Annotated in this window: 146 protein-coding genes and 10 pseudogenes (1 of these 156 cut by a window edge); 87 read left to right on the forward strand and 69 right to left on the reverse strand. The window is 69.9% G+C overall.

Annotated features, from left to right (window positions below; genetic code table 11):
- From map to truA, 8 genes are all read left to right on the forward strand, one after another.
- A protein-coding gene (map, locus tag AC5P1B_RS11865; RefSeq protein WP_493887011.1) for a type I methionyl aminopeptidase crosses the window boundary here: on the forward strand, positions 1 to 545 show its 3' portion. Its footprint begins 298 nt before the window's first position; the window shows 545 of its 843 coding nt (coding positions 299–843); its start codon lies beyond the left edge, outside the window; the stop codon is at positions 543 to 545.
- Between the two features lie 176 nt (positions 546 to 721).
- Positions 722 to 943 (forward strand): translation initiation factor IF-1, encoded by a 222-nt coding sequence (gene infA, locus AC5P1B_RS11870; RefSeq protein ID WP_030262853.1) that lies wholly within the window; start codon positions 722 to 724, stop codon positions 941 to 943.
- Positions 944 to 1,003: 60 nt separating this feature from the next.
- Positions 1,004 to 1,117, forward strand: coding sequence for a 50S ribosomal protein L36 (rpmJ, locus tag AC5P1B_RS11875; RefSeq protein WP_003956441.1), 114 nt, complete (start codon positions 1,004 to 1,006; stop codon positions 1,115 to 1,117).
- A gap of 192 nt (positions 1,118 to 1,309) precedes the next feature.
- Positions 1,310 to 1,690, forward strand: a complete 381-nt coding sequence (gene rpsM, locus AC5P1B_RS11880) for a 30S ribosomal protein S13 (protein WP_493886831.1) — start codon at positions 1,310 to 1,312, stop codon at positions 1,688 to 1,690.
- A gap of 110 nt (positions 1,691 to 1,800) precedes the next feature.
- On the forward strand, positions 1,801 to 2,205 hold the full coding sequence (rpsK, locus tag AC5P1B_RS11885; protein WP_003948617.1) for a 30S ribosomal protein S11: 405 nt from the start codon (positions 1,801 to 1,803) through the stop codon (positions 2,203 to 2,205).
- Between the two features lie 231 nt (positions 2,206 to 2,436).
- Complete coding sequence (locus AC5P1B_RS11890; protein ID WP_144380962.1) at positions 2,437 to 3,459, forward strand: DNA-directed RNA polymerase subunit alpha; 1,023 nt, start codon at positions 2,437 to 2,439, stop codon at positions 3,457 to 3,459.
- A 260-nt stretch (positions 3,460 to 3,719) separates the two neighbouring features.
- A complete protein-coding gene (rplQ, locus tag AC5P1B_RS11895) occupies positions 3,720 to 4,232 on the forward strand; it encodes a 50S ribosomal protein L17 (protein ID WP_493886833.1) in 513 nt (170 codons plus the stop codon).
- A gap of 107 nt (positions 4,233 to 4,339) precedes the next feature.
- Positions 4,340 to 5,209: a tRNA pseudouridine(38-40) synthase TruA gene (truA, locus tag AC5P1B_RS11900; RefSeq protein ID WP_493886834.1), complete on the forward strand. Its 870-nt coding sequence runs from the start codon at positions 4,340 to 4,342 to the stop codon at positions 5,207 to 5,209.
- Between the two features lie 135 nt (positions 5,210 to 5,344).
- On the opposite strand, the gene AC5P1B_RS11905 is transcribed toward truA, so the two are convergent.
- Complete coding sequence (locus AC5P1B_RS11905; protein WP_493886835.1) at positions 5,345 to 7,612, reverse strand: glycosyltransferase; 2,268 nt, start codon at positions 7,610 to 7,612, stop codon at positions 5,345 to 5,347.
- A 519-nt stretch (positions 7,613 to 8,131) separates the two neighbouring features.
- Between AC5P1B_RS11905 and AC5P1B_RS11910 the strand changes: the two genes are divergently transcribed.
- Entirely contained in the window at positions 8,132 to 8,884 is a 753-nt protein-coding gene (locus AC5P1B_RS11910) for a hypothetical protein (RefSeq protein ID WP_493886836.1), read from the forward strand.
- 352 nt (positions 8,885 to 9,236) lie between these two features.
- On the opposite strand, the gene AC5P1B_RS11915 is transcribed toward AC5P1B_RS11910, so the two are convergent.
- Positions 9,237 to 10,070, reverse strand: coding sequence for a hypothetical protein (locus AC5P1B_RS11915; protein WP_493886838.1), 834 nt, complete (start codon positions 10,068 to 10,070; stop codon positions 9,237 to 9,239).
- 92 nt (positions 10,071 to 10,162) lie between these two features.
- Between AC5P1B_RS11915 and AC5P1B_RS11920 the strand changes: the two genes are divergently transcribed.
- From AC5P1B_RS11920 to glmM, 4 genes are all read left to right on the forward strand, one after another.
- Entirely contained in the window at positions 10,163 to 11,782 is a 1,620-nt protein-coding gene (locus AC5P1B_RS11920) for an ABC-F family ATP-binding cassette domain-containing protein (protein ID WP_493886839.1), read from the forward strand.
- Positions 11,783 to 12,122: 340 nt separating this feature from the next.
- The gene (gene rplM, locus AC5P1B_RS11925; RefSeq protein ID WP_493886841.1) at positions 12,123 to 12,566 is read left to right on the forward strand and encodes a 50S ribosomal protein L13; all 444 of its coding nucleotides are present in this window, start codon (positions 12,123 to 12,125) and stop codon (positions 12,564 to 12,566) included.
- A 42-nt stretch (positions 12,567 to 12,608) separates the two neighbouring features.
- The gene (gene rpsI / locus AC5P1B_RS11930) at positions 12,609 to 13,163 is read left to right on the forward strand and encodes a 30S ribosomal protein S9 (protein WP_493886842.1); all 555 of its coding nucleotides are present in this window, start codon (positions 12,609 to 12,611) and stop codon (positions 13,161 to 13,163) included.
- 133 nt (positions 13,164 to 13,296) lie between these two features.
- Positions 13,297 to 14,655 (forward strand): phosphoglucosamine mutase, encoded by a 1,359-nt coding sequence (glmM, locus tag AC5P1B_RS11935; protein WP_493886843.1) that lies wholly within the window; start codon positions 13,297 to 13,299, stop codon positions 14,653 to 14,655.
- A gap of 198 nt (positions 14,656 to 14,853) precedes the next feature.
- On the opposite strand, the gene AC5P1B_RS11940 is transcribed toward glmM, so the two are convergent.
- Positions 14,854 to 16,593 carry an MFS transporter gene (locus AC5P1B_RS11940; RefSeq protein ID WP_493886845.1) on the reverse strand — a complete coding sequence of 580 codons (1,740 nt, stop codon included), beginning with the start codon at positions 16,591 to 16,593 and terminating at the stop codon, positions 14,854 to 14,856.
- 199 nt (positions 16,594 to 16,792) lie between these two features.
- Here AC5P1B_RS11940 and AC5P1B_RS11945 point away from each other — a divergent pair, with 199 nt between their 5' ends.
- On the forward strand, positions 16,793 to 17,224 hold the full coding sequence (locus AC5P1B_RS11945; protein WP_493886848.1) for a MerR family transcriptional regulator: 432 nt from the start codon (positions 16,793 to 16,795) through the stop codon (positions 17,222 to 17,224).
- Positions 17,225 to 17,245: 21 nt separating this feature from the next.
- Here the strand turns inward: AC5P1B_RS11945 and AC5P1B_RS11950 are convergent, their stop codons facing one another.
- Positions 17,246 to 18,871, reverse strand: coding sequence for an MFS transporter (locus tag AC5P1B_RS11950; RefSeq protein ID WP_493886849.1), 1,626 nt, complete (start codon positions 18,869 to 18,871; stop codon positions 17,246 to 17,248).
- A gap of 86 nt (positions 18,872 to 18,957) precedes the next feature.
- On the opposite strand from AC5P1B_RS11950, the gene AC5P1B_RS11955 reads away from it, so the two are divergent.
- A complete protein-coding gene (locus tag AC5P1B_RS11955) occupies positions 18,958 to 19,869 on the forward strand; it encodes a helix-turn-helix transcriptional regulator (RefSeq protein WP_493886850.1) in 912 nt (303 codons plus the stop codon).
- Positions 19,870 to 19,968: 99 nt separating this feature from the next.
- Here the strand turns inward: AC5P1B_RS11955 and AC5P1B_RS11960 are convergent, their stop codons facing one another.
- Complete coding sequence (locus AC5P1B_RS11960; RefSeq protein WP_493886851.1) at positions 19,969 to 20,949, reverse strand: esterase/lipase family protein; 981 nt, start codon at positions 20,947 to 20,949, stop codon at positions 19,969 to 19,971.
- A gap of 748 nt (positions 20,950 to 21,697) precedes the next feature.
- Here AC5P1B_RS11960 and AC5P1B_RS11965 point away from each other — a divergent pair.
- A complete protein-coding gene (locus AC5P1B_RS11965; RefSeq protein ID WP_493886852.1) occupies positions 21,698 to 22,366 on the forward strand; it encodes a TetR/AcrR family transcriptional regulator in 669 nt (222 codons plus the stop codon).
- A gap of 17 nt (positions 22,367 to 22,383) precedes the next feature.
- Here the strand turns inward: AC5P1B_RS11965 and AC5P1B_RS11970 are convergent, their stop codons facing one another.
- Positions 22,384 to 22,791, reverse strand: a complete 408-nt coding sequence (locus AC5P1B_RS11970; protein ID WP_493886853.1) for a hypothetical protein — start codon at positions 22,789 to 22,791, stop codon at positions 22,384 to 22,386.
- Positions 22,792 to 22,803: 12 nt separating this feature from the next.
- Positions 22,804 to 23,229 (reverse strand): ATP-binding protein, encoded by a 426-nt coding sequence (locus tag AC5P1B_RS11975; protein ID WP_493886854.1) that lies wholly within the window; start codon positions 23,227 to 23,229, stop codon positions 22,804 to 22,806.
- Between the two features lie 211 nt (positions 23,230 to 23,440).
- Here AC5P1B_RS11975 and AC5P1B_RS11980 point away from each other — a divergent pair, with 211 nt between their 5' ends.
- From AC5P1B_RS11980 to AC5P1B_RS11990, 3 genes are read left to right on the forward strand one after another with little or no spacing between them, the layout of a single operon-like run.
- Positions 23,441 to 24,322: a helix-turn-helix domain-containing protein gene (locus AC5P1B_RS11980; protein ID WP_493886856.1), complete on the forward strand. Its 882-nt coding sequence runs from the start codon at positions 23,441 to 23,443 to the stop codon at positions 24,320 to 24,322.
- Complete coding sequence (locus AC5P1B_RS11985) at positions 24,319 to 24,525, forward strand: DUF397 domain-containing protein (RefSeq protein WP_493886858.1); 207 nt, start codon at positions 24,319 to 24,321, stop codon at positions 24,523 to 24,525. Before AC5P1B_RS11980 ends, AC5P1B_RS11985 begins: the two co-directional genes overlap by 4 nt.
- A gap of 58 nt (positions 24,526 to 24,583) precedes the next feature.
- Entirely contained in the window at positions 24,584 to 24,790 is a 207-nt protein-coding gene (locus tag AC5P1B_RS11990; RefSeq protein ID WP_493886859.1) for a DUF397 domain-containing protein, read from the forward strand.
- 37 nt (positions 24,791 to 24,827) lie between these two features.
- Here the strand turns inward: AC5P1B_RS11990 and AC5P1B_RS11995 are convergent, their stop codons facing one another.
- Both AC5P1B_RS11995 and coaA read right to left on the reverse strand, forming a co-directional pair.
- Positions 24,828 to 25,760, reverse strand: coding sequence for a DUF389 domain-containing protein (locus AC5P1B_RS11995; RefSeq protein WP_493886860.1), 933 nt, complete (start codon positions 25,758 to 25,760; stop codon positions 24,828 to 24,830).
- Positions 25,761 to 25,773: 13 nt separating this feature from the next.
- Positions 25,774 to 26,820: a type I pantothenate kinase gene (gene coaA, locus AC5P1B_RS12000; protein ID WP_493886861.1), complete on the reverse strand. Its 1,047-nt coding sequence runs from the start codon at positions 26,818 to 26,820 to the stop codon at positions 25,774 to 25,776.
- 209 nt (positions 26,821 to 27,029) lie between these two features.
- Here coaA and glmS point away from each other — a divergent pair, with 209 nt between their 5' ends.
- The 6 genes from glmS to tsaE all read left to right on the forward strand — a co-directional run bounded on the left by glmS (position 27,030) and on the right by tsaE (position 34,523).
- The gene (gene glmS / locus AC5P1B_RS12005; protein ID WP_493886862.1) at positions 27,030 to 28,877 is read left to right on the forward strand and encodes a glutamine--fructose-6-phosphate transaminase (isomerizing); all 1,848 of its coding nucleotides are present in this window, start codon (positions 27,030 to 27,032) and stop codon (positions 28,875 to 28,877) included.
- 4 nt (positions 28,878 to 28,881) lie between these two features.
- Complete coding sequence (locus tag AC5P1B_RS12010) at positions 28,882 to 29,250, forward strand: holo-ACP synthase (RefSeq protein WP_493886863.1); 369 nt, start codon at positions 28,882 to 28,884, stop codon at positions 29,248 to 29,250.
- A 248-nt stretch (positions 29,251 to 29,498) separates the two neighbouring features.
- Complete coding sequence (locus AC5P1B_RS12015) at positions 29,499 to 31,280, forward strand: bifunctional ADP-dependent NAD(P)H-hydrate dehydratase/NAD(P)H-hydrate epimerase (protein WP_493886864.1); 1,782 nt, start codon at positions 29,499 to 29,501, stop codon at positions 31,278 to 31,280.
- A 91-nt stretch (positions 31,281 to 31,371) separates the two neighbouring features.
- A complete protein-coding gene (alr, locus tag AC5P1B_RS12020) occupies positions 31,372 to 32,532 on the forward strand; it encodes an alanine racemase (RefSeq protein WP_493886865.1) in 1,161 nt (386 codons plus the stop codon).
- Positions 32,529 to 33,752 (forward strand): alpha/beta fold hydrolase, encoded by a 1,224-nt coding sequence (locus AC5P1B_RS12025; protein ID WP_493886866.1) that lies wholly within the window; start codon positions 32,529 to 32,531, stop codon positions 33,750 to 33,752. Before alr ends, AC5P1B_RS12025 begins: the two co-directional genes overlap by 4 nt.
- Positions 33,753 to 33,887: 135 nt before the next feature.
- The gene (gene tsaE / locus AC5P1B_RS12030; RefSeq protein ID WP_493886867.1) at positions 33,888 to 34,523 is read left to right on the forward strand and encodes a tRNA (adenosine(37)-N6)-threonylcarbamoyltransferase complex ATPase subunit type 1 TsaE; all 636 of its coding nucleotides are present in this window, start codon (positions 33,888 to 33,890) and stop codon (positions 34,521 to 34,523) included.
- A 716-nt stretch (positions 34,524 to 35,239) separates the two neighbouring features.
- Here tsaE and AC5P1B_RS12035 read toward each other — a convergent pair.
- A complete protein-coding gene (locus tag AC5P1B_RS12035; protein WP_493886869.1) occupies positions 35,240 to 35,797 on the reverse strand; it encodes a hypothetical protein in 558 nt (185 codons plus the stop codon).
- A gap of 97 nt (positions 35,798 to 35,894) precedes the next feature.
- Here AC5P1B_RS12035 and tsaB point away from each other — a divergent pair, with 97 nt between their 5' ends.
- The 4 genes from tsaB to AC5P1B_RS12055 all read left to right on the forward strand — a co-directional run bounded on the left by tsaB (position 35,895) and on the right by AC5P1B_RS12055 (position 38,693).
- Positions 35,895 to 36,626, forward strand: a complete 732-nt coding sequence (gene tsaB, locus AC5P1B_RS12040; protein WP_493886871.1) for a tRNA (adenosine(37)-N6)-threonylcarbamoyltransferase complex dimerization subunit type 1 TsaB — start codon at positions 35,895 to 35,897, stop codon at positions 36,624 to 36,626.
- Between the two features lie 77 nt (positions 36,627 to 36,703).
- On the forward strand, positions 36,704 to 37,192 hold the full coding sequence (gene rimI, locus AC5P1B_RS12045; RefSeq protein WP_493887012.1) for a ribosomal protein S18-alanine N-acetyltransferase: 489 nt from the start codon (positions 36,704 to 36,706) through the stop codon (positions 37,190 to 37,192).
- A gap of 20 nt (positions 37,193 to 37,212) precedes the next feature.
- A complete protein-coding gene (tsaD, locus tag AC5P1B_RS12050) occupies positions 37,213 to 38,442 on the forward strand; it encodes a tRNA (adenosine(37)-N6)-threonylcarbamoyltransferase complex transferase subunit TsaD (RefSeq protein ID WP_493886873.1) in 1,230 nt (409 codons plus the stop codon).
- On the forward strand, positions 38,439 to 38,693 hold the full coding sequence (locus AC5P1B_RS12055; RefSeq protein ID WP_493886874.1) for a hypothetical protein: 255 nt from the start codon (positions 38,439 to 38,441) through the stop codon (positions 38,691 to 38,693). Before tsaD ends, AC5P1B_RS12055 begins: the two co-directional genes overlap by 4 nt.
- A gap of 118 nt (positions 38,694 to 38,811) precedes the next feature.
- Here AC5P1B_RS12055 and AC5P1B_RS12060 read toward each other — a convergent pair whose 3' ends face one another.
- Positions 38,812 to 39,492 (reverse strand): TetR/AcrR family transcriptional regulator, encoded by a 681-nt coding sequence (locus AC5P1B_RS12060; protein WP_493886876.1) that lies wholly within the window; start codon positions 39,490 to 39,492, stop codon positions 38,812 to 38,814.
- Between the two features lie 230 nt (positions 39,493 to 39,722).
- On the opposite strand from AC5P1B_RS12060, the gene AC5P1B_RS12065 reads away from it, so the two are divergent.
- Positions 39,723 to 41,264 (forward strand): DHA2 family efflux MFS transporter permease subunit, encoded by a 1,542-nt coding sequence (locus AC5P1B_RS12065; RefSeq protein WP_493887013.1) that lies wholly within the window; start codon positions 39,723 to 39,725, stop codon positions 41,262 to 41,264.
- 218 nt (positions 41,265 to 41,482) lie between these two features.
- Here AC5P1B_RS12065 and AC5P1B_RS12070 read toward each other — a convergent pair whose 3' ends face one another.
- The gene (locus AC5P1B_RS12070) at positions 41,483 to 42,673 is read right to left on the reverse strand and encodes a THUMP-like domain-containing protein (RefSeq protein ID WP_493886877.1); all 1,191 of its coding nucleotides are present in this window, start codon (positions 42,671 to 42,673) and stop codon (positions 41,483 to 41,485) included.
- 608 nt (positions 42,674 to 43,281) lie between these two features.
- Between AC5P1B_RS12070 and groES the strand changes: the two genes are divergently transcribed.
- Together groES and groL are read left to right on the forward strand one after the other, a co-directional pair.
- Positions 43,282 to 43,590 (forward strand): co-chaperone GroES, encoded by a 309-nt coding sequence (groES, locus tag AC5P1B_RS12075; protein WP_219665328.1) that lies wholly within the window; start codon positions 43,282 to 43,284, stop codon positions 43,588 to 43,590.
- 94 nt (positions 43,591 to 43,684) lie between these two features.
- Complete coding sequence (gene groL / locus AC5P1B_RS12080; protein WP_493886878.1) at positions 43,685 to 45,307, forward strand: chaperonin GroEL; 1,623 nt, start codon at positions 43,685 to 43,687, stop codon at positions 45,305 to 45,307.
- Between the two features lie 147 nt (positions 45,308 to 45,454).
- Here groL and AC5P1B_RS12085 read toward each other — a convergent pair whose 3' ends face one another.
- Both AC5P1B_RS12085 and AC5P1B_RS12090 read right to left on the reverse strand, forming a co-directional pair.
- Positions 45,455 to 46,252, reverse strand: coding sequence for an SDR family NAD(P)-dependent oxidoreductase (locus AC5P1B_RS12085; RefSeq protein WP_493886880.1), 798 nt, complete (start codon positions 46,250 to 46,252; stop codon positions 45,455 to 45,457).
- A 435-nt stretch (positions 46,253 to 46,687) separates the two neighbouring features.
- A complete protein-coding gene (locus AC5P1B_RS12090; RefSeq protein ID WP_493886881.1) occupies positions 46,688 to 47,383 on the reverse strand; it encodes an MOSC domain-containing protein in 696 nt (231 codons plus the stop codon).
- An 80-nt stretch (positions 47,384 to 47,463) separates the two neighbouring features.
- On the opposite strand from AC5P1B_RS12090, the gene AC5P1B_RS12095 reads away from it, so the two are divergent.
- The gene (locus AC5P1B_RS12095) at positions 47,464 to 48,375 is read left to right on the forward strand and encodes a LysR family transcriptional regulator (RefSeq protein ID WP_493886882.1); all 912 of its coding nucleotides are present in this window, start codon (positions 47,464 to 47,466) and stop codon (positions 48,373 to 48,375) included.
- A gap of 213 nt (positions 48,376 to 48,588) precedes the next feature.
- Here AC5P1B_RS12095 and AC5P1B_RS12100 read toward each other — a convergent pair whose 3' ends face one another.
- Positions 48,589 to 48,903 carry a WhiB family transcriptional regulator gene (locus tag AC5P1B_RS12100; protein ID WP_493886883.1) on the reverse strand — a complete coding sequence of 105 codons (315 nt, stop codon included), beginning with the start codon at positions 48,901 to 48,903 and terminating at the stop codon, positions 48,589 to 48,591.
- Between the two features lie 377 nt (positions 48,904 to 49,280).
- Here AC5P1B_RS12100 and AC5P1B_RS12105 point away from each other — a divergent pair, with 377 nt between their 5' ends.
- From AC5P1B_RS12105 to AC5P1B_RS12125, 5 genes are all read left to right on the forward strand, one after another.
- Positions 49,281 to 49,892, forward strand: coding sequence for a response regulator transcription factor (locus tag AC5P1B_RS12105; protein ID WP_003948568.1), 612 nt, complete (start codon positions 49,281 to 49,283; stop codon positions 49,890 to 49,892).
- Positions 49,893 to 50,350: 458 nt separating this feature from the next.
- Positions 50,351 to 50,953: a sigma-70 family RNA polymerase sigma factor gene (locus AC5P1B_RS12110; RefSeq protein ID WP_493886884.1), complete on the forward strand. Its 603-nt coding sequence runs from the start codon at positions 50,351 to 50,353 to the stop codon at positions 50,951 to 50,953.
- A 170-nt stretch (positions 50,954 to 51,123) separates the two neighbouring features.
- Entirely contained in the window at positions 51,124 to 52,626 is a 1,503-nt protein-coding gene (gene guaB, locus AC5P1B_RS12115) for an IMP dehydrogenase (RefSeq protein ID WP_493886885.1), read from the forward strand.
- Positions 52,627 to 52,837: 211 nt separating this feature from the next.
- Entirely contained in the window at positions 52,838 to 53,965 is a 1,128-nt protein-coding gene (locus AC5P1B_RS12120; protein ID WP_493886886.1) for a GuaB3 family IMP dehydrogenase-related protein, read from the forward strand.
- Positions 53,966 to 54,495: 530 nt separating this feature from the next.
- On the forward strand, positions 54,496 to 54,825 hold the full coding sequence (locus AC5P1B_RS12125) for a hypothetical protein (RefSeq protein WP_493886887.1): 330 nt from the start codon (positions 54,496 to 54,498) through the stop codon (positions 54,823 to 54,825).
- A 69-nt stretch (positions 54,826 to 54,894) separates the two neighbouring features.
- On the opposite strand, the gene AC5P1B_RS12130 is transcribed toward AC5P1B_RS12125, so the two are convergent.
- Positions 54,895 to 55,485 (reverse strand): hypothetical protein, encoded by a 591-nt coding sequence (locus AC5P1B_RS12130; protein WP_493886888.1) that lies wholly within the window; start codon positions 55,483 to 55,485, stop codon positions 54,895 to 54,897.
- A 331-nt stretch (positions 55,486 to 55,816) separates the two neighbouring features.
- On the opposite strand from AC5P1B_RS12130, the gene AC5P1B_RS12135 reads away from it, so the two are divergent.
- Positions 55,817 to 56,989 (forward strand): rod shape-determining protein, encoded by a 1,173-nt coding sequence (locus AC5P1B_RS12135; protein ID WP_493886889.1) that lies wholly within the window; start codon positions 55,817 to 55,819, stop codon positions 56,987 to 56,989.
- Between the two features lie 98 nt (positions 56,990 to 57,087).
- Here the strand turns inward: AC5P1B_RS12135 and AC5P1B_RS12140 are convergent, their stop codons facing one another.
- The gene (locus AC5P1B_RS12140) at positions 57,088 to 58,383 is read right to left on the reverse strand and encodes a nucleotide sugar dehydrogenase (RefSeq protein ID WP_493886890.1); all 1,296 of its coding nucleotides are present in this window, start codon (positions 58,381 to 58,383) and stop codon (positions 57,088 to 57,090) included.
- Between the two features lie 341 nt (positions 58,384 to 58,724).
- Between AC5P1B_RS12140 and AC5P1B_RS12145 the strand changes: the two genes are divergently transcribed.
- From AC5P1B_RS12145 to AC5P1B_RS12155, 3 genes are all read left to right on the forward strand, one after another.
- Complete coding sequence (locus AC5P1B_RS12145) at positions 58,725 to 60,431, forward strand: glycerol-3-phosphate dehydrogenase/oxidase (protein WP_493886891.1); 1,707 nt, start codon at positions 58,725 to 58,727, stop codon at positions 60,429 to 60,431.
- Positions 60,432 to 61,206: 775 nt separating this feature from the next.
- A complete protein-coding gene (locus tag AC5P1B_RS12150) occupies positions 61,207 to 63,207 on the forward strand; it encodes a serine/threonine-protein kinase (RefSeq protein WP_493886892.1) in 2,001 nt (666 codons plus the stop codon).
- Between the two features lie 388 nt (positions 63,208 to 63,595).
- A complete protein-coding gene (locus AC5P1B_RS12155) occupies positions 63,596 to 66,856 on the forward strand; it encodes a serine/threonine kinase C-terminal domain-containing protein (protein ID WP_493887014.1) in 3,261 nt (1,086 codons plus the stop codon).
- Between the two features lie 155 nt (positions 66,857 to 67,011).
- On the opposite strand, the gene AC5P1B_RS12160 is transcribed toward AC5P1B_RS12155, so the two are convergent.
- From AC5P1B_RS12160 to AC5P1B_RS12170, 3 genes are all read right to left on the reverse strand, one after another.
- On the reverse strand, positions 67,012 to 67,545 hold the full coding sequence (locus tag AC5P1B_RS12160) for a hypothetical protein (protein ID WP_493886893.1): 534 nt from the start codon (positions 67,543 to 67,545) through the stop codon (positions 67,012 to 67,014).
- Between the two features lie 3 nt (positions 67,546 to 67,548).
- Positions 67,549 to 67,698, reverse strand: coding sequence for a hypothetical protein (locus AC5P1B_RS12165; protein WP_493886894.1), 150 nt, complete (start codon positions 67,696 to 67,698; stop codon positions 67,549 to 67,551).
- A 149-nt stretch (positions 67,699 to 67,847) separates the two neighbouring features.
- Positions 67,848 to 69,725 carry a class I adenylate-forming enzyme family protein gene (locus AC5P1B_RS12170; RefSeq protein WP_493886896.1) on the reverse strand — a complete coding sequence of 626 codons (1,878 nt, stop codon included), beginning with the start codon at positions 69,723 to 69,725 and terminating at the stop codon, positions 67,848 to 67,850.
- A 331-nt stretch (positions 69,726 to 70,056) separates the two neighbouring features.
- On the opposite strand from AC5P1B_RS12170, the pseudogene AC5P1B_RS12175 reads away from it, so the two are divergent.
- From AC5P1B_RS12175 to AC5P1B_RS12190, 4 genes and pseudogenes are all read left to right on the forward strand, one after another.
- Positions 70,057 to 71,244, forward strand: a pseudogene (locus AC5P1B_RS12175) (amidohydrolase family protein); the annotation flags it as partial.
- Between the two features lie 197 nt (positions 71,245 to 71,441).
- Entirely contained in the window at positions 71,442 to 72,659 is a 1,218-nt protein-coding gene (locus AC5P1B_RS12180; protein ID WP_493886898.1) for an acyl-CoA dehydrogenase family protein, read from the forward strand.
- Between the two features lie 7 nt (positions 72,660 to 72,666).
- Positions 72,667 to 74,121 (forward strand): acyl-CoA dehydrogenase family protein, encoded by a 1,455-nt coding sequence (locus AC5P1B_RS12185; protein ID WP_493886899.1) that lies wholly within the window; start codon positions 72,667 to 72,669, stop codon positions 74,119 to 74,121.
- A 386-nt stretch (positions 74,122 to 74,507) separates the two neighbouring features.
- Entirely contained in the window at positions 74,508 to 75,185 is a 678-nt protein-coding gene (locus AC5P1B_RS12190) for an ATP-binding protein (RefSeq protein WP_493886900.1), read from the forward strand.
- A 473-nt stretch (positions 75,186 to 75,658) separates the two neighbouring features.
- Here the strand turns inward: AC5P1B_RS12190 and AC5P1B_RS12195 are convergent, their stop codons facing one another.
- Entirely contained in the window at positions 75,659 to 76,672 is a 1,014-nt protein-coding gene (locus AC5P1B_RS12195; protein WP_493886901.1) for a cyclase family protein, read from the reverse strand.
- A gap of 350 nt (positions 76,673 to 77,022) precedes the next feature.
- On the opposite strand from AC5P1B_RS12195, the gene AC5P1B_RS12200 reads away from it, so the two are divergent.
- The 4 genes from AC5P1B_RS12200 to AC5P1B_RS12215 all read left to right on the forward strand — a co-directional run bounded on the left by AC5P1B_RS12200 (position 77,023) and on the right by AC5P1B_RS12215 (position 82,434).
- Complete coding sequence (locus tag AC5P1B_RS12200) at positions 77,023 to 77,949, forward strand: SDR family oxidoreductase (RefSeq protein ID WP_493886903.1); 927 nt, start codon at positions 77,023 to 77,025, stop codon at positions 77,947 to 77,949.
- Between the two features lie 209 nt (positions 77,950 to 78,158).
- Positions 78,159 to 79,403, forward strand: coding sequence for an acyl-CoA dehydrogenase family protein (locus tag AC5P1B_RS12205; RefSeq protein WP_493886904.1), 1,245 nt, complete (start codon positions 78,159 to 78,161; stop codon positions 79,401 to 79,403).
- Positions 79,400 to 81,178: an aldehyde dehydrogenase family protein gene (locus tag AC5P1B_RS12210; protein ID WP_493886906.1), complete on the forward strand. Its 1,779-nt coding sequence runs from the start codon at positions 79,400 to 79,402 to the stop codon at positions 81,176 to 81,178. The genes AC5P1B_RS12205 and AC5P1B_RS12210 overlap by 4 nt, the downstream gene beginning before the upstream one ends.
- 188 nt (positions 81,179 to 81,366) lie before the next feature.
- Positions 81,367 to 82,434: an alcohol dehydrogenase catalytic domain-containing protein gene (locus AC5P1B_RS12215; protein WP_493886907.1), complete on the forward strand. Its 1,068-nt coding sequence runs from the start codon at positions 81,367 to 81,369 to the stop codon at positions 82,432 to 82,434.
- 241 nt (positions 82,435 to 82,675) lie between these two features.
- Here the strand turns inward: AC5P1B_RS12215 and AC5P1B_RS12220 are convergent, their stop codons facing one another.
- From AC5P1B_RS12220 to AC5P1B_RS12235, 4 genes are all read right to left on the reverse strand, one after another.
- A complete protein-coding gene (locus AC5P1B_RS12220) occupies positions 82,676 to 83,392 on the reverse strand; it encodes a flavin reductase family protein (RefSeq protein ID WP_493886909.1) in 717 nt (238 codons plus the stop codon).
- 211 nt (positions 83,393 to 83,603) lie between these two features.
- Positions 83,604 to 84,515: an enoyl-CoA hydratase/isomerase family protein gene (locus tag AC5P1B_RS12225; protein WP_493887015.1), complete on the reverse strand. Its 912-nt coding sequence runs from the start codon at positions 84,513 to 84,515 to the stop codon at positions 83,604 to 83,606.
- A gap of 274 nt (positions 84,516 to 84,789) precedes the next feature.
- Entirely contained in the window at positions 84,790 to 86,901 is a 2,112-nt protein-coding gene (locus tag AC5P1B_RS12230) for an acetate--CoA ligase family protein (RefSeq protein WP_493887016.1), read from the reverse strand.
- A gap of 815 nt (positions 86,902 to 87,716) precedes the next feature.
- A complete protein-coding gene (locus AC5P1B_RS12235) occupies positions 87,717 to 88,883 on the reverse strand; it encodes a flavin-containing monooxygenase (protein ID WP_493886910.1) in 1,167 nt (388 codons plus the stop codon).
- A gap of 326 nt (positions 88,884 to 89,209) precedes the next feature.
- On the opposite strand from AC5P1B_RS12235, the gene AC5P1B_RS12240 reads away from it, so the two are divergent.
- Together AC5P1B_RS12240 and AC5P1B_RS12245 are read left to right on the forward strand one after the other, a co-directional pair.
- Positions 89,210 to 89,710 (forward strand): Zn-ribbon domain-containing OB-fold protein, encoded by a 501-nt coding sequence (locus tag AC5P1B_RS12240; RefSeq protein WP_493886912.1) that lies wholly within the window; start codon positions 89,210 to 89,212, stop codon positions 89,708 to 89,710.
- A gap of 55 nt (positions 89,711 to 89,765) precedes the next feature.
- Positions 89,766 to 90,368: a GNAT family N-acetyltransferase gene (locus tag AC5P1B_RS12245; RefSeq protein WP_493886913.1), complete on the forward strand. Its 603-nt coding sequence runs from the start codon at positions 89,766 to 89,768 to the stop codon at positions 90,366 to 90,368.
- A gap of 125 nt (positions 90,369 to 90,493) precedes the next feature.
- Here the strand turns inward: AC5P1B_RS12245 and AC5P1B_RS12250 are convergent, their stop codons facing one another.
- The 4 genes from AC5P1B_RS12250 to AC5P1B_RS12265 form a co-directional block, all read right to left on the reverse strand.
- Positions 90,494 to 90,913 carry a hypothetical protein gene (locus AC5P1B_RS12250; RefSeq protein ID WP_493886914.1) on the reverse strand — a complete coding sequence of 140 codons (420 nt, stop codon included), beginning with the start codon at positions 90,911 to 90,913 and terminating at the stop codon, positions 90,494 to 90,496.
- Positions 90,914 to 91,720: 807 nt separating this feature from the next.
- The gene (locus AC5P1B_RS12255; protein ID WP_493887017.1) at positions 91,721 to 92,398 is read right to left on the reverse strand and encodes a pyridoxine/pyridoxamine 5'-phosphate oxidase; all 678 of its coding nucleotides are present in this window, start codon (positions 92,396 to 92,398) and stop codon (positions 91,721 to 91,723) included.
- Positions 92,399 to 92,418: 20 nt separating this feature from the next.
- Positions 92,419 to 93,246 carry a hypothetical protein gene (locus tag AC5P1B_RS12260; RefSeq protein ID WP_493886916.1) on the reverse strand — a complete coding sequence of 276 codons (828 nt, stop codon included), beginning with the start codon at positions 93,244 to 93,246 and terminating at the stop codon, positions 92,419 to 92,421.
- A 200-nt stretch (positions 93,247 to 93,446) separates the two neighbouring features.
- Positions 93,447 to 94,682, reverse strand: a complete 1,236-nt coding sequence (locus tag AC5P1B_RS12265; protein WP_493886917.1) for a thiolase C-terminal domain-containing protein — start codon at positions 94,680 to 94,682, stop codon at positions 93,447 to 93,449.
- A gap of 724 nt (positions 94,683 to 95,406) precedes the next feature.
- On the opposite strand from AC5P1B_RS12265, the gene AC5P1B_RS12270 reads away from it, so the two are divergent.
- The 3 genes from AC5P1B_RS12270 to AC5P1B_RS12280 all read left to right on the forward strand — a co-directional run bounded on the left by AC5P1B_RS12270 (position 95,407) and on the right by AC5P1B_RS12280 (position 99,144).
- On the forward strand, positions 95,407 to 96,624 hold the full coding sequence (locus tag AC5P1B_RS12270; RefSeq protein ID WP_493886918.1) for a S8 family peptidase: 1,218 nt from the start codon (positions 95,407 to 95,409) through the stop codon (positions 96,622 to 96,624).
- Positions 96,625 to 96,943: 319 nt separating this feature from the next.
- The gene (locus AC5P1B_RS12275) at positions 96,944 to 98,653 is read left to right on the forward strand and encodes an acyl-CoA dehydrogenase family protein (RefSeq protein ID WP_493886919.1); all 1,710 of its coding nucleotides are present in this window, start codon (positions 96,944 to 96,946) and stop codon (positions 98,651 to 98,653) included.
- A gap of 20 nt (positions 98,654 to 98,673) precedes the next feature.
- Positions 98,674 to 99,144 carry a nitroreductase family deazaflavin-dependent oxidoreductase gene (locus AC5P1B_RS12280; RefSeq protein ID WP_493887019.1) on the forward strand — a complete coding sequence of 157 codons (471 nt, stop codon included), beginning with the start codon at positions 98,674 to 98,676 and terminating at the stop codon, positions 99,142 to 99,144.
- A 121-nt stretch (positions 99,145 to 99,265) separates the two neighbouring features.
- Here AC5P1B_RS12280 and AC5P1B_RS12285 read toward each other — a convergent pair whose 3' ends face one another.
- Positions 99,266 to 99,913 (reverse strand): TetR family transcriptional regulator, encoded by a 648-nt coding sequence (locus tag AC5P1B_RS12285; protein WP_493886920.1) that lies wholly within the window; start codon positions 99,911 to 99,913, stop codon positions 99,266 to 99,268.
- A 348-nt stretch (positions 99,914 to 100,261) separates the two neighbouring features.
- Between AC5P1B_RS12285 and AC5P1B_RS12290 the strand changes: the two genes are divergently transcribed.
- From AC5P1B_RS12290 to AC5P1B_RS12310, 5 genes are all read left to right on the forward strand, one after another.
- Positions 100,262 to 101,062 carry a VOC family protein gene (locus tag AC5P1B_RS12290; RefSeq protein ID WP_493886922.1) on the forward strand — a complete coding sequence of 267 codons (801 nt, stop codon included), beginning with the start codon at positions 100,262 to 100,264 and terminating at the stop codon, positions 101,060 to 101,062.
- A gap of 299 nt (positions 101,063 to 101,361) precedes the next feature.
- On the forward strand, positions 101,362 to 101,604 hold the full coding sequence (locus AC5P1B_RS12295; RefSeq protein WP_493886924.1) for a response regulator transcription factor: 243 nt from the start codon (positions 101,362 to 101,364) through the stop codon (positions 101,602 to 101,604).
- A 1,122-nt stretch (positions 101,605 to 102,726) separates the two neighbouring features.
- On the forward strand, positions 102,727 to 103,695 hold the full coding sequence (locus AC5P1B_RS12300) for an L-tyrosine/L-tryptophan isonitrile synthase family protein (RefSeq protein ID WP_493886925.1): 969 nt from the start codon (positions 102,727 to 102,729) through the stop codon (positions 103,693 to 103,695).
- Complete coding sequence (locus AC5P1B_RS12305; RefSeq protein ID WP_493886927.1) at positions 103,692 to 104,507, forward strand: TauD/TfdA dioxygenase family protein; 816 nt, start codon at positions 103,692 to 103,694, stop codon at positions 104,505 to 104,507. The genes AC5P1B_RS12300 and AC5P1B_RS12305 overlap by 4 nt, the downstream gene beginning before the upstream one ends.
- Positions 104,508 to 104,593: 86 nt before the next feature.
- Positions 104,594 to 105,391 carry a class I SAM-dependent methyltransferase gene (locus tag AC5P1B_RS12310; protein WP_493886929.1) on the forward strand — a complete coding sequence of 266 codons (798 nt, stop codon included), beginning with the start codon at positions 104,594 to 104,596 and terminating at the stop codon, positions 105,389 to 105,391.
- 280 nt (positions 105,392 to 105,671) lie between these two features.
- Here the strand turns inward: AC5P1B_RS12310 and AC5P1B_RS12315 are convergent, their stop codons facing one another.
- On the reverse strand, positions 105,672 to 106,193 hold the full coding sequence (locus AC5P1B_RS12315; RefSeq protein ID WP_493886930.1) for a MarR family winged helix-turn-helix transcriptional regulator: 522 nt from the start codon (positions 106,191 to 106,193) through the stop codon (positions 105,672 to 105,674).
- A 140-nt stretch (positions 106,194 to 106,333) separates the two neighbouring features.
- Between AC5P1B_RS12315 and AC5P1B_RS12320 the strand changes: the two genes are divergently transcribed.
- Together AC5P1B_RS12320 and AC5P1B_RS12325 are read left to right on the forward strand one after the other, a co-directional pair.
- Positions 106,334 to 106,963 carry a hypothetical protein gene (locus AC5P1B_RS12320; RefSeq protein WP_493886931.1) on the forward strand — a complete coding sequence of 210 codons (630 nt, stop codon included), beginning with the start codon at positions 106,334 to 106,336 and terminating at the stop codon, positions 106,961 to 106,963.
- A gap of 295 nt (positions 106,964 to 107,258) precedes the next feature.
- Positions 107,259 to 110,126, forward strand: a complete 2,868-nt coding sequence (locus AC5P1B_RS12325; RefSeq protein WP_493886932.1) for a serine/threonine-protein kinase — start codon at positions 107,259 to 107,261, stop codon at positions 110,124 to 110,126.
- Between the two features lie 113 nt (positions 110,127 to 110,239).
- Here AC5P1B_RS12325 and AC5P1B_RS12330 read toward each other — a convergent pair whose 3' ends face one another.
- Positions 110,240 to 111,646, reverse strand: a complete 1,407-nt coding sequence (locus AC5P1B_RS12330) for a hypothetical protein (RefSeq protein WP_493886933.1) — start codon at positions 111,644 to 111,646, stop codon at positions 110,240 to 110,242.
- A 336-nt stretch (positions 111,647 to 111,982) separates the two neighbouring features.
- Between AC5P1B_RS12330 and AC5P1B_RS12335 the strand changes: the two genes are divergently transcribed.
- On the forward strand, positions 111,983 to 112,555 hold the full coding sequence (locus tag AC5P1B_RS12335; RefSeq protein WP_493886934.1) for a hypothetical protein: 573 nt from the start codon (positions 111,983 to 111,985) through the stop codon (positions 112,553 to 112,555).
- 132 nt (positions 112,556 to 112,687) lie between these two features.
- Here AC5P1B_RS12335 and AC5P1B_RS12340 read toward each other — a convergent pair whose 3' ends face one another.
- From AC5P1B_RS12340 to AC5P1B_RS12350, 3 genes and pseudogenes are all read right to left on the reverse strand, one after another.
- The gene (locus tag AC5P1B_RS12340) at positions 112,688 to 113,503 is read right to left on the reverse strand and encodes an enoyl-CoA hydratase/isomerase family protein (protein ID WP_493887020.1); all 816 of its coding nucleotides are present in this window, start codon (positions 113,501 to 113,503) and stop codon (positions 112,688 to 112,690) included.
- 410 nt (positions 113,504 to 113,913) lie between these two features.
- Positions 113,914 to 114,216, reverse strand: a pseudogene (locus tag AC5P1B_RS12345) (Zn-ribbon domain-containing OB-fold protein); the annotation flags it as partial.
- 164 nt (positions 114,217 to 114,380) lie between these two features.
- Positions 114,381 to 115,535, reverse strand: a complete 1,155-nt coding sequence (locus tag AC5P1B_RS12350; RefSeq protein WP_493886935.1) for a lipid-transfer protein — start codon at positions 115,533 to 115,535, stop codon at positions 114,381 to 114,383.
- Positions 115,536 to 115,703: 168 nt separating this feature from the next.
- Between AC5P1B_RS12350 and AC5P1B_RS12355 the strand changes: the two genes are divergently transcribed.
- Positions 115,704 to 117,512 (forward strand): fatty acid--CoA ligase family protein, encoded by a 1,809-nt coding sequence (locus AC5P1B_RS12355; protein ID WP_493887021.1) that lies wholly within the window; start codon positions 115,704 to 115,706, stop codon positions 117,510 to 117,512.
- Positions 117,513 to 117,614: 102 nt separating this feature from the next.
- Here the strand turns inward: AC5P1B_RS12355 and AC5P1B_RS12360 are convergent, their stop codons facing one another.
- The 3 genes from AC5P1B_RS12360 to afsR all read right to left on the reverse strand — a co-directional run bounded on the left by AC5P1B_RS12360 (position 117,615) and on the right by afsR (position 121,447).
- Entirely contained in the window at positions 117,615 to 117,800 is a 186-nt protein-coding gene (locus AC5P1B_RS12360) for a hypothetical protein (protein ID WP_493886936.1), read from the reverse strand.
- Between the two features lie 222 nt (positions 117,801 to 118,022).
- Complete coding sequence (locus tag AC5P1B_RS12365; protein ID WP_493886937.1) at positions 118,023 to 118,310, reverse strand: hypothetical protein; 288 nt, start codon at positions 118,308 to 118,310, stop codon at positions 118,023 to 118,025.
- Between the two features lie 215 nt (positions 118,311 to 118,525).
- The gene (gene afsR / locus AC5P1B_RS12370) at positions 118,526 to 121,447 is read right to left on the reverse strand and encodes an SARP-family global regulator AfsR (RefSeq protein WP_493886938.1); all 2,922 of its coding nucleotides are present in this window, start codon (positions 121,445 to 121,447) and stop codon (positions 118,526 to 118,528) included.
- Between the two features lie 969 nt (positions 121,448 to 122,416).
- On the opposite strand from afsR, the gene AC5P1B_RS12375 reads away from it, so the two are divergent.
- From AC5P1B_RS12375 to AC5P1B_RS12415, 9 genes are all read left to right on the forward strand, one after another.
- Positions 122,417 to 123,049: a hypothetical protein gene (locus AC5P1B_RS12375; RefSeq protein ID WP_493886939.1), complete on the forward strand. Its 633-nt coding sequence runs from the start codon at positions 122,417 to 122,419 to the stop codon at positions 123,047 to 123,049.
- Positions 123,042 to 123,494, forward strand: a complete 453-nt coding sequence (locus tag AC5P1B_RS12380; protein WP_493886940.1) for a hypothetical protein — start codon at positions 123,042 to 123,044, stop codon at positions 123,492 to 123,494. The genes AC5P1B_RS12375 and AC5P1B_RS12380 overlap by 8 nt, the downstream gene beginning before the upstream one ends.
- Before the next feature lie 199 nt (positions 123,495 to 123,693).
- Positions 123,694 to 124,770: a hypothetical protein gene (locus tag AC5P1B_RS12385; RefSeq protein ID WP_493886941.1), complete on the forward strand. Its 1,077-nt coding sequence runs from the start codon at positions 123,694 to 123,696 to the stop codon at positions 124,768 to 124,770.
- 130 nt (positions 124,771 to 124,900) lie between these two features.
- Entirely contained in the window at positions 124,901 to 126,142 is a 1,242-nt protein-coding gene (locus AC5P1B_RS12390; RefSeq protein WP_493886942.1) for an amidohydrolase family protein, read from the forward strand.
- A gap of 204 nt (positions 126,143 to 126,346) precedes the next feature.
- Complete coding sequence (locus tag AC5P1B_RS12395) at positions 126,347 to 127,336, forward strand: TIGR03619 family F420-dependent LLM class oxidoreductase (protein ID WP_493887022.1); 990 nt, start codon at positions 126,347 to 126,349, stop codon at positions 127,334 to 127,336.
- Positions 127,336 to 128,313, forward strand: a complete 978-nt coding sequence (locus AC5P1B_RS12400; RefSeq protein WP_493886943.1) for an SDR family NAD(P)-dependent oxidoreductase — start codon at positions 127,336 to 127,338, stop codon at positions 128,311 to 128,313. The genes AC5P1B_RS12395 and AC5P1B_RS12400 overlap by 1 nt, the downstream gene beginning before the upstream one ends.
- Before the next feature lie 268 nt (positions 128,314 to 128,581).
- The gene (locus AC5P1B_RS12405; protein ID WP_493886944.1) at positions 128,582 to 129,706 is read left to right on the forward strand and encodes an LLM class flavin-dependent oxidoreductase; all 1,125 of its coding nucleotides are present in this window, start codon (positions 128,582 to 128,584) and stop codon (positions 129,704 to 129,706) included.
- Between the two features lie 58 nt (positions 129,707 to 129,764).
- Positions 129,765 to 131,615, forward strand: coding sequence for an N-acyl-D-amino-acid deacylase family protein (locus AC5P1B_RS12410; protein WP_493886945.1), 1,851 nt, complete (start codon positions 129,765 to 129,767; stop codon positions 131,613 to 131,615).
- 259 nt (positions 131,616 to 131,874) lie between these two features.
- Positions 131,875 to 133,485 carry an APC family permease gene (locus tag AC5P1B_RS12415; protein ID WP_493886946.1) on the forward strand — a complete coding sequence of 537 codons (1,611 nt, stop codon included), beginning with the start codon at positions 131,875 to 131,877 and terminating at the stop codon, positions 133,483 to 133,485.
- A gap of 100 nt (positions 133,486 to 133,585) precedes the next feature.
- Here the strand turns inward: AC5P1B_RS12415 and AC5P1B_RS12420 are convergent, their stop codons facing one another.
- Entirely contained in the window at positions 133,586 to 135,094 is a 1,509-nt protein-coding gene (locus AC5P1B_RS12420) for a CehA/McbA family metallohydrolase (protein WP_493886947.1), read from the reverse strand.
- Positions 135,095 to 135,312: 218 nt separating this feature from the next.
- Here AC5P1B_RS12420 and AC5P1B_RS12425 point away from each other — a divergent pair, with 218 nt between their 5' ends.
- A complete protein-coding gene (locus tag AC5P1B_RS12425) occupies positions 135,313 to 136,173 on the forward strand; it encodes a TIGR03619 family F420-dependent LLM class oxidoreductase (RefSeq protein WP_493887023.1) in 861 nt (286 codons plus the stop codon).
- Positions 136,174 to 136,263: 90 nt separating this feature from the next.
- Complete coding sequence (locus AC5P1B_RS12430) at positions 136,264 to 139,125, forward strand: bifunctional FO biosynthesis protein CofGH (protein WP_493886949.1); 2,862 nt, start codon at positions 136,264 to 136,266, stop codon at positions 139,123 to 139,125.
- Positions 139,126 to 139,212: 87 nt separating this feature from the next.
- On the opposite strand, the pseudogene AC5P1B_RS12435 reads toward AC5P1B_RS12430, so the two are convergent.
- Positions 139,213 to 139,419, reverse strand: a pseudogene (locus AC5P1B_RS12435) (endo alpha-1,4 polygalactosaminidase); the annotation flags it as partial.
- Positions 139,420 to 139,819: 400 nt separating this feature from the next.
- Between AC5P1B_RS12435 and AC5P1B_RS12440 the strand changes: the two are divergent.
- Positions 139,820 to 140,944, forward strand: coding sequence for an ADP-ribosylglycohydrolase family protein (locus AC5P1B_RS12440; RefSeq protein WP_493886950.1), 1,125 nt, complete (start codon positions 139,820 to 139,822; stop codon positions 140,942 to 140,944).
- 126 nt (positions 140,945 to 141,070) lie between these two features.
- Here the strand turns inward: AC5P1B_RS12440 and AC5P1B_RS12445 are convergent, their stop codons facing one another.
- From AC5P1B_RS12445 to AC5P1B_RS12475, 7 genes are all read right to left on the reverse strand, one after another.
- Complete coding sequence (locus tag AC5P1B_RS12445) at positions 141,071 to 142,702, reverse strand: sodium:solute symporter family protein (RefSeq protein ID WP_493886951.1); 1,632 nt, start codon at positions 142,700 to 142,702, stop codon at positions 141,071 to 141,073.
- Positions 142,703 to 143,197: 495 nt separating this feature from the next.
- On the reverse strand, positions 143,198 to 143,980 hold the full coding sequence (locus AC5P1B_RS12450) for an ABC transporter permease (protein WP_493886953.1): 783 nt from the start codon (positions 143,978 to 143,980) through the stop codon (positions 143,198 to 143,200).
- 68 nt (positions 143,981 to 144,048) lie between these two features.
- Complete coding sequence (locus tag AC5P1B_RS12455; RefSeq protein WP_493886956.1) at positions 144,049 to 144,975, reverse strand: ABC transporter ATP-binding protein; 927 nt, start codon at positions 144,973 to 144,975, stop codon at positions 144,049 to 144,051.
- Positions 144,938 to 145,939: an aminotransferase-like domain-containing protein gene (locus AC5P1B_RS12460; RefSeq protein WP_493886957.1), complete on the reverse strand. Its 1,002-nt coding sequence runs from the start codon at positions 145,937 to 145,939 to the stop codon at positions 144,938 to 144,940. The genes AC5P1B_RS12455 and AC5P1B_RS12460 overlap by 38 nt, the downstream gene beginning before the upstream one ends.
- A gap of 673 nt (positions 145,940 to 146,612) precedes the next feature.
- Positions 146,613 to 146,822 (reverse strand): DUF397 domain-containing protein, encoded by a 210-nt coding sequence (locus AC5P1B_RS12465; RefSeq protein WP_493886958.1) that lies wholly within the window; start codon positions 146,820 to 146,822, stop codon positions 146,613 to 146,615.
- 231 nt (positions 146,823 to 147,053) lie between these two features.
- Positions 147,054 to 147,926 carry a helix-turn-helix domain-containing protein gene (locus AC5P1B_RS12470; RefSeq protein WP_493886959.1) on the reverse strand — a complete coding sequence of 291 codons (873 nt, stop codon included), beginning with the start codon at positions 147,924 to 147,926 and terminating at the stop codon, positions 147,054 to 147,056.
- A gap of 579 nt (positions 147,927 to 148,505) precedes the next feature.
- The gene (locus tag AC5P1B_RS12475; RefSeq protein WP_493886960.1) at positions 148,506 to 149,258 is read right to left on the reverse strand and encodes a GOLPH3/VPS74 family protein; all 753 of its coding nucleotides are present in this window, start codon (positions 149,256 to 149,258) and stop codon (positions 148,506 to 148,508) included.
- 1,007 nt (positions 149,259 to 150,265) lie between these two features.
- On the opposite strand from AC5P1B_RS12475, the gene AC5P1B_RS12480 reads away from it, so the two are divergent.
- Together AC5P1B_RS12480 and AC5P1B_RS12485 are read left to right on the forward strand one after the other, a co-directional pair.
- Complete coding sequence (locus AC5P1B_RS12480) at positions 150,266 to 152,980, forward strand: D-alanyl-D-alanine carboxypeptidase (RefSeq protein WP_493886961.1); 2,715 nt, start codon at positions 150,266 to 150,268, stop codon at positions 152,978 to 152,980.
- A gap of 885 nt (positions 152,981 to 153,865) precedes the next feature.
- Complete coding sequence (locus AC5P1B_RS12485) at positions 153,866 to 155,764, forward strand: DUF8823 domain-containing protein (protein WP_493886962.1); 1,899 nt, start codon at positions 153,866 to 153,868, stop codon at positions 155,762 to 155,764.
- A gap of 135 nt (positions 155,765 to 155,899) precedes the next feature.
- On the opposite strand, the gene AC5P1B_RS12490 is transcribed toward AC5P1B_RS12485, so the two are convergent.
- The 4 genes and pseudogenes from AC5P1B_RS12490 to AC5P1B_RS12505 form a co-directional block, all read right to left on the reverse strand.
- Positions 155,900 to 156,520, reverse strand: a complete 621-nt coding sequence (locus AC5P1B_RS12490) for a C39 family peptidase (RefSeq protein WP_493886963.1) — start codon at positions 156,518 to 156,520, stop codon at positions 155,900 to 155,902.
- Positions 156,521 to 156,946: 426 nt separating this feature from the next.
- A complete protein-coding gene (locus tag AC5P1B_RS12495) occupies positions 156,947 to 157,459 on the reverse strand; it encodes a hypothetical protein (RefSeq protein WP_493887026.1) in 513 nt (170 codons plus the stop codon).
- Positions 157,456 to 157,647 carry a hypothetical protein gene (locus AC5P1B_RS12500; protein ID WP_493887024.1) on the reverse strand — a complete coding sequence of 64 codons (192 nt, stop codon included), beginning with the start codon at positions 157,645 to 157,647 and terminating at the stop codon, positions 157,456 to 157,458. The genes AC5P1B_RS12495 and AC5P1B_RS12500 overlap by 4 nt, the downstream gene beginning before the upstream one ends.
- 15 nt (positions 157,648 to 157,662) lie before the next feature.
- Positions 157,663 to 158,183 (reverse strand): annotated as a pseudogene (locus AC5P1B_RS12505) (MerR family transcriptional regulator); the annotation flags it as partial.
- A gap of 178 nt (positions 158,184 to 158,361) precedes the next feature.
- Here AC5P1B_RS12505 and AC5P1B_RS12510 point away from each other — a divergent pair.
- Positions 158,362 to 158,793, forward strand: a complete 432-nt coding sequence (locus AC5P1B_RS12510; protein ID WP_493886965.1) for an OsmC family protein — start codon at positions 158,362 to 158,364, stop codon at positions 158,791 to 158,793.
- 244 nt (positions 158,794 to 159,037) lie between these two features.
- On the opposite strand, the gene recQ is transcribed toward AC5P1B_RS12510, so the two are convergent.
- Entirely contained in the window at positions 159,038 to 161,581 is a 2,544-nt protein-coding gene (gene recQ, locus AC5P1B_RS12515) for a DNA helicase RecQ (protein ID WP_493886966.1), read from the reverse strand.
- A 422-nt stretch (positions 161,582 to 162,003) separates the two neighbouring features.
- Positions 162,004 to 163,191 (reverse strand): trypsin-like serine peptidase, encoded by a 1,188-nt coding sequence (locus AC5P1B_RS12520; protein ID WP_493886967.1) that lies wholly within the window; start codon positions 163,189 to 163,191, stop codon positions 162,004 to 162,006.
- A gap of 530 nt (positions 163,192 to 163,721) precedes the next feature.
- Between AC5P1B_RS12520 and AC5P1B_RS12525 the strand changes: the two genes are divergently transcribed.
- Positions 163,722 to 164,018 (forward strand): hypothetical protein, encoded by a 297-nt coding sequence (locus tag AC5P1B_RS12525; RefSeq protein WP_493886969.1) that lies wholly within the window; start codon positions 163,722 to 163,724, stop codon positions 164,016 to 164,018.
- A gap of 440 nt (positions 164,019 to 164,458) precedes the next feature.
- On the opposite strand, the gene AC5P1B_RS12530 is transcribed toward AC5P1B_RS12525, so the two are convergent.
- The 3 genes and pseudogenes from AC5P1B_RS12530 to AC5P1B_RS12540 form a co-directional block, all read right to left on the reverse strand.
- On the reverse strand, positions 164,459 to 164,755 hold the full coding sequence (locus AC5P1B_RS12530; RefSeq protein WP_493887027.1) for a hypothetical protein: 297 nt from the start codon (positions 164,753 to 164,755) through the stop codon (positions 164,459 to 164,461).
- A 39-nt stretch (positions 164,756 to 164,794) separates the two neighbouring features.
- Positions 164,795 to 165,088, reverse strand: a pseudogene (locus tag AC5P1B_RS12535) (HNH endonuclease); the annotation flags it as partial.
- A gap of 106 nt (positions 165,089 to 165,194) precedes the next feature.
- Positions 165,195 to 165,467, reverse strand: a complete 273-nt coding sequence (locus AC5P1B_RS12540; protein ID WP_493886971.1) for a hypothetical protein — start codon at positions 165,465 to 165,467, stop codon at positions 165,195 to 165,197.
- A gap of 213 nt (positions 165,468 to 165,680) precedes the next feature.
- Here AC5P1B_RS12540 and AC5P1B_RS12545 point away from each other — a divergent pair, with 213 nt between their 5' ends.
- The 3 genes and pseudogenes from AC5P1B_RS12545 to AC5P1B_RS12555 all read left to right on the forward strand — a co-directional run.
- Positions 165,681 to 166,265, forward strand: a complete 585-nt coding sequence (locus AC5P1B_RS12545; protein ID WP_493886972.1) for a hypothetical protein — start codon at positions 165,681 to 165,683, stop codon at positions 166,263 to 166,265.
- Positions 166,266 to 166,269: 4 nt separating this feature from the next.
- A complete protein-coding gene (locus tag AC5P1B_RS12550; RefSeq protein ID WP_493886973.1) occupies positions 166,270 to 167,256 on the forward strand; it encodes a phosphotransferase in 987 nt (328 codons plus the stop codon).
- Between the two features lie 122 nt (positions 167,257 to 167,378).
- A pseudogene (locus AC5P1B_RS12555) lies at positions 167,379 to 168,034 on the forward strand (glutamate--tRNA ligase); the annotation flags it as partial.
- 95 nt (positions 168,035 to 168,129) lie between these two features.
- Here AC5P1B_RS12555 and AC5P1B_RS12560 read toward each other — a convergent pair.
- From AC5P1B_RS12560 to argS, 5 genes and pseudogenes are all read right to left on the reverse strand, one after another.
- A pseudogene (locus tag AC5P1B_RS12560) lies at positions 168,130 to 168,387 on the reverse strand (NUDIX domain-containing protein); the annotation flags it as partial.
- A 160-nt stretch (positions 168,388 to 168,547) separates the two neighbouring features.
- Complete coding sequence (locus AC5P1B_RS12565; RefSeq protein WP_493886974.1) at positions 168,548 to 169,252, reverse strand: nucleotidyltransferase domain-containing protein; 705 nt, start codon at positions 169,250 to 169,252, stop codon at positions 168,548 to 168,550.
- Between the two features lie 271 nt (positions 169,253 to 169,523).
- Positions 169,524 to 170,345, reverse strand: coding sequence for a protein kinase family protein (locus AC5P1B_RS12570; protein ID WP_493886975.1), 822 nt, complete (start codon positions 170,343 to 170,345; stop codon positions 169,524 to 169,526).
- A gap of 61 nt (positions 170,346 to 170,406) precedes the next feature.
- Positions 170,407 to 170,790 (reverse strand): DALR anticodon-binding domain-containing protein, encoded by a 384-nt coding sequence (locus AC5P1B_RS12575; protein ID WP_493886977.1) that lies wholly within the window; start codon positions 170,788 to 170,790, stop codon positions 170,407 to 170,409.
- A 122-nt stretch (positions 170,791 to 170,912) separates the two neighbouring features.
- Positions 170,913 to 171,827: pseudogene (argS, locus tag AC5P1B_RS12580) on the reverse strand (arginine--tRNA ligase domain-containing protein); the annotation flags it as partial.
- A 23-nt stretch (positions 171,828 to 171,850) separates the two neighbouring features.
- On the opposite strand from argS, the pseudogene AC5P1B_RS12585 reads away from it, so the two are divergent.
- Positions 171,851 to 172,308 (forward strand): annotated as a pseudogene (locus tag AC5P1B_RS12585) (ISAzo13 family transposase); the annotation flags it as partial.
- On the opposite strand, the pseudogene AC5P1B_RS12590 reads toward AC5P1B_RS12585, so the two are convergent.
- Positions 172,281 to 172,652 (reverse strand): annotated as a pseudogene (locus tag AC5P1B_RS12590) (transposase); the annotation flags it as partial. The pseudogenes AC5P1B_RS12585 and AC5P1B_RS12590 sit on opposite strands and share 28 nt — an antisense overlap.
- A 375-nt stretch (positions 172,653 to 173,027) precedes the next feature.
- Here AC5P1B_RS12590 and AC5P1B_RS12595 point away from each other — a divergent pair.
- Positions 173,028 to 173,582, forward strand: a complete 555-nt coding sequence (locus AC5P1B_RS12595) for a GNAT family N-acetyltransferase (RefSeq protein ID WP_493886978.1) — start codon at positions 173,028 to 173,030, stop codon at positions 173,580 to 173,582.
- A 27-nt stretch (positions 173,583 to 173,609) separates the two neighbouring features.
- Here the strand turns inward: AC5P1B_RS12595 and AC5P1B_RS12600 are convergent, their stop codons facing one another.
- The 3 genes from AC5P1B_RS12600 to AC5P1B_RS12610 all read right to left on the reverse strand — a co-directional run bounded on the left by AC5P1B_RS12600 (position 173,610) and on the right by AC5P1B_RS12610 (position 175,439).
- The gene (locus AC5P1B_RS12600; RefSeq protein WP_493886979.1) at positions 173,610 to 173,930 is read right to left on the reverse strand and encodes a hypothetical protein; all 321 of its coding nucleotides are present in this window, start codon (positions 173,928 to 173,930) and stop codon (positions 173,610 to 173,612) included.
- Between the two features lie 464 nt (positions 173,931 to 174,394).
- Positions 174,395 to 174,571, reverse strand: a complete 177-nt coding sequence (locus tag AC5P1B_RS12605) for a hypothetical protein (RefSeq protein ID WP_493886980.1) — start codon at positions 174,569 to 174,571, stop codon at positions 174,395 to 174,397.
- A 409-nt stretch (positions 174,572 to 174,980) separates the two neighbouring features.
- Positions 174,981 to 175,439 (reverse strand): major capsid protein, encoded by a 459-nt coding sequence (locus AC5P1B_RS12610; RefSeq protein ID WP_493886981.1) that lies wholly within the window; start codon positions 175,437 to 175,439, stop codon positions 174,981 to 174,983.
- A 320-nt stretch (positions 175,440 to 175,759) separates the two neighbouring features.
- Here AC5P1B_RS12610 and AC5P1B_RS12615 point away from each other — a divergent pair, with 320 nt between their 5' ends.
- Positions 175,760 to 175,906 (forward strand): hypothetical protein, encoded by a 147-nt coding sequence (locus AC5P1B_RS12615; protein ID WP_493886982.1) that lies wholly within the window; start codon positions 175,760 to 175,762, stop codon positions 175,904 to 175,906.
- A gap of 322 nt (positions 175,907 to 176,228) precedes the next feature.
- On the opposite strand, the gene AC5P1B_RS12620 is transcribed toward AC5P1B_RS12615, so the two are convergent.
- Positions 176,229 to 177,278, reverse strand: coding sequence for a terminase large subunit domain-containing protein (locus AC5P1B_RS12620; RefSeq protein WP_493886983.1), 1,050 nt, complete (start codon positions 177,276 to 177,278; stop codon positions 176,229 to 176,231).
- 131 nt (positions 177,279 to 177,409) lie between these two features.
- Between AC5P1B_RS12620 and AC5P1B_RS12625 the strand changes: the two genes are divergently transcribed.
- Positions 177,410 to 178,675, forward strand: coding sequence for an IS701 family transposase (locus AC5P1B_RS12625; RefSeq protein ID WP_493886985.1), 1,266 nt, complete (start codon positions 177,410 to 177,412; stop codon positions 178,673 to 178,675).
- A 343-nt stretch (positions 178,676 to 179,018) separates the two neighbouring features.
- Here AC5P1B_RS12625 and AC5P1B_RS12630 read toward each other — a convergent pair whose 3' ends face one another.
- The 3 genes from AC5P1B_RS12630 to metG all read right to left on the reverse strand — a co-directional run bounded on the left by AC5P1B_RS12630 (position 179,019) and on the right by metG (position 182,035).
- Complete coding sequence (locus tag AC5P1B_RS12630; RefSeq protein WP_493886986.1) at positions 179,019 to 179,525, reverse strand: hypothetical protein; 507 nt, start codon at positions 179,523 to 179,525, stop codon at positions 179,019 to 179,021.
- 181 nt (positions 179,526 to 179,706) lie between these two features.
- On the reverse strand, positions 179,707 to 180,198 hold the full coding sequence (locus tag AC5P1B_RS12635; RefSeq protein WP_493886987.1) for an isochorismatase family protein: 492 nt from the start codon (positions 180,196 to 180,198) through the stop codon (positions 179,707 to 179,709).
- A 313-nt stretch (positions 180,199 to 180,511) separates the two neighbouring features.
- Positions 180,512 to 182,035 carry a methionine--tRNA ligase gene (gene metG, locus AC5P1B_RS12640; RefSeq protein ID WP_493886989.1) on the reverse strand — a complete coding sequence of 508 codons (1,524 nt, stop codon included), beginning with the start codon at positions 182,033 to 182,035 and terminating at the stop codon, positions 180,512 to 180,514.
- Positions 182,036 to 182,455 lie beyond the last annotated feature (420 nt).

Consider the following 182,455-nt stretch of genomic DNA (forward strand, 5'->3'; position numbering starts at 1 on the left):
TCGAGGGCTGGCACGGTGACGCCGCGTACACGGCCTTCGTCGGCGAGGGCCACGCGCCGGAGCTGCACGAGCTGAGCCGGGTCACCGAGGAGTCGATGTGGGCCGGGATCGCCGCGGTCCGCAAGGGCAACCGCCTGGTGGACATCTCCAAGGCGATCGAGGGGTACATCCGGCGGCAGCCGCGGCCCGCCTCCGGTAAGTACGGGATCATCGAGGACTACGGCGGGCACGGCATCGGCAGCGAGATGCACATGGACCCGCATCTGCTGAACTACGTCTCCCGTAAGCGCGGCAAGGGCCCGAAGCTGGTGCCCGGTTTCTGTATCGCGATCGAGCCCATGGTGAGCCTCGGCACGGCGAAGACGCACGTGCTGGCGGACGACTGGACCGTCAAGACGGACGACGGGACCTGGTCGAGCCACTGGGAGCACTCCGTCGCGCTGACGGAGGACGGCCCGCTGGTGCTGACCGCCGTCGACGGCGGCAAGGCCAAGCTGGCGGAGTACGGCGTGGAGACGGCCCCCGATCCGCTGGCCGGCCGCTGAGGGCCATTCGGGTCCAATGGCTTAACGATCTCCACGCCCGGGCATGAGACCTGGATTCGTCTTTCCGGTTGGCCTAACGTAGACTGATGCGTCGGCTCTCGTATACGCGCACGTCCGCATGTCCGCGGATGACGAATGCGAGAGTTGATCAAGGTAGCCGATTCGAAGGGCGAAGCGTGGCCAAGAAGCAAGGTGCCATCGAAATCGAGGGCACCGTGATCGAGTCCCTGCCTAACGCAATGTTTAAGGTGGAGCTCCAGAACGGTCACCAGGTCCTCGCGCACATCAGCGGCAAGATGCGGATGCACTACATCCGCATCCTCCCGGATGACAGGGTCGTCGTGGAGCTTTCTCCGTACGACCTGACGCGTGGCCGGATCGTCTACCGCTACAAGTAGATCTTGCCGATACCCCGCTCCCGTGGGGTGCAGGCACTGACCCGGAGAACCTGACATCCCATGAAGGTCAAGCCGAGCGTCAAGAAGATCTGCGACAAGTGCAAGGTGATCCGCCGTCACGGCCGGGTCATGGTCATCTGCGACAACCTGCGCCACAAGCAGCGCCAGGGCTGACGCACGCCGACCTGCACCTCGCAGTTCTTCGCGCGACGCAAGCGAACATGTACATACGCAGTGCTCGTCCAGCCACGGCTGGCGACACCTCCGGCGGGGGCCGGGGACCCGGAATCGTCTCTGTGCGACAGCAGGACGGCAGTCCGGGAACAGCACTGCGGAAGACCCCCGAACCTCAACTGGAGCCATTGAATGGCACGCGTTTCAGGTGTTGACATCCCGCGCGAAAAGCGCGTGGAGGTTGCCCTCACCTACGTCTTCGGCATTGGCCGCACCCTGGCGAAGGAAACCCTCGCCTCTGTTGGTGTCGACCCGAACACCCGCGTTCGTGACCTTCCCGAAGAGGACCTGGTCAAGATCCGCGAGTACGTGGACGCCAACCTCAAGACCGAGGGTGACCTCCGTCGTGAGGTGCAGGCCGACATTCGCCGCAAGGTCGAGATCGGCTGCTACCAGGGCCTGCGGCACCGCCGTGGCCTGCCGGTCCACGGTCAGCGCACCAGCACGAACGCTCGTACCCGCAAGGGCCCGCGTCGCGCGATCGCCGGTAAGAAGAAGCCGGGCAAGAAGTAGTCCTCAGCCGGACGCACTGCGGTCTTCCTGGGGGGCGACCCCCAGACTCCCGCAGAACCCAGCGGTCTTCGCTGTAGGACCGATCACCTCCACTCCACGGGAGTAAAGACATGCCTCCTAAGGGCCGTCAGGGTGCAGCCAAGAAGGTGCGCCGCAAGGAAAAGAAGAACGTCGCTCATGGGCACGCCCACATCAAGAGCACGTTCAACAACACCATCGTCTCGATCACGGACCCCACGGGCAACGTGATCTCCTGGGCCTCCGCCGGCCACGTCGGCTTCAAGGGCTCGCGCAAGTCCACCCCGTTCGCCGCGCAGATGGCCGCCGAGTCGGCCGCGCGCCGCGCGCAGGAGCACGGCATGCGCAAGGTCGACGTCTTCGTCAAGGGTCCCGGCTCCGGCCGTGAGACCGCGATCCGCTCCCTCCAGGCCACCGGCCTTGAGGTGGGTTCGATCCAGGACGTCACCCCCACCCCGCACAACGGCTGCCGCCCCCCGAAGCGGCGTCGCGTCTGACGCGTCGGCGCTTCGCCGCCGACGCGCCGATGCCGGTCTCGTACCGGTACCGGAGTGAGAGCGGCTGATCGTCGGACTCTGCCCGACGTCACTCGACACTGTTGATGTGACGCGGCGCAGGCAGAAGTCAGCGGTCTCGGGCGGTACGCCTCTTTTGAGGCGTGCCGCCCGTACCCTTGCAGTATCCGTCGGCATCAAATAGTGGGTGCCGAAGACTGGAGGCAACACCTCATGCTGATCGCTCAGCGTCCCTCGTTGACCGAAGAGGTCGTCGACGAATACCGCTCCCGGTTCGTGATCGAGCCGCTGGAGCCGGGCTTCGGCTACACCCTCGGTAACTCCCTGCGGCGCACGCTCCTCTCCTCGATCCCCGGCGCGGCGGTCACGTCGATCCGGATCGACGGTGTCCTGCACGAGTTCACCACCGTGCCGGGCGTCAAAGAGGACGTCACCGACCTCATCCTGAACATCAAGCAGCTCGTCGTCTCCTCGGAGCACGACGAGCCCGTCGTGATGTACCTGCGCAAGCAGGGCCCGGGCCTGGTCACCGCCGCCGACATCGCGCCCCCGGCCGGTGTCGAGGTGCACAACCCCGACCTGGTCCTCGCCACCCTGAACGGCAAGGGCAAGCTGGAGATGGAGCTGACCGTCGAGCGCGGTCGCGGCTACGTCTCCGCCGTACAGAACAAGCAGGTCGGCCAGGAGATCGGCCGTATCCCGGTCGACTCGATCTACTCGCCGGTGCTCAAGGTCACGTACAAGGTCGAGGCGACCCGTGTCGAGCAGCGCACCGACTTCGACAAGCTGATCGTCGACGTCGAGACCAAGCAGGCCATGCGCCCGCGTGACGCCATGGCGTCCGCTGGTAAGACCCTGGTCGAGCTGTTCGGTCTGGCCCGCGAGCTCAACGTCGACGCCGAGGGCATCGACATGGGCCCGTCGCCGACGGACGCGGCGCTGGCCGCTGATCTCGCCCTGCCGATCGAGGAGCTTGAGCTCACCGTTCGGTCGTACAACTGCCTCAAGCGTGAGGGCATCCACTCGGTGGGCGAGCTCGTGGCCCGCTCCGAGGCGGACCTGCTCGACATCCGCAACTTCGGCGCCAAGTCGATCGACGAGGTCAAGGCGAAGCTGGCCGGCATGGGCCTGGCCCTCAAGGACAGCCCGCCCGGATTCGACCCGACGGCCGCCGCTGACGCGTTCGGCGCGGACGACGACGCGGACGCCGGTTTCGTGGAGACCGAGCAGTACTGATCACCTCCGGCGGGGGCGCCTGGTTTTGACGGGCGCCCCATGCCGGGGTGAGGCTTTGTCCTGAGCGCCGGACGGGCATTTTTGTCCTCAAGCGCCGGACGGGCTTGGTTTGCCGGACCGAGCTGAGTTTGCTGGGCTTGGTCGGCGGTTTCACTGGAATACTTCCGAGGCGTGAGCCCCGGGTCCCGGCGGGCGATCGCCCGTCCGGGCACTGACATCGGTACCTGATACGGCCGGTGCAGATCACAAGGAGATACACCATGCCGAAGCCCGCAAAGGGCGCCCGTCTGGGCGGCAGCGCAGCGCACGAGCGGCTCCTGCTGGCGAACCTCGCCACGGCGCTGTTCGAGCACGGCCGGATCACCACGACCGAGGCCAAGGCCCGCCGCCTGCGTCCGGTCGCGGAGCGCCTGGTCACCAAGGCGAAGAAGGGCGACCTTCACAACCGCCGCCTGGTGCTCCAGACCATCCGGAACAAGAGCGTCGTGCACACCCTCTTCACGGAGATCGGGCCGCGCTACGAGAACCGGCAGGGTGGCTACACCCGCATCACGAAGATCGGCAACCGTCGTGGCGACAACGCCCCGATGGCGGTCATCGAGCTGGTCGAGGCGCTGACCGTGCAGCAGAACGCGGTGGGCGAGGCCGAGGCCGCCACCAAGCGTTCCGCCAAGGACGCCGCAGGCGACCAGGCCGTCGCGGACCTCAAGAAGGGCGAGGCCACTGAGGCCCCGGCCGAGGCCGCTGACGAGTCCGAGGCCAAGGACGCCTGATCCTCCTTCCCGTCGCTGGCGGGATGAGTATCAACGGCTGTACGGACGGGCCCGCTCCAGATTCTTCTGGGGCGGGCCCGTTCGGCATGGGAGAGGAACATTTTTTCGTGAGCGACGAGGCAGCGCCGGGGCACGTGCGGGTCCGGCTGGATCTGAGCTATGACGGCAAGGACTTCTCGGGCTGGGCGAAGCAGCGCGCGCGGCGCACCGTCCAGGGTGAGCTGGAGACCGCGCTCCAGACCGTGACCCGGTCGTCCCAGTCGTACGAGCTGACGGTGGCGGGCCGTACCGACGCCGGGGTGCACGCGCGCGGGCAGGTCGCGCATGTGGACCTGCCGGAGGAGGTCTGGGCCGAGCACGCCGACAAGCTGCTGCGGCGGCTGGCCGGGCGGCTGCCGCACGACGTGCGGGTGTGGCGGCTGGAGCAGGCGCCGCCCGGGTTCAACGCCCGGTTCTCGGCGATCTGGCGCCGGTACGCGTACCGCGTCGGCGACCACAGGGGCGGCGTCGATCCGCTGCTTCGCGGGCACGTGCTCTGGCACGACTGGCCACTGGACATCGACCGGATGAACCAGGCGGCCGAGCGGCTGCTCGGCGAGCACGACTTCGCCGCCTACTGCAAGCGGCGGGAGGGTGCGACGACCATCCGCACCCTGCTTGACCTGCGCTGGGAGCGCGACGCGGCGGGGATCGCGGTGGCGACCGTACGGGCCGACGCGTTCTGCCACAACATGGTGCGGGCGCTGGTCGGCGGGCTCCTGCTGGTCGGCGACGGACACCGGCCGGTGGACTTCCCCGGTGAGGTGCTGGCCGGTGGCGTACGGAATTCCGCTGTGAACGTCATCCGGCCGCACGGCCTGACCCTGGAGGAGGTCGGCTACCCGGCGGACGAGCTGCTCGCCGCGCGCAATCGGGAGGCGCGGAACAGGCGGTCGCTGCCCGGGGCCGGAGTGGCCGCCGGGGGCGGGTGCTGCTGACGGTTTCCGTTGGCGGGTTTCTGTTCTGTTGACGGGTCTCTGTTGGCGGGTTTCTGGTTGATGGATTTCTGTTGATGGGTTTCCGGCTGCCGTCCTTTGTCGTCCTTGGCCGTGGGTGGTGGCCGTGGGTGGTGATCATGTGTGGCGGCTGGTGCCTTCCGGCAGCGCCGGGCAGGTCAGGGCCAGGTTGTTCGCCTTGGTGATGTACGGGCGGACGCCGTTGACCGGCGGGTACAGGTCGGTCTTGTCCCGGTCGAGGATGTCGCCCACGATCCGGCCGACGCGCACGAGGCCGGGGCTGTCGGGGCCGGGTTCCATCGTGAGATCCCAGACCGGGGCGGGGCCCGGCTGCCTGTTGTGGGCGGCGAGCACCCGCTCGTACGGGATGGTGAACCGGAACCTGGTCGTGTCGACGGCGGTCACCGGCGTGCTGAACGCCTGCCCGGCGTCGGTGCGCGGGGTGGCGATGACCGTGGGGGCGCTCGCCGGGCTGAGGACAGCGCCGTAGAGGGTGCCGGAGACGCTGACGCCGTCCTCGCCGGGGCTGAGGGTGTGCGCCTCGGCGTGTGCCGGGCGCTGCCAGGCGCGGAGCGCCAGATAGCCGTCGACGGTGGTGTACGGGACCCACCAGGAGAACGGGGAGCAGGACGGCGGCTCAGCGGTGAGCAGGCCGCGCCCCTCGGCGTAGCGGCACGCTACGCGGCGGCGCGCGCCGTCACCGGCGCGTACGACGTGCAGGTCCCAGCGGCCCTCTGTGAGGGCCAGGTCCTGGTGGTCCAGGACCGCGGTCCAAGGGGCGCCCGGTGGGTTCTGGGCGGTCGGGGTGGTCGGGGTGGTTGGAGTGGCTGGGGTAGTGGGGGTGGTTGGGGTGGTTGGTGGGTTCGCTGGGTTCTGTGTGTTCGGGGTGTTCGATGTTGCTCGTGCGTGCGACGCGATGCCAGTGGCTGGTGCGTGCGGCGTCTCAGTGGCTGGTGCAGGTGGTGTGGTGGATGCCTGTAGGGGCACGCTGAGGCGGTCGCCCTGCTGGCGGCGGGTGAGGGTCAGCGTCAGGCCCTGGCCGGAGAGGCCCGGACCGTCGAAGAGGAGGACGAGGTTGCCCTTCTCGTCTACGCGGCAGGAAGCGGTTGGGGCCAGGGGTTTCCGGATGAGGTTCTTGACGGTTGCCTTGAGGACCGAGGTGAGCGGGGGCTTCACTGTCCGGCGGCGGAGGGCCGCCGCGCGCTTGCGCCGGGGGACGGGGAGCGCGCTGCCGCGTGCCGCGCGGAGTTCGGCGAACAGTTCGTCGTACGCGGCCGCCACCTGCCGCGGGCAGAACCGCTTGGCCGACTCTCGCGCGGCCTCGCCCATGGAGCGGCGCCACGTGTCGTTCTCGATGAGGCTCAGCAGTCCCTGGGCGATGGCGTCCGCGTCGCCGACCGGGACCAGGAGGCCGTCGCTGCCGTCCGTGATGATCTCGCCGGGGCCGTGCGGGCAGTCGGTCGCGACCACGGGCACGCCGCAGTGCATCGCCTCGACGATCGTCATGCCGAACGACTCCTCGCGTGAGGTGACGGCGGCGATCGAGCCCTTGGCCCACTCGGTCTCGATGGGGGAGTGGGGACCCATGATCGTGATGTGTTCGGCCAGGCCGAGCTGGTCGATCTGGCGGCGGAGGGGAGCGTGCTGCGGGCCGCGCCCGTACAGGCGCAGTTTCCAGTCGGGGTGCCTGGCCGCGACCGTGGCCCAGGCGGTGACCAGCAGGTCGTACCGCTTGACCGGGATGAGCCGACCGGCGGCCACGACCAGCTTGGCGGCCCCGTCGGAAGGCTCGACGTCGGTGGCGGGCACGCCGTTGGGGAGCGAGGTCAGCCGGGTCGCGATGCCGGGGAGGTTCGCTCGGTGCGTCGCCGCGTCCGCCTTGGAGACGCTGGTGTGGGCGTCGAGGTGCGCGATCGCGGCGTCGCACGCGGCGCGCAGGGCCGGTTTGTGGGTGCCGTAGAGGCGGTGCTCCTGGCCGATGCGCAGATAGCGGTCGTGGCGCCCGAACTCGGCGAGGTAGATCAGCAGGCCGGGGCGGGTCGCGATCACGATGTCGGCGTCGGTGCCGTCGAGGTAGGCGGCCATGCGCGCGTCGGTGAGCGCGTTGAAGTTCGTGGTGCCGTTCGCCTCGGCCGCCGGGATGTGCGCGGTGCGCTCGCCGAGGAGGGGGTTATCCACGTCGGTGGCTCTGGCCTTCGGGCGCAGTTCGATCAGCGGCACGATGTCAACGCCGCTGGGTGGGGGGAGCTGGGGGATGGCGTGGGTGCGCATGAGGGACACGATCTCCACGTCGTGGCGTTCGGCGAGGGCACCGGCAACGTTGAAAGTGGAACGGATGGTGCCGCCGATGCCGTAGACGTTGTGCAGCAGGAACGAGATCTTCATGGCGGTGTACGCCCGGCGTGCTCTGGGTGCGCCGGAGCGGAGTCTCCCCTCTGTGCTGGCCTTGGCTGTCCCCTAAGACGAGTCGGCGCGCTGGAAGTTGCCCATGTCTTCGCCAATATGGAATGGCGCACAAACGTGATGTATCGCACAACCTTCTGTCAGTGAGGGTGGTCCGCGCGGGCGGACACGCGGAGGCGCTGCCGCGTTTACTCGGTGACCAGCCAAAAACATGCTTTGGGGTGGTGGGGGCGGGAGTTGGGTGACGTTGGGGGTGGGTGACATCGGTGGTGGGGTGGGGTGGGGTGGGGTGGGGTGGGGTGCGTTGTGTTGGCTGTGGTGTGTTGGGTTGCCGGTGGTCGCGGTGGGTGCGGTGCGGCGGTGCGGTGTGTTCGGTGCGGTGGGTTTGCGGGGCAACCCTCTCGGCGATACCGGATCGTCACGGAAAACACTGGTCTACGGCGCCGGGCGGGCTGTTGGATGACTCGGAATATCGAGCGGCAGCCGTCGAGGGGCGAGAACGTGAAGAATTCCGTGTCGAGGGTGCTGGTCGCCGTTTCCATGGCCGGCGTGCTGGGGCTGACCGCCGCGTGCGGCAGCGATGACTCCGACGACAAGAAGCCGTCCAAGGGCGGCAGCTCCTCCGCGGGGGGTGAGGGCAAGGGCGGCAGCGGTGAAGGCGCTGTGCTCACCGAGGCGCAGCTGAAAAAGGCGGCTCTGGTCAAGGGCGACGTCAAGGGCTTCGTGTTCCAGCAGATGTCGGCCAAGGACGCGGCGGGTGGCGGGGCGCCGAAGGCGGACGAGGCGAAGTGTCAGCCGCTGGCGGCGATGCTCGGCTCGACGCCGGTGCCCAAGCCGTCGGCGTCGACGTACGGGACGTTCACGGAGGGTGACGGCAAGGACCTGGGGAGCCTGGGTCTGCTGGGCATGATCCGGCTGTCCTCGTACACGGGGAACGACGCGGAGACCTTCGTCGAGGAGCTGCGGGAGTCGACCGGGGCGTGCTCGGGCGGCTTCGCGATGAAGACCGGTGACGGGAAGAAGCAGAGCTTCAGCAAGGTGGAGGTCGTCGAGGGCGGGAAGCTGGGCGACGAGACGCTGGCGTACCGGGCGGTGGACGCGGCGAAGGGGGAGCCGAGCCTGTTCACGGTGGTGCGCAGCGGTAAGAACGTCACCGTTGTCTTCGCGGGGAACATGATGGACCCGAAGAAGGTCTCGATGCCGAAGGCTGTGGTTGAGGCGCAGGTGGCGAAGGTGGAGAAGGCGGCGGGCTGAGCTTGCGGTGCGCTTGCGGTGCGTTGTGGGGCGGGGGCCGGGGCCTCCAGGGCTTGGGGGTCCTGGACCGTATATTTACGGCGCCCTCGGCCCACAGCGAGAGGTGGGCCTCTCATCGGCGCCACAAATACACGTAAGCGTCCAGAACCCCCGCCCTTCCGGCCCCGTCCCCCTCGCGTCCGTCGGCGCCTGACCGTTTGATCCCCGTGGCGTCCCCGTCGCTGTCCCTGGGGTGTGCCCGTCGGTGTGTGTCCGCCTTGTGTCTGTGGGCGGCTGATCGTTTGATCCCCGTGGTGTGCCCGTGGTTGTTCCTGGGGCGTGCCCGTCGGTGTGCGTGGTGGCTCGCGTGTGGTCAGTTGTTGGTTGCTGCTGCTGAGGCTTGGGCGTTGGCGCGGGCCATGATGCGGCGGAAGGCGTGTTCGGCCAGGTCGCGGCCTGTCTGGTGGGCCTTGGTTTCCTTCGTGGTGACGGGCTTGCCGTTGGTGTAGCCCGCGATCGTGAAGTAGCCGTAGCGGCCGACGGCGTTGCTGGTGGAGTGGCAGTCGGTTCTGCGGCAGAAGGTGCCTACGCCGTCGCCCGAGACCGAGGCGATGTTGGGCTTGGCCTGGTTCTTCGCTGTGGCGGCGGCGGCCTTCGTGTCGAAGACGGCGATGCCGACGGTGACGGCTACGCCGTCCTTGGTGTACGTCGCGCGGATCACCTGGCGGCAGCCGTTGGAGGTGAGGACGCCGCTGAGGACGCCCTGGGCCGCTGAGGCGCAGTTCTTGGTCGAGGAGGTGGCTGCCTTCTTGTACGTACGGCCTTCGACCAGGGCCTTGTCGCCGGGGAAGAGGGTGCCCGCGGTGAGGGGCGCGGTGTCCCGCTTCTTGCTGGAGATGATCTCCAGAGGGCTGGGTGGCGCGGGCGGGTCGAAGTCGGAGAACGTCGGCTCGGGCGTCATCGACTCGCTCGGCAGCTTCTCGGGGGTGGGCAGCTGTGAGGCGTTGTTGTTGTCGGAGTTCTTGTTGTCGCCGCTGGTCGCTATGGCTGTCGCGACGACCGCCGCGACCGCGGCGGCCGCCAGTCCGCCGCCGAAGAGCAGCCACTTGCGGCGGCGGCCGCGTGCGGCGGTGTCGTCGGCCAGTGCCGCCCAGTCGGGTGTCGGCGGTCCCCCGGGCCCGTATGGCCCCCCTTGCCCAAAGCTCATGCCGCGCATCTTATGGGGCCGGTGGTCGGTGGCTGCGGGGTGCTGGGTAAACCGGTTGGTCGTGGGCGGTGGGGCCGGGACAATCGCTGTCTATGGGACATGTCGAGGCGGCGCATCTGGAGTACTACCTCCCGGACGGCCGGGTGCTGCTCGGTGACGTGTCGTTCCGGGTGGGTGAGGGCGCGGTGGCCGCGCTGGTCGGGGCGAACGGGGCGGGGAAGACGACCCTGCTGCGGCTGATCGCGCAGGAGTTGCAGCCGCATGGCGGGAGTGTGACGGTCGGCGGCGGGCTGGGGGTGATGCCGCAGTTCGTGGGGTCCGTCCGTGATGAGCGGACCGTGCGGGACCTGCTGGTTTCGGTGGCGCAGCCCCGGGTGCGGGAGGCGGCGAAGGCGGTGGATACCGCGGAGCACGCGGTGATGACCGTCGACGACGAGGCCGCGCAGATGGCGTACGCGCAGGCGCTGAGCGACTGGGCCGAGGCGCAGGGGTATGAGGCCGAGACGCTGTGGGACATGTGCACCATGGCGGCGCTGGGCATGCCGTATGAGCGGGCGCAGTGGCGTGAGGTGCGGACGCTGAGCGGGGGCGAGCAGAAGCGGCTGGTGCTTGAGGCGCTGCTGCGCGGGCCTGACGAGGTGCTGCTCCTCGATGAGCCGGACAACTATCTGGACGTGCCCGGCAAGCGGTGGCTTGAGGACCAGCTGCGGGAGACCAAGAAGACGGTGCTGTTCGTCAGCCATGACCGGGAGCTGCTGGCCAGGTCGGCGGAGAAGATCGTCAGCGTGGAGCCGAGCCCGGCGGGCAGTGACGTGTGGGTGCACGGCGGTGGCTTCGGGACGTATCACGAGGCGCGTAAGGAGCGGTTCGCGCGCTTTGAGGAGCTGCGGCGGCGGTGGGACGAGGAGCACGCCAAGCTGCGGCGGCTGGTGATCATGTTCAAGCAGAAGGCGGCGTACAACTCGGATATGGCCTCCCGGCTCCAGGCCGCACAGACGCGGCTGCGGAAGTTCGAGGAGGCGGGGCCGCCGCAGGAGCCGCCGCGTGAGCAGGACATCCGGATGCGGCTGCGGGGCGGGCGGACCGGAATCCGGGCGGTGACGTGCGCGGGTCTGGAGCTGACCGGGCTGATGTGCCCGTTCGACCTTGAGGTGTTCTTCGGGGAGCGGGTGGCCGTGCTCGGGTCGAACGGGTCGGGGAAGTCGCACTTCCTGCGCCTGCTCGCCGGGGGTGACGTGGCGCATGAGGGGAGCTGGAAGCTCGGCGCGCGGGTGGTCCCCGGGCACTTCGCGCAGACCCACGCCCATCCCGAGCTGGTGGGGCGCACGCTCGTGGACATCCTGTGGACCGAGCACGCCAAGGACCGGGGCGGGGCGATGAGCGTGCTGCGCCGGTATGAACTGGAGCGCCAGGGGGACCAGCGCTTCGACAGGCTCTCCGGAGGGCAGCAAGCCCGGATGCAGATCCTGCTGCTTGAGCTGGCGGGCGCGACGGCGCTGCTGCTGGACGAGCCGACGGACAACCTGGATCTTGAGAGCGCTGAGGCGTTGCAGGAGGGGCTTGAGGCGTACGAGGGGACGGTGCTCGCTGTCACGCACGACCGCTGGTTCGCCCGGTCCTTTGACCGGTTCCTGGTGTTCGGCGCGGATGGTGTGGTGCGGGAGGCGCCGGAGCCCGTGTGGGACGAGGGTCGCGTGGCCCGCGCCCGCTGAGCGTGGTGGTGCTGTGCTGTGGGTGGGGCTGGTGTGGTGAGTGGGGGAGCGGTGCCGCTGGTGGGGTGACGCGGTCGTACGGGGGTTCGGGAGCCGTTTTGACCCGGATGGGGGCGGGCCGGTATTCTGCGAGTTCGTTATGCGTATTGGCTTGGTCGTTCTCACGCGAGGGGCCCTTACGCCGGTCCACCGGGCCGATGACCAGCGGCAGGCACTCGGGTTGCGTCCCCGTAGCGCCGCCAAGGCTGTCGTGATCGACCGGGTGGCCTTGTCAGGACCCTTCCCCTAAGCCCGAGGGGCTTGGGGACACCCCAACACTGAAGAAGCGAAGGCTACGACCGTGCGTACGTACAGCCCCAAGCCCGGCGATGTCCAGCGCCAGTGGCACGTCATTGACGCGCAGGACGTCGTCCTGGGCCGTCTGGCCGCGACGGCCGCGTCCCTCCTGAGGGGCAAGCACAAGCCCGTCTACGCCCCTCACGTTGACACTGGTGACTTCGTCATCATCATCAACGCCGACAAGATCCACCTGTCCGGCAACAAGCGGACCCAGAAGATGGCCTACCGCCACTCCGGGTTCCCGGGTGGCCTGCGGTCCGTCCGTTACGACGAGCTGCTGGACAAGAACCCCGAGAAGGCCGTTGAGAAGGCCATCAAGGGCATGATCCCCAAGAACACCCTCGGCCGTCAGATGCTCTCGAAGCTGAAGATCTACGCGGGGTCCGAGCACCCGCACGCTGCTCAGCAGCCGGTCCCGTTCGAGATCACCCAGGTCGCGCAGTAGTTCCGGCCACCCCCTAAGACGAAAAGAAATCTGAGGAGCATCGTGGCCGAGACCACCGCAGAGACCCCCGTCGAGACCCCGGCTGACGCCCCGGTCGAGACCCCCGCTGTCGACGAGGTCGTCGAGACCGGGACCGTCGACGAGGTCAACGACGCCGAGGTTCCCGAGGAGTACACGAGCGAGTCGCTCGCGTCCCGCTTCGGTGACCCGCAGCCCGCCGCCGGCCTGGGTCGTCGCAAGAACGCCATCGCCCGCGTCCGGATCGTTCCGGGCACCGGCAAGTGGAAGATCAACGGTCGCACCCTTGAGGGCTACTTCCCCAACAAGGTGCACCAGCAGGAAGTCAACGAGCCCTTCAAGGTGCTTGAGCTCGACGACCGCTACGACGTTGTCGCCCGCATCAGCGGCGGCGGCATCTCCGGTCAGGCCGGTGCGCTGCGCCTTGGCGTCGCCCGTGCGCTGAACGAGGCCGACGAGGACAACAACCGCGGCGCCCTGAAGAAGGCCGGATTCCTCAAGCGTGACGACCGTGCGGTCGAGCGTAAGAAGGCCGGTCTGAAGAAGGCCCGTAAGGCCCCGCAGTACAGCAAGCGCTAATCACCGCGCTTTTGCGCTGCTTCGACGCCCCGGCGGCACCAATCGTGCCGCCGGGGCGTTCGTTTATGGGTGACCAGGGGCGTATACCTGGACGTAAACCCTGGTTCATGTCACGTGATCTCGGAGGACACCAGTGGGACGACTCTTCGGTACGGACGGTGTGCGCGGTGTCGCCAACGCCGACCTGACAGCGGAGCTCGCGCTCGGCCTGTCGGTCGCCGCAGCGCATGTGCTCGCCGAGGCGGGCACGTTTGAAGGCCATCGGCCAGTGGCGGTGGTGGGGCGTGATCCGCGCGCGTCCGGGGAGTTCCTGGAGGCGGCCGTGGTGGCCGGCCTGGCCAGTGCGGGCGTGGACGTCCTGCGGGTGGGCGTGCTGCCGACCCCGGCCGTCGCCTATCTGACGGGCGCGCTCGGCGCTGACCTCGGGGTCATGCTGTCGGCCAGCCACAACCCGATGCCGGACAACGGCATCAAGTTCTTCGCGCGCGGCGGCCACAAGCTCGCCGACGAGCTGGAGAACCGCATCGAGGAAACGTACCGGTCGCACGCCTCCGGCCAGCCGTGGGAGCGGCCGACCGGCGCGGGCGTGGGCCGGGTCACGACGTACGACGCGGGCTTCGACAACTACGTCGCGCACCTGATCGGCGTACTGCCGAACCGGCTTGACGGGCTGAAGGTCATCATCGACGGCGCGCACGGCGCCGCCGCGCGGGTCTCCCCGGAGGCGTTCGCGCGGGCCGGTGCCGAGGTCATCACGATCGGCACCGACCCCGACGGCCTCAACATCAACGACGAGTGCGGCTCCACGCACCTCGCGAAGCTGCGCGCCGCCGTCGTCGAGCACGGCGCCGCGCTCGGTGTCGCCCACGACGGTGACGCCGACCGCTGCCTGGCGGTGGACGCGGACGGCGCGGAGATCGACGGTGACCAGATCCTCGCCGTACTGGCGCTGGCCATGCGGGACTCCGGCGCGCTGCGCAAGAACACCGTGGTGGCGACCGTGATGTCGAACCTCGGGTTCAAGCTGGCCATGGAGCGCGAGGGGCTGTCCCTGGTACAGACGGCGGTCGGTGACCGCTATGTGCTGGAGGAGATGAAGGAGCACGGCTACGCGCTGGGCGGCGAGCAGTCGGGGCATGTCATCGTCCTCGACCACGCGACCACCGGCGACGGCACGCTGACCGGTCTGCTGCTGGCCGCGCGAGTCGCCGCGACCGGCCGCTCGCTGGCCGACCTCGCCGGGGTCATGGAGCGGCTGCCGCAGATCCTGATCAACGTGCCCGACGTGGACAAGTCCCGGGTGACGACCTCGGCCGAGCTGCGCGTCGCGGTCAGCGACGCCGAGCGCGAACTGGGCGCGACGGGCCGGGTGCTGCTGCGTTCCTCGGGCACCGAGCCGCTGGTCCGCGTCATGGTCGAGGCCGCCGACATCGACCAGGCCCGCTCGGTCGCCGGCCGACTGGCCGATGTGGTGAAGTCCTCGCTGGGGTAGGGCTGTTCCGCTCCCTTTCCTCGTGTGACGGGGTGTTGTCATGGCCCGCCGGGTGGTTGTCCGGCGGGCCGTGGTGTTGTGCGGGCCGTCCCGGGCTCCGCGCCGGTCCCCTGTCGGCGGACCGCGTGCGGGCCCCGGTCCGTCCGGCGCTGCGTCCCCGCAGCGGTTTGGCCGACGGCGCGCTCTGCCGTCGTGTGGTCAGCGTTGGGGCCCGGTTGTCCGCAGGGCCGGTTCGCCGGTGACCGCGCGGTCGGTGGCCTTGAGGCTGGTGGCGGTGCTGGTGGCGGCGCTGGTGCCCGTGGGGTCGGCGGCTGGTGCGTCGGTGTCCCGTGCGTCGGTGGGCGTGGTGCCGGGGATCGTCGGTGCGCCGGGTTCTGCGAGGTCGTCAGGCGCCGCGTCGGGGCGGGTGCGCGGCAGCAGGGTGACGGCCAGTACGGCCAGGGCGATGGCGAGCAGGGCGCTGATGCCGCTGACGAGGTTCAGGCCGTCCGTGAACGCGCTTCGGGCGGGGTCGAGGAGCTGGTCACGCAACTGGTCGGGGAGGTCGCCCGCGGTGGCCGTGGCATCGGCCAGGCTTTCGCGTACGGGCTCGGCCTCCGCGGCCGGGGCCGACTCGGGTACGGCGTCGGCCATCTGGTCGCGGTAGACGGCGGCGCCCACGGTCCCCAGAACGGCGACTCCCAGCGCGACGCCCAACTCGGTGCCGGTCTCGGACATCGCGGCGGCTGAGCCCGCTTTCTCCGGTGGGGCCGCCCCGACGATCAGGTCGGTTCCCAGCACGAACATCGGGCTGACGCCCAGGTAGACGATGACGAAGCCGGTCACGAGGACGGGCAGCCCGGAGACGCTGCCGACCTGGGTGAGGATCAGGTAACCGATCGCCGAGACCGCCAGTGACGCCCCGAGAAGGTACGCGGCCGGAATCTTGCGGGCGAGAGCGGGAGTCAGGGTGGACGCGACGATGAGCGCCCCGGCGGCGGGCAGCAGCCACAGCCCCGCTTCGAGCGCCGACAGCCCCTCGACCAGCTGCGTGAACTGGGTGATGAACAGATAGACCCCGCCCAGGGCCGCGATGCCGAACAGCTGGATGCCCAGGGCGGCGTTGAAGGAACGGTTCCTGAACAGGGAGACGTCGATCAGCGGACTTGCCAGCCCGGACTGGCGGCGTACGAACACCACACCGAGGACCAGACCGCCCGCCAGGACGAGGGCGGGGAGCACGGCGAGGCCGGTCTTGGCCAGTTCCTTGATGCCGTAGACGACGGGCAGGATCGCCGCCAGGGACAGGGCGACACTGGGCAGGTCCACGCGTCCGGCCTGCCGGTCGCGGTACTCGGGGAGCAGCACCGGCGCGGCCACCAGCAGCAGGGCCATCACCGGCACGCCCAGCAGGAAGACCGAGCCCCACCAGAACGACTGGAGCAGCACGCCGCCGAGCACGGGGCCAAGCGCCACACCGGCCGAGAAGCAGGTCGCCCAGACGCCGATGGCCGTCCCGCGCTGCCGGGGATCGCGGAACATGGTGGTGATGAGCGCGAGGGTGGACGGCATGAGGGTCGCCCCGGCCACCCCGAGCAGTGCGCGGGCCGCGATGAGCATGCCGGGGCTGGTGGAGTAGGCGGCGCACGCCGAGGCGACGCCGAACGCGGCTGACCCGATCATCAGCAGCTTCCGGCGGCCGATCCGGTCGCCCAGCGTCCCCATGGTGACCAGGCAACCGGCGATCATGAAGCCGTAGATATCGACGATCCAGAGCAGCTCGCTGCCGCTGGGCTGGAGTGCCAGGCTCAGGTGGGGGACGGCCAGGTACAGCACGGTGGCGTCCATGGCGAGCAGGAGGGTGGGGAGGGCGAGGACGGCCAGCCCGAGCCATTCCCGGGGGCCTGCCAGTCGGTGGCTGGTGTCCCGGTACGGCGCACGGGTCGTTTCGGTTGGCATGCCGCGTAAGCTAAACCCTCACGTCGATGTCAGAGTCAACTCCCTTCGCGGGCGAGCTGTGTTGCCACGTGTTACTTGATGTGTGTTACTTGCCATTTGTCACTTTCCATTTGCCACTTGTCACGTGTCTGTGGAGTGCGCGTCGTCTTCGGTGAGTGCGGTCTGTGGCGTGGGTGCGGGCGGAGTTCGGGGAGGTCACATGCGCATCGGGGCGTTGTCCCGGCTGACCGGAGTCAGCGAACGGGCGTTGCGGTACTACGAGGAGCAGGGGCTGCTGCATCCGCTGCGGCGGCCGAGCGGGTATCGCGAATACAGCGAGGATCACGTCCAGACGGTGCGGCACATCCGGACGCTGCTCTCCGCCGGACTCAGTACCGTGACCATTGCCGACGTCCTGCCCTGCATGGTCGTCAACGGCGGGCAGCTCGCCGCCGACTGCCCCGAACTGCTCGACGACCTTGCCAGGGAACGCGCCCGGATCAGCGCGGCCATGGACGAACTCCGCGCCGCCCGCGACATACTGGACGGCATCGTCGCCGCGCCCGTGCCCGCCGGGGCCGCGTGGGACGGCGACCGCGACGAGCCCGCCGACGCGGTGGCCGAAGCGCCGTACGCGCTGCGTCGCGGCTGAACACCGGGCGCCCGAGGGTTTCTACGTCTGTGGCGTACGCGATGTTCGGGACGCGCGGGATGTGCGGGATGCGCGTGGTGTTCGGGTCGTACGTGGCAGCAGGAGCGCTGCCAGCGCGCTGACCACGGCGCCCGCCGTGACGAGCAGTGCCGTCTGGTGGATGGCGTGCGCCGACAGGTGCGCCGTCACCGGGTCTCCGGCGCCGGACAGATACACGCTTCCGTACGCGGCGACCCCCAGCACCTGGGCGACCTGCGCGGCGGTGGTCAGGACGCCGCTGGCGTCCGCGGCGTCGGCGGGAGCGACCCCGGCCAGCGCGACAGTCAGCAGCGGGCTGGTGATATAGCCCATGCCCAGCCCGCAGACCAACTGCCACGCGGGCAGGGCGAGGCCACCGTCACCGCCCGTGCGCATGCCGAGCCCGATCGCGCCGTAGCCGATGGCCGCCACCGCGCAGGCCGTGGCGATCATCGGCCGATGCCACCGCGCGGGAACCTTCCGCCAGGTGAGGCTTCCCGTCGCCACCCCGATGGCGAGCGGCGCGAAGGTCAGGCCGGTACGGGTCGCCGACTGGCCGAGCCCGGACTGGAGATGCTGGGAGAAGGCGAACAGGAACCCGGCGTACCCGGCCATCGCGAAGAACAGCGCCGTCGCCCCGGACGCCAGACCCGGGGCCTTCAGCACCCGGCCTGGCACCAGCGGCGCGCCCCCGCGGCGCGCGACGGCCCGCTCGACCAGGACGAACACGCCGAACATCGGGGCCGACGCGATGAGCGAGACCTTCGCCCACACCGGCCAGTGCTGGTCGTGGCCCAGCACCAGCGGCACGACCAGCAGAAGCAGCGCCGTGGTGAGGGTGGCCAGGCCCGGGAGGTCCAGGCTCTTGGCCGCCGCGGGTTTGCCGGGCGGCAGTACGCGTAGTCCGGCGGCCACCAGCAGGACGCCGACCGGCACGTTGATCAGGAACACCGGCCGCCAGCCGGTCCCGAGCACATCCGCGCTGACCAGCAGGCCACCGACCACCTGACCGGCCACGACACCGAGGCCGATCACCGCCGCGTACAGGCTCAGCGCGCGTGCCCGCTCGGCCCCTTCGAACCTCAGCTGAATCAGGCTGTAGACCTGAGGCATCATCAGCGCCGCGCCGACGCCCTGCACCACGCGGGCGCCGATCAGGAGACCCGCGCCCGGGGCGAGACCGCAGGCGAGGGAGGACGCGGTGAAGGTGACCAGCCCGTACAGGAACATGGCCCGGAATCCGCTACGGGCTCCGAGGCGGGCGCCGGTGACCAGCAGCGCGGCGTAGGCGATGGTGTAGCCGGAGACGATCCACTGGAGCGCGGAGCCGTTTACGTGGAGGTCCGTGCCGATCGTCGGGGTGGCGACGTTGACGATGGTCGAGTCGAGCAGCGCCATGAAGACCGCGCCCAGCAGGACGACGAGCATGCGGTTGCCGCCGCGTCTGGCGTCCTGCGGCTGTTCCTGTGTCTGTTCCTGTGTCTGTTCCTGGTCCTGTCCGGGGTCGGGGGCGGGGTCGGGTTCACGTCCCGGTGGCTGTTCGTGCTCGTGCTTGTGTGTGGCGGTGGCGGTGGCGGTGGCGGTGTGCGCTGGCATTGGGCGCGCGGGGTGCCGCGTGGTTTCGCTCATGGCGCCGATGATCCCGATGCCCGCAGGGGGGTACCAGATACCAGCTCATCCTGGTACCCGGGGGTATCTGGTACCCCCTTGATGTCATGGAGCAGGATGATGGGGTGACGGTCATCGATCCCAGTGCTCCGCGCCGTACCGAGCTGGCCGCCTTCCTGAGGGCTCGCCGTGAACGCATCACCCCCGAGGAGGCCGGCCTCCCGAGCAGGCGTCGCCGTCGTACGCCCGGGCTGCGCCGTGAGGAGGTCGCCGAGCTGGCCGGGGTCGGGGTGGTCTGGTACACGTGGCTGGAGCAGGGGCGGCAGATCAACCCCAGCGTCCAGGTGCTCGACGCGATCGCCAGGACGCTGCGGCTCGACTCGACCGAGGTCGGCTATCTCTACCGGCTCGTGGACGCCCCCAGCGCCCCGGCCGGTGCGCCGACGGACCCGCAGCCGACGCAGAACCAGGTCATTCTGGACGCCTTGACCCCGCTGCCCGCGACGATCACGAGCGCCCGTTACGACGTTCTCGCGTTCAATGACGCCTACGCGGCGCTCGACCCGTCCATGGCGCTGCTGCCACGGGCCCGGCGTAATGTGCTGTGGCATCTGTTCACCGCCGACGAGCGGGTGCAGCCGCTCGTCGACTGGGAGCGGGAGGTCTCCTTCATGGTCGCCCAGCTGCGGGCCGAGTTCGGCCGCCGCGTCAACGACCCGTACTGGACCGAGTTCATCGGGCAGCTGTCCGCCGAGAGCCCGCGTTTCGCCGCCATGTGGGCGCGGCAGGAGGTCGCCGCGCCGACCGCCCGCAGCAAGTCGTTCTGGACGGTGGACGGAGACGAGATCACGGTGACCACGTCCGCCTTCGCGGCGGTCTCCACGCCCGACAGCAAGCTGTGGGTCTACACGCCGGACAGTCCTGCGACGGCGCGGCTGCTGGACGGCCTCATCGACCGCTACCGGCGGCTGGGACCGGCGGGCTTGCTGGCCAGTGGGACGCGCTCCGGCGCGCCGTGAGGCGGCTGGCCGCTTGTGCTAGCCGTTTGTGACGCGGCTGGTCGCTGGAAGCGGTCGTGCGACCGCTTCCAGCGACCATGGCGTTCGGGGTGGCAGAGGTCAGAGCGGCAGGCCGTAGCCCGTGCACTCCGGCTTGAAGTCCGGGTCGTTCGCGCCGAACGCGTTCACGACGTTCTGGACGGCCGGTCCGTCGAGGAACATGCCGACGTGGCCGACCGGGTCCTTCGGGCACTGGTCCTGGATGAGGACGTTCCTGACGTTGTCGCCCTTGAGGAAGGCGTTGCCGTACGGGGTGATCACCTTGTCGTGCTTGGTCTGGAGCACCACGTAGTTCACGCCCGGCACGGTGTCCCCGTCGGCCCACAGGGCCTTCTGGAACTCCGAGTTGATCTCCTGCTGCTGGAGGCCGGGCAGGCCGACCCAGTTGAAGATGTTGTTGACGAAGCCGAGGACGCCCAGCGCCTCGCCGAGGTTGGTCAGGCCGCTCAGGGTGGTGCCGTGGTTGCTCGGTGACATGGCGACGAAGGTGTTGACCTTGCTGGCGCCGCCCAGCCGCTTGAGGTAGTAGTTCGGCATCATGCCGCCCTGGGAGTGGCCGAGGACGTTGACCTTCTTGGCACCGGTGGTGGCCAGCACCTTGTTGACGAAGGAGTCCATCGTCTTCGCCGAGGCGGATATGTCGGCGAGGCCGCCGACGCGGCTGAGCGACAGGTGGTTCATGCCGTAGTTGAAGGCGAAGACGCAGTGGCCCTCGTTGGCGAGGGTCGGAGCGAGCCGTGCCCAGTTCGAGCCGAGGTTCACGCCGGTGGCGTGCACGAGGACGACGGGGTACGGGTGCTCCTTGGTGGGCTTACAGTCCCAGTTGTTGGCCCCGGCGACGGACCCGGGGCGGAGGAGGAAGTTGCTGACGGCCTGCGACAGCCCGCCGACCGGGAGGTCCCGCTGCTCTTCTGCCTGGGCCGGGCCCGCGGTGGTCAGGGCCGTGGCGCCCAGACACAGCGCGGTACCGACCGCGGCTATCCAGCGGCGCGCCGCGCGCAGTGGGCGTGGCGGGCGGGCGCGGAAGGATGCTCTTGCCATGGTTCCTCCAGGGGAAGGCGCGCGGCGTCCGGGCATGCCGGAGCCGCCTGTGGGGTGGGAGTGCGCATGCCACTCGTGGGGCGAGGGCTGTGCCGGGTGAAGCGGGCGTGAACGGTGCCGCGCACCGGGGCATGGCGGCACACGGGCACGGCACGGCGACGGTCAGGGCGAAGGCCGCGCGGGTACGGCGGCCGCACCCTGGGCGCAGGCGTGCCAGGTGATGCGGTGAGCTGGGAGAGCTAGGCGAGCTGGGTGAGCTGAGCGTCAGCCGGTGTCCGGCGCCGCGTCCGTGTCGGCGCCGCGCGTGCGGCTGTGTGCTCCGTGCTCCGTGTTCCTTGATGTGGCGCGGCTGTGGCGGTTCCCGGTTGGTAGGTCGTGCGTCCCTGCCGTGGCCGGGGCGGGGGCGGTGCCGGGGAGCGCGTCAGCCGTCGGCCGGTGCTCGGTTCCTCGTGGCGCTGCGGGCGATGGCGGCAATGGGGCCGATGGCGGCGACCGTCGGACGCGCCGTGCGCGACGCGCCCGCCGTACGGGCCGAAGCGGCGGCGGGCCCGCCGACGTACGCGTCAACCAGCTCTCTACGTAGCGGAGTTGGTCGCTCCATAAAACCTGCCTCGCCGTTGACGCAGTCCGAAAAGGTGCGTGTTCAGAACGTGTTACCTGACGGTAAAGCTGGGGCGGTCGCCTGACAAGGGCTTCGCGCGAGGAGAATCGCGGGACACCTGTCACGGGGAGTCCGAAGGAGGTGCCGGTGGCTGGTGCTGCGAAGCAGCCCACAGGTAGGTACGCGGGAAAAACGGCGACGGAGCGCCGCGCGGAACGACGGCGGCGGCTGATCGACGCCGGGTTGCAGCTGTTCGGCGACAGCCCTGGATATCGCGCCACATCGGTCACCGCCCTGTGCGAAGAGGCGGGCCTGTCGACGCGGCAGTTCTACGAGGAGTTCAGCAACCTGGAGGAGGTGCTGACCGTCCTCCATCTCCAGGTCAACGGCTGGGCCGAGGAGGCAGCCGTGGCGGCGCTCGGCGAAGTCGCCGACGGCACGGTCGAGGAGCGGGCGACCGCCGCGTTCCGCGCGTACGCCGAGGCCGTGACCTGCGACCCGCGCCGCACCCGCATCGCGTTCATCGAGGTGGTCGGCGTCAGCCCGGAGTTTGAACGCCACCGGATGGCGCGCCGGGTGCGGTGGGCGGAGCTGATTCTCGCCGAACTGACGACAGCCTCCGCCCGTGGCGAGGCCGCCACCCGCGACTACCGGGTAGCGGCCGCCGCCCTCGTCGGCGCGGTCAACGGCCTCCTCCACGACTGGTCGGCGGGCTATGTGGACGTGACCCTCGACGCGATCGTGAACGAGTTGGTGTTGATGCTTGTCGGCATGCTGCGGCCCTGTGGATGGCCGGGCGGTGGTCCGGAGCGGTGACCGGCGCTCCGGCTACGTCACGGGTGCCGACCGCGGCGGGGAGCGTCAGCGAACTGGTCGGCGCAGAAGGGGAGTTCTCTGGTGCCCCGCTCCGCGAGCGGGAGGAAGCGGACGGGCAGCGCGGCCCATTCGATACGGGTGTCGTTGACCGTCACGGAGAAGGTGACGGTCCCGCCGTGCCTCAGCTGGCACAGGGCGATCCACTGGCCGTGGTCCAGCCACGTGTGGGCGCGTTGCGCTTCGGTCAGCGGGAGGGCGGACACGATGACCCGTAAGGCCACCCGAATCCAGATGAGCGCCTGGGTAGGCGTGCCGACCTCTCTTGACTGCGGCATCGCGTAGGCGGTGTGGCTCGTGACCGGGGTGAAGGTGGTGCAGGTGCACCAGTAGCCGGGGCGGGGGCGGAGCGGTGCGTGGTCGTGCATGGCGTGCCTTCGCTACGAGTGCGGGGTGGGAGTGGGGATGTGGCTCGGAGGCTGGATCGGCAGGTGGACCCACACCGTCTTGCCTGACCTTCGCGGCCGGACCCCCCAGCGCGCGGAGAGCGCGCTCACGATGAGCAGGCCCCTGCCGGAGGTGTCCTCCGGGCCCGCCTTCTGCGGCTCAGGCCGCTGCCACGGGCACGAGTCCGAGACTTCCAGGACGAGAACGCCCCGTCTGCGCCGTATGACGACCTCGAAGGACGGGCCCGCGTCCCCCGTGTGGATGACCGCGTTGGCGGCCAGCTCGCTGACGATGGCGACAGCCGTGTCGGCCAGTGGCTGAAGCTTCCACTGAATGAGGAGGGCCGCCACGTGGTGGCGTGCTTCGGCCACCGAGTCTCGGCGGACCTGGAAACTCTTGACGTGCGTGCGCCCGGACATACGTCCCCCAAGGTCAGTTGGCGGGCGGGATTTTGATCACGCAGTGACCTGATGCGGCGACACTGTGTGACGCGATTCACGGTAGACCGCGATCGCGGCCATGCGCAACTGTGCGCTACTCGCGAAATCGCGGATAACTCCCCGTCGTCAACGGGCTAGTGTGTAGCGTCCGTTCCTATGCAGACTGGTTACAGGCAGTGGAGGAGGGGACATGCCCGCAGGCGGACGTCCTACCGTGCGAAGTAGGCGCCTGGGTGCGGCCCTTCGGCGGTACCGCGAATCGGCGAAGCTTGATCAGCAGCACGCGGCTGAGCACATCGCGGGATCGAAGACGAAGGTCAGCAGGATCGAAGCGGGACAGGTCTCGGCCCGGCCCGGTGACGTGCGATTGATGCTGGAGTTGTACGGGGTCGAGGAGCGGGATGTTTATCTACGGCTCGAACAGCTCGCTCGTGACTCGAATAAGCGCGGCTGGTGGCTCAACTATCCGTGGGCTTCAAAAGAAGAGGGTTACGCCGACTTCATCACGCTGGAGACGGACGCTACCTACATCCGGACCTGGCAGCCGCTCTTCATCCCTGGCTTGCTTCAGACGGACGACTACCTCAAGACCCTTCTCGCCGCGGGACTCGACTGCCATACCCCGGAAGCCGTCGATGAGATGGTCGCCGTCAGGCAGGCCCGGCGGCGTGTGATCGAGGAGACCGGTACGCGGTTCGCGGCTGTTATTTGGGAGCCAGCTCTTACGTCCCCCATGCCCTCGCGGAAGATTCACCGCGAGCAACTGGTTCACATCCACAGTGTGGCTCAGCGGCAGAACGTCAGTGTTCAGGTCCTCCCGGTAACAGAGTGGCTAGCCGCTCACATGACCTCACACTTCGTCATGTTCAGCTTCGGTCCTGAGCCTGCTCCCGAGGCTGTCGGGTACGACACGACGACGAGCACGGTCATCCTCGAAGACCTGGACGCCATGGCAAGACATGCGCAGCTCTTCGAAGCCTTGCGGTCGGCGGCGCTCACCCCCGACAACAGCCTGTCTTTCCTTGAGAAGGCGATAAGAGACGTCGACGAGAGCGAGAAAGCAGCGGAATGAAGAATCGGGAAATCGTGACCGCTTTCAGGAAGGCCAGTGCCTCACAGGGAGGTACGCAGGACTGCGTGGAGGTCGCCCGTACCGCCGACGGTGGCCGCGCGGTCCGGGACAGCAAGAACCCCGACGCCGGTACGCAGTTCTACACGCCGGGCGAGTGGGCCGCGTTCGTCGCGGGTGTGAAGGCCGGGGAGTTTGACGACTGATACCACCACCCCCGCGCAGCGGTAAGAAGCGTCCCGGAGCGAGAGAGACGGAGACGGCATGAAGAACCAGGAAATAGTCGGCCCGTTCATCAAGTCAACTGCTTCGGCGGGGCAGAACACGGAGTGTGTTGAAGTCGCCCGCACCGCCGACGGTGGCCGCGCGGTGCGGGACAGCAAGAACCCCGACGCCGGTACGCAGTTCTATACGCCCGGCGAGTGGGCCGCGTTCGTCGCCGGTGTGAAGGCCGGGGAGTTCGACGACTGACAGCCCCGACACAAAACACAGGACACGGCCCGGGACGTCACGTCCCGGGCCGTGCGTGCCGGGACCAGTACAGCCGCTGCGCCAGCAGCGTCAGTGTTCCGGCGATGACGATGCCCGCCAGGTTCAGCAGGAGTTGTTCGGTGGAGCCCCACGCCTGGCGGTATTCGCTGTAGCCGAGGGCCACGGCGGCGTTGGCGGCGGCCGGGACCGTGGTGACCGAGATGGCCACGCCCACCAGGGCGCCGGACTTCGCCGAGGTGAGGGAGAGCATTCCGGCGACACCGGCGAGGAAGGCCACGACGAAGGAGAACCAGTCGGGCCGGTAGATGAAGGCCGTGTTGGGGCGCTCGGCTTCCACGTCGGCCTTGTGGAAGAGGTCCACCGCGTCCATGAACAGGCTGAACAGCGTGGTCATCGCCATCGCCACGGCGAAGCCCACGAGCAGGGCGAGCAGGGAACGCCAGGCCAGTTTCGGGATGCGCCGTACGAGCGCCGTGCACAGCCCGGCCAGCGGGCCGAACTCCGGGCCGACGGCCATCGCGCCGACGATCAGGATCGCGTTGTCGAGCACCACACCGCACGCGGCCAGCATCGTCGCCACGGCGAGGAAGGCGAGGAAGGTCACCGAGAGGGTGGACTCCTCCTGGGTGGCGTCCGTGAGGTGTTCCCACAGCACGGCGTCCGAGCCTGCGCCTGGCGCGTCCGCCTCCGCCTTGGTGGCCCGTGTGGACAGCGACAGGTCGATGTTCTCCACGGCGATGGAGCCCGCGTCGTCGACGCCGAGGTCGCGCAACCGCTTCAGCAGGTCGTCACCGGCCTCGCGCGCGACGTCGCACATGATCACGTCCCCGGCGGGGTCGCGCGCGGCTCCGGTCAGGACCGCGAGATGCGCGGTGCCGACGGTCCGCTCCAGCAGCGAGACCACCTCGTCGGTGCGGTCGGCGGGAAGGTTCAGCCGCAGGTGCAGCATGGTGCTGGGCTCCTCAGAGTTTGCGCAGGCTCAGACGTTGCACCTTATGGTCGGGGCCCTTGCGGAGCACGAGCGCGGCGCGTCCCCTGGTCGGGGCGACGTTCTGCTGGAGGTTGGGTTTGTTGACCGTGCGCCAGATCATCCGCGCGTAGTCCAGCGCCTCCTCCTCGGAGACCTGGGTGTACTTGCGGAAGTACGAGAACGGGTTCTGGAACGCGGTCTCGCGCAGCTTCTTGAACCGGCCCAGGTACCAGCGCTCGATGTCCTCCGTACGGGCGTCCACGTACACGCTGAAGTCGAAGTAGTCGGCGAGCGCGACGCGCGTGCGGCCGTCCTTGCCCGGCAGCGCGGGCTGGAGCACGTTCAGGCCCTCGACGATGAGGATGTCGGGGCGCCGCACCGTCAGCCGCTCGTCCGGCACGATGTCGTAGACCAGGTGCGAGTAGACGGGAGCGGTCACCTCGTCCTTGCCCGCCTTCACGTCGGCCACGAACCGGGTCAGCGCCCTGCGGTCGTACGACTCCGGGAAGCCCTTGCGTGACATCAGCCCGCGCCGGTGCAGCTCGGCGTTGGGGAGCAGGAAGCCGTCAGTGGTCACCAGCTCCACCCGGGGGTGCTCCGGCCAGCGGGCCAGCAGCGCCTGGAGCAGCCGGGCGGTGGTGGACTTGCCGACGGCGACGCTGCCCGCCACCCCTATGACGAAGGGCGTGCCCGGCTGGGCGCCCTGCCCGCTGCCCGCGTCGCCGAGGAAGGTGTTGAGCGCGCCGCGCAGATTGCTGGTGGCGCCGACGTACAGGTTCAGCAGCCGGGACAGCGGCAGGTAGACGTCGCGTACCTCGTCGAGGTCGATGACGTCACCGAGCCCGCGCAGCCGCTCGACCTCCTCCGCCGTCAGCGGCAGCGGGGTCTTCTCCCGAAGCTTGCTCCACTCCGCGCGGGACAGATCGACATACGGGCTCGACTCGGCCCGCCGCTGCGCGCCACCCGCCTGCTGACCGCCCGCCGGACCGTTCGCTTGCTGGCAGCCTGCCTGCTGGCCGCTCACCGAAGACGTGATCACTGAGCCATTGTCGGGGCTGCGGGGGCGGTACGGGGCGTGCGTTCGGTCACGCCACGCCCGCGCACGCGTGTGTACGGGTGTGCGTACGGGTGGATAAGGACGTGGACCACTCGGTGACCGGGCGGGCCGTGGGGGCCGCTGGGCGGCCTCCGGCCGGGCCGTCTGACGCGGTGACACGCCCGCGCGGGTACGCGCCGTACGCTGCCCCCATGTGCGGAATCGTTGGTTACGTGGGAGGGCAGTCCGCCCTCGATGTCGTCCTGGCCGGGCTCAAGCGGCTGGAATACCGTGGCTATGACTCGGCGGGGATCGCCGTGCTCGCCGATGGCGGGCTGGCCGCGGCGAAGAAGGCGGGCAAGCTCGCCAACCTGGAGAAAACCCTGGCGGACCGGCCGCTGCCGAGCGGGACCGCCGGCATCGGCCACACCCGGTGGGCCACCCATGGCGGGCCGACCGACGTCAACGCCCACCCTCACCTGGACAACTCGGGCCGGGTCGCCGTCGTCCACAACGGCATCATCGAGAACTTCGCCGCCCTCCGCGCCGAGCTGGCCGAACGCGGCCACGACCTCGCCTCGGAGACCGACACCGAGGTCGTGACCCATCTGCTGGCCGAGTCCTTCTCCGCCAGCGGGGACCTCGCCGAGTCGATGCGGCAGGTCTGCGGACGTCTTCAGGGCGCTTTCACGCTGGTGGCCGTGCACGCGGACGAGCCGGACGTGGTCGTCGGGGCGCGGCGCAACTCGCCGCTGGTCGTCGGTGTCGGCGAGGGCGAGTTCTTCCTCGCCTCCGATGTCGCCGCGTTCATCGCGCACACTCGCGAGGCCATCGAGCTGGGCCAGGACCAGGTCGTCGAGCTGCGCAGGGACGGGGTGGTCGTCACCGGCTTCGACGGGGCGCCCGCCGCGGTCCGCCCGTACCACGTGGACTGGGACGCGTCGGCCGCTGAGAAGGGCGGCTACGACTACTTCATGCTGAAGGAGATCGCCGAGCAGCCGAAGGCGGTCGCCGACACGCTGCTCGGCCGCATCGACGGCTCCGGCAGCCTCTGCCTGGACGAGATCCGCATCCCCGTCTCGGTGCTCCGCGAGGTCGACAAGGTCGTGATCGTCGCCTGCGGGACCGCGTTCCACGCCGGGATGATCGCCAAGTACGCCATCGAGCACTGGACCCGCATCCCGTGCGAGACGGAACTGGCGAGCGAGTTCCGCTACCGCGATCCCATCCTCGACCCGCGCACGCTGGTCATCGCCATCTCCCAGTCCGGCGAGACCATGGACACCCTGATGGCGCTGCGGCACGCGCGCGAGCAGGGCGCGCGCGTGCTCGCCATCTGCAACACCAACGGCTCGACCATCCCCCGCGAGTCCGACGCCGTGCTGTACACGCACGCGGGTCCCGAGGTCGCCGTCGCCTCTACCAAGGCGTTCCTCACCCAGCTCGTCGCCTGCTACCTGGTCGCGCTCTACCTCGGCCAGGTGCGCGGCACCAAGTGGGGCGACGAGATCCACTCCGTCATCCGGGAGCTGTCCGAGATCGGCACCCAGGTGGACGAGGTGCTGGAGACGATGGAGCCGGTACGGGAGCTGGCCCGGTCGCTGGCCGACAAGAACACCGTGCTGTTCCTCGGGCGGCACGTGGGCTACCCGGTCGCCCTTGAGGGCGCCCTCAAGCTCAAGGAACTGGCGTACATGCACGCCGAGGGCTTCGCCGCCGGTGAGCTGAAGCACGGGCCGATCGCGCTGATCGAGGACGATTTGCCGGTGGTCGTCGTCGTACCGTCGCCACGCGGCCGGTCCGTACTCCACGACAAGATCGTCTCCAATATCCAGGAGATCCGGGCCCGTGGCGCCCGCACCATCGTCATCGCCGAGCGCGGCGATGACGTCGTGGCCCCGTACGCCGATCACCTCATCGAGATCCCGCCGACCCCGACCCTGTTGCAGCCTCTCGTCGCCACGGTGCCCTTGCAGGTCTTCGCGTGCGAGCTGGCGACGGCGCGCGGCAACGAGGTCGACCAGCCGCGCAACCTCGCCAAGTCCGTGACGGTGGAGTGAGGCCGTGATCGTGGGGGTGGGAATCGACGTCGCGGAGATCGCCCGGTTCGGAGCGGCGCTGGAACGGACGCCCGGCCTCGCCGACCGCGTCTTCGTCCACCGTGAGCTGTGGCTGCCCAGCGGCGAACGCAGGGGCGTCGCCTCGCTGGCGGCCCGGTTCGCGGCGAAGGAGGCCCTGGCGAAGGCGCTGGGCGCGCCCAGCGGGCTGCACTGGACGGACGCCGAGGTCTGGACGGAGGACAGCGGCCAGCCCCGGCTGCGGGTGAAGGGCACGGTCGCCGAGCGCGCCGCGCTGCTCGGCGTCCGTGGCTGGCACGTGTCCCTCAGCCATGACGCGGGAGTCGCCTCGGCGGTGGTGATCGCGGAGGGCTGACGGGCCCTCGGCTGGACGAGCCCTCGCCTGGACGAGCCCTCGCCTGGGCGGGCAGCGGCGCCCGGTGGCGGGGGCTGCCGGTTGGCGGCGGGAGTTGCTGGTCGGTGTCGGGGGTTGCCGGTTGGTGTCCGGGGTTGTCGGTCGGTGTCGGCGCGCGGGCTGCCGGCGCGTACGCGGGCGGTCGAGCCCTGGGCGGGGCGCGGGTGTTTATCCGGGTCGCCGTATCGCGTTCACGGGACACTGGGCCCATGAGGACTGCCTACAGCGTGGAGACCGTACGGGCCGCCGAGCGGGAGTTGATGGCGCGTCTGCCAGCAGGCGCGCTGATGGACCGGGCGGCGGCGGGACTGGCCGCCGCCTGCGCCGGACTACTGGGCGCCGGGGCGTCCGGGGGAGCGACCGATGGTGCCGGGAGAGTGAGCGGGCGTGCCGCGGCGGCCGGGCGGGGCCACGGCCGGGTGTACGGGGCGCGCGTGGTGCTGTTGGTCGGCAGCGGTGACAACGGCGGCGACGCGTTGTACGCGGGCGCCCGGCTCGCCCGGCGCGGAGCCGGGGTCACCGCCGTCCTGCTGGCACCCGAGCGCGCGCACCCGGGCGGACTCGCCGCGCTGCGCGCCGCCGGGGGCCGGACCGTCACGGGGGCGGGCACCGGCCCCGGCACCGACGTTGGTGCCGGCACCGACGTTGGTGCCGGTGGCAGCGGTGGCAGCGGTGGCAGCGGTGGCAGCGGTGGCAGCGGTGGCAGCGGTGGCGCGTGGGCGCCCGCGCTGCGGGCCATCGCGCGTGCCGACCTCGTCGTGGACGGGATCGTCGGGATCGGCGGCAAGGGCGGCCTGAGGCCGGACGCGGAGCGGCTGGCCGAGGCGGCGGCCGAGGCGGGCGTGCCGGTCATCGCCGTCGATCTGCCGAGTGGCACCGACGCCGATACGGGTGAGGTGCGGGGCCCCGCCGTACGGGCGGATGCCACGGTCACCTTCGGCGCGTACAAGCCGGGACTGGTCATCGACCCCGCGGCGGAGCACACCGGGGCGCTGCGCCTGGTGGACATCGGCCTCGGGCCGTGGCTCCCGGAGGTTCCCGACATCGAGGTGCCGCAGCACGCCGACGTGGCGGCACTGCTGCCGCAGCCGATGGCCGAGAGTGACAAGTACCGGCGCGGTGTCGTCGGGGTGGTCGCGGGCTCGGCGCGCTACCCGGGTGCTGCCGTGCTCGCTGTGGCGGGCGCGCTGCGCGGGGGCGCGGGCGCGGTGCGGTACGTCGGCCCGGCGGCCGACGCGGTCATCGCCCGCTTCCCGGAGACGCTGGTGTCGGCGGGCCCGCCCGGCAAGGCGGGCCGGGTGCAGGCGTGGGTGATCGGGCCCGGCATCGGTGACGGCTCGGACGCCCGGCAGGCGCTGGCCGACGTGCTCGCCTCCGATGTGCCGGTGCTGGTGGACGCGGACGCGCTGCGCCTGCTGCCACCGGACGGGGTGCGCTCGCGGGGGGCGGCCACGTTGCTGACCCCGCACGCGGGAGAGGCGGCGGCGCTCCTCGGCGAGGCACGGGAGGTGGTCGAGGCGGGACGGCTGGCGGCGGTACGGGCGCTGGCCGACCGCACCGGGGCGACGGTGCTGCTGAAGGGCTCGACGACGCTGGTCGCCTCGCCCGCTGGCGGTGGCGGTCGTGGTGGCGGTCATGGTGGAGGCGCAGATTCCGGTTCTGCTGCGGGTAAGGGGGCCGGTGCCGGTGCCGGTGCGGGTGCGGGTTCGGGTTCGGGTGACGGTTTCGGTGCGGAGCCCGTACGAGCCAACCCGACCGGCACCAGCTGGCTGGCCACGGCGGGCAGTGGCGATGTGCTGTCCGGCGTGACCGGCTCGCTGCTGGCGGCCGGGCTCCCGGCCCGGGACGCCGCGTCCGTCGGCGCGTATCTGCATGGCCTGGCGGCTCGCCGCAGGGCGGGCGAGGCCGGTGGGCCGGGGGCGCCGATCACGGCGCTTGACGTGGCGGACGAGCTGGAGGCGACGTGGCGGGATGTGGCGGGCACGGCCTGACCCGCGGCCGTGTGCGGCGGCCGGACGGCCGGACGGCGGGGCGGCTGTGCGGCCTCTGACCGTGTCACAGGGGCCTGAGACACTGGGCTCGATGAACGAGACACCGATGCGTGCCCGTGCCGTGGTCGACCTGGCCGCCCTGCGGGCCAATGTCCGCGCGCTGCGCGCCCGCGCGCCCCAGGCCGAGCTGATGGCCGTCGTCAAGTCGGACGCGTACGGGCACGGCGCGATTCCGTGTGCGCGGGCGGCCCGGCAGGCGGGCGCGAGCTGGCTGGGCACGGCCACGCCGCAGGAGGCGCTGGCGCTGCGGGCGGCGGGTGACACGGGGCGGCTGATGTGCTGGCTGTTCACGCCGGGCGGGCCGTGGCGCGAGGCCGTCGAGGCGGACATCGATGTGGGCGTGAGCGGCATGTGGGCGCTGCGCGAGGCCATCGCGGGCGCGCGGGCGGCGGGCCGTCCGGCGCGGGTCCAGCTGAAGGCCGACACCGGGCTCGGGCGGAACGGCTGCCAGCCCGCCGACTGGCCCGAGCTGGTGAGCGCGGCCGTGGCGGCGGAGGCGGCCGGTGTGCTCAAGGTGACCGGCCTGTGGTCGCACTTCGCGTGCGCGGACGAGCCGGGCCACCCCTCGACAGCGGCGCAGCTGGCCCTGTTCCGGGAGCTGCTGGCACACGCGGAGGCGTCGGGGCTCAGCCCCGAAGTGCGGCACATCGCCAACTCCCCGGCGACCCTGACCCTCCCTGAGACGCACTTCGACCTCGTACGGACCGGGATCGCGGTGTACGGCATCTCGCCGAGCCCGGAGCTGGGCCAGCCCGCCGACTTCGGGCTGCGGCCCGTGATGACGCTGTCGGCCTCACTCGCGCAGGTCAAGCGGGTGCCGGGCGGTCATGGCGTGTCGTACGGGCACCGCTACGTCACCCCCGGCGAGACGACGCTGGCGCTGGTCCCCGTCGGATACGCCGACGGTGTCCCGCGCGCCGCCTCCGACGTGGGGCCCGTGCTGGTGGCGGGGAAGCTCCGGACGGTCGCCGGCCGGGTGGCGATGGACCAGTTCGTGGTGGACCTTGGTGGTGACCACGCGACGGAGGGCGATGAAGCGGTGCTTTTCGGCCCCGGTGACCGGGGCGAACCGACGGCGGAGGACTGGGCGCGAGCCGTGGGGACGATCGCGTACGAGATCGTCACCCGGATCGGGACGCGCGTGCCACGCGTTTATGCCCATGAGCGCGAGGGCACGGGCACCCCAGCATGAGTGAGACCACAGGCAGCGTCAGCGGCGACGCGACGGACGGGGTGGCCGACGCGGTGGCGGCCATCACCAGCTGGCGGCGCGGAGCGGGCTTCGCCGGTGCCGCCATAGGAGTCGTGGCGGCGGGTGCGGCGGCCGGTGTCGCGCTGGAGCGGCTGACCGTGGGGCGCGGCATGCGGCGCAGGGCGCGCCTCGCGCTGGACGCCGCGGCTCCGTACGGCACGCTGCGTGGCGACCCGGGCACGGCCACCGCCGAGGACGGCACACAGCTGTCGTACGAGGTGGAGGAGGCGGCCGAGCAGCCGGAGCCGTCGCTGGGCCGCCGCATCTTCGGACGGCGGCCCCCGCCGCCGGTGACCGTCGTCTTCTCTCACGGTTACTGCCACAGCCAGGACTCCTGGCACTTCCAGCGGGCCGCGCTCGCCGGTGTCGTACGGAGCGTCTACTGGGACCAGCGCAGCCATGGCCGCTCCGAGCGCGGCCGCGCCCAGTTGGAGGGTGACGAGCCCGTCACCATAGACCTGCTGGGCCGCGACCTGAAGGCCGTGATCGACGCCGCGGCGCCCGAGGGGCCGCTGGTGCTCGTCGGGCACTCGATGGGTGGCATGACGGTCATGGCCCTCGCCGCGCAGTTCCCCGAGCTGGTGCGGGAGCGCGTGGTCGGCGCGGCCTTCGTCGGCACGTCGGCGGGCAAGCTCAGCGAGGTCAGCTTCGGCCTGCCGGTGATGGGCGCGCGCGCGATGCGGCGGGTGCTGCCCGGGATGCTGCGGGCCATGGGCACGCAGCCCGAGCTGGTCGAGCGGGGGCGGCGGGCGACCGCCGACCTGTTCGCCGGGGTCATCAAGCGCTACTCGTTCGGGGCGCGGGACGTCGACCCGGGGGTGGCGCGGTTCGCTGAACGGCTGATCGAGGCCACGCCGATCGACGTCGTCGCGGAGTTCTACCCGGCGTTCGCCGAGCACGACAAGTCGGAGGCGCTGCCCACCTTCGACGGCATGCCGGTGCTCGTCCTCGCGGGTGAGAGGGACCTGATCACGCCCAGCGAGCACAGCGAGGCCATCGCGGAGTTCCTGCCGGACGCGCGGCTGGAGATAGTCCCCGACGCGGGGCACCTGGTGATGCTGGAGCATCCGGAGACCGTCAACGCCGGGCTGCTGCGGCTGCTCGACCTTGTGGGTGTCGACCGTCGGGAAGAGGAGACCAGCCGGTCGGCTCCGGGCTGATCGGATTTCGGCCCTCGGCCGTCCGTGGGCGCGTAGCCGTGTGTCCGGCGTGTCCGTGTGATCGCGTGGCCGTCACGGGTGCCTGCCCCGGACACGTTCCCCGGACGCCGGATTCAGCCCGTACCATCGGCGAACATGAACGTTCCATACACCCGCGCACAGATCACCGTCAACACCCCGCAGCGCATGGGCGACTTGGGCCGCAAGCTCGCCACGATCCTGCGCCCCGGCGACCTGGTGCTGCTCACCGGCGAGCTGGGCGCGGGGAAGACGACGCTGACACGGGGGCTCGGCGAGGGCCTGGGCGTGCGCGGCGCGGTGACGTCGCCGACCTTCGTGATCGCCCGCGTGCACCCGCCCCTCGGCGACGGCCCGCCCCTGGTGCACGTGGACGCGTACCGGCTGGGCGGCGGCCTCGACGAGATGGAGGACCTCGACCTCGATGTGTCGCTGCCGGAGTCGGTGGTGGCCGTGGAGTGGGGCGACGGAAAGGTCGAGGAGCTGTCGGACGACCGGCTGCACGTGGTGATCGAACGGGCGGTCGGCAGCGCGGACAGCCTCGACGGCGCGACGGACGTGTCGGGCGCGAGCGGCGGGGGCCGCGACGGTGCTGGTGCTGGTGCTGGTGTCGATGCTGGTACCGGTGGTGTTCACGGTGACGTGGAGGGTGATGGTGACGGCGACGGGCTCGCGGACGATGTGCGGCGGGTGACCGTGACCGGCGTCGGGGCGCGCTGGGCCGCCGCGGACCTGTCGGTGCTTGAGGGATAGCCCCCGGCCACTCTCCCGTGATCCTTTCTCCCGTGATCCTTTCGCCGGGCCCCGGCGTGCCCCGGCGTGCCCCGGCGAGGATGAGCTGGGGGGATGGCGGAGGGCGGGGGTGCGGGCCGGGGATGTAGATTCCGACAAGCCGTCGGGAAGATGTTGCGCTCACCGTGCCGACCGTGGTCACATGGATGGCAGGGGTGGGTTAGGGATACCTCACCAAGCCCCGTATGCCCCAGGAGCCCGGGAGGCACTCATGGCGACTCAAAAGCCCCAAGAGCCTGTCGCCCCAGTCGGTCGGTGCGAGGCGCGGACGCCCTCGGTGACCGACATGCTGGCGGCCTGCGCCGCGGCGACTGCGGTATCCACCCCGCCCGGGAGTCAGCCGACCCCCGGGGTAGAACCGGGCGAGGAGACCAACCCGGAGGCGTGTAACACCCGCGAGGCGGCTTAGGTCCTCGCACGGGCGCGGTTTTCGCCGCGCCCCGTACGCCCCATATGGCGGGCCATGTCCCGTACGTTCCGTACGCTCCATGCGTCACTTGACTTCGTCCTGCGTCTTGTCCCGCGTCCCTGACGGCGCCCGGCTCCGGCCTGCGCTCCTCACGGCGTACGCACGTGCCTTACTGCCTTACGGGGATCGACTGCCACCCCGGCCGTCCGACATCACCCGGCAGGGGTGGCAGGGCAGGGCAGGCACATCACCCGGAGGTCAGGGCAGATCAGGGGACGACGACGACCTCGGTGCTGATCGTGGCGAACCGCCACATCGCCGCGCCGTCGGCCCGCTTCTCGCGGATGCCGCCGGTCCGCTTCTCCGAGGCCGCGTCCGGCGTGGAGCCGTCCACGGCGGCGCTGAAGCCGAAGACTATGTCGCCCTCGGTGTGGAACCGCACGACGTGCTCGATGGGCACGCCATCCGAACCGGTGACACTGCCCGAACGGGAGGTCACCGTGTACGACCCGGGAGCGGGGCTCACCGAGCTGGGGAAGATCTTGTACGTACGGATGGCCTGCTCGTTCGCGCCGACCAGCCACACCCGCTTGTCGGTGAGCGAGTAGACGACGCGGCGCCCGGTGCCCGAGCTGCCCGGCACGGCCGTGGACTTTTCCTTCTTGTCCTTGTCCTTCGGCTGCGCGGTGTCGGAGGCGCCAGGGCGAGCGGCCTGGTTGGGGTTGATCGGGGCGTTCGCCGACGCGTGGTAGGCGAGGATGCCGACGACGACGATCGCTGCTGTGGTGAGACCGGCCACGATGGTCCCAGAGCTCTTACGTGCCACGCTGCGCCACCCTTCATACCCGGCTCTACCGGCGACGGTAGCACCCGTCGCGCAGCCGTGGACCGACGCCCAGGCAAGCGGTCGTACGCTTATGGGCGTGCTGCTGCTCGCTCTTGATACCGCCACTCCTGCCGTCACCGTCGCTCTGCACGACGGCCAGGCAGTCCTCGCCGAATACCACCAGGTCGACGCGCGTCGTCACGGTGAGCTTCTGCTTCCCGCCGTCCACGCGGTGCTGGCCAAGGCCGGGGTCGGTCCGCAGGACCTGACCGACCTCGTGGCCGGGGTGGGCCCCGGCCCGTACACCGGGCTGCGGGTCGGTCTGGCGACGGCTGCCGCCTTCGGCGCCGCGCTGGACATCCCCGTGCACGGGCTGTGCACGCTCGACGGCATCGCGTACGCCGCCGGGCAGGCGGGCCTGACCGGCCCCTTCGCCGTCGCCACGGACGCGCGCCGCAAGGAGGTCTACTGGGCGCGGTACGCGGACGCCCGTACCCGGATCGGCGAACCGGCGGTGGACCGCCCGGCGGAGATCGCCGAGCGGCTCGCGGGCGTGCGGGTGGTGGGCGCGGGCGGCACGCTGTACCGGGACGTCTTCGACGCGACGAACGCGACGAACGCGACGAACGCGACGGGGGTGACTGACGCGACCGGAGTGAACGCCGCACTCCTCGCGGAGCTTCCCGAGCACCAGTCCGCAGCCGCGCTGGCGGCGCTGGCGGTGGAGAAGCTGGCCGCCGGTACGGAGTTCCTGCCGGACCGCCCGCTGTACCTGCGGCGCCCGGACGCGCAGGTGCCCGCGAACTACAAGGTGGTCACCCCCCAGTGAGCGGTGTGCGCGAGGGAGCCGACGCGCCGGACCGCCAGGCGGCGCCCATAGCGGGCGGCGCGGTGCGGCTGCGCGAGATGCGGTGGTGGGACATCGGCCCCGTACTCCGCCTTGAGCAGGAGCTCTTCCCGGAGGACGCGTGGTCGGAGGGCATGTTCTGGTCCGAGCTGGCGCACGCCAGGGGCGTGGGCGCGACGCGGCACTACGTCGTCGCTGAGGAGCCCGGCGGGCGGCTGGCCGGATACGCAGGGCTCTCGGCCGTGGACGGCATGGGCGATGTGCAGACGATCGCGGTGGCCACGGACCACTGGGGCACCGGTCTGGGTGCCCGGCTGCTGACCGACCTGATACTCGCGGCCACCGCGTTCGAGTGCCGCGAAGTGCTGCTGGAGGTGCGCGTCGACAACGCCCGGGCCCAGCGCCTCTACGAACGCTTCGGCTTCGAACCCATCGGCTTCCGCAAGGGCTATTACCAGCCGGGCAACGTGGACGCCCTGGTGATGAGGCTGGCAGACCCGTCGGCCCCCGCCGTACCCGCTGTGCCCGTACCAGGCACCCCGTACTAGAAAAAGTGAGACTGAGACCCATGGCTGACTCACGCGGCCGGCGCGACGAACCCCTCGTCCTCGGCATCGAGACCTCCTGCGACGAGACCGGCGTCGGCATCGTGCGCGGCCACACGCTGCTCGCCGACGCGATCGCCTCCAGCGTCGAGGAGCACGCGCGCTTCGGCGGCGTCGTGCCCGAGGTCGCGAGCCGTGCCCACCTGGAGGCGATGGTCCCCACGATCCGGCGCGCGCTGCGCGAAGCCGGGGTCGCCGCGAGCGACCTGGACGGCATCGCGGTCACGGCGGGGCCAGGGCTCTCCGGCGCGCTGCTCGTCGGCGTCTCGGCCGCGAAGGCGTACGCGTACGCGCTCGGCAAGCCGCTCTACGGGGTCAACCACCTGGCCTCGCACATCTGCGTCGACCAGCTGGAGCACGGCGCGCTGCCCGAGCCGACGATGGCGCTGCTCGTCTCCGGCGGCCACTCCTCGCTGCTGCTCGCACCGGACATCACCAGCGATGTGCGCCCGCTGGGCTCGACCATCGACGACGCGGCGGGCGAGGCGTTCGACAAGGTCGCCCGGGTGCTCCACCTGGGCTTCCCCGGCGGCCCCGTCATCGACCGGCTGGCCCGCGAGGGCGACCCGGACGCGATCCGCTTCCCGCGCGGGCTGACGGGCCCCCGTGACGCCGCGTACGACTTCTCCTTCTCCGGGCTGAAGACGTCGGTGGCGCGCTGGATCGAGGCGAAGCGGGCGGCGGGCGAGGACGTCCCGGTCGCGGACGTGTCCGCCTCGTTCCAGGAGGCGGTGGTCGACGTCCTCACGCGCAAGGCCGTACGGGCCTGCAAGGACAACGGCGTGGACCACCTGATGATCGGCGGCGGCGTGGCGGCCAACTCGCGGCTGCGGGCGATGGCGCAGCGCCGCTGCGAGGACGCGGGCATCATCCTGCGCGTGCCCCGGCCCAAGCTGTGCACGGACAACGGCGCGATGGTGGCGGCCCTGGGCGCGGAGATGGTCGCGCGCGGCCGGGCCGCCTCGGACTGGGACCTGTCGGCCGACTCGTCGCTGCCGGTCACCGACCCGCACGTGCCGGGCACGGGCGACCCGGCCAACGGGCATCAGCACGGCCACGGGCACGGCGATGACGGCGCCAGCCACGACCACCCGCACGGGCAGGACCACGGCCACAATGACGGCGACAGCCACGGCCACGGCCACAACCATGACCACTTCCACGAGCTGAGTAAGGACAACCTCTACTCATGACCGTCGCGCTGATGTGGGAAGCCCGCGCCGCCGAGGGGCGCGGCCCCGAGCTGCTTGAGTGGGCCCGGCGCCAGAAGCTCGCCGCGGCCCCGCTGCGGCGCGAAACGCTCCGCGCCCCGGGCGACCGCGTCCTGGTGATCACCTGGTGGGATGCACCGTACGAGGCCGAGCTGCCGGAACTCCCGGAACCGGCCAGCGACTTGATCCAGCGCGCCGTACACCGCTGGCGCTTCGAGTCGGTACCGGAGTAGCCGCACGGCTGGGTGACCGCGCTCGCGCCCGCGTCCGTGGGGCCCGGGCGCCCGTCGGTTGGTGTGTGGTGGGGGAGTGGTCGGGCGCCGTGGCAGCGGGTGCCTGGCTGCCCGTGCGTCACCTCCCCTGCGGTCGGGCGTCCTTGGCCAGCAGTCCGTGGATGACCGCGCGCAGGCCGTGCGGTAGGTCGCACGGGTCGGTGACCTCCGTCCATTCGCGGGCGAGCGCCGTCAGCCGGGGGAGTTCGGCCGCGTCGTCTTCCGTGAGCAGGTCGGGGAAGAGGCGGCGGTGCTCCGGGTCGGCGGCGCGGCGGCCCTGAGCGGCGTGGAAGGCCAGGTCGCCGAAGATGTAGTACCAGATGACGCGGTACGCGCGTACGGCGTCGTGGAGGCTGAGGCCGCAGGCCATGGCCGAGTCGATGATCTCCTCGACCATCCACAGGGCGTGCTTGTCGGTGAGGTCGCCCTGGCTCAGGACCTCCACGACCCAGGGCAGCGGACGCAGGATGTCGTGGATGTGCCGGGCTGTGACGTACAGCCGCTCGCGCGGGTCGCTGGGCAGCTCCGGGCGGGGGACGGTGCTCGCGATGCCGGAGATCACCAGCAGCAGGAGCTCGTCCTTGTCCCGTACGTGGTGGTAGAGCGCCCGAGGGGTGCTGCCGACCTCTTTCGCCAGGCGGCGCATGGACAGGGCGTGCACGCCCTCTTCTTCGAGGACGCGCCGCGCGGTGGCGACGATCGTCTCCCGTTCGAGCCGCGCGGGCCGTCCGACGGCGCGTTTGCCCTGGTCCGTACTCACCGCCCCATTGTCACCCGCGCCGTCGCGCTCCCCGCGCCGCGTCCCTCCTGCGGGGCTGCCGCCCGCTGTGCGGGATCGCGCCTTGGAGGAGGGCCGGGGAAAGCGAGCCACTGGCTAGTTTCTCCACGCGTGTAATAATGTGGTGAGCACGCCGGATACCCCTACCCGGAGGGTGAGTTGTGGATCACGACAACAGTTCCGAGAGCCGCGCGGCCAAGCAGCCGCCACGGATGCTGGCGGTGCTGCTCACCGTCCAGTTCATGGTGTCGCTGGACATGTCCGTGGTGAATGTCGCGCTGCCCGACATACGCACCGACCTCGGCTTCTCCGCCGACGACCTGCTCTGGGTCGTCAACGCCTACGCGCTCGCCTTCGGCGGGCTGCTGATGCTCGGCGGGCGACTCGCCGACATCGTCGGCAGACGGCACACCCTGATCGCCGGACTCGTGGTCTTCGGCGTCGCCAGCCTCGGCGGCGGCCTGGTGTCCTCGCCCGGCGGACTTGTCGCCGCCCGCGCCGTCCAGGGCGTCGGCGCCGCCGCCCTGGCGCCCGTCGCCTTCGCCCTCATCACCGTCACCGTCCCCGCCGGCCCCGCGCGCTCGCGCGCCCTCGGCCTGTGGGGCATGGCGGGCGCCGCGGGCGGTGCCGTCGGCGTCCTCGCGGGCGGACTTCTGACGGAAGCGGCGGGCTGGCGGTCCGTCCTGCTGGTCAACGTCCCCATCGTGCTGCTCGCCCTGCTCGGCGCCCGCCGCTACGTACCGGCCGACCGCCGCACGGGCGCCGCGCCCCGCCTCGACCTGGCTGGTGCGCTCCTCATCACGCTCGGCATGACGACGCTCGTCCTCGGGCTCGTCAGGACCGAGACGCACGCCTGGAGTTCGACGGCCACGATCGGCACCCTCACCGCCGCCGCCGTGCTGCTCGCCGCGTTCGTCGCCGTAGAACTGCGCGTGCGGCAACCCCTGCTGCGCATCGGCCTGTTGGCCAGCCGTCCGGTGCTGGCCGCGAACCTCTTCGTGATGCTGCTGTTCTGCGGCCAGTTCGCCGCGTTCTACTTCCTGTCGCTGTACACCCAGCAGATCCTCGACTACGGCCCGACCCAGGCCGGTCTGGCCTTTCTGCCGTTCTGTGTCGGCATCGTCATCGGCTCGGTCGTCGCCACCCGCACTGTCGCCGTCCTCGGCGTCCGGTGGCTGCTCGCCCTGGGCGGGACGCTGGGCGCGGTGGGCTTCGGCTGGTTCGGCCTGGCGGTCGCCGCTGACGGCACGTTCCTGAGCTCCATCCTCGGCCCCTCGATGGTCGCGAGCATCGGTGTCGGCATGTGCTTCGTGCCGCTGGGCACGGCGGCCACCACAGGTGTGGCCGCCGCCGAGGCGGGCATGGCCTCCGGCGTCCTCAACAGCTTCCGCCAGATCGGCGGCTCCCTCGGCCTCGCCGTACTCGTCACCGTCGCCGCGCGCGTCACCACCAGCGCACACGGCACCCCCACCGAACGCCTGACCTCGGGCTACGCCACGGCCTTCGGCCTCTCGGCCGCGCTGCTCCTGGCAGCGGCGGCCGTGGCGGTGGCCCTGTTGCGGAGCCCCGGCCGCGGACCCGCCAACGACGGCGGCGTACGACTGGCTACGGGGGTGTCCGCGTCCGGTACGACCGCGTCCGGTACGTCTGCGTCCGGTACGACCGCCTCCGGTACGACCGCGGCGGGGACGTCTGCCTCCGGGACGCCCGAGGTGGGTACCGCTCCTGGGAAAACCGGCCCGACAGGGGCTTGACGGCCCGACTCGTACGGGAGTTGACGGCCCGACTCGTACGGGAGACGGGGGTTGGGGCTGCGGCCGGTCGGTGAGGGACGTGGCGGGGCGCCGGTCCGCCCGGAGCGTGCGGCGCGGCCGGTCGGGCCGGGACGGTCGCGCCTACGGGCCCGTACGGCGCCCAGCCGCTCCGTTCCGGCCGCTGCGCCCAACGACCACACAACGACCACACCCAGCCGCTACGCCCCGCCCGCCGGGTGCCCCAGCAGCATCGTCGGGGCGCCGGCCACGCGCGTGAGGAAGACCGTCGCCGAGCCGGGCCCCTGCGGCTTGACCTTCTTGCGCAACTCCTCCGGCGCGACCGCCGAGCCGCGCTTCTTGACCGTCAGAATGCCGACCTGGCGCTCGCGGAGGAGGGCCTTCAGCTTCTTCACGTTGAACGGGAGCACGTCCGTGATCTCGTACGCGGTGGCGTACGGCGTGCTGACGAGGGAGTCGGAGGTGATGTACGCGATCGTCGGATCGATCAGGCGGCCGTCGACCTGCCGCGCCACATCGGCGACCAGGTGCGCGCGGATGACCGCGCCGTCCGGCTCGTACAGCCAGCGCCCGACCGGGCCTGGCTCGGGGTCCGGCAGGCCCGCGCCGAGAAGGGAGCGGGGGCCGGGCAGGAGGGTCGCGCGGCGGGCGCCCGGCTCCGTGCCGAACCACAGCACCGCCTCCTTCACGTCCCCGCCGTCCGAGATCCACTCCGCTCCCGCGTCATCGGGAATCGCCTCGTGCGGCACGCCCGGCGCGATCTTGAGCGCGGCGTGCGGGGCGGTGCGTGCGGCGCCGATGGCCCAGGAGAGCGGCGGGGAGTACGCCTCGGGGTCGAAGACCCGGCCCCGGCCCCCGCGGCGCGCCGGGTCCACGAAGACGGCGTCGTACGGGGAGGTGTCGATGTCGGCGACATCCGCGCAGCGCACCTCGATGAGCGGGGCCAGCCCCAGGGCCTCCGCGTTGGCGCGTACGACGGCGCAGGTCAGCGGGGACTGGTCCACGGCGAGTACGGACACCCCGGCCCGCGCGAGGGCGATGGCGTCGCCGCCGATGCCGCAGCACAGGTCGGCCAGCCGCCGGACGCCCAGGGAGGCGAAGCGCTGGGCGCGGTAGGCGGCGACGGAGGTGCGCGTGGCCTGTTCGACGCCGTCAGGGGTGAAGTACATGCGGTGCGCGTCCAGCTCGCCGAACTTCGCCACCGCGCGCTGCCGCAGCCGCGCCTGGCCGATCGCGGCCGACACCAGCTCGGCCGGGTGGTCGCGGCGCAGCCGGGTCGCCGTGGCGAGTTCGCGGGCCGGGTCGAAGTCGCGCAGCGCGGCGAGCAGGGACTGCCCCTCGCTGGTGAGGAGGGCGTGAAAGGTCTCGACGGGGCTGGTGGTCGTGCTCACGGGTGCATTCTCGCAGCGGGCGGGGCACGGGCTCGCACATGGCGGGGAAAGCCGCTCGCGGCACGGCCCCCGGCGCACGGCCGGATGACGGGGCGCGCGAGGCCCACGCGCAAGCCGGGCGAGAACCGGCCAGCCGCACGACAGCGGACAGGCGGACAGGCGGACAGGCGATGGATATCTCGTCGGGCCGCCCACGGGCATCCCGCAGGGCAAGGGGCGCGCCACCCGCCCCCAGGAGCGGGTGGCGCGCCCGCAGGGGCTCGTAGAGGCCCGTAGAGGACTGCGGGGCCCGGGCCGGGGCGGCGTTTCCGGCGGTGTTCCGGCTGCCTGCCGACTGCGGGTCCGAAGGCGGGTCCGGCCGCGTTCCGGGCTGCGGTCGCGGCCGCTCGCGCCTCGGTCCGTCAGCTTCCGCTTGCACCCAGACGAGCGCTGCATTGGCACTCCGCTTGACCGAGTGCTAACCGCGTCCTAGTCTCGGGGCTGGCACTCCCCACCAGGGAGTGCCAGAAAACAGCGACGGGCAGATCCGGCACCCGCGACGACGGATCTACCAGGTCGCCACCTCAGACAGTTAACCCCGTGAGATCTCCGAAGGGGGAGGTCGGATCGTGACGACCGCCAGCTCCAAGGTTGCCATCAAGCCGCTTGAGGACCGCATTGTGGTCCAGCCGCTCGACGCCGAGCAGACCACGGCCTCGGGCCTGGTCATTCCGGACACTGCTAAGGAGAAGCCCCAGGAGGGCGTCGTCCTGGCTGTTGGACCGGGCCGCTTCGAAGAGGGCAACCGCCTTCCGCTCGACGTTAACGTCGGCGACGTTGTGCTGTACAGCAAGTACGGCGGCACCGAGGTGAAGTACAACGGCGAGGAGTACCTCGTCCTCTCGGCCCGCGACGTCCTCGCGATCGTCGAGAAGTAATTCACCGAAGTATTACGTGATCTGCGCCCCGGCCTCCCGTGTCTGAAACACCCGGGCGACCGGGGCGTGGTTCTTTGAGAGGACATACGCAACCATGGCGAAGATCCTGAAATTCGATGAGGACGCCCGTCGCGCCCTCGAACGCGGCGTCAACCAGCTGGCTGACACCGTCAAGGTGACCATCGGCCCCAAGGGCCGCAACGTGGTCATCGACAAGAAGTTCGGTGCCCCGACGATCACCAACGACGGCGTCACCATCGCCCGCGAGGTCGAGATCGAGGACCCGTTCGAGAACCTGGGCGCCCAGCTCGTGAAGGAGGTGGCGACCAAGACCAACGACATCGCGGGTGACGGCACCACCACCGCCACCGTGCTGGCCCAGGCGCTGGTGCGCGAGGGTCTGCGCAACGTCGCCGCGGGTGCTTCCCCGGCCGCCCTGAAGAAGGGCATCGACGCCGCGGTCAAGGCGGTCTCCGAGGACCTGCTCGCGACCGCCCGTCCGATCGACTCCAAGGCCGACATCGCCGCTGTCGCCGGGCTCTCCGCCCAGGACAAGCAGGTCGGCGAGCTCGTCGCCGAGGCGATGGACAAGGTCGGCAAGGACGGTGTCATCAGCGTCGAGGAGTCCAACACCTTCGGGCTTGAGCTGGACTTCACCGAGGGCATGGCCTTCGACAAGGGCTACCTGTCGCCGTACATGGTGACCGACCAGGAGCGTATGGAGGCCGTCCTCGACGACCCGTACATCCTGATCCACCAGGGCAAGATCAGCTCGATCCAGGACCTGCTGCCGCTGCTGGAGAAGGTCATCCAGGCCGGCGCGTCCAAGCCGCTGCTGATCGTCGCCGAGGACGTCGAGGGCGAGGCGCTCTCCACCCTCGTCGTCAACAAGATCCGCGGCACCTTCAACGCCGTCGCCGTCAAGGCGCCCGGCTTCGGTGACCGCCGCAAGGCCATGCTCGGCGACATCGCCACCCTGACCGGTGCGACCGTCATCGCCGAGGAGGTCGGCCTCAAGCTCGACCAGGCCGGTCTGGACGTGCTGGGCACCGCGCGCCGCGTGACCATCACCAAGGACGACACCATCATCGTCGACGGTGGCGGCAACGCGGACGACCTCGCGGGCCGGGTCAACCAGATCAAGGCCGAGATCGAGGCCACGGACTCCGACTGGGACCGCGAGAAGCTCCAGGAGCGCCTCGCGAAGCTCGCCGGTGGCGTGTGCGTGATCCGCGTCGGCGCGGCCACCGAGGTCGAGCTCAAGGAGAAGAAGCACCGTCTGGAGGACGCCATCTCCGCGACCCGCGCCGCGGTCGAGGAGGGCATCGTCTCCGGTGGTGGCTCCGCTCTGGTCCACGCCGCCAAGGTGCTTGAGGGCGGCCTCGGCAAGACCGGCGACGAGGCCACTGGTGTCGCCGTCGTCCGCCGCGCCGTCGTCGAGCCGCTGCGCTGGATCGCCGAGAACGCGGGCCTTGAGGGCTACGTCATCACCGCCAAGGTCGCCGACCTGGAGAAGGGCAACGGCTTCAACGCCGCGACCGGCGAGTACGGCGACCTGGTGAAGGGCGGCGTCATCGACCCCGTCAAGGTCACCCGCTCCGCACTGGAGAACGCCGCGTCCATCGCCTCCCTGCTGCTCACCACGGAGACCCTTGTGGTGGAGAAGCCGGCCGAGGACGAGGGCGACGCGGGCCACGGCCACGGCCACTCGCACTGATCTCCGGATCAGGCCACGCGGCTGTCACTGAGGCCCGGCCGCTCCCTTCGGGGAGTCGGCCGGGCCTCAGTGCGTTTCCCGGCAGTCCCGGCCGCGCCGACCATCCTCAGCCGTACGCCCCGTGACCGCTGTTCGTACGAAGGGGGTTCAGCGCGGACCGTAGCGGCGGCCCGTGGACGACGAGGCGCGGGCCAGCGCGTTGCGCGGGGCGAACTTCGCCAGGCCGGTCAGCGCCTTGTACCTGGGGTCGGGCACGGACAGCGTCTTGCCGCGCGCCAGGTCCTTCAGCGCGGCCTCGACGAGCCGGTCCGCGTCCAGCCACATCCACCCGGGCACATTGCCGGTGTCCATCCCCGCCCGCTCGTGGAACTCGGTCCGTACGAACCCGGGGCAGAGCGCCATCAGCCGCACCCCCGAACCGTTCAGATCGCGGGCCACTCCCTGCGTGAACTGCACGACCCACGCCTTGCTCGCCCCGTACGTGCCACGCGGCACGAACGCCGCGACCGAGGCCACGTTCACCACTCCGCCGCGCCCCCGCTCCCGCATGGGCCCGGCCGCCGCGCTGGTGAGCCGCAGCACGGCCTCGCAGTGCACCTTCAGCATCGTCAGTTCGTCCGCCAGCGGGACGTCGAGGAACTCGCCCTTGTTGCCGAACCCGGCATTGTTGACCAGCAGATCGATCGGGCGCTTACGGTCGCCGAGACGTTCCTCGACGGCCGAGATGCCCGACTCCTGCGACAAGTCGGCTGACAGCACCTCGACCTCGACGCCGTGCCGGTCGTGGAGTTCGGTCGCCTGCTCGCGCAGCCGCTTGGTATCGCGCGCCACCAGCACCAGGTTGTGCCCGCTCCCATGGCCTTGGGAGGTGCCTCCGGCGGCCAGTCGCCGCGCGAAGGCGGAGCCGATGCCCGCCGTAGATCCCGTGATGAGTGCAGTCGTCATACGGGCACGCTATCCGGCTGCGGCCCGGCCATGTCCGCCTCAAGCAGACGGGGTGACACGCCGAACTGACGAACCAGGACGATAGGGCGATTTACCCGGACGGCCCGTTCCCTCGCGACTGAACGGGGGTTGGGCGACGCCTGCCGGTGGCGGCCGGAGCCAAGGCGAACGGCCCCGGGGCGAAGGGAAAACTGAACGTGCGTGGAGCGCGGAGAGGGCGCGGCGACAGCGCTGCGTCAGCACTGCGAGAACGCTGTGGGAATGCGGGGCGGGAAAGAAAAGAGGCCGCAGGGGGAAACGGCGGGGAATGCGAGGGAAATACGAAGGGGACGCGACGGGAATGGCGCGGCGGGAATGCGGCGCGTGGTGGAACGGTGGTGGAGGGGGTGACGGAGCGGCCGCCGGGCCGGAGTCCGGCCGGGCCGGAGTTCTGCGCTACTCGGACGCGCGCACAGGGCCCGGAACGACCGCGCCCGGCGCGCCCGCGATACGCCGAACCGCTTTCGCGTACGTCTCCGGGTGCAGCGCCTCACCCGCCGCCAGCACCCGCGGCAGCAGGGCGGGTTCGGTGGTGACCGCGCGGAACAGGAAGGACACGGTCACCTCGTGGTCCGGCCGGTGCGTGATCTCGATGGGGTCTCCGGGGCTGATCTCGCCCGGCTCGATGACCCGCAGATACGGGCCGGGAAGAGCCGCCTGAGTGAACCGCTTCACCCAGCCCCGCTGGTCAAGCCATCCGGCGAACGTCTGGCACGGAACGCGTGGTGAGGTCACCTCAAGCAGCAGCTCGCGGCCGACCCGCCAACGCTCGCCTATGAGAGCGCCGTTGACGTCGAGACCACGGGTGGTGAGGTTCTCGCCGAACGTGCCCGGCGACAGCTCGCGGCCCAACTCCTTCTCCCAGTAGGCGAGGTCCTCGCGTGCGTAGGCGTACACGGCCTGGTCGTTCCCGCCGTGGTTGCGCAGGTCGCAGACGGTGTCCCCGGCGACCCCGCTCGCGCCGGTCCCCTTCGGGCCTGGGGCGCGCACGGCCACCGGGCCGGGAGCGGGGCGTTTGTCGATGCCGGTGACGTCGATATCGGTGTGCACGGTGGGGCGGGCCTGGCCGAGGTTCACGGAGAGCAGCAGCATGGCCGCACGGTACGGGACACGCCCTCAAAGGGGCGAGCGAAATTTACCCAGTGTCTCCAAGCTGGGCTTATGCTTGGAGGATGATCGAGGCTCGCCATCTCCGGGTACTGCGCGCGGTGTCCGCCACCGGCTCCTTCTCCGCCGCCGCTCGCGAGCTGGGCTGCACCCAGCCCGCCGTAAGCCAGCAGATGAAGGCGCTAGAGCAGGCCGCCGGCACGACCCTGCTGGTCCGTACGGGCCGCGAGACGAGGCTGACCGAAGCCGGGCAGGCCCTGGTCAGACACGCGGTGGGCATCCTGGCCGGGCTGACGGCGGCCGAAGAGGAAGTCGCCGCCATCGCCGGGCTGCGCGCGGGCCGGGTCCGGCTGGTGTCCTTCCCCAGCGGGAGCTCCACGCTGGTGCCCACCGCCCTGGCCGAGCTGCGCGCCGCGCACCCCGGTACGCGCGTCTCGCTCGTCGACGCCGAGCCGCCGCGCTCCGTCGAGCTGCTGCGGGCGGGGGACTGCGAGATCGCGCTGGCCTTCCGTTATCCCCGGGTGCGCGGCACTGACGGGGCGACCGACGCCGAGTGGGACGACCTGGCGGTCCGTTCGCTGCTGACCGACCGGCTGATCGGCCTGGTCCCCGAGGGGCACCGGCTGGCGGAGGCGTCGGTGGTGGGGATCGGCGACCTCGCGGGAGAGCCGTGGATCGCGGGCTGTCCGCGCTGCCGCCGCCATCTGGTGGAGGTCTGCGAGGAGGCGGGCTTCACGCCCCGGATCGACTTCGCGACGGACGACTTCCCGGCGGTGATCGGGCTGGTCGGCGCGGGGCTCGGGGTCGCTGTGCTGCCGGAGCTGGCGCTGGAGCCGATACGGCCCAAAGGGGTCAGGACGCTGCGGGTGGAGCCCGCCGTGTGGCGCGATGTCGTGGCGCTCACGCTGCCGGACCTCGCCCGGGTCCCGGCTGTGGCGGCCACCCTGGACCGCCTGGAACTGGCTGCGAAACGCTAGCCACCGGCTCGCTCGCCGCTCGTTGCCCGCTAGCCGCTAGCCGCTAGCCGCTAGCCGCTAGCCGCTACGTCGGCTGTTACGCGTCGCCGGTTGGGCGCCACGCGGCTGTCGCGTGCGGCCAATGGCGAATCGACGGTGGCCGATGGGCCATATGGGTGACGCCGGTGAGGCGGGCGTCGCTGAAACGTTTCTTCACTTCGTGGTCAGTGTGTGTCAGTGCGGTGTCACGCCTGAGGCGGCGATGGCCCGGTGCCGTGCGCGCCCCATCAGCTCTTCGCGTTCGTCTTCGGTCAGTCCGCCCCACACGCCGTACGGCTCCCGGACCGCGAGCGCGTGCGCCGCGCATTGGGCGCGTACGGGGCAGCGCATGCAGACCTCTTTCGCGGAGGTCTCGCGCGCGCTCCGGGCGGCGCCGCGTTCCCCCTCGGGGTGGAAGAAGAGTGAACTGTCGACGCCCCGGCACGCGGCCAGCAGCTGCCAGTCCCACAGGTCGGCGTTCGGACCGGGAAGGCGGGAGAAATCTGCCATTGCTATCCCCTCGGAGCGATCTGATGCGGACGCAGTGCCCACGACCGTACATCCCCTGTGTAAGCAGATGTAAATATGACTCATTGCGAATCTAGCCATAGATGACTCGGAAATGAAGTAAAAGCCACCAAATAGGGCAGATGATCTGGCAGGAGAACCAGTCCGGTCGCAGGGCTGAACCGTGACCGCCCCCTCACGTAGAGTGCCGAAGGGGGTCACTCGATCCCGTAACTCTTTCGGGTGACCGTCGTTGAGAGTGCGAGGCGGTTGATGAATGAAGCTCTCGGGCAAACGTCCGAGGGGGTCAACCGCACAGGTGACGACATGTACCAAGCCTGGAGGCACAAGGTGACGCGCATCAGCTGCGGAGGGCGGCCATGACTTCCGTCCTCGTCTGCGACGACTCCCCGCTTGCCCGAGAGGCGCTGCGCCGCGCGGTCGCGACCGTGCCCGGCGTAGAGCGCGTAACGACGGCGGCCAACGGCGAGGAAGTCCTCCGCCGCTGGGGCGCCGACCGCTCGGATCTGATTCTGATGGACGTACGGATGCCCGGCCTCGGCGGCGTCGAGACCGTGCGCCGACTCCTCTCCGCGGACCCCGGGGCCCGCATCATCATGCTGACCGTCGCCGAGGACCTGGACGGTGTGGCGCTCGCGGTCGCCGCCGGTGCGCGCGGCTATCTGCACAAGGACGCGTCGCGCGCCGAGCTGCGCGCGACGGTCACGCAGGCCCTCGCCGACCCGACCTGGCGGCTCGCGCCGCGGAGGCTGCGATCGGCCGAGATGGGCGCCGCACCCACGCTCACAGCGCGTGAGATCCAGGTCCTCGAAGGCATGAGCCACGGCCGCTCGAACGCTGAGATCGGTCGTGAGCTCTTCCTCTCCGAGGACACCGTGAAAACACATGCCCGGCGGCTGTTCAAGAAGCTCGGTGCCTCGGACCGGGCCCATGCCGTCGCGCTCGGATTCCGCTGGGGCCTTGTCCGCTAGGGCCCGTTTCCGATGCCCCGCCTCGCCCCCGCCCCCCGGGTGGACGACGCCACACACCCCGTAGATCCCGTGTGCCGTGTCATGCCGCGCGGCGGGACTGCGAGCGGGAGTGTGACGCGCCCCGTCTGCCTCGCGGCGGGCGGGGTGGACGGTGGGAGCCGATGCCTCCGGTACCGATTTGGCTGCTTCCTGCGACACCGCCATGCGGTGCGTGACCAGCGAAGAGTGCCCGGAGGCGGGCGAAACAAGGGCGTCTCGCGCGCCTCATGTGGCGGTCGCTTGCTTCAGTTCCGCTCGCGCTGCCGCATCCTTGAGGTATGGAGTTCCTCGGGGACGGCTCGGGCAGGCGTGAGGGGAGGGCGCACGAGATGACGACGGGCGCACCCGCTCATAACGCTTCGGCGCACAACTACGGACGCGGTGCCACGGAATGTTCGGTGCCAAGGCACCATGGACCGATGCGTGAAGACGAGATGCCTGGGTCGACTGTGACGACAGGTCCAGGCGACATCGCGGCTCTCGTCCTGCGCGCGACAGAGGGAGACGAGCGGGCGACCCACGATCTGCTCGCCCGCGTCCACCCGCTGGCCCTGCGCTACTGCCGCACCCGGTTGTCCCGGCTGCCCGGTGACGCGCGCCATTTCGTGGACGACCTCGCGCAGGAGGTCTGCCTCGCGGTCCTGTGCGCGCTGCCTCGCTACCGCGACACCGGGCGGCCCTTCGAGGCGTTCGTCGTCGCCATCGCCGCCCACAAGGTCGCCGATCTTCAGCGTGCCGCGATGCGTCACCCCGGCAGCACGGCGGTGCCGTCCGACGAGATGCCGGAGCAGCCGGACGACTCGCTCGGCCCCGAGGAGCGGGCGCTGCTCAGCAGCGACGCCGCCTGGGCGAAGAAGCTGCTGGCCAACCTGCCGGAGCACCAGCGCGAGCTGGTGCTGCTCCGGGTCGCCGTCGGCCTGACGGCGGAGGAGACCGGGCAGATGCTCGGCATGTCTCCGGGCGCGGTCCGGGTCGCCCAGCACCGCGCGCTCAGCCGCCTGCGGGCCCTCGCGGAGCAGTAGCCCAGCCGCTCGGCAGCGCCCCGCCGCGTACACGCCGGCGCTCGCGGAGCCCGTCGCGCCGCCGCCTCGCCGGGGCGGACGCCGGGCCTGGCCGCCGCGCGGAATGGCACGGCCGCCGAGCCCGTTAGCATGGGAGTCCGCGCCGAGGCAAGACCATCTGGAAGGGTGTCATGACTGACAACGTCGACGGAGTGCCTGAGAAGTTCGCGATGCTCGGGCTGACGTACGACGACGTGCTGCTGCTGCCGGGCGCCTCCGAGGTGCTGCCGAACGCGGTCGACACCTCGTCCCGGATCTCGCGGCACGTGCGAGTCAACATCCCGCTGCTGTCCGCCGCGATGGACAAGGTCACCGAGTCGCGGATGGCGATCGCGATGGCCCGCCAGGGCGGCGCCGGTGTGCTGCACCGCAACCTGTCGATCGAGGACCAGGCGAACCAGGTCGACCTGGTGAAGCGCTCCGAGTCGGGCATGGTGACCGACCCGATCACCGTCCGCCCCGGCGCCACGCTGTACGAGGCGGACGCGCTGTGCGCCAAGTTCCGGATCAGCGGTGTGCCGGTCACGGACGCGGCGGGCAAGCTGCTCGGTATCGTCACCAACCGTGACATGGCCTTCGAGTCGGACCGCACGCGCCAGGTCCGCGAGGTCATGACGCCGATGCCGCTGGTCACCGGCAAGGTCGGAATCTCCGGCGACGACGCGATGCAGCTGCTGCGCCGCCACAAGATCGAGAAGCTTCCGCTGGTCGACGACGCCGGTGTCCTCAAGGGCCTCATCACGGTCAAGGACTTCGTCAAGGCCGAGAAGTACCCGCACGCGGCGAAGGACGCCGAGGGCCGGCTGGTCGTCGGCGCGGCGGTGGGTGTCGGCGACGAGGCGTACGAGCGGGCGCAGGCGCTGGTCGAGGCCGGTGCCGATTTCCTGGTCATCGACAGCGCGCACGGTCACAGCCGGGGCATCCTCGACATGATCTCGAAGGTCAAGTCCAACGTCAGTGTGGACATCGTCGGCGGCAACGTCGCCACCCGTGACGGCGCCCAGGCGCTGATCGACGCGGGCGTGGACGGCGTGAAGGTCGGCGTCGGCCCGGGCTCCATCTGCACCACGCGGGTCGTGGCCGGTATCGGCGTGCCCCAGGTGACAGCGATCTACGAGGCGGCGCGGGCCTGCCACGCCGCGGACGTCCCCCTGATCGGCGACGGCGGCCTGCAGTACTCGGGTGACATCGCCAAGGCCATCGCCGCGGGTGCCGACACCGTGATGCTGGGCAGCCTGCTCGCCGGGTGTGAGGAGTCCCCGGGCGAGATGGTGTTCATCAACGGCAAGCAGTTCAAGTCCTACCGGGGCATGGGCTCGCTCGGCGCCATGCAGTCGCGCGGTCAGGCCCGCTCGTACTCCAAGGACCGCTACTTCCAGGACAACGTCCTGTCCGAGGACAAGCTGGTCCCCGAGGGCATCGAGGGCCAGGTCCCCTACCGCGGCCCCCTCTCCTCAGTGGCGCACCAGCTGATTGGCGGACTGCGCGCGTCCATGGGCTACGTCGGCTCCGCCGATGTGCAGCAGCTGAAGGACAAGGGCCGGTTCGTCCGGATCACGGCGGCGGGCCTGAAGGAGAGCCACCCGCACGACATCCAGATGACGAACGAGGCGCCGAACTACTCGCGTCGCTGAGCTGAGCCGCTGAGCTGAGCCCACAGACCGGCCGCGCTGACGCGCGAGCCGCCCCCGCGCCACCATGAGATGAGAACGTCCGGCAGAGCCCGTGGTCCCGCGACAGCGCGCGGACCGCGGGCTCTGGCACGTCGGCCGGGGGCGCGATTGTCCCGCGCGGTCGTATGGCGGGGATACTGGAACGGCACACCATGAAGGAAGGGCCACACACGTGACTGAGATCGAGATCGGGCGCGGCAAGCGCGGCCGCAGGGCGTACGCGTTCGACGACATCGCCGTCGTGCCGAGTCGTCGCACCCGGGACCCGAAGGAGGTCTCGATCGCCTGGCAGATCGACGCCTATCGCTTCGAGCTGCCGTTCCTGGCCGCTCCGATGGACTCGGTGGTCTCGCCGCAGACCGCGATCCGCATCGGCGAGCTCGGCGGCCTCGGCGTCCTCAACCTTGAGGGCCTGTGGACCCGCTACGAGGACCCGGAGCCGCTGCTCGCCGAGATCGCCGAGCTGGACGAGCGCACCGCGACCCGTCGGCTCCAGGAGATCTACGAGGCCCCGATCAAGGAAGAGCTGATCGGGCAGCGCATCAAGGAGGTGCGCGACTCCGGCGTCGTCACCGCCGCCGCGCTCTCCCCGCAGCGCACGGCGGAGTTCTCCAAGGCCGTCGTGGACGCGGGCGTCGACATCTTCGTGATCCGCGGGACCACGGTCTCCGCGGAGCACGTGTCCGGCGCGGCCGAGCCGCTGAACCTCAAGCAGTTCATCTACGAGCTGGACGTGCCGGTCATCGTCGGCGGCTGCGCCACGTACACCGCCGCCCTGCACCTGATGCGCACCGGCGCCGCGGGCGTCCTCGTCGGCTTCGGCGGCGGCGCCGCGCACACCACCCGCAACGTTCTCGGCATCCAGGTGCCGATGGCGACCGCCGTCGCCGACGTGGCGGCGGCGCGCCGGGACTACATGGACGAGTCCGGCGGCCGGTATGTGCACGTCATCGCCGACGGCGGTGTCGGCTGGTCGGGTGATCTGCCGAAGGCCATCGCCTGCGGCGCCGACGCCGTGATGATGGGCTCCCCGCTGGCTCGCGCCACCGACGCCCCGGGCCGCGGCCACCACTGGGGCATGGAAGCCGTCCACGAGGATGTGCCGCGCGGAAAGCGGATGAACCTCGGCGCGGTCGGCACCACGGAGGAGGTCCTCCTCGGCCCGTCGCACATCCCGGACGGCTCGATGAACTTCTTCGGTGCCCTGCGCCGCGCGATGGCCACCACGGGCTACTCGGAGCTGAAGGAATTCCAGCGGGTCGAGGTGACGGTGTCACCGTCCCAGCACGACAACCGCTGACGCGTGTCTGCGCGCGGGTAGGGCTCTCCTGCTTGCGCCGGTGGCAGATCGCTCACGCGTGACGCCGGTCGGGTGAAACCCTCGGGTCGGCCCTCCTCATTGCCTTAACAGGGCAGGGAGAGGGCCGACTCCTGCGTGCGCGGGCGACGTTCCGACTCGTTCGCTACGAAAGCGGGCCCTGGGCCGTCAGGTAAGTGGCCAGGTAAGTGGCTCGCCGCCACCACTGAGGGAGGCTGGTGTCCTGTCACTCAGAGCGTCTTGAGCGGCTTCCGGTCAACCAAGGCGGCCCGGGTGGAGGGAATGTGTCCGTACCGGGGAAGCACAGTGCCGATGCGCGCGCGATCGGTCTGGTCAACGCCGTTGCCTTGAACGGTAGTTAGTCAGCCTTGAAGCTCACCGGTTTTGTATCGCATTCAATGAACATGTCGGCGGTGCGTCGATACCGCCCCTTTTCCTGGCTGATTCCCGCTCCGCCCTCTGGAGTGAAGATCATCGCCGGGATACTCTCCGCTCGTCATTTCTTGCGCTAAGTGATGCCTGAGCAGTGGATGCGCAGGCTGAAGACGCCCGGAGGGTTAATTTCGAAGAAGTCGACGGCGCGATTCGCTGGCTCGCTGACGCTGGCGACCGCTGCATTGGTCGGAACGATGACGTTCGCTCCTTCGGCGCAAGCCACACCTGCTGACCGCGCAACGTTTCTGCGCAGCCACGGCTACGTCGTTGGCAAGATGGTCAAGATCCACTGTGCGTCAGCCAAAGCCGGAACGGGGATGGCAAAGACGGTGTGCAAGGTCGGGCTCAAAGAGATGGGCGTAAAAGGCAGGGACGCCGATACCGCTTGCGGGTTGAGTTCGAAGTAGGCGCATATAGCTGGGCGGGCCCCGACCGCAGTTGCCGTCGGGGCCCGCCCTTTGTGGTGCTGCTGGCGATCAGCGGTTGGCGAGCTTGTTCGCCGTGGCGAACGCGGCGACCGGCGACAGTGCCATGAAGATGTACGTCACGGCGTTGGCGTCGTCCTTCCAGCTCTCGAACAGGTCGCTGAACTGGTCGAAGAAGATGTCGTTCGCGGACGTGACCTGGCTGCTGTCGCCGCCCATCTTCTCCACGTAGTTGCTCATGTAGTCGTTGGCGACCAGCGCGTAGCCGTACATCTCGCCGAGGAAGACGGCGCCGAGGGCCAGCAGCCCACCGACGATCCACAGGCCCTGGTTGCGGCCGCCGAGCTTGGCGACGACGGCGCCGATGAGGGCGCCGACAGCGACACCCGCGTACGCGAACTTGGTGATCTCCGGCTCCGCGCCGTCCGTGTCAGCGAGAGCGCTCAGGAGAAAGGCGTATAGCAGCGCGCCGACGAGGGCGACAGCAACCGCCGCCAGCAGTGCGAGACCCACGCTGCCCTGACGTGCGGGCTGCGGTGGCGGAAAACCGCCGCCGTACTGGGGCTGCTGCGGCTGCTGCGGGTAGCCGTAGCCACCGGGCTGCTGGGGCTGTTGTGGCTGCTGCTGCCAGTCCTGGCTCATGTAATCCCCCGGGGATGAAGGTGAATGGACCGCGCTCCGGGGACGAGAAGTGTGGAGTGCGGCGAACGATTTCGGAGCCACAAACTAACAGTTCGAGGCGACTATCAGACAAGCCGAAGAGTTGTCCGTGACATGGCTGGGACGCGATGGAGACAACCCGGCCCGCTATGTGCCCATTCGGCGCTGTAGGCCTTCACGAGATGGTTGCGATGTGCGGGTCGTGTGACGCCCTGCTGGGGAGGGGGCGGGCCGGGTGGGTGGCGCGGCCGGGCCCGGGCGGCGGGATGCGTGGCCAGGACCGGGAATCCGGCATAGGGAATAAACTCAGCGTATGGCGCAAAGTAAATCGTTCAGTGGACGTGACATGGGCATCGACCTCGGCACCGCGAACACGCTGGTGTACGTACGGGGCAAGGGAATCGTGCTCAACGAACCATCAGTCGTGGCTGTCAACGCCGTCAACGGCGAAGTGTTGTCCGTGGGGGTCGAGGCCAAGCGCACGATTGGCCGTACGCCATCCAACATTGTGGCGGTCCGCCCGCTGCGGGACGGAGTCATCGCCGACTTCGAGATAGCCGAACGGATGCTGCGGCACTTCATCAAGAAGGTCACCGGCGGGCGGCGGCTGTCCCGGCCCCGGGTCGTCGTCTGTGTCCCCTCCGGGATCACGGGTGTCGAGCAGCGCGCCGTGATGGAGGCCGCCTCGCAGGCCGGGGCGCGGCAAGTGCACCTGGTCGAGGAGCCGATGGCGGCGGCCATCGGGGCGGGGCTGCCTGTCAGTGAGCCGACCGGCTGCATGGTCGTCGACATCGGCGGAGGGACCACCGAGGTCGCCGTCATCTCGTTGGGCGGCATCGTCACCGCGCGCTCCGTCCGCACGGCGGGCGACGCGATGGACGCGGCGATCACCTCGTACATCAAGAAGACGCACGCGCTCGCCATAGGGGAGCGCACGGCCGAGCAGCTGAAGTTGGCCATCGGTTCGGCGGCGCCCTCCGGTTACTGGTCGGCGACCGCCCTCAGCACGCTCGCCAAACGGGCGGAAGCGGATGTCGCCCTGATCGCCACCGAGACGCCCGCGGGCGACGACGCCGAGGAGACGCAGGCCATGCTGCCGCCGGACCGCTGCACCGTGCGCGGCCGGGACCACGCCAGCGGGTTGCCGAAGACCCTGGAGCTGACCGCCGATGAAGTGCGGCACGCGCTCTCCGAGCCGGTGGACGCGATCGTCGCCGCCGTTCGCCAGACCCTGGACGAGACGCCGCCCGAACTCGCCGGCGACATCATGGACCGGGGCATCGTGCTGACAGGGGGCGGGGCGCTGCTCCGCGGACTCGACGCGCGGCTGAGCCAGGAACTGGACATCCCGGTACTGGTGGCCGACGAACCGCTGGACTGCGTGGCGATCGGGACCGGCCGGTGCGTGGAGGATTTCGGCGCGCTGCGGAAGGTCCTGGACGCGCAGCCCCGGCGGGGCATGTCCCTGGCCGCGACCCGGATGTAACGGCGCGGCGGTGACGGGCGCCGCGGCCGCCCACGGCTGACGTTCCCACGGCTGACGTGCCCGCGGTCGCCCGCGTGCCGCTTCGCCGCGAGGGCGGGTCAGAGGCGGTGGGCGGTGCCCGCCGGGCTCGCGCCTCTGGTGTCCAGGAGCAGCTGGGCCTTCACGGCCAGGCCCTGGAGGTCGTAGAGGCGGTGCTGCTGGAGCAGGACGGTCAGGTCGGCGGCCGCGGCGGCCTCGTACAGCGAGTCGGCGCGCGGCACCGGCTGGCCGAGCACGCTCCACTGGGGCACATGGGGGTCGTGGTAGCTCAGCTGGGCGCCCAGCTCCATCAGACGAGAGGCGATCTCGCGGGCGGGCGAGCCCTCCTGGTCGGCGATGCCCGCCTTGTAGCTGACGCCGAGGAGCAGCACGCGGGCACCGCGCGCCGACTTGCCGTGCTCGTTGAGGAGGGTGGCGCAGCGCTGGGTGACGTAGCGGGGCATGCGCCCGTTGACCTCCTGCGCCAGCTCGACCATGCGCAGCGGGTAGCCGAGACTGCGGCCCTGGTACGAGAGGTAGTTCGGGTCGATGGCGACGCCGTGGCCGCCCACACCCGGGCCGGGGCGGAACGCCTGGAAGCCGAAGGGCTTGGTCTCGGCGCAGCGCACCACGTCCCACAGGTCGATGCCGATGTCGTGGCAGAACACGGCCATCTCGTTGACGAGGGCGATGTTGACGTGCCGGTAGTTCGTCTCCAGCACCTTGACCGCCTCCGCCTCGCGGGTCCCTCGGGCGCGGACCACCTTGTCGGCGACCCGCCCGTAGAAGGCGGCGGCCGCCTCGGTGCAGGCCGGGGTGAGGCCGCCGATGACCTTGGGCGTGTTGGCGAAGCCGAAGGCGCGGTTGCCGGGGTCCACCCGGCTGGGGGAATAGGCGAGGTGAAAATCGCGCCCAGCGCGCAGTCCTGAGCCCTCTTCGAGGATGGGGCGCAGGAATTCCTCCGTGGTGCCGGGGTAGACGGTGGATTCGAGCAGAACCGTGGTGTGCGGCCGCAGCTTCGCGGCGAGCGCCCGGGCCGCTTCGCCGACCGCCGACAGGTCGAGGGCCCGGTCGGCGCCGAGGGGCGTGGGGGCGCAGATCACGGCGGTGCGTACGCGGCCGAGCTCGGCGGAGTCGGTGGTGGTCCGGAAGCCGCCGGAGAGCATGCGGCGGATGTCGGCGGCGGACAGGGAGCCGCCGCCGGACTCCGACTGGGCGGGGCCCGAGCCGCCGGTGGGCGGACGGCCCGCGGCGAGTTCCGCGACGGTGCGGGGATCGGGGTCGTAGCCGATGGTGTTGATACGGGCGGCGGTAGCGGCCTGGGCGAGCGGGAGACCGAGGTGGCCGAGTCCGATGACGGCGAGATCTGCGGGCATGGCTGGGCCGTCCTTCCCAAGGCGATTCCGGATGGCGCAATGTCAGACTAAGCGGAAATATGACTCGTATTGGGGATTGGGCGCTTGCCACCGACGCGGTGTTGCCGGTGCGCGCGCCCGCCGACGCGGAGGCCGTGACAGGGCCCGTGGCGGAGGTCGGCGGCGGACGGCGGACGTCCGTGGCGGAGGTCCGTGGCGGTGGGTCACGGTCCGCTGGACTTCCTCGCGTTCATACGGGTGGCCCAAGCGGCCGCGGCGGCGTCGGAGGCTGGCTGTCCCCGGCAACCGCGGTCAAAATCGTTCATAAGCGAGCGTGACCCCGATCACAGCGGGAGGCATTGGTGAGGACAGCGACCCTGGGACCGGTGGAGCGCGCGACAGCGCTGGCCCAGATGGCGGAACACGAGCTGGACGTGCTGGTCGTGGGCGCCGGGGTGGTCGGCGCGGGCACCGCGCTCGACGCCGCGACCCGCGGGCTCGCGACCGGCCTGGTGGAGGCGAGGGACTGGGCGGCGGGCACGTCAAGCCGGTCCAGCAAGCTGATCCACGGCGGCCTGCGCTATCTGGAGATGCTCGACTTCGTCCTCGTACGGGAGGCTCTGAAGGAACGCGGGCTGCTGCTGGGGCGGCTGGCGCCGCATCTGGTGCGGCCCGTGCCCTTCCTCTACCCCTTGCAGCACAAGGGGTGGGAGCGGCTGTACGCGGGCTCGGGCGTCGCGCTGTACGACGCCATGTCCGTCTCCTCCGCGCACGGCCGAGGGCTGCCCGTACACCGGCACCTGACGCGCAAGCACGCCCTGCGCGTCGCGCCCTGTCTGCGCAAAGACGCACTCGTCGGCGCGTTGCAGTACTACGACGCGCAGATGGACGACGCGCGCTACGTCACCACCCTGGTGCGCACCGCCGCCTCCTACGGGGCGCACGTCGCCAACCGGACCCGGGTGGTGGGCTTCCTGCGTGAGGGCGAACGCGTTGTCGGTGCCCGGGTGCATGATGTGGAGCAGGGACGTGAGTTCGAGGTGCGCGCGCGGCAGGTGGTCAACGCCACCGGTGTGTGGACCGACGACACGCAGGCCATGATCGGTGAGCGGGGACAGTTCCACGTGCGGGCGTCCAAGGGCATCCACCTCGTCGTGCCCAAGGACCGCATCCACTCCACCACCGGTCTCATCCTGCGCACGGAGAAGAGCGTGCTGTTCGTGATCCCGTGGGGGAGGCACTGGATCGTCGGCACCACCGACACCGACTGGGACCTGGACAAAGCGCACCCCGCCGCGTCCAGCGCCGACATCGACTACCTGCTGGAACACGTCAACTCCGTGCTCGCGGTGCCGCTCACCCGGGACGACGTGGAAGGGGTGTACGCCGGGCTGCGCCCGCTCCTCGCCGGGGAGTCCGACGCGACGAGCAAGCTCTCGCGCGAACACACCGTCGCGCACCCCGTGCCCGGCCTCGTCGTCATCGCCGGCGGCAAATACACCACGTACCGGGTGATGGCCAAGGACGCCGTGGACGAGGCGGTGCACGCCCTCGACCAGCGGGTCGCCGAGTGCGTCACCGAAGACGTGCCCCTGGTGGGCGCGGAGGGCTACCGGGCCCGGTGGAACGCGCGAGCGGGCATCGCGCAGCGCACCGGGCTCCATGTGGCGCGCGTCGAGCATCTGCTGAACCGGTACGGCGCGCTGGCGGAAGAGGTGCTTGAGCTGATCGAAGCCGACCCGCAGCTCGGCCAACCGCTTCCCGCCGCCGAGGACTATCTGCGTGCCGAGGTCGTCTACGCCGCGTCACACGAGGGCGCACGGCACCTCGACGACGTGCTGACCCGGCGCACCCGGATCTCCATCGAGACCTTCGACCGGGGCACGCGCAGCGCGCGTGAGGCTGCCGAGCTCATGGCGCCCGTGCTGGGCTGGGACCAGGGACAGATCGAGCGGGAGGTCGAGCACTACCAGAAGCGAGTGGAGGCGGAACGCGAGTCCCAGCGCCAGCCGGACGACCTGACGGCGGACGCGGCCCGGCTGGGCGCCCCGGAGATCCAGCCGCTGTAGCCGTGGCGGTGGCCGTGGCCGCCGCGGTGGTGGATGGCCATGCCTGGCGGCCTGGCTGTGGGTTGAGGCTGCGGATGCGGCTGACCGCGGTCTGACTGCGCGGTGGCTGGCTGTGGTCCGACTGGTCCGACTGGTCCGACTGTGTTGTCCCTGTGGCCGTGGCGTGGCTGCGTTCCTGCTTTGCCGTGCCCGTGCCCAGGTGTACGTGCTCGTGCCCGTGTCCGCGCTCGTGCGCGTATCCGTATCCGCTCCGTATGCGCGCCGGTGCCCAGGTCTCCGCGCCGCCCAGGTGTCCGTGTCTGGAGCCGGAGATGGTGGCCTGCGGCTGGCCGGTGTGTCCCGTGCGTCTCGTCTGGCCGCTGTCTCTGCCGGGTGTGACCGCTGTGTGTCCGGTGTGTGGCTACCTGGCCTGTGCCGGGGGCGTGCGATGGGGCAGCGCGCTCGGCCAGGCGGGTGTGAGGAGCCGAATGGCGGACAAACACAGCCCGAATCAGGGACGAACGAAGGGCGAATCGCACGTCGCCCGAAGGCCGGACGGGGGACGAACAGTGGCCGGACACGGGCCCGGCGGGGGCCCGGGAACCCGGTCAGGTAGCCGTAGTTGACGGCGGGGTGCCCGTATGTCCAGGTCAGCCAACCGCAGCGGATCAGCGGGGCACTGCCGGTGGTGTTCGAGGCCGGGTGAGCGGCCCGGCGCCGGGCCGGTACTACCGCTGCTCTGTGGATGAGAGACAATGGACGCTCTGCCAGGGTGGGTTGATCGCAGAGGGGACGCATGTCGGAGGCGGAGCGGACGCAGGGCAAGACTGGGCGCCTCCTGGCTGGGCGGTACCGGCTCGCCGAGGTGCTGGGCCGAGGCGGCATGGGCACGGTGTGGCGGGCACGCGATGAGACGCTGGGCCGTACGGTCGCTGTGAAGGAATTGCGCTTCCCGTCGAGTGTGGACGAGGACGAGAAGCGGCGCCTGATCACCCGTACCCTGCGCGAGGCGAAGGCCATCGCCCGGATTCGTAGCAACGGCGCCGTCACGGTGTACGACGTCGTCGACGAGGACGACCGGCCGTGGATCGTGATGGAGCTGATCGAGGGCCGGTCCCTCGCTGACGTGGTGCGCGACGACGGCGCTCTCACGCCGCACCGGGCCGCCGAGGTCGGTCTGGCGGTGCTCGACGTGCTGCGCGCCGCGCACGGCGAGGGCATCCTGCACCGCGACGTGAAGCCGTCGAACGTGCTGATCGCCGATGACGGCCGGGTCGTGCTGACCGACTTCGGCATCGCCCAGGTCGAGGGCGACCCCTCCGTGACCTCGACCGGCATGCTCGTCGGCGCGCCCTCCTACATAGCGCCGGAGCGGGCGCGCGGCCACAAGCCGGGACCGCCTTCCGACCTGTGGTCACTGGGCGGACTGCTGTACGCGGCGGTGGAGGGCGTGCCGCCGTACGACAAGAGCACGGCCATCGCGACACTTACGGCCGTGATGACCGAGCCGCTCGACCCGCCGAAGAACGCGGGCGTGCTGGAGGAGGTCATCTACGGTCTGCTGGCCAAGGACCCCGCCCAGCGGCTCGATGACGCGGGCGCGCGTGCCTTGCTGACCCGCGCGGTCGCCGCACCGGAGGCAGCCGCTCCGCGGCCGCCCGGCGCGGTCGAGCCGACCCGCACGATGCCGTTGCCCCCGTCGACGGCCACTCCGCCGGCCCCGGCCGCACCTCCGGCTGCGTCCGGCGCGCGGCCGGGCAAGGCCGGCCGGCCGGGCGGAAGGCTGGGCAGGCCGAAGGGGCGGACGGCAGGCGCGGCGGGCGCCGGGGCAGGGGCCGGTGTCGCCGGTGGCGCTGTCACCGGGGGAGCCGCAGGAGCCGCACGGAACGGAGGGGCCGCAGGGGCCGGCGGGCGTGGCGGCAGAAGTGGTGACGGGTCCGCGTCGCGGGCCGACGGTGTGACGACTCCGCCCAGACCCCACTCCGCGCCCGGCTCTCCCGCGGTGGCGGCGAACCCGTCGGGCGGGGCGCCTCGCGCTTCCATCACGGACGTGGTGCCGAAGCGCACACTCGTGATCATCGTGGTGGTCGTGGTGCTGGCCGTCCTCGGTACGGTTCTGGCCTTCGCTCTCAGCGGCGGGGACGACAAGGGCAACGAGGGCAAGGACGGCGGCGACAAGTCCGCTTCCACCGGGGCGAACACGGGTGGTAAGACGGAAGAGGACGCCAAGGAGGGCTCCAAGGACACCGGCGAGCCCAAGCAGCCGACCGAGGACCCCTCGAAGGAGTCCGACAAGCCTGGGAAGAAGCCGGGCGACAAGCCCGACGGTGACGCGGTGCCCGCCGGTTACCGACAGGTGATGGACGGCAAGTTCCACTTCAGCATGGCCCTGCCCAAGGGCTGGGAGCGCCGCCCGGTGCCTGGTTACGCCCTCGGCGGGATCTACAGCGACTCGGGCGGCTTCCCGCGGGTGCAGATCGACTTCAACGACAAGCCGCTGTCGGACGCCGCCAAGGCGTGGCGGGGCGCTGAGTCCGGCGCTTCCCGGACCATGGACAACTATCGCGGGCTCGGCATCGAGCCGGTGAACAACTGGAACGACTACCCGACCGTCGCTGACTGGAGCTTCGAGCGGGAGCAGCGCGGCAAGACGGTGCGGGTGGTCAACCGTGGTTTCAAGGTGGACGGCAAGCGCGGCTACGCCATCATGATCACGTGCGAGAAGGACAAGTGGGCGGAGAAGGAGTGCCGGACACTGCGCGAGACGGCGTTTAAGACCTTCAAGCCCGGGGACTGAGCCCGCGAGACCCGCGAAGCGCTACGGAGACCGCATCCACGGCACATGACCACCTACGTGACCACCCACGCGACCCACCTGCATGGCGATGTACGGGAGCACGTCCGGGTCGCGTACGCACTCCGCATGGCCCGCCTGACGAGCCCGTACTCGCCACCTACTCGCCACGTGGTCACTACGTACTCACCACGTCTACGGACGCGGCGGACCGGGCAGGCTGGGCGCACCGAACAGACTGGGCGGAGTGGACAGACCGCTCGGCACGGTGCAGCTTGGGCACGTATCGTGAGAAGTCGCGGCCGTACGTAGCTCCAAAGAGTGGGAAAACGACCAGAATTGACGGTTACGTGCGGTGAGCATCGGGCGAATCGCGCGCTGGGGAGGCGTCGTGGACGACTACGCGGGTCGGGTGCTCGCGGACCGCTACCGACTGCCGTTGCCGCCTGCCGACGAGTACGAGTTCGTCGAGACGCGTGCGTTCGACACCTACAGCGGACAGGAAGTCCTGGTCAGACAGGTCCCGTTGCCTGAGGTCGTGGACGCGGAAGTCGTCGGTGACGGCCCCTCGTACGGTGGGTCTTCCCGGGCGGGCCAGGACGCGCGGGGCCGGGCAGGCCACGGGCCGGGCGACCCGGCCGTACGGCGGGCCATAGACGCCGCGACCGCCGCCGCGCAGGTGCCCGACCACCCCCGACTCGACCAGGTTTTCCACGTCTTCGCCGAGACGGGCAGCCTGTGGATCGTCAGCGAACTCGTTCCGGCCCGCCCGCTCGCCGCGCTGCTCGCGGAACGCACACTCAGTCCGCATCGCGCGGCCGAGATCGCAGCCGATGTCCTCACCGCGCTGCGCGCCCTGCACGCACACGGCTGGACCCACCGCAACATCACCGCCCGCACGGTCCTCGTCTGTGACGACGGACGCGCGATGCTCACCGGCTTGGCGGCGGGCGCGGCCGAGGAGGCGCTGTGCGGTTACGACCCCGTGCCGGAGGCGCTGCGTGCGGCGCGCGTACCTGAGCCGAGGCCACCGGCGCGGACAGGTCCGGGCGCGGACGGCCCCCGAGGGTCGCGGCCCGGACACGGCGAGTGGGTCGACGCGGGCGCGGTGCCCTCCCCGGGGCGCCGGTCGGCTACGAGCACCGAGCCAGGGCTCGGCGGAGGGCCGGGCTGGCGCGGCGAAGCGGCGACTGGCGCCGGACGCGCGCCAGGTGCTGGGCACGCGCCCGCTCCTGGGCGGGTGCCTGGTGCGCGGGCGGCGGCGGACTCGGGCGCCGCGCTGGCCGCCCGGCCGGGGGCTGGGCCGGCAGAGCGGGGTGGCTCGCCCGGCGTAGGTGAGGCGGTCCCCTACGACCCGGAGGCAGGCACTTCGCAACGTGCCCCGACCGTCCGGCAGGGACCGGTCGGGCCCACGTATCGCGACCAGGGCCACGCGGGCGGCTTTCCCGCACCGCGAGGCGCGAGTGACGACATCAACCGAGCTGACGACGCCCGTCATGGTGCTGCTGCGGGGCACGAGGCCGGGCGCGGCGTGGGGCACGGTGCGCACATGCCGCACAGCGGCCCGGCCGGAAGCCGCGCTGCGGGGGCGGGCGGCCCGGAAGGCGCCGATGCCTGGGGCGGCGCGCTGCCCAGGGCGCCGCGAGCAGGCGCCATCGCCGCGTATCGCGCCGGAGCCCAGGCCGCAGCGAGGGCGAACGTCGACGGAGTGAGCGACGAGCAAGCAGGCGGCGGCGCGACCGGCGGAAACGGAGCCGGTGGCAGAGGAGCCGGCGGCAGCGCGACCGGTGGAAATGGAGCCGGTGACAACGGGGTCGCCGGTCACGGCGGCAACGGCGCCGCCGATCATGGTGGGGACGGCCTTGAGCGGCGCCCCGGTGCCGAGGGTGGCTGGCCCGAGAGGACCTGGGCGGCCGATGACCGTACGGCGACCGGCCACCACCCCCCCACCGACAACCGCCCGCCCAGGGGCACCCGCCCGGCCGCGCCCGACTCGCGGAATCCTGGTGCCGGTTCCCGGGCGACGGCACCTGGTTCATGGGCGGCGCCGGACTCGTATGGGTCGGCGGCCGAGCCGTCGCGAGCGGGAGGGGCAGCGGGGCCCCACACATCTGGCGGCCCTGCTGGCCCGGGTGCCCCGGGCATCCCTGGCGCCTCTGGTGCCGCTGGCGCGGTCGGCGCCGCGACCAACGTCTCCGCCGAGCGTGGCTTTGACGCCGCGTCCGGCCACGCGACGTACCGGGGGCCCGATACCGCCCTCGCCGCCGAGCGGGCGCGCCAGGCGCGGATCGTCGTCGTCGGTGCCGTCACCGAGCGCTGGTCACCAGAGCAAGCGGGACCCGTCTACGAGAACTGGCGGCTCGCGCCGCCCGTGGGACCGGCGGCCGACCTGTGGGCGGTCGGTGTGCTCCTCTTCCGCGCCGTCCAGGGCCACTCCCCGTATCCGGAGGAGAACGCCACCGAACTCGTCCAACTGGTGTGCGCCGAGCCGCCCGCGTACGCGGAGGAATGCGGCGCGCTGCGACCGGTCGTCGAGTCGCTGATGCGCCAGGACCCGACCGAGCGCCCGGACTTCGAAGAACTGCGAGGCTGGTTGCGGTCGCTGATCCGGTCGGCGCCGGAGCCTGACGTCGGAAGCCGGACGGTGACCGTGCCCTCGTTCGGGCCGAGCGGCCCGGCCGACCCTCGGCGGCTGCCCATCCTGCGTCGGCGTGGCGAACTCGTGCGCCGCCGCCGTGGGGCCGGTTCCGTCCACGGACGCCATCGGCACAAGCGAGGGAAGCCGCCGCGCGGCGCCCGCGAGCCACACGAGCCGCGTGAGACACGCGAGCCGCTGCTGCGTCGGGAGCCACAACTGCGCATGGAGTCACGCGACGCTCCCGCGTTGCGCGTCGCGCGTACGCCCGGCGCGCGCAAGCCCCGCAGCCTCGGCCGGACGCTGCTCGTGGCCATCCTGTTGGTGCTCGTAGCGGCAGTGCTGTACGCGATGCTGTTCATGCCGAGCTCCAAGGAGAACCAGGGCGCTGACCGCACCGGGGCCGTGGGCTCACGCACCAGCGCTGCCCAGCAGCCCTCGGGCTCGGGCGCGGACTCGGACTCGGACTCGGAGGACGCTGATTCGGGGAAGGACAGCGCCGGTAAGAACGGTGATGAGCCGCCTGGCGGACAAGAGGCACAGTCCACTGACGCGGTCGGCCTGGCCAAGGGCTTCGCGGTCCGCAAGGACCCCGAGGGATTCCAGCTCGCCGTCTCCGACGGCTGGCAACGCCGCGCTGCCAACAGTCGCGGACAGGTTCGCTATCTCGGCAGTGAGTATGAACTGATCGTTGTGCCGGGCCGCGACACCGTCTCCGAGTACGGCAGCGACCCGATGGTCTACCAGCAGGACCAGGAACCGGAGCTGGCCCCGTACCGCGAATCCTCCTGGGCCTCCGCCTCTGGCCTGCGCCGGATCGACGTCGGAAAGACGGCGATGGCCGAGGGAGCCTTCAGCTGGAAGGACAGCAGCGGCCGCCAGGTGTATGTCCGCAACCTGGCCATGATCCTCGACGGCCGCTACCACCTGGTCCAGGTCATCGGCCCGGCCAAGGAACGCCGCTACGTGGACCGCTACTTCGACCAGGCAACCGCCACCTACCGCTCCACACGCTGACGGTCAGCAGTCGCGCAGTCGCGCAGTCGCGCAGTCGCGCAGTCGCGCAGTCGCGCAGTCGCGCAGTCGCGCAGTCGCGCAGTCGCGGATTTGGGGAGACGGGCAGACGGACGGGGCGGTAGGCCGGGCCACCTGGTGAGTCGGGTGACGTGTGATCAGGGTGTGGGCGCGGGAGAAGCCGAGGTATCCGTACCGGTATCAGTACCGGTATCGGTATCAATATCGGTATCGATCAGGAGTTGTTCCCGGCCGATGCGGAACATCCGGTCCTGCTCGGCGGTGTGCGCCTTCGTCGCCGAGGTGTCGATGTGCAGTTGATAGACGCGTCCTTCATGGCCCGACACGAAGAGCTCGACGCGGCGGCGTTCCTCCTTCTTGCCCCGCAAGTGGTAATCGACATCCATCCATCGCACCTCCAGCCCGTACCAGTCGAGCGTGTGCGTACGCGCACGCACGTCCGCCATCGATGACTTCTTGGTCTCGCGGTACTCCTGAAGCTGCTTCTTCGCCGCGTCGGCAGCGGTCGCACCACGGCCGGTGTCGCGCTTGAGGCCGATGGTGAAGGTCTTCTTCTTCCCCTCCACCCAGCTGGCCTGGTTGCGGTCGTTCTCCCGGTCGTCGCCGCCGTCGCCGTCGCCGTCGCTCGGTGTGTAACCGGCTGGCAAGGCGAGCGTGGCCGATGCGGTCATACGTCAGCGCCCGCTCATGCTCACTGGGGGCGTCCGGCAGCCGGGTTCCTTGATGGCGACCTCGCGGCCGACGAGTTCGTCGGTGGCCTGCCAGACGGTTCCGAGTGCGCCGTCGCCGAGGTGATCACCGAGCCGGTAGCGGCTGGCGAGCAATCACTGATTGCGGAACTGCCGCGGAGTGTGACCCGGAGTCCGCCCCTCCGGCGGTTGTGCCCCCGACATCCCGTCCTCCCCTCCGTGCGCCATGTACCCCATCATCGCTCGGAGCTGACACGTACGGTGCGGAAGGGGGCAGTTAGGGGTCAGGTACCCGCGAAACGTTCACGGAGACGATATTTGAGGACTTTCCGGAGTGCATCATTCCGGGGAAGCGCGTCGACCACCTCAAGCCGCTCGGGCAGCTTGTATGCGGACAAGCCCGCCTCGCGCAGATACGCGACGACCGCGTCGAGCGTCAGCGCTGCGGCCCCGCTGGGCTGCTCGACGACGGCGCAGACAAGCTCGCCGCGTACCGCGTCGGGCAGCCCGATGACGGCGGCGTCAGCGATATCCGGATGCTGGTAGAGCAGTTGCTCGATCTCCAGCGCTGAGATGTTCTCGCCCTTCCGAATGATGATGTCCTTCGACCGCCCGGTCAGTACGAGGTAGCCGTCAGAGGTGAGATACCCACGGTCTCCCGTGCCAAGGAACCCTTCGGCGTCGAAGGACTCGGCCGTCTGCTCCGGATCGAGGTAGCCGAGACAGACGGCCTCGCCGCGCAACCGGATCTCCCCCTCCACGCCCGCACCCGTGACCGCTCCTCTTCCAACTCGCTCAACTGACTCATTCCCCTCAGCTGCGACGCCTGCGACGCCTGCGACGCCTGCGACGCCTGCGACGCCCGCGATGCCCGCGACGTGCGCCCCCGCGCCCAGTCGACCGGACGCGCCCAGCCGATCGGCCGCGCTCGGGTAACCGGCCGCGCCCGTGTGATCGTCCACGCCCGCGTGATCGGGCACGATGCGAATTTCCATCCCCTCCGGCGGGCGCCCCTCCGTGGTCGCCAGACGCTCGGCCGTGTCGTCCGGCGACCCCATGGTGATCATGGGCACCTCGGTCATGCCGTAGCCGTGGGTGAGCTGGCAGCCCAGCTCCCGTACGACCTCGTAGTACAGCTCGGGAGGTTTGGGCGCGCCGCCCCCGGCCAGGAGGCGGAGTGTGGGGATGAGCTTGTTGTCCGGGTCCTTGCGCTGTTCCGCGAGGAAGGCCGTGTAGAACGCGGTGCTGCCGCCCGCGACCGTCACACCGTGCCGCCGGTACGCCGCCAGCGATCCCGGCAGCGCGAACTGCTCGAAGAGGACAGCGGGACAGCCGTTCAAGAGCAGCATCACCGTGTAGTCAGGCCCCGCGACATGGGCGTACGGGAAGGCCATCGACCCGACGTCGGACGGGCTGAGCTGAAGCGCGTGGCCCAGGCAGGCGCCTGCGGCGATCAGCCCCCGGTCGCTGTGCAGCACGCCCTTGGGGGCCGAGGTGGTGCCCGAGGTCCAGTAGATCCAGTGCGCCGCGCGCCCATCAGCGGCGGAGGGGGGTGGCGGAAGGATCGCCGGGTCGGCCTGGGGCAGCACGTCGTACGCGGTGAAGACAAGCGGCGGGTCGGGAAGCTCCAGGGCGAGGCGATAGGCCATCGCGGCGTAGTCGAAACCGCGCCACACACCGGGAATGGCGAAGAACTGGGCCTGCGTAGCACGTAGCGCGAACCCGGTCTCGCGTCCCCGGTAAGAGGGGATGAGCGGAGTCTGCACGGCACCGATGCGGGCGAGAGCCAGGGACAGCACCACCGTTTCGATGCGGGTGGGCAGCTGCCAGGCGACGCGGGTGCGTGGTCGTACGCCCAGCTCGTAGAGCCCGGCAGCGACCCGCTCCGCCCACGCGCGCAGCGACCCGAAAGTCAGCCCGCTCGCCACCTCAGGTCGCGAGCGACCTCCCGCAGGCTGAGAGTGGCCGGGGGATGGGCTCGCGCAGGGAGCAGGGTCGCGCGCTGGTTGGGGATCGGAACCCGGTTGAGGTGAGGGGGCGTGTGCCTCGGCGGTAATGAGAGCTGGAGCGCCGGGTGTCAGGCGGGCGCGCCGGTCGACCAGGTCCCACAGGGTGATGGAGGTCGCGAGTTCGTACGCGGTGCCGGTCTCGGTGTCGGACATGCCGCTCCCCGGGAACTGACAAACAGCCAGACAGTGCGGGAAGCGTAGGGGGTCACGCCTTGTCGGTCCAGGGCCACGGTACTAGCCTAATCTGACGGACCGTCAGGAATCTGGCGGCAGGTCGGCCTTCTCCGGCCGACCGCACGGCGACGGCCCCTACCAGGTCGGTGCGGTCGTCTGCCGACGTACCGCGGCGCGTTCTGCTCCGTGCCCCCACCCAGCGGACGCGCGGGGGCGCGGAGTGATCCGCCCGGAGGCCACCGCACGCCGGTCCGCCCAGTCCGCCGGCCCAACGGCCGCTCAGTCCATTTGCAAAGGTGAGGGGAACCCCGTGGAGCTACCGCGCATCGTGAGCGTCGACGACCATGTGATCGAGCCCGCGCATCTCTTCGAGACGTGGCTGCCCACCGCATACCGGGACCGGGGACCCAAACCGATAACGGCGGGCATCGGGGAACTGGCGTACCGCGGCGGCAAGTACGTCACCACCATGGACGACAACGGACCGCCGACGGACTGGTGGGTCTACGAGGAACTGACCTTCCCGTACAAGCGCAACATCGCAGCCGTCGGGTTCGACCGCGACGCCATGACCCTGGAGGGCATCACAAGGGCGGAGATGCGACGCGGCTGCTGGGACCCGGCAGCGCGACTGCGTGACATGGACCTCAACCACGTCGAGGCGTCGCTGTGCTTTCCGACCTTCCCGCGCTTCTGCGGCCAGACGTTCGCCGAGGCGCACGACAAGGATGTCGCGCTGGCGTGCGTGCGCGCGTACAACGACTGGATGGTGGAGGAGTGGTGCGGCGACAGCGGCGGCCGCCTCATACCGCTCTGCCTGATCCCGCTCTGGGACATCGATCTCGCGGTCGCCGAGATCCAGCGGAACGCGGCGCGCGGCGTGCGTGCCGTGACGTTCAGCGAGATCCCCACCTACCTGGGGCTGCCCAGCATCCACAGCCGCTACTGGGACCCGTTCTTCGCCGCCTGCCAGGACACCGGGACCGTCGTCAACATGCACATCGGCTCGTCATCCCAGATGCCGGCTGCCTCCCCAGACGCTCCTCCCGCCGTGCAGGCCGCGCTGTCCTTCAACAACGCGATGGCTTCGATGATGGACTTCCTCTTCAGCGGCGTCCTGGTCCGCTTCCCCCGTCTCAAGCTGGCCTACAGCGAGGGCCAGATGGGCTGGATTCCGTACGCGCTGGAACGCGCCGACGACGTCTGGCGGGAACACCGGGCATGGGGCGGCGTACGCGATCTGATCCCGGAGCCGCCTTCCACGTACTACTACCGGCAGATCTTCTGCTGCTTCTTCCGTGACAAGCACGGAGTGGCCTCGCTGGACGTCGTCGGCCGCGACAACGCGACCTTCGAAACGGACTATCCGCATGTGGACTCGACGTTTCCGCATACGAAGGAGGTCGCGCTCGATCACGTCCGTGGCCTGGACGACGCGACGGTCTACAAGCTGATGCGCGGCAACGCGATCCGCATGCTCGGCCTCGACCTGGACCGCGGACTTGGTCACGGCCTGCATCGCGACCCGCATCGCGGCCGTGGTCCTGTTCGTGGCGTGGCCCCGGGCTCGGTCCCGGAGCCGGTCGCGAGCCTGGACCGCGACCTGGGCTTCGACCCTGTCCGTGAGCCGCGTGGAGGCACGGGCCCGGACCGGGGCGCTGGTGAGCCGGGCGCTGACGCGGGCGCCGACCTCTGATGGAACTGGCGTACACGGAAGAGGAGGAAGCCTTCCGGCGACGCCTGCGGAGCTGGCTGGCCGACGTGCTGCCGAAGCTCCCCGCCAGGCCCGACCCCGCCGACTGGCCTGCGCGACGGGCCTACGACTGTGCCTGGCAGCGCCAGTTGTACGACGCGGGCTACGCGGGGCTGCACTGGCCGGCAGTCGCCGCCCCCCCTGCCACCTCTGCCCCCAGTCTTCTACCCACTACCGCTCCCACCTCAACCCCCACCCAGCATCTGATCTACCTGGAGGAGACCGCGCGGGCGGGCGCTCCCTACGTGGGGGCGACCTTCGTCGGGCTGCTGCACGCAGGGCCGACCATCGCCGCTGAGGGGACGGCCTGGCAGCGGACCCGCTGGCTGTCACCCATCCTGCGTGGCGACGAGGTCTGGTGCCAGGGCTTCTCAGAGCCCGAAGCAGGCTCCGACCTGGCGTCCCTGCGTACCCGCGCGGTCCGCGACGGCGATACGTACGTCGTCACCGGCAGCAAGATCTGGACCTCGCACGCGCAGGTCGCCGACTGGTGTGAACTGCTGGTCCGAACCGAGCCGGTGAGCGAGACCGTGCCCAAACACCGCGGACTCAGCTGGCTGGGCCTGCCGATGACAGCGCCAGGCATCACCGTCAGGCCCGTCCGCACGCTCGCCGGGTCCACCGAGTTCGCGGAACTCGCGCTCGATGAGGTACGGGTGCCGGTCTCCCACCGCGTGGGAGACGAGAACGACGGTTGGCGGGTCAGCATGGTGACGCTCTCCTTCGAGCGCGGCACGGCCTTCGCCGGGGAAGTCGTCGCCTGCCGTCGCCTGCTGCGGGAGCTGGCCGGCACTGCACGGGCCAACGGGCGGTGGGACGACCCCGTACTGCGGCGCCGCCTCGGACGGCTCGCCGCCGACTTCACCGCGCTGTGGCGTCTCATCCAGCGCAACGTGAGCGCCGCACAGCATGCGCGGCGCGCCGGAGGCGGCGGGGTGCCTGGCGCGGGCGCGTCCGTATTCAAGCTGCGGTACTCGCACGCACGGCAGGAACTCTACGAGGCCGCCGCGCAGGTACTCGGCCCCGCCGCGCTGGACGCCGCACACCCCTGGGTCACGGACCGCTTGTCGTCGCTCGCCTACACGATCGCCGCGGGGACGACGGAGATCCAGCAGAACATCGTCGCCGAGCGCGTACTCGGCCTGCCGAAAGACCGGTGATCCGACCGTGGACCTCCACCTCACGGAAGAGCAGCGCGCGCTACGCGCGAGCATGCGGGAACTGCTCGCCACCCACGACCCACGCGAACGCCTGCGGGACGCCGTCGACCAGGACCCGGTCTATGGGGGCCTCGTCCGCAGGGACGTGGCCGGCGCCATGGAGACAGAAGCGGGTGCGGCAGCGGGGGAGGCGGCGGAGGCTGGTGATGCCGGTGGTGGCCCGTCGGCCCGGCGAGCGGCCTTGGACCGAAGGCTGTGGCGGGCGCTGGGCGAGACCGGTTTCTTCGCGCTGTGCCTCGCCGAGGACCGGGGAGGTGTCGGGCTTGGCCTCCCCGAGGCCGTGCTCCTCTTCGAAGAGGCGGGGCGCGCGCTCCTACCAGGACCGCTGGTCGCCACACACCTGGCGGCGGGCACGGTGGCGGGCGCGGCCGACGGCACGACGGTGGTGACAGTGCTGGACTGGGCCACGACAAGGGGATACGCAGCCACGGCCCCGGAGACCGACGTGGACGGTGGCGCGCAGCCTTCCAGTCCACTTGTCGAGCACCTGGACGCGGCGGACGCCCTCCTCGTCCTCGACGGGGAAGGCGACAACGACGGTGGCGGCGTCGGTGTGCTCTCCCCGGCGGCTCTGCGCGCCGCGACGGCCGTGCTGCCCCTGCGGTCGGTGGACCCTGCGACGCCACTGCACGCTGTGAGAACACCTTACGGAAGGCCTCTGACACCACCCGCCTGTGTCAGCACGGCGGGGCCCCCGGGCGCGCGTCCGCCGCGTGCCCCCGAACAAGAGAACCTGGCGGTTCGGGACGGCCCCCGGGAACCGCCGGAACGGGAAGCGCGGGCGGTAGTGCCCGGGCCGGGCCGCGGACCGGCAGCGGTGGGGGCGCGTTCGGCAGCTGCGTTGCGTCGGGAGGGCGCGCTGTTGACCGCGGCGCAGCAGTTGGGAAGCGCGAGCCGCACAGTCGAGATGGCGGTCGAGCACGCCAGGAGCCGTGTCCAGTTCGGTCGGCCGATCGGTGCCTTCCAGTCCGTGAAGCGACTCTGCGCGCGGATGCTCGTACGGGAGGAAATGGCCCGAAGCGCGGTGTACGCCGCCGCCGTCCTGGGCGGGGCGCACGACATCGACGTAGCGAAACTGCTCGCCGACGAGGCCGCGGTCGGCAACGCCCGCGACTGTCTGCAGATCCATGGCGGAATGGGCTTCACCTGGGATTCGGACGTACATCTGCACCTGAAGCGGGGATGGCTCAGGGCGGAGCAATGGCGGACGGCGACGGCGGCCGAGGAGGCCCTGGCGGCAGAACTCCTGGAGGTGAGCGGTGGCCCGGTTTCGCAGCCTTCAGGGGCTGAAAAGCCGAGGCGGGAGTTATTGGCCGATATGGGACAGGAGGGTAAAGGTGACGAACGAAGAGGGGATACCACCGCACTTGGCCAGACTGGCGCAGGATGGGCGCAAAGTTAGCTATGCGTAGTCACTCAGCGTCGATATCGGGTTGTGTCCTCAGCGTGACTTGTTACAGGGGGGAGTCGGCCTCACCCTCCGGTACGCTCCGTTGGATGCGAGCAGTGCTGAAGCGCAACGACCCCGGCCGCGCCATGGCGGCGGCTTCGGGCATGCGAGAGTGCGCGGCTCACGAGGGGTGCAGGCCACTTATGGCGCCCCGTTGTTCGACTCCTCACGGCGCGCGTCGCACAGTATGCACTACGCGTACTCCTTGGCGCTTGAATATGCCCGAAGCGCTTGGTGAGGTGACTGTACGTCAACCATGCTGTCTCGTAGAGGAATCACGTTCCGTGACCCTTGAGAGGCGCGAGGCGATGTGTCCGCCGGTTCGGATGGTGTGAGCGGTGCAGGTGCTTCAAATGCAGATGGAGGTCCGGCCTGACCCGGCTGAGGTCGGGCGGGCTCGCCGATGGGCGCGTTCCCGGCTCGCCGGTTCAGGAATAGGCGTGGACGAGCCGCTGGCCGAGACGCTTGTCCTGTTGATCTCGGAGCTGGTGACCAACGCCGTGGTGCACACGGGGTGTCCCGCGGTCCTCCGCATGCTCTTCCCGGAACAGCGCGGTGGTGCGGTCGGCGAAACCGCGGACATGGGGGCGTCGGCGGGTGCCGCCTATGGTGGCGGCGGCCTTTCGGACTCGGAACCCGGAGCTGAGTCCGCGGGCGGCGCCAGGGTTGGAGCCGGCGCTGGCGCGGGAGTCAGGATCACCGTGGCGACGGTCCGCGTGGAGGTCACTGACGCCAGCCCCCGGGCCCCGAGGCCTCGGCGCGCCGAGGGCGATGACACCAACGGGCGTGGCCTGGAACTGGTGGATGGACTCGCCGACCGCTGGGGCTGGCGGCCGGAGGGTGCCGGCAAGAGCATCTGGTGCGAGGTGGATCGCCAAGGTCCTGCGCCGGTCGCGGAGCGGGCCGCTGCACCCGTACCTCAGGCGGCGCCATCCAGCGTGACGCATGCCAGGGGCCGGGATGGGACATATGCTGGCGCGTTCGGCTCACGCCAAACTGCGACAAATCCGGCTTAATTCGCGAAGTCGCGATCAGGTGTTGACGTGGCGTACTCGTTTGATCACGCTTAGGTTCAGCGATTCGCTGTGAGGGGACGTCGAGGGCTCCTCGGACCTGTGATTCAGCCTGGTTCGATCGGATGACTTCCTCGGCGAGCGCGGGTCGCGGTTCGGCGCGTCGGCAGGGCGGTAGCGCCGGAGCGAGGTGGCGGTGCGCTGTGCCGTGCTCGGGGCGCGCACAGGTGCACCGCCACCTACCCACATCCGGCATCGTCCTCGCTGTAACGCGGCACTAGATCCCATAGGCCGCACTGGGCGCACCAGGCGTGGGCCGGGGACCGGGCGAGCCAGGCCGGGCCACGGAGGTGCCGGGGCGGGTCGCGAAACCGCCGGGGGAAGGGCTCTTGGTCCTGGTCGGGGTCGCCAGTCCAGGCGCGCCCGCTGAGGGCCCAAGCCGGGGACGTCAAGCCCGAGACGTCAAGCCGGGATCATCAGAAGATCGCTACGGGGGCCACAGGGGCGCCCGTCCCTCCGGTGAACGGCTCCGGGGTCGCGGTCAGCAGAAACTCGTACCGGCCCTCGGCCGCGCACACATCGGACAGCTCCTCCAGGTTCCAGTTCTGGCCTTGCATCATGCCCATCTCAACAAGGTCGAGCGCGTGCACACCCAGCCAGAGGCCGTCGATCTCCGGCGGGAAGATCTCAAAGGTGAGTGTGTCGTTGGCGACGGCGGCGACATCGCGGGCGTGAAACCACTCAGGTGTACGGATGGACAGCCCCGGCGAGGGAAACGCGTATGCCTGCCGGTCGCCTGCCAGAAAGTGCCGCATCTGTCCGGTCCGCACCAGCACGACGTCGCCGGGGCGGACGGTGACGCGGCCTGTCTCCTCGGCGGCGTCCAGATCTTCGGGCGTGACAGCGTACGTACCAGCCAGCCGCCCGGACGCGGTCGGCAGCCCGGTGCTGGGCGGGGGCGTGAGCCCGGAGGGCGGCGCACCGGGGCCCGTAACGCCCGGCCCTCCATCGCGTATCGCGCGGACGCGCGGGATGTCGAGAAGCACTCCGCGTGAGATGAGGTGCCGCACCGTGCCGATGCCACTGAAGCTCGCGCGGTTGTGGGCGGTGACCGAGTGGGCAGGACGGCCGTTGTAGATCCTTCCGGAGTGCGAGACATGGGCCAGCCCGTCCCAGTGAGTGCCCGCCTGAAGGCCCATCGTCGCCACGTCGTCGCTGGTGGCCACGGCACCTGGGCCGAACATCTCCATGTTGATCGCCGTCATGGTGTGCAGCGGGTTCACCCGGCCGGGGATCAAGCCGGTCTGCACGCCGTCCTGTTGAAGCGGCAACGCGAGTGGAACACGCCGACCCGTCCTGATGGCCGACGCCGCCGAGCGCACCACCCCGTCAGTGACCAAATTGAGGGTGCCCAGCTCATCAGCTGCGCCCCAGCGCCCCCAGTTGTTCACGCGCTGGGCGATCTCGTGGAACTCGGGCGGCAGTGTCATGGCGCCTCTTCATGTCGGGCCCGGGGGAGTGACCGCGGCCCGGCGGTCACCCCATGACGTACAAGCGAATGGGCGGCTGTCCCGAGGTTGTCGCGCGCCTTCGGACTCCGGCCGCGACCAGACACTCTCGTGCCGGTGCTGATTCGCTCACGCCGCCGCCCGAATACCAGGCCGCGCTGCCGCCTGGATGTGGCGGGCCGCTGTGTGTGGTGCGGAGCGTCCGGCGCTGAGCGTCCGGGCGGCCTTTGGTTGTCTCGCCGGTTTCTTCTTTGGTGATGGGGCTTGTGCTGGAGCTCGTGTCTGCTCCTAGAATCTAACGGGCCGTCAGAAACGGCGGGAAGGGGCTCGGCGTGGGGAACTTCTTGGCAGGCAAGGTCATCGCCGTCACCGGCGCGGGGCGAGGCATCGGGCGCGCGGTGGCCGTCGCCTGTGCGGCCGAGGGGGCGCGGGTCGTTGTCAACGACTACGGGGTGCCCTTGGACGGACTGGTCACCGCGGGGACGGGCCCGGCGAGCGAGGTGGCCGAGGCCGTGGTCAAGGAGATCGAGACGGCGGGCGGCGAGGCGGTCGCCGTCGCCGACGACGTGTCGACCATGGTGGGTGGCCAGCGGATCGTGGACACGGCCCTGGAGTGTTTCGGGCGGATCGACGGTGCCGTGTGCGTCGCCGGAATCCTGCGCGAACGGATGCTCTTCAACATGTCCGAACAGGAGTGGGACCCGGTGATCGCCACCCATCTGAAGGGGACGTTCACCGTCTTCCGGGCAGCTTCAGCGGTCATGCGGCGACAGGGCGCGGGGACCCTCATCGGGTTCACGAGCGGCAACCACCAAGGCAGCGTCGCGCAGGCTAATTACGCCTCAGCGAAAGGTGGAGTCATCTCGTTGGTACGCAGCGCTGCCCTGGGTCTGCACAAATATGGGGTGACTGCCAACTGCGTCGCCCCCGTCGCCCGGACGCGCATGTCCGCCCAGGTGCCGATGGAACTGACAGAGATCGGCGAGCCGGAGGACGTAGCCGCGCTTGTCGTCTACCTGCTGAGCGAGCGGGCGCGGGAAGAGAAGATCACCGGCCAGGTGTACACGGTCGCCGGGCCGAAGATCGCGGTGTGGGCCCAGCCGCGCGAACTCCGTGCCGCGTACACCGACGGGGCCTGGACGCCGCAAAAGATCGCCGATTTCCTCCCTGGCACGGTCGGCGTCGATCCGATGCCGATGCTGGCGCGGCTCGACGCGATGGCCGCAGCCGCCACCAGTGACCAGCGCCCCAATAGGTAGGTAGTGGGGGCGGGCGCCCCACCAACGTCCGGAGAGTGTTTTGGGCAGGGGGCGGAGCGGTTGCCCAAGTGGCCGTCCACCGGGCGGCGCTTGGCTCGGTGCGGGAGCCGACTCGGTGGCGAGAAGGGCGACCTTGCGGCTGGGTGTGCGTGGGGACTGGGAACACACGGTGAGTCGTGACCGGGAGCGGACCTAGGTGAGGAGGAGCCATGGACTTCAGCTTTGGGCCAGCGGACGCCACATTCCGGGCTGAGGCGCGCGTCTGGCTCGACGAGCACCTGACGGGCGATTTCGCGGAACATGCGGGTGCCTCGGGGGCCTCGGAAACGGGTCCCGACGGAGCCAGGAGGGGTGGCGGGGTGATCCCGGCCGCTGAGCGCTGGGCCGTACGTCGCGCCTGGGAACGGGAACTGGGTCGAGGCGGATGGATCGGCCTGGGCTGGGACCGCAGCCACGGCTCGTATGGGAACCGGGATGCCGCGACGCTGGTCCAGCAGGTGATCTGGGGAGAGGAGTACGCACGGGCTGGCGCCCCCGCACGGGTCGGTCACATCGGTGAGAACCTGCTGGCTCCCACACTGCTGCGCTACGGCAGCGATTGCCAGCGCAGACGTTTCCTGCCTGCCATCGGTCGTGGCGAGGAACTGTGGTGCCAGGGTTACAGCGAGCCCGACGCGGGTTCCGACCTCGCCGGTGTGCGCACCACGGCCACCAAGGACCCGCGTGACCAGACGTTCCGTATCACCGGGCAGAAGGTCTGGACGTCGCTCGCCGCAGAGGCCGAATGGTGTTTCGTGCTGGCGCGCACGCAACCAGAGTCACGGCGTCATCGCGGTCTTTCCTTTCTGCTTGTGCCCATGGACCAGCCGGGGCGGATCGATGTCCGGCCGATCCGCCAGATGTCAGGGGCGGCGGATTTCAACGAGGTGTATTTCGACGGTGCGGTGGCCCAGAACGAACACGTGGTGGGCGGAGAGGGCAATGGGTGGGAGGTCGCCATGGGCCTGCTCGCCCTCGAACGCGGTATTTCCACGCTCGTCCAACAAGTCGGCTTCGCCGCGGAGTTGAACCGAGTAGTACGGCAAGCCCTCCTTAGTGGCGCCGCCCATGATCCAGTCGTGCGCGACCAGCTGATACGCCACTGGGCCGAACTTCAGACCATGCGCTGGAACGCCCTGCGCACCCTTGGTGCGAACGAGCATGCCGCACCGAGTGTCGCCAAGCTGCTGTGGGGCGGTTGGCACCAGCGGCTAGGCGAACTGGCCATGCGGGTACGCGGGGCGACTGCCGGTTTCGGGCCGTACGACTGGACCGGTGACCAGCCGTACGAACTCGATGCCCAGCAGCGCCTTTTTCTTTTCTCGCGTGCTGACACCATCTATGGCGGCTCTGACGAAATTCAGCGCTCCATCATCGCCGAACGCGTCCTCCACCTCCCGAGGGAACCCCGATGACGGACGACCGGCAGCCCACCGATGACCGGCAGCGGTCCGAGGCTCGGCAGTTCCCGGAGCACCAGCAGAGGTCCGGCGGCCGGATGGCCTCTGGTGACCGGGAGGCTTCTGGCGACCGAAAGCCTTCCGGCGGCCAGAGGCCCGTCGACCGGGAATCTGCCGACAGCCAGGATGTGTACATCCCGGTTGCTCTCCCGCATGGCGGCAAGGAGGGCCTTCCTGCCGCCGTCGACCCGGATGGCGCCCAGGTCAACGCACCGGCCCCCGGGCAGGGAGGCCGACCGAGCGGAGACGGCGGCGGGCATGGTGGTCCGCCGACCTACGGGCACTGGGTCGATGGTTCCTGGCGAGCCCCCGCCCTGGGCCACTACCTGGTGATCAACCCCGCGACTGAGGAGCCTGTCGGGCAGGCCCCCGAAGGCAGCGAAGATGACGTGGACGCTGCCACGCGTGCCGCCCGTGCCGCGTTGGAGGACTGGTCGCGAACTGACCCCCGCGACCGTGCCGCCATCCTCGACCGGATCGCCGGCGCCCTGGCTGAGCGCGGGCCGGACCTTGTGCGCCTCGTCCAGGCCGAGACAGGTGCGACGCTGCGCGTGGCGTCGCAGATGCAGGTGCCCACCGCCGCCGACCGGTTCCGGCGCTATGCGCGCGGCGCCGTTGAGCCCCACACCATCTCCCTCGCCCCGCAGCCTGTGCGGGCAACGCCCCTGGCCCCCGGGGGCCTGATCAGCGCTGCCGCGCACCGCCGCCCGGTCGGTGTCGTCGCATGTATCACCTCCTTCAACTTTCCCCTCGCCAACCTCGCAGGCAAAGTCGCCCCAGCCCTCGCCATGGGCAACACGGTCGTCGCCAAACCGGCCCCGCAGGACCCCCTTGCCTGCCTGGAACTCGGCCCGATTCTGCAGCAGGCCGGGCTGCCCGACGGTGTCTTCAATGTCGTCACCGGATCTGATGCGGCCACGGGCGAGGCACTGGTCGCCCACCCCGGCATCGACATGGTCAGTTTCACCGGATCGACCGCTGTGGGACGGAAGATCGCCGAGTCCGCGGGAAGGACGATGAAGCGCACCCTGATGGAGCTGGGCGGCAAGGGCGCGGCCATCATCCTGGGGGACGCCGACGAGGCAGTGCTGCCGTCGGCGATCAAAGCGGTCGGCTCGACCTGGTCATTCCACAGTGGTCAGATCTGCACGGCTCCGACCCGAGTGCTCGTACATCGATCGCTGTACGAGAAGGTCATCACCGGCCTCTCACGATACGCAGAGTTACTGACAATCGGTGACCCTGTGGATAACTCCACGATCGTCGGCCCGTTGATCTCCGCAGCCCAACGCGACCGGGTCGAGGCGTATCTCGCCGAGGCCCGTGACCAGGGCGCCCGGCTCGTGGTGGGTGGTCGGCGCCCTGACCGGAAGACCGGCTTCTATGTCGCTCCCGCTCTCGTGACCGACGTAGGGCCCGAATCGGCCATCGCGCAGGAGGAACTGTTCGGGCCGGTCGTCGTCGCGCTTCCCTTCTCTGACGAGGACGAGGCCGTACGGATGGCCAACGGCACTCCGTACGGCCTCTACGACTACATCTTCAGCGCGGACGTCGGCCACGCCTGGGAGCTCGCCGCGCGCCTGCGGAGCGGGAACGTCGGCATCAACACCGCGCAGCGGCACTCGGAAACCCCCTTCGGCGGCTTTAAGCAGAGCGGCGTTGGACGCGACGGCGGAAGGTTTGGGCTACACGCCTACAGCGAGCTCCAGTCGGTGGTCTGGCCTTCCTGACGTGGGGTAACGGGGCACCGCGGAGAAGCGCACTCGTCAGCGGGTTTTGTGTTGGCGAGTCGGCCGATCACCTGAGTTGAGCTGCGTTGAGCTGGGATGGGACGGGGCGGGCTGGGTGTTTTGGGCGCTGGGCTGGGCGGGCTGCGGACAGGTCGGTGCGCGAGTGACTGAGGAGAGAGGAGCGACTGATGAGAGGCGTCATCTTTGATGGGAAGCGTCCGGAGGTCGTGGATGACCTTGAGGTCCGTGACCCAGGTCCCGGTGAAGTCGTCGTGTCCGTGGCCGCCGCAGGGCTGTGTCACAGCGATCTCTCAGTCCTGGACGGAACGATTCCGTTCCCCGTTCCCGTCGTCCTCGGACACGAGGGCGCGGGTGTGGTCGCCGCGGCGGGACCCGGCGTCGCTCACGTCGCCCCCGGCGATCGTGTCGCGCTTTCGGCCCTCGCCAACTGCGGCACTTGCGCGGACTGCGCACGTGGTCGTCCAGCCATGTGTCGGCGGGCCATTGGGAGACCTGAGCGACCGTTCGTACGCCGTGGTGAACGGCTCTTCAATTTCGCGTCCACCTCCGCCTTCGCTGAACAGACCCTCGTCAAGGCTGTTCAGGCGGTGGTGATTCCGGACGCTGTAGCGATGCCATCGGCAGCGCTCATTGGTTGTGGCGTGCTCACCGGCGTCGGCGCGGTCCTGAACCGCGCCAAGGTCGACCATGGCGAGTCGGTGGTCGTGATCGGTACGGGCGGGGTGGGGCTCAACGTATTGCAAGGGGCGCGTGTGGCGGGTGCGTCATGCGTCGTCGCGGTGGATGTGAACCCGGAGAAGGAAGGGATGGCTCGCCAATTCGGAGCCACCCACTTCATTGACGCGTCCGCTGTGCCGGACGTCGTGGCTGCCGTGCGCGACATCCTGCCGACCGGAGCTGACCACGCCTTTGAATGTGTTGGTGACACGGGACTGATCCGGCAGGCCGTCGACCTGCTGGACCGACATGGTCAGGCGATTCTCCTCGGCGTACCGCCGACGACCGCCGAGGCGTCGTTCCGCGTGTCCACCATGTATCTCGACAAGTCGATACTCGGCTGCCGTTATGGCTCTTCGGCCCCGCAGCGCGACATCGTCCGCTATGCGGAGCTCTACCGAGAAGGCCGCCTGCTGCTTGATGAGTTGGTGACGGCTGTTTACCCCATCGAGGACTTCGCACGCGCGGCGGACGACACACTCCGGGGGCGCGTTGCGCGAAGCGTACTGACGTTCTAGCTTCGCGCGCTGTGTGGAACGCCCCGCCTCGGGCGCACTGTGCGCGACAGCCGCGCTGATGTCGCTCATCATCCGCCACCATCGGGAAGACGGGCTCGCGCCCCCTACCGGCGTGAGCGCCCGCGCTGGGCGCGTCGAGCGGGTCGCGCCCCTCGGGACTCCAGGGCGTCGAGGGCGGCGGGTGGCATCGGGGACGCCGGTCGCGGGGGACACGCCGGTCACACCGGTCGCGTCGGTGGCGTTAACTCAGTGTGCTGAACTCACCCCGGTAGAACAACAACGGCCCCGCCGCAACACACGCCTCGTCCGTCCCCAGGGCCTCCACACGGCCGACGACGATCAGATGGTCGCCGCCTGTGTGGGCGACATGGATCGTGCAGTCGATCCACGCCGGTACGCCGTCCAGTCGCGGTGAGCCCGTCACGGGCGCGGGCCCGTAGCCGACGCCCGCGAACTTGTCCGGTCGCTGGGCGCCACTCATCGCGAAGTTCCGGCACAGCCCGGCCTGACCGGCACCGAGCACGTTCACGCAGAAAACCCCAGCCAGGGCGATACGTGGCCAGGTCGTGGACGTACGGGCGACCAGGAAGGCGACGAGTGGTGGATCGAGTGAGAGCGAGGCGAAGGACTGACAGGCGAAACCAGCCGGAGGCGCGTGGCCGCTACCGCCGCCCGCGGAAGGTCCCTGCCGAGGCTCATCAGGGACGCTCGGGGCGGTGATCACGGCGACACCACTCGCGAAGTGGCCGAGGACGCGGCGAAACTCGACTGGGTCCAGCGGCGCTCGCTCGTCGTCGCCGACGGCGCGCAACCTGTGCGGTGGCGCGGCGCCCGCTGCTGGGCTGCCCGGCTCGACGCCCACGCCCGAACCAGCGGCGCTCGCCTTGATCACTGCTGGCGCGCCTACCAGCCGCAGGTAACGCACGGCCGTGGCGGCCATCCCGGCGTGTCCCATCATGCGTCCATTGAATCTGATGGCCCGTCAGGTTGCTAGCTGTACGCGGCACGCCGTGCGTACAGCTAGAACACGAAGGCGGCAACCGCCGTCCGCGGCCGACTTCAGCTCTCTGTGGCCGGTCGGGCTCTCTGTAGTCGGTCTCGGCGTCTGTGTGCCGGTTCGGTGGCCTTGGGATCGGCTGTCCGCAGTCCCGCTGCTTCGCTGTGTACGACTACTTTCCCTCGTACGACGCGGGTCGGCGCTCGACGAAGCTCGCCAGCCCCTCGTGCGCGTCGACCGTTGTCATGTTGATCTCCTGGGCGGCGGCTTCAGCGGCGAAAGAGCTCGCCCGGTCGGCGTCGAGCGAGGCATTGACCAGCTGTTTCGTCAGCGCGAGGGTGCGAGTGGGACCCGTGGCCAGCCGCTCGGCCCACTCCCGTGCCGTCGCCTCCAGCTCTGCGTCCGGTACGACGCGATTGACGAGGCCCATCCGTTCGGCGTCAGCCGAGGCCAACGCGTCGCCAAAGAACATCAGCTCCTTCGCGCGGTGCGGTCCGACCAACCTCGGCAGCAGATAGGCGCCTCCGCCGTCGGGGACGAGGGCGCGGCGTGCGAACACCTCGATGAAGGTGGCTGACTCGGCGGCGAGTACCAGGTCACAGGCGAGCGCGAGATGGGCACCAAGGCCCGCAGCTGTTCCGTTGACGGCGGCGAGCACCGGTTTTTCGCAGTCCAGGACGGCGGCGATCAGCCGTTGCGCGCCGCGACGGATGGTGCGGGCCACGTCGCCAGTTACCCGGTCACCGCCACGACGTCCGTCATGCGTGTCATGTCTCCTCTCGCTCTCGCCGCAGCCGTCATTCCCATCACTCCCATCACTCTCGTCCCTCCCGTCTCCAAGGAAGTCGGACCTACGTGTCGGTGCCAGGCCGCGCAGGTCGGCTCCCGCGCAGAACGCGGTACCGGTCGCGGTGATGACGACGGCTCGTACGCCCGGGTCGGCGGAGGCTTCGTCAAGCAGGCCGATGATGCGTTCTCGCTGCTCCCACGTGAGTGCGTGTCTGGTCCGAGGGCGATCGAGGGTGATCCACGAGACCCCGTTGTCAGTGCTGTGCCGTACAACAGATACAGGCGAGTCGGACAGGCCCGACGGCCCTGAACGGCTCGCTGAGTGAGGTGTGTTCGCGTCCGCTGAGGGGTGTGTTGGGCGGGGGAAGGGAGAGTGGGTCGCCGGGTCTTGGTTGAGGGCCGGGTCAGCGTGCGGTCCGGGTTTTTCACGGGGGGAGCGAGCCATGAGAGAAGTCCTTTGGACGAAGGCTCTTCAGGGGGAGGCGCTGAGCGGGTGGAAGGCGCTGGGTGACGAGGGGGTGCCGCCGCCTGGCCTGCCACCGCGGTCCTCGGTCATGGGGCGGAGGCGCTCAGCGGCAGATGGCGAGCGCGTCCAGAGCCACGGCTCCTCTCCCACGCGGCAGCACCATCAACGGGTTGATCTCCAACTCGGCGACGTCGTTCCCCAGTTCCAGGGCGATTCGCTGGACGCGGAGGATCACGTCGATGAGGGCGCCCACGTCCGCCGGCGGGCCGCCCCGGACGCCGTCAAGCAGGACGCGGCCGCGCAGTTCGGCGAGCATCGCCCAGGCGTGATCCTCGTTGAACGGCGGTATGCGTACGGAGGTGTCCCGCAGCACTTCCACCAGGACACCACCGAGCCCCACCGTGACCGTCGGGCCGAAGACGCTGTCGTGGCTGATGCCGACGATCATTTCTGGCCCCGGCTCGACCTGTTGGCAAATGAGCACGCCGTCCAGGGTGAATCCCTCGGCACGGGCGGTGTCGGTCACGTCACGGTAGCCGTCTCGCACCTGGCTGGCGGAGGTGAGACCGATCTTCACCAGCCCCAGCTCGGTCTTGTGGGCGAGCTGGGGACCGGACGCCTTCATCACGAGGGGGTACCCGACCGTTGCCGCCGCCCGCACGGCAGCCGCGGCGCTGTTCACCAGTTGCTCGCGCGGCACCCGGATTCCGTACGCGCGCAGCAGCTGCTTTGCCGCGTGCTCGCTGAGCTGCTGACCTGGCTGCAGCAGTTCACGCGCCTTGCGATACGAGGGCGACGGGGTGCGCGGTGCCTCTCCGAAGGGCGAGCTGTAGGAGGCGGTGAAGCGGTGGTGCTCCAGGTAGGCCCGTACAGCAGTGACGCAGTTCGCGACGGTACGGAAGGTGGCGACACGGGAGGAGCCGAGAAGGGTGCTGCGGTACGCCTCCTCCGTGCCGACGGGAGAGCCCCACACCACACACACCAGCTTGTCCGTATGCTCGGCCGCCGCCACGAGGTCGTGCACGAGCCGGTCGCTCATGGGGGGGAAGGGGCCGGTGATCGGGCAGATCAGCACACCTACGGCAGGGTCGGCGAGGAGCGCGTCAATGATCTTCCGGCCACGCCAGTCACCCACCGGGTGACCACCGTTGTCGATGGGGTTGGCGACATGGAGATACCCGGGTATCCACTGGTGGAGCTCGGCCTGCTTCTCGGCCGAGAGGGTGGGCAACCGCAGCCCCGCGGCCGTGGCGAGGTCAGCGAAGTGGGCACCCGTGCCGCCGGAGATCGAATACACAGCGATGCCTTCGGCCTGCGGGGGGCGGGCGCGGGCGAGGAGGGCGGCGGTGTCCTGGAGCTCGTCGAGGCTGTTCACCCGGATTACGCCGGACTGCCGCATGGCCGCATCGGCCACCCCGTCCGAACCGGTCAGCTTGCCCGTGTGGGACGCGGCCATCGCAGAACCGGTCTCGGTACGACCGACCTTGACGGCGACGATGGGCACCCGGTGACGTGCGGCTCGGTCGGCGGCGAGCAGGAAGCCGCGACCGTCCTTGATTCCCTCTACGTAGACGGCTATCGACCCGACTTCGGGGCGGCTGGCGAAGTAGGAGATGAAGTCGGCCGTCTCCAAGTCCGCCTCGTTGCCCGTGGGGGCCCAGTGGCTGAGGCGGACGCCCAGCTCCTGCAGGGCGTAGACGGGGCGGCCCTGGTGGCCTGACTGGGTGATGAGGGCGATGGCCGGGCCGTCAAGGTCATCGCGGAACGCTTCGAAGGCGTTGAGGTTGGTGTTCGGGCCGAGCAGCCGCAAGCCCGAACGCCGCACGGCCTCAGCGAGGCGGTCCTGGGCTGCCGCGCCTTCCGGGCCGGTCTCGGCGAAACCGGAGGCAAACGCGACGGCGAACTTGACCTTGGAATCCGCCAGCTCCTCGATGAGAGGGAGGGGGTCTGCGACGAGAAGAACGGCCAGATCAAGCTGCTCGGGTACGTCTGCGGCGCGAGCGTGGCACGGCAGCCCGAACACCTGCGTACGGGTGGGATGGACGGGATAGAGGCGGGCGCCGACGCGCCCGGCCCAAGCGATGAGCTGGCGGGTGATGCCGGTGTTCGGGCGGCCCTCGGTGTCCGATGCGCCGATCACCGCCACCGTCTCGGGCCGGAAGAAGCGGTCCAGGTCGGGAACGGCGGAGTGTAACGGTCGACCGCTGACGTCCAGGTCTGCGTCGGGAGCCCCTGGCCGGGCGGTGGCTGTCGCAGGCTTACCTTCGCGGTGCGACGTGTGGCGTGCCGAGTGGTTGGCCTGCGGACCGCTGGTACCTGCGTGTGTGCGGGCGCTGATCCCTGCGGCCGTTCCCGGGTGGGGGTGGAGGTGAGCGCCGGTCGCTGACCCGCCGCGTCGGGGGTCGCAGTCGTCGGCGACACGGTCGCATGTCGCTTCCGTAGGCGGTGCTTGAGCAGCCACAGCGTCGGTGGTGGCTCGGTCTGCGCCGCTGGGATTCGTGGTGTCTGTGGCGCCCGTGGCGACTGTTGTGCCCGGGGTGTCTGGAGTATCCGGGGTGCCAGGGGTGCCTGTGGTTTCTGCCTCTGTGGTTTCTGCGTCTGTGGTGTCGCCAGGGGGGCGTTGACCCGGGCGTGAGGTTCCCCATGATTTCGGCCTGGGGCCGGTGGTGAGGCTGCCGTGAGTCGATCCAAGCATGGTTCTCGCCCAATCCCGCTCGATGACCATCCTTACTGACGTGTAGTCAGCGTACGGAACTGACGGCCTGTCAGGAATGGCCCGAGCTGGATTCCCGGAGTTGTGGAGTCCGGCAGCGACAGGAGCAGGGGCAGGAGTGGGGGCGGTGATCCCTCCTAGCCGGAGGCTGGGGTCGGTCGGTCGGCCTGGCTGGTCGGTTCTTCGTTGACCACTGCCCCGGTACGTGCTCTTGTCGTGTCCTGCCGTCCTGCCGTCCTGCCGTCCTGCCGTCCTGCCGTCCTGCCGTCCTGCCGTCCTGCCGTCCTGGGTGGTCCGGTTGTTTGGGCAGGAGGTGGTTAACCGAGGGTGCGGGTGACTGCTTTGGCTATCTTTTTGGCGTCGAGGGAGATCTCGCGGAGCATGCCGCTCATCGGGTTCGTATAGCCAGTGAAGTGCAAGCCGGGCGTGGCCGCCAGGGTGCGTGCGCCGTGTGCGCGTGGTCGGCCACGGGTGTCAAGGACGTCCAGGTGGCCCACGAGTTGGTCGAGGTCGGTGCGGTAGCCGGTGGCAGCGATGACCGATTCCGCCTCGATGCGGCTCCCATCGGCCAGCACTAGCTTGTCGCCGTCGAAGGACTCGACCGCCGCGACCACCTCGACCCGGCCTGCCCGTATGGCGTCGACCAGGCCGACGTCCCGTACTGGAATGGCGCCCGCTCGGGCTCGTGAGTACAGGCCGGCGCCGCGCGAGGCGGGAGGGCGCGGCAGGCCGTGTTCGGCCAGATCGCGTGCGCAGAGCGTGGCTCTGCCTGCTGCCAGCCGGTCCATCACGGGTACCGGCATGCGCCGGGCCAGGACCGCCGATCTCTGCGCCGGCCAGCCCAGGAATGAGCGCCGCACAATATGCGGCGGGGTCCGTACGGCGAGTCGGACCCGGCGGGCACCGCCGTCGGCGAGGTCGGTGGCGATCTCGGCACCGGTGTTTCCCGCGCCGACGACCAGGACGTCCTTTCCCTTGAAGGAGAGGGCGTCGCGGTACTCGCTGGCGTGGAGGAACTCCCCCGGGTAGTCGTCGCGGCCAGGCCAGAGCGGTAGGTGCGGGGTGTGGTTGTAGCCGGTCGCGACCACTACGGCGGGGGAGGTCAGCTCACGGCCGCCGGTCGCGTGCAGTACCCAGCCGCTGTCGTCGGCGGCGCGCTCGATGCGTGAGACCTCGACGCCCGTGACGAAGTCAAGGCGGTGGTGCTCCACGTACTGCTCCAGGTACCGGACCACGTGGTCTCGGCTCACCCATCGGCCGTACGACCGGGGTATGGGCAGTCCTGGCAGGGCTGACATGCGTCGTGTGGTGTGCAGTTGGAGCCGGTCGTAGTGGTTCCGCCATGAACCGGCGATGGCGGTGGACTTCTCCAGAACGACGGCGCGTACGCCCCGTGCGCGCAGGGCGGCCGCCGTGGCGAGTCCGCCGGGGCCGCCGCCGATGACATACACGGGGGAGGGAGGGGTCGGAGTTCTGTCGGCCATGCGGCTGAGCGTAGCTGGATCATTGACGGGTTTCGGTCAAATTGGTACCGAATCGGTTGCGGATGCATTACGGGCTGCAACCTACGCAACTCCGGACGATCGCCCTCTTCGTCTCCTCTCGCCGCTCTGGTTACGGCGGTGCCGGCCATCTCGGCACCTCGGCTGCCCGGCGCCCCGACTATCCGGGGCCGGGGGTCCCCTTGTGGGCGGTTGGCTCTACGCGCTCAACTGTTGTGGAGTCAGTCGGCGACCCGGTCGGCCGCCGGGTCGAGCCCGGGTCGCCGAGTTGCCGGGTGATTCAAACGGGGCAGTTCAGAGGGGAACTCGTGACGCCGGAGCCGCGCTATGACCTGCCAGAGGTCGACGCCTTCACCCGCGCCTACTGGGACGCCGCTGTCGAAGGACACCTGCTGCTCAGGCGGTGCGATGCTTGCGGTGCGGCACATCACTATCCGCGCGAGTTCTGTCCGCGTTGCTGGAGTGACGATGTTCGGTGGGAGAAGGCGAGCGGTCGCGCGACTCTCTACACGTGGTCCGTGGTGCACCGTAACGATCTGCCGCCCTTCGGGGACCGCGTCCCGTACGTCGCTGCGGCCGTCGATCTCGCCGAGGGGCCGCGCATGATGACGGAGATCGTCGACTGCGCTGAGGGCGCCCTGCGTATCGGTATGGCCTTACGCGTTCATTTCCGGCGTTTCCGTTCCGGCGGCGAAGCGGAGTCAGACGCGGGTTCGCTTGCGGCATCTTTTGCGGCCGCCCCTTCTCCGGTGTCCTCCGCTGTTCCGAGTCGGCACCCGGCGGCCGTTCCCGTCTTCCGCCCGTGTTGAATGCGGGGCGGCAGGACAGACGGGCGGGCAATGCGGAGCGCGAGAGGAGACGCGGATGCTGGAGCCGGTCGAGTTGGAGATGTACGGGCTGTTGCTGCGTCCTTGGGAGGAAGAGGATCTTCCCATCATCGAGCGTGGACTGGCCGATCCGGAATACCGCCGGTGGCATGGCATCAACTCCCCGGCGGGTGACCTCGCAGGGGCCCGTGACTTCCTGCGAAGCCGTACCGATGGCTGGCTACGCGGTGACATGGTCTCGTTCGCGATCACCGATCTGGAGACAGCCGAAGTGCTCGGCCACGTCAATGCCGGGTTGATCGACTTCGACCACCGCAGTGCTCGGGTCGGCTACTGGGTGCTGCCCGAAGCGCGCGGGCGGCGGGCGGCCTCCCGTGGCCTCGAAGCGCTGACTCGCTGGCTGTTCAAGGACGTCGGCCTTCACCGCCTTGAGCTGGGCCACGCTGTCGGCAACGACGCCTCCTGCCGGGTGGCTGACCGTTGCGGCTACCGCGTCGAAGGGCTCTTTCGGGGCGGCATGGTCGATACGACGGGGACGCCGCGCGATGTCCACGTACACGCGCGGCTTGCCACTGACCTGCCGCCCTACCGCTTCGGCCAGTCCCTGCCACCCGCTGACCAGCGGAGCTCCCTCGCCTAGCGAAGCGGTCGGCATCGGGTCCGGCGCCGGTTCGGCATCGGTGGCGCCAGCTAGGCGCCAGTGGGCATCAGTGGGCGTCGCCAGGTGGTGGTGAGGTGCCGGAGAGCTCTTGTGGTGCGGGGGGTTCAGGAGATGGATCGAGCCCGGGGGCAACTGGGTAGGTCGTCGGTTTCCGAACTTCCTTGCCGGACTCGGATGCCGGGCAGCCACAGTCGCGCGCTGCCCCGTGCCACCTGGAACCACACACTGCTCTGGGCACCGTTCTCGTCGGTGACCGTCACCCCGTCCGCAATGTGGCACTTGGCCGTGAGCGCGTCACCGTGCCAGACCCGCGCCCCGACGTTCTCCCGTCGGTATGAGGCGTACGGATCGCGAGCCAGACCGAGAGCGCAGTCGCGGCTGCGCTCGGCCTTCTCACGGCAGGGGCGCTCGGCGTTGTAGACCGTCACGGGTACGGACGTGCTCTTGACTTTCGCGTCGTCTTGCTCGCCGATCGAGTGGGTGGCCAGAACGCCACCGGTGATCACCAGGAGGGCGGCCGCCACGGAGACAGCGACGCGACAGCGGGTGAACCGGAAGACGCCTCGACGGTTCGGACTGGCTGCGCCTGGTGCTTGTGGGGCAGCCGGGGTGCTCGGCGTGGCTGGGATGTTTGTCGGAACTGTGGGTGGTGTTGATTTCGGGGGCATGGGGTCGTCGGTTGTGGTGGGTGGCGGTGGTTGCTGTGTTGAGAGGGGTGGTGAAGCTTCCGAGGCTTCCGGGGTCTCTGGTGGAGGAGAGGTTTCGGCGACGGTGGCTCGGCGAAGCAGTGTGATGAGTTCCGGCAGACGGCGTTCGCCTGCGGGGGCCAGGCGGCACCACCGGATCAGCAGCTGTTCGTCAGGCAAGCCCCGGCCGCGTAGATAGCGAGAGAGCGAGGACCGGCTGACCGGCAGTCTGTCCTCCAGCGATTTGAGGCTGAGGTCGAGGACGGTATGCAGCTCGCGCAAAGCCGTAACGAAGTCACGGAGAGGCCCGGAGAGTTCACCGGGCAGCGGTTCCAGCGGCTTGCGGCGGGAGCGCGGCCCCCGGTCCCTGCGGTTGTCCGGAGTGTGTGAACCCGGCAGCGCGGCTCACAACGGATCTGGTGTCTCATGGCACATCTCAAGCGTGCACGTCGCTCTGACCAGCGCACATGACGCTGTCTCGGCGCTGATGCGGCACGGCGCCGGGACCCGCCGGGTCCCAGCGGGTCCCGTTCGCCCCGCACGGGACGCAGATGGGACTCGGCGGGACGCAGATGAGGCGCAGGCGGGACGCAGAAGGGACGCGGTACCGAATCAGGAGCCCACGGGGTCAGCCATCCCCGCGGATCAGGGCCAGAGCAGTTCCCGCTCCCATCGGCCGCCCTCGCTCCGGTAGCGCAGCCGTACGTGGCGTCGGCGCTCCTCGCCCTGGAAGAACTCGACCTCTTCCGGCTCCAGGACGTACAGCGTCCAGGTCGCTACGGGCGCTTCGGGCTCATGCTGGGCGCGTTCCCACGCCGCAGCCGAGGCCCGGTCGAGCTCTTCGTACGAGTCGAGGACGTCGCTCTGCCGTCCGACCAGCGCGGCGGCCAGCGCGCCCGTCGAGCGACGGTGCAGGTCGGCGGCGCTGGCCTCGGGTCCGGCCGCCGTCACCTTGCCGCGGACTCGCACCTGGCGTCCGGTCTGCGGCCAGTAGAAGTTCAACGCCGCGTGCGGTCGCTGAGCCAGCTCGTGTCCCTTACGGCTGGTGCGGTGGGAGGCGAAGTGCCAGCCCTGTTCGTCGGCGTCGTGCAGCATCAGCACGCGCGTGTCCGGGTGGCCCGCGGCGTCCGCCGTAGCCAGGGTCATGGTGTGCGGCTCTGACACGCCCGCCTCCGCCGCCTCGCGCAGCCAGCGCTGGAAGAGAGGCAGCGGTTCCGTGGGCGCGGCCGCATGATCGAAGTGCGGTAGCTCGCCCTCCCAGACGCGCAGGGACCGGAGAAGGTCGCGGAAAGCCTGCTGGGCATCGTCGCTCATCGGGGTCATCACGCCGCCAATTCTGCGCGCTACCCCCGGCAGCCAGGGAGATTGTTGTCGCTCCCGCTCTCCTCTCGTGCGCTCGTGAACGCCTCAGCGAGGGATACGACCACGCTGTCGTACGGGGTCTGCCGCCGGGGCGCCGTGAAGTGCGCACGCCGGTCACTGTCGTCCTTCCGGTACACCCGGACCGTGTCGTCGCTGCTCTCCACCCGCTGGATGTCGCGCCAGGGAATGGGCTGCCCGTCCACGAGCAGCTCGTCAGCGGTGAGTGCGAATCGGCCGTAGACGGCGGTGCCGCCGCGTCCCAGGCGGCGCGTTGCCCTGCGTAGCTCATCAGCCGCCGCCACCGCGGCTATCTGCGTCGCGGCCTCGCTCGGGATCGACTCGATCCTCTCGCCGTCCTTGGTCGTCACCTCCACCCATTCCACGCTTCCCGTGACCCCGCCGTGTGGGGCGTGCGTGGACTCGGACGAGGTGATGACCCGCACCTCGGACCACGGGTGTGCGCACACGGCCGACCCGCGCGTGAGCACGAAGCCGCGCTCGAAGCAGTGGAAGGCGGATGGCGGCGGACCGTTTCGCTCCTGCACCACCGAGGCACCGATCGGCGCCGCCACGCTCAGCACGAGCAGCCCGATGCCGACGGAACTTCCCGTCGCTCCCAGGTCTCTCTCGGACGCGAAGGTGGCGATGGTCGTGATCGCCCCGGACACGAACATCACCATCCCCAGGACGCAGCCGAGACAGCTCATGCCGCTGTAGCTCCGCTTCGTACTGCCGACGAAGCGCCCGAACTCCCGCCGGTCTGCCACGATGCGTACGTCGGTCTCCGGTAACTCCTCTGTCAGCCTCATCTTCAGCCCCCGTCTCCCCGTTTCCCCCGGCTCACGGCTACCCGTTGTGATGCCGCGAGTACAAGAACATGTATAGCGCGCCCCGCTGACAACGGTGCCCAACCGAGCAATCCACCGAACTCAGCGCCATGTTCGGCGAGATGTCACCGGTGGTGACCGGCACGTCACGACGGCGATACGGCTCACCCGCCGGACAACGCCTAGTCGCGCCCCAGGACGAGCGTTCCCGACGAGCAGAACCAGCCACCCGTCCCAGAGGCGACCGCCAGGCGTGGCAGCCGACGCCCCGGCCGACGGACCTGACGTCCCTCTTCCGCCTCGCCCCGTAACTGCCGTACCGCTTCCACCACCAGGAACAGTCCCCGCATGCCCGGATGCAGAGCGGACAGCCCACCGCCATCGGTGTTGACGGGCAGCTCGCCGTCGGTCGTCAGGCGCCCGTCCCGTACGAAGCCGCCGCCCTCGCCCTTCGCGCAGAAACCCAGGTCCTCCAGCGTCACCAGCGTCATGTAGGTGAACGCGTCATAGATCTCGGCCACATCGATCTCCGCTGGACGTACTCCGGCCCGTTCGAAGGCCGCCCGGCCGGACTCGGCCGCAGGTGTGACGGTGAAATCGGGCCACTCCGACAGCGAAGCGTGCGATATCGCGGTGCCGGACCCGAGGACCCATACCGGTGGCTTCGCTGTGTCCGGCACGTACTCCTCGGCCGCGAGCAGCACGGCGCAGCCGCCGTCGGAGCGGAGGCAGCAGTGCAGTTTGGTGAACGGGTCAGCGATCATCGGGCCGGACATGACGTCGTCCACGGTGATGGGGGAGCGCAGCATCGCCTCGGGGTTGTGCGCGGCGTTGGCGCGCGCCTGCACGGCGACCTCTGCGAGCTGTTCCAGCGTGGTGCCGTACTGGTGCATGTGGCGGCGCGCGGCCATGGCGTACTTGGCCACCAGCGTGTGTCCGTACGGCGTATCGAACTGCGCGGGCCCCCGGTCGCCGAACGAGAGGTTGGCCGTGCGGCGGCCCGCCTTGAGGTCGGCGCGAGCGGTGGAGCCGTAGACCAGCAAGACGGCGTTGGCCTGCCCGGCGCCGATGGCCTCGGCCGCGTGGGCGGCCATCACCTCCCATGTCGCACCGCCGACCGTGGTGGAGTCGACCCACGAGGGCCGCAAGCCGAGGTATTCGGCGACTTCGACCGGCGCGAAGGTGCCGAGTCCGGCAGAGGCGAAGCCGTCGATGACGGACCGGTCGAGCTGGGCATCGGCGAGCGCGCGGCGGGCGGCTTGCGCGTGCAGGGCGTACGGAGTGGCGTGATCTACGCGGCCGCAGTCGGAGAGCGCCACGCCGACGACGGCGACGCGACGGCGACGGCCGCGACTACCGCTGGCGGCGTCGGGCGCGGAGCTGAGAGGGCTGGAGCCGTTCCTTGAGGCGCCGGACATGAACCTGATGGTACGTCAGCTACGGACTCCGGGTCCCGGGCCGCGCTGTCTGCGCGGGCCCCGGAGTCCCCCGCCCCAGGGCCTCCGCGCGCCAAGTGCCCGGCATCGGCGGGGCTCGCGACGCCGAGCGCCACGGCCCGGTTGGTGGGGGCGACTCGGGGGCGGTCGGGGGCTCCCGGCTCGGGCTGAGGGGGTGGTGCGCCGGCGTGTCGGTATCTGCGTGCCGGGAAAGCCGGGGCCGCCCAGGAGGGCGCCTCCGGCTTTCGTTCAATTCGGAAGGGGAATGGCCGCCTGTCGCACCCCGGGCGAGGTGTGCGGCTTTGCGCTTTAAACCTTCCCGCTTTCCCGGTTTCGCCAGATTCACCAAACACACAACTCGTTCACATCTGTGAAGTGCTGATGTGGATGGTGCCTCCCTTGAGTGATCTGAACTACACGCCTCTTGGCCTGCGTTGCCCTCCCCATCTGTAGTGATAGACCGGCGAAGGTGGACAAAAGGCGCAGAGGTAAAGGTGATGCGGCGTCAGCTCTCGTGTTATCTCGGCTTTTTGCGACATTCCGTGTTGCAGGGGTCTGACAGATGTGTAACAGGGGAATCTGCTTATTGAAATGACCATGGGTAACCGGGCACAGTCAGTACTTAGCGCGCCAGGAAATCATCCTGCCGCCAAGCGTGATTGCAGCAATTACCCCCCACAGCACGCACGCGAAGGGCTAACTCTTCATGGCATCTCACAAGCGCATGAGCAACCGTCGTCTCGCTCTCGCGATAGGCGCAGCCGCCGCGGTCGCGGCGGGCGCGTTCGTCGCCGTTCCGGCCGGAGCCACCGACGCTCCCGCCGAGGGCAAGATCTACGGCGCCGACAGCAAGGGCGCCATCGACGGCAGCTACATCGTCATGCTCAAGGGCGGCAAGAGCGTCAAGGCCGCCTCCGAGGGCGAGGAACTGGCGAAGGAGTACGGCGGCAAGCTGTCGCGTACGTACGACTCGGCCATCAACGGCTTCTCGGCGAAGGGCCTCAGCGAGTCCGAGGCCAAGCGGCTGGCTGCCGACTCGTCCGTGGCGAAGGTCGTGCAGAACCACACCTTCAAGGCCAGCGGCACGCAGGACAACCCGCCGTCCTGGGGTCTGGACCGGGTCGACCAGGCCGACACCGCGGGCGACAAGAAGTACAACTACCCCGACACCGCGGGTGAGGGCGTCACCGCGTACGTGATCGACACCGGCGTCCGCATCACGCACAAGGACTTCGAGGGCCGGGCCAAGCACGGCTTCGACGCCATCGACGGTGACGACTCGGCGGACGACGGCAACGGCCACGGCACGCACGTGGCGGGCACGATCGCCGGTGCGCAGCACGGTGTGGCGAAGAAGGCCGACATCGTCGCGGTGCGGGTGCTCGACGACCAGGGTTCGGGCACGACGGAGCAGGTCGTCGCGGGCATCGACTGGGTGACCGAGAACCACAAGGGCCCGTCGGTGGCGAACATGAGCCTCGGCGGCGGCGCGGACGAAGCGCTGGACGCCGCGGTACAGAAGGCCATCGCGTCGGGTGTGACGTTCGGCGTCGCGGCGGGCAACGAGTCCAGCGACGCGGGACAGAGCTCCCCGGCCCGGGTGCCCGAGGCCATCACGGTCGCCTCCAGCACGGACGCCGACGGACAGTCGGACTTCTCGAACTTCGGGAAGATCGTGGACATCTACGCGCCGGGTTCGGACATCACCTCCGCCTGGAACGAGAGCGACGACGCCACGAACACCATCTCCGGTACGTCGATGGCCACCCCGCACGTCGTGGGTGCGGCCGCCGTCTACCTGGCGGGCCACCAGGAGGCCAAGCCGGAAGAGGTGGCGAAGGCGCTGACCGACGGCGCCACCGCCGACAAGATCACCAACCCGAGCGAGGGCACCCCGAACAAGCTCCTGAAGGTTGTCGAATAACCACCGGCCGGTCATCGGCTGATCACCGGCCACTGGGCCCGGCGTCCGGCTGAGCCTGGTCCTCACCCCCGGTCCGGTGCCTCATCTGAGCCCGGTGCTCGCCCGAGGGAGGGATCTCCTCCCTCACCGCCTACGCGCCGTCGCACCCGCTTCCCGTCCTCGGGAGGCGGGTGCGACGGCCGTTCGCGTCCCGGTCACTATGCGCCGCGCGTGCCGTAAGCGGGCGGGGCGCGCCGCCCGCCGCTTCTTCACGCTCGGACCTCCTCATCGCGGCACGGCGCCCCTAAAATGACGCTCCGTCAGTTCTGAGGAGTTGTCGATGGACGCCGCGTTCACCACAGAGCAGGACGAGATCCGTCGCGTACTGCGTACGTTGCTCACCCAGCACTGCGGCTCTGAAGCCGTGCGGACAGCGGTCGGGACCCCTTGTGGTTACGACCCGGCGCTGTGGAAACGGCTGACGGGCCGACTCGGGCTTGCTGGGCTGGCGATCTCCACGGAATACGGGGGGACCGGTTGTGGGCCCACGGAACTCGCACTCGCCTGTGAGGAGACCGGTCGGGTTCTGCTCCCGTCACCCCTGCTGGCCACTGCCGTTCTCGCCGCGCCCCTCATCGCAGCGGCCGGTACGGAGGCTCAGCGCGCCGAGCTGCTGCCTCGTATCGCGAGTGGCGAACTGACCGCGACGCTCGTGCTCCCCGTTGCCGTGCGTCAGGAGGCCGACCGGCCGTTCCTCGCCGGATACGGCACCCGCAACGGCAACGGCAACGGCAATGGCGGCCCCACGCGCTCCCGCGCGCGTGTGGGAACGGACGCGGTGACGCAGTCGGGTAGGGGGTTGGGCGCGGCCTCGGCGACGGAGTCGGACACGGACCCGGGGACGGACCCGGGGACGGAGCCGGATGCGCGTCGCGGGGCGTGGTGTGGCGGTTCGCTGGTCGCCGCGTTGGGGCTCACCGGGGCCCAGGGCGGTGGCTGGTCGGGTGGTGGCCGTGCCGGGGGCATCCAGGCGCGTGCCAGCCGGTTCGCCGATGGTGGTGAGGCCGGGTGGCGGTTGTACGGCGAGGCCAGGCAGGTGCTCGCCGGACACAGTGCGGATGTGCTGATCGTCGCGGCGCACGCGGGAGGTTACGTGCGCGCCAGGACCTTGCTCTTTCTCGTACGGCGGCGGCCAGGCGACGGGGCCGCGCCCACCGGTCTCGTACGGACGCGGTTGACCGCGCTGGACGAGACGCGCGCGCAGGCAAGGCTGGAATTCCGGGAGGTCCGAGCCGAGTTGCTGGGCTCCAACGCGGAGGACGACGCGACCCCGGTGCTGGCCGCACTGGCCGGTCCGCTGGCCGCCGCACTGGCCGCCGAGGCGGTGGGGGCGGCGGACAGCGCGTTGGCGCGAACGGTCGCGTACACGCGGACCCGGGAGCAGTTCGGGCGCCCCATCGGTTCCTTCCAGGCGGTCCAGCACCGGCTGGCCGACCTCTACGTACAGCTGTGCGCGGCCAGGTCGGCGGCGTACTACGCGGCCTGGGCGGCGGGTGTGGCCCCAGCGGTGGCTGCGCCTGCTGTTTCTGACGTTTCTGATGGCCCAGGCATTTCTGGCGTGCCTGGCGCTCTTGGTGCTCCTGCTGGGCAGGGGGCGGTGAGGGCTCCGAGTTCGGCGGGCGAGGCGAGTGCGGCGGGTGCGCCGGGTGCCACGGACGACGTGGCTGGCGTGGCTGGCGTGGATGCGGCAGGTGATGTCGAGCCGGGGGCGTTCACTGGAATGGCGGAAGCCACGGCGCCGGAGATGAGCGCTGGAGTCGTCGGGGGGCTCGCGCTGGCGCAGGCTCTGGAGGCTCAGCGGGCGATTGCGGGTGAGGCCGTGCAGCTGCACGGTGGGGTCGGGTTCACCTGGGAGCACGATGCCCAGCTGTTCTTCAAGCGTGCTGCCTCGGACGAGCTGCTGTTCGGGCCGGTGTGGCGGTTGCGGGCGCGCGCCGCCGAGCGCGATGGGCTGTTCCGCAGGGCAGGCGGGGAGGTGACACGGCGGTGACGTCCAGACCTGGACTTCTGATGCGCCTGGTCCAGCGCGTGTCAGCGACGCGCGGCTTCGCGCGCTGCGCGCCGTACCTCATCCCTGGCCTCGACCGCGCGGTACACCGCGCGACGCGCGGCAGGGTACTGCTGAGTACGCGGCTGCTGCCCACCCTCCTTCTCACGACGACCGGGGCGCGGACCGGGCGGACGCGCCGCGTTCCGCTGGCGTGCGTGCCAGAGGAGGGCGGTACGTGGCTGCTCGTCGGCAGCAACTTCGGGCGCCCGGACCATCCGGGGTGGACCGCGAACCTACGGGCCCATGAGGAGGCGGAGATCAGCTGGCGGGGCCGGGACATCGCCGTGCGGGCCCGCCAGCTTGAGGGCGCGGAGCGCGCGGCGGCCTGGGCGGCGGTCGTACGGTTCTGGACACCGTACGCGCGCTACCAGGACCGGGTGGAACGGCGGATCAGACTCTTCCGCCTCACTCCCGCTGACCGTCCTCGCTGAGCTGACCACCCCCGCAGTGCGCCGTGGCGGCGAGAGGGAGTGGCGGCGGGGCTGTGCGACAGCGAGATGGCGGCACGAGGTGGGCGCAGGGGAGTGGACTCAGCGGCCCGAGCGTGAGTGCCTACTTGGCGGGCTTACGGCCCGTGATGCCGAGGTGGACGATGAGCGCCAGGTTCGGCTTCAGCTCGGCTTGCTTGACGCCCCAACTCGTGAAGCCCTTCTGGTGCGAGGCGACCGCGGCGAGCATCGCGACCAGCGAGCCCGCTACGGCGGCCGCGCTGACGTCCTTGTCGACCTTTCCCTTGGACTGCAACTCCTTGACGGTGTTGGTCAGGGAGTTGGTCACGGCGTTGAGGATCTTCATGCGGATCTTGTAGAACCGCTTGTCGCCCTCGGCGGCGCCCAAGTCGACGACGCGCAGAATGGCGTCGTTTTTGCGCCAGAAGGTGAGGAAGCCGTCGACCAGCTCCTCCGCCGCCTGCCAGCCGGACTTCCCGACCCAGGCGCGGCCTGAGACGAGATCGGTGAGACCGGCGCCCTCCTTCGCCATTTCCTCCGCGAGTTCGAGAACGGCGCCCTCGACGTCGGGAAAGTACTGGTAGAAGGTCGCGGGTGAGGTGCCTGCCTTGCGCGCGACATCGATGACCTTGACGTCTCTGTACGGCGAGGAACTGAGCATCTCGCTGAGGCAGTCAAGCAGCTTCTGCCGCGTGGCCTGCCCGCGGCGCCCGGCCACCCGGCCGTCGACGGTGCGAACTTGTCCTGTCATGCCGTCAGCTTACCGAGGGGTGATCAGAGCGCGATCCGGCCGCCTGCAAATGGGGTGCGGAGCGAGGCTCGCCGGGAACGTGCAGCTCAGCGGGCTGGCCTGGACTTGCCGCTGGTCGGAGGGCGGTTCGCGTGCGTAGCTGCGGGGGGTCGGCCGTACGGATGATTCCTGTTATCAACAGGCTGTGGATAACGGCGGTGGATAACTCGTGCCCGGCTCGTGGAGGCGGTGTGAGCACCATCTGCCTGTGACCGGAAAGGGGCGGAATGTGACCTGCGCCGTTAGCGTGGCCGAGAAGGCACTTGCTGGCGTACCCGCATGTCCCTGCGTACGGGAGGACCCGGACCCATGGCCGCATTCGCGGAAGGCGTGCCCTGCTGGGTGGATGTGGCGCTGCCCGATGTCGTAGCGGGTAAGCGATTCTACGGTGACCTGCTGGGCTGGACCTTCGGAGACTCGGCGCCCGAGTTCGGCTACTACGCGCAGGCGTTCCGCGATGGCGAGAACGTCGCGGCGCTTGTGGGGAAGCCCGATGGCCGCATGCCCACCGTATGGAATGTCTACCTCGCCACCGAGGACTCCGTGGCGACCGTCGCGAAGGTCCGGGACGAGGGCGGTCAGGTGATCACGGCGCCCGTGCGGGTGGGTGACTTCGGCGTGATGGCCGTGGTCGCCGACCCTGGTGGCGCGGTGTTCAACCTCTGGCAGGCGGGCAGCTACGCCGGATTCGAGGCACAGGGCACCCCTGGGACGTACGGCTGGACCGAGATCTACACGCGCGCGCCTGAGCGCGTGGACGCCTTCTACGCGGCGGTGTTCGGCTACGGCAGCACGGCGGACAGCCGAGCCCCGGGGGGCGACTTCGTGCTGTGGTCTCCCGCAGGAGACCCCGAGGGGCCTGAGCATGCGGTTCTCGGCCGGGGAGTGATCAGCGCCGGCCTTCCCGCCGAGTTGCCCGCACACTTCCTGACCTACTTCGTGGTCGACAACTGCGACGACGCGGTGGGGGCCACGGTCAGGCTCGGCGGCCGCATGGTCACGGAGGCCACCACCACGCCGTACGGCCGCTTCGCGACCGTGATCGACAACCAGGGCGCGAGCTTCGCCGTCATCGACACCGCGACCACGGCCGGGCCGCCTGGCGGGTAGGGGCGCCGCGCTCGACGTGATAGCCAGGTCGGATGACGCTGGTGGACCGATGGCGGATCGATGGCGGACAGATGGCGGGAACATCGGTGCCTGATCCACACGTTGAGCCCGACGCGACGACACCGGCCAAGGGGTGGGCACGACAAGTGGCTTGGGCCACAGCTCGTGTGCGCCCCCTGCCCCGTCGCCGAACCTCTGTTCTCATGGAACGGCGGGTTGCTGGTCCGATTTGGATACGTCTTTGAGGAGAGCTTGTGCATTCACGGGGGCAAATGATCAACACAGAGACATGCGCGCACGTGAGACGGCCCGGGGAGGAGACGCCCGACTTCTCGCTTCTGACGAAACGTGAGATCGAGGTGTTACTCCTGCTGGCCGACGGCGAGTCGAACCGGGCACTCGCGCGTCAGCTCGGTATCGCCGAACGGACCGTACGAGCCCACGTGACCAGCCTCATGCGCAAACTGGGCGCCCGGTCACGCGTTCAAGCGGCACTGATCGTCTACAACCACCGTACCGCTCTCGTCCCCGAACCGGCATAGCTCGATAGGTCCATGCCTGTTCGGGCAATGCCCAAAGTGGCATTGCCTCTTGCGGCATAGCCATTCCGGCTATGCCGCAAGAGGCAATAGCGGCGATCTCGCCTCTGCGTACAAAGTGGGTGTGGCAGAGCGACCTGCCGCATGGGGGTTCACCTCAACGGAGGGTCGCGCAGGGGGACTCCGGGGAGGGAGAGCGGAATGCGCGCTCTGACACGAAGAGTGAACAGCGATAACAGGTCACTCCCGGACCGCCTCGCCATGGACAAATGACTACGTTCGGCCGTATCGCTGTCGCCGGTCACTGAGCGCCGACGGCACGCCTGGCGGCTGCCGCTGATACGACCTGTCCGGTCCGGCCCGCGCCGCACTGACGCGACAGGGTCCGTGGCGCCACGGTCCACCGTGGCGTGGTGCACCGGGTCGTGGTGCACCACGCGTGGGTCTGCGGCACCGCGGCCCGCCGCTCCACGGCTGGTCGCACCGGACGACGAACGCCCGGACCGCGGTAGGACGGACCGTAAGAGGACTCATCAGAAGGCCAAGAGGACAGAGCGCGACAGGACGGACCGCGACGGGGCAGCCCGCGCCGGCCGTCCTGCCGCCGTGCTGAACCAGCGCCCGACACTGGTGGCGGAGGCAGTCATTCCTGCCCGGCGACGCCACTCCGGGCGCACAGCGGTGCACAACAGCGGTGCGCAGTCGCCGCGAATCGGCGCGCGAACCAGCCGGGCATCGACACGCGCCGGCCGGATGCCGGACGGACGGCCGGATGCAGCAGACGAGACGCACGCCGGGCGCACCAACGCACGCCAGACGCAGGCCAGAGGGACACGCACGCCGGAGGGACACGCACGCCAGACGGACAAGGACGCCGGTCGGACGAGGGCGCCAGACGCTCACGGACGCCGGGCGCCCACCGGGCGGCAGACGGAGTCCCGGCGCCAGCCGAGACGCGGACGCGGCGGCCGGAACGGCAGCGGACCGGAACCGCGGCGGATCAGAACGGCAACGGACCAGACCACGGCAGATCAGAACCACAGCAGGCCAGAACCACAGCAGGCCAGAACCACAGCAGATCGACGAACTTTCCCCACTCCCTTCATATGCAGTCAGGAGATTGCGGTGACGCAGGTCATACAGCGGGCGACCAGCACCGAGATCCTCAACCATGTCTTCCAGTTCCGACGCCTCATCGCTGGACCGGACGGGGGCTGTGCCGACAAGCCATGCCCCGAATGCCGTGCCCCGCATGAGAAGAAGGTGGAGAAGTTCCTTCAGGCGGGTGAGCCCATTCACTTCGTGATCCCGGCGTTTCCCGCGAAGTCGCCGAACGACAACAAGGTGCTCGGCGCGCTGCCGGACATGGGCGAGCGGCTGGCGCTGGAATTCCTTCAGTCGTTCTGTGACCACCTGACCCACTACCACCCACCGGGCGCGCGCGTCACGATCTGCTCGGACGGGCACGTCTTCGCCGATGTCGTCGGGGTCACCGACGACGACGCGACGCGCTACCGCGCCGAACTGGAGGGCATGGTCGGTTCGTTCGACGGCTCCTCGATCGGCTTCTACGCGCTGGCCGACGCGTTCGACAGCACCGACTACGACGCCGTACGCGACGTTCTCATGGAGCGGTACGCCGAGTCGCTGGAGAGCCTGAAACACCGCGCCACCCAGGATGACCAGGTGCGCGGCATGTTCAACGGCATCCACCGGTTCATGTTCGAGGACCGCGTCGCGGTCAGCCCCGACAAGAGCCGCACCCGTGTCCGCGAGGAGGCCAAGCCGGTCGCCTGGGAGGTCATCCGGCGCAGCAACGCCTGGAGCAGGCTCGTCGCCGAGACCTTCCCCGACGCGCTGCGGCTGTCCATCCACCCGCAGCCGGTCCACTCGGAGAAGATCGGCTTCCACCTCATCCGCACCCGAGACCGGTGGCTCACCCCGTGGCACGGGGTCGCCCTGGAGACCGGTGACGGCATGTTCCTGACCAAGCGCAGCCATGCGGAGGAACTCAAAGCCTCGCTCGTATGGCGCAAGAACCGCCCCAGCCACTTCGTCGCCCCGCACCTGACCCTTCAGGAGGTCATGTCATGACTACAGCTCTGCCGCTCGACCCTTCGGTCCGCCTTGACCGGACCGAGCTGAAGCCGTTTGGCGCTGTCATCGAGGCGGCCGGTGATACGGACATCACCACGCTGCCCCCCGCGCTGCTGGCGCGCTGGGTCGGTGAATTCCGGGTCGTGGTGCTGCGCGGCTTCGCGGGCCTGTCCAAGGACGCGTTCGCCGACTGCGCGCGGCGCTGGGGCCCGCTGCTCACCTGGGACTTCGGCGAGGTGCTTGACCTCGTCGTGCAGGAGCGCCCCGCCAACTACCTGTTCACGCCGGACTGCGTGCCGTTCCACTGGGATGGTGCCTTCGCCAAGCAGACGCCCGCCTACATGTTCTTCCAGTGCCTCCAGGCACCGCTGGCCGACGCGGGCGGCGAGACGACGTTCGTGGACACCACCCGGCTGCTCGACAGCGCCCCGCCGCAGCGCCGCGCGCTGTGGGAGCGGGTGTCCATCACGTACACCGTCGACAAGAAGGGGCACTTCGGCGGCAGCTTCACCACGCCGCTGATCTCCGAGCACCCGGTCACCGGGCGTCCGACCATGCGCTACGCCGAACCCCTCAGCGCCGAGGAGTACGACAACCCGCTGACCCTGGACATCGAGGGCATCCCCGAGTCGGAGCACGCCGAGCTGCTGGAGGACCTGCACGCCCGGCTCTACTCGGGAGAGGCCAGCTACAGCCACCAGTGGCAGGACGGTGACTACTTGATCATCGACAACCACGTGGTGCTGCACCGCAGGGAGGCCTTCCGGCGGGACTCGCCGCGCCGTCTCCAGCGCGTCCAGATCCTCTGACGCCTGACCGGCCCCCCGCCCCACCAGTTCCTCCGGGGCGCACCCGCCCGTACGTTGCCCGTCCGCTGTCCGCCCGGAAGGCCACCATGTCCGTCACCACTGATTACGCGTTCGACAACCAGGCAACCCAGGCGCCGTCCCGGCTGGGCGCCCTGGAGGCCGCTTACGACCCGATCACCATCGCCCGCATCGACGAACTCGACCTGGCGCCGGGCGCGCGCTGCTGGGAGGTGGGCGCCGGTGGCGGGTCCATCGCGCATCACATCGCCCGTCGTGTGCACCCGACGGGAGGCACGGTCCTCGCCACCGACATCGAGCCCGGACTGACCGCCCCGGCCGACGGCCTGGAGCGGCAGCGGCACGATCTGCGCGGGCCGTTGCCGTCCGATGACCAGTACGACCTCATTCACGCGCGTCTTGTGCTGGGCCACATCCCGGAGCGCCGGGAGATCCTGTCCCGCCTGACCACCGCACTCGCCCCGGGCGGCTGGCTGCTGATCGAGGACTTCGACGCCACCGCTCTCCAGCGGGCCCTGGTCGCTCCGAGCCCGGCCGACGCCGAGCTCATCAACCACGTCGTCGACCTCACCCAGCAGCTGCTGGTCGCCAGCGGCGCCGACCCTGTCTGGGCCACCGAGGTGCACGCCACCATGGCCGGTCTCGGGCTGACCGAACTGCACACTCGCGAGCACGCGGAGAGCTGGTCAGGCGGCAGCCCGGGGTCGCAGCTGCTCGCCAAGAATACAGCCCAGCTGCGGGCCCGGCTCCTTGAGCTGGGGGCGGACGAGGCCGGTCTTGACCGCTTCGGTGCGCTCATGCGGGACCCGCAGGTCGCGGTCACGTCGTTCCGGCTGGTCTCCACCCGGGGCCGCCGCGCGAGCTGACGCGGCGCGCTTCCGTACGGGCACAAGGGTGTTGAGCGCGGGAAGCGCGCGAAATGCGCAAAGCGCGCAGAGTACGTACGGCTTGTGCAGCTCGTACGGCTCGTACGGCTCATGCAGCACTTGGCGCACGTAGAGCACGTGAAAAAACAGCACTGGGCGAATGCGGAGGAGCGGGAGCTCAGCGCACGTACGGAAGCAGAGCTCAGGCCCTGGCGCATGTCGCGCGCCAGGGCCTGCGTCATGGCCTGTTTCATGGCCTGCGGGGGTGGTTCTTCGCGGGTCAGTCCGTCGTGGCGTCGGGGTGGCGGGCGCGCCAGCCGTTGGCCAGGACCCGGCGCAACGTGGCCGTCAGGGTTGTGCGTTCCTCGGAGGACAGGCCCAGCAGCAACGGTTCCTCGACCGTGGACACGACGTAGTCCATCTCTTTGATCATTTCCCGGCCGCGTGCGGTGACGCGCAGCTCGGCGGTTCTGCCGCGCCCGGCCGGCGACTCCCGGGTGACCGCTCCGGACCTTTCCAGCTGCCTGACCGTCGCCTGCATGCTCTGTGCGGTGACCCCGGCGCGGCGGGCGAGTGCGCTGTAGGAGAGCCCCGGCTCGCGCGACAGATGGCCCAGCACGCTGAGATGCCGCAGCGAAAGCCCGCGGGCGTCCAGCGCGCGGTCGACCTCGTCGCGCACCATCCGCCCCACTCCCAGCAGGAGCATCCCGGTCCGCGCCGTCGTCGCGGCGGCCGCCGGAGGCTCGCTGGGGTCCCCGGCCCCGGGTGGCGTACGCGTGTGCTCGACCGAGCCCTCCGTCACGTGCTCCTCGTTCCTCCGCCGCCCGAAAGGGGGTGGCCCGCTCATCGGCCTGTGCTCGCGAATGCTAGCCTCGGTATGAGTTTAAGGCAGACTGAAACCAGGCTTTGGTGCCGCGCCCCGGCGCCGACGGGAGGCATGCCATGACCAAGCTTCTGCTCAGCATTCACGTGCTGGCGGCTGTCATGTTCATCGGGCCGGTCACGGTGGCTGCGAGTTTGTTCCCCCGCTTCGCCCGCCTGGCCCTCACTCCGGCCGGGAGCGCCGCCGCGACGGATACGGCCCCGCTCACGGAGCCCGTCACGGTCGCCGAGGAGGCAGAGGCGACCGGGGCGGCACGCGCAAGCCAGGAGCCGGGTTCCAGTGCGAGCGCGGACGGCAGCCCGGACCCGCGTGAGGACCGTGAGCGGGGCGGCGCCGTCTCCTCGGTGATGCTGCTGCACCGCATCAGCCGCGTCTACGGCTTCCTCAGCATCGCCGTCCCGGGTCTGGGGCTCTTCACCGCCCAGAAGATGGGTGTGATGGGGGACACCTGGCTCATCAGTTCGATGGTGCTGACCGTGGTGGCCGCGATCCTGCTCGGCATCGCGGTGCTCGGCACGCAGGACGCCGTTGTGACCCTGCTGGAGGACGAGGACCGTGAGCCCAGCGCCATGCGGGCGATGGCCGAGCGGCTGCCCAAGCTGTCGATGGTCACCGGAATGTTCGCGCTGACCTGGGCCGTCGTCGTCGTACTGATGATCGTCAGGCCCGGTTCCACGACGGGCGCCTAGCGTACGAGGCGGTACTGCGGCTACCTCGACGTCTGGCCAGAGGCTAGCTCCGCGTCACCCCACGCTCCCGTTGCGTACCTGCCCGGGGGCCTCGCCCGCCGCCCGCGCCTCCCGTCAGCTCCGCGCCGACGTGCGTCATCACCACCCGAAGTGCCCGGGACACGGCGAATTGCCCCCGGGTTCGCAACCGACGCGTTCGCCAGAGAGAATGCGGGTTGCGTACCACTGGTTGGCTTTGCCGGTGAGACGCTGCACGGGGCTGTCTTTTCAGCCCCCACGGGGAGGTGGCAAGCAAGTGGAGCAGCTGACGCAGCACGACCCTAGACGGATCGGCCCGTTCGAGGTGCTCGGGCGGCTCGGCGCGGGCGGTATGGGGCTCGTCTATCTCGCCCGATCGGCGTCGGGCCGACGGGTCGCGATCAAGACCGTACGGACCGAACTCGCCGAGGACCAGCTGTTCCGGGTCCGCTTCACGCGCGAGGTGGAGGCGGCACGGGCCGTCAGCGGCTTCTACACGGCCGCCGTCGTGGACGCCGACCCGCGCGCGGCCGTGCCCTGGCTGGCCACCGCCTACGTCCCGGCGCCCTCGCTTGAGGAAATAGTGAACGAATGCGGGCCGCTGCCCGCACAGGCGGTGCGCTGGCTGGCGGCCGGTATCGCGGAGGCCCTGCAGTCCATCCACGGCGGCGGCCTGGTGCACCGCGACCTGAAGCCGTCGAATGTGCTGGTCGTCGAGGACGGGCCGCGCGTCATCGACTTCGGTATCGCGTCCGGCGTCTCCAACACCCGGCTGACGATGACCAACGTCGCCGTGGGCACCCCGGCCTACATGTCGCCGGAGCAGGCGCGCGACTCGCGCAGTGTGACCGGCGCCAGCGACATCTTCTCCCTCGGCTCCACCCTGGTCTTCGCCGCGACCGGCCATGCGCCGTTCCACGGTGCCAACCCGGTGGAGACCGTTTTCATGCTGCTCCGCGAGGGCCCTGACCTCGCCGGACTGCCGGACGAACTGCGTCCGCTCATCGAGTCCTGTATGCAGATGGCCGCCGAGGCCCGCCCTTCGCCCGCTGACCTGCAGTCACAGCTCGCGCCCCATCTCTTCTCCTCCGGCGGCGACGACAGCGGTACGGCCTCCGCCTGGCTGCCGGAGAGCGCGGTCGGGCTCATCGAGGAGCGCCGCGGCGGCCGTGGCGCCGTCGCCCGCGCCGCCGCGAACCAGCGCCCGGCAAGGGGCGCCACGCCCGCCCCTGCCCCCGTCGCGCCGCCGGGCCCCGCGAACGGCGGCGGCTCCGGCTGGGGGCCCACGGGCAGCGGCGACCCACGCGGCGGCGGGCTCAGCTCGGCGGGCCCCGCACCCGGCGCCCCGGGCCGGCACGCGGCGCACGCCGCGCACAGCGCCTCGCCGGGACCGATCTCCGTGGCACCCGTCTCAGCGCCCCCGCCCCCGGTGACGGCCGCTCCGGCTCCCCCGGCCCCGGTCTCGCCCGCGCCGGTCTCACCGAGCCCCGGCCCGGCCGCGCGGCATTCCGCCCCGCAGTCCGCTGCCCCGCAGCCATCAGCCCCCACCGGCCCGTACGCCCCCAACGATCCATACGCGCTCAACGGCCCCGTCCCGGCTGGGCCCATGGCGTCGGAGGCGCCCGACGGCTCCGTACGGCTGCCCGGTTCGCAGGTGCCCATCGGCCCCGGCCCGCGCGTGGCCGACGCGCGCGACGCACGCGCGGCGCTCGACGGCGGACCGGCGTCCGGCTGGGTCAGGCCGCCGAGCGAGGGACCGGGTGCCGCCCACGGCGCCTACCCGCCCGGCTCCGGCCACCACCCGGCCGACGAAGCGGCCCACGCGGGCGGCCCCGGTGGCCCCGGTGCGCCTGGCGGTCCGAACGGCGGTGATGGCGCGGCGCGCGACGCTCAGCGGTCACAGCCGCAACCGCACGCACATCAGCAGGCGCAACCGCAGGCCGCCGACGGCTCGGGCGGCTCGGGCGGCGAGACCTCCGCCGCGGACTCCGCGAGCGGTCAGGGCCGCTGGCGCCCGTGGCGGTTCCGCATGTCCAACGACGTGTGGGGCACCCCGGCCGTCGCGGGAAACCTGCTGTACGTGACGTCCTTCGAGGTCCACGCGCTCGACACGGGCACCGGGCGGCGGGTCTTCAAGACACGCGACGTCGCCTGGGCGATGGCGGTCTCCGGTGGCCGCATCCACGCGTCGGACGGTTCGACGCTGTACGCGCTCGACGCCGAGGACGGTGCCGAGCGGTGGCGCCTGGCGACGGACGGCTGGGTCTACTCGCTGAAGGTCGACCGCGGCACGGTCGTCACCGGCACCAGGGGCGGTGGCGTCCAGGCATGGGAGGCCGCCAACGGCGAGCTGCTGTGGGAGATGTCGGGCGCGCAGACGGACTTCGAGACCCCCGAGTCGGGCCCGGCCATTCACGACGACACGGTGTACGTGTGGGCGGACGCGCGGCTGCGGGCCCTTGAGGCGCGTACGGGAGTGGAACGCTGGTCGTACCCGGTCGGAGACGCCGCTTCCTGTGGCGGAGTGCCCGTCCGGCTGCTGCACGCCCCCGACGGCGTTGTCTACGTCGCGGCGGGCACCCGGGTCCTCGCCATCGACATCGCACGCGGGGAGGTGCGCTGGCGCTTCGAAGCACCCGCCGTCTTCCTCTGCCCGCCCGCGTACGCCCCGGGCGCGGCGGTGACTGGCGGCGGCGTCTACATCGCCGACTACCTCGGCACCGTCTACGCGCTGGACGCCGCCAACGGGCGCGACCGCTGGCGGATAGCCACCGAGGCCAGGCAGTCCGTCGAACCCGTGCTGGTCGCGGCCGGTTCCGTACACCTGGGCAGCGGTGGCGCGCTCTACACGCTCGATGCCGTGACCGGCACGCCCAAGTGGCGCTTCGCCGCGGGCGGAGAGGTCATCGGCGCCCCGGTCGTCGCCGAGGGCCGGGTCCACTTCGGCTCAGCCGACCACTGCCTCTACACGGTCGACGCCACAGGCGGACAACTGCGCTGGAAACTGGCCACGGGCGGAGAGATCACCGGGTCACCGGTGGCGGCCGGCGGCGTGGTCTACGCATGCAGTAAGGACCGCTGCGTGTACGCGCTGGACGCGGCGAAGGGCACGGGCCTGTCCCGCTCACCCGCCCGGCAGCCGTAACAGCCGCAACCGCCGTAGCAGCAGCCCGCAGGGCGCGCCCCGGACAGCCGCGCCGGACAGCCGTGCCTGACAGCCGCCCCGGACAGCCGCCCCGGACAGCCGCCCCGGACAGCTCAGGGTCGGCCGTCCGGGGGACTGTGGTCGTTGTGCGGACCCTGGTCGCCGTGGCCACTGTGCTCGCCGTGCTGGCTGTGACCACTGTGCTCGCCGTGTTCGTCGTACGGGCCGTGACCGCTCTGCTCGCGCTGGTCGTCGCCTTCCTGTCCGGTGCGGCCGTCTTGTCCGGTGCGGCCTTCCTGTCCCGTAAGGCCGTCCTGTCCGGTGTAGCCGGGTGGGGCGGCGCGGTGGTGCCAGGACTGCGGAAGCGTACGTTCCATGTCCGATTCCGGCGGGGGAGCGGTGGGAGCCGGCCACGGTGCGACATCGTCGTCAGACGCCTCGTCAGCGGCGTTGTCAGTGGCGTGGTCAGCGATGGCGTACTCATAGCCGGAGTCATGGTCGGAGTCGGCAGGGGCGGTGCCCATGGCCGCCGTGTCGATGGCGATCGTCTCATCGGTGGAGCCGCCGCCTCCGCGCCCGTGGCCTGCGGGACCCCCGCCGCCGTCGGGCCATGGTCCGGCCGCTGAACCTGCCGGTGCCGCCGGGCCCGGCTCCACGCCGGAGACCTCGGGCATCTCCACCGTGCCGCTCTCCTGGCTGCCCCGGGTCGCGGCAGGCCAGGTGACAGGGGGCGTACGGCCGATCCCGGCGCTGGCCCCGGCGCCCATGCCGGGCCCCGTGCCATAGGGGTAGGGCGCCCCGGCGGTCCGGGTCGGCGCCGGGCCTGGGGCGGTGCCGGCGGTGGCCCTGTACAGATCCCTCGGGTACGCCTCCGGCTCGTGCGCATCACGCTGATACGCCCCCGCCGCGTAGCCCACGGGCAGCGGCGGCTCCGCCCCCGCACGGTCGCCGAAACGCTCGTCCCTGCCGTCCCCGTAGCCCCCCGTATGGCCGTGGCCACGGCCGTCTTCATAGCCGTAGTCGGGATCATCAGCACCGCGGTCTCCGGGCTCCCGGACCCGGCTCTTGCCTCGCCGGTGGTGGTCGGGCCGGGCGTGCCGGTGCCGACCGCTCATCAGCGCGGCGGCGAGCAGCAGCACCACCCCGCCACCGAGGGCGCCCGCGACACCGATACCCAGCCCGTTCCCCTCGCCGTCGACCGTCAGACTCCCCACCGCTTGGCCCTGCCGGACCATCCACAGCACGGTGAAGCCCACAGCGACCAGCCCGGCGAGGGTGATGACCAGCCGGGAGCGCAGCAGCAGACCCACCAGGGTCAGCAGGCCGACGAACGCCATGGGCAGGAACAGCGAGCGCAGCAGCCCGGTGTCGGCACCGCGTGCGCCGTCGAAACCGGTGAAGAGGTCATCGACGCGCACATCGCGGCCGAGACGGCCGTCGTACCAGGCGCGGAAGGGGCTCCAGACGACGGCCGAAGCTCCGATGAGAGCGATGAGGCTCCCGAAGACGTTGCGGATCATCTCCGACTCCTCGTCTCAACGCGTTAGCGGCTCTCGTCGTCGACGCTACGCCCGCGGTGTCACACCTGCCACGCGGGCACCACGCTGGGTAACAGAGAGAGGGGAGTTGGTGAAGGGACGTTTGGGGAACCAATCGCCGCTCAGCGGCGTGGTGAAATGCAAGCTGCCGCAGTGCTCGTCGGCTCGACCGATCGAGTGGCCCACCTGGTGTGCCGGCCCGGCTTATGCGGCGGCTCGACTGACGAAACAGCCCCGTCTTCCTTTGCTATAAGGTGGCGTGCACTCGTCAACTAATGCCTGTTTGGCTTGTAATAATCTTTTCCTCGGGGGTTCTTCATGCGTGCTCGTCGTGGTCGTCACCTGCGCGTGGTCGCGGTAGTCGCCGTTGTCTTCGTCGCTCTGACGGGAGCCCGCCGCGGTGGCGGTGACGGCGGCTGCGACGACGACAACGGCAGCAGCTCGTCGTCGGGCGGCGGGTTCGTCTCGGGCGGTTCGGGTTCGACCGGCGGCAGCGGCGGCGACTCGTCCTCCTCCGGCCTCTCCGGCGGTCCCAGCGACATACCCACCGCGCCCAGCTACACCCCGTCGCCCTCCTCCACCGAGCCTTCCTACGTCGCGGACGTGAGCGGCGAGGCGCTGGGCAGCAACTGCCGCTACGACGAGGCGACCAGCCAGCTCCAGTACGACGTCACCGTGACCAACCCCTCGACGACCAAGACCTACGACTACTCGGTCAGCGTCCAGTGGGAGAAGAGCTCCGGCGGCACCCTGATGGGCAGCGACTACGAGAAGGTCACCGTGGGGCCCGGCCAGTCGCAGACCATCAACATGACGTCGTACTACACCTTCACCGAGCAGACGTACTACACCTGCAAGGTCAGCTCCGCGTCCAAGTACGCCAACAGCTGAGGCGGCAGGCGCTGCCCCGCAGCGGCCGCGGTCCGGCCGTCGGCGCTCTGAACCACCGCCCCCGGCCCCGGTCCCGGCCCCGGCACTCGACCTGGACGTGGTCCTGACGCGCGACTTCTCCCTCCTCGCTTCTCACTGCCGGTTCGGCCGGTCCTGGCCCTGGCCCTGTTCCTGGCCCGGGGTGGGGCGGGTCGAGAGCCGCTCACGTGTGGCGAAGAGGGTGGACTGCTGGTCCGGTGGCAGATTGCCGAGCGCGATCAGGTGCGGCGCGTGAGCCAGGGCCTGCGCGCGGGTGGCCTCCTTCGCCGCCCACAGGGCGCGTACGGTCCCCTGGACCGCCTCGGTCGGTGACGCGGCGATGATGGCGGCGGCGCGCAGCGCGGCAGCCAGCGCCTGACCAGGCGGGGCGAGTTCGGAGACCAGACCGATGTCGAAAGCCCGCTGGGCGGACAGCCGCTGTGAGGTCCCCAACAACGCCATCCGGGCGGCCTCGCCCACCGGCATCCGTTGCGCCATGAGGATGGCCTCGTAGGCGCTGACCATGCCGTAAGTGGTGTGCGGATCGAAGAAGGTCGCCCCGTGGGAAGCGACGATGAAGTCGGACTCCCCGAGCAGATAGAACGCGCCACCGCAGGCCATCCCGTCCACGGCGGCGATGACCGGCTTCCACAAGTCATTGGCCTTCGGACCCATCGTGAGCAGCGGGTCGTCGAGCGAGTAGGGGGAGGTGGGCTGCGGGACATGGACAGAGCGGTCGATGCCGGTGCTGAAGGCCCGGCCGCCCGCGCCGGTCAGCACCGCCACCCGCACGTCGTCAGCCAGCCGCAGCGCCCGCCAGGTGGCAGTCAGCAGCCCCGCCATCTCCAGGTCGATGGCGTTGTGGCGCGCGGGCCGGTCGAGCGTGACCACGGCCACGCCGTCATCCCGCTGGTCCACCCGTACGGCCACCCCACTCGTGTCCGGCTCCGCCCCCTCGTCCGTGTCGTGTGCCGACCCCCGTCGCCCGGGCCGGTCGCCCTGCGGTCTGCCGGGCCCCGCGCCGACCCCTCTTCGCGCGTCCCTCTCGGCGCTCATCGGTGGTCCACCACCCAGCACGGCACGGTGAAGCCGGGAACGAGCTCGCGGAAGACGGCTCGTACAGGAGTCCCGATACGCAGGCCGACCAGGTCACACGAGCCCAGCACCGTGTCGGTGTCCGAGTCGGTGTCGGTGTCGGTACCGGTGCTGGTAGTGACACCAACCCTCGTGTCCCCACCCGTACTCGAAGCCGTGGGCGTGCCCGCAGGCGCGCCCGCGCCCACTTCCGCGCTCACGCCTGCTACCGCCCCCACGCCCGCTTCCGCGCCCCCGCGCCCCGGCGTGACGAGGTTGCCGACGAGGCGAACGCGCGGACATTCCGTCAGCTCGACGACGATCGCGTTGTACGGCGCGAGCTCCGCGTAGGCCGGGAGCAGGGGCGGATGCGCGACGATGTACGACCACAACCGCCCACGGCCGCTCAGGCGTCGCCACGCGCTGTCGAACGACTGGCAGCGCGGGCAGCAGGGGCGCGGCGGGAAGCGTGGTTCGCCGCAGTCGGCGCACTCCTGTACGCGCAGCTCGCCGCGTGCCGCGTACGCCCAGAACGGCGCGCCGTCCGGATCGGTGACGGGGGCCAGCAGACCCTCCGAAGGCGTGCGATGACCTGCCATGGGTTCTCCCGCTCGCCTCTCGTCCGCCCTCTCGCGCGTCCCGCCCGCGTGCCCTCCCATACGCCCTCCCGTATGCCCTCCCATATGCCCTCCCATATGCCCTTCCGCGTGTTTGTCCCCTGCGGCCTCGCAGGTCATCCGGTGGTCAGGAGCAAGGCGGAGGTGGGAACGCCCTCGCCCGCCGTGACCAGGCACGTGGCGGCGTCGGGGACCTGCGCTGTGGAGGTTCCGCGGAGTTGCCTGACGCCCTCGTTGATCAGGTTGAAGCCGTGGACGTACGCCTCGCTGAGCCCGCCGCCGCTGGTGTTGACCGGTAACCGGCCGCCGATCTCCAGCGCGCCGCCCTCCGTGAACGCGCCGCCCTCGCCGCGTCCGCAGAAGCCGTACCCCTCCAGCGACAGCGGGATGAGCGGAGTGAAGGCGTCGTAGATCTGTGCCACATCGACGTCGCGTGGTCCGAAGTCGGCGGTCTTCCAGAGCTGGCGGGCGGCGGTCCAGGAGGGGCCGGTGAGCGGGTCGTCGTTCCAGTAGTTGACCATCCCGTGGTGCTGGGCCGGCAGTCCCTGGGCGACGGAGTGTACGAGCACGGGCCGCCTCGCGCCGTCGCGTGCACGCTCGGCCGAGACGAGTACGCAGGCCAGCGCGCCGTCCGTCTCCAAGCAGTTGTCGAAGAGGCAGAGGGGTTCACTGATCCAGCGAGCGGCCATATAGCTGTCGCGGGTGAGCGGGCGACCGTGCATGATCGCGGCGGGGTTCTCGTTGGCCCGGTTGCGGCAGGCGAGCGCGACGTTGAAGAAGTGGTCGCGTGTCGCCCCGTATTCGTGCATGTAGCGGCGCGCCAGCATGGCGATCTCGTCGGCCGGGCGCAGCAGCCCGAACGGCCGCGTCCACTGGGCGGGCGTCGGGAGCTGGGCGCGCGTGTTCGTCCAAGGGCGCGGCCCGGACCCGCGCTTGCGGGCACGCCAGGCCACACCGACGTTCGCCTGACCGGTGGCGATCGCGGCGGCGAGGTGGGCGACGGTCGCGCAGGAACCGCCGCCGCCGTAGCCGACCTTGCTGAAGAAGGTGAGGTCTCCCGCCCCCAGGGCCTTGGCGATCTCGACCTCGTCCGTGTCCTCCATCGTGTACGAGGCGAGGGCATCGACCTGCGACGGGGGAATCCCGGCGTCGTCGAGGGCGGCGACGATGGCCTGACATGCCAAGGTCTTCTCGGGAGCGTCGAGTTGCCGGGCGAACGGGGTCTGGCCGATACCGACGATGGCCGTCGCGTCCTTGAGTGTTCCCGGCATCGATCCCTCCGCGGTCTCGCTGGCGCAGGCACCACAAGGCGGCTGTGCTGACTGCAAGGCCGCTGTGCTGACAGCGGGGAAGCGTACCGCTAACCTGACGAGCAGTCAGCTATGGCTGGGATTCGACAGTCGGTCACGGCCATGGTCATGGTGGCGGGAGGAGACGCGATGGGGAACGCGGGGGATGCTCGGAGAACGGCTTCTGGACAGCCGGTCAGCTGGCAGAACGTCGCGCACTTGGTCCGGTCGGCCGCGCTGCGGTACGGAGAGCGGGAGGCGGTGGTTTCCGGCCGCACCCGAGTCTCCTATGTCGACCTGGGGGCACGGGTGGAACGCGCGGCGGCCGCGTGCGTCGCCTCGGGCATCGAGGCGGGGGACCGGGTCGCGGTGTGGGCCCCCAACACCCTGGAGTGGATCGTCTCGGCCTTGGGCGCGGTCACGGCTGGTGGTGTTCTCGTGCCCGTCAACACCCGCTTCAAGGGCGCCGAAGCCGCGTATGTTTTGCGCCGTACGCGAGCGAAGGCGCTGTTCGTGACGGGCACGTTCCTGGGCACGTCGTACGTGGCGTCGCTCCGCCGGGCGGCGGGGCAGCCGGAGGCCCACGAGCGCCCGGAGCCCAACGGGCGACAGGCCGGTCCCGGCGTCGGCACCGGCACTGCGGCCTCCGGCCCCCGCACCACCGCCTCAGCTGGCGCGTCCACCGAGCCTCAGTCCGACCCCACCGCCCCGCTTCGCACCGCCCCGCTTCCCGGGCTGCCGCATCTGCGGGATGTGATCGTCTTCGCCGCTGACGCCCCTGCCGGCTTCCGTACCTGGGAGGACTTCCTCGCGGGCGGCGAGTCCATCCCCGCCGAGACGGTGCGGGCCCGGGCCGACGCGACACAGCCCAGCGATCCCTCCGACATCACGTTCACCTCGGGCACCACGGGGTGGCCGAAAGGCGTCGTCATCTCGCATGCCCAGACGCTGCGCGTCTACGACACCTGGAGCGAACTGGCCGGGTTGACGGAGGGCGACCGCTATCTGATCGTCAATCCCTTCTTCCACACCTTCGGTTACAAGGCGGGCATCATCGCCTGCCTCAGCCGTGGTGCCACGATGGTGCCGCAGCCGGTCTTCACCGTGGATACCGTGCTGGCCAACATCGCGTCCCAGCGGATCAGCGTCCTGCCCGGGCCGCCGACCCTGCACCAGGCACTCCTGGACCACCCGGCGCGCGGCCAGTACGACCTCTCGGCGCTGCGCCTGGTCGTCACCGGTGCGGCCGCCGTCCCCCTCCAACTCGTCGAACGCCTGCGGACCGAGTTGGGCGTCGGCACTGTCCTCACGGCGTACGGCCTGACGGAGGCGTCCGGGACCGTGACGATGTGCCGCCGTGGCGACTCGCCCGCCACCATTTCGGCCACCTCGGGGCGTGCTCTGCCCGGCACGGAGGTCCGCGTGGTCGGGGCCGACGGCACGGACGCCGGGCCGGGGCGGCCGGGCGAGATCCTCGTGCGCGGCTACCACGTCATGGCGGGCTATTTCGAGGACCCTGAGGAGACGGCGAAGGTCATCACGCCGGATGGCTGGCTGCGTACGGGCGACGTGGGAGTCATGGACGTCGCCGGGAACCTGCGCGTCACCGACCGTGTCAAGGACATGTTCATCGTCGGCGGCTTCAACGCCTACCCGGCGGAAATCGAGCAGATCCTCGCCCGTCACCCGCAGATAGCCGACGTCGCCGTGATCGGCATCCCCGACCCCCGCCTCGGCGAGGTCGGCAAGGCCTACGCGGTCCGCCGCCCGGAGCCCGCCACCGACGCGCCCTCGCCCGGGTCCTCCGCGCCCCTCACGCCCGCCGACTTGATCGCCTGGTCCCGGCGGGAGATGGCCAACTACAAGGTACCGAGAGAAATCGAGTTCGTGGCGGAGCTCCCGCGTAACGCGAGCGGCAAGGTGCTGAAGGAGCGGTTGCGGGCGGGCGGGGGCCGCTGAGGCGATGTGCGGTTCCACGCGGCCCGGCCCATGGGTCGTGCCCTGGACCCGCGTGAGGGGGTGGGCCCCCGGCCCAGCCCCCTCACGCGGTGGAGCGGAGTGTTACTTCAAGCCGACAGCAGCCCATGCGGAACCCTGCGTCGCCGCCGTGCCCCCGTCCGGATGGGCGTCCTGAGGCGTCGCGCTGGTGCTGTCCGGATGCCCGTCCGCCGACGCGGTGGCCGCTGTTCCCGCTATCAGTGCCGCCGCGAAGGCGATCGCGACAAGTGACCTTTTAGGCTGCGTCATTCCGACTCCTTGGTGAGGGGCGTGTTTGCCGTTCACTGAGTGAAACTCAAGTCATCCAGAGCGAAGTGATCCCTCGGCTTTTTGTCCTGAAGCGAGCGCACGCTGGCGAGTCAGGCCGTATAGGCCCGAACTATGGGGCCGACTCCGGTGGCTCCCCCTCCTTGCCACCGATGCCGGCCCCGGTCTCCGGACGAACGACTGCCGCTACGGCCGGTCTGCGGCTCAGGCAGTGCCGTCGGGGTGGTTGTCCAGCGGCGTGACGCTGGTCCCGTCGGGGTGGTTGTCCATGGTCTTGATCTCAGCGCCGTCGGGGTGGTTGTCCAGCGGCGTGACGCTGGTCCCGTCGGGGTGGTTGTCCATGGTCTTGATCTCAGCGCTGTCCGGGTGGTTGTCAAGCGGCGTAACGATGGCCCCGTCGGGATGGTTGTCCATCGTCCTGGGCTTGATGCGCTTGGCGCCGTCAGGATGGTTGTCCAGCGTCGTGACGGTGTTGGGCTCAATGATGCTCATGTGTCTTACTCCCCGTTATGTGTGCTGTGGTTGGGCGACTGAGTGAGACATAGCCGTCCGGCGACTCCCCCGTGGGCCGCCGGACGGATATTTTAGGGCCGCTCATTCACAGTCGCGCGACCTTGGTGCTTCGAACCACTCGTCCCCCGTCGCGGATCGATGCTACGAGAGTGGCGGGACACGATAAACGAATGATGAACGCACAGTGGGCAGGGCTAGGCAGCGGCCACTGGCGTGAGGAGAGTCCGCACCTCATCGGCTTCTGCGGCGTTCAGTCGCTCATGGATGGCGAGCGCCTCCTGCCAGCACGCGCGGGCACGGTCCATCTGCCCCAGCTGCTCCAGCGCCCGGCCCAGCACGGTGAGCACGGTTCCGCGCCGCCACTCGCCGCCCACCAGGCGCAGGGCGAGAGCTTGCTCAGCGTGGGTGGCGGCCTCGGCCGGCCGCTGTGCCGACAGGTGTACCTCTGCCAGGCGGGCGTGGGTCGAGCCCTCCCACAGGCGCTGCCGGTTGTCGCGGAACAGCGCCAATGCCTCTGTCAGCTGAGCCATCGCCTCGGCGTGCCGCCCAGCTTGGCACAGGGCGACTCCCATGGCGTACCGGCCGTTGGCGAGGCGCAGGGTCAGCCCCATGCTGCTGTAGATCTCGGTGCCTTCGGCCGCGAGTTCGATGGCGCTCTCGATGCGCCCCATGGCGGCGTGCGAGCGTGAGATGTTGCACAGGGCACCGGCCATGCCGGGAAGGTTGTCATCGCTGCGGAAGGCGTCGAGAGCCGCCCGGAAGTACATCTCCGCGTCCTCGTGGCGGTTCTGGTAAATCGCGATGATGCCGCGGTCGTTCAGCGCCTCACAGCTGGGCACCGGATCGCCGACCGCGTGGGCGAGCTCTATGGCCTGCCGCGCTTCCGCGTCCGCCTGCCCGAACCTGCTCGTCATCCGGTAGGTGTGGGTCAGCATCATGCGGGCACGGCCCTCGGCTCGCATGTCTCCGGCGGCGTGTGACGCCTGGCAGGTGGCCAGTGCCGCTGTCTCGTACTGGTGTGAGTTGGCGCCCGATTCCGCCAGGTCCTTCGACGTGAGCAAAAGATCGGCGGCCCGGCGCAGCGTGTCATTTCCAGCCGACTGCTGGATGCAGGCGAGCAGGCTGTTCGCCTCCGCGAAGAGCCAGTCAAGCGCGGCTGCCCGGTCGGGGAAGCTCAGCCCGGCGTAGCGAGTTGGTTCGACATGGTCGACGAGGCGGTCGCCGGGGCGTGCGAGCGCGAACACCTGGGTGGCTGTGGCGAGATAGAAGTCCAGCAGCCGGGACAGCGCGGCGTCGCGTTCCGACGGCGGCAGCTCGTCCCGCTCCGCGCACGCGCGTGCGTAGAGCCGCACGAGGTCGTGGAACCGGTAGCGGCCGGGTGCTGCGGACTCCAGCAGGCTGGTGTCCACAAGGGATTCGAGAAGCGACTCGGCCTCGTACACGTCGAGATCGAGCATGGCGGCGGCCGCCCCGAGAGAGATGTCGGGGCCGTCGGCGATTCCCAGCAGGCGGAACGCGCGGGCCTGCTGCGGGTCGAGTTGGCTGTAGCCCAGCTCGAAGGTGGCCTTGACGGCGAGGTCCCCGGCCTGGAGTTCGTCGAGGCGACGGCGCTGGTCCGCGAGTTTCCGGGCGAGGACGGACACGGTCCACGTGCGGCGGGCGGCGAGGCGGGAGGCGGCGATGCGAATGGCCAGCGGCAGGAAACCGCAGGCGGCGACCACGTCCATGGCCGCGTCGCGTTCCGAGCTGACGCGTTCGTGCCCGACGATGCGCGTGAAGAGGGTCAGGGCCTCGTCTGGGCTCATGACGTCGAGATCGACCAGGTGGGCGCTCTCCAGGTCGACCATGCGCGACCGGCTCGTGATCAGCGCGGCACACCCCTCGGTCCCGGGGAGCAGCGGTCGCACCTGCGCCGCGTCGTGCGCGTTGTCCAGCAGCGTCAGGACCCGGCGCCCGGCGAGCGTGGAGCGGTAGAGGGCGGCGCGGTCCTCCTGGGCGTCCGGAATGGCCTCGTCCGGAGTGCCGAGCGCGCGGAGGAAGGAGCCGAGGACCGCGCCGGGCTCCGCGATCGAGGGACCGGTGCCCTGGAGGTCGATGTAGAGCTGCCCGTCGGGGAAGTGCTGCCGGGCGACGTGCGCGACGTGGACGGCGAGCGTCGTCTTGCCGACCCCGCCGATTCCCGCGACCGCGGACACCGCCATCACGCTGCCCTCGGCGGTGGCGAGCTGGTCACTGAGCTCCCGTACGAACGCCGCCCGGCCGGTGAAGTCGGCGACGCTCGCCGGAAGCTGCGCCGGACGTACGGTGGTGCGCTGGGCGGTGGCCTGGGTGTCCGCCGCGGGAGCGTTGAGGTCGGCGTCCGCCTGGAGGATACGCTGCTGCAAATCCGAGAGCTCGGCACACGGGTCGACACCCAGCTCGTCCGACAGCATGCGCCGGGTGTCGGCGTACACGGCCAGCGCCTCCGCCTGGCGGCCGCTGCGGTACAGCGCCAGCATCAGCAGCTCACGCAGGCGCTCCCGTAGCGGGTGGGCGGCGGTCAGGGCGGTGAGTTCGGAGATGGTGTCGGTGTGGTGGCCGAGCTCCAGGTCCAGGTCCAGCCGGGTCTCCACCAGGCTGAGCCGCCACTCTTCGAGGCGGGTGCGCTGGTTGTCGGCGTACGGGCCGGGCACGCCGGCCAGCGGCTCACCGTCCCACAGGTCCAGCGCCTCGGTGATCAGCTCACGGGCCTTGACGCGCTCCCCGGCGGACCGGGCCTTGTCGGCCTGCGCGGCGAGATTCTCCGCGCGGTCGAGGTCGAGGGCGTCGACGTCGACGCGCATCGCGTAGCCGCCCGACTCACTGACCAGCACACCCGCGTCCACGCCGAACGCCTTGCGTAGCCGGGACGCGTACGTCCGCAGCGCGGCGATGGCCGCGTCCGGGGGCTCCTCGCCCCACAGCCCGTCGACCAGTTCGGGCGCGGTCGCCGTACGGCCGTTGCGCAGCAGCAGGGCGGCGAGCAGCGCGCGTTGCTGTGGTGAGCCGTGGGGGAGCTGTTCGTCTCCACGCCAGGCCCGGACGGGCCCGAGCACGGTGAAGCGCAGATGGCGCGCTTGCCCCTGGTCGCCGCCCATGGTCTCCCCTTGCCGAGTGTCTCCGCTTCGCACCGGCTAGTTTGCCTTGTCCGTACCCCTGGCGTCAGTAAGGGGCCGAGGCTCTGCACAAGGCCCGCAAGAGTTGGCCGATTCGCAATATCCGCCGACTCGACAGCCATGTGCTGCGTTGTACACCAACAGAGAGCTGCTTGGTGGCTGTTGCGCGGAAGAAGGCCATGGTTGGCGTGGTTCGAAACGGCATCCCGCCATTGATGCGCATATTTCTCTGTTTTCGCTTCTATAACAGCTGTTTACGCCCGCCCGTGGCACGGTGAGCCCGGCGTGACGAGAGGCGGTCTCAGGCCAGTCATCGCCTGTCGGCAGGGTCATCGGATGGTCGATGGCGGAGCGACGGCATTGCTGGTAAGAGAGTCGGAGACAGCACCCGATGAGCTCAACGCTACGGACTGACGGCGTAGTTGCCGCGACCGGCCCCGGACGCCGGCCGCCGCGACCGCCGCTGGTAGCGCGCCTTTCCTCTACGTACCGCGGTCGGCCGGACTTCGAACCCCTCGGCCCGGGTGGCCCGTTGTGAAGATCGGGAACGCCCGACCGGGGCGTTCGCGGTTGCGACTGTCGGGTGGGAAGGCGCGTCGAGTGAGTCGCCCATATCCCCATACGTTGTATACGCGCCGTTGCCCGGACTATTTACCGGTGAAATTCTTTCCGCGGACACGTGTCCGCTAAGTGCCCGTCCCTTTGCTGAGGGGCGGGCGTTCTGGACGCGCCCGGTGCCCCCTGGCACGCTCACTCACCAAGCGGTCGGCGGATCACGGGAAAATAATCCGCCGACGAGGGAGGCGGTAATGGCGATGCCGGCTCCTGTGAACGGAGGCCGTTCGCACCCGCTCTTCGCGGAGGTGGGCACGTCGCGGGCCGTTCGCGCGGCCAAAGCGAGGAGGTCACGTTCCCGGGATAACCGCTGGGTGGATTGGTTGAGGACGCCTGATGGAACTCGTCGCATACAGCGATTCCGACGTGCCGTTGCTCACGGGATACCGACTGCCGGGGGAACTGCTGGGGGTGCGTCCGGTGGGCCTGTCCCCGGCTGCGGAGCCGTACCGGGTCGCCCAGCCGGCAGGGCGGCGCGACGAACGCCTCTATGTTGTCCGTGGCATCGCGTACGTGCGCTACACCGAGATCGACTGGGCGAGCGGCCAGGCCCGGCTGGAGATCGGCCCGCGCGAGCCGATCGGTCGCGACGCGTCCGTACGCGGCGCGGCGTACGGTGACTTTGACGACGACTTCGGCGGCGACCTTGACGGCTCCGGCTATGAGTACGAGCACGGCTACGAGTACGAGCGCGATATCGAGCGCCGTCACGGTCACGAGCACCAGCACGGTCATGAGCGCCGGCACGCCACGGACATGCTGACCGCGCTGGTCGTACTCGCCGTGGCGCATGGCCGCCGCGCCCTGAACCTGCGCAGGCTCTACGGCTGGGTCACCCCCGCCGCGGGCACCCCGACCCGCCCGCTGCGGGCCGCGGGCTTCGCCTGGGAGGGCGTCATCCCGCGCCACTGCTGGTATGAAGGGGCCGAGACGGAGCGGGAGATCTGGGGCATGGTCACCCATGGCTGACGTGTACCCGGTGGAGGTGCCGGACGGGATACGCCGCCTGCGCCGACTCCCGAGCGGTGGTCTGGGTTTCCTCGGACTGGACCCGCTGACGCAGAGCGATCAATGCCTGACGAGTCGCCTGATGGCGATGGGCGCGCGGTTGTTCGCCACAGCGGGCGGAGCTGTGGTCGCCTACGCCTCCAACCCGGCCAATCCCCGGCAGGCGTGGGTAGCCGTCGCCGAGGACGACAGCGCGGCCCTGCGTGCCCTGCTCACCTTTCTGTGCTCGGCGGCCGCCTTCACCTCTTTCACAGCCACCATGTGCGCCTCAGATGTCGGGCTACCCGCGCTTCTGGACTGTGGATTCCGCGAGGTCGGCACGTTGCGAAGCCATGTCCTCCGGGCGGGCATTTACCACGATGTCGGCGTGTATTACGCGTCGCACGACGATCTGCGTTTTCCGTAAGGCAACTCCGCCCATCAGTCCGCGGCGACGACCGCACCGCTCCCGCACTCAGCCTCATCATCGGCCCCGACTCGGTTCCGTCTCGGCATCGGCAACATCGCGATGGGCGGCGACACACCACGGGTGAATCACTTATCGGCCGGATCAGCGCTATGCGTCACCCTGGGAGCGAACACGGGGGCTGACGCGGAGGGGAGTCATGAGACCGAACGACCAGTGCACCGACCACAGCACTACGGCGATCCGGCTCTATCAGAAGGCGCTGCGCGACGGGGAAATTGAACCGGGGGACGTGGCCGGGCAGTTGCAGGTCCCAGCGGAGGAGGCGACAGCGGCGCTGGACCACCTTCGCGAACTAGGTTTGCTGCGCAGGCTGTCGGTGACCCAGCAGTGGCTCGTCGCGATCAATCCGCAAACGGCCGCGGCGGAACGCCTCGGCCCGCGCGAGCATTCACTGCGCGAAGAACAGTCCCGACTGGCCGAGCGGCGCTCGGCGATCGAGGCATTCATGCCGATCCACCTTGACGTCGAGAGAGGCAAGGACCCTGCCGAGGGCATTGAGATCATCGAAGGCGCCGAATGCGTCTTCAAGGTCATCCGCGAGATGAGCGAGCTGTGCCAGGCCGAGGTATCCGTCATCCAGCCTTTCGGTCTGCGTACGCACGAGGAAGCCGAGAAGTGGCTGCCCGCGCACATCGCGACGATCAAGCGCGGTGTCCGTGAGCGCGCGCTCTGCCAGCACAGCGCGCGGTTCAGCGCCACCACCAAGCAGGGCGTGGAGGCCGTACTGGCCGCAGGCGCCGAAGTGCGGACCCTGGAAGTGCTGCCGCCCCGGGTCATCATCTTCGACCGCTCCTACGCGGTGATTCCGGGCCTTGACGACACAGACGCCGCGGTCGTCGTGCGCAACTCCGCCACAGCGCGCTACCTCGCCGCGGTCTTCGATGTTCTGTGGATGACCGCCTTGCCTTTCGAAGTCATCGGTCAGAGCGGTCAGGCACGGGAAATCTCCCGCGACATCGACTCCGCCATCGTCAGGCTGCTCGCCTCTGGCGCGAAGGACGAGCTCATCGCGCGGCAGCTGGGTATTTCCCTGCGTACCTGCCGTCGGCGTATCGCCCAGTTGATGGTCGCCCTCGGTGCGGACAGCCGCTTTCAGGCTGGATACCTCGCCCGGCAGCGCGAAGAGAAGGACGAGGGCGATACGGAAGAAGGTCTGGTGACTTCCGCCCCGCTCCGGGACGCGCTGCCGACGGCGGCCCGCCGGGCGGGGTGAGCGAACGGGTCTCCATCATTCATCCATCCATTCATCCATCCGTCCGGCTCCGCTCCATGCCCTGTCCGCCACCGAAGGGCGGCCGTCCAGGCACCTGACGAGGCGTCAGTTCGCCGCTACCGTGGCAACCATGGAGAGCTTCCCGAAGATAATCTCGGTGGACGATCACACGGTCGAGCCCCCGCACGTCTGGCGGGACCGCTTGCCCGCGGCCTATCGCGAGCTGGGGCCCCATGTCGTGCGCGCGCCGCTGAAGGAGATGACCTTCGTGGGCGGCAAATTCGCCCCGAAGATGGGGACGGTGGGCGGGACGGAGGCGGAGGGCCCGCTGGCGGACTGGTGGGTGTACGAGGAGCTGCGACGGCCGCTCACCCGTCTGGACACCGCCGTCGGCTACGACAGGGACGAGGTGCGGCTGGAAGCCATCACCTACGAGCAGATGCGGCCGGGTTCCTACTCCGTCCCTGAGCGGCTCGCTGACATGGACATCAACCATGTGCAGACAGCGCTCTGCTTCCCGACCTTCCCCCGCTTCTGCGGCCAGACCTTCACCGAGGCGAAGGACCGGACCCTGGGCCTGCTGGGCGTGCGCGCGTACAACGACTGGATGGTGGAGGAGTGGTGCGGTCCCGAGTCCGCCGGGCGGCTCATCCCGCTCACCCTCATACCCCTCTGGGACGCGGAACTCGCGGCGGCGGAAGTCCGCCGCAACGCGGCGCGCGGCGTCCGTGCCGTCTGCTTCTCGGAGATCCCCCCGCATCTGGGGCTCCCTTCCATCCACACCGACGACTGGGACCCCTTCCTCCGCGCCTGCGCCGAGACGGGCACCGTCATCGCCATGCACATCGGCTCGTCCTCGCGGATGCCCTCCACCTCCGCTGACGCGCCACCCGCCGTCGGCTCCACCATCACCTTCGCGAACTGCTGCTTCTCCATGGTCGACTGGCTCATGTCGGGCAAGTTCGACCGGTTCCCCGAGCTGAAGATCATGTACGCGGAGGGGCAGATCGGCTGGATTCCCTACATCCTGGAACGCGCGGACGTCGTCTGGGAGGAGAACCGCGGCTGGGGCGGCGTCGCCGACAAGGTGCTCCGCCCGCCGTCGGAACTGTTCGCCGAGCACATCTACGGCTGCTTCTTCGACGACGCCTTCGGGGTACGCAACCTCGACGCCATCGGCGTAGGCAATGTCCTCTACGAAACGGACTACCCCCACTCCGACTCGACCTGGCCGAAGTCGCGCGAGGTCGGCGAGGCGCAGATGGGCCACCTGGCGCCGGACGTGATCGAGCGGATCGTCCGGGGCAACGCCATCGAGCTGCTCGGACTCACCCCGGACGGGCTGTGGCCCGGCCGGACGGCGACGGCCTAGCCGATGGCCGGACGCGAAGCCGGGCGGCACCGCCCGACGGATGAGGGTGCGGGCGCGGGTGCGGGCGCGTACGAGGAGATGTCGGAGGGCGCGTACGAGAAGGCGCCGGCGGGCACGTACGAGACGACGCCCGAGGAGGCGTACGAAGGGGCGCGCGACGGTATAGGCGGCGCGGGAAGTGGGCGGCGGGCGCTCGCGTACGGGATGCAGCTGCCGATCCAGTCGCAGAGCACCCTGTACGCCGAGGGCTGGGAAACCCAGGCCGGTCCCGCCGACCTGGTGGAGATCGCGCGGGCCGCCGACCGGCTCGGCTTCGCGTACGTCGCCGCCTGCGAGCACATCGCCATCCCCAGGCGGCTGGCCGCCGCCATGAGCACCGTCTGGTACGACCCGGTCGCGACCCTCGCCTACCTCGCCGCCGCCACCGAGCGAGTCCGGCTGCTCAGCCACGTCGCCGTCGTCGGCCTGCGGCACCCGCTGCTCACGGCGAAGCAGTACGCCACGCTCGACCACCTCAGCGGGGGCCGTCTCATCCTGGGCGTCGGCGCGGGACACGTACCGGAGGAGTTCGCGGCCCTGGGCGTGGACTTCGCCGCGCGCGGACGGCTGCTCGACGAGACGATCGACGCGCTGAAGGCGGCGCTGGGGCCGGAGGAGTTCCCCGAGTTCGCGGGAGAACGCTTCACCTTCAGCGGGCTCGGCCAAGCGCCGCGCCCCGCGCAGAGACCGCGCCCGCCGGTGTGGGTGGGCGGTTCATCACCCGCCGCGCTGCGCCGGGCGGCGACACGCGGCGACGGCTGGCTGCCGCAGGGCGACCCGCGCGACCGGCTGCCGCTCCAGATCGCCAGGTTGCGCGCACTGCGGGACAAGGCCGCGCGGGCCGCCGGGCTGCGGCAGCCCGAGCCCTTGTGTGTCGGTGCCATCACCGAGCCGCTGTACGTCGGCAAGGCCACGTGGCGGGTCGGACGTACCACGCTGACCGGTGAGCCGGAACGTATCGCCTGCTCGCTGCGCGAGTACGGGGCCATGGGCGTCCACCAGATCCAGGTCCGCTTCCGCAGCCGGAGCCGCACCGAACTGGTGGATCAGATGGCGGCGTTCGCTACGGACGTCGCCCCGCACCTCGCCCTGCCGCCAGACGGAGAAGCTCCGGTGGGAGAACCAGAAGGAGAACCAGAAGGAGAAGAGGAGTAATGGCCCCGTCCCCGTCCCCGTCATCGTTCCCGCACCCGTCCTCGTCCTCGTCCGATCCGGCGCGTCCAGCGGGTGCGTCCGCCGCCCAGGCCGGTGCGGGTCATGCCGGTGCGGGACAGGCCGCAGCGGGGCGCGGTGCCGCGCGGCGTCCGCGCCCGCGTCCCCATCCGCCCGCGGAGCACCGCAAGCTCGCCGGCCGGACCGTCCTGATCACCGGGGCGGCCCGGGGGCAGGGGGAACAGGAGGCCCGGCTGTTCGCGGCGGAGGGCGCCGGGGTCCTGCTCGCCGATGTACTGGATGTGCGCGGCGCCGCCGTAGCCCGGGAGCTGAACGATGACCACGGCCCGGGCAGCGCCCGCTACGTGCACCTCGATGTGCGCGAGGAGGCGGACTGGCGCGACGCCGTATCCGTCGCGCGGGAAGCCTTCGGGAAGCTGGACGGGCTCGTCAACAACGCCGGGATTCTGCGGTTCAACGAGTTGGTGAACACGCCGTTGGCCGAGTTTCAGGCGGTGGTGCAGGTCAATCAGGTGGGGGCGTTCCTGGGTATGCGGGCGGTGGCGCCGGAGCTCGCCGCTGCCGGTGGCGGCACGATCGTCAACACCGCCTCCTACACGGCCCTGTCGGGCATGGCGTATCTGACGTCGTACGCGGCGACCAAGGCCGCGATCGTCGGCATGACGCGGGTCGCCGCGATGGAGCTGGCGCCGCAGGGGATACGGGTCAACGCGATGTGCCCCGGCGCGATCGACACCCCGATGACCAACCCCGACCAGCTGGCCTCGGGCGTGGACCGGGAAGAGGCCGCGCGTGCGGTGGACGATCTCTACGAGAAGTCCGTGCCGCTCGGCCGGATCGGCCGTCCTGAGGAGGTCGCGCGGCTGGCCCTGTTCCTGTCGTCGGACGACTCCTCCTACATCACCGGTCAGCCGTTCGTGATCGATGGCGGCTGGCTGGCGGGCATCACACCCTTCTGACCCCGGATCTTCCGACCTCCCCCGCCTCCCGACTCTCCGCCCCTCCCGACGTCTGGCCTCCTGGCGGCGCCTGGCCTCCTGGCCTCCTGGTCTTCGGGCCTTCTGGGCTGGTGACGCGCGCGGCGGGAGGGATCTTCGGCGCGCCGCGTGCGCCCGGCACGCCCTGCGTCTGACGCTACGTCAGGTATTGACGCGGCGGTCGGCCGGTGCGAGAGTCGACGGCATCGCTATCTGACGGGTCGTCAGAAACTGAGGACGGTGAACCTCCGTGGAATTCGGACTCTTCGTGCAGGGGTACGTGCCCGCAGCGCGGGCCAGGACCGACCCGGAGGCCGAGCATCACGCGCTCGTCGAGGAGACCGAGTACGTGATCCAGGCGGATGCCTCCGGCTTCAAGTACGCGTGGGCGTCCGAGCACCACTTCCTGGAGGAGTACTCCCACCTGTCCGCCAACGACGTCTTCCTCGGTTACCTCGCGCACGCGACGGAGCGGATACATCTCGGCTCCGGCATCTTCAACCCGCTGCCGCAGGTCAACCACCCCGCCAAGGTCGCCGAGCGGGTCGCCATGCTGGACCATCTCTCCGGCGGCCGCTTCGAGTTCGGCTCGGGGCGCGGCGCGGGCAGCCATGAGATCCTCGGGTTCCTGCCGGGTGTGACCGACATGAACGTGACGAAGGAGATCTGGGAAGAGACGATCGCCGAGTTCCCGAAGATGTGGCTCCAGGACGAATACCAGGGCTTCCAGGGGAAACACTGGTCGCTCCCGCCCCGCAAGATCCTGCCGAAGCCCTACGGCCCTTCACACCCGGCCATGTGGTACGCCGCCGGGTCACCCCCCTCGTACGCGATGGCGGCGAAGAAGGGCCTCGGGGTGCTCGGCTTCAGCGTGCAGAAGGTCTCCGACATGGAGTGGGTCGTCGAGTCGTACAAGACCGCGATCGAGGCGGCGGAACCTGTCGGCGGTTACGTCAACGACAACGTGATGGTGACGTCGACGGCGATCTGTGCGGAGACCTCCCGCAAGGCGCGCCAGATCGCCGCCGGTGGCGGGCTGAACTACCTCCAGTCGCTGTTGTTCCGCTACCACGACACCTTTCCCCGGCCCGCGGGCATCCCCCAGTGGCCGGAGCTGCTGCCGGAGTACACCGAGGAACTGATCGACCTGCTCATCGCCGAGGAACTCATGATCTGCGGGGACCCCGACGAGGTCTTGCGGCAGTGCAAGCGGTGGGAGCAGGCAGGGGCCGACCAGCTGTCATTCGGGCTGCCAATCGGGATCTCGTACGAGGACACGATGAACACGATCAAGCTCATCGGCGAACAGGTGATCCCGAAGATCGACACGGACCCGGTGCACCGGACGACCCGCTTCCGGAATTCGGCGCGCTGACCGTCCCCGCCCTGCGGGCGGGCTACGAAGAAGCAGGAGCAGGAGGGAGACCTCGCCCATGCTCGACCACCTGATCCGGGGCGCCACCGTCGTCGACGGGACGGGCGCGCCCGCGTACGTCGCCGATGTGGGCATCCGCGACGGCCGGATCGCCGTGATCAGCCCCACGCCGCCACCCGCCGGTCAACCCCCGACGGCCGACCAGCAGGGCTCGGCGCCGGGCCGGCGGGGCCCCGCGGCCGACCAGTCGGCACTCGGGCCTGCGCCTGTCCGGCAGGCGGGGGGGACGAGTGAGGCGCGTACGTGTGAGGACGCGGCGGGACTCGTGCTGGCTCCCGGGTTCGTCGACCCGCACACGCACTACGACGCCCAGCTCTTCTGGGACCCGTACGCCACCCCCTCCATGAGCCACGGCGTGACAACCATCGCCGGTGGCAACTGCGGTTTCACGCTCGCTCCGCTCAACCCGGCGCGGCCCGGGGACGCCGACTACACGCGGCGGATGATGAGCAAGGTCGAGGGCATGTCGCTGGTCGCGCTGGAAGAGGGCGCCCCGTGGAACTGGGCGGGCTTCGGCGAATACCTCGACGCGCTGGAGGGCCGCACGGCCGTCAACGCGGGTTTCATGGTCGGGCACTGCGCGCTGCGCAGGCATGTCATGGGCCCCGACGCGGTGGGCGGGCAACCGACCCCCGAACAGCTCGACGCGATGGTGCGGCTCGCGCACACGGCGATGGACGCCGGAGCGTGGGGGGTGTCCACCACCCAGTCGGCCACGCACTCGGACGGCGACGGCAGGCCGGTCGCCTCGCGGCACGCCGCGCCCGAGGAGCTGCTCGCCTTGTCGCGGGCCGTGGGGGAGCATCCGGGCACGCAGTTGGAGGCGATCGTCGGTGGCTGCCTCGACCAGTTCTCGGACGACGAGATCGAGCTGCTGGTCGCGATGACGGTCGCGGCCGGGCGACCGCTGAACTGGAACGTGCTGACCATCGACGCCGCCGTCCCCGAGCGCGTGCCGCGCCAGCTGCTGCCGAGCGAGCGGGCCCGCGCGGCCGGGGGCCGGATCGTGGCCCTGACCATGCCCATCCTGACGCCGATGAACATGTCCCTCGGCACCTTCTGCGCCCTCCACCTCATCCCGGGCTGGGGAGAGGTACTGGGGCTGCCCGTGCCCGAGCGCATCGCGCGGCTGCGTGTCCCGGCGGTACGGGCCGAGCTGCTGCGTCGCGCCCAGAGCCCGGAGGCCGGGATCTTCCGGCGGCTCGCGGACTTCGACCGCTATGTCATCGGCGACACCTACGCGACGGCCAACAAGGGCCTGACGGGCCGCGTCGTGGGGGAGGTCGCCGCCGAGCGGGGGCAGGACCCGTTCGCGTGCCTGGTGGAGGTCTGCGCGGCGGATGAGCTGCGTACGGTGCTGTGGCCGATGCCGCGCGACAACGACCCGGACAGCTGGGAGCTGCGACGGCGCACCTGGGAGCACGAGGACGTGCTGCTGGGCGGCTCGGACGCCGGGGCGCACCTGGACCGGATGTGCGGCGCCCCGTACACCACGCGCTTCCTCGGCGACTGTCTGCGCGGGCGGCGGCTGGTCGGTCTTGAGCAGGCCGTGCGGATGCTGACGGACGAGCCCGCACAGCTGTTCGGGCTACGGGAGCGGGGCCGCGTCGCCGAGGGCTACTACGCGGACCTGGTGCTCTTCGATCCGCGGCGCATCGACGCCGGGCCCGCGACACTCGTCCACGACCTGCCTGGGAACAGCCCGCGCCTTGACTCGCGGGCGGCCGGGATGGCCGGCGTCTGGGTCAACGGTGTGCGCACCATCAGGGACGACGCGGTGACGGGTGCGGTGCCGGGTGTGGTGCTGCGCTCGGGCCGTGACACCCGGACGGTCGGCACGGCCGGTTGACCGGCGGCGGGTGTGGTGCCGCGGTCCACCAGCTGGTGCCGTCTCGCCCCCGTGGGAAAATTTTGAATGCGGGCAAAACGGTCACGGCTGCGATTCCCGCAATCGGGCCTGGGTCCCTTCGGTCTGGGATGTGCAGGCTGTGCTTGGTTTTCGGCAACTAATCATTGATCGAATGGTGCGACCTTCCCTCTGAACGAAGATGTGACGTACGGAAGTTGATCTTCCGGATACGGAAACAGCACCGCTTAACGTCCTGTTCATGGTTCAGGTAGACCCACGGCTCAAGGCCGGAGACACGGTAACGAGCGTCACCGCGACGCGGCGTCGGCCCGGCACGGCCCAGCCCGGAGCCGCCGAGGCCGACGCCGGGCGCGGCGTACGGGCCAAGGGGCTCAGCGGGAACTCGGTCGGGCTGCTCGGCAGCTCCGTCATCGGGATCTCCACCGTCGCCCCCGTCTACTGCCTGACCTCGACGCTGGGCCCGACCGTGGGCGAGGTCGGACTCCAGATGCCCGCGATCTTCCTTGCCGGATTCCTGCCGATGCTGCTCGTCGCCTTCGCCTACCGCGAGCTGAACCGGTCCGTCCCTGACTGCGGCACCTCCTTCACCTGGACGGTCAAGGCTTTCGGCCCCCACGTCGGCTGGATGTGCGGCTGGGGACTGGTGATCGCCACGATCATCGTGCTGTCCAACCTGGCGGGGGTCGCCACCTCCTTCTTCTATCTGCTGCTCGGCGAGCTGACGAGCAGCGGCGCGGTCGCCGACCTCGACGGCAACAAGCCCGTACACGTGCTCACCTGCCTGGCGTTCATCGCGGTCGCCACCGCGATCAGCTACCGGGGGATGACCGCCACGAAGGGCCTGCAGTACGCCCTCGTCGGGCTTCAGCTCGCCGTCCTCGCGGTCTTCGTCGTCATGGCCATCGGCAAGGCGCGCTCCGGTGACCTGCCGGACTCGCTCGGCTTCTCCTGGACCTGGATGAACCCGTTCGCTGTCCAGTCCTTCACCGCCTTCACCGCGGGCCTCTCCCTGTCGATCTTCATGTTCTGGGGCTGGGACGCGTGCCTCACCGTGAACGAGGAGACCTCGGGCAGTGACAAGACACCCGGCCGTGCCGCCCTGCTGGCCATGCTGGTGCTCGTCGGCTCGTACCTCCTGACCGCTGTCGCGGCGCAGATGTTCTCCGGTGTCGGCGACAAGGGCACCGGCCTCGGCAACCCCGACACCTCCGACAACGTCTTCGCCGCCCTCGCCGACCCGGTGATGGGCAGCGCGCTCGGCGTACTCCTCTTCGTCGCCGTCCTCGCCTCAGCGGCCGCCAGCCTTCAGACGACGTTCATCCCCGTCGCCCGTACGGTCCTCGCGATGAGCACCTACCGGGCACTGCCGCCCGCGTTCTCGCGCGTGCACCCGCGCTTCTCGTCCCCCGGCCTGGCCACCGTCGCCGCGGGCGTCGCCACCGGAGTCTTCTACGCGGCGATGACCTTCCTCAGCGAGAACGTCCTGATCGACACGATCTACGCCCTCGGGCTCATGATCTGCTTCTACTACTCGATCACCGCCTTCGCCTGTGCCTGGTACTTCCGCCACGAGCTGCGCCGCTCCGCCCGCGACCTGGTCTTCAAGGGGCTCGCCCCGCTTCTCGGCGGCGCCCTCCTCGCCGCCGTCTTCGGCAAGACGCTCTACGACATGTGGGACCCGGCCTACGGGACGGGCAGCTCCGTCTTCGGCGTCGGCAGCGTCTTCGTGATCGGAGTGGGCCTGCTGCTCGTCGGAGCGGTGCTCATGATGGTGATGCACCGCCGCAGCCCCGCCTTCTTCCGCGGTGAGGTGCTCACCCAGGAGACCCCGGCCCTCATCATCGACTGACCGACCTGACCGACCTGACCGACCTGACCGACCTGACCGACCTGACCGACCTGACCGGTGACCAGTGGCTGGTGGTTGGTCCCGGCCCCGGTCGTTCCCTTCAGCGTTCGCCCAGGAAGACCGGGTTGGTCATCGCGGCCATCGCCCCCGGCAGTCCGGACGCTCCGCCGTCCGCCGGGGCGTGCCGCACCTCGGCTCGTACATACGCCGCGTACGAAGGCGTGGTGCGCCACTCGACCACCCCGGAGCCGGAAGCGGGCACCGGGGCGGCGTACAGCTGGCCCTGGTCGGTGATGAAGCGGACCGTGCCGTTCGCCGGGGCGCCGGTTATCTCCAGACGGACGGTGACCCGCTCGTCGTGGCCGACAGGCAGCCGGCCACCGATGCCCGCGTGTTCGCCGCGCCCGCCCAGCGCGGTGAAGGCGAGGCCGATCTTCGAGGACTCCGCTATCCAGCTGCGCCCTGCCTTGATTCCGGCCAGGACGGCGCGGCGTGACAGCTCATCGGCGAGCACGACCGTCTGCGGCAGACCGACCACCTGGGGCTCCCGGTGGGCGTCGCTGTTGCCCATCGCCGGGAGCCATGGCTTGCCGCCGCGCACGGACGCGACCAGGGTGTTGTCCCACTCGGCGATGGTCACCTCGTCGTCCGGGGTGAAGGGGCCGTTCCACACCTCCACGGCGTCGGCCTCGTTGAATCCGAACTTCCAGTTGCAGCCGATACAGGTCGCGTGCGGGTGCGCCGGGACGACCAGGCCGTCCGCCTGGCGGATCTTCCGGGAGAACCGGCCGAACGCGTTGTCCCGGGCGCGGTACCGCCAGTCCACGAAGACGCCGGGGTCGATGCCCAGGGCCAGCACATGGCCATTGCGGGTGGTGACCTCCTCGCCCATCAGGATCAGCAGGTCATCGCCCCACAGACCGCCCCACGCGCCGTGCCCCGACGTGGTGTTGTGCTCGGTCGTCGTGATGAAGTCGAGCCCGGCCGCGCGCGCCGCGGCGGCGACCTCCTCCGGGATGCGCTTGCCGTCCGAATGGACGGTGTGCAGATGGCTGTCCCCCCGATACCAGGCGCGCCCCCGCCCCTTCGCGCGCTGCGGCGGATACCCGGGTCCGGGCGTTTCGCCCCGCGCCCCGTACCGCAGCGTGACGGTGACCTCGTACCGCAGGCCCTGCGGCGCCACCGTGTACGGGCCGAGCACCACATGCCAGGTGCCCGCGCGGACCGGGCCGGCCAGATAGCCGGGCGTGGCGCGCTCCGCGCTGATCGCGAACTCCGTGCGAAACCCGCCGGACCAGCCCCTGAACCCGCGCCCGCCCAGCTCTGCGCCGCGCTCGTCGAAGATGCCGATATCGCAGGCGTTTCCCTGCGTGCCAGGCGGAACAGCCGGTTTGTCATAGGTGTAGGCGACGGCTATCTCACGGACACCGCGCGGCACCTCGATGGGGAGATAGACGAAGTCAGGCGCCCCGGTCGGCAGTTCGCCGCTGACCTTCCGGGTCTGCTCGCCGCGCTCGTCCGCCGCCTGCGCGAAAGTCACAGTTCCGAGCGTAAGGGCGCCGGCCGCGCCCGTGGCAGCCGACAACTTGAGCACGTCACGCCGATCCATCCCTGTCCCCCCAAGATCCCGCCGTCAGGCAGCGCCGGTGGAGCGGCGCCGAGGGCACGCGGCCGAGGGCGACGCCTACGGCACCTGTGTTCGAAGTGCCGCATGACACCGTTGTACGCGTGCGTGACATCGACGGAAAGCCCTGTGGATAACTCGGTGACGGTGAGAGAACATACGCGCAGCCAGCCCCGGCACACCATGCGGAGGTGCAGCAGTACATGCGGATCGCCACCACTGTCTTCCTGACCGACGAGACCATCAGGCCCACCCGGCTCGCGCAGGAACTTGAGCAGCGCGGCTTCGCCGGTCTCTACGTGCCCGAACACACCCACATCCCCGTGGACGGCAGGACTCCCTTCCCCGGTGGCGGCACACCGCCGCGTGAGTACGGCCGTACGCTCGATCCCTTCGTGGCGCTCGGGCAGGCCGCCGCCGTCACCGAACGCCTCGGTCTCGGCACCGGCATCACCCTCGTCGCCCAGCACGACCCGATCGGCCTGGCCAAGCAGGTCGCCACGCTCGATTTTCTCTCCGGCGGCAGGCTGACGCTCGGCGTCGGCTACGGCTGGAACGTCGAGGAGGCGGCCGATCACGGCGTGACCTGGTCCACCCGCCGGGAACTCGTACGGGACCGGATGGCCGGGATGCGGGCCCTGTGGGCGGCGGAGCCGACCGCCCACGAGGGCACGTTCGGGTCCGTACCGGCCAGTCACGCCCACCCCAAGCCGCTGCGGGCACCGCGCGAGCGCAAGGGAGCGGCGCCGCTGACCGGGCCGCGCACCCTCATCGGCGGGACCGCGGGCCCCAAGCTCTTCGCGCACATCGCCGAGTACGCGGACGGCTGGCTGCCCATCGGCGGACGCGGCCTGACCGAGACGCTGCCCGTGCTGCGCCAGGCCTGGGCCGACGCGGGCCGCGACCCGCAGGGACTTGAGGTCGTGCCGTACGCGGTACTGCCGTCCGCCGGGAAGCTCGCGCACTACCAGGAGCTGGGGATCGAGGAAGTGGTGCTCCAGCTTCCGCCAGCCGGGGAGAGCGAGATCCTGCGCACCCTCGACGGATACGCCCAGTTCCTGTGAGGAGGGCGCACCCCGCGCGGGCCCGGTCTGTGACGTAGGCGGCAAGTGATCTTGTGGGCCGCTGTCGGGGGTCACTCGTATGCTCGGGGGATGACGACGAGCGCGCAGGAACCCGAACGGCAGCCGCAGCAGCCGCAGCAGGCTCAGCTGTCGGACCAGCCCGCACCGACCGCACCGGCGCCGCCGGCCCCGCCCGCGACCCCCGCGCGGCCCGTGCCCCTCATGTCACCCGTGTCACCCGGCCCCGCGAGCCCGTCGTCCCCGTCTCCGTCCCCGTCGTCTCCGTCCCCGGTCCTGACAACGGGCGCCCAGGCCGCCGCCGCGCCCACGGCCAACTCCATGCGGCGCGCCCTGCGCCGGGCTCGCGACGGGGTGGCACTGGATGTCAGCGAGGCGGCGGTGCTGCTCCAGGCGCGCGGTGACGACCTCGCGGATCTGTGCGCGTCGGCGGCGCGGGTGCGGGACGCGGGTCTGGAGGCCGCGGGCCGTCCCGGCGTCATCACGTACTCGCGCAGCGTCTTCATCCCCCTCACCCGCCTCTGCCGCGACAAATGCCACTACTGCACCTTCGCTACCGTGCCCGGCAAGCTGCGCCGCGCCGGTCACGGGATGTTCATGTCCCCGGACGAGGTCCTCGCCATCGCCCGGCGCGGGGCCGAGATGGGCTGCAAGGAAGCGCTGATCACGCTCGGCGACAAGCCCGAGGACCGCTGGCCCGAGGCGCGCGAGTGGCTGGAGGCCGAGGGGTACGACGACACCATCGCCTACGTGCGCGCGATGGCCATCCGCATCCTGGAGGAGACCGGGCTGCTGCCGCACCTCAACCCCGGTGTCCTGTCGTGGACGGACTTCCAGCGGCTCAAGCCCGTCGCCCCCTCCATGGGCATGATGCTGGAGACCACGGCAGAGCGGCTGTGGAGCGAGCCCGGCGGCCCGCACTACGGCTCACCGGACAAGGAACCGGCCGTGCGCGTGCGCGTACTCGAAGACGCCGGGCGCAGCTCCGTGCCCTTCACCAGCGGGCTGCTGATCGGCATCGGCGAGACGTACGAGGAGCGCGCGGAGTCGCTGTTCGCGCTGCGCCGCGTCTCCCGCGCCTACCACGCCATCCAGGAAGTCATCGTGCAGAACTTCCGCGCCAAGCCGGACACCGTGATGCGTGCCGCGCCGGACGCGGAGCTGGACGACCTGGTCGCCACCGTCGCCGTCGCCCGGCATGTCCTGGGCCCCTCGGCGTGCCTGCAAGCCCCGCCCAACTTGGTGGATGGGGCCGATGGGGCCGATGGCGTCTCCCAGCCCGAGGCCGAGGGGGCGTACGCGCGGCTCATCGGCGCCGGTATCGACGACTGGGGCGGCGTCTCCCCGCTCACCCCTGACCACGTCAACCCCGAGCGCCCCTGGCCGCAGATCGACGAACTCGCCGAGCGGTCCGCCGAGGCCGGGTTCGAACTGCGGGAACGCCTCGCCGTCTACCCCGCGTTCATCCTGCGCGGCGAGCCCTGGCTCGACCCCCGGCTGCTCCCGCACGTCCGGGCGCTCGCCGACCCGGAGACCGGTCTTGCCCGTGCGGACGCCTATCCGGCGGGGCTGCCGTGGCAGGAGCCCGACGAGGGCTTCTCGCTCAACTCGGCCGGTACGGGCCGTACGGACCTGCACCACACCATCGACACCGAGGGCCGCACCAGCGACCGGCGCGACGACTTCGACGACGTCTACGGGGACTGGGAGTCGCTGCGCGAGGCGGCCGCCCCCGGCATGGTGCCCTCGCGCATCGACGGCGACGTACGGTCGGCGCTGTCGGTGGCGGCGGACGATCCGACGAAGCTCACCGACGCCGAAGCGCTGATCCTGCTGCACGCCGACGGCTCGGCGCTCGACGCTCTGTGCCGGGTGGCCGACGACCTGCGCCGGTCGGCGGTCGGTGACGACGTCACGTACATCGTCACCCGCAACATCAACTTCACCAACGTCTGCTACACCGGATGCCGTTTCTGCGCGTTCGCGCAGCGCCGCACGGACGCCGACGCGTACACCCTGTCCCTCTCCCAGGTCGCCGACCGCGCCGAGCAGGCGTGGGATGTGGGCGCCGTCGAGGTGTGCATGCAGGGCGGCATCCACCCCGATCTGCCTGGCACCGCCTACTTCGACATCGCCCGTGCCGTGAAGGAACGCGTGCCCGGTATGCACGTGCACGCCTTCTCCCCCATGGAGGTGGTCAACGGCGCGACCCGCACCGGCATGTCCATCCGGGAGTGGCTGACCGCCGCGAAGGAGGCGGGCCTTGACACCATTCCCGGCACCGCCGCCGAAATCCTCGACGACGAGGTCCGCTGGGTCCTCACCAAGGGAAAGCTGCCCACCGCGACCTGGGTCGAGGTCGTCTCGACCGCGCACGAGCTGGGCATCCGGTCCTCGTCCACGATGATGTACGGGCACGTCGACCAGCCCCGGCACTGGCTCGGCCACTTCCGGCAGCTCACGAGCATCCAGCAGGCGGCACAGGAGAAGGGGGTGGAGGGCTTCACGGAGTTCGTGACCCTGCCCTTCATCCACACCAACGCCCCCGTCTATCTCGCGGGAATCGCCCGCCCCGGCCCCACCACCCGCGACAACCGTGCCGTCACCGCGATGGCCCGCGTCCTGCTCCACCCGCACATCACCAACATCCAGACGAGCTGGGTCAAGCTGGGCGCGGAGGGCGCGGCGGAGATGCTCCGCTCCGGGGCGAACGACCTGGGCGGGACCCTGATGGAGGAGACCATCTCCCGGATGGCCGGGTCGAGCTACGGGTCGTACCGCTCCATTCAGGACCTGATCGCGATAGCCGAGGCAGCGGGCCGCCCGGCCCGGCCCCGGACGACGACCTACGGCGAGGTCCCGGCCGAGCGCCGGGAGTCGGCCCTCGCCTCGGATGGTCACCTGCCGAAGCTGCTGCCGGTGCTGGGGGACTGACCTGTGCGCTGCGGTCAGCGCCCGCAGCGTCTCCGGTAGGCGGCGGTCGGTGGCTCGTCCTTGATGAGCCCCGTCGAACCCGCGCGCCCGGTGGGTCCGGCAGGCCGCCGCGCCCTCCACCGAGTCCTTGTAGTCGACGGCGAAGACGGCCTTGCCGCGCTCGATGAACGGGCGCGGTTCCTCGCACTCGTCGAACCACGCACACTCCTCGGGCAGCGCCCAGTCGAAGGAGTCGACGAGCCGCGCGGCCGAACCGGGCTGGTCATGGCCGTTCTTGAGGCCGACGGACAGGCCGCGCGCGGAGGCAGGAGCCGGCCGAACCCGCTGGCGGGCCTCCGCCTCATGGTTCCCGCGCCCGCACCCGCGCCCGCACCCGCGCCCGCACCCGCACCCGCGCCCGCACCCGCAGACGGGGCCGGCGACAAGGGCCGGTGGCGTCGGGGACGTGCCGTCTGTCGCTGCACGCGGGCGATGCTACGCAGGTCCAGCGCTCGGCCGGGCCGTACGCGTCCGCTCTCCGGGCCAAGGCCACGGACGATGAAGGCGGAATGTGTTATTCCGTTCCGGGCTGTCGTGATGACCTGGTTCACATTCCCCGACGCGCCGGAACCGATCATTCGAGGTCCATTACAGTGCTGAACCAGTTTGGGAGTTGCGCAAAGACCTGCAGAGATCTACCGAAAGGGGAAAGGTCGTGACCGCATCCGCCCGTGCGGCGACCGCCATCTGGGGCCGCGCCGAGCAGCAGGACTTTCGCAGCCGGGTGCGCGGCTGCCTGCTCGGTGGCGCTCTCGGCGACGCTCTCGGCGCTGGAATCGAGTTCGATTCGCTCGCCGCCATCCGCAAGGCTCACGGGCCCGACGGCGTCACGAACTTCGTCCCCGCGTACGGGCGGCGCGGCAGCGTCACCGACGACACCCAGATGACCCTGTTCACCGTGGAGGGGCTGATACGCGCCCAGGTACGGCGCGACACAGGCGCCTGGCACCCGCCCACGGATGTGTACGGCGCGCACCGCCGCTGGTTCGCCACCCAGCACGACTGGGGTCCGGACGAGCGCAAGCAGAGCGACGGCTGGCTCGCCCGTGAGGAGTGGCTGTACTCGCAGCGCGCGCCCGGGCGTGCCTGCCTGTCCGGTCTGGCCGACGGGCCCATGGGCACTCTGGACGCGCCCAGGAACCCGGACTCCAAGGGCTGCGGGGCCGTGATGCGGTCCGCGCCCTTCGGGCTACTCGTCGGCTGGGAGCCGCAACTCGTCTTCCAGCTCGCCATCGAGTGCGCCGCCCAGACCCACGGCCACCCCACCGGCTATCTCTCGGCGGGCGCCTTCGCCCTGATCGTGCACGGCCTGGCGCGCGGAGAGGCGCTGGACGGTTCCGTACAGCGCGCGCTCGCGATGCTCGCCACCCGGCCCGGCCACGAGGAGACCACCGACGCGCTCAAGCACGCGCTCGGCGCCGTACGGCAGGGGCTGCCCACGCCGGAGCGGGTCGAGTCGCTGGGGGAGGGCTGGACCGGTGAGGAGGCGCTGGCGATGGGCGTGTACTGCGCGCTGGTCGCCGAGGACGTCGGGCACGGGCTGCTGCTGTCCGTGAACCACGGTGGCGACAGCGACTCGACCGGCTCGATCTGCGGCAACCTGCTGGGCACGCTGCACGGGGAGACGGCCCTGCCGCCCGGCTGGCTCGCCGAGGTGGAGGGGCGCGGGACCATCCTCGAACTCGCCGACGACTTCGCCATGGAGATGACCCAGGGCCCGGCACTGCACGGTCCCGCCGTATCGGCCCCCGCCTGGCTGGCCCGCTACCCGCGCGCGTAGCACCGGCGAGCGTGGCGGGTGGGGATGAGTACGTACGCCCACACCCGCCGGCCCGCCCGGCACCCCGCCCGCCTGCCCGTTCACCGCGGTGAGCCGGCCGCCAGCCGGCCCGCCAGCCGGCCGTGGTCAGTCCGCCGCGCCCGCGACGCTGTGACCGGCGCCGCCGTCCTCGTACCCAGTCGGCCGCAGCCCCACCCGCTCCTCCTCCCTGTGGGCGGGCACCACCGCGGCGGCTGCTCCGCCCACCGCCCCCGGGCCGCCCAGGCCGCCCAGGGAAACGGGGCCGCCGTCATCGGAGTCGAGCGCGGCCAGGATCGCGTCGCGCTCGGGCGTGTCCTCCGGCTTGATGAAGCCGATCACCACGTACAGCACGAGTGAGACCGCGAGCGGGAGGGAGATCTGGTACTGCAACTCCACGTCGTCGACCCCGTACTTGGCCACGGCGAAAGCGACAAGCCCCAGGGCCCAGCTGACGAGTGCCGCTGTCGGCCCTGACCTGCGGAACGGGCGCAGCATGCCCAGCATCAGGGGAATGGCGATCGGCCCCATGAGCCCGGCCACCCACTCGATGACGACAGTCAGGATGTCCCCGAAGAAGTCGGAGTTGACCTGGGTCGCGATGGCCATCGAAAGACCGAGGAAGATGAGCGTCGTCCAGCGGGCCGCCAGCAGCCCGGCCCGGGTGTCCCAGCTGCGGGCCCGCCGGGAGACCGCGGGCATGATGTCCCGCGTCACGACCGCCGCGATCACGTTCGCGTCGGAGGAACACATCGCCATCGTGTGCGAGAAGAAGCCGACGATGACCAGGCCGAGCAACCCGTGCGGCAGCAGTTCCTGGGTGAGCAGCGCGTACGAGTCGGTCGGCCGGTCGGTCGTGATGATCAGCGGAGCGACCCACATGGGGAAGAACAGCACCAGCGGCCACACGAGCCACAGGATCGCCGAGAGCCGCGCCGAGCGCGTGGCGGAGCGCGCACTGTCGGTCGCCATGTAGCGCTGCGCCTGGTTCCACATGCCGCCGTTGTACTCAAAGGTCTTGATGAGGAGATAGGCGAGCAGGAAGGTCAGGGTGTAGGGGCCTGCGGTCGGTTCGTGGTGGCTGGCGTCCAGGTCGTCCCACACGCTCCACAGCGCACTGACCCCGCCGAGCTCCGCCAGGACCGCGACCAGCATTGCGACGCCGGCGAAGAACTGGATGACGAACTGCCCCAGTTCGGTCAGCGCGTCCGCCCACAGCCCGCCGACCGTGCAGTACGCGGCGGTGACCGCACCCGTGATGAGGATGCCCTGGTTCATCGAGACACCGGTGAAGATCGACAACAGGGTCGCGATGGCGGCCCACTTGGCGGCCACGTCCACGACTTTCAGCAGCACGCCGGACCAGGCGAGGGCCTGCTGCGTCGTCAGGTTGTAGCGGTTCTTGAGGTATTCGAGCGGGGACGAGACGCCCAGCTTGGACCGCACCCGGTTGAGCCGCGGGGCGAACACGCGCGCCCCGATGCCCACGCCGATGGCGATCGGGAAGGACCAGGTCACGTAGGACGTGATCCCGTACCCGTACGAGATCGCCGCGTAGACGGTGAACATGACGGCGCTGTAGCCCGACATGTGATGCGAGATGCCGGACAGCCACCACGGCATTTTGCCGCCCGCTGTGAAGAAGTCGCTGACGTTGTCCACACGCTTGTGGGACCAGACGCCGATCGCGATCATCACGCCGAAATACCCGATGAGCACGGTCCAGTCGAGACTGTTCATTTCCCCCTCCTCGGGGTCCGCCTTATGAACCGGAACGCGCGTCGCCGTGGCGTTCGAGGTGGCGGCAGTCCTCACTTGGGGGAGCGGGGACTTCGGGGATTGAACCCCTTGCGGGAGCAGGGGGTCAAGGGCAGGCACGATCAAGAATGTGAACGCAAGTCAGCAAGAGGAACGATTTTACGTGCTCTTGACCTTCGGGGTCGTTGTCCCGGCCATGACGGCGGCCACACGATGAACGGGCACGTCGCCGTGCCGCACGAAGCGTCGCCACGCGGCCAAGTGATGGCCAGGAAGCGCCCCTTGGGCGTTTGCTGTCGGCCGCCGTCAGCCGCTGATGCCCGCTCTCGGTTGTTGTCGGTCGTTGTCAGGCCGCTGTGGACCGTTGTTGCTCGCTCTTGACTCTCCTGGGGGCCCGTGGGGACCACGGAGCACAGAACCGGCGCAGCGGTCGACAACACCGCCGCAGGGCCACGAACTCCTGACGCGGGTACGCGTTCACACGTCACGCCGCCGCACGGCGAGCACGGTGAGCACCACCGCGGCGAGCGGCCAGAGCGCGAGGGCCGTCCATGCTTCGGCCACCGTGGGCAGGCCGGAGCCGGTGCGGGGATGAAGCTGGGACAGGCAGGTGCGCCAAGCGTAGTAGGGGAACACGCCGTACAGGTCGTTCGCCCACTGGTGGACGCCCGGCTTGAAGAAGCCCGGGACGACGACGAGGACGGCGCAGGCCGTGACGACGGTGGTGGCGGTATGCCGCAAGAGCGCACCGATGCCCATGCCCACCAGGGCCGACACGGGCGCGAGCAGCGCGTTCGCGACGAGTACGCGCGGGACGCCGGGGTCGCCCCCTGAGAGGCCGATGCCCCGGCCGGACAGGATGGCCTGGCTCACGCCGAACGTGCCCACCGAGACGACCACTCCGACGGCGAGCATGACGCCCGCGACGACCACGGCCTTGGCCACCACCACCCGGTGGCGGGCCGGTACCGCGGTCAACGTGGTGCGGATCAGACCGGAGGCGTACTCGCCGACGATCGTCAGGGACCCGACACTGCCCGCGCCGATCATGAGGAGGGCCACGCCGACACCACTGAGCGCCTCGGTCATCGGGTCGTAGCGCGACTTCTCCCGCGGTCCGAAGTCCCGCCAGTCGCCGTAGGTTTCGAGACTGCTCTGCGCGGCGAACCCGATCAGGACCAGGACGCCCAGCCCGAGTACCCAGTACGTCGAGCGGAGCGACCACAGTTTGATCCACTCGGCGGCGAGGAGATCGCTCAAACGGACGCGCGGTCCGGCCGGCGGCCCCGGCCGGGCAGTCGAGGTCGGCCGTGCCGCGGTCAGTGAGGTCATCGGAGATCACCCGGGAGGCGATCCCCCGTGAGGTACTCGGCGCGGTCGGCGGTCAGTTCCATGAACGCTTCCTCCAGCGAGGCGCTGTGCGAGGCGAGTTCGCGCAGCATGATCCGTCGTTCGAAGGCGATTTCGCCGATGCGGGCGGCGGTCAGTCCCGTCACCGTGAGCGACTCGGCGCCGTCCGTTCGTACGCCCGCGCCCTCGGCTGCCAGGGCGGCCGCGAGCCGGGCGGGGTCGGGCGTGCGCACGGTGACGCGGGTTGGGGTACCGCGCGCGGCGAACTCGGTGACGCTCTCCTCCGCGATCAGCTCGCCGCGGCCGATGACGACGAGGTGGTCGGCCGTGTTCTCCATCTCGCTCATCAGATGGCTGGAGACGAGCACCGTGCGCCCCTCGGCGGCCAGTCGCTTGAAGAGGCCGCGCACCCACCGCACGCCCTGCGGGTCGAGGCCGTTGACCGGCTCGTCGAACAGCAGCACAGGCGGATCGCCAAGGAGGGCGGTCGCGATGCCGAGCCGCTGCCGCATCCCCAGGGAGAACCCGCCGACGCGGCGGCGCGCCGCCTCGGCCAGACCCACCTCCTCCAGGACTTCCCACACCCGGCGTCGGGGCACACCGTTGCTGCGGGCCAGCGCCGACAAGTGGGCGGCGGCGCTTCGGCCGGGATGGACATCCCCCGCGTCGAGCAGCGCACCGACGTGGTGCAGTCCGGCCTGCCGATGGGTGAACGGGCTCCCGTCGATGGTGGCGGTCCCGGCGGTGGGCTGGTTCAGCCCGAGGATCACGCGCAGGGTCGTGCTCTTGCCGGCGCCGTTCGGTCCGAGGAACCCGGTGACATTCCCAGGCCGCACCGAGAAGCTGAGGTCGTTGACGGCGAGGACGTCACCGAAGCGTTTGCTCAGTCCGTTGACTTCGATCACGTGGCCCACGGTGCCGCCGACCGGGCCCGTGCCACATCGGCCGCCGGGCAGGAATGGGCGAGGCGGCGCGGACCCGCGCCAGGTGGGCGTCCAGATCGGAGTCGGCGAGGTAGCGCGCGGCGGCCAGCTGATTCACCGTCGGCGTGTGCAGGTCGGCCGCCTGCTTGGCCACGACGCAGGCGCGCCGCAGCGCCTCGGGGGCCCGCAGCCAGCCGAGCCGCAACCCGGGCGCCATGATCTTCGAGTAGCTGCCGATCAGCACAGTGCGGTCGGCGGCGTCAACCACTTCGCCGTACGACGCGATCCACGGCACCGGCTCACCGTCGAAACGCAGTTCACCGTACGGGTCGTCCTCGATCACCCACAGCCCGCGTCGCGCCGCCACCGTGGCGACCGCCAGCCGCCGCTCGGCGGGGAGGGTGCGCCCGGTGGGGTTCTGGAAGGTCGGCACGACGTAGAGCAGCTTCGGCCGCTCCCGTTCGACCAGCGCGTCAAGGGCCTGCGGGTCCAAGCCGTCCGCGTCGGACGGCACCGGCACCACGCGCGCGCCCGCGAGCGCGAAGCTCTGCAGCGCGGCGAGATAGCAGGGCTCCTCGACCAGCACGGCATCGCCCGGGTCGAGCAGGGCGCCGGCGATGAGGGTGAGAGCCTGCTGCGAGCCCGTGGTGATCACCAGGTCGTCAGGGCTCGTCGCGAGGCCGCGCCGCGTCAGCCGGGCCGCGGTCGCCCCGCGCAGGCCGGGATCGCCCTCGGTCATCGAGTACTGCAGGGCGCGCTGCGGCTCCTCGGCGAGTACGCGGCCGAAGGCGGCGGCTATGCCGTCGGTGTCGAACAGCTCCGGCGCGGGGAGCCCGCCCGCGAACGAGATGACCTCCGGGCGCGCGGTGAGTCGGAGAATGTCCCGCACTGGAGACCCGGCGACCGAGGTGGCGCGGGCGGCGAGTCGGGGGGTTCTGGCGCGCATGGCTGCTCCTTCGCTCGTATGGCGTGTCCTGCTCGAATCCGCCGCTCAGCAAGGCGTGGGCCGCGCGGCGCTGTTGGTGAAGCGCTGTGCGACGCACTGAGCGTGACGGATCGGGTGGCGCCACTCGTGCGACGGGCTGGTTGAAAGCCGTAGCTTACGAGGATGCGGGCGGCTGGAAAGAGGCGTTCCGGCATTCGGGCACGCCGTCGCGTTACGGCGTAACCCGCCACCCCGGGCCGCCGAGTGGCCAGGGAACAGTGAGGACGAGGCGGGGTCGCGGAAAGCGCTCAGGAGCCGACGCGCATTTGGTCTCGGCCGTGGATGTGCCAATGGCTGAAAACCCTTGGTGTCCCAGGGCGGTCAACATGGCTGTGCCCAATGAGCGTAAACAGACGTAAACAAGGCCGCACGCACGGGTGTGTACGGCAACGAGCCCTCTCGGCAGGGACGGCGACCAGTCGAGAGGGCTCGCACCACCTTCGCGTCGTTCGCGGTGCCGCGGCGGTGGATTCTTGCGGTATGAGCGGCTCCAGCATTCAGAGGTCTCTCGGCTCGCAGACCTCTGCGGTTGTGTGCGTGTGTACGGCTGTGCGGTGGGGCTGGGCGGAGCCGAGTCGGTGCTGAAACACCGCTGAGCGGAACTCAGCGTTTTTCAGCGGCATACGGTGGTGCTTCAGGCGCCCTTGAAAGAGTCGCCGTTGACATCCGTGACAAAGCTGGACCACGATTCCGGGGAGAAGCTGAGAGACGGGCCGCTCGGGTCCTTGGAGTCGCGGACAGCGATAACCTGGGGATCGGGAGAGGCTACTTCCACACACGCACCGTTACCGCCGGAGTGCGTGGACTTCTGCCAGACGTGGGTTTCCCCGCGACGAATAGCCATGTTCGCTCCGTGTGTTTGCCGGATCTGCCACCCACTTGGGCGGCGTGATCGACGCTACTCGTGAATTCCGCTGAGGGAATGGGTCGTTCACTCAACCGGATGGCATATCCCATTGGTGTCTTCCATATACGGGTGCCGGAGGTGTACTCTCCGTCCCTCTCCGCTGCCGTGGCCGTTCCAGGGCCCTGATTCCGGACGTGGCGCAGCCAGGTTGCTGCTGACGGTCAGCGGTCAGCCCGTCTCGTGCTGACGCGCGTGATCGCGGGCCACTTCGGCGATGAACTCCCGGCTCTGGTCCACATTGAGCGCCTGGGCGCGCAGGTGCTCGTACATCATGCTGTAGCTCTGCACGTCGGAAAGCTTTTCCAGATAGAGGTCGCTGGTGACGCCCTCCAGATACACCACGCTGGTGTCCGACTCGTCAGAGAACTCCAGAATGGAGAACTGCCCGCTCATGCCCGGATGAGACCCCATGTAGAAGGGCAGCGCCTGGACCGTCACATGCGGCTCATGGCTCATGCGGATCAGATACTCCAACTGCTCCGCCATCACCCGGGAATCGCCCACCAGCCGACGCAGCGCCGACTCGTCGACCACGGCCCACAGGCGGAGCGGGCTGAGTGGGTCCGCGATCCGTTCCTGCCGTCGCAGCCGGACCTGCACGCGTTGGGCGAGCTGCTCCGGGGTGCCTTCAGGGATGGCGCCACCGATGACGGCCTCGGCGTATTCCGGGGTCTGTAACAGCCCGGGAACCACCTGGGACTCGAACACCCGCAGCGAGGCCGCGTCGTTCTCGAAACCGATATAGACGCTGTACGGGACGTCGCCGAAAGCGTTCCACCAGCCCTGCTGGCGGGACTCCTTGGCCATTTGCATCAGTGACTCGACGAGTCGTTTGTCCTCGACTTTGTACGCCCGGCACAGATCACGCACATCACGCTGGCTGATGCTGCGGCGGCCGTTCTCCAGACGACTGATCTTCGACTGGGAGACCATGAGTTCCTCGGCCACCTCCTCCGCCGTCATTCCCTTCTCCTGGCGGAGTCGGCGCAGTTCCTGACCCAACCGGCGTCGCCTGACTGTGGGGCCGACGTTGGATGTCACTGGGCGTGCACCTCCGGCTTCGTACTGCTGCCCGTTTATTGTTCAGCAGCCTGCCATCACCGGCCGGGGCGGCGCTGGCGAATGGCCACAGAGGGTCTTGGCGCGGACACATCCGGCGACGTCGGCCGGGCGCGCCGACGCGCACTCGCTCACGCGCCACGACCGCGTGGAACATCCGTCACCCGTGACGCACTGGATAACCGGACAGGTGACCCGGCGCGCGCGGCCTGGCGGCCACGAGTCGTCGGACACAGCGGCACATCGGCGTACACACGCGTCGCCGCCGTTGACCGAGCGCGCGCCCGCGCGGCCATGGCGATGCGGGCCCGCAGGCACGCGGCCAGAAACCGCGCGACGACGCGTCGAGGGTGCGCGTGCGCGCGAGGCGGTGGGACGGCCGTCATCCAGAGCGGTCGTCCCATCCACCCCGCGCGCCTTCAGCGGCTCCCGAACCGGATCAGTGGGGACTGCGGTGCGGTCGGGTTGAGCGGATGGTGCGAGTGGTGCGGGTGATGCGGTATCGCTAGCCGGCGCCGGGCCGGTGAAACGTTTTTCGTCGTGGCCGGCGCCGGATCGTACTCAGCGAGCGCCAACGCGCGCCATGGTGCCGTGGTGGGGTGCCGACTGCGCCGGAACGCCACCCGCCGGTTCCACGGCGGACCGTGCCGCGGACTGCCGTCCTGTGGCCGGTGCCCGCCTGGGCTGTGCGCCGACGCCGTTCTGCACATCCATCACGGCATGTGCCACGAGCCCGCCCATCGGGTCGTGCCTGATCAGATCCCGGAGCCTGGAGCGCGACGAGCGCCCCTCGTTCCCGGGGTACAGGTGCTTGCCGAGCCCGACCGCATGGGCCAGGGCGGCGAGCGCCGCGGTTCGCGGGTCCGGCGGAACGCCGGTCCGAATCGCGTTATCCAGCCGGACCCTGATCTCCCGGCTGATCGCCGTCTCCGTCGCCTGATAGCGAGTCGTCGGCAGTACCCCACACATCTGACCCGCTACGGCATGCACCATGCCGCACCGCTCCAGGTGCGTGAGATACGTCTGGCGCAGCCCCAGTCGGGGCCCGCCGATCCAGTGGACGGCACGCACCGGACTGCCGCGACGGCGCAGCAGTTCGAGCGCGGAGTCCAAGGTCGGATCTCCGGTCGGCCGTGGCATCACCACGGCGATACGATCCCCATCTGGGGCTATCCGTCCTGCCAGAGCCAGCTCTACTAGCTGGGCCCCGGCAAGGCCGAGGTCAAGCGACTGCGGCTGCGCTGTGGTTCCCGTGGTCGGGTCCAAAGCGAGCAGCAGAAGCTCCTCGGGAATTGTTCTGCGGCTCCTGCCCATCCATGCCTCCCCGCGTGGATGAATGACAGGGTGACCCCTCTCACATTGGTCTGTCGAGAGCGCGTGGGTACTTCGGGCGGGAACCGGTAGGTATGTCGTTCTCGTCTAGCGGGTGGGCGGCGCCCTCTGGCGGAGCGGCTGCGCAAAAGCGCCGCTGCGACACAGGACACTGGTACACGGTTGGGCGGTGGGACGTGACGCCGGGGAGGCGTGGTGCGTCCCGCGCAACGTATTTCGAGGAGGCATCGGTGGCGGGCGAGTCCCCCGACAGGTCAAAGCAGCGGAAGTCATCGGGGGAAACCACTCGGGGTGAACGTGACCCGCGGTTGATCGGCCGCCCTGAAGCGGAGGGCCCCGCGGAAGCCGGTGCGGGGCGCGAGAAGGCCGCAGGGGCGGCCAACGGCGCGCCCGGCGCGGTAGACCGCGCCGAGGCGCCTGGCAGCGCCTCCAGGCCCTTTTCGACGGCTTCGGCGCGCCCCTCTGGGCGCGACGCAGGGTCCGGTTCCGCCGGGGAGACGGGCGCCGGGGGTTCCCCGACGGGCTCCGGCGACGCGCCGGACGCGCGACCGGACGCCGAACCGGAGGCCGCCCGGCGGCATCCCGGCGATCAGGCGACCGCGGTGTTCACGGCCGTACGGCGCACGGCGACCGCGGCCGGGTCCTCGGCGAGCACCGCTGACGGTGCGCGCGGGGCGACTGGGGCGACCGGGGCGGCGGCTACGGACGGCGCGAACGGTCAGAGCGGTCCGGAGCGTTCGGATGGTTCGGATGCTCCGCGCGTTCCGGATGACGTAGCCGGTGCGAACGGCGCCGAGCGCCCGCTCGGCAACAAGCGCTCAAGCGGCGACCGCGATTTCCGCGATGGCAGCGGCGACAGCGGCGCCGGCGATGAGAGTGGACGATCCGGGAGCGATGGCGGGCGTCGCGATAGCGAATCCGGCAAGAACGGTTCCGCATCGGGCGATGAACTCCGCACGGCCGGACGGGACGATGAACCGAAGGACGATGTGCTGAAGGACGACGCGTCGAGGAAGGACGCGTCGAAGGAGAAGGAGGACGTGTCGAAGGGAGACACGTCGAAGGGCGACGTGCCGCAGGCTCGCCCCGGCGCGGAGACGCCGGATCAGGCGACAGCCGTCTTCCGCACCACGCCCCTGCCCACCCGTCGCGGCACCTCTCCGGCTTCGGAATCCGGGACGGAGCCCGGACCAGACGCGGATTCGGGTACGGGTACGGGTCCGGACGAGGGGGCGGCGAGTGGCTCTGCTCCTGAGGGTGCCGGTTCTGGTTCTGCGGTGTCCGGCTCCGGTGAGTCCGGCCCGGCGGGCGGCGACGCGGACAAGAGCGACGAGGGCGAGAGCGCTGCGGGCGAGAGCGCTGCGGGCGAGAGCGCCGCGCCCGGTGGTGACGCCCGGCTGCGAGCCGCGGTCGCCGCGTGGGTAGCGAAGGCCGGGACGGACGACCAGCCGGGGGCGGAGGACTCCGCTGACGCCGAATCCGACGCCTCCGGCACGTCTGACAGGCCCGACCCGTCTGACGCGCGTTCTGGTTCCGGTTCTCGTTCCGACGCTGACGCGCACCTGGCCGCTGACCGCGCGACCGCGGTGTTCGGCGCCTTGCGTGGCGCGGCAGCCGAAAAGCGTGCCTCGGGCCAGGACGACGCGGGCGAATCGGCAGCCGGCCCGAAGGACGGTGGCGAGTCCGCTGGTAAGCCGTCCGCTGGTCAGCCGGTGGACAGCCCGACCTCCGCCTTCGGGGTCCTCAGGCCGAAGGGGCCGGAAGGCGCTGACGAGAAGGCGCACGACTCCGAGCAGCCGGGAACCGCGGCCGAGGACGCCGGGGGCGCCGCCCAGCAGAACACCAAGAAAGACACGAAGGACGCGAAGAGCACGAAGGAAGACACGAAGGAAGACACGAAGGAAGACAAGAAGGACAAGCAGGCCGCGTCCGGAGCTGGGACCGGGACCAAGGACAAGGCCGGTGGCGACAAGGCTGGGGACGACGAAGCCAAGGGTGTCAAGGGCGAGGGTCAGGACAAGGGCCCTCGTGCGAAGCCGGTCGATCAGCCGACCGCGGTCTTCAAGGCGGTCCGGCCCCCGGCCGCCCCCGGCACCGGCTCCGGTGCCAGCGCCGGGGCCGGTAGCGCGTCCAGGCCCGTGTCGCGTCCGGAGTCCGGCAACGAGCGGACCAGCCAGTTCGTACCGCTGAAGTCGACCGAGACGCGTCCGCCGAAGCCCGCTGCGGCTCCGAAGCCCGCCTCGGCCCCGGCGGCCGCATCCGGACCGGCCGTAGCGCCGGAGGCCCGGCCGAGTGGGCAGCCGCTCCCCGAGTCGGAGCGCACCAAGCAGCAGCCGATGCCCGCCGCGCCGGGAGCGGCCGGTACGGCCGGTGGCGCGGGTGCGACCGGCACGGGCGCTGAGGGCGCTGCTGGACCGCAGGCGCCGCTTGATCTGCTGGCGCAGCTGACCAACACGCGGCCGCGCCCGGAGACCCCCCTGCGGACGGTCGTCCGGCGGGTGAAGATCTGGACGCCGCTGGTGCTGCTGCTGGTGGTCCTCTTGGGCGTCGCACAGTCGGTACGCCCGCTGCCCGCCCCCGAGCTGCAGCTCACGGCCAGCGAGACGTTCTCCTTCGAGGGCGCCAAGCCGTCGATGCCGTGGCCCTCCGAGGGGCAGGCGGTCGTCGAGGTCGAAGGGCTCGGCAGCCTGGGAGCGTCCGGGGAGCAGAAGCCCGCTCCGATCGCGAGCGTCGCCAAGGTGATGACGGCGTACGTGATCATGCGCGATCACCCGATGAAGGCCGGCACCGACGGCCCGATGATAAAGATCGACGCGAAGGCGGACGAGGACGCCGGGAAGGACGCGGACGGCGAGTCCGTGGTCAAGGTCGACGAGGGTCAGCAGATCACCCAGCGGGAAGCGATCGAGAGCATCATGATCGCTTCCGCCAACAACATCGCGCGCTTGCTGGCCCGCTGGGACGCGGAGTCCGAGGCGGAGTTCGTCAAGAAGATGAATGACGCCGCCAAGGACCTCGGCATGAAGAACACCACCTACACCGACCCGAGCGGACTGAACGCCACGACCGTCAGCACCGCCGTCGACCAGGTGAAGCTGGCCAAGAAGGCGATGGACGACCCGGTGTTCCGGGAGATCGTCAAGATGCCCGAGTACAAGGACAGCAAGGGCGAGCGGCACGGCAACTGGAACCACCTCGTCCCCTCCAACGGTGTGGTGGGCATCAAGACCGGCACCACCACCAAGGCGGGCGGCAACCTGGTGTTCGCGGCCGAGAAGAAGATCGGTGGCACCACGCAGCTGATCATCGGCGCGGTGCTCTCGCAGCCTCCGGCCCAGCGGGACAACTCGATCCTCACCGGCGCCCTCGACGCCAGTAAGAAGCTGATCCTGGAGGCCCAGGACACGCTGATGGCCCACAAGGTCGTCAAGAAGGGCGATGTCGTGGGCGAGGTGGACGACGGGCTCGGTGGAAAGACGCCAGTCGTCGCGACCAAGGACGTGTCGGCGGTGGGCTGGTCCGGGCTGACGGTGGACCTGGAGCTGACCGACGGCGGCAAGAACGTCCCGCACGAGGCGAAGGCGGGCACCGTGGTCGGCACGCTGACGGTGGGCGACGGCCCCGGCCAGGTGAAGGTGCCGGTGGCGCTCAAGGACGCGCTGTCCGAGCCCTCCCTCGGGTCGAAGCTGACCCGCATCACGTGATCGACCGTTCGGGTCACGTACGGGACCGCCTGAGCTGAGCGCCAGCCGAGCAGTCCGACCAGCTGACCAGCGGGCCCACCGGGCAGCTGAGCGGCTGACCAGCTGAGCGACTGAGCGGCTGAGCGGCTGAGCGAGACAAGGTGGCGAGGAGCCCCGCCGGTGTGAGACCACCGGTGGGGCTCCCACGTGCCGGGGGGCGCGTGCACGCTGCCGTACAGCCCCGGACGCCCGCCCCGCCCCGAACGGCCGTACGGACCCGGGTAGTCGCTCAGCCCCCGACAGCCGTACGAGCCCGCCCAGCCGCACCGGCTCGAACGTAGATCGAACAAACCGTGAAAGCCGGTACGAAGGCTCGGCACGGGCCGGTGCACGGGCCGGTGCCACGGTCCCGTACGAAGGCCGCGTCCGAGGGGCGTGTCCGAGGGTCGTGTCCGAGAGTCGCGTACGGACGTCGCCGAGGCCGCGTACGCGGGTGGCGTTCGTCGCGTAGGCGCGTACGAAGTCGGCGCCCGAAGGCCGCGTACGGGCCTGCGACGGACCTGTGGAGGGCTGAGGGCCCGAGGAGGACCTGCGAGGGAGATGCGCGTACAAGGAGATGCCGAGGCGCGCCGCGCGGCCTCAGGGATTGGCCGAAGGTGTCAGGAGTCCGACGCCCATCGTTCGTGACATTGGGCACAGGTGATCAGTGAAGGGTTCGCGAATGTCAAGGTCACGCGGTTGCCCCGCAGGCCGGTCAGGGGCCTCCGCGTGCTAGCGTCGCAGGGCCGATCGGGCCCCGCCGCATCGCCCCGTCGCGACCCCCAGCGCGAACGAACCGGGTGGCAGAGAGACCCCGAGAGCGCTGAAGATGGGGAATACCTCCGGGGGAAGACGGGGAGTGCCGCAGTGACCACCGTTGATCCGGCGCGGGCCGACCAGGGCGACGTGACCGACGCCCCGGGCGACCAGAGCGACGCGAGCGCCGCTGGGCCGATACGTGTACCCGCGCAGCGTCGGCCGGGGGAGGGTGAAGGCGGGTCGTCCGACACCCAGGAGCGGCCGAGCATGCTTCTCCGAACGTTGCGCGCACTGCGTCACCCCGTGCCGGCCGCCCTGCTCTTCGCTGGCCTGCTGCATCTCATCTGGGTGCTGGTCGTCGCCAACAGCGGCGGCGACATGGCCGCCCAGGACGCCTGGGCGGAGTTCGCGCTCCAGCACCCGGGCTCGGCGTACAACCTGGCCTGGTACGGGGGCATGCACCCCGTCTCGTACAGCGTGATCTCGCCCTATCTGATGGCGGTCCTCGGCGTCCGCACGACGATGGTGATAGCGGGCACGCTCTCCGCCGGTCTCGTCGCGCTGCTGCTGGTGCGCAGCTTCGCCGTGCGGCGCCCGCTGTGGCCCGCGCTCTACGCCGCGTTCGCGCTCGCCTGCAACGCCATCTCCGGCCGGGTGACCTTCGGGCTCGGCACGATGTTCGGCCTGGCGGCCATCGCGGTCATCTTCGCGTGGCCAACGAAGTGGCGTTCCACCCGGCTGGTCCACCGCCTCGCCCGGGCCTCACTCGCGGCGCTGCTCGCCGCTCTCTCGACGATGGCCAGCCCGGTGGCCGGCCTGTTCGTCGGCATCGTGGCGGCGGCACTGTGGCTGACGAAGCGGCGCCCCGCCGCCTACGCGCTCGGCATCACGCCGACGATCGTGGTGGGCCTGTCGTCCTGGCTGTTCCCCTTCTCAGGCGAGCAGCCGATGGGTTTCTGGTCGGCGATACTGCCGTTCCTGTGCGGCGCGGGCGCGTTCGTCTTCTGCCCGCCCCAGTGGCGCACGGTCCGCCTGGTCGGCCTTGTCTACGCCTTGGGTGTGGTGCTCGCCTGGCTGATCCCCTCGCAGATCGGCAGCAACATCACCCGCCTCGGCATGCTCTTCGGCGGTGTGGTGCTGGTGGCCGCGCTGCCCGAGTTCCGGCGGCCGAGCCGTGCGCAGTTGCTGAAGAGCGGCCGCAAGTGGGTCGCGCTGGTGACCGCCATCGTGGCGGTCACGGTGTGGCAGGGATTCAAGTCGGCGGACGACATCATCAACACCACCCCCAGCGCCGCCTGGCACAGGGAGCTGGCTCCGCTGCTCGACCAGTTCGAGCGCATCGACGCCAAGAAGGGCCGGGTCGAGGTCGTACCGGCCAAGAGCCACCGCGAGTCGTCCGCGCTGCTGCGGTACGTCAACCTCGCGCGCGGCTGGAACCGGCAGGCCGACCTGGAACGCAACCCGATCTTCTACGACGACTCGCTGACCCCGCACAGCTACCGCGCGTGGCTCAAGCGCTGGGCGGTGCACTACGTCGTGCTGCCCGCCGGGAAGGTCGACGGCGCCGGTGAGAAGGAAGCCGAGCTGATCGTCGACGGGCTTCCGTACCTGCGCGAGATGTGGTCCAACGCGAGCTGGAAGCTCTACGCCGTCGAGAACCCGACGCCGGTGGCCGCGCCGCCCGCGAAGCTGGAGAGCGCGGAGCCGGACAAGCTGACCATCACCGTGCCCGAGGCCGGGCCGGTCCTGGTGCGCGTCCCCTACTCGCCGTGGCTCGGCCTCGTGGACAGCGAAGGCAAGAGCATCAAGCCTCCGAAGTCCGACGTTGAGGGCGGTGTCCCGGTCAACCTGAACGGCTGCCTCACCAAGCGGGTCGTGGAGGCGAAGGACGGTCAGCCCGAGGACGAGTGGACGGTGCTGCACGCGCCGTACGCCGGCACGTACCACATCGCCGCCCCGTACCAGCTGCCACGCGGCACGCCGTGCCCGGACGGAATGCTGGAGTAGGCCGCCGCTGGCTCCCACCCCCGGCTCCCGCCCCGGCTCCTGGCTCATGACTTCGGCTGGGGCTCTGCGGCTGGGACGCCGGGGGCTGAGTGCCGGGGGCTGGAGGCTGGACCTCGGGCCGGACAGGGCGGCCGGTCAGCCGTGCTCTCCAAGGACGACGCCGCGACCGGCGTAGTAGCGGTCGAGCTCGGCCCAGGGGACGCGGGCGAACCGCTGGGACGCCCCGGGGAACCCGGACGGATTGTGGATGACTACGCAGTCCTCGGTGGCGCCCACCGCCAGCACCAGATGCCCGCCCCGGCGCGGAGGCATCTCGGTCAGCTCCCGGATCGAGGGATGCACGGACAGCATGACCAGCCGCCCGGCCGCCAGCTCCCCGGCGATCGCGTCGGCGGGCAGCTCAGGCCGGGATTCGGCGTACAGCCCCCAGCGCTGCCGCGCGTAGTCAGCGAAGGGCGCGTAGATCAGCCCGTCCACGCGGTCCGCGTGCCGTATGTACGCCCCGGCCGCCAGGCACTCCTCGGCCAGTGACACGGTCGGCGGCGCCGTGCCGCGCCAGTGGTCGAGCGCCATGCGCAGGCAGGCCATCCCGCATACGCGCCACGACCAGAACGCGTACTCCTCGGGCGTGGCCGCCCCCGACTTCTGCCACAGCGGGTCGTCGGCAGCCGCCGTGGTGCCCGCGATGATCGCGGGCACCAGGCCGGGCGACTCCCACTGGGCGTAATAGGGGACGGGCTGGATGATCTCGGGCACGGGTGTGGATGCGGGCGGGGGCGCGGGTGTGGATGCGGCCGTTGAGGCGGAGACGGAAGCGGAGGCAGAGACGGAGACGGAGACGGACGTGTGGGGCGTCGGTGCGGGCGCGGCCGCGCGCTGTGCTGGCATGCGCGTCAGTCTCTCGCACCGACCTTGGCGCCGGATCGTGAGCGCAGGGCCTTCGGGCGCATGATCTGGGGTGCATGACCCTCGGCGCACGAGCTCGGACGGCACGTTCGCACATGTGCACATGCACACTCCTGCACGCGTAAGCGCGGGAGTACGGGTTGTCCGTTCGTAAGGACATTGCGGATGCTGCGGACGTTGCGGACGTGTGGCGGCGTGGCGTCGGGGAGGGGCAGGGCGCGGGCCCGGGTTCTCCCGCCGGCCCCACGCCTCGGCCCTGGCCCGGCCTACACAGTCCTACGGCTTCACCACCTCACATCCGATGCCGCTCGCGCCGCTACCGGCATTGGCATCGGCACCGGCACCAGTGGTCATGGCTATGGTCGCAGCGGTGGTCGCGGCCGCGGCCGTGGTCATGGCCGGGGGAATCGCGGTGGTCGTGGGCATGTCCGTCGTCTCCGAGCCGGGTTCGGTGCCGGGAGTCGTTCGCGCGCGGTGGTCGCCGATCGTCGCCGACAGCCCCGCCCAGCCCGCCTGCACCACACCGCGCACCCCGGCCGCCCGCGGAGCCCGTACGGCGAGCTCGCTCAGCCGCTCCCCCTCACCGCCGCCCATGCTGCCGAAACCGATGAACACGGGCGGGGGCCCGGCCCGCAGGAACTCCTCCAGTGCGGCGGGAAGCTCGTACTCGGCGGGCAGCCACGGCCACCAGTTCCCGGTCACCTCAAGCCCCTGCCGCCAGTCGTTCGGCCGGGGTACGAGGGTGGGGCTGAAGCCGTGCAGTACGGGCCAGGCGGCGGCCTCCCTCACGCCGCGTACCGCGCGGCCGCTCGCGGCGGGCCGCCAGCGTCGCGGGCACCGCGGGTGGGGCTGCCGTCGCCGCGTGGATCGGCGGGCAGTGCGCGGAAGTCCAGGCCGCGGTCGGCCACCAGCGGGGCGTACGGTTCGTGCGTCGCGAGGGTGACCTGGTGCCCGGCTTGCCGCAGCCGGGCGCCCACGCCGGTGTACGGGGTGACGTCGCCACGCGGCCGCCTTGGCCATCAGCTGCCGCCAGTCCTCCTCCGTATGCGCGGCGGCACGGGCCATCGACTGCTGGTACCCCTCGCTCCCACCCCACTTGAGGTGCGCGTCCGTGGCGTAACTCAGGTCGAAGGCGACCTCGCCGAACACCTCGAAACGCTCCTCCGGAGTCGGCTCGACGCCGGTCTGCCGTACCTCCACCGCGCGCTCGGCGACCTCGACAAGACGCTGGAGCTTGCCGATCTGGTCGCTGAGCTCCCTGCGCCGGGCACGGAGTGAAGCGAGGGCGTTGGCGTCGGGGTCTTCGAGGATCGCGCCGATCTCATCGAGGGGGAAGCCGAGTTCCCGGTAGAAGAGGATCTGCTGGAGTCTGGCCAGATCGGCGTCACTGTAGAGCCCGGTAGCCCGCGGGGCCGCGGTCGCTCGGGGTCAGGAGCCCGGCCTTGTCGTAGCGGTGCGGGGTGCGCACCGTGACCCCCGCGAAGCCGGAGACCTGCCCGACTGAGTAGCTCATGAGAATTGACCTCCCGTTCGCGTACACGCCTGAAGCCTGACGTGACGTGAGGGTCAACTGGGCCGGACGTCACCCCCGCAGGCCACGCGGCGCTGGCGGTTACGTCACTGCTGCCCCTGCCGTGACCCCTAAGCTAGGCGGCGCATACCGCTTTTCGCCGACAACCGGGAGCAATCGCATGGCAACGACGCGCACGGCAAAGACGCACTGGGAAGGCAACCTGCTTGAGGGCAAGGGCTCTGTCGCCCTGGACTCCTCCAAGGTCGGTACGTACGACGTGAGCTGGCCCTCGCGCGCCGAGGAGCCGGGCGGGAAGACCAGCCCCGAGGAGCTCATCGCTGCCGCCCACTCCTCCTGCTACTCCATGGCCTTCTCGCACGGCCTGGCGGGCAAGGGCTTCACCGTCGAGACGGTGGACACCCAGGCCGACGTCACCTTCCAGCCGGGCGAGGGCATCACCGGCATCGTGCTGACCGTCAAGGCGCGCGTTCCGGGCCTGTCGGAGGAGGACTTCCAGGCCGCGGCGCAGGACGCCAAGGCCAACTGCCCGGTGAGCCAGGCTCTCGCGGGCGTCAAGAACATCACGCTCAACGCCGAACTGCTGGCGTGACCGAGTGCGTTGACTGGCCTTGCCGACGGGCGCCCGGTCTGACCCCTCGCTGACAGTCCATCCTGTCCGGCGAGGGTCCGTCCCATAGTCCGGCGATGGTTCGGCTAGGTTTGTCCGTCCGGTGACCGGGGCAATGCACGGCTTCTCCCACCTCAAGCCCCGATGGGCTGGAGACCCGGTGGGAGAAGCCGTGCCGCCTTATTGGTCTTCTTACTGGTCGTGAGTCTGACTGGCGCTCGCCGTCTTACTGGTACTCGTCCTCGTACCCGTACGGCGGCTCCGCCGGTGGCTCCTCGTCGGCCCAGTCGAAGGCGGACGGGGAACTGTCAGCCGTTGCCCTGGCTGCTACGCCGTCGGCCCTCGCCCCGGCCTTCGCCGCCCCGCCGTCCGCCGGTCGACCGTTGGCAGGTCCGCTGTTCGCAGGTCCGCGGCCCGCCGGTCGGGCGGCAGGGAGCCGGGAGCCCGCGGGCGGGGAGCCCGCCGGTCCGGAGCTTGCCGGACTGGGCCGAGCCGGGCCGGCGTCCGCGGGGCTCGCGGGTGCCGGGACGGCGCCCGCCGTTCCGGCTTCCGTTCCGGCTCCCTGTACGGCTCCCTGTCCGGCGGCGAGCACGTTGCCGGGGGCGTCACCGGACGCGCCGTCGGCTACGTCAGTGGACGCACCGCCGGGGATGTCACCGGACGCACCGCCGGGTACGTCACCGGACGCGCCACCCGGTACGTCACTGAGCAGGTCGAGGATCTGCTGACCGTACTTGGCCAGCTTGTTCTCGCCGACGCCGTTCACCGTGCCGAGTTCGCCCAGCGTCGTGGGGGCCGTGGTCGCGATCTCGCGCAGCGTCGCGTCGTGGAAGATCACGTACGCGGGGACACCCTGCTCCTTCGCGGTGGCCGCCCGCCAGGCGCGGAGCTGCTCGAAGACCGGCAGCGCCGACTCCGGCAGATCGACAGGCGCCGCACGCCGCGAACCACCGCTCCCGCTGCCACTTCCACTCCCGCTCGCGGACTTCGCGGACCGCTTGACCGGTTCGGGATCACGCCGCAGCGGCACCTGGCGACCGCCGCCCAGCACCTCAGCGCTCGTGTCGGTGAGGACCAGCGTCCCGTAGTCACCCTCGACGGCCAGCAGCCGCTGGGCCAGCAACTGCCGTGCCACACCGCGCCACTCGGCCTCGCGCAGATCCGCACCGATGCCGAACACCGACAGCGCGTCGTGATCGTGCTGGATGACCTTCGCGGTCTTCTTGCCGAGCAGGATGTCGACAATCTGGCCCACACCGAACTTCTGTCGCCGCTCCCGTTGCAACCGCACGATCGTGGACAGCAGCTTCTGCGCGGGGACCGTACCGTCCCAGGAGTCCGGTGGCGACAGGCACGTGTCGCAGTTGCCGCACGCGGTGCTCTGCTGACCGAAGTACGCGAGCAGCCGCACGCGGCGGCACTCGACCGTCTCGCACAGCGCGAGCATGGCGTCGAGGTGACTGCCGAGGCGACGGCGGTGGGCGTCATCGCCCTCGGAGCCGTCGATCATCTTCCGCTGCTGCACGACGTCCTGAATGCCGTACGCCAGCCACGCGGTCGACGGCAGCCCGTCCCGCCCGGCGCGGCCCGTCTCCTGGTAGTAGCCCTCGACGGACTTCGGCAGATCGAGGTGGGCGACGAACCGTACGTCCGGCTTGTCGATGCCCATGCCGAAAGCGATCGTGGCGACCATGACGACGCCGTCCTCGCGCAGGAAGCGCGCCTGGTTCGCGGCGCGGACACGGGCGTCGAGACCCGCGTGGTACGGCAGGGCCTCGATCCCGTTTCGTACCAGGAACTCGGCGGTCTTCTCCACGGAACTGCGCGACAGGCAGTAGACGATGCCCGCGTCGCCGGGGTGCTCCGCGCGCAGCAGGTCGAGCAGCTGCTTCTTCGGGTCGTTCTTCGGCGCGATGCGGTACTGGATGTTCGGACGGTCGAAGCTCGCGACGAAGTGGCGGGCGTCCTTGAGGTTGAGGCGGACGGCGATCTCGTCGTGAGTGGCCTCGGTGGCTGTCGCGGTCAGCGCGATGCGCGGCACGGTGGGCCAGCGCTCATGCAGCGTGGACAGGGTCAGATAGTCGGGCCGGAAATCGTGGCCCCACTGGGCGACACAGTGCGCCTCATCGATGGCGAACAGCGAGATCGTGCCCCGGTCGAGCAGCCGCAGCGCGGACTCGGTCCGCAGCCGCTCCGGCGCGAGATACAGCAGGTCGAGCTCGCCGGCGAGGAACGACGCCTCGACCATCCGCCGCTCGTCGAAGTCCTGCGTCGAATTGAGGAACCCCGCCCGCACGCCGAGCGCTCGCAACGCGTCGACCTGGTCCTGCATGAGCGCGATCAGCGGTGATACGACGACGCCGACGCCTTCTCGTACGAGCGCGGGAATCTGGTAGCAGAGGGACTTACCGCCACCGGTCGGCATGAGCACGAGCGCGTCACCACCGGCGACGACATGGTCGATGACCTCCCCTTGCTCACCGCGGAACGCCTCGTACCCGAAGACACGATGCAGCACCTGCAAGGCGGCGCTCCGCTCCCCGCCACCGTTACCTTCTCCGCTGCCCGGACCGCCCGGGCTGTCGCCCCCGGTGTCGCCGGCGCCGCTGCTTCTCTCGCTCCTGACGTCCGGGCCGTGGGCGCCGTGGGCGCCGTGGGCGCTGTGCCGATCGGCGGCATCGGCGACGTCACCGGAGTCGGTGACGCCGGTGATGCCGCCGACGAGGCCGCCATGGCCTTCGGGGCCGTCATCGAGAGAAGGGGGAGTCATCCGGGCATTCTATGAGGATCTCTGCGGCCGAGGCGGGGCGTTTGCCGCATCGGGAAGACCCGGGAAGACCCGAGGAGGGACGGGCGGAAGGCGCCCTACCGCCTGCCCGGAGGTGGTTGGGCGGCGGCGGCCGTACGCCCGCACAGCACTGCGGAGACGTATCTCACCGACGTATCTCACAGGCGTATCTCACAGGCGTATCTCACAGGCGTACCTCACCCGACGTATCTCACCGAGGGGGGAGCGTCGTAGGCACGGTCACGCCGCCGTACGCCTCGACGCGCCGGTGGCCGGCGCCCCGCCACCCGACGGGAACGCCGACCGCCGCCAGCCGACCTCTCTGGCCGACCTCTTTACTGATCGCTACGATCCGCTGCTACCGGTCACTGCTGGTAAGAGCTGGTAACTGCCGGTTGCTACGCCTACTGCCCGGCGAACTTCTTGCTGATCGCGGTGAAGACACCCTTGGCCTCGCGGCCGAGACGCGGTCCGGCGAGCCAGGTGTGTTCGCTGGAGCTGATCGAGCTGTTGGAGACCAGGACGGTCTTGCCGCCCTTGCTGACGAACCAGCCACCGCCCGAGGTGCCGCCGGTCATCGTGCAGCCGATCCGATACATGGTCTGCGTGCCCGGGGCGAAGGACAGACGCCCCGGCCTGTCGAGGCAGTTGAACATCCGCGCACCGTCATACGGGGGAGCCGCGGGGTAGCCGTACGCGCTGATGCCGCTGATGTTCTTGGCAGAGGGCGCGTCGAACCACACGGGCACGGCAGCGCCGACCGTCTCCTGCAGCGACTTGCCGCCACCGTTCTCCGGCTTCAGGTGCAGCACGGCGAAGTCGTAGGAGGAACCGACGTTGCCGGTCTTGCCGCCGTTGCTCATCCACTCACCGGAGGTCTGCGACCAGTCCGCCCACCACACGCCGTACGGGCTCACGTCCTGCGGCTGGGCGCTGGCGACCTTGTCGGCGGCGTATCCCTTGTCGTTGTACGAGGGCACGAAGACGATGTTACGCATCCAGCCGCCCTTCTTGCCGGAGTGCACGCAGTGCCCCGCGGTCCACACGAGGTTGGACTTGCCGGGGTTCGCCGGGTCGTCCACGACGGTGCCGGAGCACACCATCGGCCCGTCGGGGCTGTCGAAGAAGACCTTGCCGACCGGCGCCATGTTCTGGTGATACGGCCGACGCACCTCCTTGGCGTTCACCGCGCGCGGCTCGGGGTCGGTGGCACTCTGGCCTTGCCCGGCACTCTGCGTCGTCACCGTGTTCGGAGCGTCCTGCGCCTTCGCCATCCGGGACGGCTTCCACAAATCCTTGATCACCGGGTTGGCGAACTCGGAAGCCTTACGGGACCACTTGTCCCAGTTCTGCCAGGCGCCGTCTTCCCACTTCTTCAGATCGTCGACACTCGTCGGAATGCCCTCGGGAAGCTTCGGACCGTCGCCGCCGTCCTTGCTCTCGCCCTGGCCCTCGCCCTTGTCGCCGCCCTGACCGGCGGACGCTGCGGCGTCGGACTTGTCGGCGGCGTCATCGTCGCTCGGCCCACAGCCGGTGAGCAGCAGCGCGAGCAGCGCTGCCGATGCCGCAGCGGTGCGGCGTATGGATCGCATGGAACTAAGTCCCCCTGTTGCGTGTGCATTCGTGCGGTGGTGCGTTGTCTCGTGCGGCGCTGCCTGTGCGCTGACGTGCGGCGAGGCGGCATTCCTGCCCGATTTTTGTCATGCCCCCTACCGGGGAAGCTCCACTATGCCGGGGCCACGGACGGTAAGGATCACTGGCCTCAGAGTCCACACAGAATGCGGACGGGACCCCTACGAGCCCGTGACACGGACGTAGCCGCGGACCCGGGAACCGACCGCGAGGCGCGAGGCGGGGGTCGCCGCCCCCAGGAAACGGGAAGCAGGAAACGGGAAAGGAGAAAGGGGAAAGAGGAAACGGGGCATTACGACCCAGGTCATGCGGGACCTGGGCGGAGTAGCATAAAAGCGCCGAGAGTTATCCCGAGAGCGCATGTTCCGTCGTGAACCCGCGGTTGGCTGAGGGATCAGCCGACGACTCGGGACGAGGCGCTGGGCGAGCTTTCCCTCCTCAGCCGGGCACGCGCGCCTGACGGCCGGGCCGCCGAAGGGATCTGAGAATCATGGAGACCTTGTTCACCCTGGTGGCCATCCTCGCGATGATCGCAGTGGGAGTACTCGTCATCCACACGCTCAACAGCAAGCACGACGAGCGCATCGCGGACTACCGCTACGGCGGCGTTCGGCCAGACCTGTTCGACCGCATGCACCCGAGGCACACGGGCCAGAGCTGGCCGAGCCGGATCGCCGCCATGATCGCCATGCGGGACCGTCGCGACCATCACGGCCGCCGTACCCACCGCGCCGGAGCCGGTGGGTGGCTGCACACGCATCGCCACGCGCCGCACGGCAAGGGATAGCGGGCGCTGGCAGCGCTTTTTCCTGGCTGGGAACGGGGGCACGTGGCGGGCGGCTGAGTCGGCCCGCTCGCCAGCTCGCGGACGTTGGCCGGCGAGTCAGGGCAGCCGCCGCTGAGACCGAAGGGGTGACCTGTGCTTTCTTGTGTTCGTCTCATGGGTCGTACGTACCGCCCACGGGACGAAGACGAATCGACTCCGCAATGCAACGCCAAGTCATGGACGCCAGGACAGGAAAGCGGCATATGGGGCGGCTAGGGTACGGGACTCCGCTGCTGGTCAGGCATGGTGCCGCCGGCAGGATTCGAACCTGCGACACTCGCTTTAGGAGTTCGATCAAGGCTCAGCTCGACCGTAGGATTGCGTGGACGCCTCGGCTGAGCGAGATCGCGCACGGCCTCTGCTGTACGCAGTCGTTGGTGTCACTCTTGGATGTCAACCGATCAAGCCTTCTCAGCCTCGCAGCCTGCTTGCTGCACACGCTTGGTGATCTCATTTGCAGCCGCCTGAAGCACGGCGACACGGGTGCCTTGGCTGTATCCAATACCGAAGTGCGTGCCTGCTTGACCTAGGAGGCCCCGAAGGAGCTCGGATACTCGCTCGATTGCCCCCTCCTCCGCGATAATAGAGGCCAGAGCGTCTTTGAAATCCGGAGCCCTCTCGGCGGCAGCAAGCCACGCCACAAAGGTCTCAACTTCCCTGCTGGGGCGCTCTTCTTTGGTCGCGATCCAGCGAGCCATCTGCTCTGGGTCTCTCCAGTCTGGTGATTCTTGATGGCAAGGTCGACAGAGTAGGAGCAGGTTGCTCGCGTCGTCTGGCCCCCCGAGACTCTTGGGGATGACGTGGGATCGTTCGAGGTTGGCGCGTTGCCATGAGGCTTGGGGGGTGGCCTGGTTCCACCGCTCAGAGAACCACCCGCAAGCGAAACAACACGGCTCGTCAAGACGCAGGTGCGGTGCGAAATCGCGCCGCCTCTGGCTCTTCTCCCAATGCCGCGCAATTTTCCACTTGCTCGGTACGGACATAGGCCCCCCTCTGGCTGCTACCGGCAGCATGCCACCCGCCAGTGACATCGGACCCTGCACTTGGGCCGAGCGGTTGATGGGTGTTGAACCCCGAGGGAGCAGGGCGGTAGCACCACCGTCTTAGCGGTGGTTTGTTAGAGCGGGACGTAGAGGTTCAGGGGTCTGCCCGTGCCGACGGTGTTCCGGAAACCACCTGCAGGAGCCACGGCGTATTCGCAGCCGTCTGGAACGGTTCCTGGGCGCAGGAACCCAGCCGGATCACTGGCTCCGTCCACGTTGCCGGATCGTTCGGGTCGCAGCCCGTCTCCTGCCAGCAGATCGCACGGCACTCGGCCGCCACCTCACCGGAAAACGCACCCTCTACCCGAATGAAGCCTTGCTCGAGAAACTCATCCACCTGCGTTGCGGAAAGCCCTACGCTCGACATGCTCGTCCTCTTCCGTTGGAGTGAGTCACTTGCTGGAAGAGCGGGTTGGCGTACTGACTGTCGAATGGGTGTCAGCTTGAGGATGGCGACAGAAACGAACCCGGTCTCCGTCGCGGCAACATCTCGCAAACGGGAAGCCCAAGCAGGACAGGATGCCGAACCTCGTGAGGGGTATTGCACCCCCCGTGCGCCGACAGCTGGCACGCTGCCTTCATGAAGCAACGCGAGGTACTGCTGATCGGGGGACGCGCAGGCGTCGGCAAGACGACGGTGGGATGGGAGGTTTCCGCGCAGCTGCGCGCAGCGCAGGCCGCCCACGTGGTCCTGGAGGGCGATTTCCTCGGCCAGGTCCACCCAGCTCCGGCGGGCGATCCGCGCCGTTCGGGGATCGTCGAGCGCAACCTCGCGGCCATCTGGGCAAACTACGCGGACCTCGGATACCACCGGCTCATCTACACGCACACCGTGAGCGTGCTGTCCGACGCAGCCGCCATGTTCGAGCGCACGATGGGGCCGGACGTTCAGCTCGTGCGGGTCCTGCTCGTTGCCTCCGATGCCACCACCGACGAGCGGCTGGCCGGCCGAGAACTCGGCTCGGAACTGGAGAAGGAACGCGAAAGCAGCGCCTACAAGGCACGGCTCCTGGAGGAACAGGCACCCTCGGACACCGTGCGGGTGATGACCGACGGCCGAACCGCCGTGGACATCGCCAGCGAGGTACTGGCCGCCACAGGGTGGATCGCCCCAGGCACTGACGAGAAACCCGTCGCGCAGATGGATGCGCTGCCCTCACCCTGAGGGAATGACGGACAACATCACACCGCGTCTCGAGTACAGCGCCACAGCCGTACGCCCGCGCTGGGCCGACCTCCCGCAGGACGTCCAGCAGGTCGTCTCGACGCGTCTGGGTGGCGTGGTGGATCCGGGGCCGAGTGCTGGAAGCGGGTTCACCAGTGGCTTCGCCGCCGTGCTCCGCGGGCCCGACGGGCCGGTGTTCGTCAAGGCTGCCAACGCACGGGACAACGCTGTGGTCGCTGACTGCTACCAGCGTGAGGCGCTGATCAACCAGGCCCTACCGGACGAGGTCCCCGCGCCCCGCCTGCGGTGGGTCGAGGAGACAGGAGACGGGTGGGTCATCCTCGGCTTCGACGCGGTCGCCGGCGGACGTATGCCCAGTGCCCCCTGGAAGCCTGACGAGCTCGCCTCGACCCTCGACGCCTACACCGTCACAGCCGAGGCGCTTGCCACCCCCTCTGCGGCGCTCCAGCAGGTCGGCCTCAAACCGATCGGCTACGGAGGCGACTTCGCCGACTGGCGCAACATCACCGGAAGCACCACCAGCGCGAACATCCTGCCGGCCTGGGTACCCACAAGCCGGCTCGAGGCCCTTGCCGCGCTGGAAGCCCAGTGGCGACAAGCCGCCGCCGGTGATGCCGTCCTCCACCACGATCTCCGCCAGGACAATGTCCTGATCGACATCAGCGGTGCCGCACGGATCTGCGACTGGAACTGGCCCTGCCTCGGTGCAAGTTGGTCCGACCTTGCCCTTCTCCTCGCGACAGCACATGCTGATGGACACGACGCCACCACCCTCTTCACGGACCACCCCACGGCCCGGGGAGTCGACGACGAGCAGCTCGATGCTGTCCTGGCGGCCCTTTCCGGGTTTTTCCTGGTCTCCGGCGCCCAGCCTGCAGCGGACTGGTCGCCGTACATTCGCCAGCACCAGACCTGGTGCGGCGAAGTCACCCTGCGTTGGCTCGCAGACCGGCGCGGCTGGGCATTCTGAACCACCGCGGGAATCGGCGGGAGCGTCGGCTCGTAATCACAGGCGAGCCGACGAATCACCCCACTACCCTCCGGGACAAGTCCAAGACCCTCCGTGTCCGCTTCGCCCCGTCCCCGACGGGCATGTTCCAGGTCGGCGGGGCCCGCTCCGCCCTCTACAACTGGGCGCTGGCACGACAGCAGCAGGGCCGGTTCGTCCTGCGGATCGAGGACACCGACAGCGAGCGCAACCGCCCCGAATGGGTGGACGGCATCCTCAGCGCACTCTTCGCCATCGGCATCAGTGACAAAGACCCGGTCTTCGAGGGCCCCAACTTCCAGTCCCATAACGCCGACGCCCACTACCAGGCCACCCGCGACCTGCAGAATGCTGGCCGCGCGTACTACTGCGACTGCACCCGAGAGCAGCTCACTGCACGCACCGGATCACAGCACCTCGGCTACGACGGCTTCTGCCGCGACCGCGGTCTCGCCTTCGAGCCGGGCCGGGCGCTGAGGTTCAAGACCCGGACGACGGCGTCACCGTCATCGACGACGTAGTACGTGGCCGCACCGAGTTCCCGAACAACGCCATTGAAGACTTCGTGATCGCCCGCGGCAACGGCAGCCCAGTCTTCGTCCTCGCCAACGCGGTGGACGACATCCACGAGCGCATCACCCACGTCATCCGCGGCGAAGAGCACCTGTCGAACCCGCCCAAGCAACAGATGCTGTGGCAGGCACTGGGCGCCGAACCTCCGGCGTGGGGGCATCTGCCGGTCATCGTGAACGAGAAGCGGCCAAGTTCCCACAACGCGGTGCGGTTGGAGTCCCAACGCGCCGCCGACATGGCCGAGTCGAGGGAGAACCAGCCGTACTCGGTGTGCTCGCTGGACAACACCAACTCCATCGAGTCTGCTCGGACACCGAACGCGTACTCGGGATGCACCAGGACGTCAGGCCCCCATGTGAACCCACCGGTGACGTGCAGCACTGGGACTGTCGCCCGCGAGACAAGCGAGATGAACTCTCGGGCGCAGGCCAGGCCTGTCTCCTCGGACAACTCTCGCCTGGCAGCCTGCAATGGTGCTTCTCCCGCTTCACCACCACCAGCGACCCCCTGCCAGTAGGCGCCGTCCAGGCGACGGAACAATGCGTAGAGCAGCCCTCCCTCAGTCTGCCGGTACGGCAGTACGGCAGCACCAACACCTGGAACGCAGCGCGACCCTGCACAGCTTCAGCCATCGCTCCACGGTAGAGCCGACGAGCCGCCTACGGTGTCGATCGGGGTCACCGCAGCCCGTCCCCGCCAGTTACGGAGTCCCACTGCGCCGATACCCGATCCACAGTCGCCCGCCAGCAGGGGCCAGAACGTCTTCAACGACGCCAGCAAGGGCGTCGGTCTGCCCGTTCAACGCCTCACGGACAGCGTGGTGCAGGCGCGCATTGAGGCCGGGTGCCGTGTCATCGAGGCGACGTGCCAGCCACTTCCCGCCACCGCCCCATGACCCGCCGAGGACCAGCGCCAGTTCGCCTGTCCGTCTCACCAGCTCTGAGGCGATAAACAGCCGCTCACCCTGATCGGTACACCCAGCGAGATCGTCCAGAAGATCCGTGATCCCATAACGGAAGTCCTCGATCTCCTCCACTGTCGCCGCAGGTGGACCCGCGAGGGCCAGCTTCCTGGCTTCGGCAGCCACACTCGCACCGAGCCCATCCACGTCGAAGAGCAACTCGCCGTCCGCACACATCCACAGCAGCGGGGACCGGCGCTCGCGGATTTCCCGGTCCACGAATTCGTGCCAGGACTCTTCGGTGTGCACGAAGAGCTCCACGGGCCAGTCACCGTACTGAAGGCTCTCTCTGTACGGAGCCGGCAGACCATACAACAGCACCACGATGTCCAAGTCGGACAAGGCCGTGCGGCGCTCCGTCAGCACGCTGCCCCCCAGAAACGCCGCACGAGCGACAGGATGACGTTCCTCTACGACGGCGCGGGCAACGACAACCGGATCCATGCAGCCACTATCCGTATCCAGGACGCCTCACGCATGTGGTTTGTTCCATCGCTCGCGTGACTGTCGTGCGCCATGTCCGATGTGCGCAGGGGTTGGTCGCCGAAGTTATCCACAGGCTGTGGGTGGCTGCTGGCCCACCCACACAGTCGACTGCACCCTGTGCGGGCGTACTGTTGTCCGTTGCCTCCTGTGACCGTTGATCGTGGTCAAGCTCTCTCGCGCAGGCACGGCAGACAAGGCGCTGTTCCGTCTCACCACGACAGTAGAGAGATCAACAGCGCCCACTGCATGCGCCACGCCAGGCCCGAACGAGAGCCGCAACCGACGCGAACCGGTCAGCAGGATCGCTCGCAGTGGCACGCTCGATGACCTTCAGCTGAGACGGCGAACCGCGCCACCTCCGCTCGCCATCACCTGCATCCAGCAGCAGGCGCAGGACCCTGCCGAGCACGAACACCGTCGTTCGGATATCGATGGCCGAGCCTTCAGAGTACTCCTCCGGAGCCATGAAACGTCGTGAGCCCGGCAGCCGATCGGCCTCCAGGATGAACGGCCCCGGCCTGTACTCATCCAAATCGCACAACGCCATGCGCTGCGCCTCAAAGTCGTAGAGGAGGCAGCCGTCGTACAGGTCGACCGCGACGAACCCGGCCTTCTCCACGGCCAGGTGCGCGTCGAGGATCGCGTTCAGGGACTGCAGAATCTCCGCGACAGACTGACTGCGGAACCGAGCCATCGGACTGTCCGGAGCAGAGCGACCACCGTGGTGGGCGACCGTGGGGTGGTACAGGACCTCGCCCTCAACCCATGGATAGATCAGCGCCAAGCCGTCCTTGATCGGAAAGTGGTGGCGCAGAGGCACGATCGCCGGATGCCGTACCGCGCCGTGCACATCCAGAGCGCGACGCAGTGAAACTACTCCGGCCGAAGTGGCCACACTCTTCACGAACCACTGCTCGATCCCGAGCGCGAGGCCGTACGACACGCAGCCCGAATCCTGCTCCCGGAATGCCTGGAAGACGTGGCCCACGTCTTCCAGGTACGGCTCCAGCAGTTCGACGAAATCAACGTCCAGCAGGGGATGCGTCGGCATGGTGGACGATCCTGACAGCACACATGCTTAGCCGTGCCGGCATTGCCCGTTCGGCTTCCGACTACATCTGGTCGGGAGACTCGATGCCGAGCAGACCCAGCTCGAGCTCGAGAGTCTGTGCCGTCAGATCACACAGGCCCAGGCGGCACTGCTGGGTCTCGCCCTCCGAGCGGAGTACTGGGCACTTCTCGTAGAAGGTGGTGAACGCGCTGGCCAGGGAGTACAGATACGTGGCGAGCTTGTGGAACTCAAGCGTCTCGGCGACCGAGGGCACCACGCTGCCGAATGCGAGCAACTCCAGTGCCAGCGCCCGCTCCGCGGGCTCGGTGATGACCAGCGCCGCGATGTCCTGCGGCGGCTCAGTCCCAGACCGCCGGAAGATGGAGCAGATACAAGCCCGCGCGTACTGCAGGTACGGGGCGGTGTTGCCCTCGAACGCGAGCATCCGGTCGTAGTCGAAGACGTAGTCCTTGAGCCGGTCGGTCGACAGGTCCGCATACTTGACGGCCCGATGCCCACGGCCCTCGCGACAGCGGCACGCGTCTCCTCATCGAGCCGCGGTTTTTTCACGACGATGACCGACGCCGCCCTGCTGACCGCTTCCTCAAGCAGATCGACCAGCTTCACCGAGGCGCCGACGCGGGTGCGCAGCATCTTGCCGTCATCGCCGATGATCGATCCGTGGCCCACATGCTCAGCCCGCGCCGGGGAGCCGAGCCATCCAGCATCCCGGGCCACGGCATGGATCATTTCGAGGTGCTGGCTCTGCGGCAGGCCGACGACGTACAGCAGTCGGATCGCCTTCAGGTTCCGCAAGCGATGACGGATCGTAGCGAGATCCGTCGCGCCGTACACAAATCCGCCGTCACCCTTCTTCACGATGATCGGCAGCGGGTCACCGTGGCGGTTCTTATAGCCCTCGGGGAACACACATTGAGCGCCATCGCTCTCCCGCAACAGTCCGAGCTCATCGAGCTCGTCCACGACCGACTGAAGATGATCGTTGTAGTAGCTCTCGCCGAAGAAGTCGTCCTCGGTGAGCCGCACGCCAAGCATGCCGTAGACGGTCATGAAGTACTTCTTCGACTCATCGACCAGCGTGTGCCAGAGACGCAGCGTCGTCTCGTCGCCGGTCTGGAGCAACACCACCCGCCTGCGAGCGCGATCCTTGTACTGCTCGTCGGCATCGAACTTGCGCCGGGCCGCCTGGTAGAAGCCGTTCAGGTCACCGACGGACAGTTCGTGGGCAGCCTCGGACTCGCCGATGTCCAGAAGGTGCTCGACGAGCATGCCGAAGGGCGTGCCCCACTCGCCGATGTGGTTCTGTCGGATGACGGTGTGCCCCAGCCACTCCAGCAGGCGCACCGCCGCATCGCCGATGATCGTCGACCGAAGGTGCCCGACGTGCATCTCCTTAGCGGCATTCGGCGCGGAGTAGTCGACCGTGATCCTCTCCGGCGCTCGGGTCTGAGGAACCCCGATCCGCTCGTCGCTACAGCTCCCCCCGGACCGACCCGGCCCTGACCGCGATGCTCACCGATCCGGCCCTGACCGGCATGTCACGAACCGCCTTCGAGTATTTGGTGGCGGTATCAGAGCCCTTATGAGGCGCCTTGGCCGAGGCAGCATTCCAGCGACGCTTCCACCACCCGCGCAGCTACCGCCACCCACAGACCAGCAGCGTGGACCACACCCACCGGCTCCTGGCAGCCATCCTGCGCCGCCGCAGAGCGGTGACCATGACGTTCCTGGCCCAACTACTGGGCGTCAACCGCACCAACCTGTCCATCCAATACCAGGACGCAAAACGGCTCCTGGACCTGCACCGGATCCTCGTCACGCCGATACCCGGATCGCCCGCCCGCACATTGGAACAGCTACACGCCCGAACAACCCCTGCGGAACCCCATCGCTGACAGTTATTGACCTACGGGCCCCGGCGGTGCCGGAGTACTGGCGCTGAACCCCGGCGGAGGTGGTGCCTTTCTTGACGAAGCCGGTGTCGTCGATGGTGAGGACCCCGTCGGCTTCGCCGAGGTTGTCGGCGACGTGTGTCTGCAGGTCGTCGCGGACGTCGTCGGCGTTCCAGGTGGCTTTGTTCAGGAGCCGTCGCAGGCCGTCGGGGGTGCGGTGGCCTGCGTGTTCGGCCAGTTGCCAGCCGTTTTTGCGGCCGACCGGGCCGAGCAGTGCGCGGAGGTAGTCGCGCATGCGGCGTCGCAGGTCCGCGCGGCCGAAGCGGTGGCCGATACGCAGGAAGAGGTCGTTGAGTTCACGGTCCCAGGTCGCGTCGGCAAGGTCGTCGATCACGCGGGGAGGCTGCCCTCATCACAGCTCGGTCAGTTTTCGATGCCACTCGTTGGGGGGGCGGTCCGACCAGACGGCCTCTGACAGGCCATCAGCCCACTACACTCCCGGCGATGCCTCTGACCAGGCCAGATAGCGAAACGCTGCTGGAGTACTAGGTCTACGACCGAGCCCTGTTCGGGGAGGCCGCCAGGTTGATGAACCGGTCGTGCAAGGCCTCATTAGTCACGGGCATGCGTCGTCTCCCTATCGCCCTGGGGGCGGTGTCTTCCTGGTGACGCACACACCATAGGACGCACGCCATGCGCCCAGCCTCTATATATCTGCAGCCGACGAAATTCGGTTCCATATACGAGAGTTGCGCGTGATCCTGAAGCCATGAATGAGCCCGCCGAAAGGCTCTTCCTCCGACCGACCCAGCTGCGCCGCTGGAGAAACCACGATGCCGAGACGGTGTACCAGCTCATCGAGGAGTCAGTGGAGCACCTGCGCCCTTGGATGCCGTGGGTAACAGAGCACAGCCGGGCGAGGTCCACGGACTTCGTCGCTCGCTGCGAAGCAGACTGGGCCAGTGGGACCGGGTACAAGTATGCGATCTGGAATGAGACCGCGGTGGCCGGCAGTTGTGCCCTCGTCCATCGCGGGCCCGTCGGAATGGAGATCGGTTACTGGCTACACCCGGATTTCACTGGTCGCGGGCTTGCTACATCGGCAGTCGCCGCCCTCACTCGTCAGGCGTTCGCGCTGCGAAACATCGACTGCGTGGAGATCATCCACGATGAAGCCAACTCTGCGAGCGGAGCCGTCCCGAAGAGACTTGGGTTCACTCACGTAGAGACTCGGTCGGCGACCGTTCCTCGTGCACCGTCAGACACCGGTCTCGATGTTGTGTGGCGGATGGAGCGACTCGAATTCCTGCAGCGACGTCGGTAGTTCGCGGTGGGGTGTACGCCGGATGATCTAGGCGGGGGACTGGTCGGCGAGTTGCCGAGTGAGGCTTGCGTCGCTCCGCAGGGACATGACGGCTTCTGCGTCGAGTGCTGCCTGGCCATGGTCGTCGCCGCACGGGCATCCGGTCCAGGCTCCCTCCTCGACCTGCGAGGCGACATGGTCGATGACCTTGGCGGTCTCAGCGAGGACACGCGCCGGAACGATGACGTGCGCGCTGTCAGCGTCGTCGACGGAAGCTGCGCCTATCTCGGTGAGCAGGTCTACGGCGGCTTGGACGGTGTGGACGTCGTGGTTGCCGCTGGAGTACTTGGCGGCTTGTGCCAGTCCCATGACCGATGGCCGGTGACCCACCGAGGGACCGAAACGCTAGCCCCGGCATCCCCTGAAGGGCGGGAGGTGCCGGGGTCGGCGTGGATGCCTGCGGCTTCAGCGATGACGTCAGCCATGACGGAAGGCTCGATGCATCGAAGCGTGTGCAGGGGTGAGATGCGGAGCTGAGCCGCGATGGTCCTCGCCGAGTGAGCGATCACTCTCTTCACGTCTGCCGGGTCGGCTCCCAGGCTGCGGGCCAGCAATTCTGCTGTTGTCCGTGCAGCCAGCTCCTCAAAAGCCGCAGTGCATTCTATTTCACCCACAGAGCGAGGTATGCGCTGCGAATGATGAACCTGCCGTCCAGCAGGTGGTCCGACGCTCCACTGCCGCGGCGCCCGGCATGGCACACCGCACAGCGATCGCATCGCTTCCCTCGGTGTTGGGCCGGGCCGGGGCGCATGAAGATTGGGCTCTTGCCCCACCTACCGGCGCAGCCGGGCAACCAGTTGAACGCTGGTCAGTAGCCTCGCGCCATCTAGGTGAGTGTCCGGCGCAACCTCGTCATCCAACTGCGCCAATTGACCTTCGAGGGCTGCCACATTGGCAGAGTTGTCGATGGTGGCGACCACGTTGACGGTGACCGTCAACGGCTCGGCCACAAGCCTTGCGAGCCGCTCCCGGAAACCTCGGCGGCGACAGCCCGAGCCGAACGCAGTCGCTCGTAGCGAGCAGCTACGTCTGAAAGATCAATCTCGGAACCGAGATGAGCCTGCAGCTAGTGGAGTATCTCGTCGTTCATGGCGCTCCCGATCATTCAATGGTGGGGAGGAGCGCGGGCTCCTCCCCACCACGCGGTCTACTTCTGGGCGAGCTTCAACCTGCGGGGTGCCTTGAGCTCAGGCTCAGTGGCCGGAGGCGGATCCTGCCAGCTCCGAGGGTTGGTGATCTGGGCAGCCACAGCTGGATCCGTCACCTGCGTACCGGCGAGCAGCACGAAGGGAACTCGGTCGACTGGGTCAATCACGTGAACGGTGGCTGCGAGGACCCCGAGGACCTCCTTGCCCGCACTCACAGGACCGTCGCCGTGATGTGGCAGTCTGGGGAGTACAGGACCGGCATCGCTGCTGCCGCACCCTTGGTCCAGATCTGAACCGGGACATCCTGAACGTCGCGGGTGATCACGATGCCAGGCGTGTCCTCACGCTCGATGTAGGGATTCGTAGCGCGTGACAGGGCCAGGGATTCGGTGGTGGTGCCGTACTGGGCCTGCCCCCACTTCGCTCGGTCCGGAGACAGCATGATCCACCGGTCCTCCGGCAGCACCCGCTTGGACACGTCGTCCTGCCATACCTGCGCCTTGTAGAACGTGACCGGCGGCAGGCCGTAGTTTCCGCGCACAGAGTTGATCTGCTCGGGGTTCAGCGTCGAGGTCGGAGTCTGGCCACCGGCCGGGGTGCCGTAGTACGCGGCCCGGTACGCGCCATTGGACGCCAGGTGCGTCCAGGCCTTGCGGGAGGTGATCACCATCTCCGGGGCCGGGGCGCCGATGGTGCTGGACCGGCACCTGCACCACCTGCCACCAGGCCCTGCCCTCCAGGACACACACGGCACCAAGACCGAGACAGACCTAACGGAGTCCTACTATCCAGGCTCCGACAAATGACTCTTGGAGGAATAAATGCGTACGAAGTAGTTGCGCTGTCCGGGGTGCTGGGTTGTTGACCTGCGGAAACGGGCCGAGGAAGGAGAGATTTTCGCGAGAGTTGCGAGGCTAGACCGTCTGCGGTGCATCCTCCCGAATCGAACACGGACGACCGCGCTCCTGCCCTCGTATCTGGGAGTTCGATGTGAACGGTCAGCTGGACACCCGCACCGCCTTGCTGCTTCTGGCGGGCGCTGCCAGCACGTACGTAGCCTTCCTCCACCCGTCCTTCGGGGTCTCAATGCTGGTGGGCCTGGCCGTGGTCGGCCTGCTGCATAGCTTGATGCGGTGACCGAGCATGACGGCACGGCTGCAGCCCACCGTGTTGGTCGGCCGCTGCGTGCCTGTCGCGGAAAGGAGACAAGGTGCCGCCCAGGCCTACCTCGCACCTCATCGACGTCCGGACAGGCGCCCATCCTGGTAGGACGAGGCGGACATCCCGCTCTCGGCCGGGTCGGCGAGCTGCGTCAGGGCGTGGACTGCGGCATCCATGCGGTCTGGGGGGCCATCCCGGCGACCCAGGTGACCATCTGCTGTTCCAGCTTCGGCCACTCACCGACATGGTGGACGCGGCCCTGCTCGTAGAGCTGGGCGATCGGCTCAGCACGCAGTCGTTAGCCGTGCTTAGCGGTGACGGACAGAACGGCGGGCATGAGCATGTTTTCGGTGCGCTTCTCGCGCTCGAGTTCCTGCCAGGCCTGGTTGAGGATCTGGCGGCTCATGTCCCCGCCGTAGTTGGACTGGATGATGATGGCGTCGGCGCGGAGTTCGAAGGCGAGCAGGCAGGTCTCGCGGCCCCAGGCGTCGGCGCTGCGGTTGCCGGAGCGGTCGTCGAGAACGTAGAGGTGTCCGTCGCGGTCGCGGGCCGCGGCGACGATGCCGGTTTCATCGCCGACGGCGGACTCGCCACCGGCAGGGTCGACGGCGACGACGATCCGAGTGAGGTCGATGCCCCGGAACTGTGCTGCACTGACGCGGTTGTTGGTGATCCAGGGCCACTGCCACACGCCGCCGTCCTGCGGCCGCGGCTGCTGCATGTAGAGGCTCCACCAGACGCGTTCGCCGACGGAGCGTCGGATCTCGGTCAGCGCGTCGCTGTCGTACCGCTCCGGCCACAAAGGCGCACCGATGGAACGGCCGAGGGCGTCGTCCTCTGCGAACGCGATGGCGGGTAGGTCGATGACGGTCCACCGGTCGCCTTCATCGGCGAGGACTCGGCCGGCGAGGTCGTCCTCGTCCCAGCGGGTCTGGATCAAGATGACTGAGCCACCGGGCTCGATGCGGGTCAGCAGGACGGCCTGCCACCACTCCCACAGGCGCTTGCGCATGGTGGGCGAGCAGGCCTCGGCCGCGTCTTTGATCGGGTCGTCGACGACGGCTAGGTGGGCGCCCTTGCCGGTGAGGCCACCGCCGACGCCTGCCATGACGGCACCGCCCTCGGTGCCAGCCAGGTCGAAGCCGTTCGCCGCGCTGGAGCCGGGCCGCAGGCTGACGCCGAGATGCGGGCCGTAGTTGAGGATCGCGTCGCGGATCCACCGGCCGTGATCATCGGCAAGGTCAGAGGAGTAGGAAGCGATCATCACCCGGTGCTCCGGGCGTCGGCGCACGTACCAGAGCGGTGCCCAGCGGGCAGCTCGGCGGCTCTTGCCGTGCCGAGGGGGCATGGTCAATAGCAGTCGAGTCGGCTTTCCGGCCGCTACCTTTTCGAAGGCAGCGTCGATCAGCCCTAGTAGGGCTTGGTCATTTTCACTTTTGCACGCGTGTCTACTGCTCCATGAGCGTCGTTGGACCTGGTGTGACACCTGAGGAGGTGGCCTCGGTCCGGGAGGATCTGGAGGCGTTCGCGGCGGAGTTGTTCGACGGGTTCTTCCGTGCGGATCAGCGGCGGTGGGGGCAGGCGTATGTGCGCGGGCTGCTGCTGGACGGGCGGCGCAAGTCGGTGGAACCGATGGCGGCTCGTCTGGGTGAGGACGGCAACCGGCAGGCACTGGCCCACTTCATCACCTCCAGCCCGTGGGATCCCGCGCATGTGCGGGCCCGGCTGGCCTGGAGGATGCAGGACGCGATTGGCGTGGAAGCGTTGATCGTGGATGACACCGGCTTTTTGAAGGACGGGGATGCCTCGGCTTGTGTGTCGCGGCAGTACACCGGCACCGCGGGCAAGGTCACCAAATGCCAGGTGGGCGTCTCCCCGCATCTGGCCGATGACCGTGCCTCCGCGGCCGTCAACTGGCGGCTGTTCCTGCCCGCATCTTGGGATCCCGGCTCGCCGGAGGCCGATGCGGACAAGACCGCCCGCCGCGGCCGCTGCGGGATTCCCGCCCAGGCGGGTCATGTGGAGAAGTGGCAGCTGGCCCTGGACATGATCGACGAGGCCCGGTCATGGGGCGTCGACGTTCCCCTGGTGGTCGCGGACGCCGGGTACGGTGATGCCGCTGCCTTCCGTCTGGGCCTGGAAGAACGCAGCCTGCCCTATGTGGTGGGGATTTCCTCTCGCCATACCGCCCAGCCCGCCGGCGCCCGGCCCGTCCAGCCCGCTTATGCGGGCACCGGCCGGCCACCCAGAAAGCAGTACCCCGAGCCTGCGCAGACCATGAAGGACCTGGTCATCGAAGCCGGACGGACGGCCGCGAGACCTGTGTCCTGGCGGGAAGGCTCCCGGCCGGGCAGGAGCCAAAGTGGCTTCAAGCGCATGTACTCGCGGTTCGTCGCCCTGCGGATCCGCCCGGCCGGACGCGGCCTTCGCAAGACCAGCGACACTCTCGAACTGCCTGAGCGCTGGCTGCTGGCCGAATGGCCCGTCGGCGAGAGCGAACCGGTGCGGTTCTGGCTCTCGGATCTGCCCTCCGGGATGCCGCTGGCCACGCTGGTGCGGCTGGCCAAGCTTCGATGGCGCATCGAGCACGACTACCGCGAGATGAAACAGGCCCTGGGCCTGGCCCACTTCGAAGGCCGAACCTGGAACGGTTGGCATCACCACGTCACCCTCGTCTCCGCCGCGCATGCCTTGTGCACGCTGCAACGACTGGCACGAGACCCAAAAGACGCGGCGCAGGTCTGAGCCTCTACCAGGTCGTCCGGGAACTGCAGACACTTCTCGCCCTCTGGGCCGGCGCCTGCCCCACCTGCCACCGCGACATACCCACCCCAATACGGACCTGACCAAGCCCTACTAGGTGCGGGGCCTGCATCTCCCGGCCGTCTGTGAGCACGGAGGCCATCGCGCCCGGCGAACGGTCCATCGCCAGCTCGCGCTCGATCCGTACAAGCTGAGCGCGTAGTTCAGGGGTGGAGGCTGCGGCTATCTCGCGGCGTCGCTGCGTGGGAAGCGACCGGTAGACCTGAAGGACCGCGGCCTCGTCAGCCCCTGCCACCCTCGCCCGCATCGCCCCCGGCGAGGATGATCAGCCGCTCCAGCTCATCCAGGCCTGCGGTCTCCACCTGGACGGCGCCACCATCTGGACTAGACAACTCCGTGCGAACGGGCCTGTCCAGGCCCAGGAGTCGGCTGCTGCGTTCGATGATCCGCCAGCGCGATCGACGGCCTGGTAGTCGCCATTTCGGATGGCGGCGCGATAGACCCCGAAGAAGAGTCGCTCAAGTCGCTCGACCATCAGTTGCCGCAGCTCGTCAGAGTTCTCGTCGAGAGCGGTGGTGCGCTCGGCCAGGGCTTTGGAGACGTCCTTGCAGGCGAGTTCGATGAGCCGTTTGTCGGTTGGGGGCTCCTGGCCGCGCTTGTACTTGTCGATGCCGTACCCCTGCGGGTAGGCGATGCCGTCGGAGTTGATGGCCGGGTCGGCGGCGAGTTTGCGGCCGATCGTCAGCCAGTCGACGCCGGCGAGCTTGAGGTCGATGGCATCAGCGCGGCGCTGGGTGATGGCAGCCCGAGTGGCCCGGTTGGGGCGGCCCATGACACAACTCCCTGGGCCCCGCGCCTACCGTCCATGATCCCTGACTCAACGCGATCTGCGTCGACCTGCGAATTCACAAGAGCGCAACTCGGGACACGGAGAGAGACACAGGAACACACGTCAGGGCCCAGGGCGGCGCGACGTGACGGTCCGAGCGACAATGGGAGCCTGTCAGCCGCTCTCACGCCTTGAGCAAGTCGAGGACGTCCAAGGTGTGGCGCACATCGCCGAAGGTCCGGTAGATGGTGTGCAGCGTGGCGTTGTGGTCCTCGTCGCGACCTGCTGCGTTCGCGTCGGCCACCATGATGACCCGATAGCCGAGGGTGCTGGCATCGCGGGCTGACGACTCGCAGCACACGTTGGTGACGGTGCCGGTGATCAGGACGGTGTTGATCTCGCGCTGCTGCAACTGCTCAGAGAGGGGAAAGCGGCCGGGGAAGAACGCGCTGGGTGCCGACTTTTCCACCAGCAGGTCGCCGTGGTGGACCGTGAAATCTCGCCAGACGCGCTCGGCCAGCGGCCCTGCCCCACCGGACGTGCGGAAGAGTTCGGCAACCTCCGGACCGAAGAACTCGCCCCTTACTGCTGTACGCTCACTCACCGCTGGCAGGGTCCAGGCGACCGTGCCGCCCGCCGCTCGAAGGCTGTCTGCGAGGCAGCTGATGTTCGGCACGATGCCGCGGCAGTGGGGTTCTGTGAGACGAAGAAAGGCACCATGTCGATCACCGCCAAGGCGGTGCGGGCTGGGTCAAGGTGCGTGAACGCGAACCGGCGGCCACGCCGTTCTTCCTGCCGGGCATACTCCCGGTCGTCGATCCGCCATTCATGCTGCTTCGCGTCGACCTCCGGCAGCAAGGGTCTCCTCGGTTCTCAGCACCAACACGATGATGCGAGCTGGCCAACTTACCGGCTGTATAGGGACGGTGCGGGAGCGACGGAGAAGCCGCTCCCGCTGGATTTGTCACCAGGTGAGGTTGAGCGTCGTCCTATGCGTTGCCCTCGGCAATGCGAGGGAACAACGGGTTCGCGGGCGGCAGATTGCCATTGGTCTCTGCACACTGCTGGGCGATTCGGGAGGCGGCATCCGGGAGGAAGGGTTGCAACTGGTCGCCCAGTACGCGGCATGCCTGAACGAGGGCGGCGAGGACCGTGTCGAGATGTTCCCCGGCTTCCCTGTCGCCACTCTGTTCTGCCTTGGCCAGCTCCCAGGGACGGATGGTGTCGATGCAGCGGTTGGACTCTTCCACGATCCTCCAGACCGCGGAGGCTGCCTTTCGGAAGTCGAAGCTGGACAGGGCTGCACCAGCCTCGTCATGGACGCTGCGACAGGCTGCGGATAGCGGTTCCGTGGCCAGAGCGTCGGTGCGGGGCATGGGCACGTGACCCTGCCGGTAGCGATGGACCATGGTCACGACCCGGTTGACGAGGTTTCCCAGGCCGCCCGCCAGGTCGGCGTTGGCGCGGGCGATGAGCCGCTCCCGGGTGAAGTCGACGTCACCGACTCGGGGGACTTCCCGCAGCAGCCACCAGCGCACCGCATCGGCGCCGAATTCGTCGACGAGGTCCGCAGGGTCGACGGTGTTGCCGCTGGACTTGCTGATCTTGCGTCCGTCGACGGTGAGGTAGTCGTGAACCAGAATGTCGGTGGGCAGCGGCAGCCCCGCGGAGAGCAGCATGGCCGGCCAGTACACGGCGTGGAAGCGCACCACCCCCTTGCCGACCAGGTGAATACGTCGCTTGCTCTGCACCCACCAGCGTTGATAGGCCTCGGCATTGTCCCCGTAGCCGAGACTGGTGACGTAGTTGCCGAGCGCATCCCACCACACGTAGACGACCTGGCTTGCGTCGCCCGGTACAGGAATGCCCCAGCCGCGGGCCCGGGTGTGGGAGCGGGAGATGGAGAAGTCGTGCAGCCCTCCGGCGATGAGGGCGAGGACTTCGTTTCGGCGGGCAGCCGGTTCGACCCGCAGGGTCCCACTGGAGATCAGTTCGTGCAGGGTGTCGGCGTAACGCGACAGGCGGAAGAACCAGTTCTCCTCGGCGACCAGTTGGGGCTCGGTGCCGTGCTCCGGACATCGGCCGTCGACGAGGTCGGCTGGGACGTAGAACTGCTCACAGCCCACACAGTACAGACCCTCGTAATGCTTGCGGTACAGGTCACCGGACTCGGCGCACTGGCGCCACAGCTGTTCCACGCCGAGGCGATGGCGCGGGTCGCGGCTGGTGCGGATGAAATCGTCGAAGGAGAGCGCCAACGGTTCCCGCAACGCGGCGAACGCCTCGGCGTTGCGGTCGACGAAGGTCTGAACGTCGACCCCTTCGCCTTCGGCGGCCAGGACGTTCTTGAGCGAGTTGTCGTCGGTTCCGCTGAGGAACCGGACCTGATCGCCGCGGTGGCGGTGGTGCCGGGCGAGAACGTCCGCCTGGACCAGTTCAAGGGCGAAGCCCAGGTGCGGGCGGGCGTTGACGTACGGGATCGTCGTGGTGATGTAGTGGCGTGGTGCGGTCATCGGAACCTCCGTAAGTTGCGAGGCGGAGCTCCGAGTCCATGAACAGATCGAGGCCCCGTCTCGGGGCCTCGGAAACGCGCGTCCGTTATCAGCAGCCCCGCTGGCGGGGCATCATCTTGATTCGGAACGAAGGCGCGATCATGCGGTGATGTTAGCAGCGGCGCCCACGTCCGCGGTGAGCGTTTCTGCCTGGAGGCGAGGCGCGGCTGACCGCTCAGAACGAACCGAGCAGCCGAACTCTGCGCACCGCGGCCGCAGCCGAGATGCGCAGAGCAAGTAGGCATTCGGTGTCCGTGATATAGCCGTCGTCACTGCAGCCCACAGCGATCTCGACCGAGCCCTAAGGGGTCCTTTCGGAATGCTGGGTGCTTGCGGGCGAGGGTCATGCAGTGGGCAAGCTGGAGGAAGGCGTCGTGCATG

This window comes from Streptomyces sp. A01 (genome assembly GCF_059026195.1).

Bases quoted from the DNA above. Each gene is read 5' to 3' on its own strand.
- rpmJ (WP_003956441.1), top strand. From the start codon at position 1,004: ATGAAGGTCAAGCCGAGCGTCAAGAAGATCTGCGACAAGTGCAAGGTG.
- rpsM (WP_493886831.1), top strand. From the start codon at position 1,310: ATGGCACGCGTTTCAGGTGTTGACATCCCGCGCGAAAAGCGCGTGGAG.
- rpsK (WP_003948617.1), top strand. From the start codon at position 1,801: ATGCCTCCTAAGGGCCGTCAGGGTGCAGCCAAGAAGGTGCGCCGCAAG.
- AC5P1B_RS11890 (WP_144380962.1), top strand. From the start codon at position 2,437: ATGCTGATCGCTCAGCGTCCCTCGTTGACCGAAGAGGTCGTCGACGAA.
- rplQ (WP_493886833.1), top strand. From the start codon at position 3,720: ATGCCGAAGCCCGCAAAGGGCGCCCGTCTGGGCGGCAGCGCAGCGCAC.
- AC5P1B_RS11905 (WP_493886835.1), bottom strand. From the start codon at position 7,612: ATGAAGATCTCGTTCCTGCTGCACAACGTCTACGGCATCGGCGGCACC.
- AC5P1B_RS11915 (WP_493886838.1), bottom strand. From the start codon at position 10,070: ATGAGCTTTGGGCAAGGGGGGCCATACGGGCCCGGGGGACCGCCGACA.
- AC5P1B_RS11920 (WP_493886839.1), top strand. From the start codon at position 10,163: ATGGGACATGTCGAGGCGGCGCATCTGGAGTACTACCTCCCGGACGGC.
- AC5P1B_RS11940 (WP_493886845.1), bottom strand. From the start codon at position 16,593: ATGCCAACCGAAACGACCCGTGCGCCGTACCGGGACACCAGCCACCGA.
- AC5P1B_RS11945 (WP_493886848.1), top strand. From the start codon at position 16,793: ATGCGCATCGGGGCGTTGTCCCGGCTGACCGGAGTCAGCGAACGGGCG.
- AC5P1B_RS11950 (WP_493886849.1), bottom strand. From the start codon at position 18,871: ATGAGCGAAACCACGCGGCACCCCGCGCGCCCAATGCCAGCGCACACC.
- AC5P1B_RS11955 (WP_493886850.1), top strand. From the start codon at position 18,958: ATGGAGCAGGATGATGGGGTGACGGTCATCGATCCCAGTGCTCCGCGC.
- AC5P1B_RS11960 (WP_493886851.1), bottom strand. From the start codon at position 20,949: ATGGCAAGAGCATCCTTCCGCGCCCGCCCGCCACGCCCACTGCGCGCG.
- AC5P1B_RS11970 (WP_493886853.1), bottom strand. From the start codon at position 22,791: ATGCACGACCACGCACCGCTCCGCCCCCGCCCCGGCTACTGGTGCACC.
- AC5P1B_RS11975 (WP_493886854.1), bottom strand. From the start codon at position 23,229: ATGTCCGGGCGCACGCACGTCAAGAGTTTCCAGGTCCGCCGAGACTCG.
- AC5P1B_RS11980 (WP_493886856.1), top strand. From the start codon at position 23,441: ATGCCCGCAGGCGGACGTCCTACCGTGCGAAGTAGGCGCCTGGGTGCG.
- AC5P1B_RS11985 (WP_493886858.1), top strand. From the start codon at position 24,319: ATGAAGAATCGGGAAATCGTGACCGCTTTCAGGAAGGCCAGTGCCTCA.
- AC5P1B_RS11990 (WP_493886859.1), top strand. From the start codon at position 24,584: ATGAAGAACCAGGAAATAGTCGGCCCGTTCATCAAGTCAACTGCTTCG.
- AC5P1B_RS11995 (WP_493886860.1), bottom strand. From the start codon at position 25,760: ATGCTGCACCTGCGGCTGAACCTTCCCGCCGACCGCACCGACGAGGTG.
- glmS (WP_493886862.1), top strand. From the start codon at position 27,030: ATGTGCGGAATCGTTGGTTACGTGGGAGGGCAGTCCGCCCTCGATGTC.
- AC5P1B_RS12015 (WP_493886864.1), top strand. From the start codon at position 29,499: ATGAGGACTGCCTACAGCGTGGAGACCGTACGGGCCGCCGAGCGGGAG.
- alr (WP_493886865.1), top strand. From the start codon at position 31,372: ATGAACGAGACACCGATGCGTGCCCGTGCCGTGGTCGACCTGGCCGCC.
- AC5P1B_RS12025 (WP_493886866.1), top strand. From the start codon at position 32,529: ATGAGTGAGACCACAGGCAGCGTCAGCGGCGACGCGACGGACGGGGTG.
- tsaE (WP_493886867.1), top strand. From the start codon at position 33,888: ATGAACGTTCCATACACCCGCGCACAGATCACCGTCAACACCCCGCAG.
- rimI (WP_493887012.1), top strand. From the start codon at position 36,704: ATGCGGTGGTGGGACATCGGCCCCGTACTCCGCCTTGAGCAGGAGCTC.
- tsaD (WP_493886873.1), top strand. From the start codon at position 37,213: ATGGCTGACTCACGCGGCCGGCGCGACGAACCCCTCGTCCTCGGCATC.
- AC5P1B_RS12055 (WP_493886874.1), top strand. From the start codon at position 38,439: ATGACCGTCGCGCTGATGTGGGAAGCCCGCGCCGCCGAGGGGCGCGGC.
- AC5P1B_RS12065 (WP_493887013.1), top strand. From the start codon at position 39,723: ATGCTGGCGGTGCTGCTCACCGTCCAGTTCATGGTGTCGCTGGACATG.
- groL (WP_493886878.1), top strand. From the start codon at position 43,685: ATGGCGAAGATCCTGAAATTCGATGAGGACGCCCGTCGCGCCCTCGAA.
- AC5P1B_RS12085 (WP_493886880.1), bottom strand. From the start codon at position 46,252: ATGACGACTGCACTCATCACGGGATCTACGGCGGGCATCGGCTCCGCC.
- AC5P1B_RS12090 (WP_493886881.1), bottom strand. From the start codon at position 47,383: ATGCTGCTGCTCTCCGTGAACCTCGGCCAGGCCCGCCCCACCGTGCAC.
- AC5P1B_RS12095 (WP_493886882.1), top strand. From the start codon at position 47,464: ATGATCGAGGCTCGCCATCTCCGGGTACTGCGCGCGGTGTCCGCCACC.
- AC5P1B_RS12100 (WP_493886883.1), bottom strand. From the start codon at position 48,903: ATGGCAGATTTCTCCCGCCTTCCCGGTCCGAACGCCGACCTGTGGGAC.
- AC5P1B_RS12105 (WP_003948568.1), top strand. From the start codon at position 49,281: ATGACTTCCGTCCTCGTCTGCGACGACTCCCCGCTTGCCCGAGAGGCG.
- AC5P1B_RS12110 (WP_493886884.1), top strand. From the start codon at position 50,351: ATGCGTGAAGACGAGATGCCTGGGTCGACTGTGACGACAGGTCCAGGC.
- guaB (WP_493886885.1), top strand. From the start codon at position 51,124: ATGACTGACAACGTCGACGGAGTGCCTGAGAAGTTCGCGATGCTCGGG.
- AC5P1B_RS12130 (WP_493886888.1), bottom strand. From the start codon at position 55,485: ATGAGCCAGGACTGGCAGCAGCAGCCACAACAGCCCCAGCAGCCCGGT.
- AC5P1B_RS12135 (WP_493886889.1), top strand. From the start codon at position 55,817: ATGGCGCAAAGTAAATCGTTCAGTGGACGTGACATGGGCATCGACCTC.
- AC5P1B_RS12140 (WP_493886890.1), bottom strand. From the start codon at position 58,383: ATGCCCGCAGATCTCGCCGTCATCGGACTCGGCCACCTCGGTCTCCCG.
- AC5P1B_RS12150 (WP_493886892.1), top strand. From the start codon at position 61,207: ATGTCGGAGGCGGAGCGGACGCAGGGCAAGACTGGGCGCCTCCTGGCT.
- AC5P1B_RS12160 (WP_493886893.1), bottom strand. From the start codon at position 67,545: ATGACCGCATCGGCCACGCTCGCCTTGCCAGCCGGTTACACACCGAGC.
- AC5P1B_RS12170 (WP_493886896.1), bottom strand. From the start codon at position 69,725: ATGTCCGACACCGAGACCGGCACCGCGTACGAACTCGCGACCTCCATC.
- AC5P1B_RS12180 (WP_493886898.1), top strand. From the start codon at position 71,442: ATGGAACTGGCGTACACGGAAGAGGAGGAAGCCTTCCGGCGACGCCTG.
- AC5P1B_RS12195 (WP_493886901.1), bottom strand. From the start codon at position 76,672: ATGACACTGCCGCCCGAGTTCCACGAGATCGCCCAGCGCGTGAACAAC.
- AC5P1B_RS12205 (WP_493886904.1), top strand. From the start codon at position 78,159: ATGGACTTCAGCTTTGGGCCAGCGGACGCCACATTCCGGGCTGAGGCG.
- AC5P1B_RS12210 (WP_493886906.1), top strand. From the start codon at position 79,400: ATGACGGACGACCGGCAGCCCACCGATGACCGGCAGCGGTCCGAGGCT.
- AC5P1B_RS12215 (WP_493886907.1), top strand. From the start codon at position 81,367: ATGAGAGGCGTCATCTTTGATGGGAAGCGTCCGGAGGTCGTGGATGAC.
- AC5P1B_RS12220 (WP_493886909.1), bottom strand. From the start codon at position 83,392: ATGATGGGACACGCCGGGATGGCCGCCACGGCCGTGCGTTACCTGCGG.
- AC5P1B_RS12235 (WP_493886910.1), bottom strand. From the start codon at position 88,883: ATGGCCGACAGAACTCCGACCCCTCCCTCCCCCGTGTATGTCATCGGC.
- AC5P1B_RS12245 (WP_493886913.1), top strand. From the start codon at position 89,766: ATGCTGGAGCCGGTCGAGTTGGAGATGTACGGGCTGTTGCTGCGTCCT.
- AC5P1B_RS12255 (WP_493887017.1), bottom strand. From the start codon at position 92,398: ATGACCCCGATGAGCGACGATGCCCAGCAGGCTTTCCGCGACCTTCTC.
- AC5P1B_RS12260 (WP_493886916.1), bottom strand. From the start codon at position 93,246: ATGAGGCTGACAGAGGAGTTACCGGAGACCGACGTACGCATCGTGGCA.
- AC5P1B_RS12265 (WP_493886917.1), bottom strand. From the start codon at position 94,682: ATGTCCGGCGCCTCAAGGAACGGCTCCAGCCCTCTCAGCTCCGCGCCC.
- AC5P1B_RS12270 (WP_493886918.1), top strand. From the start codon at position 95,407: ATGGCATCTCACAAGCGCATGAGCAACCGTCGTCTCGCTCTCGCGATA.
- AC5P1B_RS12275 (WP_493886919.1), top strand. From the start codon at position 96,944: ATGGACGCCGCGTTCACCACAGAGCAGGACGAGATCCGTCGCGTACTG.
- AC5P1B_RS12280 (WP_493887019.1), top strand. From the start codon at position 98,674: ATGCGCCTGGTCCAGCGCGTGTCAGCGACGCGCGGCTTCGCGCGCTGC.
- AC5P1B_RS12285 (WP_493886920.1), bottom strand. From the start codon at position 99,913: ATGACAGGACAAGTTCGCACCGTCGACGGCCGGGTGGCCGGGCGCCGC.
- AC5P1B_RS12290 (WP_493886922.1), top strand. From the start codon at position 100,262: ATGGCCGCATTCGCGGAAGGCGTGCCCTGCTGGGTGGATGTGGCGCTG.
- AC5P1B_RS12305 (WP_493886927.1), top strand. From the start codon at position 103,692: ATGACTACAGCTCTGCCGCTCGACCCTTCGGTCCGCCTTGACCGGACC.
- AC5P1B_RS12310 (WP_493886929.1), top strand. From the start codon at position 104,594: ATGTCCGTCACCACTGATTACGCGTTCGACAACCAGGCAACCCAGGCG.
- AC5P1B_RS12320 (WP_493886931.1), top strand. From the start codon at position 106,334: ATGACCAAGCTTCTGCTCAGCATTCACGTGCTGGCGGCTGTCATGTTC.
- AC5P1B_RS12330 (WP_493886933.1), bottom strand. From the start codon at position 111,646: ATGATCCGCAACGTCTTCGGGAGCCTCATCGCTCTCATCGGAGCTTCG.
- AC5P1B_RS12335 (WP_493886934.1), top strand. From the start codon at position 111,983: ATGCGTGCTCGTCGTGGTCGTCACCTGCGCGTGGTCGCGGTAGTCGCC.
- AC5P1B_RS12350 (WP_493886935.1), bottom strand. From the start codon at position 115,535: ATGCCGGGAACACTCAAGGACGCGACGGCCATCGTCGGTATCGGCCAG.
- AC5P1B_RS12355 (WP_493887021.1), top strand. From the start codon at position 115,704: ATGGGGAACGCGGGGGATGCTCGGAGAACGGCTTCTGGACAGCCGGTC.
- AC5P1B_RS12360 (WP_493886936.1), bottom strand. From the start codon at position 117,800: ATGACGCAGCCTAAAAGGTCACTTGTCGCGATCGCCTTCGCGGCGGCA.
- AC5P1B_RS12365 (WP_493886937.1), bottom strand. From the start codon at position 118,310: ATGAGCATCATTGAGCCCAACACCGTCACGACGCTGGACAACCATCCT.
- afsR (WP_493886938.1), bottom strand. From the start codon at position 121,447: ATGGGCGGCGACCAGGGGCAAGCGCGCCATCTGCGCTTCACCGTGCTC.
- AC5P1B_RS12375 (WP_493886939.1), top strand. From the start codon at position 122,417: ATGGAACTCGTCGCATACAGCGATTCCGACGTGCCGTTGCTCACGGGA.
- AC5P1B_RS12380 (WP_493886940.1), top strand. From the start codon at position 123,042: ATGGCTGACGTGTACCCGGTGGAGGTGCCGGACGGGATACGCCGCCTG.
- AC5P1B_RS12385 (WP_493886941.1), top strand. From the start codon at position 123,694: ATGAGACCGAACGACCAGTGCACCGACCACAGCACTACGGCGATCCGG.
- AC5P1B_RS12390 (WP_493886942.1), top strand. From the start codon at position 124,901: ATGGAGAGCTTCCCGAAGATAATCTCGGTGGACGATCACACGGTCGAG.
- AC5P1B_RS12395 (WP_493887022.1), top strand. From the start codon at position 126,347: ATGCAGCTGCCGATCCAGTCGCAGAGCACCCTGTACGCCGAGGGCTGG.
- AC5P1B_RS12400 (WP_493886943.1), top strand. From the start codon at position 127,336: ATGGCCCCGTCCCCGTCCCCGTCATCGTTCCCGCACCCGTCCTCGTCC.
- AC5P1B_RS12410 (WP_493886945.1), top strand. From the start codon at position 129,765: ATGCTCGACCACCTGATCCGGGGCGCCACCGTCGTCGACGGGACGGGC.
- AC5P1B_RS12415 (WP_493886946.1), top strand. From the start codon at position 131,875: ATGGTTCAGGTAGACCCACGGCTCAAGGCCGGAGACACGGTAACGAGC.
- AC5P1B_RS12420 (WP_493886947.1), bottom strand. From the start codon at position 135,094: ATGGATCGGCGTGACGTGCTCAAGTTGTCGGCTGCCACGGGCGCGGCC.
- AC5P1B_RS12425 (WP_493887023.1), top strand. From the start codon at position 135,313: ATGCGGATCGCCACCACTGTCTTCCTGACCGACGAGACCATCAGGCCC.
- AC5P1B_RS12430 (WP_493886949.1), top strand. From the start codon at position 136,264: ATGACGACGAGCGCGCAGGAACCCGAACGGCAGCCGCAGCAGCCGCAG.
- AC5P1B_RS12445 (WP_493886951.1), bottom strand. From the start codon at position 142,702: ATGAACAGTCTCGACTGGACCGTGCTCATCGGGTATTTCGGCGTGATG.
- AC5P1B_RS12460 (WP_493886957.1), bottom strand. From the start codon at position 145,939: ATGCGCGCCAGAACCCCCCGACTCGCCGCCCGCGCCACCTCGGTCGCC.
- AC5P1B_RS12465 (WP_493886958.1), bottom strand. From the start codon at position 146,822: ATGGCTATTCGTCGCGGGGAAACCCACGTCTGGCAGAAGTCCACGCAC.
- AC5P1B_RS12475 (WP_493886960.1), bottom strand. From the start codon at position 149,258: ATGGGCAGGAGCCGCAGAACAATTCCCGAGGAGCTTCTGCTGCTCGCT.
- AC5P1B_RS12510 (WP_493886965.1), top strand. From the start codon at position 158,362: ATGGCAACGACGCGCACGGCAAAGACGCACTGGGAAGGCAACCTGCTT.
- recQ (WP_493886966.1), bottom strand. From the start codon at position 161,581: ATGACTCCCCCTTCTCTCGATGACGGCCCCGAAGGCCATGGCGGCCTC.
- AC5P1B_RS12520 (WP_493886967.1), bottom strand. From the start codon at position 163,191: ATGCGATCCATACGCCGCACCGCTGCGGCATCGGCAGCGCTGCTCGCG.
- AC5P1B_RS12525 (WP_493886969.1), top strand. From the start codon at position 163,722: ATGGAGACCTTGTTCACCCTGGTGGCCATCCTCGCGATGATCGCAGTG.
- AC5P1B_RS12530 (WP_493887027.1), bottom strand. From the start codon at position 164,755: ATGGCTCGCTGGATCGCGACCAAAGAAGAGCGCCCCAGCAGGGAAGTT.
- AC5P1B_RS12540 (WP_493886971.1), bottom strand. From the start codon at position 165,467: ATGTCGAGCGTAGGGCTTTCCGCAACGCAGGTGGATGAGTTTCTCGAG.
- AC5P1B_RS12545 (WP_493886972.1), top strand. From the start codon at position 165,681: ATGAAGCAACGCGAGGTACTGCTGATCGGGGGACGCGCAGGCGTCGGC.
- AC5P1B_RS12550 (WP_493886973.1), top strand. From the start codon at position 166,270: ATGACGGACAACATCACACCGCGTCTCGAGTACAGCGCCACAGCCGTA.
- AC5P1B_RS12565 (WP_493886974.1), bottom strand. From the start codon at position 169,252: ATGGATCCGGTTGTCGTTGCCCGCGCCGTCGTAGAGGAACGTCATCCT.
- AC5P1B_RS12570 (WP_493886975.1), bottom strand. From the start codon at position 170,345: ATGCCGACGCATCCCCTGCTGGACGTTGATTTCGTCGAACTGCTGGAG.
- AC5P1B_RS12575 (WP_493886977.1), bottom strand. From the start codon at position 170,790: ATGCTCGCGTTCGAGGGCAACACCGCCCCGTACCTGCAGTACGCGCGG.
- AC5P1B_RS12595 (WP_493886978.1), top strand. From the start codon at position 173,028: ATGAATGAGCCCGCCGAAAGGCTCTTCCTCCGACCGACCCAGCTGCGC.
- AC5P1B_RS12600 (WP_493886979.1), bottom strand. From the start codon at position 173,930: ATGGGACTGGCACAAGCCGCCAAGTACTCCAGCGGCAACCACGACGTC.
- AC5P1B_RS12610 (WP_493886981.1), bottom strand. From the start codon at position 175,439: ATGGTGATCACCTCCCGCAAGGCCTGGACGCACCTGGCGTCCAATGGC.
- AC5P1B_RS12620 (WP_493886983.1), bottom strand. From the start codon at position 177,278: ATGCCCCCTCGGCACGGCAAGAGCCGCCGAGCTGCCCGCTGGGCACCG.
- AC5P1B_RS12630 (WP_493886986.1), bottom strand. From the start codon at position 179,525: ATGGGCCGCCCCAACCGGGCCACTCGGGCTGCCATCACCCAGCGCCGC.
- metG (WP_493886989.1), bottom strand. From the start codon at position 182,035: ATGACCGCACCACGCCACTACATCACCACGACGATCCCGTACGTCAAC.